This window comes from Flavobacterium psychrotrophum, assembly GCF_003403075.1.
Classification (GTDB): Bacteria; Bacteroidota; Bacteroidia; order Flavobacteriales; family Flavobacteriaceae; genus Flavobacterium; species Flavobacterium psychrotrophum.
Map to the genome: position 1 here is coordinate 806,663 of NZ_CP031557.1, position 230,686 is coordinate 1,037,348.

Genomic DNA, 230,686 nt, shown 5'->3' on the forward strand with positions numbered 1-230,686 from the left:
TCCCTTCGGGCTGATTTTGTCTTCAGGAAAGGTATATGGATTGTCGTTAAATAAATTTGCTCCGGCATATACCGCAATAGATGGTATTACAGAGTGCCATTTAAATTTGTGGTTAGCCTTCCAGCTTTTTACATTTACCTCGGGCGTGTAATATTTGTTAGGGTCGTAAATAAGATATTTTGCACCAAACGTAAAACGGCTAAAATCGTTTCGGTTATAGGTGTAAATGGCATCTTTATACTGGTCAAAGCGATACTGCATATCGGCAATAAACTCAAGCTCTTCAACAAAAGCACCATACCTTATAGCCAGGTCTAATCCTACGCCTGTAGACTTTGTACGCAGCAGGTCGTGTTCCTGTCTTATGCCGTTAATGCCGGTTTCTATTTGTGCTATGGTTTTACCCACTGCAAAGGCGCCCATGCTTTGTCCGGGGCGGTTAGTATTTATCTCTTCGGTATATTGTGCGGCAGCGCCCAGTGAAAATGCCAAAAAGGCAGTTATATAAAAATTGGTTTTAAACCTCATGTTTGGCGTATTTATTGATTGAAGATAATTACGTTTTTCAAAAGTAGTACTTTTATTATTATTTTATGATGGGCGTTTTAATTTTAAACACAGCATTGCGTACTTTTACAAAAATTTTATGATAATGGATACAGCATCACTTACAGGTTTGATCAAGGCAATAGTAACGATTGTATTGATATATTATATCGTTAAGTTTTTAATGAAAATGCTTGCGCCGGTACTGGTGCAGCAAATGGTTAAAAAAGCAGGACAGACCATGCACGAACGCCAACAGGAATTTTATAATGCCCAAAACAATCAGCGCCAGCAACAGCAACAAGAGCCAGCCAAGCGCCCAGAGCAAAAACCTAAAGTGGGTGAATATATAGATTTTGAAGAAATAGACTAAACATACCATACCCTGCCAGTGCAGGGTTTATTTTTGCCCAAAGGCTAAAAACTAGAGGATTTTCCGTAATTTTATATCAAATTTTAAGCATGAAAAATATAGTAATAATGGCGTGCGGTCTACTGATGCTTTTTAGCATGGAAGGGCAGGCGCAAGCTAAAAATAAGGCTAAGGCCGATAAGACAAAACCTATGGCTACAGAAACAATTTACCAGTTTAAAGTAACAGACCTTTATGGAAAGCCTTTTGACTTTGCAGACCTTAAAGGTAAAAAGGTTATTGTGGTTAATACGGCATCTAAATGCGGACTTACACCGCAGTATAAAGACCTGGAGGCTATTTATGAAAAATATAAAGATAAAGGCCTTGTAATTGTAGGCTTTCCTGCTAATAATTTTGCCAGCCAGGAGCCGGGAACAAGCCAGGAAATAGCTTCTTTTTGTCAGCAAAACTATGGTGTTACTTTCCCTATGATGGATAAGATATCGGTTAAAGGAGAGGATATGGCGCCAATCTATAAATTTCTTACCCAAAAAAGTAAGAACGGACTTGAAGACAGTGAGGTACAATGGAACTTCCAGAAATACCTTATCAACGAAAAAGGACAACTGGTTAAAGTAGTTAGCCCTAAAACACTGCCTACCGACCCTGAAATTACAGACTGGTTAAAGTCTTAAATTGTTTATAGTTTGGGGTTTGTAGTTTATAGTTTTGGTAACTGTAGAAACTACAAACCCCGAACAACAAACCCTGAACATTCAAAATGATTTACCCAAAAATACCTTTGGCACAAAGCATTATACAAATATGCCTTGCCAAGGGAGTTACTGATATTGTTATATCGCCGGGATCGCGCAATGCGCCCCTTACCATTGGCTTTGCCAATAATCCTGAATTTACGTGCTACAGTATAGCCGATGAACGCAGCGCAGCGTTCTTTGGTATGGGGCTTGCTCAGCAGCTTAAAAAGCCTGTGGCCGTGGTGTGTACATCAGGTTCGGCATTGCTTAACTATTACCCTGCGGTGGCTGAAGCTTTTTACAGCCAGATTCCGCTTATTGTTATATCTGCCGACAGGCCGCACGACAAGATAGACATTGGCGATGGGCAAACCATCCGTCAGGAAAATGTATATGCAAACCATATACTTTACAGTGCAAATTTAACAGGGGAGGCATCTCCTGAAAATGACCTGTTGATTAATAAGGCCATTGCCGAAGCCAAGATAGGGCTGGGGCCGGTGCATATAAACGCGCCTTTTGAAGAGCCGCTGTATGAAACGATTGATGCGCCTACCGTGCAGATAGATGTACAGTATGCCTCTATAATGCCTAAAGTAATTAATGAAGATTTACAGCATTATGCCAATATATGGAATAATGCTAAAAAGAAACTGGTGCTCGTTGGCGTAAACTATCCAAACAGTATTGATGCCGAGATCATCAACTACCTGGCAGCAGATCCGTCTGTGGTGGTGATGACCGAGACGACCAGCAACCTGCACCATCCTACATTTCTTAACAGTATAGATACTATAATCACGCCCTTTACGGCAGATGATTTTGAAGCCTGGAAGCCCGATGTGCTCCTTACCTTTGGTGGTATGGTGGTGAGCAAAAGGGTAAAGGCATGGCTGCGAAAGTATAAGCCTGCTAACCACTGGCATATTGATTGCCACAGGGCTTATGATACCTATAGTGCGCTTACAAGACATTTTGAGGCCACGCCAAATGAGTTCTTCCAGCACTTTTTACCATTGGTAAGCGAGGTAGAAAGTAGCTATAAGGCTACTGCAACAGCTTTAAAAGCATTTCGTAAAATAAAGCACGATATTTACCAGGATGCAATACCATTTAGCGACCATAAGGCTTTTGGCATCTTGTTGCCTGAATTGCCACAAAATGTACAATTACAGATAAGCAACAGTTCTGCCATACGCTATGCGCAACTGTTTGATATAGATTCGTCTATAGAGGTGTTTTGCAATCGTGGCACGAGTGGTATTGACGGTAGCATAAGCACAGCGGTAGGTGCTGCCGTTGCAAGCGGCAAACCAACAATAGCCCTTACGGGAGATATTAGCTTTTTGTATGATAGCAACGCTTTGTGGAACAATTATATTCCCGCTGATTTTAAAATTATACTCATAAACAATGCAGGCGGCGGTATCTTCAGGATATTGCCCGGGCATAAGGAAACGCCGGTTTTTAATACCTATTTTGAAACGACCCACAACCTTACCGCAGAGCATCTGGCTAAAATGTATGGGTTTGATTACCTTACAGCGAATGATGAAGTGTCGTTAAAAGAGCAGCTTACTACTTTTTTCAGCGAAAGCGGAAAACCTAAGATATTGGAGGTATTTACCCCAATGTATGAAAATGATAAAATACTACTTAACTACTTTAAAGAGTTAGTGTAGTAGTGCCATTATAATTATAAAGCCGTATAAAGTGATTTATACGGCTTTTACCTTTATATAACGTGTTGTTATGGGCACAAGCAAGATGCTTGCGCCAGCAGGGGCTATATTAGTCAATTTTCAATATAGTATGTTTTTGTGTTTTGAGAACAACATTCAAAGCAACTAAATTTTCGTTTTAATCGTTGTTTTTTGTTCAGCTTAAAATAGTCATATAAGCGATCAATATTAATCTCTGCAATTTCATCACGATTGACCCAGTCTATAGTATTTGTTCCCTCTTGCAATTCTAAATCATTAATGAAGTCATCTATATCCAGATTATCAAAACCTCCCAATTTATAAAATCTTTTTTTTATTATATTAAATGCCAAATAATATGAACAAGATCTGTTTAAGGTCAAACTTGAAATATCTGATGTTCTATAAGGTTGAGAAAATTCAATTTTCAAAAAAGAAAAGCTTTTATATTTTGTCTTTAAAAAAATAACTTTCTGACTTTCAATATCTTTTAAAATATTTTCTTTACTTGCTATCCCATATTCGCTGGTAGTAAAAAGATTTGCCTTGAATATAACTGAGGTTGAGTCTATAGTTTCCATTTTTTGACAAAATGATTGGCTACAGTATATTAACAGCCATAATAATGTACAAATTTTCATAATTAATTTATTTAGATTATTCAGTTTTCCACTTCTTATCCTCTTTGCTCGCTGACGCGAGTGTTTTGCTTGTGAATACATAACAGCTATTAATATAGAAGCGTGTTTTATAATTCTTAAAAGCTACAAGCAAGATGCTTGCGCCAGCGGGGGTAAAAGGGCTGTGTGAAAAGTGTTATTCTGAATGTAGCGCAGCGGAATGAAGAAATTTCAAGGCTCAACTGATTTAATATCAATTGTTTAACAGGAGGTTCTTCCTTCGTCAGGATGACAAAAATGCTTATATAAGAACTTTTGACACTGCTTCTTTTATTATTTTGAATTCGCGACAATCAGAAAGATGCTTTCCAGAAAGAAGGTTGTTATAGTGTTATTTTTGATAAGGGGCACAAGCAAGATGCTTGCGCTAGCAGGGTGATGTCATTTTAGAACTTCTAATTTTACTTTTTCATTACTTTCATCCCAATAAATTTTAGATTTATTTTTTTTATACCATTTCTTCCAACCCTTTATATTTTTTTCAGTAGGTATGTAAAACATATCTTTTTCTTCAGTATAATCACTTTTTATTTTAGTGAGCTCTTCTAAAAAGACAATTGAACAATATAAAGATGTAGCATCTTCAATGTAGCCTTTTTTTACAAAACTTTCAACAATATCAATATGATATAAAACAATCGAGCATGCTTTATCATTTTGCATTGGTAATGATTTACAGGATATTAAGGAAATTATGCCAATAATAATTAATAATTTTCTTTTCATACTTTTACTTCGTTACATATACCCATCCGGTAATAGGCTTAGGGAAATCAGGGTCGTTAAGCTCCAGCACAAAGTAGTAGGTGCTGTTAGGTACAGTAGTTCCTTCAGTGCCCACTTTTTCTTCGTTTGATATGGCATCCCAGTCGGCCTGGCTGTGGTTCCCCGTCCATACCAGGTTGCCCCAGCGGTTATAAATGCTCATTTTAAAGTTGAGGAAAATGTTGCGTAATCCTTCAACAAAAAAGGTATCGTTATACCCATCGCCATTTGGCGTAACATAGTTATAGGTAACGGGAGCACACTTTTTAGTACGCAGCAGGAACGATGCCGTGGTGTGGCAGGTGCCGTTATCAAGACGTACATAAATGCGCTGCGGGTTCTCTGTTGTTTTAAACAACGAGGTGTTATAAATACGGTCAATGTCCTGGTCAGCGGTTTGCTGTGTGGTGTAGAAGGCAACTGTTTCGGTAGAGTAGTTTTTAAGTGATTCTGCATATGCAGAAAAATCGAATGTAGCATTGCCAAACCCCTGGTCGCAAAGTACAATGTCATCAGGTTGTGTAATTACAGGCGATAGTACCAGGAATGTAGTCAGGGTATTACTATTATTAGTTTCGTCTATTTCGACTACTGTGCCTGTGCCGTCTCCGGTATCATCTACTACAAAAGTCAGGTTAAAATCTAGTGGCACACCCACCGGTATGGTAAGGGTAATAAAGTTGCTTTCGCTTCCGCCAATAGCAATATCTTCTATCGTTTCGGTATAGTCAAGAAACTCACCATTTACATAAATACTTATAGGTGTACCGGCAGGCAATAAATCTGTAGCGTTAAAGTTGTTCACGTCATAATGTACGTGTATAATGCGCGAGTTACACTGCTTATATACATCTTCAATCACAACTGTTCCGTCAGGAAAGTAGCAGTCAATAATATTTAGTGTAAACACTTTAGTGTCATAACAGCCGTGCTCATCCTGCAGGCGTACAAATACCTGTGTGCCCGGAGCCACTACATAAGCTGCCGGAGTATCAATAGCGGCAGTGCCATTATCAGCATCGGCTTGGGTACGGTGAAACGTAATGGTATCATTAGGATTGTTTTTTAACGATTGCAGGTAGGCCGAGAAGTTAAAACTACCCACGGCTGATCCGTTAAAGGTTTCACAGGCTTCTACATCGGCTGGCTGTCGCAATATGGGAGATACCCATAAATGCAGCAGGAAAATGTTACTGTTATTGTTTGTTTCTATAGTTTCCTGTACGCTGCCTACACCTGTGCCGTTATCATCTATAATAAATTCCAGCTGTACATCTAGGCCAAAGCTTAGTGGGATGCTAAGGCTAATGGTTTGCGTTACGCTTGCATTAATTGCGATATCTGCAGAAGTTTGTGTAGTGGTAAGTAATGTTGCATTTGCATAAATAGCTATAGAAGTACCTGCCGGAAGTATGTCAAAACTATTTGGGTTGCTTACAGTATACTGCACTACAATATCGCGCGAGTCACACGATTGTACCAGTCCGTTAATGGCTATAACCCCATCCGGGAAAAGGCAGTCAATGGCTATTAGCGAGAACGTACCAATGGTGTAACAACCATTTACATCTGTTAGGCGTACATATATTAGCTGAGGGTTAGTACCGTTTGACGTATAAGCTGCCGGGTCTTGTATATTATTAGTACCCCCGGTTTCGGCATCTTGTTGTGTGGTGTAGAATCTTACGGTATCTGTGGGTTCATCTTTTAGAGAGGTTTCGTATTGCGAGAAGTCAAAAATACCAATGTTAGTCCCATTACCTGTTTCGCATTCGGTAAGGTTTGGTATCACAGTAGGCAGGGCAGGGGCAACCCACAGGCTTACCGGTAGTGTAAAGCTGTTGTTTGTTTCTATAATTTCCTGTACTGTATTTCCATTGTCTACACGCAAGATCAACGTAAAATCTAACGGAACGCCTACAGGGATGTTCAAAGTAATGGTTGCAGTAGTACTTCCGTCTATGGGTAACTCTACGCCGGTTACCGCAGATCCAACCAGTACATTGTTAGCATAAAACCCTATGGGCGTACCTGCGGGCAGTACATCGCGCCCATCCGGATTGCTAACGGTATAGGTAAGGGTTATGCTGCGGCCGCCACATGTTTGTGCTAAATTATCTGCCCTTATAACAGCATCTGGATAAAGGCAGTCATCTACAATTAATTGAAACGAACCATAACCTATACAGCCATTTGAATCTTCTACACGTACATATATGGTGCTTACGGCAGGACCGGACGGATAAGCTGTAATATTACCAATGGCATTTTGAGGAACCTGTGCATCGGCCATTGAAGCGTAAAACGTAACCACATCTGTAGGGTCGTCTTTAAGCGATTCGGCATAAGCCGAAAAATCAAAAAGCCCTTGTTGCGATCCCGGCGCTGTTTCGCATGCGCTGATATTGCCCGGAGTTACATTAGCCTGAAACCAAAGTGTTTCGTTAAGGTTATAGCTGTTGTTTGTTTCATCGGTTTCATTCTGGGCAAAGTTATAGTCTACCACAAACAAGAGTTCAAATTCCTCTCCATAAGCGGCAGGAATGTTAAGCGTTATTATGCCACTGGTGCTGCCACCTATAGGAAGTGCAACAGTAGTAGAAAATGTGGTAAACAGGCGTCCGTTTATGTAAACACCTACCTGTACCCCGGCAGGCAATACATCGGTACTGTTAGTGTTGTGTACGGTATAATGTACAGCCATGCTGCGCGAGTTACACTGCTTGTCTATGTTGTCTACTGTAATGGTAGCATCTGGCAACTGGCTGTTCAGTTTGGTCATTATTGCATTAACCATTACAAAGTCCTGCCCCGATGTTAATGATATATCTGCACTGTCATCGCCAATATCTATATAATTCTGAATATCGTAAATATCGAGATCCATGTTGTACAGCGTGTTGGACCTTGTTACACTATTAGTACCGTTAAAAGCATTGTTACTTGGGTTTAGCGGAGGGTTAGATAATGTGTTGTTGTTTATCTTAAGCGTCTCTTCAACCCAAATTCCCGCATCTCCCTCCCAGGCCAGGAAACCTATTTTAGCACCTTCATTATCAATAACATTAAGGCTGGGTAGTTCTATGTTTATTGAGCTGGGTACATATTGTAAACCGTCGTACAGGTTAAGCTGGTTAAGTGGCAGGTTCTCATTTTGAACTACTACTACGATAGCCCAGCCCCCAAAGTTTAACCCACGCCTGCAGTAATAATTTATTCCGGTACCGTTAGTATTAATTACATTGGTCAGGTCAAGGTCAGATATGGTATATGTACCTCTGCCCCGTGCCTGTACAAGGCTCGTGATATCAGCATAGGCACTAAAAAAGTCATAATCGTGTGTGTATATAGGACAGCCTACACAGTCTTGCTCATTAGATGTATAAATTGCCGCAAAATTGCGTCCGGCTGTTACATCGGTGCCGTTTACTTTTATATTTAGATCTCCGGTACCAGATCCGGCCCAGTATAAATAGGCTTTTAAAACGGTGTCACCTTCATTAAGACTAAGGTTTGCAGATGATTGTGTAAGTATAGTGCACGGGCCGGTAACTCCGTTTTCTTCAGTATTTAATGTGTTTCCTACAAAAGTAAAATCATAGCGGCCATTAAACTGCTCATATAAGTTGATGTTTACCTGTGCTTTACCTGCAAAGGAAAAACCCAGTAAAAATAAAACCAGGAGTAATGTTTTTTTCACGGCAAAATAATTTTTCTAAAATTATAAAAAATATGTTAATGCCAAAGTATGATTATACAATCAATTGCTAAAAGGTTGCGTTATATTAAATACCATGATTGTTTATAATTTGCTATTTTAGCGGATATTTTAAAAATAAGATGAAGTTACCCTTTTTATATTTTGACCCAGGAACGGGAGCGCTTGTTGTACAGGCTATTGTGGCAGTAGGAGCATCTGTGGCTCTTTTTTATAAAAGAGTTGCTATAGGCATAAAATCTGTTTTTGGAAAAAAGCAGCAGGATGATGACCTAATGGGCAATATAGATGATACGGATGACAGCAACAAATAGGCATAGTTCTTCGTTTAGGGATCCTTCCGGTTATGTTGAGGTTTCGGGAGGTAAGGTGTACAGGCATATTAACCCTGTGTATTTTGACCAGTACCAGGCGATTAAAAAAGCAGGCTTTTTTGAAAAGCTTTTTGAAAAAAAGCTACTCATACCGCATAAAGAAATTAGTGCAAATGCAAATGCTATTGTGCTGGAAGCAGAGCAGGTGCCTTTTGTAACATATCCTTATGAATGGAGTTTTGCGCAATATAAGCACGCTGCGCTGCATACCCTAAAGCTACAAAAGTACTGCCTGCAAAATGGTTTCTCGCTTAAAGATGCTACAGCGTTTAATATAACGTTTCATAACGGTGCACCTGTATTTATAGATACACTCTCTATAGAAAATTACACCGATGGTGAGCCGTGGCGAGCGTATAAGCAATTTTTAATGCACTTTTTAGGTCCGCTTGTCCTGGCAAAATATTTTGGTAACGATATGCTAAAATTATTGCACCAGTATATTGATGGCTTATCGCTGCAAAAAGTGGTTGAGCTATTGCCGTTTAAAGCGCGTTTTAGTACAATTTTATATACCAGCCTATACCTTACGGCTAAATATGAAGGTAAGTACAGTGCCGATAAAAATAAGGCAAAGGGTGGAGGTAAGGCTGCAATTTCTAAAAATGCACAGCTTAAAATTATTGATGCCTTATATGATTATATTAAAGGGCTCAACATAAATGAAAAGACCGAATGGAACAATTACTATGCGGTTACAAATTATGACAAAGCGGCCTTTGACCATAAAAAAGAACTGGTAAAAAGCTGGGTTGATAAAATTAAGGCAGATAAAATAATAGACCATGGTGGTAATGACGGTACATTTTCGCGTGTACTGACAGCAAAAGCAAGCCTTATCTTAACAACAGATATTGATGCTAATGCGATAAACCAAAACTATACTCAGGTACTTAAAAATAAAGAACAAAACATTATTCCGGTAGTGTGCGATCTTATGAACCCGCCGGCTGGCATAGGGTTTAATAATAAAGAAAGGCAGTCGTTAAAGGATCGTCTTATTAGCTCGCAGTTTGATGTGTCGCTTGCGCTTGCACTAATCCATCACATATCGCTTACCGGTAATGTGCCGTTTTTAATGTCGGCCGAATATTTTGCACAGCTTTCTAAGTACCTTATCATCGAATTTCCGGATAGGGATGACTCATGGGTAAGTTTTTTGCTGGATAGTAAGCGTGAGTTTAGGGGGCATTTTGATTATTATAACCTCGAAAACTTTGAGAAAGATTATAAAGAATATTTTAGTATAGTAGAAAAAACGGTAATTCAAGGTACAAGCCGTACTCTTTATTTATTTGAAAGAAACCAATGATAGAAAAACTAAGGTTAAAAATAGTAAACTTTATTACAAGCCCTAAAGATGTGCCATTGCTTGCAGGCATTGCAATAGGTTTGTACATGATAATTTATTATTATTCAAAAAACCTGGCTCTGGCTGCCTCCTGGAGCCAGTTTCTTTTTTTTGTAGGCTATTATTTGGCGCTACCTGTAGTAGTTTTATTTACAGGCTACAAAATTGCTAAGCTTACAAAATACAAAAAGCATTTTTTGTTTATTGTAATAGCTATGTTTATAGCTTATTACTTATTAGAGCTGAGTTTTCTAGGAGATCTAAAGCGCTATATTTTCGGGGGGGTAATTTTACTATCAATTGTATTATCATTGCGTTTTTCGGGGTACTATAAGCTGTTTGTCGTGCTGCTTTTATTCCTTTCGTTATTTAACCTTGCTCCTCTGGTAACAGATGCCTATGCTTATGCTACATCATCAGATGCCTGGACAGTCCAGCCCGACGGTATACTAACAGCTGACTTTAAGCAAAAGCCTAATATTTATTACATACAGCCAGATGGCTATGCAAGTAAAGAGAATCTTGATGGGGTCATATATCATTTTGATAATGCTGAATTTGAGACATATTTAAAGCAAACAGGCTTTACAACTTATACTAATTACAGGTCTAATTATTATTCTACATTACTGTCTAATTCATCAATGTTTAGTATGAAGCACCATTACTTACAAGGGGATGTAGAAAAATACAATGCACGTAACATTATTATGGGCAATAATGCCGTACTGCAAACCCTAAAACATAACGGTTACAAGACACACTTCATAACAGAAAGGCCTTACTTATTAATGAGTCGCCCGGATTTAGGCTATGACACTGCTAACTTTAGCTATACTGATTTGCCTTATTTAAAAGATGCCTGGGATCTTACCCGAGATGTTGTTGAAGATTTTAAAAATATGAAGCCGGCACCCGGATCCCATTTCTACTTCTTTGAGCGCATGGTACCCGGCCATATTTCTGTTTTTAACTCTAAAGGAAAAGAAGAAGAGCGCAGGTTGTATCTTGAGGGCGTTAAGCAGGCAAACATTTGGTTAAAGCAACTTATATCTGAAATTGAAAAGAAAGATCCTGATGGGATTATTGTGATAGCTGCAGACCATGGCGGGTTTGTAGGGTTCGAGACGAGCCTGCAAAGCCAAACGAAAACTGATAACCCATTATTAGTTAAAAGTATGTATGGCGCATTGTGTACTATAAAATGGGGAGATAAAAATCATACTGATTATGATGCAAACCTTAAAACATCGGTAAACTTATTCAGGGTAGTATTTGCAAACCTTTCAGAAGATAAAGCCCTGCTTAAAAATCTTCAGGAGGATGACAGTTATATAGATGCTGAAAAGCCCAAAGGTATTTACCGCTACATTGATGCTGGCGGAAATGTAGTATTTCAAAAGAAGGAATAGATGTATAGCATAGAACGTTATAACAAAAGCCATGAGGCGAAATGGAATAGCTTTGTAAAAGCTTCTAAAAACGGTACATTTTTGTTTGACCGGAGCTTTATGGATTACCATGCTGACCGGTTTGAAGATTACTCGCTTCTTGTTTTTGAAGACAATAAACTTAAGGCGCTTTTGCCGGCACATATAACGGATGGTAATATATACTCACATTGGGGACTTACTTATGGAGGGCTTGTGCTTGGTTTTAAGATCCACCTTTCTGAGGTTATATTGATTATTAAAAGCATTCTGGAGTATCTCAATGTACAAGGCCTACAGAAACTTTTTATAAAAAGCATACCTGCTATATACCATAAAATACCCTCACAGGAGCTGGAGTACACAATGTTTCTGGCTAATGCAAAACTTATAAGAAGGGACAGTCTCTCTGTAATAGAAAATTCTTCTGCCCCTGGTTTTTCTAAAACCAGAAAGGAAGCTATAAGACGTGGTTATGGCAATGGCCTGGAAATTATAGAGGATAATAATTTAGAGCTGTTCTGGGATAAAATATTAATTCCAAACCTTTATAGAAAGCACAAAGCAGCACCGGTACATACCCTTAAAGAAATGCAGTTGCTTAAGCAACACTTTCCTGAATATATAAGGCACTTTAACGTATACCATAACGGTAAAATAGTGGCGGGTACTACGATTTTTTTGACAGATACTGTAGCACATCCGCAATACATTAGCGGTACAGAAAATAATAATGCGCTTGGCAGCCTTGATTATCTTTATGCCTTTCTGATTGATCTTTTTAAAGATAAAAAATATTTTGATTTTGGTATATCTAATGAGGCTCAGGGAAGAAGGCTCAACGGAGGTCTGATTTTTTGGAAAGAGAGCTATGGTGCCAGTACCCTGATTCAGAATTTTTATGAGGTTGATACGGCTAATTTTTATTTTTTAGATAATATTACAATATGAAGCTACCTGGAAGATTGAATTACTTTTTATTTGTTACTTTGAGGATATGGAAATTTAAATCTCTGTCAACCTGCAAAAATGTAAAAGGATATCCAGATGTGTATCACCCTTTGCTTCTTAGTGGTAAAGGGAATATCTCTTTTGGGCAACGTGTTCAGGCAGGAGTAGTAACATCTTCCAATTTTTACTCTCATTATATATATTTGGAAGCCAGATTTAGTGATAGTTTTATAGTTATTGGTTCAGATACTTCCATAAACAATGGCTTTTCGGCTGTCGCCATGAAAAGTATAACAATAGGGAACCATGTACTTATAGGTATAAATTGTTCTATAATGGATTCTGATGGGCATGACACAAATCCTCAAAATAGGACTAATGACTCTACTGCAAATCCTGTAGAAATTGGCAATAATGTATTTATAGGCTCAAACGTGACTATTCTAAAGGGAGTGAAAATAGGATGCAACGCAGTTATTGGTAACGGTAGTGTAGTGACCAAAGATGTCTCTAAGAATACAATAGTAGCGGGTAATCCAGCTAAAATAATTAAAAATATCTAGGTGGGCTTTAATAAATTCAGATACTCAAGATTACTACACGTTTCCGGATTAAATTTAATTAATATTTCCGTAAGAGTAATAGGAGGGATTGTATCTTCTAAAATTGTTGCTACTTTTCTTGGTGCTCAGGGTATGGCAATAACAGGAAGCTTTAGAAATGTTCTAACCTCATTAGAAACTTTCTCAATGTTAGGGCTTCAAAATGGGATAATAAAAACTACTGCAGAGTTTCAAAACGACGAGATAAGGCTTAAGGAAGTAATTGTTACTTCGGCAGCATTAATTAGTATGGCTGTGTTAATTAGTATTGTTTTGCTTTTTTGTTTTTCGGGCGAAATAAGTTCTTTAGTATTTAATGGAAACGTAGAGTTTTATTTTATGTTTCGTATACTTGCAGTCTTTTTGCCCATTTATACGGCAAGTATTTTCTTTATATCATTGCTAAATGGTTTAGGCAAGTATAAAAATATTATACTCATAAATATATTTAGTAATATTTTTGGGGTTATCTTCTCAGCATTTTTAATTTGGCAAAAAGGAATAGATGGTGCCATATTAGGACTTATTTTGACTCCTGTACTGACATTTATTTTTTCAGTTGGTCCCATAATTAAATCATTTAAAGATAGTTATTCATTTAGTGTTACACAGTTTAATATAGGTTTATTAAAATATTTCTTTTCTTATAGTGCCATGATGTTTGTTACGGCATTCATTGCCCCAGTCCTTTTCATTTTTATCAGAGATTTTATAATGACTTATGCAGGTGAGGAACAGGCGGGTTATTGGGATGCCATTAATAGGTTTTCATCATTTTATATGATGTTTCCTCTTACTCTAATAAATTTTTACTTTTTACCAGAACTATCAAAAAAATCAGATAACAACTCAAAGGCTAAATTATTGTTGAGCTATTATAAATATATTATGCCTTTTTTTGCAACAGGCTTGATTTTAATTTTTTCCCTAAGGGTTGCTATTATCAAAATGTTATTAAGTGATGGCTTTATGGCTATGGACGGTTTATTCAAATGGCAACTGGCAGGAGACTTATTTAAAGCTTGCGGATTTATACTTGCTCAACAATTTTTTGTTAAAAGATTGACTAAAGATTATATAATAACCGAAATTATATCTTCGCTGATTCTTTTTGTATTGTCATTTATATTAATAAAACAATACGGAGCCGAAGGAGCCACGATTGCATATGCTTTTGAAAATCTCATATTAGCTATAGCATTATTTTTTTATTTTAGAAAGGATTTCTATTCCTCCCCACACCTCTAAATACCTCTAAATACCTCCCCGCTATCCTTTTATAATCATGCTCCTTTTCTATAAATGCACGTGCACGTTTACCCGTAGCAATAATTTCGTCAGGGTTTTCTATAAGGTAGCTTAACGAATCTGCTATAGCTTTAGCATCCGGTAGTGCATTATAATTTACAGGTTCGGTTAGGTTGTAGTGTGCCATAAATTCGCTTTCAGCACCTGTAAAAACTACTTTACCCTTAGCCATAGCCTCTAAGGCATTATACCCCTGATCGTAAGCATATACCTGGTCGAGCAGTATATGGGCACGGTCATAAATCTTAATATATTCGGCATACGGAATGTTCTCTGTAATGATGATCTCAGCCTTGTCAGTATATTTTTCGGCAATGATTTCCAGCGCTTTTTCAAAAAAAACAATACCTTTTTTAATGTAACTAAGCCGGTTAATTCCTAAAAAGATAACAACTTTATCTTTTACCTCCAGAGGCAAAAAGTGTATTTTATTAGTATTTATAGGGTTTGCAATAAAATGGGTTTTGTAACCCATTGCCTGCATAGGAATTTCGTAATCAAGGTCAGATGTAATGATGCTTTGTGCCTTTACCGCTAAGAAATTAAATACATTACGATAATTACTCTGGCCATATTTTAAAGTGTACTGATACATTTTTGCAAGCCCATTGTTATCTAAGTAAGGGGTAAGTATAGAATACCTTAGTTTTTCAGAAAGTGCATAATCAATCACCGGTGTTTCATCTCCGCATACTAACAGGGATATAGGTGCGTTTAGAGCTGCCAGTTTTTTATAAATAATTTTTGACAACCAGGGGTGTGTACCTATGGCATCGCTGTTGATAAGTTGTATATAGTTAAAATCCTTTAGCTGGGGCAGGAGCATTAAAAAGCGCAAGCCTCTCTCGGTCTTTTCAAAGTCGGTACCTGTAAGTTTGTAAATGCCTTTTCTTATCTTGTTTAAAAAAGGATGGACAAAATATCGTGAACGAACAGAATACTGCGAACCATAGTTTTTAAAGCTGTCGCCATCGCTTACAATTACTGCCTGATGGCCCAGGCTTTCCAGACCTTCTTTAAGAGAATTGTGCAGCCTGCTGTATTCGCCCACTAAAAGTATTTTCATGTACAGCCTTTAATTTTTATATTTGTTGTAAATATAAAACAATTGGCAGGAGCTTTAAAAAAATCAGATATCGAAATTTTGTTGTCGACCATGAACAGGACGAACCTTGATTTTTTAGTGCCAATGTTCCCCTTTGCGCATTTTTCAGATTTTAACATCCTGATCGTTAACCAAACTACCGAAGAGAATACACTTACATCGGCCTACCCAAGCGTACGTGTTATAAACTCGTTTGAACGCGGGCTTAGCCGTAGCCGTAACCTATTGGTTAAAAATGCATCAAAAAAGATAGGTTATATTACTGATGATGACCTTGTTTTTTTAGAAGGTTTTGACCAAAAAATAGTAAAAGGCTGTAACCATTACCCCAAAAGCGCTGCGGTAAAGTTTGTAACAGTTAACTTTGAGGGTATACCTTTCAGAAAATATCCCAATACACCTGTGCAGAATCTAAATGCTTTATGGCGCTTAAACAGTACATCGTGGGAAATAGCATTAAACATAGATATTGTAAGGCACTCTAACGTGCAATTTGACACGCGTTTTGGACTTGGCAGTACTTTTCCGTTAGGAGAGGAGCCTGTGCTTTTAAACAAACTGCATGATGCAGGCCATACTATAAGCCATTATCCTGAAACGATAGTTTCGCATAAAACCATTAAAGACAGCGATCTTATTACCCTTCAGGAAAACTATCGCATACGCGGGGCATACCTGGCACAGATATTTAAACACAAATTTCTCATTTGGCTTGGGGTACAGCTGGCATACGATTTAAAGTCGGGCAAGGTAAAACCATGGCGGGTATTTAGCTGCATACAATATGCCTTTAAAGGCAAAAATCAACTAAAAATAACACATGAAGACAACGCTTAGCGATATACAATACATAAACTTTCCGGTAGTTAAAGATTCAAGGGGTAATCTTTCTTTCATAGAGGAGGGTATAATACCTTACGCTTTTAAAAGGATTTATTATTTGTTTGACGTTCCCGGAGGTGCAGAAAGGGGAGGGCACTCTCATATTGCCCAACATGAAATACTTATAGCCCTAAGCGGTAGCTTTGATGTGATTCTTGATGATGGAACCAATAAAGAAGCATACACGCTTAATCATCCTGCAAAAGGGCTGCATATAGTAGACGGTATATGGCGCGAACTAAAAAACTTTTCATCGGGGGCTGTATGCCTGGTTATTGCACAGGATGTGTTTGATGAAGCAGATTACATACGCGAATATGATGAGTTTGTTGCGCTTAAAAAAGAAAACTAATTATATACAGAAAAAGCAATACCCTTGCGGTGTAGCCAGTGCTTTACAAATAACATACTGCGCAGTACAAATGGGGGAAGCATAAAAAGAAACTTTGTTTTATAATGTATGGCAGAAGCATCTGAGGCTCTATAGAGTTTGCCTGCATTTATAAGATCTCCCTCTATCCTGTATTTTAACGCATATTCTATACGGTAAATGTCAATAAAAGCCTTAAGGCTCTTGTTATTTTTTTCCTCTTCAGTAAATTGGGTAAAGTCCATTATTTTACGGTACTTCATTTTTTCTCTTGACAAGCTTTCGGGTATGTCAAAATTATAGACCATAGTATACTGGTTAGTAATTGCTACAGGATAGTTATTCGTTATTTTAATCCACAGTTCTGTGTCTTCAAAATGCGTCACATTTTCATTAAACATTCCTGTTTTAGAAAAAACGTGTTTTGGTACAGCCACATCCGAAGTTACCGCCACACGGTTGATGAGGCTGGAATAAAAGGCATCTTTTATTATGCCGGAATAGTTATCGTCAATTCCCTGAAAAAAAGGCTTTTTAAGCATGCCTTTTCCTATGCGTATCATGTATCTGGCAGTAAGCATACCCACGGCTGGGTTATCTATGTATAATTTATAGAGCGTTTCAAGGTGTTGAGGTTCCCAGTAGTCATCTGCGTCCAGAAACGCGATTATTTCGCCGCGGGCTATTTCAATACCGGTGTTGCGTGCAACAGAAACACCGCTGTTATTTATGCGCTTATAAACAATGCGGGGGTCAGTATGGCTTTTAACAATTGCCGGGCCGTTATCTGTAGATCCGTCATCTGTTACAATAATTTCAAAATCTGTAAATGTTTGAGATAGCGCACTGTTTAAGGTATCAGCAATAAACGCTTCCTTATTGTATAAAGGAATTATAATTGAAAATATAGGCATGCTATTGCTTGCTAAGTATCAATACGGTTTCATCTGCGCTTAGCCCAGCGTATAAATCTTCTTTAAACGTATTTACTGCTACCGTAAACCCCGCGTTCTCAAGCCTTTGTTTAAGTCCTTCAACAGAATATATCCTTACATGGTCATCCTGCCCAAAATGTATTTCACGTTCTGCAGGCTCAGTAATAGTAAAATCTTCATAAATGTCGCCTTTCTTGTAGGGCGTTTGTATGAGTGCTGTGCCACCCGGCTTTAAAACCCGGTATAGTTCTGCCATAGCTTTGCTATCTTGTTCTATATGTTCTAATATATGGTAACAGGTTATAAAGTCTACGCTACTGTCGGCAAGGTTTATATTAGTTATATCAAAACGATGCCTGGCAATAAAATTATCAGAAAGATCTGTACTCAGGTAGTTAATGTCATTTCTTTTCAGGAGCCTTCTTGCAAGGCAGCGCGAAGGAGAGAAATCAAGCATCGATATTCCTGGCTTCAGGTATTGCTGTTCCAGCTGCCACAGCCTCCTGTCTCGCGAAAGGCTGCCACAATTGGGACATAACAAATCATTGCCGGGTAATGATATAAAGGTGCTGAGCTTTTTATTGCAAACGGTACACTGATGCTTATTACCTTTATAAATAACAGAATAAATGCCCCTAAAGACTTCTTCATTTTTTATAAGCCAGTTACGGCTTACTATTTTAGATAATAACTTTTTACCAGTGCTGTACATTTATGTTATTTTAATGAACAAAGATATCCTAATCTGTATAAATCAAAAATAAAAAGAGACGGATTAGGTCTTAAAAAATAGTTACGCAGTGCTTTTGCCGTTACTTTATGCCAAACACGGGCTAACGGAAGCAATCCTGTTTTTTTGATGGTGTTATAATAACCTGAAATTTTTAAATACTCCGGGCTTATTAGATTATTGTTAATGAGGTATTGCAGGCCAATTACGGCTTCTTCAGATTTTTGAAGAAAAATCTCACTGCTTTCCAGCCCCAAATGATACACCGGATTACCTATATGTTCTATTGTAATATTATGTTGCTTGAGGTTATATGAAAATAAAGTGTCTTCATGCCTCAAGTTAGGTATGGTTTCATTAAACCGTACTGTTTCAAATATTTGTTTATGGATGCAGAAGTTAAGGGTAAGAAGGCTCAGGTAAGGATTTTCCTTTCGGCTGTCTACCTGTAAAGCTTCACGTGCATTACCATAATGCCACCTTAAAATCTGGCTTTGGGCAGGTTTTTCCGGCTGGTAGCGTATGCCGCCATAAACTACTTTAATGTTGTTGGTAAGAAATGGCAGATATTTTTGTATCAGCATACCGTCTACCGGCAGCACGTCGGCATCCAGAAAAAGCATCCAGTTGTATTGTGCTTTCTGCCCTAGTAAATTGCGTATGGCACTACGGCCAATGTTTGCCGGCAATACCTCATAGTGGCAATAATCAAGGTCGTTTATCGGGTCGTTTTGTGTTATAAATGCTGTGTTTTTTGACGCATCGTCTAAAACAATAATTTCATAAATAATGCCACAAGCATCGCATTGTGCCTTTACATTTTCTACTAATGGCAGTACATTGTAGTTATATACAGGTATTAGTACAGAGATCATGGCTGAGGTGTGTTTAGAAGGTTTTTTCCGGGAAAATATTTTCTCAGGTATTTATCTGCGGTAATAAGCACAGATATAACTATCGTTACCTCAAAAGGAAAAGAATAGCGTGCATTAGTACCAAACGCCACTAACGCCTGTGCTATTGATGCTGCCCATACAATGGCATAAATAACAACCTGAGCGCTAACAACTCGTGTTCTAAAAAACCGAAAAAGGTAAACGGGAGTAAAAAGAATGAATATTATTTTACTAAAAATAATAACGCCTCCCTTTGTAAGAAACCAGAGTGCAAGCAGTGGTTTCCTGGCTATGGGTATTGCAAAATCTTCGTAGTTCCAGTAAATGTCAGACCCCCAAAAGCTCAGCCAGGATATTGCAACTTGTTTTAAATAACCTGTAGTATTCTGGCTTATGGCTGCTTTACCATATTTTCCTAAAAGTGTATAGAGTTCAATATCGTTTAACCCTGTTGCTTTTTTTAAGTCGGCTTTAGCAAACCATATTGTCATGGCAACATCCTGGTTGTTTTTTATTGCCAGTTCTCTATGGTGGGCATAAATATTGCCTATAGTGCGGTACTCATCCGGAACGTTTTCTGCAAAACTTACGCATATCTGCGCTATGTTAAGGCCGTAATATGTGGTAGAGGTAAACTGCCCCGTATTAACGTTATTTACATAACACCAGCCAAAGAATGAGATACACGGAAGGATAAGTATAATTATTACAGGGCTGATAATACGTTTAAAAGATGCCGATTGTAGAAAGTAAAGCCCGTAAATTATAAAAGGGATATAAAAATAAAATGGCTTTATAAAAGTAAGGTAACCCAGCAGAAAGCTAATTAAAAATACCAGTCCAAAACCTTTATAACCATTTATAAAAAGGGCCAAAATTTTATATAGTGCCACGGTAATAAAAAACAGCGTAAGAGATTCTGTCAATATATTAATTTCATAGAAAATAATATTTAGCAGGTTACCTAAAGCTATGGAAATATAAACCGCAGTGTTTTTTCTAAAGCCGGTAATTAGCAGTGTTTTGTAAATGTAAATACACGTAATAAGCCCCAGTATAATTTGTAAAAATACAGCGATAGAAAGATTATTGTCGCAAAGGCTTAGTAACAAAGGATAGCCCGGAGTACGTTCGCCGGTATATCCGCTAATGTTACCGCCCGATATAAGTGTTGCAAGTTCTATGTATCCCCCGGAATCCGGGAATATTGTAACGTGTTGATATATAATAACTATCAAGAGCCTAAAGAACAACCCCGTAATAAGTAAAGCAGTAATGGGCTTAGATATAATTGCGTCGTGTAATTTTTTAAGCATTTAAGAGGAGGTTAGTAGTTGAGAAGTGTTACACCGTTTTTTGTACTACTTCAAACAGGGTACCTTCATCACACTTAAGTGTTTTTGCCGGGAATTTCATTATAAGGGCATAATCATGCGTAGCCATAATAATGGTCTTACCATTTTGGTTAATCTCCCTTAATAACTGCATAACCTCTACACTCGTCTGCGGATCAAGGTTACCTGTAGGCTCATCGGCAAGGATAACTTCCGGGTCGTTTAGCAAAGCACGGGCCACGGCTATACGCTGTTGCTCACCGCCTGATAACTGGTGAGGCATTTTTGTAAGCGCGCTTTTCATGCCTACTTTGTCCAGTACTTCGTTAATCTTAATGTTCATTTCTGTCTTTTCCTTCCAGCCTGTGGCTTTCAGTACAAACAACAGGTTTTCGTGCACATTACGATCGGGTAGCAGTTTAAAATCCTGAAAAACAATGCCTATTTTTCTCCTAAGGTAAGGGATGTCGCGGTCGCGAAGCCTTGCCAGGTCATAATCTACAAAAGTGCCTTCGCCCCTGCGTAGCTTAAGGTCGCCATAAAGGGTTTTCATCAGGCTGCTCTTACCAGATCCTGTTTTGCCAATAATGTAAATAAACTCTCCATGATTTACATCAAGGTCAATATCAGTAAGTACAGTATTGTTTTCCTGGTATACAGTTATGTTTTTAAGCGATAGTATGGGCTGCGACATAGTGTTAGCAAAGTTTTGATGTGTAAAAGTAATAATAAACCGTGGCAATCAAAATTTATTTGCCAAATCGGGTAGGGTGTATTGGTTAATTTTGGGTTAAAATTTGCTTTAAAAGCATAACGTAAAACCATTGTAATCTATTGCTATAGCTTGATTTTAGCATATTGCGGCAGGGTGTTGAATATAAAAAACCACTATACTAAAAAGTAATGCCCTTCCGTTAGTTTATGTAAGAATTGGTATATTTGGCTTACCTAAAACAAAAACACACATGCGCAGACTAAACAGGCTAATGCTGCTTTCCGTACCTTTTGCGGGATTAAGCCTTTCGGCACAGCAATCTACAATTTATACCCACCAGCTAAAAGATTATGATAAGGCCGTGACGCTTTATAACGATAAGCAATACCAGGCCGCACAAATTCTTTTTGAAAAGACCAAAACGGATAATACTGATATGGATGTGCAGGCAGACTGCGCTTTTTACATAGCTGAGTGCGCCGTAAAGCTTAACCAGAAGAATGCCGATGTGCTGATGGAAGACTTTGTAGCAGACTATCCGGTAAGTCCGCGCCAAAACCAGGCGTATGTAGATATGGCCGGGGTATATTTTGCACGTGGCAGCTACAAACAGGCGCTTGAATATTATGATAAGGTAGACGAAAGCAACCTGGGCGAGACCGACAGGGAGCGTTACAACTTTCAGAAAGGATACAGCTATTTTACAAACGGCGATAAAAAAGAAGCCGACAAGTACCTGCAAAAAGTAAAGGATTCTAAAAAATATGGCTCGCAGGCCAAATATTATCTTGGCTTTTTGGCTTATGAAGGTGATGACTATAAAAAAGCCAATGCTTATTTTGAACAGGTAGAAGACAAACAGAAGTACAGCGAAAAGATGTCGTACTTTCAGGCAGATATGGCTTTTAAAGAAGGCAACTTCCAGAAGGCAATAGACCTGGGTGTGCCGCAGCTGCCTAAAAGCGATGCTAACGAAAAAAGTGAACTTTCTAAGATAATAGGGGAGAGCTACTTTAACCTCAAGCAGTATGATAAGGCAATTCCGCATCTTAAAAACTATAGGGGCAATAAAGGCAAGTGGAACAATACCGACTTTTATCAGTTGGGCTATGCTTACTACAAGCAGGGTGATTATGCCAATGCCATTACCGAGTTTAACAAAATTGTAGGCGGTAACGATGCCATCGCGCAAAATGCTTATTACCATCTGGGCGAAAGCTACCTTAAAAGCGGGCAGAAGCAGCAGGCGCTTAATGCGTTTAAGAATGCCAGTGAAATGACGTTTGAGCCAAAAATACAAGAGGATGCCAGCCTTAACTATGCCAAGCTAAGCTATGAGATAGGCAACCCGTACCAGAGCGTACCTCAGGTACTGAGCGATTTTATTACAGAGTATCCTTCATCGCCATTTAAGGCTGAGATACAGGGGTTGTTGATCGACTCATACATTACATCTAAAAACTATACCGAAGCACTTACGCTTTTAGAAAAAAATAAAACGCCGGAGAACCGTGTGGCCTACCAAAAGGTAACTTTTTACCGTGGTATGGAACTTTATACCGATGGTAAATATCAGGAGGCACTTGCTTTGTTTAAAAAGTCGATAGCTGAGCAGCGCGACCCGCGCATTACGGCCCGTGCTACTTTTTGGCAGGGAGAAACCCAGTATGGCTTAGATTCGTTTAACGAGGCACTTATCAGCTTTAAGCAGTTCATTGGCTTTAGCCAGGCCAAGACCACACCGGAGTATAAGAACATCAATTATAATCTGGCGTATACATACTTCAAATTAAAGGAGTATGACCAGGCGGCTAAATACTTTGGCGATTTTGTAGCAGGTCCTAAAGATGATAAGGTGCGCATTAATGATGCTTACCTGCGCCTGGGCGACAGCCAGTTTGTATCGGGCAAGTACTGGCCTGCAATGGAAGCCTATAACAAGGCTATCGAAATGAACGGCATCGACGGCGATTATGCCTTATTCCAAAAAGCGCTGAGCTATGGTTTTGTAGCGCGTAACGAAAAAAAGATAGAAGACCTTACCAGCTTTGTGGCTAAATACCCTAAGTCGAAATATGCAGATGATGCTTTGTATGAACTGGGTAATACCTATGTTACAGAAAAGCAGACTGCAAATGCTATAAAAGCCTATGACAGGCTGATTGCTGAATATAAAACCAGCAGTTATGTAAGCAAAGCCCTGATGCGTGAAGCGCTGATTTATTACAACGCTGAGCAGGATGATAAAGCATTAGCTAAGTTTAAAGAGGTAGTTGCAAAATTCCCTAATACGCCCGAAAGTGTAGAGGCAGTGCAAACAGCGCGAAGTATTTATGTAGACAACGGCCGTACAGATGAGTATGCTGCATGGGTTAAAACACTCGACTTTGTAGATATTAGTGATGCCGACCTTGATAATACCGCTTTTGAGGCTGCCGAAAAGCAATACCTTCAGAATAATACCAAGCAGGCTATTACTGCGTTAAGTGGCTATGTGGCTAAATTCCCCAATGGTATTTCGGCACTAAAGGCTAACTTTTACCTGGCGCAATCCTATTATGCTGATGGGCTTGAGAGCAATGCCATACCACATTATGAATTTGTAATTGCCAAATCGCGCAGTGAGTTTACAGAGCAGGCGCTGGCAAGGCTTTCGCAGATACACTTAAAGGCAAACAATTGTGCCAAGGCCACACCGGTGCTTAAGAGACTGGAAGCAGAGGCAGATTTCCCTCAAAACGTAACCTTTGCGCAAAGCAACCTGATGAAGTGTTATTATGATACTGCAGATTATGCAAATGCAGTAGTATATGCCGATAAGGTACTGGCAAACACTAAGACAGAAGACCGTGTAAAAAGCGATGCACAGATAATCGTTGCCCGTTCTGCCATTAAGTCGAATGACGAGGCTAAAGCCCGTACGGCTTATGCAAAACTGCTTACCATAGCAAACGGCGAACTTGCAGCAGAAGCATTATACTATGATGCCTACTTTAAAAACAAAGACGGCAAGTTTGAAGACAGTAATAAGGTAGTCCAGAAACTTAGTAAGGATTACAGCGGCTATAAATATTTTGGGGCAAAAGGCCTTATTGTAATGGCTAAGAATTTTTATGGGCTAAAAGACAGCTTCCAGGCTACATACATACTGGAAAGCGTTATCAAGAATTTTACCGCCTATCCGGATGTGGTGCAGGAAGCACAAACCGAGCTTAACACGATCAAAGGGCAGGAAGCCCAGCGCAATTCATCCATCCAGAACTAATACAGCACGCCATGAAGACAACATATAAGATAGCCCTGTTAATAGCATTTGCCGGCATACAGCAGGCAGTTGCCCAAAAGAAAGACGAAAACATAGGTACTGAGGTGGTAAACGTGGTAAAACCATATACGCCAACGATATCTGATGCTTTTAAAGTAAAAGAAACCCCGGTAATAGAGGAGGAACAGGATACAAAAAAAGAAGAGATAAAATATAACATCTTTTCCTATCCGGTGGCTTCTACGTTTTCTCCCGCTAAGGGAAAAGCCGCCACGGTAGATAAAGAAGCCCGCGAAAAATATTTTGCCAACTATGCTACACTTGGCCTTGGCAACTATGGTACGGTTAATGCCGAGGTGTTTGTTACCCATAACCTTGATGATACACAGTATGTGGGTGCTTTGCTAAAACACCTTTCATCTCAGGGAGGAATTAAAGACGTAAAACTGGATGACTTTTACAGTACTACCGGCCTTGACCTTACTTATGGCAATCGCCAAAAGGAGTACACCTGGAGTACTGACCTGGGCTACCAGCGCCAGGCGTATAACTGGTATGGGATGGATTACCCATCGTTTGACGAAAGTGTACTTGCGGGTATTGATGAAAAGCAAACGTATAATACGCTTTATGTAGGTGGAAAGTTCTCTACAAGAGATAGTTTTTTTCATGAAGTAGAGGCGCAGTACAAGCGTTTTTGGGATGGATTTGATTCGGCTGAGAACCGCTTTTTCATAACACCATCTTTTGATGTGGATATTTCTGATACTAAAGTAAAAGTAGGTGTTGTGGCAGATTATGTAGGCGGAGATTTTAACCGTAACTATTTTACTACAGATGCCTTAAGCTATAGCAACTTTAACCTGGGTATACAGCCTAGTATTGTGTTTCAGGGAAAAGAAGCATCGGTGCAGTTTGGTGCAGGTTTGTTCTACAGTATGGGCAAACAGAATAACAACAGCGATAACAAGCTCTACATCTATCCACAAATAAAGGCATCTTACAAACTGGTAGCCGACCTTATGGTGGCTTATGCCGGTGCAGAAGGTACACTGAAGCAAAACTCGTATGCTGATTTTGTAAGCCAAAACCCATTTGTATCGCCTACGCTGGGTGTAACTCCTACCAGCCAGCAATATGATATTTATGTTGGTTTAAAGGGCAAACTGGCAAGCGCGGTAAGTTATAACCTGCGTGGCTCTTACATGGCAGAAGATGACAAAGCATTTTTTGCGGCAAATAATATGGAAGGTATTGCAACAGATGCTACAGAGAGACAGGGGTACCAATATGGTAACTCATTTGGTACTGTTTACGACAACCTGAAAACAATAAGCTTCTTTGGTGAATTAAAGGCCGATTTTTCTAACACCGTGCGTTTTGGTATCAACGGTACATACTTTAATTACAGTACAGACCAGTCTGAAGCATGGAACCTTCCGTCTATAAAAGTAGGTGCTAACCTTGATGTAGATATTACCGAGAAATGGTTTGCAGGAACAAACATCTTCTTTACCGGCGACAGGAAAGACAGGATATTTACAGTAAATCCTGTAGACCAGGCATTTTACGACCAGCAAATTGTTACGCTTAAAAGTTACTTTGACGTAAATGCAAATGTAGGCTACCACTATAACGAACGCCTTACAGCTTTTGCTAAGTTCAATAACATAACGGGGCAGAACTACCAGAAATGGCTGTATTACCCGGTACAGGGTTTCCAGTTTATGCTTGGAGCAACGTATAAGTTTAATTTTTAAAAGCTATACCACAAAGTTTCACAAAGGAGGCACAAAGATGCGCAAAGAGTAAAACCTTTGTGTAGCTTTGTGCCTCCTTCGCGTTTCTTTGCGAAATAAAACAATATGGATTTAAAACATAAAGTACTCAATTACTACAAACAGCAGGTAGACGATAAGCTTGATGCCTTTCGGGATATGGTTGCTGAACTAACAGATGGCGCAGCTAATGATGCCAAAGGGTCTGCCGGCGACAAGCACGAAACAGCGTTATCAATGATGCACCTTGAGCAGGAAAAACTAAACCATAAGATTGCCGAGTTTCTGGAGCAAAAAGGCATCCTCGATAAAATTAACCCTGATACCGGTACCGACAGGGTAGTGCTGGGCAGTCTCGTAAAGGCAAACGCCTTTCACTTGTTTGTAAGCGCTGCACTACCTAAAATAACGGTAGAGGGTATAAGTATCATTGCACTTTCGCCACAGTCGCCACTGGGGGGTATAATGCTGGGCAAAGCTGTAGGAGATACTTTCGAGGTGAATGGTACTACCTACACAATTTACGATATATCGTAAAAAGCTGTCAGGGTGCTTTTTGGCGTCAATAATTTTTTCAATTATACCATCCGCTTTTTCAGAGAAATGTATAAAAACTTTTTTATACCGCAGAGATTCCCAAAGATACCCTGAGTTTCCCAGAGAGAAAGAGCATCACCTTCGGTGTGAGAACACAAAGTTTTAGACGTACTGATTCCACATCACTCTGAGTACTCGCGTGCTGCAAGCGCAATCTCAATTAAGTTAAAATCTTTGGGCAACTCAGGGTATCTTTGGGGATCTCTGCGGTATGACTCAATGAAATTATATCTTTTTTACAATTATAACATAAACCTCTCACAAATCCACAGTTTACTTATAAATTTATATAATCCATCCTTTTTAAGTTTTAAATTGTAATCACAATAAACTTTTTTGTTTTATAATTTAAACTAAAAACACAACTTTGTCTTGTTGAAATAAACCAAATAACGGTTTTTAACATTGAACTTAAACAGACAAGACGTATGTGCGGAATATTAGCAATTATAGGAAAAGGAAAAGACGAAGCATTAGTAAAACAATTATCTAAAAGGATGTCGCACCGCGGGCCGGATGAAAGCGATTTGCATGTAACAGAAAAAGGCCACATCCTGAGCCATGAGCGTTTATCTATCATCGACCTTAATACCGGCAAGCAGCCTATTCAGGGTTCTGCGGCTGCGTGGATGGTGCACAATGGTGAGATATACAACCATAGGCAGCTTCGCGAAACCGTTCTTAAAAGCCACACGTTCCGCACTACGTCAGACTCTGAAGTTATTGTACACCTGTATGAAGAGTTTGGTTATGACTTTTGCCATATGCTCGATGGTATTTTTGGGTTTGTAGTAATTGATGGCGACGATTTTATTGCCGGCCGCGACCCGCTGGGCGTTAAGCCATTATATTATGGCATAGATGAAAGGGGCAGGATGTATTTTTCGAGCGAAATGAAGTCGATTACAGACCAGTGCCAGTCGTTCTCTACATTCCCTCCGGGGCACTACTACACGCCTAAAACTGGATTTGTAAAATACTACAAGCCGGAATGGGAAGATGCCGCTAAAGCAGTAGAAGCGGTAGACTACGCTGCCATTCGCGAAACGCTTACCCAGGCGGTAGAAAAAAGGCTGATGAGCGATGTGCCTATCGGGGTGCTGCTATCTGGCGGACTTGATTCTTCGCTTACATCATCTATCGCTGCAAGGCTTATGGCAGGTGGCAGCAAGAAACTGCACTCGTTCTCTATTGGTCTTGATGCTATGGCTCCTGATGCTGTTGCAGCACGCAAAGTAGCTGAATTTTTAGGAACAGAGCACCACGAAATACACTTTACCATAGAGCAGGGCATCGAGATACTGGATAAGCTTATCTGGCATTTAGAAACGTATGACGTTACATCTATCCGTGCCAGTACACCTATGTACTTTTTAAGCAACGCAATTACCGATATGGGCATTAAAGTTGTATTGAGTGGCGAAGGTGCCGATGAGATATTTGGTGGTTACCTGTATTTCCGCAACGCACCATCTGCAGAAGATTTCCAAAAGGAAACCATTGAGAGGGTTCAGAAACTTTTCACTGCAGATTTACTAAGGGCAGATAAAAGCACTATGGCACACGGCCTTGAGGCTCGCGTACCATTTCTTGATAAAAAGTTTCTGGAGCTGGCTATTAAAATCAAGCCGGAACAAAAGCAGCCTAAAACATATAACAATATAGAAAAATACATATTGCGCAAAGCCTTTGATACCCCGGAGCAACCGTATCTTCCGGATGAGGTGCTTTGGAGGCAAAAAGAACAGTTTAGCGACGGGGTGGGGTACAACTGGATAGATACCCTGATAGAGTACTGCTCATCTCAGGTTACAGATGAAGAACTGGAAAGTGCAGCGTCTCTTTTTCCTTACAACACTCCGGCTACTAAAGAAGCCTATTTTTACAGAAGGGCGTTCCATAAGCATTTTCCGCAGGTAAGCGCTGCGCAAACCGTAAGGAAATGGATACCAAAATGGCAGGCAAATACCGATCCGAGCGGGCGTGCCAATGCTGCCCACGTTAATGCCGACACGGCTATAGCCCAGGCAAAAGTATAAGGATTTAATAGTTTGTAATATTAGTTTAATTTCAGGTTTTTGGAATTTAGTTTGTTTGTTTGTGGAGACGCCCCCGTTGCATGCGGGGCGTTTTTTTGTTTAATTTCGGGCAGGATTTATTAGCTTATCTAAAATATTAGAAAATAATTAGTGTATTGAAAGTTTTAATAAATTGTTAATAACTAAGGTGCTAAAAGAAGCTTTAAATTAGCATTATCCCTTGCGTTTACTTATATTTGTTCGTTAAACTTAAAAAGTTCTTAAGGATATAAATTTATGAGCGAAGAAGCAAAGAAAAACAATTATTCGGCAGACAGTATCCAGGCATTAGAGGGTATGGAGCACGTAAGGATGCGTCCGTCCATGTACATAGGCGATGTGGGTACACGCGGTCTTCACCACCTTGTTTATGAAGTTGTAGATAACTCGATAGATGAGGCGCTTGCCGGGCATTGTGATACTATATCTGTTGCCATTAACGAAGATAATTCTGTTACCGTAGAAGATAACGGCCGTGGTATACCGGTCGACATGCATAAAAAAGAAGGTGTTAGTGCCCTTGAGGTGGTAATGACCAAAATTGGTGCCGGTGGTAAGTTCGATAAAGATTCTTACAAAGTTTCCGGTGGCCTTCATGGTGTTGGTGTTTCTGTTGTAAACGCGCTTTCTGATAACCTGCGTGCTACTGTTTTCCGTGAAGGAAAAGTTTATGAGCAGGAATATGAGAAGGGTAAAGCCATGTATCCTGTAAAACAAGTAGGCGAATCTGACAAAAGGGGTACTACGGTAACCTTTAAACCGGATGGCACTATTTTTACACAAACCCTGGAGTATTCTTATGATACGCTTGCTGCACGTATGAGGGAGCTTTCGTACCTAAACAAAGGTATTACCATAACGCTTACCGATAAAAGGGAACAGGACGATAAGGGTGAGTACCTGTCTGAAACTTTCCATTCTCAGGAAGGCCTTAAGGAGTTTGTTAAATTTCTTGATGGTAACCGCGAGCCTATTATTGCCCATGTTATAAGCATGGAGAGCGATAAAGGCGAAGTGCCGGTAGAGGTTGCGCTTATTTACAATACCAGCTACAGCGAGAACATCTTTTCGTATGTAAATAATATTAACACACACGAGGGCGGTACGCACCTTTCGGGTTTCCGCAGGGGGCTTACAAATACCCTAAAAAAATATGCCGATAACTCAGGCCTGCTTGAAAAGCTTAAGTTTGAAATTAGTGGCGATGACTTCCGTGAGGGGCTTACCGCTATTATATCGGTAAAAGTACAGGAGCCACAGTTTGAAGGCCAGACTAAAACCAAGCTGGGTAACCGCGAGGTTGTAGCACCGGTAAGCCAGGCAGTGAGCGAAATGCTTGAAAACTACCTTGAAGAAAACCCTAATGATGCCCGTACCATTGTACAAAAGGTTATACTTGCGGCACAGGCGCGCCATGCGGCTAAAAAAGCCCGCGAAATGGTGCAGCGCAAAACCGTAATGGGTGGCGGCGGACTTCCGGGTAAGCTTTCTGACTGTTCTGAGCAGGATCCTGCAAAATGCGAAGTATTTCTTGTAGAGGGCGACTCGGCAGGTGGTACTGCAAAACAGGGCCGCGACAGGGCATTTCAGGCGATACTTCCGCTGAGGGGTAAAATCCTTAACGTAGAAAAAGCCATGCACCACAAGGTTTTTGAGAACGAAGAGATTCGTAATATATTTACAGCACTGGGTGTAACCATAGGTACCGCAGAAGACAGTAAGGCACTGAACCTTGAAAAACTACGCTACCATAAAGTTGTTATTATGTGTGATGCCGACGTAGACGGTAGCCACATCTCAACGCTTATATTAACGTTCTTCTTCCGCTTTATGAAAGAGCTGATAGAAAACGGACACGTATATATTGCTACTCCGCCACTTTACCTTGTTAAGAAAGGTAATAAAAAGGAGTATGCCTGGACAGAAAACCAGCGCGACCTGATTACAGAAAGGCTTGGCGGTGGTACTGCTATACAGCGTTATAAAGGTCTTGGAGAGATGAACGCCGAGCAACTTTGGGAAACCACTCTTAACCCGGAATACCGCACACTGCGCCAGGTTAATATAGATAGCCTTGCTGAGGCCGACAGGATATTCTCAATGCTTATGGGTGATGAGGTTCCGCCAAGGAGAGAATTTATAGAGAAAAATGCCGTATACGCAAAAATTGATGCGTAAGGCAGTTTTAAAAATAACGGGTGTCACGAGCCTGCTGCTATGTACGGGCAGGCTTAGTGCACAAACGGATGTTGCCCAGGTGGCACAACAAATAGGGTATCTCATTGACGATGCTCTATTTTTTTCTGACCAATATGTAACGCCTGCTACAGATGCGGCTATTTACCAGTCAGCTTCCGGGTGGATTACTTCGCCTAAAAAAACAGAGCTTTGGGATGTGTCTTTCGGGTTGCATACCAATGTTTTTTTTACGCCGTACCGCGACCGTAATTTTGTTATCAAAAATACCGATTTTAGTTTTTTTCAGCTTGAGCAGGGTACATCTGCCTCAGTGCCTACTGCTCTTGGCGATGACAGCCGTGTTTATCTTAGCGGTACTCTTGGAGGCAGTCCTTTAAGGTTGAGGAGCCCTGAGGGGATGAATATGAATACTGTTGCCTATCCTTATCTTCAGGCTTCGGTGGGCTTGCCCTTCGGTACAGAGCTGGTGCTTAAGTATTCTACTAAAGTAAAACTTAAAAAAAGCGATTACCAGGTGTATGGTATTGGCCTTAAATATAACTTTAGCCAGTATATTAAAAGCCTTGAAGCCCAAAAAATACACCTTGCGGTACTTGCCGGTTATGGTAAAGAAGATGTTTCATTCAACTTTCTTAATGTAAAGACAGATTATGGTACGCTGGGCATAAATACCATAAATGGTACGGTAGATACCTGGCAGTTTCAGTTAAGCGCCTCACAGGAATTTGGTGATCTTGAATTTATGGGTAGTTTTATTGCCAGTGTAAGCGATGTAAAATATAAAGTTAAGGGCGAAACGGGTACCATAGAGCAGATAATCCCGCTACAAAAAATACTCAACAAAAGACTTGAGGAAATATATAAAACACGTACCAATTATATAGGAGAAATGTCCTGTAAGTATAATATTGATAATTTTGACGTACAAACTATCGTTGCTTTTGGGAAATTTGTAAATACTAATGTATCTTTAACGTATTCATTTAAGTAAAAACTAATAACCGTTAACCATTATGAAAGTAACAATTGTTGGTGCAGGCAATGTAGGAGCTACCTGTGCAGATGTAATTTCTTATAGGGGAATTGCAAGTGAAGTAGTGCTTCTTGATATAAAAGAAGGTTTTGCAGAAGGCAAAGCCATGGATATTATGCAATGTGCCCCTAATACGGGTTTTAATACAAAAGTGGTAGGTGTTACCGGCGACTATAGCCGTACTGCAAACAGTAATGTGGTGGTTATAACCAGCGGTGTGCCGCGTAAGCCGGGCATGACACGCGAAGAGCTTATAGGGATAAATGCAGGTATTGTAAAAGGTGTTGCAGAGAATGTGCTTAAATACTCTCCTGATGCTATAATTGTGGTAGTGTCTAACCCTATGGATACCATGACATACCTTACTCTTAAGGCTACCGGGCTGCCAAAGAACCGAATTATAGGTATGGGCGGCGCGCTTGATAGTTCTCGTTTTAAATATTACCTTTCTAAAGCGCTTGATAAGCCTATTAATGACATACAGGGTATGGTAATAGGCGGGCATGGTGATACTACTATGATACCGCTCACACGCCTTGCTTCTTATAACGGTGGGCCGGTGTCAAACTTTTTAAGTGCAGATGTGCTTGATAAAGTTGCCGCAGATACTATGGTGGGCGGTGCTACGCTTACCGGTTTGTTAGGAACATCGGCATGGTATGCCCCTGGAGCTTCTGTAGCATATCTTGTAGATAGTATTGTAAATGATCAAAAGAAAATAATAGCCTGCTCTGTTTACCTTGAAGGGGAGTATGGGCAAAATGATATATGTATAGGTGTGCCGTGCATTATAGGTGCTAATGGATGGGAAGAAATTATAGACATACAACTTAACGATGAAGAAAAGGCAAAATTTGCCAAAAGTGCCGATGCGGTGCGTAATATGAACGCCGACCTGCAGCAGGTACTCTAACGGTTTAGTAAATAAATACAGGAGACTGCCTATGGCAGTCTTTTTTTTATGATATAATTTAGAAATAAATTGGTTAGTCTGAGTCTAAATTATATATTTGCTCGTTTTTAAAAAAATGGAATAATTAATTTTTAGTAATAATGCAGAATAAGGGACTCGTAAAATTTTTCGCAATCCTATTTGGGTTGGTATGTATCTACCAGCTTTCCTTCACATTTGTGTCCGGAAGAATAGAGGATGATGCCAAGGTTATTGCCAAAGGCGATTCAGATAAGGAGATTACTTATCTTAACTCTCTTAAGGATTCAGTTGTGTATCTTGGATATACATATGATGAAGTAAGAAACAAACAAATCAATAAGGGGCTTGACCTTGAAGGCGGTATCAACGTAATGCTTGAGATCTCTGTAAAGGACATCCTTAAAAGCCTTGCTAACAATAGCCAGAACATTGTTTTTAACAAAGCATTAGACAGGGCTACTAAAGAGAGGCAGGGTAACCAGAGTTACCTTGATGCGTTTTTTGTTGCTTTTAAAGAAGAGTCTAACGGCACCCTTAAGCTTGCTTCGCCTGAAGTGTTTACCAATAAGATAAATGGTAACGACATCAACACTACAATGACTGATGACCAGGTACAAAAAGTTATTACAGGTAAAGTTAGTAAATCTATTGATAGTGCATTTGGCGTACTTGCTGAGCGTATCGATAAATTTGGTGTAGTACAGCCAAACATTCAGAGACTGGGTGAGTCTGGCCGTATCATGGTAGAATTACCGGGCGCTAAAGATATCGACCGTGTAAAAAAACTACTTCAGAGTACTGCACAGCTTGAGTTCTGGGAAGCTTTTAAAGCTACAGACCTTCAAAACTTCCTGATGGCTGCTAACGAAACCATCAAGAAAACAGATAAGCCTGTTGCAGAAACTGCTGTTGCAAGCAAAGACTCTATTGATAATCTTCTTGGAGGCAAAGATTCTGCTTCTCCGGTAAAAGGTAATAACCCGCTACTTGATAAAATCCAGATCAGCCAGGGTGGTCCAATCATCGGTGTGGTGTCTACAAAAGATACTGCTGCTGTAAGAGGATACCTTAACAGGCCGGACGTTCGCAGCCTGCTACCTGCAGAAGCGCGTTTTGCAAACTTTGTATTTGGTAAAGAAGATACTAAAAAAGCTAAAGGCCAGTTAGACCTTTATGCCCTTAAAGGAAATAAAGAAAACGTAGCACGCCTTAGCGGTAACGTTATTACAGGTGCCAGCGATACATTTGACCAGTTTGGTAAGCCAGCTGTTTCTATGACCATGAACACATCTGGTGCTCAGAAATGGGAAGAGATTACAGGTAAGGCATACCGCGAGCAGGGCTTTATTGCCATTGTTCTTGATGATGTTGTATACTCTGCACCGGGTGTTACTACAGGGGCTATCTCTGGTGGTAACTCTCAGATATCAGGTACTTTTGATGTAACTGAAACAAAAGATTTAGCTAACATTCTTAGGGCGGGTCAGCTTCCTGCTGCTGCCGAGATTGTTCAGTCAGAAATTGTAGGTCCGTCACTGGGTCAGGAGGCTATCGATAACGGTATTAACTCATCTATTGCAGGTCTATTACTTGTATCACTTTGGATGGTTGTATACTACGGCCGTGCAGGTTGGTTTGCTAACGCAGCACTTCTTGTAAACATTCTATTCTTGTTTGGTTTCCTTGCAAGCCTTGGTGCTGTACTTACACTTCCTGGTATTGCAGGTATTGTACTTACAATAGGTACTGCGGTAGATAGTAACATTATCATTTATGAGCGTGCTAAAGAAGAACTTCGCCACGGCAGGTCGCTTGATGAGGCCGTAAGGATATCATACAGCTGGAGAGGTGCAATGTCATCTATTACAGATGCTAACGTTACACACGTACTTACAGGTCTAGTACTGCTTATCTTTGGTACAGGTCCAGTAAAAGGATTTGCAACTACACTACTAATAGGTATATTTACATCACTGTTTACATCTATCTTCATAACAAGGATGTTCCTTGACCATTATGTAAAGAAAGGTAAAGAGCTTTCGTTTGTAACACCACTTTCTAAAAACTGGTTTACTAACTTCCATTTCAATTTCCTTGGTGCTAAGAAATTTACATATATCTTCTCATCTGCAGTAGTTGTTATCAGCTGTGTGTCTTTCTATGTTAATGGCCTTGATGAAGGTATTGACTTTGCAGGTGGACGTACGTTCCAGGTGAAGTTTGAAAAAGCGGTTCCTACAGAGGAAATTAAAAATACACTTAGCGCGGAGTCAGTATTTAACGACAACGTAGACGTTAAGGTGTTTGGTAATGAAAGCCAGCTTCGTATAACTACTAAATATAAAGTAGACGAAAATACAGAAGCAGCAGATAGGGACGTAAACGAAAAACTTTATAACAGCCTTAAAAAATACTACAGTAAAGATCCTGGTTATGATGCGTTTGTAAACACAGCCGAAGGTAAGACTGTAGGTGTGCTTCAGGCTTCTAAAGTAGGTGCTACTGTAGCAGACGATATTAAGACTAACTCTTACTGGGCGGTATTAGGTTCTATGGCTATCGTGTTTATTTACCTTATGGTAAGTTTCCGCAAGTGGCAGTATAGCCTTGGTGCTATCGCCGCTGTAGCGCATGACGTTATATTTGTACTGGGTCTTTACTCGCTACTTTACAAGTATATGCCATTCCATATGGAAATGGACCAGCACTTTATCGCTGCGATCCTTACCGTAATTGGTTACTCAATGAACGATACCGTAATTGTATTTGACAGGGTAAGGGAATACCTTGCCGGCGAAACTAAAGGTAGCTTTAAAGATATCGTTAACACGTCTATCAATACAACAATGTCGCGTACTATCAACACATCATTAACAATGGTATTGGTATTAGGCCTTATGTTTATCTTTGGTGGCGACTCTATCCGCGGATTTATTTTCGCAATGCTTGTGGGTATTGTAGTGGGTACATATTCTTCACTATTTATTGCTACACCGGTACTGGTAGATACTGTATCTAAGGAAGATAAAGAAGCTATTGTAAAAAGACACAACGAAACTGTTGAAGTTGCTGTAAAGGAATAGTACTTTATTTGTTAAAAATATTTAAACCTGCTTATTAACTTAAGCAGGTTTTTTATTTATTTGCATACGCAAAGATGCATATATTCGTTATTAATTATAAAAAAGGCATAGTTTTAGAGGAGACTCACACAAAAACGCACAAGTAACATGATGAACCTAATTTTTTTATTTCAGGATACAATTCCTGCCGCTGTTGTTGATAGTACAGCTGCTGCACCGGCAGCCGCAGTAGAATCTGTAAATTACTTTTCGCTGCTTTTAAAAGGCGGTGTAATGGTTGTACCCATCCTGTTGCTTTTGTTTTTTACGCTATATGTAATTATAGAAAGGGCGCTTTATTATGGTAAGGTTACAAAGCAAAATGATGCACTGATAAATGAAGTGCGTTACCAGCTTACTTCCGGTAAAATTGAAGCAGCACAGATATCAGCCAGTAAAGATGGCACCGCTACGGGTAACATCCTTGAGAGTGGTATATCGCTTATAGGCCGTCCGCTTAGCGAAATAGAAGGGATGATGGAAAAGCAAACCAACGTAGAGATAGGCATGATGGAAAAAAAACTGGGATGGCTGGGTCTTGTGGCCGGTATAGCACCTATCCTTGGGTTCATTGGTACCATCTCGGGGGTTATCAAGATATTTTATACCATTTCGGTTACAGAGAACATCAGTATCGGTAGTATCTCGGGTGGTCTTTACGAAAAAATGATCAGTTCGGGATTAGGGCTTATCGTGGGTGTTGTGGCCTATTCAGGCTACCACTATTTTAACATGGTTATCGACGGCTTTTCCCTTAGGATACAGCGTGTGATAATACAATTTGTAAACATAATAACCGTAGGGAAATAATGAGGGTAAGAAGAAATAAACGCTTTCATGCAGAGATCGCCGCCAGTGCGCTGAGCGATATCATGTTCTTTTTGCTGTTGTTCTTCCTTATCATATCTACGCTGGCTAATCCTAACGTTATCGACCTGAACCTGCCTAAGGCAGATTCTACTAAAACTACAGATAAAGCGCACATAACGGTATCTGTAACGGCCGATAAAAAGTATTTTATAGACAAGCAGCAGGTAGCGCTGGAAGAACTCGAAGGGCAACTGATGGCTAAACTGGGTACCACTAAAGATAATGTGGTAATCGTGAGGCTGCCAAAAGAACTACAGGTACAGGACATGGTAGATATATTACAGATAGGGCAAAGGAACAAGCTTAAGTTCTCTATTGCCACAACAAAATAAGTATATGGCGCCATTAACGGAAGAAGAAAAAAAGTCAATGATCAGTACCCTAACCGCATTTATTTTGCTGTTAGGCGTATTGTTCTTTGCTAAATATACCTCAAAAAATGAGCTTGTTGACCTTGAAGGCGGCGGCGGGGGTGGCGGTGTAACCGTTAACTTTGGCGACAGTGATGTAGGCTCAGGGTCCGACTTTACAAGCCAGGTACTTAACGTGCAGGAACAAAAAGCTGTAAGGAAGCCTGCGGCGGCAGCACAGGAAGACGAGATAGTGTCCAGCGACCTTGATGATGCACCTGCTGTTGTAAATACCAAGCCTGTGGTAAAAAAAGAACCTAAAAAGGAAGATGTTAAGCCAAAGCCGGAACCTGTAAAAACACCTAGACCATCTAAATCTACTGATGATGCACTTGCTAACATGATAAACGGCAACAGCAAAGGTGGCGATGGCGATGATGGCGTGGCAGGAAACAAAGGTAAAAGCAACGGAAGCATAAGTTCAGGCAGCTATAATGGCGACGGAGGTAGCGGCGGTGGTACCGGTGGCGGAAACGGCAGTGGTAATGGTACCGGTACAGGCCCGGGCAGCGGTAGCGGATCTGGAGGCGGAAGCGGCTCAGGTAATGGTACGGGTGTAGGTAATTATAAACTTGCCGGCCGTAAGGTAGTTACAAAGCCTGCCCCGAAATATACGTGTAATGAAGAGGGCATAGTCGTAGTTGCAATATCGGTAGATCAGTCCGGTAAAGTTATATCAGCAGCAGCAGGTGCCCGTGGTACTACAAACCCGGCGCGATGCCTGGCAGACCAGGCTGAAGCAGCAGCACGAAATACTAAGTTTGACAGTAACCCCAGTGCTGCAGAAAAGCAGTCCGGTACTATTGTATATAACTTTAAGTTGACGGATTAGTGTTGTTGCCCATCAACATATCAATATAAAAACAGTCGCCCTGAATTTGTCTCAGGGCGACTGTTTTTGTTTTTATCGTTTCTTTCTTCACATTTTGTCAGTGGGTGAGGAACGACCGCGGCAATCTAATTTATACTGAAAGATAGCTTCATTCCCTGAAATAAGGATGTCGCTTGAGACGCTTTTACCACGTGCTGTCATCGCGAGGAACGAAGCGATCTATCCTTAATGATTCAGGTACTATGTTATTAAAATGATTTCTTCATGCATTGTCATTGCGAACGCAGCGCAGCGGAGTGTAGCAATCTATTAACCCCAACATAATTGTTTAGATCGCTTCGTACCTCGCGATGACGATGCGTGAAGAGAGTCATCTGCCAAATCCGTGTTACCAGCATTTCATATTACATCACCCCCCTCAAAAACTCCTTTTCTCCACCAACCTTTACAGCCTTTAAATAAGCTGTGCCTACAATAACACCATCTACACTCTCAAAAGCAGTTTCCTTTTTGGCTTTACTGTCAATGCCAAAGCCGATAAATAATGGTGTATCTCCGCAAAGCTGCTTTAGTTCGGCGTAACGGGTACTCAGAGCGCCGCTAATGGCATATCCCTGCCCGGTAATGCTGTTTTGCCCTACCAGGTACACAAAGCTGTTAGCGCACGCCTTTGCGGTTTGCTCTACGCAGGCATCAGTAGTGAGGGGTGTAATAAGGAACGTAACCGGAACACTATACTTTTCAAATGCTGCCTTATACTTAGTTTGGTATAGCTCCAGCGAAAGGTCAGGAAGTATCAGCGAGGCAATACCCAGATTTTGGCAACGGCTTAAAAAGGCATCAAGGCCAAATTGCAATACAGGGTTAAGGTAACCCATTAATACTAACGGAATGTGTATTTCATCTTTTGCGGCTTCAAGCTGTTGCAGCAGAAGTTCTAATTTCATGCCGTTTTGCAGGGCAATGGTACTGGTTTCCTGTATCACAGGGCCATCTGCCATTGGGTCACTAAAGGGGATGCCTACCTCGGCAAAGTCTACGCCCAGTTCCTGTAGTTGCAGCAATTGTGGTACAAGGCTGTCAATTTCCGGGTAACCGGCAGTTACAAAAATACTGACCTGCTTTTTATCTTTTTTAAACGGATTGTTCATAGGTTGGGGAATTTTTCCATGTAGGTGTTCATGTCTTTATCGCCGCGTCCACTAAGGTTTACCACGATTACATCATTTTTTTTAAGTTCAATTTTAGCCAGAGCCGAAAGCGCGTGCGCACTTTCTAAAGCCGGTATTATGCCTTCAAGCTGCGAAAGTTCGAGCGCACTTTGTAGGGCTTCGTCATCGGTAATAGGTATGGCTTTTGCCCGCCCGGTTGCAATGGTATGCGCGTGTAACGGCCCAATGCCCGGATAATCAAGCCCCGCCGAAATAGAGTGCGGCTCGGTTACCTGCCCGTCGGCATCCTGCATTAACAATGTTAGGCTGCCGTGCAAAACGCCCGGCGTACCCAATACACTCGTTGCCGCCGACTTGCCTGAATCTATACCGTGACCGGCGGCCTCTACAGCGATAAGTTCAACATCGGGATTATCGTAAAACTGGTAAAAAGCCCCGGCGGCATTGCTGCCCCCGCCCACACAGGCCACTACCTTATCTGGTGCAGACTTGCCTGTTTTCTCAAACAGTTGTTTCTCAATTTCCTTAGAAATAACCGACTGGAAATAGGCCACGATCTTAGGGTAAGGAGCAGGCCCCACCACGCTGCCTATCAGGTAGTACGAATCGGGGTGGTTTATCCAGTGCCGAATGGCCTCGTTAGTAGCATCCTTAAGTGTCTTGCTACCCGATGTTGCAGGGCGCACTTCTGCGCCAAGCATCTTCATGCGCTGTACGTTAGGTGCTTGGCGTTCAATGTCTTTTTCGCCCATGTACACTATGCAGTTCAGCCCCATGAGGGCGCAAACGGTAGCTGTTGCTACGCCATGCTGCCCTGCACCGGTTTCGGCAATAATATCGGTTTTACCCATGTGCTTGGCAAGCAGTATCTGGCCTACAGTATTATTCACTTTATGCGCGCCGGTATGGCACAGGTCTTCGCGTTTCAGGTAAATGTGGGCAGCATATTTATCAGATAATCTACCTGCATAATACAGCGGAGTAGGTCGCCCTACAAAGTCGCGCAGCAGGTTGGCATATTCGGTTTCAAAGGCTTCGGTAAAGCAGTAGCTGTTAAAGGCAGCGTCGAGTTCCTCAACATTTGGGCGCAACAATTCCGGTACATACGCACCACCAAATTCACCGTAAAAGCCCAAGCTATCTGTATCTAAATAAGATGTGTTCATAATTCAATATTTTTTAAGAAGTTGGCAAGTTTTGCCACATCTTTTATTTTGGGTTCAATTTCAAAACGGCTGTTAAGGTCATAACCCGCTAATTTTGGATGCGGAAAATTTTTCAATGCTTCAGCGGAATCAGGCCCTATGCCGCCACTCAAAATAAACGGAGTATCTCCATTATAATCTTGCAAAACCTGCCAGTTAAAAGCCGTGCCTGTGCCGCCGTGCTGCTCGCTTTTGGTATCGAATAAAAAGTAATCGGCCAGGGTTTCATAGGTTTCGGTTGCTTCTAAATCTTTTGCATCGGCTATCCCAAAAACCTTAATAATTTCGATCCCTTTCGGCAATTGCCTTATATATTCAGGCGATTCACTGCCGTGAAGTTGTACCGTATCAAGGCTATGTTTTTCAATCTGCTCATTCACATAATCCAGCGGTGCATTTACAAAAACACCTACCTTTTTTTTGGATGTAAGAAAAGTAGTATCGGTAAACCGTTTAGAGCCTTGGAAAAAGATAAAACCTACATGGCTTACCTCTGGCAATGCCGCTACAAGTTGGCTGCTTTCGTTTGCTGTCAAACCGCAGACCTTAATTATCATGATTTTGTGCTTTTAACCAATGCGGCCAGATGCCCCTCGCGTAAAATGCTTTCGCCAATGAGTGTTCCGCCATAACCTGCTGCCATAACCGCTGCAATATCTTCTGGCGTTTTAATTCCCGATGCCGAAATAAGCGGTACGTTTTTCGGTAAAATTTTCACTAAGTCAAACGAATGCTGCAAACTGGTTTGTTGTGCCTTTAAGTCGCGGTTGTTTACGGCGATCAGGTCTACCTCGGCAGGAATAAAGCCGACTTCCTCAGCCGTGTGAACTTCATACAAAACCTCTAAGCCTAAGTTACGGGCAACATTGGTAAGATAGGTCGCTTCCTCAGGCTGAAGAACCGCACCAATAAGCAGTACAGCATCGGCACCTATAGCTCTGGCTTCATACAATTGTATTTCGTTAATAATAAATTCCTTGCGAAGGAGTGGTAACGTAACGGCTTTTCGGGCTTCGATAATATCGTCAATGCTTCCTCCAAAATAGTCTTTATCTGTAAGAATAGAAATACCTGAAGCGCCGTTTTGTTCGTAGAATGTAGCCTGTTCCACTATATTCACATCGGTTTTAATTTTCCCCCCACTTGGCGATTTACGCTTTATTTCGGCTATGATACCAAAGCCCGCATCAAGAATATGCTGCTTTAGCGAAATGGTTTCACGACTAAAATTTTCGCTTTCGCGGAAGCTGCCAATACTGTGAGATTGCTGTAACAGTGCTACTTCCTTGCGCTTGTTTGCTATGATTTCGTCTAATACATTCATACGGTTATCTTTTTAAGATGAGAGATTGCCTTGCCTGAAAGTACTGCTTCGTAGCCTTCGGCGAATGCCTGCTCAAAAGTTTTTTCGGGGCTGAAAGTCTGCAATGCCAATGCTACGTTGCCCGCCAATACAATATTCTGTTGTTGTGTGCCTTTTCCTGAAAGTAGGTCAGTCAATATTTTAGCCGAAGCCTCCACGGTATCGCCACCTGATATTTCGCTTAGCGTGATGCTTTGCTGTAACGGGTTACCGCCCAAAAGTTCGTCACGTTGCTGGCCTAAAATGCGGGTTACCCCAATAAAGGTCAGTTCGTCAAAGCCATCCATGCCGTGAAGTATCGTGAATTCTTTTCGCTCGTCTTTCAGAGCGTGCTGGTATTGCTTGGCAAGTTCGAGGGAGTACGTTCCCGTCAACTGATGCGTGGGGTGGGCAGGGTTAACCAGTGGCCCCATGCTATTAAAAAATGTGGCGATGCCCAAAGCCTTGCGCAATGGTGCCACAGCCTTAAGCGCAGGGTGAAAGAGTGGCGCGTGCATAAAGCAGATGTTGGCATCGTCAAGCTGTTGTTTCAGGCTGTCGCGGTTGTTTGTAAAGGTATAGCCAAGCGATTCCAACACGTTGCTTGACCCGCACAGCGAACTCACGCCATAATTACCGTGTTTCACCACCTTGTAACCCAAGCTCGCCAGTACAAAAGCGGTACAGGTAGAAATGTTAAACGTGTTCTTGCCATCGCCACCGGTACCACATACATCAATGCTGTTGCCCACATCAAACTTCATGGGCAGGGCAAGCTCCAGTAATGCTTCCCGAAAGCCCATAAGCTCGTCGAGTTGCAGTCCGCGCATTTGTATGGCAGTCATAATCGCAACGGTTTGCGAATCATTGCTCTCGCCATTGCCTATGCTTAGCATGCACTGGCGCGCCTCGGCTTTACTAAGGGGTGCACGGGATATTATTTTTTCGAGTATTTGTTTCATTTTTGTGTATCGCAAAGTTTCAGAAAGTAGGCACTAAGTTTCACAAAGCTTTTATTTCTTATTTATCTTAATCAGCAAAGTTTCACAAAGGGAAATTCTTAGCGTTTCTTAGTGCGCTCTTAGTGGTCCTTTGCGAAATAGCCTAATTTAAAATGTGTCGTTTAAAACGACAAAAGGCTCTCGTATCCAGTTCTCTATCATCGTCCTTCCCTGTGGTGTCAATACCGATTCGGGGTGAAATTGCACGCCGCTTGTAGGATGACTCGTGTGGCGCAATGCCATTACGATACCGTCTTCGGTTTGGGCGGTTATTTTCAGAAACGGACTGCCGTTTGGCGTAATCTTCCAGCTGTGGTAGCGGCCTACGGGCAATGTTTGGGGCAGGCCTTCAAATAAAGGGTCATCGGTTAATATGATCATATCGGTAGCTTTACCATGTACGGGGGCAGGGCACTGCTCCAGGGTTCCGCCAAAAACCTCGGCTATGGCCTGGTGCCCAAGGCATACGCCCAGCATCTTTTTTTGTCCGGAATAGCGGCGTATTACTTCCAGCAGTTCGCCTGCCTCACTGGGTATACCCGGGCCGGGAGAGAGCAGTATGGCATCGCAGGTGTCAAGCTCATCATAATCTATTTCATTATTGCGTTGCACTATTACCTCTACATTATCTGTTTCTCGCACATAGCGCACCAGGTTGTATACAAAGGAGTCGAAATTATCTATTATACCTATTTTCATTTTAGTTGTAAAGTCTTAAAGTTGTAATGTTATAAAGTTTGGGCAGCAGCGGCAGATACAGCACGGCGCACGGCTCCGAGTTTGTTATTTACTTCCTGCAATTCATTTTCGGGTACAGAATCCAGTACTATACCGGCGCCGGCACGGTAATGCAACTCGTTATTTTTACTGAAAATACTGCGGATAACGATGGCAAGGTTCATGTTTCCATCTGTACTTAGAAAGCCTATGGCACCGCCGTAATATCCGCGCGGTGTGCTTTCATACCTGCTTATCAGTTCCAGCGCATTGGGCTTGGGAGTACCTGAAAGCGTTCCTGCCGGGAAGGTTCCTGAGAACAATGGCAGCGCGTTATTATCTTTCTGTACCTGACCGATTACCTTACTTACTAAGTGAATGACATGCGAAAAATGCTGCACTTCTTTGTAACTGGCTATCTGTACATCAGTACAAAAACGGCTCAGGTCGTTACGGGCAAGGTCAACCAGCATGGTATGTTCGGCATTCTCTTTTTCGTCGTTTATCAGGGCTTCGGTATTGCGCATGTCTTGCGCGGCATTACCGGTTTTACGTACGGTTCCTGCAATGGGGTGTATACTGGCCGTGCCATTACTAAGGCTTATCTGGGTTTCGGGGCTGCTGCCCATAATGCGGTAACTTTCCATATCGGCATAAAACAGGTAAGGGGAGGGGTTTAGCCTTCGCAGTTGTCTGTACACCTGAAAGTCATCGCCAAAAAATGGCTGCATAAATGGCCGTGATACCACAAGCTGAAATACATCGCCCCTGTAAATATGTTTTTTCGCATTACCTACTAAATCAAGAAAATCATCATTGGTTAGGGGAGAGGTTTCTGCACCTTTTACCTCAAAAGGCAACAAGGTAAAAGTCTGCCTGCGTAGTAGTGCTTCAAAGTCGGTATCGGGCAGCGTTTCTTCAGTTAAAGAATTGCGTAAAATCAGTCCGGTATCATGAAAATGATCGAGTACTATGAGGTATTCAAACAGTATGAACTGTGCCAACGGGAGTCCGGTCAAGTCTTCTTTAGCAGCCGTTACCGGTTCTTCAAAATGAGCATATTCAAAACTAAAATAGCTTAAAAAAGCATTATGGTTTTGCGGGTTTTCAAAGTTGTATTCCGCAATAATTTGCTGTATCTGGTTGGTAACTTTCTTGCGGTTTATTACAGGCCGAGTGCTGCGTGTACCTGCAACTTCAATGACAATATTATCTGCATATACGCTAATCTCTATCAATGGATTAAGACCAATGTATGAGGTGCTGTCAGCACGGGAGTGGTAGTCATTACCCTCTAGCAGGCAGGGCTTTCGGTAGTGGTGACGCAGGCCAAGATACAGTCCAACAGGAGTGTAAAGGTCGGCGTTAAAATTATATGTTTGGGTGTATATTTTCATTTCAAATTTGGGTATAAAAAAACGGCTTGCCAAATGTGACAAGCCGTGTATACGTTATATAGAGTATATGCGTGTTTAGGCAACCGTCACTGAAGTGTGAAAGTGCCACCACCAAAATTTGTTTGCTGTAGTTGAAGTAATCATAACTCAAATGTATGAAAGTGTTTTTTAATGGGCAAACTTTTTTGCATTTGTTTATTTGGAGAGAATGGAACGCGGATAACGCGGATGCTACGCAATCGCGGATGACGGCAGATTTGTTACCGCCGGAAAATTCATTGGGCGATGCGCAATGTTCAAAATATAACCGACTACTAAATCCTATAATTCCATTTTATATTTGATTTTGAGTCGTTGAGTCCTTGATCCAAGAGTGGAATAGTATACCCTGAAAAAATCCGCGGTCATCCGCTCAATCCGTGTCATCCGTGTTCCATTAAAATTATAGAAAACCTTATCTTTGGTTTTTATTTTTACCCTATGAAAAAAGTAACCGAAGCCATTGTACGCAAAGATGCTGCTGTACATAAAATGCAGTTTGATAAAGAATGGTTTTATAATGTAGAAGACCTGGAAGATTACCTTAACGAAGACCTTACCGGGATAGAGTCGGTTAACCTGCCTATGGAAATATTTGGGGAAGTTATGACTGTAAAGGCTGCCACGTGGGAAGACGTTGAACGTTTTTTACAAAAGGAGCCACTGGAAAATTTTAGGGGAAGCGTATTTAAGAACAAGCCTGCAGAAATAAAAAAGCCTATCCCAAAGAGCAGAAAAAAATAAGCATAGCTGTTATTAGCCATAAAAATATGTTTGAAGGCCGCGACATTTTTTGTTACGGCTTTTTTTATTAGATATTTACTACAACGTATTAGTGTTTTTGAAAACAATAATTACTTTCGCTGTGGCACATCTGTTATTTTTACGCTACTAAAAATCTGTTATGAAGAATGTCCTTACGTTTGGCGAGTTATTAATAAGGCTGCATGCGGCTTCAGGCAATTTTATTGCTGAAGAAGAAAACCCCGTGGTAAATGTTTTCCCGGGAGGGTCTGAGGCTAATGTAGCTGTGGCACTTTCGCAATTGCAGATTCCGGTATCTTACTACACCGCGATTCCAGATAACGCCATTACGCAAAGCATTGTAGCGGTATTAGAACGAAACAACATTGATACCTCAAAGATATTATTTAAAGATGGCCGCCTTGGTGCTTACTACCTGCTCTCTGCAAACGGGCTTACCAGTGGCGATGTTATTTATGACCGTGCTTATTCTTCGTTTAGTAGTGTAACTGTTGCAGATATCGACTGGGATACTCTTTTTACAGGTTGTTCCTGGTTTCACTGGACGGCACTTACCCCAGCCTTGTCTGAACCTATGGCACAATTGATGAAAGAAGCACTATTGCAGGCTGAAAAACGAGACCTGGTTATTTCGGTCGACCTTAATTACCGCAGCCGCCTATGGCAATATGGCAAAGCGCCCCTTGAGGTAATGCCGGAGCTGATAAAATGCTGCGATGTAATAATGGGTAACATATGGGCAGCAAACAAAATGCTGGGCACATCAATAGATGAAAGCCTGAACAGGCAAACATCTAAAGAAGATTATGTAGCATTTGCTAACAATGTTGCCAAAGAAATTTTCTCGTTATTCCCTAAATGCAGGCATATAGCCAATACCTTTAGGTTTATGGATAGCCCGCAGCATAATTTGCTGTATGGTACGTATCACACTCCCTACGGTAACCACGTTTCTGAAACGCTGGAAACAGATATACTTATTGACAGGATAGGCAGCGGCGATGCTTTTATGGCAGGCCTGATATCGGGAATTTATAAGGGCGATGAGCCACAGAAAATAATTGATACCGCAACCGCAACCGGATTTAAAAAACTTTTTATTAAAGGCGACTTTTTAAACATAAAACAATAACCATGAACCCACTTTTTGATACCATTGCAGCTTACCCTTTAGTACCTATATATTATAATGACAATATTGCTGACTGTATTGATAAAATAGACAGCTGCTATAAAGGCGGGGTACGGGTATTTGAATTTGTAAATCGTGGCCCTTTGGCTTTAGCCAATTTTGAGGCATTACAGGTTTACAGGGATGCAAACTGGCCTGAACTAAAATTTGGGATTGGTACAATTAAGACTAAAGAGCATGCACAGGATTTTGCAGCACTAAAGCCGGATTTTATGGTGAGCCCTGTTGTAGATAAAAAAGTTGCTAAAGTTGCCCGAAAAAATAATATACCCTGGATACCCGGTGCCATGACACCTACCGAAGTAGCATGGGCATCATCATTAGGTGCTGAACTTGTTAAATTATTTCCAGGCGATACATTAAGCCCTGACTTTGTAAAAGCTATAAAACCGGTATTTCCTGAAGTCAGGTTTATGGTAACGGGTGGCGTAATACCAGAGGAGAAAAATATTAAAACATGGTTTGCTGCGGGAGTAACTGCTGTAGGTTTGGGCTCTAAACTATTTCAGGATGCTGATGCTGACGAAATACAGACCCGTATTTGTAACACCTTTAAATGGTTAAGCCTATAGATTGCTTCTTAAAAAAGCACCTTATAGTTAATAAGACTATAACGAATATTGATTTTACCTGCTAAATAAATACGTATTTCTTTTATTAATACGTATTATTTGCGAAATATTAAATTTTATTCAATTCACTACAACGTATTCGTAACTTTTAAAAGGATTGTTGCGTAGTATTTTAACTTAAATTTTACTTTTGGTCTACTGCACTATAAGGTGTGGTTGCTTGAAAATCGAAATCGTTATAGTTTATATTGGCCAGATTAAATAATAACTAACACCAAACTTAATACCATGCTTACAACCAAACTTAGAACAACACAATTATCAGTAATCAATAATTAACAAACTAATTTATGGAGAACCTCTACCGTGTATCAGCAATATTAAAGCGTTTGATACCATTATTTACGTTTTTTATTGCCACAAATCTTATCTCTGCACAAGAGAATATAAATGTATCGGGTACCGTAACTTCATCAGAAGATAATTTAGGTATACCGGGAGTTAATGTAGTTATTAAAGGAACCGCAAATGCAGCCGTTACCGATATTAATGGTGCTTACACTATATCAGCACCTAAAAATGCGGTATTAATATTTACCTCAGTAGGGTTTAAAGCCCAAGAAGCAACAGTAACAGGCAATGCACTTAGCATTGTACTTCAGGGGGCTACAAAAGAGCTTGAAGAAGTAGTAGTAATAGGGTACGGTAACCAGCGCAAAGAAGCAGTAACAGGATCTGTAGCTTCTATAAAGGGCGACCAGTTGCGCGAAATGCCGGTGCCTAACATCAGCCAGGCATTACAGGGCCGGGTAGCGGGTGTAGAAATTTCGCAAACATCATCACAACCGGGTGCAGCCATGCAAATACGCATTAGGGGTACACGCTCGCTTACAGGCCTTAATGACCCGCTTGTTGTATTAGATGGTATTCCATTTTCAGGATCAATATCAGATCTTAGTACAGATGATATTAAGAGTATCGATATTCTTAAAGATGCTTCTGCTACTGCAATTTATGGCTCCAGGGGTGCTAACGGTGTGGTACTTGTTACCACTAAAAAGGGCACAAAAGGGCAGGCTGCAAAATTTAGCTACGACTCTTATTATGGCGTTAGAAACGCTATAGAATATCCTATGATGAACGGTGCTAAATATGTTGCACTTCGCAAAGCGGCTAATCTTTATACAAATGGTCTTGATGAAGCGGATGATGTAAATACCGACTGGCAGGATTTATTCTACAGGACAGGAACCGTACAAAACCACCACTTAGGTTTATCTGGTGGTACAGAAAAAGGAAATTATGCTTTTAGTGCTACTTATTTTAAAGATGAAGCAGTAATACCATCGCAAAATTTTGAGCGTATTTCACTTTTTTCTTCTTTAGACCAGGAGATAGGCAGTTATGTTAAGGTTGGTTTTAGCTCTACAAGTAATTACTCTGTTACAAACGGAAGTAACTTAAATATGTATGGTGTGTTATCTCAATCTCCCATTGCAGACCCGTATAACGAAGATGGTACATTTAAAAGAACAGTAAGAATGCCTGCCGATGAGCAATGGGTATATACCAGAAGTACACTTGAAGGGCTGGGTGATAAATATATAAACCAGACCAGGGCATTTTCTTCTTACAACAGCGTTTATGGCGAGGTAAAAGTACCTGGTGTAGAAGGATTGAAATTCAGGTTAAACCTGGGCGGAAACATCCGTATGGCTTTTGGTGGTAGTTATACCGGCGAAGGTGTGTTTGCAACCACAGCAGATACTCCGTCTACCGCTAACGTAAGTAACTCTATCAATACAAACTGGACGGCAGAGAACATCCTTTCTTACGACCGTACCTTTGGCGGCAAGCACAATATAAGTGCGCTTGCTTTGTACTCTGCGCAGGATAATAAATATAACAGCTCTTCTGTTTCAGCAAGAGATATCCCGTCAGATGCTTTTCAGTTTTATAACCTTGGCCGCGCCGATGGAGAAATTACAATTAACCCGGCTAATCAGGCATATGAAAAAACAGGCTTAATGTCGTATATGGGGCGTGTTATGTATGCTTATGATAACCGTTACATGTTTAGTGCTACTTACCGTTCTGACGGATCTTCAAGGCTTGCACCGGGAAACAAGTGGCATTCTTATCCTGCTGTATCTGCAGGATGGAACATTACTAACGAAGCATTTATGAAAGAGGTAAAAACCATAAGTCAGTTAAAACTAAGAGCAGGTTATGGCGAAACATCTAATCAGGCTGTAAATCCATATAAAACACTTGGTGTTTTAGCCTCAAGGCCATACAACTTTGGCGATCAGTATGCAACAGGGTTTTATGTGTCAGAACTTCCAAGCCCTTCATTAGGGTGGGAGTACACAAAATCAACAAACTATGGTTTAGATTTTGGCTTATTCAATGGCCGCTTAAACGGTACTTTAGAATACTATGTACAAAAAACAAGCGATGTATTGATGCAGGTAGGGCTTCCGGCTACATCTGGCGCAAATGCTTATACTGATAACGTTGCAAACACACAAAACAAGGGTCTTGAGTTTTCACTTAATGGTATTATTATAGACAATCCTGATGGTTTTAGCCTTGATGCAGGATTTAACATCTATGGTAACCGTAATAAAATTACCTCACTTTCCAGCGGACAACAAGAAGATAGAAATAACTGGTGGTTTGTAGGCAAGCCCATAAACGTTATTTATGATTATAAAAACCAGGGGCTTTGGCAGGAAGGCGATTTATACCAGGGCATTTTAGAGCCGGGTGGTGGCCCGGGCATGATAAAGGTACAGTACACAGGCGATTATAATGCAGATGGTACACCTGTAAGAGCAGTAGGCCAGGATGACCGCCAGGTTATAGATGTTAATCCTGATTTTCAGGGAGGTTTTAATACACACATGAGTTATAAAAACTTTGACCTGGGTATTGTAGGTGGTTTCCAGAGTGGTGGTGTACTAATCAGTACATTATATGGCTCATCTGGTTACCTGAATATGCTTAACGGACGCCGTGGACAGGTAGATGTAGACTACTGGACACCTCAAAATACGGATGCAAGATATCCTAATCCGGCTGGCTTAAGAAGCGGGGATAATCCTAAATATGCTAGTACATTGGGCTATTTTGACGGATCATATGTTAAAATACGCACCATTACTGTAGGTTATAACTTTACACAGGATTTTCTTAAAAATGCAGGTATAGATAAGCTAAGGTTATATGCTACACTACAAAATCCGTTTATTATTTATTCTCCGTACCACAAAAAGACGGGATTGGATCCTGAACCAAACTCTTACGCTAATCAAAACGCAGCTGTAACAGATACGTATCAACCCAGACTTTTAACTGTAGGAACAAATACGCCTGCAACACGCAGTTTTATGTTTGGTTTAAATGTGTCATTCTAAAAAAAGAAACGTAATGAAAAGAATAAATTTTAAAACATTAATGCTGGCATCTGTAACAACCTTATTGCTTACAGGGTGTAATGATGAGATTTTAGATGAAACGCCTCGCGCTACATATACGCCAGAATATTTTAAAACAGAAGCCGGTATATATGGCGGTTTAACAGGTATGTATGCCCATCTTCGCTATATTTATGGGCAGGGCTATTATTATAACTCTTGCCTTACAGGTACAGATGAGGTAACCTATGCACAAAGTGCCGATGGTAACTTTAAAGACATGGATATGTCTGGCGTGGGGCAAATTACCGGTACAACAAGCCGTACAGATGTACTTTGGGGTGCTGCATGGACTAATATAAATAGTGCCAGTGGTATTATACAATACGGCTCTGAGGCAGGAATATCTGAGGCATTATTATCTGAAGCCCGTTTTTTCCGTGCATTTGATTACTTCCTGCTTGTACAAACATTTGGTGGTGTGCCGCTGGATATGGGGTCTGGGGAGCTTAAATTTAATATAACCCCTACCAGGACTTCTGTAAGAAATACGGTTCCTGAAGTGTATACAAAAGCCGTTTTCCCTGATCTTTTAACAGCCATAGAAAACTTGCCCGATGCAGCCCGTGTAAAGGGAGGTGTTACTAAAACGGTAGCCCGCCTTTATCTTGCTAAAGCATACTTAACATTTGCCTGGTGGCTGGATAACCCTAACGGAATAGCTACCTATCCTGATGCGCCAAGAACAGACCCTGACGGGCATAATTCGCAATGGTACTATCAGCAGGCTTATGATGTAGCTGTTGCAGGTATTAATAACCCTGGCGCATATGCATTACAACCTACATACTACGATGTTAACGTAGCAAGTAATGATCGTAACAGCGAAATTTTATTATATGCAGACCATACACAAGGCAGTGAGTTTTATAACGGCGGAAGCCTTACTTATGGTAATGGTGGCGCGCCGGATAACTTTGCAAGCTGGTTAATGACCTGGAACTATACAGAAATGCGTAGCGCATCTAACACGTCACAATCTACTCTTATAAGTTCTGTACAGCGTGAAGCCTCACAACCGTTAGGACGCCCGTGGACACGTATGTGCCCTACTATTAATGTTGTAACAGGTACGTTTGCAGATAAAACAAACGACTCACGCTATGATGGTACTTTTACAACGGTATACCGTGGTAACTGGAACAAGGCCGGAGTAGCTAACGCCACGCTTTACAATGCAAATAATCTTACGGTAGCTCCCGGAGATGCGATATTAACCTTCCTTGACGAAGAACCATCGCAATCAATTGATTATTCTAATGGTACTTACAAAAGCAATATTGGAGCCGGTGTGCTGCCGGGCAGAGCAGATTATGTAGTTTCGCCACAGGGAATAAGCCGCAGGGTATATCCTGGATTATGGAAAATAGGACCGTACCGTACCGATAGTGGTACAGGCCTTGGCCAGCCAAATGCTGCAAGTACACGACCGTTTAATATTGCAAAATTCTCAGAACTTTATTTTGTAGCTGCAGAGGCTGCTGTAAAAGGAGCCGTAACTCAAGGTGGCAGGAGTGCAAGAGATCTTGTAAATGTTATACGTGCACGTGCAGGTAAATGGCGTTGGGATAATGGTGCTAATGCTGCCAGGGTAGAAGATAACAGTGCAGCAATTACTGCAGCTACTCCGGCTACTATAGATGTTAATTATATACTTGCTGAGCGATCTCGCGAATACTATGGTGAAGGCTACCGTTGGTTTGACCTTGTAAGGACACAAAAATGGAACGAATTAGCTTCAAGCTATAGCATTTGTGGCCCTAATGTTGGCGACCATACGCCACAAACCTTTACCCGTACTATAGAACCACATATGTACCTTAGGCCTATACCGCAGGGACAGTTAGATGCTATGACAGGAGATGTTTTAAGCTATCAAAATCCGGGATACAATTAATTTTGGGTTAGTTAATTGAATTTATTTTTAAAAAGTGTGTAACGGGTGGTCATTCACCCGTTATGCTGTTTATAGAGGTGCCAATTTTTATATATTTAAACTATGATGAAAAGCAATTTCATAAAACACATTTTACTTTTTACAGTTTTACTGTTTCAGTTTACTGTCTTAGCTCAAATAAGGTTGCCAAAGCTTATTAGCAATGGCATGGTGCTGCAACATTCAGAAAAATTAAAAATATGGGGCTGGGCAGCACCGGGCGAAACCGTAATGCTGGCCTTTGAAGCTAAAACCTATAAGGCAACGGCTAATGCTACAGGAGAGTGGGTAATAGCCTTGCCACCTCATAAACCCGGAGGCCCATACAGTATGGTGTTTAGGGCGAGTAATGCCGTAACGGTAACTAACATCCTTTTTGGCGATGTATGGTTGTGCAGTGGGCAGTCGAATATGGAACTGGGTATGAACCGCCTTATGGATACCTATCCGGAAGAAGCTACTGCGGCTAACGATAACATAAGACAGTTTTTAGTACCCGATGTACCGGTGTTTAAGGGCAGGCAGGCAGACCTTGAAGCTGGTAAGTGGGATGCCGTGAGCAGCGCTACAATAGCTGATTTTTCGGGTGTAGCTTACTTTTTTGCGAAAGCGCTTTATAAAAAATATCATATTCCAGTGGGTATAATCAATTCTGCACTGGGTGGGTCTCCTGCACAGGCCTGGATAAGTGAAGACGGATTAAAAAAATTTCCTGGCTATTACAGCGAACTCCAGGAGTTTAAAGGCGATAACCTTATTGCTAAGATTAAAGAAGAAGATAAAAACAACTCTGCCTCATGGCATAAGGAACTTAATGCAAAAGATATCGGCCTAAAAAATGACTGGAAGAAAGCAGATTTTGATGATAGCAAGTGGGATGATTTTACACTTCCCGGTTACTGGGCAGATGGCGCAGCGGGTAATGTAAACGGTGCTTTTTGGTTCAGAAAAACGATAGATGTTCCGCCCGGTATGGCAGGCAAAGCAGCCAGGCTGGAACTGGGCAGGATTGTAGATGCCGATTCAGTTTTTGTTAACAATGTGTTTGTAGGCAATACCACCTACCAGTATCCGCCAAGAAAGTATAAAATAGATGCCGGCATTTTAAAGCCTGGTAAAAATACCATTGTGGTGCGGGTAATAAATAGTGGCGGTAAAGGAGGCTTTGTGTTAGACAAGCCTTACAAACTTTATGCAGGTAGTGATACCATAAACCTTGCAGGTGCCTGGAAGTACAAACAGGGGTGTACTATGCAGCCTGCTAAATCGCAGACATTTTTTACAACTAAAGCGGGCGGATTGTACAATGCCATGATTGCACCATTACAAAATTACACCATAAAAGGAGCACTGTGGTACCAGGGTGAATCGAACACCGCTAAACCGGACGAGTACTTCGAGCTGATGAAGACCCTTATTGCCGACTGGCGTTCAGGTTGGGGTAAAGAATTTCCGTTCTTGTATGTACAGTTACCTGGATTTATGGATGAGAAGAAGGAACCGGGCAATAGCAACTGGGCTACGCTGCGCGACGGGCAGGCAAAATTACTTTCAGTTAAGAATACTGCGATGGCAGTAACCCTGGATCTTGGAGAATGGAATGACATTCATCCGCTTAACAAGAAAGACGTAGGCGAAAGGCTGGCACTTAATGCAGAAAAACTGCTATATGGAGATAAGAGTATTGTGGCAAGCGGCCCTACTTTAAAAACCATAAAACGGGAAGGCAGTAAGCTCATACTTACTTATGAAAATGTAGGTACAGGGCTTACCATTAAAAATGGTGGTGCACTTAAATACTTTGCCATAGCCGGTAAAGATGGAAAATATGTTTGGGCAAAAGCTGAAATTAAAGGCGAAAATCAGGTAGTGGTATGGAGCGATGCAGTTATAGATCCTGTGTCTGTTTCGTATGCGTGGGCAGATAATCCTGCTACAGCAAATTTGTACAATAAGGAGGGTTTGCCTGCTGCGCCGTTCAGGAAAAGTGCTAAACAATAAACGAATAATTTTGGATGGTTTTGAAATGAAGAAAACCTAAAATTTGGCGAATATAATTTCTGATAAAATAAAAAAAATTGTAACATTGTTGTAAGTTGCTAAACATTGTTATGTTTTGCATAAAATCATGAGATGATTTTATTTTTTCAGGAAAACGTTATAACCAAATCAGGTTTTTTAAACGAAACCACAAGTATTTATGAGTAGCATTACGATAAAGGATATTGCAAAGGCTTTAAATTTTTCTGTTTCTACAATTTCCAAAGCGTTAAACAACAGCTACGAAATAAGTCCGGAAACCAAGAAGATAATAAATGATTATGCCAAAGCCAATAATTACAGAATTAACAGGCTGGCAAAAAGCTTAAAAGTAGGGCACACAAATTCCATTGGGGTTATTGTGTGCTCTTATTTTAGCAGTACTTTCCTTGCGCAGATACTCGATGGCATACAAAAAGCATCTCAGGAATCTGGCCATGATATCATTATAATGCAAAGCTTTGAGAATGTAGATACCGAGAAAGCCTGCCTTGAGTCACTTATTTCTAAAGGTGTAGACGGCATACTTATGGCTCCTGTAAGCGAAACCTCAAACTCTGATTTACTTAAAGATATCAATCAAAATCATTGCCCTATTGTATTATTCGACAGGATTAACTCGGGCATCCAGACAACAAAAATAGGCGTTAACGAATATGAAGGTTCGCTAAAAGCCACACAGCACCTTATAAACATCAACAGAAAGAGGATCGTGTTTATAACGGGCGATAAGTTTGGCGAAAATAACCCAAGGATACTGGGGTATAAAAAGGCGCTGAAAAATCTTGATATCCCGTTCAACCAGCGGTATATGATACACTGCAATCTTGAAAATACCGAAGAGATGGATGCCAGGATAAGTAGCTCTATTAAGGAACTTATGGAGCTAAGCATCCGCCCGAATGCGATATTTGGCGCTACCGATGTTATTACAACACGCACACTGGGCATCTTAGCCGGCCTCAACATCAAAGTGCCGGAAGAACTGGCCGTTATTGGCTTTGCCAATACAGATATTGCTTTTTCACTAAATCCATCTTTATCTACCATCAGGCAGCCCGCCCGGGAAATGGGTTATCTGGCTCTTACAAAGCTTGTAGAGATTATAGATGCGCCTAATAAAAGACAGCACAAGTTTGAAACGGTACTATTAGAAACCTCGATCCAGTTAAGAAAATCGACCGGAATGTAGTTACAGGCGTACAATCTTCATCTTAGGTACAAGTAGTTTCATTACCATCCAGGCAAAAAGATAAGAAAAGGCACATATTGTAAATACAATGGTGTAACCGGTGCTTATGCTTCCAACAGATTTATAGTAGTCAAAAATTCGTCCCACAAAAAAGGACATCAGGGCACCGCTAAGGCCGCCCGCCATGCCACCAATACCCGTAACACTTGCCACAGCCGCCTTAGGAAACATATCTGATACCGTGCTGTATACATTTGCAGACCATGCCTGGTGTGCCGATGCACCCACACCTATAAGTAGTGCAGGAACCCAGTATGACAAATGACCAAAAGGCTGTATGAGCAAAATCAACAATGGGAAAAAAGCGATGATCAGCATAGCTTTCATGCGTCCGTCATAAGATGCATAGCCTTTATTTATAAAATACATAGGGAACCATCCGCCACTTATGCTGCCCACCATAGTTAATGTATAAAGCACAGCAAGAGGCAGGGTTATCTCGGTAGGGGTTAGGTTAAACTGCGTGGTAAGGTAAGAGGGCAGCCAAAACAGAAAAAACCACCACACACCGTCGGTAAGGAATTTACCTGCTGTATAGGCCCACGTTTGCCTGTAGGTAAGCAGTTTTAGCCAGTTTACTTTTATTTCGGGTTCAGGTTCAGATATTTTATCAAAAACAGTATCGCTGGCTATGTATTCGAGTTCTTCTTTAGAGAGCCTTTTTTGTTTTAACGGGGTATCATAATAGTACAGCCAGAAAATAAGCCATACAAAGCCCAGTGCCCCAATAATAATAAACGAGCTTTGCCACCCAAACGTATAGGCCAGCCAGGGCACGGTAAGCGGTGCAAGGATGGCACCAATGTTAGAGCCCGAATTAAAGATGCCTGTGGCAAGGGCACGTTCCTTTTTAGGAAAGTATTCTGCGGTGGCCTTGATGGCTGCCGGAAAATTAGCCGATTCTCCCATTCCCAGCACCAGGCGCGACACGATAAAGCCCAGTACCGAAACAGATATTGCTGAAATACCAATGAGTCCTAAAACGTTTGCGGAAAAAGATCCGATTTCTAAAGCAAAAGCGTGCATCATAGCGCCCAAAGACCATACTATTAGTGCAATAGTATAGCCTTTTTTAACGCCCAGTTTATCTACAAAACGACCTGCCAGCAGCATAAAAAATGCGTATGCCAACTGAAATACCGCTGTTATGGTTCCGTAATCAGAGTTAGACCAGCCAAATTCTTTTTCCAGTACAGGATGCAGCAGGCTTAGTACCTGCCTGTCTAGATAGTTAATGGTAGTGCCAAAAAACAGCAGTGCGCAAATGGTCCACCTGTATTTTCCTGTAGTATTTTTCATTGGTTGTCTGGTTCCGTTTCCGGATTATAAATTAAAGTAATTTTTGGCATTATTGTAGCATATATCTGATATAATGCTGCCTATCCAGTTAATGTCATTTGGCAGGTAACCCTTACGGATGTCTTCTGCAAAAAGGTTGCACAGCAGCCTCCTGAAATACTCGTGACGTGAGTACGACAGGAACGAGCGCGAATCTGTAAGCATACCAATAAATGTGCTTATCAATCCCTGGTTAGAGAGCGCATTTAGCTGTTTTGTCATGCCGTCCAGCTGGTCTAAAAACCACCACCCAGACCCAAACTGAATTTTGCCACGTATTCCTTCACCCTGAAAGTTGCCTGTCATGGTTGCAAAAAGCGTGTTATCTGCGGGGTTGAGGTTGTAAAGTACAGTCTTCGCCAGTTTTCCTTCCTGTTCTAAATGGTTAAGAAAGGCAGCCAGCGTCTCGCCCTGTTTGTAGTCGCCTACGGTATCATATCCGGTATCGGCACCCAGTACCAAAACCTTGTGTGCATTAGCATTGCGCAACGCCCCTAAATGGAATTGCTGTACCCAGCCTTTGTAAAAATATAATTTAGACAATTCAGACATTACATAAAAAGTAAAAGCATCTTTAATATCAATGTTTTTTATGCTATCTCCTTGTAAAACAGATTTTAATATGCTGTTTAAGTCACTTACAGAATAGCTGCCTTTTGGTGGAATACGGACAAGCCCGTGATCTGACGTTACACAACCTGCCGCATCAAAATAATCTATACGGATGCGGTAGGCTTCCATTAGAGATCCGAGGTCGTTAATTATAATACCCGAAACTTCACTAAGCTTTTGAACATACGTTCTGAACTCTTCTGCCTGGTGGATGTTAAATATCTTATCAGGACGAAAAGAGGGTAGCACCTTAGTTTTTAACGAGCTTTCTTTCAATGCAAGATGATGTTCTAAAGTATCTGTAGGATCATCTGTGGTACCTACCATTGCTACATTAAAATGTTGCAGCAGTCCCTGTGTAGAAAAACCGTCAGATTGTAACAGCTCTCCTGTAATATCATAAATGCGGTCTGCGCTATTACCATTTAAAAGCTCCTGGATACCAAATGGGTTTTTAAGCTCCATGTGCGTCCAGTGAAACAGCGGGTTGCGCAATGTATGCGGTACAGTCTCAGCCCATTTCCGGAACTTTTCCCTGTCCATAGCATCTCCAGTTATATAGCGTTCTTCAATACCAAGCGCACGCATGGCACGCCATTTATAATGGTCGCCCTTAAGCCAGATATCAGTTATATTCTCAAACTTTTTATCGGCGCTAATTGCGTCCGGTGGAAGGTGTGAGTGGTAGTCTACTATTGGCTGGTTTTTGGCAAAGCCGTGGTATAACCGCTCTGCGATATCAGACTGAAGGATAAAATTCTCAGTTAAAAAATATGACATATCCATTAGAGTATTATTGGCCCATAATGCCAAGTTCAAGCCCCCTTAATTCGGCAAGCCCCCGCAATCTACCAATAGCAGAATAGCCCGGATGTGTAACCTTGTTAAGGTCGTCCAGCATTTGGTGGCCATGATCTGGCCTGAAAGGGATAGGGGTGCTTCGTTTACTGTTTTCGGCTACTATAGCTTTCATTACAGCATACATATTTACATCACCGTCAAGGTGGTCTGCTTCATAAAAATTGCCCTGTGCATCCCTCTTTACGTTACGCAGGTGTATAAAATGTACACGGTGTTTTACGGCATCAAATAGGGCAGGGATATCATTATGTGCACCTGCACCTAACGAACCCGTGCAGAAACAGATACCATTATACTGTTCGTTAACACCATTGATGATAAATTCAAGATCTTCTTTATTGCTGGCTATCCTGGGCAGCCCTAAAATAGGGTAAGGCGGGTCGTCAGGGTGGATGGTCATTATAATACCTTCTTCTCTACAAACATTACCTATAGCATTAAGGAAAAACAGCAAATTTTGGCGCAGGCCGTCAAACCCTATTTTTTGGTAGGTATCAATACTTTCTTGCAAGCTGGCTAAGGTTATGCTGTCTTCGCCTGGAACACCCATTAGTATCACTTCGGTAAGCGTTGCTTTTTCTTCAGCAGAAATTGTTGCATTGCGCTCTGCGGCTAATTCTAAAATAGCCTCAGGATATTCTGTAGCGGCATTTTCCCTTTTAAGGATATAAATATCAAAATAAGCCAGGTCTGACCAGTTAAAGTACAATGCCTTAGAGCCGTCTGCCATTTCAAGGTCAAGCTTGGTACGGGTCCAGTCCAGCACCGGCATAAAGTTGTAGCATACGGTCTTTAGGCCGCAGGTACTCAGGTTTTTTAGCGACTGCCTGTAGTTGTCCAGGTATTTTTCGGCATCCTGTGTTCGGGTTTTTATTGCCTCGTGCACAGGTACACTCTCTACTACAGACCATACAAGGCCGGCATCTTCTATTTGTTTTTTTCTTTTTAAAATTTCTTCCACAGTCCATACAGCGCCGTGGGCTACATGGTGCAGTGCAGATACTATGCCGGTGGCTCCTGCCTGTTTTACATCTTGCAGGCTCACAGTATCATCCGGGCCATACCATCTCCATGTTTGTTCTAATTTATTTGCTCCCATAATTAAAATTATACGCCGCTCCAGGCATTAAAACCACCATCTACAAAAATTCTTTCGCCGTTAACAAAACCAGATGCATCGCTCAGCAGATATACTAACGTACCTGCTAATTCCTGCGGGTCACCCAGGCGTGAAAACGGTGTACCGCTTACAAACTTCTGTGCTCTTTCGGTAAAGCTGCCATCAGGGTTGGTAAGCAGGGTACGGTTTTGCTCAGTAAGGAATACCCCCGGGGCAATACAGTTAACACGCACCTTATCGCCATAACGAAGCGACATTTCAGAAGCCATCCATTTTGTGTAGCCGTCTACGCCGTGTTTGGCAACATTATAGCCCAGTCCGCGTGTAATGGCCTGGCTCGCGGCAAGCGATGATATGTTTACGATAGATCCTTTACCTTTTTCGGCAATTACACGGCCAAAAATATGGGTAGGGATAATGGTACCGTACAGGTTAAGCTCTATGGCTTTTATGGTATCTGTTATATCCGAATCAAACAGGTTCTGGTCCGGGCCAATGGTTGCACCGGGAATATTGCCCCCTGCTGCATTTACAAGGCCATCAATCGTACCAAAACGTGCAAGTATCTCTTCCCGTGCACGGATAACCTCATTTTCATCCAGTACATTAGCTGTTACAGCAATGGCTTCGGCGCCCAGTGCCTCTGCCTGTGCCACACGCTCTTTTGCCCTTTCTTCATTTCGGCCTAAAATGGCTATTTTTCCTCCGGCTTCTGCAATGGCTTTTATGAACGATTCGCCCAAAACGCCCGTGCCGCCCGTTACCACAATCACTTTTCCGCGAAGGGAAAATGTATCTATAACACTCATTAAAAAGGTTGTATTTCTAGTTATTTGATGGTTCAATATTACTCTGATATTTTTGTAAACATCAGGTTTTTCAGGATTATCCGCGATAACGTATTCGTAATTTTGCTATGCTCTTAATATCCGGATGCTATCGCGTTTTTCAGTCTTTAAATCGCATAGGCCTGGTTATTTTATTGCAATGGTTTTAGAAACAATATTGCTTTGCGATTTGTTTGGCTCATCAGGCTGGTGACCGCCTACAGCAATTTCAATATTGCCTTTAAATTGGGCTGCTGTGCCGTTTTCTTTAATATATGAGAGGTCATCCGGAGTAAGGATAAACTGCACAGTTTTGCTTTCGCCGGGTTTCAGGTTCAGCCTTTCAAAACCTTTCAGTGCTTTAAGTGCCGTTTTTATACCGTTGTCTTTATTGATTAGGTATAATTGAGCCACCTCGTCGCCGGCACGTTTTCCTGTATTGGTAACCTTTACAGATACGGTAGCGTCTTTACCCTTTTGAGCCTTTGATATCTTAAGGTCATCATACTTAAAAGTGGTGTAGCTAAGGCCAAAGCCAAAGCCGTAAAGCGGTGTGCCTTTAAAGTAACGGTAAGTGCGGTTTTCCATGCTGTAATCAGTAAACGAAGCTAAGTCGGCATCGCCTTTATAAAATGTAACCGGCAAACGCCCTGACGGATTATAATCGCCAAACAGGATATCTGCTACAGCAGTGCCCGCAGCCTGTCCGCCATACCATGCATTTAAAATAGCAGGTATATGCTCTGACTCCCATGGTGTGGCAATGGCACTTCCTGTCATCATTACAAAAACTACGGGTTTTCCGGTGGCATTGCAGGCTTTCATTAATTCGGTTTGTATTGCGGGCAGGAGTATAGAGGTACGGTCGCCCCCCTCAAAACCGGGGTCATCTACCTTCATTTCCTCACCTTCAAGCTGTGGAGAAATACCTCCTATAACAATAAAAGTATCGGCATCTTTGTGTTTATTGACTAATGCAGTAAGATCATTTTTAAAGTAGTTACCTGCCCCCAGTTTTACATTGGCCTTGCCATCGCCCTGCCAGTATTCTACCACAATGCGGTAGGTTGTGGTTTTCTCAGCCTTTAGTTCATAGGTTTGTGCACCCCAGCGGTTACGCGCCCAGGCATCTATTACTGTTTTTCCGTTAATAATAAGGCGATACCCATCGTCTGCATCCATCTCAAAAGTAATGGCGCCATTGGCAGCAGGCTTAAAATCGGTACTATAACGTGCAGAAAAATCACGCGCCTTAATGTTACCGGCCACCACTTGGCCTTCCTGCCAAAAGTGGTCTATGTTACTTTCCTGCCTTGTGGTTTCGGGTGTGCCGCTAAGTTTAGTGTTGTTAAAATACTCTGCCTTAAAGCCCTGCTTGCCATCATGCGAATATTGGTTGGATAAATCGGTATATTTTAGCAGGTTGCTATTCGTAAAGTTTACAGCCTTTTCATATACCACTTCGGTACCGCTGCCCACTTTGTCTTTTATACCCTGTAGCACTGTGGTAAGTTTAGACGGGATGCCATTGTAATTGCCCAGTATGGCTATTGGGTTATCGGCATTTGGCCCAAGCACTACAATCTTTTTAAGCTTTTTGCTTAATGGTAGTGTGTTGTTCTTATTCTTTAGCAATACCATAGACTGATGTGCCATACTAAGCGCGTGTGCTTTATGCGGTTCACTTTCTAATACAGAATCCGGTGTTTGCGCATATTTAACCATAGATGCGGGGTCGAACATTCCCAGCTGAAAACGCACCATAAACAGGCGTTTTACCGAAATGTCGATTTGGGCTTCGCTGATCTTTTTGTCTTTTACTGCCTGTACCAGTGCTTTATAAGCATCGGTGCCGCAATCAATGTCTGTACCGTGAAATACCGCATCGGCAGCAGCAGATTCTGCATCGGGGTGTGTTTTGTGATTTTTAAAAAAATCGTCTATAGCCCAGCAGTCAGAGGTTACATAGCCGTCAAACTTCCATTGGTTGCGTAAAATATCAGTCATTAATATGTCGCTTGCACAACAGGGCTGCGTCCTGAAGGCATTGTAAGCGCACATAACGCCAATAACCTTCGATTGTGTTACCAGCTTTTTAAATGCCGGTAGGTAGGTGTCCCAAAGATCGTAAGCACTGGCATCGGCATTATACACGTGCCTTAAGGCTTCTGGCCCGCTGTGCACCGCATAGTGCTTGGCACAGGCTGCCGCCTTAAGGTATTTTGGGTCGTCACCCTGAAGCCCGCGCACAAAGGCGTCGCCCAGTGCAGCAGTAAGATAGGGGTCTTCTCCATAGGTTTCCTGTCCGCGGCCCCAGCGTGGGTCACGAAAAATATTAATATTAGGTGTCCAGTAGGTAAGGCCAAGATAACGCTCGTTAGTACGGCCTGTTGCTACGGCTTTATTGTATATGGCCCTGCCTTCCAGGGCACTGTAATCGGCCATGGTAAACAAGGCATCTTTATTAAAAGTAGCTGCCATGGCAATAGCCTGCGGGTAAACGGTTACCTTAAATGGGGTACGTGCTACACCGTGCAGGGTTTCGTTCCACCAGTCATAGGCAGGTATGCCCAGGCGGGGTATGGCAGGCGACGCATTTAGCATTTGTGATACTTTTTCCTCTAATGTCAGGCGGCTTACAAGGTCGGTTACACGCTGCTCAAAGGTTAGGCCGTAATCCTGATAAGGATATTTTGTGTCCTGAGCATTAGCGTTACTAAGCGTAAATAATGCTGAAAGTAAAAAGAGGTATTGTCGTAATTTTAGTGTCATAAATATTGGTTTGTACTTTCAGGATGTGTATCATGCCATATCCTGAAAATTGGAGTAATTCAAAAGTAGGGCAATGCTTTACTTGGCATAGGGTATTTGAAGTAAAAGTTACGAATACGTTTTAGCTGATATTTTAAAAAGTTAATATGATTAAAAAAAAATCAGGGTAATATTGAAACATCAAATACTTTGTTTAACCAGCCTGTAATGAATAAAACACTTTTACTTTTTCTGATTTCATTTTGTTTTACTGTATCTGCACAGCATACTGTTGCATTTTCAAAAAGTGGTACGGGTTTCCCAGTGGTATCTGCTACAGGGGCTACAGCGGTGCTTTTTGATACGAAAGACGACTCGCTGGTGCACATTGCAGCAAAGCTTTTTGCTGAAGATATAAACAGGGCAACGGGCAAGCAGCCAATACTTGTAAACAAACCGGGCAAGGCAGAAAACATTATTATAATAGGAAGCCTTGAAAAATCTAGTTTTATAAAAGAGCTGGTTAAAAAGAAAAGGCTAAATGTAAAAACACTGAAAGGCCAGTGGGATGGCTACCAGATACAGGTTATAAAAAATCCGTTTAAAGGAGTAAAACAGGCTCTGGTAATTGCGGGTAGCAACAAGCGTGGTGCTGCTTATGGAGCTTTGGAACTTACCAAACAATTTGGGGTTTCTCCGTGGTACTGGTGGGCAGATGTGCCTGCTAAAAAACGTGAAACCATATACCTGGATGCAACTACACACTTGGCAGATGCACCAAAGGTAAAGTACAGGGGCATCTTTATTAATGATGAAGCCCCGGCATTTACCGGATGGGCTAAGGAACAATTTGGCGGGCTGAACAGCAAAACCTATGAAAAGGTATTTGAACTCCTCATACGACTAAAGGGTAACTATATGTGGCCGGCAATGTGGGGCAGTGCTTTTAATTATGATGACCCGCGCAACCCGGCACTGGCAGGTAAATGGGGTGTGGTAATGGGCACATCACATCATGAGCCAATGCTGCGTGCGCAGCAGGAGTGGAAACTCTTTGGTAAAGGGGCATGGGATTATACGAAGAATGATAAGGTATTGCGTGATTTCTGGGAAAAGGGCATACAAAATATGGGCACTCACGAGAGCATTGTTACCATAGGGATGCGTGGCGACGGCGACGAACCCATGACCGAAGGTACGGCCACCACGCTACTTGAAAATATAGTAGCCGACCAGCGTAAGATAATTGAGGCTGTTACAAAAAAGCCTGCTACAGAAACGCCGCAACTGTGGGCGCTTTATAAAGAAGTGCAGGACTATTATGATAAAGGTATGCGTGTGCCGGATGATGTTACACTATTATTGTGCGATGACAACTGGGGAAACATACGCAAGCTGCCACGCCTAGATGAAAAACCGCGAAAGGGTGGGTACGGCATTTACTATCATTTTGATTATGTGGGTGACCCGCGTAACTATAAGTGGATCAATACCAATAATATTGCCCGTGTGTACGAACAAATGCACCTGGCGTGGGAATATAATGCCCGCCAGATATGGATTGTGAATGTGGGCGATATAAAACCAATGGAGTTTCCCATATCGTTCTTTTTAGATTATGCCTGGGATCCTGAACGCTATACGCCCGAAAATTTAAGGGCTTATTATACAGACTGGGCGGCAGGGCAATTTGGTAAGGCTAATGCTGCTGAAGTAGGTACGATATTGCAAAACTACAGCCAGCTTGCCGCCAGGAGAAAACCAGAGCTTACCGATACTAAAACGTATAGCATTGTGAATTACAATGAGAGCGAAGCGGTAGTAAATGAGTACAAAGCACTTTTGCAGAAGGCGGAGCAAATAAACAAGAACCTGTCTCAAAATTATAAGGATGCTTATTACCAACTGGTTTTGCACCCTATACAGGCTAATGCTAACCTGCACGAAATGTATCGCGCGGTGGCTTTAAACCAACAGTATGCTACTGCTAAAGATAAAAAGGCAAATGAGTATGCTGATGCCGTAAAAGCACTGTTTAAAAAAGATTCACTGATAAGCGTGCAGTACAATAAAAACACGGCTAATGGCAAATGGAACCATTTTATGGATCAGGTGCATATAGGCTATACATCGTGGAATGACCCTAAGGTAAACATTATACCTGCGGTAACATATGTTCCTGATAACGCTATCGGAAGATATACACCGCTGGCATCTGTTGCAGATAAATCGGCTTTAGGCCAAATTACTGATACAGCAGCTCCTGTGTTTTATGAGAAGAATGGTTATGTATCTATAGCAGCTGAACATTATAGCAGGGCAACAACAGGCAACGGCATTGAATGGAAAGTAATTCCGGATATTGGCAGGACGGGTTCAGGGTTAACACTTTATCCGGTAACGGCAGCCGAACAACACCCTGAAAATAACGGACCTCATGCGGAATACGATTTTTATGTGTATGAAGATGGTACGCCATCAGTGCAGGCTTATTTTTCACCCACGCTTAACTTTCATAATACGTCAGGCGGCTTGCGCTATGCCATATCAATTGATGACGAACAGCCACAGATTTTGGGCAGTAATGATTATAAAGACCTTAGCGAATGGCGCACTTGGGTTGCCAATAACGTTATAAAAATTACCACAGCGCACAAAGCGTTGAAAACGGGTAAGCATACACTAAAATTCTGGATGGTAGATGCCGGGCTGGTACTTCAAAAACTGGTTATAGATTTTGGCGGCGTAAAAGAAAGCTACCTTGGCCCGCCGGAAACCAAAGCCGGTAACTAATCCTCAATACAATTAAAAGCAATTACAATGCAATACAAAATACTGGTTTCTTATATCGTACTCTTCTGTATGCTGCCCTTTGGCGTTAAAGCCGATGATGGGTACCGCCTGTGGCTGAAGTACGAAAAAGTAAACAACACAGCACTTTTAAACACCTACAGGCAAACTTTTCAGTCATACAAAGTGGGTACTAAATCTCCTATTATTAATGCTGCTACATCAGAACTTACCCGTGGACTTAAAGGCCTGTTGGGTAGTGATATTAAAGAAACATCAGCTGGTACAGAAGGTACGCTTCTTATTGGTACTCCGCAAAATGCGCCGTTTATCAAAAGCCTTAAATTAGATAAGCAGTTAAAAACACTTGGTAACGAGGGTTTCCTGATACAAACAGTAACCGTTAAGGGTAAAAAATGTACCGTAATTGCTGCCAATAAAGATGCCGGATTACTGTATGGTGTATTCCATCTATTAAAACTGGTGCAAACACATCAAAGTGTTGCAAACCTTTCGGTAGTAAGCGCGCCAAAACTAGATGTAAGGCTGCTTAACCATTGGGATAACCTGGATGGTACGATTGAACGTGGATACGCCGGTAAATCAATATGGAAGTGGGATGAGTTGCCGCAAACGGTAGACAGCCGTTATACTGATTATGCACGTGCTAATGCCTCGATAGGTATTAACGGTACAGTACTGAACAACGTAAATTCAAATCCAAAAATCCTTACCGAAGAATACCTGTCTAAAGTAAAAGCGCTTGCAGATGTTTTCAGGCCCTACGGGCTTAAGGTATACCTGTCGGTTTCGTTTAGCGCGCCCATAACCATAGGCGGCTTGAAGACTGCTGACCCGCTGGATGCCGGCGTAAAAGACTGGTGGAAGAAAAAGGCAGATGAGATTTATAAGCAAATACCTGATTTTGGTGGATTTTTGGTTAAAGCAAACTCAGAGGGGCAGCCGGGCCCGCAGGACTACAAGCGTACACACGCCGATGGTGCTAATATGTTGGCAGAAGCTGTAAAGCCACACAACGGTATTATAATGTGGAGGGCTTTTGTATACAACAGCAACCCCACGGTAGACAGAACGCTACAGGCATACGACAGCTTTAAGCCTTTTGATGGCAAGTTTAACGATAATGTAATTGTACAAATTAAGAACGGCCCGATAGATTTTCAGCCGCGCGAGCCGTTTTCTCCGCTGTTTGGCGCAATGCCCAATACATCGCTGATGATGGAGTTTCAGGTAACGCAGGAGTACCTTGGCTTTTCAAAGCACCTGGTGTTTCTATCTACCCTGTTTGAAGAGGTACTACAGTCAGATACTTACGCAAAAGGCAAGGGCAGCACGGTTTCTAACGTGTTGCAGGGTAATTACACTACCGGCAGGCTAACCGGTATGGCGGGGGTATCTAACATTGGTAACAGCCGCAACTGGTGTGGCTACACCTTTGGTCAGGCCAACTGGTATGCGCTGGGCAGGATGGCATGGAATCCTGACCAATCATCTGAAGCAATAGCGGGCGACTGGCTAAAAATGACTTTTAGCAACGAAAAAGAGTTTGTAGACCCCGTAAAAAAGATGCTTATGGAATCGCGTGAAAACACGGTAGATTATATGACCCCATTGGGACTAAACCATATCATGGCTTATAATACCCATAACGGCCCGGGCCCGTGGGTAGATACTGCTGCACAGCCCAACTGGAAGTCTACTTATTATCATAACGCAAGTGCTGAGGGCATTGGCTTTGACCGTAGTAGTACCGGTTCTAATGCCGTAGCGCAATATTTTCCGCCTGTGCGCGATACATATAACAATATCGAAGCCTGTCCTGAAAACCTCTTGCTATGGTTCCATAACGTTAAGTGGACCTACAAGACCAAATCAGGCCGTAGCCTTTGGGACGAACTTTGCCAGCATTACTATGCAGGTGTAGAAGGCGTGCGTGCTATGCAAAAAACCTGGGAAGGTGCAAAAAGCCATGTTGACGCAGAAACGTATGCTGATGTAATGGAGATGCTTAAACTCCATGAGGAAGAGGCAGTGATATGGAGAAATTCGTGCGTGCTGTATTTCCAGACGTTTTCTAAGATGCCCATTCCGGCAGGGCTTGAAGCGCCGGATAAGCCACTAAGTTATTATAAAACACTAGAGCTTAAGTACCCATAATATAAGTTATAGACCGGTAATGACTGCTGCGAAAAAATATTTTGCAGAAATTACCATTTAAATTCAAGTTATGGTCTTTTTGACTATATTTGTAAAAAAATCAACCAGTAGAACAAACTAAATTTTTCTGAATATGCTTTTTTTAGGAATAGATCTTGGCAGTTCATCCATCAAGCTTAGCGTTTTTGATGCTGATAAAGGGCACACTATTGCGGCTGTTGGGGTGCCTGAGCAGGAAATGGGCTTTTATGCCGAACGCCTTGGCTGGGCAGAGCAGGATCCGCTGCAATGGTGGGGGTATGTAAAGGCCGGCCTGCAAACGCTGAGCCGCAGCCATAACATTAACCTTAAGCAAATTTCGGGTATTGGCATTGCTTACCAAATGCACGGGCTTGTACTTACCGATGGCGATTTAAACCCTGTAAGGCCGGCCATTATATGGTGCGACAGCAGGGCTGCCGAAATTGGCGAGCGCATTTACCAGCAGGTAGGAGAGCAGGCATGCCAGGCGCAGATACTGGGAAGCCCGGGTAACTTTACCGCTTCTAAATTAAAGTGGGTACAGGAAAATGAGCCTGAGATATTTTATAGTGCGGTACACATGATGCTGCCGGGCGATTTTATTGCGGCAAAGCTTTCGGGTGTGGCGCAAACCACATCGTCAGGACTATCTGAAGCTGCTTTATGGAACTTTAAAGAAGGCCGTCTTGCCGTAGAAATACTGGAAGCTTTTGACCTGCCAATAGCAATGATACCGGAAGTGGTACCCACCTTTGGCCATCAGGCAAACATCAATGCAGCAGTAGCGGCAGAACTCGGCTTAAGCCCCGATGTAAAAATAACCTACAGGGCGGGCGACCAGCCTAACAATGCCTTATCATTAAACGTACTAAAGCCGGGAGAAATAGCTACTACAGCGGGTACATCGGCGGTAATATATTCGGTTACAGATAAAGATGCTTATGATATTAACAGCCGTGTAAACACATTTCTTCATGTTAATAATGAAGCCGAAGCCAAACGAAATGGCGTACTGCTTTGCATTAACGGGTCGGGCATATTGTACAGCTGGCTGCGCAGGGTAATGTCTTTAGGCAGTAACGAGCCGGTATCGTATAACCTTTTAAATGCCGAAGCTGCAAAGGCAGAGCCGGGCAGCAAAGGCCTGCGCTTTTATCCTTTTGGCAATGGCGTAGAGCGTATCTTCAATAACAAGCTGGTATTCTCAGGAATCCAGAATCTAAACTTTACGTTACATCAATCTCCTGAACTGGTGCGTGCAGCCTGCGAAAGCATTGTGTTTGCCATGAACTATGGTTTTGATGTAATGAAAGAACTTGGGGCGGGGGGTACCGTAGTGCGTGCCGGTATGGCTAACTTATTCCTGAGCCCGGTGTTCAGGGAAATTTTTGCCAATGTAACGCAAACTACCGTAGAGCTTTACAATACTGCGGGTGCCGATGGTGCAGCACGTGGTGCGGCTTGTGGCTATGGGTTTTATAAAAACCTTGATGAGGCCTTTAGCAGCCTGCAATGCCTGGAACGCATAGAACCACAGGCCGGCCTGAGCAACCTTTACGGAGACATATACAAAGAGTGGAAACAAAATATTAATATTGAAAATAATAAAAATGAGTACAACAAAACAAGCTTACTTTAAGGGAGTAGATAAGATAAAATTTGAAGGCAGGGAAAGTAATAATCCGTTTGCTTTTAAATGGTATGATGAAAACCGTGTTGTAGCGGGCAAACCGCTTAAAGACCATTTTAAATTTGCCATGGCTTACTGGCATACACTGTGTAATACAGGTGGCGACCCTTTTGGCCCGGGTACAGAAACCCATTCATGGAACAAAAGCGAAGATGCGGTAGCACGTGCTAAAGATAAAATGGATGCAGGTTTTGAATTTATGGAAAAAGTAGGCATTCCATATTACTGTTTCCATGACGTGGATTTAGTAGATGAAGCGCCGACATTGGCTGAGTTCGAAAAGCGCATCCACGCTGTGGTAGAATATGCTAAAGAAAAACAAAAAGAGACCGGTATAAAACTGCTTTGGGGTACAAGTAACCTGTTCAGTAACCCAAGGTACATGAACGGTGCATCTACAAATCCTAATTTTGATGTGGTGGCTTATGCAGGTGCACAGGCTAAAATTGCTATTGATGCTACTATTGCATTAGGTGGCGAGAACTACGTTTTTTGGGGTGGTCGCGAAGGTTATATGAGCCTTTTAAATACAGATATAAAACGTGAGCAGGACCACCTTGCCATGTTCCTGGCTACTTGCCGTGATTATGCACGCGGAGAGGGCTTTAAAGGTAGTTTCCTTATTGAGCCTAAGCCTATGGAGCCTATGAAGCACCAGTATGATTTTGATGCGGCTACCTGTATTGGCTTTATCAACAAATATGGCCTTAAAGACGACTTTAAGCTAAATCTTGAGGTAAACCATGCTACACTTGCAGGCCATACCTTTGAGCACGAAATGCAGATAGCAGCTAACGAAGGCCTTTTAGGAAGCCTTGACGCTAACCGTGGCGATTACCAAAACGGTTGGGATACAGACCAGTTCCCTATAGATATTTATGAAATTACACAGGCTATGCTTGTGTTCCTTCAGGCAGGTGGCCTGCAGGGCGGTGGTATTAACTTTGATGCTAAAGTGCGCCGTAACTCTACAGACCCTGAAGATAAATTTATTGCGCATATTAGCGGTATGGACATCTTTGCACGCGGACTTATTAGTGCAGACCATATCCTTAGAAATACTGACTACGCAAAACTGCGTACAGACCGTTACGCATCTTTTGATGCCGGTAAGGGTAATGAGTTTGAAAAAGGCCGTCTTAAACTGACAGACCTTGATGCGTATGCACGTGCCAATGGTGAGCCAAAAGCCATCAGTGGTAAGCAGGAGTTGTTTGAGCAAATCATTGCTAACGCGTATTAGTAAAGCATAAGGGGCTGTCTCAAGAGTGTTATTCTGAACGAAGCGATAGTGAAGCATCTCAAACAATTTAGTTTGTTGAGATTCCTCCTGTCGTCGGAATGACAAAAATGCTGAAATCAGCACTTTTGAGATTGCCCTTTTTTATTACTTGCAAACTATAACGTTTTCATTAAATTCACAGTCCATTAAAAATAAGACCATGATACAACCAAACGCTAAATTTCATTCGGCTACAGTTAAAACAATAGGGCTTTGTGCCGTTTTGAGCCTGGCTGCCTGTGGCGAAAAAAAGCAGGAAAAGGCTGAAGAAGCTGAAACCACTACAACTAAAGAAACCAAAACTTACCTGTCTGAACCACTGGTAAGTGACCTTTATACGGCAGACCCTTCTGCACACGTTTTTGAAGGGAAGATATACATTTACCCGTCTCACGATATTGATGCGGGAGTTAAAGAAAATGATAATGGCGACCACTTTGCCATGAAAGATTACCACATTTTTTCTATGGATAGCATAGGAGGTAAGGTAACAGACCACGGCGTGGCACTGGATGTTAAAGATATTCCGTGGGCAGGCAGGCAGCTGTGGGCACCGGATGTGGCTTTTAAAAACGGTACCTACTACCTGTATTTTCCGCTGAAGGATAAAAATGATGTGTTCAGGATGGGGGTGGCTACAAGCAAATCTCCGGCTGGTCCTTTTAAGGCAGAAAAAGAACCGATAGCAGGTAGCTACAGTATAGATCCTGCGGTGTTTACTGATGATAATGGCGAATCGTACATGTACTTTGGGGGTATATGGGGCGGGCAGCTGCAACGCTGGGCTACTGGTAAATATGATGCTAACGGTTCTAAGACAGATGGACAGGACGATACTAAACCGGCACTAAGCTGTAAAGTAGCTAAAATGAGCAAAGATATGCTGCATTTTGACGGTGCTGTTAAAGATGTAGTAATCGTAGATAAAGAAGGTAACCAACTACTTACCGGCGACCACGACAGGCGCTTTTTTGAAGGCTCGTGGGTGCATAAATTTAATGGCAAATACTATTTCAGTTATTCTACCGGAGATACGCATTACCTGGCGTATGCCACCGGAGATAATCCTTATGGACCGTTTACATACCAGGGTACGTTTATGGATCCTGTTCAAGGCTGGACAACACACCACTCTATTGTAGAGATAAAAGGTAAATGGTACATTTTTTACCATGATACGCAGCTGTCAGGTAAAACACACCTGCGTAATATTAAGGTTACCGAACTTAAGCACAGTGCAGATGGTTCTATAGAACTTATAAAACCATAATTTACGATATATCGTAATAAACTTAGTAGAAAGGGTAGGATAGATATCCTGAAATTGCAGTAATACTGAGAAGTGAAAAATGGTTAATAGATTGGGTTATTAGTTTAAGTTCCTGGCACACTACGCAAAATAGAATTGGGTGTATTTTGCGTAGTCCCTGCAGGGTTATTATTTTGTTAATTGTAATAGTAAAGCTTTCATTCTGTCAGAAATGGTGTAATATTTGATGTGCTTTACAAGGCTATAAGTAGCCACTATTAAATTCGGCATCTATCTGATAATTCCTACATAATAAAATTTAGATGTATTTTTTACACAAAGTTATGGCCTGCCGGTTGGTTCCCGGTAGGCCTGTTTTGTTATATGCCGAGTATATTTATTATAACACCATTTATGAATATATCTTAGCCTGATTTTTTCTACTATTTTATGTTTCCTCGACTTTGCGTGACAAATTATTTAGGCTGAGTTATATTAATAATTGATATAACTAAGCCATAAGATCATCCAGGCTCAGTATATCTTTACGAAGAGAGTATAATACCAGGCCGGCCATATTTTTAGACTGTGTTTTTAGCAGCAGGTTATTGCGGTGCCCTTCTACCGTGCGGTAATTTATAAACAGCATATCGGCAATTTCTTTAGTAGAATATTGCAGGCATATAAGGCGTATTATTTCACGTTCGCGGTTGGTAAGCGGCTCACTGTCGAAGCTGAATTTAGATTCTTTAAGTACGCTCAGGTTATCTTTTATTATACCCAGTACCTCATCATTATAATAATACCCTTTAATAGCCACTTCACGAATGGTAAACAGCAATACATCGGGCGATGTGTTTTTTACCAGATAGGCTGCCGCGCCCACATTTATCATATTGGCAACAAACAATTTGCTGTCATAGCTGGTAAGGGCAATAATCTTAATATCGGCAAACTCATCGTTTATAATTTTGCTGGCTTCTACTCCGTTGAGTTCCGGCATTTTTAAGTCCATCATAATAATATCCGGCAGGTCTTCCGAGGCTCTTAAATACTCTAACAGTTCGTTACCATTACCTGCTTCAAATATGACTTTTATATCCGGTTCGCGCTTCAATATGAAAGATATACCACTCCTGAATAGCAGTTCGTCATCGACTATGGCTATATTGATGGTTTTCATTTATTAGAATGTAAATGTTATTGTAGTACCCTGGTTAATAACAGACTGTATATCGAATGAGCCTTTAAGGTAATTAATGCGGCTTTCGATGTTTTTCATACCCAGTCCTTTTTTATTATCAGAGCTTTCAGTATCAAATCCCAGTCCGTTATCTTTATAATGGCAGGTAGTTAATGCGGCATCACCGTCAAAGCGGATGCTTATATTTGTGGCCTTACCATGGCGTATAGAGTTATTGAGCAGTTCCTGCAATATCCTGAAAACGTGCATGTGCTTTTCGCTTTCGGCAGGGTCAAACTCAATAGTATTTTCATAAGTAATATTTACATTTTCGAGTGTATTAAACTCCTTACACAATTCGAGTATGGCAGCATGTATGCCAAATTTATCAAACACCGGAGGAAATAGGTTGTGCGCAATGCGTCTTGAATTTTCGAGTACTTTAGAGGATAGCCCTATTATGATACCGGTTACCTCATCCTGTTTTTCTTTAGTAAGCCCGCCAATGCTCAGCAGGTGCGAGTTGATAGAAATGATATTTAGCTTAGAGCTAATGTCATCGTGCAGGTCCTGGGCAATACGTTTACGTTCTTTTTCCTGAACCTCAAGGGTGGCATTTAAAAGTAGCTTGTTGTGTTGCAGTTCAAGATCTTTTTTTTCAAGTTCCTGTTGTATGAATTTTTTTTGAGAGAAATGAAAAAATAATAACAGTATTGTACCCGCAGCAAACATAAAAATAATACCACTGAGCATCAGTAGGCCTATTTTATTGTTTTGTAAAAAAAGTGCTGTTTCCATTCCCATAAAATAAGTAGTTGGTATATGTTAAAAAGTATGATGTTTATAATCCAGAGCACGTAAAACATATCATCGCTAAGCGTTGCTGTAAGTGCTGATGCTGTTGAAAAAAAAACCAGTGTACTGCTTATCAGGTAAATAAATATACCTATGGTGATATAGTTGAAAACTGATTTTTTAGATAGAAGTTCAAACAAATAGAGTAAGCAATAGCCAATAAGTAAAATAGATGTAATTAAAAATCCTGTGGTATTAACGGTGTAGTACACCGCCGGATCAAGTACATAGTGTAAAATGAGGCCCGCAAGGGTAATGCCTGAAGCATACTTTACCATATCAGCTTTTTTTCTGTCTGAAGGTAAAAGCAGCCGGTAAAAAAAAAGACTTAGCAATATAAATTGGTAAAAAAGATAATAACCTGACAAAAAAAGGTTGTTCAGTCCATTCAATGCCATACCCACAGTGGCGGTCTGGATAATAAATATACCCACCAGGTATACTGTAAAACACTTGTAGGCACTGTTGTTATTCTTAAAACGCAAAAAGTAGGCAACACTGTTTATAAGTAATAATATGATCCCTATATATGACAGGATTGCTAGCATATAATTTTATGTACAAATTTATTAGTATTAAATAATAAACAGGACGGAACCTCCGCCCTGTTTAGCTAAACCTGTTTTATTTAATGTCGTTAAAAGGACTTACAGAACTACACTCTCTTGGGCACGGCATACTAAAGTCGTAAACTTTGCCTGTGTGTTTCATTCCTGGTAACATATCGTCATAAGTAACGCTACCATCTTCGTGCTGGGTAGAAATGGTACCTACCAGTACAAGTTTTGCATTATTGTTCTCATCAATGCCAAGGTAAGCCCTTGCTCCACTTGCACCTGACTCTGCTAAACCTGTTAAAGCTGCTAAATCCAGGTGAGGTATGTAAAACCCATGAAGTTTGTTGTAAGCAAACTTTGTTTCAGGATCCCTCCATCGTTTTGCATTAGCAAGAGCTTTGTCAAGGGGAAATATAAGTCCCTCTGGGTAATCTTCTGGTTCTAAATCTTTCATAATTTGTTTGTATTGATTAATGTTAATATTAGTTCTAAAGGTAGCAAAATTGCAAAATGATTGTTAAAAAAAAACACGTGTTTCTACCTGTATTTAAAAAATGACTGAGGTATAGCTTTGTCCTATAACCACATAAACAATTATATCATGGAAGAGTACATCGGAATTATCAAACTTTTTGCAGGCAGTTTTGTACCAAACGGATGGGCAGAATGCAATGGTCAGCTCGTGCCAATTCACCAGGCGTCAACCCTGTATTCAATTTTAGAAAATACTTATGGCGGTGATGGTATAAACACATTTGCCTTACCAGATCTTAGGGGCAGGATACCGGTAGGCCTTGGTGCCCAGCCGGGTGGTGCTTCATACAAACAGGGTGTAACGGGAGGTACAGAAGGTATTGTGCTTACTGATAAGCACTTGCCAGAGCACAGCCACACTGCAAAATTTAACCTTAGTAACGCCGCGGGCGATGCCGCTGCGCCAGAGGCTGACTCTGTTATTGGAACACCTAACTACCCCGATGGGCGTGGCCAGGCAAATTCAAACTTATACAACAAGACCGCTGCTAATGTTGCAAATACTAAAATGATATCTGTAGACAATGCAGGACAAACCAAACCCAATGGTATTGATTTAAGACAACCTTACATGGGTATGCGTTATATTATTTGTGTAAGTGGTTTGTACCCACCTCGTGCTTAACTAATCTTTAAAGTATGCCGGGTTTATATCCAAGTTACATTTAAGCCTAAAATATTTACTACCTAAACTTAAAAGCGTCACGCTTTTTTTAGGATAGTTAAATAGCGATTATAAATGTATGTTATTTAGGCTGCAGGCGCGGCAATTTTAAAAGAAAGTAAACTTACGCATCCCGGTAAACTGCTTAAACCATTAAATAAATCAACAAGATGAAAAAATATTACCTCTTAGCACTATTGCTCATGCTATTTGGCAATCATTATCTATCGGCTCAGATAATAACCGAGACTTTTGATAATGAGCCCAATAATGCAACTTCCTTTTCTGAAGGGGGCATAACATTTAACATAACTTCTCAGCAAAGTTATTTCTACGTGCAGGGTGCCTTTCCTAATACCGGATGGAATGGTAATGCAAAAGACAATAAATACCTGGATAACAGCTATTATACTTCTTCCAGTCGTGGTGTAGAGTTTACCATGAGTACCGCAAATGGTGCAGCCATCAATTTAAAAAGCTTGTGGATATATGTATCTACTACCAGCCTTAACCTTTCGCCCGTTGGCACATTAACCATTACAGGCAAACGGGGTGGGTCAGTAGTATATAGCGCCAGCAGGAGTAACCCGTTTAACCCATCTGCAAGTACTAACAACGGTTTTACCCTGTTTGACATGGCAACCCTTGGCAATCAGGATAACAGTAATACAGTAATAGACCAAATTGTTATAACTACAGATATAGGTATTGGTTACCTGTCTGTAGATGCCATGAAATTTGAGTGCGCGCCGGTAACTCTTACAGCATCATCTCAAACAAATGTATCGTGTTATGGTGGCAATAACGGAAAGGCTACAGCATCGTTTGCCCCAAGTGGCACTTTAACTTATAACTGGTTGCCGGGCAATCCGGCGGGCGATGGTACAGCGAGTGTAACAGGCCTTACTGCGGGTACCTGGACGTGTACTGCAACTAATGCTTGTGGCAAAAATTTTACTCAGGTCTTTCATATAACTGAGCCCGCAGCCTTAAGTGCAACATCTCAAATTACAGATATAAATTGTTATGGCAATGCCACAGGCAGCATAACGGTAGCCGCTGCAGGCGGAGCAACTCCTTATACCTATTTATGGACAACAGGCGAAACAACGGCATCTTTATATGATAAACCTGCCGGAAATTACAGCCTTACCATTACCGATGCTAATGGGTGTACACTTAGTCAAAACTACACAATTTCTCAGCCAGCTGCACCGCTAAGTGGTATAGCAGCGCAAAGCAATGTATTGTGTTATAATGCTGCAACGGGGCAAGCTTCTCTTGCAGTATCCGGTGGAACACCGCCCTATAGCTATGCCTGGAGTAACGGGCATACAGGAGAAGCTCTTACTAATGTTGGCGCAGGAGATTATAGTTTAACAGTAACCGATGCTAAAGGCTGTACCCTAACTCATCCTTTTAACATTTCACAACCTTTGTCAGCACTGGCAGCCACTACTAATAAAACAGATATTTTGTGTTATGGTAGCAGCACAGGAAATGCGGGAGTAACGGTATCCGGAGGTACCACTCCTTACACGTACCTTTGGTCTAATGGTGCTACAACAGCAACAATTTCTAACATAATAGCCGGAAATTATAGTGTAACTATAACCGACGGAAACGGTTGCACACTTGTAGAAGATTTTACAATAGTACAACCGGCTATTGCTTTGAGTGCTACAATTAGTGCAACAGATATTTTATGTTTCGGCACGAACACCGGAGCTGCCGGGACCTCGGTTTCCGGTGGGACTGCCCCATATACATATGTATGGTCATCTGGAGAAGTTACAGCTTCACTAAGCAACAAGGCTGCCGGAAATTATTCGGTTACCGTTACAGATGCAAATGGCTGTACACTTGTAAAAGATATAACCCTGGCGCAACCAGCAGCATCTTTGTCTGCCATTATGTCTAAAACCGATGTGCTTTGCACCGGTGCGGCAACAGGTACGGCAAATGTATTGGTATTGGGTGGCGTATCTCCTTACACCTATCAGTGGTCGTCTGGACAAAGCACAGCATCGGTAACGGGGCTACAGGGCGGAGCTTATTCGGTTACCGTTACAGATGCTAATGGGTGTACCATTGAAAAAGATATAACCATAAACGAGCCAACTGCACTTGATGTAATTATGGATTACGCCTGGCCTTTATGCTATGGCGAGGCTAACGGTACAGCTTCAGTAAATGTTAGTGGTGGTATAGCACCTTACACTTATCTGTGGTCTACAGGGGCAACAACTGCAGGTGTTGAAAACCTTCCGGCAGGAAATTACAGCATAACGGTGACTGATGGTAATGGCTGCTCAGATACCAAAATTTTTGAACTATTAAATCCATATATACTAAGTATAGATGAGATTATTACAAATAATGCTGTGTGCCATGGCTCAGACTCCGGCAGTATTACTATAAACAGCATGAGAGGAGGCACGGCGCCATATAGTTACCTGTGGTCTAATGGGGCTACTACAAATTATATCAATAACCTGGCAGCGGGTACTTATAGTGTAATGGTTACTGATGCTAACGGATGTTCTGTTAGCGAAACGAGAACAATAAACCAGCCGGCAGCACCAATGTCTGCCACGGCTATAAAAACAGATGTTAGCTGCTATGGCGCTGCAAATGGCTATGTAATTATAGATGCGCAGGGCGGCACAGCTCCCTATACCTTTCAGGTATTTCCTTCGGGCAACTACAACTGGAATTCAACTATTACAGGGCTTGCACCCGGCGATTACAGTGTACTTGTAAAAGATGCCTTTAACTGTAGCGCTACTGTGGCATTTACCATTTCACAGCCCGAACCTTTAAGTGCAACGGTTGCCACTACAGATTATGCCTGCGGATTATCTTCACAAGGATCTGCCAGCGCAACTGTTAGTGGTGGTGTGGCTCCATATACCTATTCATGGTATCCGTACGAACGCGACGGCTCCATGGCAGATAACCTTCCGGGCAGGGATGATTACAGGGTAACTATTACAGATGCTAACCAATGTAGTGTTACAAAGTATTTTGTAATAAACAACGCATCTGAGTGCGGGGTTACAACAACCTGGAATGGTAGTTCGTGGAGTAATGGTGTACCGGTTTGCGAGGCATATGCAGTAGTTATAGAAGGCGATTATAATTCTGCTACAAATGGCGAAATATATGCCTGTAGCCTTACGGTTAACAGTGGTGATGTAGTTGTAAACACAGGTGATACCTTTACTATAAGAAGTGGTGTTTCTGTACTGGGCGGATCGCTTACTTTTGAATCTGATGCTAGCCTGTTACAGTTCAATAATGTTACTAACGTGGGAGAAATAACCTATAAAAGAAACAGTTCTGAACTCTATAACCTTGATTATACGCTATGGTCATCTCCGGTAAGCGGATCACAAACCTTAAAGCAGTTTTCTCCACAAACGCTGGATGCGCGCTTTTATGTGTATAACACAGCCCTGAATGCCTACAGTAACTACACGAGTGCATCGGGCATACTGGGCGGGATGCCTAATGTGGTACAGTTTACAAAAGCAAAAGGCTACCTTATACGTATGCCCGATGGCTGGTCAGAAACTGTTCCGTCTTCACACAACGGCATTTTTCATGGAGTACCAAACAATGGTGACATTAGCATTCCGTTAAACGTAGGAGGCAACAGGTATAACGCAGTGGGTAATCCATATCCTTCACCATTGCGTCTGTATAATTTTCTTATGGATAACCAGAGTAACCTGGAAAATGGAACGGCATATTTCTGGAGAAAACGCAATGGCTCATCAGATACAACTTACACCACAGTATCCCTTGCAGGTTCTGTTGAAGGGTGTAGCGATTGCGAACCATCAGAAGGTGGGGGAGAAGGAGAAAATTCGGCTTATTTGTTTACAATAAAACCGGGACAGGGCTTTTTTGTAAAAGCGGCGGCTACGGCAACCAGTCTTTCGTTCAACAATTTTATGAGATGGGACAGAGATAATGGGCGTTTTTACAGAACTGCAAATGAAACCCCTGCTGTCGCCGATTCTAAATACTGGCTTAATATAACGAATGATACCCACGATTTTGGCCAGACAGCTGTAGCATATATGGAAGATACAACCCTGGATCTTGATTATGCTTATGATGGCAGGCTATTAAATGATGGTACGGTAGCACTGTACACTATTGCCCAGGATACTAAACTATCTATACAGGCACGCGACCTGTTTAATATTAACGATGAGGTAGCACTAGGGTACAAAGCTAATACGGGCGGAAGTTTTACCATAAGCCTGCACCGCTATACAGGAGTATTTAAACAAGAGCAGGATATTTATTTGGTAGACATTCAGGAGGGTATAGTACGTGAGCTAAAAACAGAAGACAGCTATACCTTTATTACCGCTGCCGGAACTTTTAACGACCGCTTTAAAATAGTTTATAGATCACCATCTCTTAGTGTGGGTGGAGGTTTAGATATTTCAAAAAGCATTATGGCATATAAAAATGACAATACAATTGTACTTAATAGTGGCACTGCAATTATGAAAAGCATTGCGGTATATGATATTCACGGCAGGCTGTTGCATAGCAATAATGACGTAAACGCATCAGACGCAAAAGTGACTGGCCTTGCCATACAGGAGCAAATGCTGATTGTAGAAGTAACAACCATTGATGGCTATAAAGTAAGTAAAAAAATAATCTACTAAACCACATAATTATGATACATAAATTTTTAAAAATGCTTGTGTGCACCATACTGCTTTTTAGCTGTACCATGCTGCACGCAGAGGACGAAGGTCCCGGGACAGGTTTTGAAGATGAAAATGGAGATGTGGGCGATGAGACTGTAGAATCTCCCCCTACACCCATAGACTCGCAAATTGTATTTCTCGCGGCAGCGGGTACTGCTTTGGCTTTTTTTAGGTACAGGCTTATAAGGACTGATAAGTAATATAAAAATCAGGGCTCAATTATTTACCAGCCCCGTCTATATCAGGCGGGGCTTTTTTATGAGATTATCTCCCGTAAATCAGGTATGTTAATTGCATGTTATACGGCGTTTTTGTCATGTCAAAAAGTGCTAAATTTGTTGAAATTACTAATACTTTTTAGCTATGTCATACTATACTGTAAATTGCATTTTTGGCACAGTTTTTATAAGTATATAAGTACTTCACAATAATTAAAGAAAGGAAATTTATCATGCTAAAATGGATTGATGTTATAAGGTTTGCAACTAACGGAAACCCCACACCAGATACCCGGGTAGTAAAAACTGATGAAGAGTGGCATGCCCTGTTAAGCCCCGAAGAATTTAGGGTGGCACGCCTTAAGGGTACAGAACGTGCACATAGCTCAGAAATGTGTTCGTTATTTGAACCCGGTAAATATGGTTGTGTGTGCTGCGGCACATTACTGTTTGACGGTGATGAGAAGTTTGAAAGCGGTACAGGATGGCCATCGTTTACACAACCGGTTAAAGATAATGTTGTTGCCTATCATAAAGATGAAAGTTATGGTATGGTGCGCATAGAAGCACTGTGTAGTACGTGCGATGCGCATTTGGGTCACGTTTTCCCCGATGGGCCTAAGCCAAGCGGGCTGCGTTATTGTATGAACGCTGTTGCGCTTAAAAAAGTAGAAAGCAACGAAAAGAAGCTTACCATAGGCGGTGGCTGTTTTTGGTGTACCGAGGCTGTGTTTACATTGCTAAAAGGCGTTACCAAAGTAGAGAGTGGCTATAGCGGTGGCAAGATTGATAACCCTACCTACCGCGAGGTGTGCAGCGGAATGACCGGCCATGCAGAGGTAATTGAGGTAACCTATAACCCTGATGAAATATCATTTGAAGATTTGCTGCGTATACATCTTAGTACTCACAACCCTACCACGCTAAACCGTCAGGGTGCAGACATGGGTACCCAGTACCGTAGTGTTATTTATTATCGTAATGATGCCGAAAAAGCAGCTGCCCAAAATGTTATTGACGAATTGCAGCAGGCATACAATGACCCCATTGTTACAGAGCTTACAGCGGCAGAACATTTTTACAAAGCAGAGGCATACCATCAGGATTATTATGCTAACAACGCCCAGGAAGGCTATTGCCAGGCGGTAATAGACCCTAAGCTTAAAAAGTTTAAACAGCTTTTTAAAGACAAGCTTAAAGATACTACCCAGGTAGCGGGCTAAAATAATGCTGTTGCCATTTATATAATTGATCCTGTTGCTTTAATTGGCAGCAGGATTTTTTACTTTTACACAAAATTTTACAGTTATGAATACACGCCAACAGCAACTTGATGCTTTTAACCGCCTTTTAGATATAATGGACGACCTTAGGGAGAAATGCCCTTGGGATAAAAAGCAAACCCTGCAAACCCTGCGCCACCTTACCATAGAGGAAACATATGAGCTGGGCGATGCTATTCTTGATAACGATTTACAGGAGGTAAAAAAAGAGTTGGGTGATGTGTTGCTGCACATAGTATTTTATGCCAAAATAGGCAGCGAAACCGGCGACTTTGATATTGCCGATGTGGCAAACAGTATTTGTGATAAGCTTATACACCGCCACCCGCACATTTATGGCGATGTGGTAGTGGAAGATGAAGAACAGGTAAAGCAAAACTGGGAAAAACTAAAGCTTAAAGAAGGTAAAAAATCGGTACTGGAAGGAGTGCCAAAAAGCCTGCCGGCACTGGTTAAAGCCAGCCGCATTCAGGAGAAGGCACGTGGTGTGGGCTTTGACTGGGAAGAACCGGGACAGGTTTGGGAAAAGGTGCAGGAAGAAATTGCTGAGTTTCATGATGAGGTGCAGAGCGGCGACCAGGAAAAGATGGAAGGCGAATTTGGCGATGTACTGTTCTCGCTTATCAATTACGCACGTTTCCTGAAGATCAATCCTGAAGATGCTTTGGAACGTACCAACAAAAAATTTATAAAGCGCTTTACCTATCTGGAAAGCAAGGCTGGCGAAATGGGAAAATCTCTTGCAGATATGACACTTGCCGAAATGGATGTATTCTGGAATGAGGCTAAAAAGCTGTAAGCAATGAAAAAACTGATGATGATATGCCTGCTTGTAAGCGGGCTTTGTTTTGGGCAAAAAATAGATGTTGCCAGCCTGCACCTAAAGCTTGAAGGTAATAAAACCGAAGAGCTGATGTATGGCTTTGCTGCGGGCGATCGTATTATACTTACCATAACTGCCGAAGGTGCGACATTGCCCGAAGCGGCTGTACTTCAATACCCTGACGTGCTAAAATACCGTGGGCAAAATATTAAGGAGGAAAAGCAGGAACTTACGGTTACTAACAAATCGGTTTATGTATTCAGGTTTGTAAATAATACAAAGGGTAAGCGCAACTGCCAGGTAACCATACAGCGCATACCGAAAAGCATCGCTACACGCAATTTTAATACGGCGGTAAAATGGGCTATGGTGCCTGATACGGTTTGGGTTTCAGGTACTAAAGATGTTGTTGTTGGGTATGATACATTACGTATTCAAAAAGTGCATAGGGTAGTAGCGAGTGAAAAAAAATATGAAGAAATTGTACTGGATAAAAGCCAGCGTGTGGGCGCTAAATCCGGGTTAGGCGAAACGCGAAGTTCGGTTGCTTTTACCTTACCTGTAAATGTTATAGGTAAAGATGAAACTAAAAAAGTAGTGGCCTGGGCATACTGGGTAGGCGTAGGGGAGGAGAGTAACGATTTTTGGAAGCAAAACCGTAAACTTATTGTAACAACTGCAAAAGGTGTGGCAACCTACTTTACTACGCCTTTAGGAGGGCTGGCGGCAGGTGCTGTTACCGGATTGTTGTTACCCGCAAACGGCGAAGATGTAGAATATGCATTGACCGATGAGGTGAATAAAAATCTTTTTGTTGCAGGCAAGCCTAATAAGCCTTTTGACGGCGGAAAAGGCACTGCAGGCTACAAACGCTTTATTGATGGTAAATTGTTGCAGGGCAGCTTTTATATGGCTTTAGCCAATGACAATTATGTGCAGCCTATAGATGTTAATGTAAAAGTTTCGGCTATTATAGAGCATATAAAGTATAAAGACGAAAAGTATATAGATACAACCATTACACCACGATACGAAAAAAAGATAGTGCGCGAACCACAGGTTACCACTGTAAAAATGCCGGTGACGTATGATTATAAGTAGTGAGATGTATTTTGAGCACCACTAACATTATGACTTACCGATGAAATAAACCTGTATGATGTACTGCCAACTTCAGGCTTTACAATAATATAAGGTATTGATATTATTGATGTTATAAAGAAATCAGAGGCCGCATTAATGGAACTAGTGGTATATATTGGAGGCCAAAGAAAGCAATAACAGTATAACGATTATAAAGTTGTTGCTTTCACTCCTGAGCATATAACGGCATTAAAGGCAATGATAGGAAGATAGGGCTAACAACAATCTCCCCGTTTCGGGAAGATTTGTGTTTATTTAACGCTACATCTAATCCGCTACATTAATTTCTTGAATATTCGATTTCCTGTGTAACTAACAAATAATAATTTACATCACTTTTACTTATCTTTAAAGTATCATTATTTGCCTTTTTCGATATTACAAAAGGAGGATTAATATCTTGCAATTCTATTAAACCATTTTTGAAATGAACTCTTGAATAGCTACTTATTCCATCCGAATTATATAATACTTTATTTAAATATAAATCATTTCTTTCAAAAGATATACTTGTGACATGTAAATCATTGAGCTTTGTTTCAAATCTTATTTTTGGAGCAATTTCACGTTTATTCAAATCTCTTTCATTCATTATATAGAGGTATAGTATTCCAAGTAAAAAAGAGGAATGTAAAATGATAAAATTAATTTCTTGTTTTTCATTATTTCATAATTATTGTATTCCCATAATTTAAGTTAAATTAGCCTATCGACATTGAAGCACCAATACTTGCAGAAATGCCTTGCAATTTAACCACAAGGGGCTTAAGTAGTTAGTCGTCTGTTTATTGCTACTTTTTTGCCGTCCCTTTATACTCAAGTGCAGGGCTTGTTGTTTTAATTAAATTTTTGAATGCTTTGAAATAATGGCTTTATAAAATATACATGTAAGAACTAACACGCTAATAATTAAAAGGTATACACCATTTAAATAATCTAATTGTGATGCCAAATATGTATACACTAAACATTCTATAGCTAATAATATGAAAATTAAACCAGAAAATATATGTAAGTTATTTAATTTGAATGTATAATAAATTGGGACGGTCAAAACAACTGTAAACAATGTTGGTAAAGCTAAAAATATAAAACAATAATAAACTATGTCTTGAAATGTTTTCAGATTTTCTACTGAGATTAATGCGTAATTATCATTTTTGAACATCATCAATATATAAAATAAAAAATATTTTAAATACATATATAATGCAATGTTTATAAGTTTAGGTTTAAGCATAATTTTGTCTTCAGGAAACTATAAATTAAAGGTAAAAATCTTTCATAAATAAATCTTTCCACTATTAGTTGTTTCGGTTGAGCTCGCATTATTTTACCATCTAATTTACTTATCATAATTTAGTATCCAGTCTTCTATACATCCCATTGTAGTCTGTAAACCTCATTGGATTGTTGACACAATGTAGTTGTTACGCACGAGCAAGATCCTCGCGCCAGCAGGGGAATAAAAAAGCTACATTACAAAAACTGATATTATCTATGTAATTGGAAGCCCTCATTTAATATTACCAATTTTTTTTCTTATAAATGACTCCTTCAATTATTGAATTAACTACCAAATCAAACTTATTTTGGGCATTGATGCCAGGATACATCAAGAGAAATCTATTAAGAATGTTATTAGTAGTCATCATATAAATTACGCAATCAATTGTATTGTTGTTTTTATATTTAAAATATACTTTTATGAAACTCTTGTAGTTTTCCACTTTATTAACATCAATATCTCCAATATCAAATAAAAAGTCTTTGACGTTTTCTATTTTGACAGGTGTTGGTATTTGTAATTCATTTGACATCATATATAGTATATAACTAGGCTTTGTATTAATAGTGACTTGATAACTATCAATATTAGCTTGCTTTTCATTAGTGCTTTGATATAGTTTTGCACAAATTCCAGTTGGTAAGGGTAAAAGGTAAAAGTTATTTTCGATATTACTCTGTGCTTTCATACACGTTGCAAAAAACAATAAAAAAATAATCGATTTCATAAAAACATTTTTTTTAATAAACGCAAAAATAAGTTTCCTATCATAAAATATATCCATATTATGCTGGTTAATAATAAAACTATAAAAGGGATAAAAATAATTATTACTACCGTACCCAATAAGCCATAAACATCTTTGTTGTTAAAATTTACTGGAATAATACCTGAAATGTTAAATATAATATGAATTAAAGCAAAGGGAAGATAACCAAATAAAAATGTAATAAACAATGTCTCAAAAAGCTCCACTGGTTTTGTAGAGTATTTCTCTATAATTTTTTTCATCTTGTAAAATTGCTAGGTTTTGAGTCTAATTTATTGCAAATATATTCACTACTAATTTCCACTCCAAATATTGTTTAAGTAATCCGAAACATAACTTGCACCGCCTTGGATTAGTTTAGTAACTCCTACTGCTGCATTATATAAGTTTACGCTTCCACTAACTTTCCCACTTACTCCTGCAGGTGTCGGAACTTTTAAAGCTAGGCCTATAGTTGAAGAATTTGAGAAGCTCACTTCTGCATTTTTTCCTGCTTTAACTCCCCCGTTCTTTCCACTCCCGACGTTTTCACATCGACTTTACCGCTTTTACTTAGTGTAGTTTTAGCAGAATCAAGAGTAAATCCTATATCTGCGTTTGCACCACCCCATCCTGCTCCGACACTAGCACCTGGACCTTTAACTTCAACTTCTAGAGCATTCTCCTTGGTTGTTTGGCCCGTTACTTCGAATAAAGTGACCTCAGCATTGCCCTTAAGCGGACCAATTTGTACATCAACCCCACCAGTTTCACCCACTGAGAGACCAGCGTCATAATCAAAAACATCAACTAACAAACTTTTCGCCTCATTAAATAAGTTCTCTGTTTTCGCTGATGGGGTGAAATTTTGCATTGTTTCTCCTAAACGTCTTGCTTCTTTTGGTGGTCTAGTACCTCCAAAAGGATTTCTTGGGCAAGTTAGACAGTCTCCATTAGAATCCTCCGCCTGCATTCCATCAGGGTCAATGAAATACACAGGATTATTAAGAGCATAAGTATACGGGCTAAATCTCCTTGATGTCTCCGCCAGTGGGTCAATGTTCATCCACCTACCTACAGCAGGGTCATAATTCCTTGCCCCATAGTCGTACATGTTAAGTCCCAACTCGTCTTGCAGCTCTTTTCTGTTGTACTTATAGTTATTATAAATAAGCTATAAAAAAACCGGCAGCTAAGCTACCGGTTTTCTATATCAATTATTCTGCTGTTCCTTCTTCCTCCTGCGGTTTAGGCTTTTGGTTTAGGGTACGTATTTGTTTCAGTTTATCTTTCCAGGTTTTAAGCTCCTCTTTGTGGCGGTCAATGCTTTTATACACTTCCTTAACAAAAGGGTTATCGGCCTTAGCGTTGCTTATAAACTGTATGTTATTTTCAAGCTGGAATATCTCTGCCTGTACCTCGTCTATCTTGCGCATAATAAATACCTGCTCATTTTCGAGCTTACGGGTATCATCACTGCCAGAAAGCTGCTCCAGCCTGTTACTGAATTTAACCATTTCGGTTTCTTTCTTACTAAGGCTTAGCTTATCAAAAAGGGCATCCAGTATTTTGTTGAACTTGCCTTCTATATGCCTACGTGCCTGCGGTACACGGCCAAAGGTTTTCCAGTTCTCAATGTGCTTTTTAATGGCATCAAGATCTTCTTTGTGGTTACCGGTAAGTTCAAAATCCTTTAGGCTTTCAAGGTAGTCTTTTTTCTTTTCAAAAGCTTCCAGTTCTTCGCCGTTAGCTTCGTTACGGTGGGCGTGCAGCCTGTCAAAATAATGGTTGCAAGCCGCCTTAAAGTCTTTCCACACTACATCACTGTATTTGCGGGGTACATGGCCTATGGTTTTCCACTCGTCCTGTATCTGTTTCATTACAGCTGTAGTGCCTGCAAAATCGTCGCTCTCTTTAAGGGTATTGGCTTTTTCTACCAGTGCAAGTTTGCGGTTAAGGTTTGTTTGCTGGTCTTTTTTAATGTCTTTATAGAATGAATTCTTAACAGCATTAAAGTTTCTTACAGCATCTTTAAACGCCGCCCATGTAGACTCATTAACCTCCTGTGGTACTTTACCAGTTTTAAAAAATTCATCCCTAAGAGCCTCAATACGGTCTATCTGTCCCTGCCACGCACTATGTACAGCAATTTTTTCGCTGGCAATGGCGTTAATTCGGGCTATGATATCTTGTTTGGCCTCAAGGTTTTCTACCTCACCTTCACGCAGTCTTGCATAAAGAGCCTCACGCTTATCGTGCAGTTGACGTGTAAGTTCGCTAAAGCGATTCCATATTTCTTCACGGTAATCACGGCTTACAGGGCCTATTTCTTCTTTCCAAATTTTGTGCAGCGCCTGCAATTCGCGGAATGCTTTGTTTACATCTGTATCTTCAGCCAGTTCTTCAACGCGTGCTATTATTTTAAGCTTCTGCTCCAGGTTGTGTTTAAAGTCCAGGTCGCGTGCCTCACGGTCAAGGTGCAAGTGGTCATAAAAACGCTCTATATGAAAGTGGAAGTTGTTAAATACGTGGTTGTACTTATCTCTTGGTATAGGGCCGGCATTCTTCCAGCGTTCGCGCAATTCATTAACCTGCTTGATAGAGTCTTTAACGGTACTACCTGCATCGGCCAGCGCCTTAAGCTCTTCTATAATGGCAAGCCTTTTATCAAGGTTGCCTTTCTGGTCGTTTTGTTGTTTTTTAAAATGGCTGTTCTTTTTATCCCTGTACTGGTAGTAAAGGCCATCAAACGTACCCTTAAGCGGAAGGTTATATTCAAAATCTGTAGTATCGCCATTGTTATCGTTGGCATACTCATCTTTTTTATCCTCTATAAAATGATTGTACTTAGAATAAAATTCCCTGCGAACCTCTTCTACACGGTTTTTAACCGACATTACCTTTTCGGCATCAGCCAATTTGCCAAGTTCCTCAGTTAGCTGCTCCATAGATAGTGCGCTGTAATCAGGCACTTCTTCGGCATGGTCTTCGTCGTGGTGCTCTTCATCATGGCTTTCTGTAGCAGCATCCTCGGTTGCAGTAGTTTCTTCAGTCTGAGCTGCATCTTCGGGAGTTACCTCGCTGGCAGTTTCAGCAGCAATAACTTCCGGTTCAGCCTCAGCAACTTCTTCTTCTACTCGTCCGGTAAGTGCTTCCGGAGCAAAAGGTAACTGGCCTTCTGTTTCATGAAGGACTTTAAGATCTTCGCTGTCTTCAGGTAAATCGCTGTTATCGGTTACTTTATCACCTGGCAAATAGCCGTTTTCAAAAGTATCTCCTGCGCCTGTAATTTCATTTCCGTCTGCGTTATGCAGGTTATCATTCTTTTCGTCTAACATTTTATAATGCTTATGGGGTTAACTGCTTTATTGCCGAAAGATAATAAAGACTGTTTAATATTCAAAGAAAAACATCAGATTATGATATTTTTCTTAAAAAAATGTATTCGTTACTATTATATCTATTAAATAGCTAAATTATTTGTTCCAAATTTTCCATGCGCGCTCTGCCTGGTATACCAGCATCTTATAACCGTTAATAGTTTTAGCACCGTTTTCTTTGGCTTCGCGCAAAAAACGGGTTTCTTCAGGATTATAAACCAGGTCGTAAGCAATATGTTTTTTAGTAAAAAGCTTATAGTTTAATGGTGGGCATTCGTCTACTTTAGGGAAAGTACCTACCGGGCTGGTGTTGATAATGATATGGTACTCTTTAAAGATATCTTTATCAAGATCTGCATAGCCATAAATTTCGTCATTACCGTTACGCGATACAAAATCATACTCAATTTTCATTTTGCGTAAAGCAAAGGCTACGGCTTTAGCTGCACCACCCGTACCCAGTATAAGAGCCTTTTTATGATGCTCTTTTATGAGTGGCTTAAGTGATTTTTTAAACCCAAAATAATCGGTATTATACCCCTTAAGTTTGCCATTTTTAGAAACCTTAACGGTATTAACGGCACCTATTGTTTTTGCATTTTTAGACAGTTTATCTAATAGGGGCAGTACTTCCTCCTTATACGGAATGGTAACGTTAAGGCCTTTAAGGTGCTTGGTGTTTTTAATGATATACGGCAATTCATCAATTTCGTCGATGTCAAAATTGCGGTAGGTATACTCTTTTAATCCTGCCTTTTCAAACTTCTTTTTAAAATAACCTGCCGAAAAGGAGTAGCTTATATTGCGGCCCACAAGGCCAAATGTTTTGGGTTTCAAAATAGTATGTTTACTTGTGTGTTGCTAATTTTTAAACGTGTAGGGTAAGGCATACCGCATTCGTACCTTAGCGCCTTCGCTATTTGTAGCCACTATCCATTTTGGAGACTTAGAAATAGCATTGATTACTGCGGCACTTAATCCCTTATATGGCTCAGGTGCCACAATTATATCACTCAGGTTTCCGTCTTTTTCTATGATGAAAGAAACATACACCCTGGTTTTTTTGTCTTTAGGAAGTTGAAGTTTACGGGTGTCAATGTTTTTTGAAAGGAAGTCCATAAAAGCTTTGATACCGTCGGCATATTCTGCAGGAGTTTTTGTTTCCTGAGGATTGTAAACGGCATTAGGATCACTAAGGTCACGCTTAGGAGGTTCAGGAAAAATAGGTAATACACATCCAATTGAGTCTTTTTGCCCAAAACATGATATACTGATAAAGAATATGACTAATAGGTATTTCATAATTAAACCTTGCCTTTTGTAGGTACGGTAAATATAAAAATTATTTGTAAAGTTAATGTTTCCTGTATTTTGATTTTATGGATATTCAAAATATTTAAGTAATTGCATTGAGATATAAGCATCCAAATCTTTGAATTTGGGTTTTTGGGATAGGGTTACTGTAACACGTCAAATTCGCCAAATCTGCCTGATGGGTTTGGGAATTTATCTGTAAAACCGTAGTAAACAAATAACGCCATTGAGATTCAATGGCGTTATTCAAATGTTTTGCATATTATACAGTCAGGAGGTTATCAGGTATAATTTATTGTTTTATAAACCTTCCTGTTTGTTCCCCAATTTTTAAAATATAGATTCCGGCGGGTAAACCACTAACGTTAATTGTGTTATTGTTTAGGGCAGGCGTTGCTATTTGCCTTCCTGTTACATCATATATTTCAGATGCTTTAGTATCTGTAAGCGTAGTAAAATTTATATTTAATATGTCTTTTACAGGATTTGGATACATTACCAGGTTTGCTATATGGTTCTCAGGTATGTTGAGAGCTGAAAACTGAAATGTAGCACTTACAGGTAAGTGGTTAGAAGTAGTAGTATAATAGCGGCTAATGGTGCGTGATACTATAACTTCCTGTGCAGCGCTATTGCTTACATAATTATCGGTTAATTCGTTAGAAATAATTATGTTTTCTATGATAGGATGCGTTCCAAATCTTGTATCTACATCTGTTATGTTTTTGGTAATGCCGTTGTAATTAGTTACATCATCTACAAAGTTTTTATAAGGAGAATCGGTACATTGGCATGCGGCACTTGTAGTTCCTGTCAGGTAATCGTTAAAATCGCCAATAACAATTACATTCTTTGCATTATAATTTGTGCCGTCTAATATTATTTTAAGTGCTTCAGAGGCACCCTGTCTGCGAGTATAGCTCGATGCGTTATCATCTTCTGCTTTTGCATGAATATTTACTATAGATACCGGAACCGGAGTACCGTTTGCTGTAATAAGATTTAGATTATACAAAGCAGGAAAACGCCCGCCAGACCAATTGTAATTGTACGAACCGCTGCCACTGCTAAGTTGAGAAGAACTAACCAGTTGTACTTTATCTTTTTTGTAAATAATACCCTGTCTCTGGGTACATTCTCCGGTGTTAGTGGGTACTATGCTTCCTGCCCACACGTCGCTGCCTAATTGAGAAACAAGTGTTGCTATGGTTGGGTTAGTTGTTGTATTTGTTACTTCCTGAATGCAATACAAGTCAGAGTTCATAGAGCGCATGGCAGCCACTACATTACTTATTTGAAGCGCTTCGTCATCAGGGCCATATTGTGTACAGCCCAGCCATTCGGTATTCCAGTTTGTAATTTTAAAAGTACTCGTAGGCCCGGGATTGTTGCTTTGTTCTCCTGTAACCTGTACATTTTTAATCTCCCAGGTGGCACTTTGGGTTGCACTGCTCTTGTAGCGGAAAGCGATACGCGAAGAGGCTGATTTAGCTGCATCAGGTATTGTAAGTGATCCCGAAGAAACATATTGCCAGGCAGTACTAATGTTTTGGTTTAATCCGCTAAGTGCTATCCACGTAGTTGTTGCCGGATTACCGGTATAATTTGCAGTAGCAAAAACACTGTACCAGCCCTCTGCAACACCGGCATTCATAACCGCTGCACTGCCGCGTGTATGGCTAAAGGTAAGTTGCGGATTGTTAGTTTGAGATAGGTTTAAAACAGGGCTGATAAACCAGTCTTCGTTTTCGTAGCTCTGGCCAGCCGTATAGCCACTGCATACAGCTCCATAAATTGCGCTGAAATTCCAGCCCTGATCGCCGGTAACGCTAACAGGGGTAAAGGTATTAAAGCTGTCCTGTGTAAGTAGTGTCTCGTTTAGTATTGTGGTTTGAGCACTTGTAGTAAAGCTAAAACCTATATAGACAAGAAATATAATAAGCTGATTTAGTTTTTGCATTGTTTTGTTAAATAACAGATGAATTATATAATTTGTAGCAGATAAATAAAACGTTGGTATGCTAATTTGCAAATAAAAGAAGTTTTTGTTAAAAAATGTAACGCCGTTTGTTATGTTTTTTTTAAGACTTTGAATAATCTAAAATGTTGCAGTTATTTCAGTAAAAGGCATTGCTATTTTTTTGTTTTTTTATTCAGCAATCCCCACTATATTTGGATTATGAAATGTCGTTGCATTAATTTTTTATATTTAACATTTTTAATATTTTTTGTTTTGTTTTTTGTTTCCTGTAGTAAGGATAATAAAAAACGGATGACAGATGACGGTAGAGATTCTATAGACTTTGATTCAGTAATTACAATAGATGTAAATGAGGCAAAGAGAATTACCGATGCCGTTCTAAACGATGCGGAACGAACCAATAATGATTCTGTTTTTCTTAAAGGATATTATTACAGAACACTTCTTGATGTTAATTCGGGCCTGACCGACAGAGTAATAATAGATAGCAAGCGTGCTCTGGATTACTCTGCCCTGCTACATGAAAATTATTATAAGCATAAGCTATATACCGTTTTAGGTAAATTTTATGTACAACAAAACGATTTTACAAAAGCATTAAATTACTACCTGAAAGCAAAAGACTATTTTGAAGCTGAAGCAGATTTAAAAAATCTTGCGGTTTGCTACAATGGCCTGGGGATACTTTACTTCGAAATGGGCGATTTTCAAAACTGTATTGCAAACTTTAATAAAACGTTTGACATTTATAATAAGACAGGAAACACAAGGGGTAAGGGAATATTTTATGCCAATATGGGTAATGTTTATAATATTCAAAACGACTATAGTAAAGCTAAAACATATCAGTATAAAGCACTTTCTACTTTCAGCAGCCTTAAAGATACTGTAAGTACAGTTAGCTGTATGATAAACATAAGTAATATAGACTCTAATCTTAAAAACTTTGATTCGTCTTTTCAAATGCTAAACAATGCCCTTAAGCTGGCAGAGCAGATAAACAATGAAAGGCTAAAAGAACGTATCCTGTTTAATATTGCGCTTATTTATGATGGGAAAAAGGATTTTGTAAATGCCCGAAAATATCTTGAACAGGATCTTGAACTTTCAAGAAGTATAAATTATGCCAGCGGCGAACTGGATGTAACACAAAAATTGTCTGAAATTGCCAAGAAAGAAGGCAATTTAAAAGAATATGCAGAGCTTACACAAAGTTTTTATAAACTTAAAGACAGTATTTACGGGTCTGAAGTAAAACAAAAAATAGAAGAGCTTAAATGGGCAAATGAATTTGAAAAATCCGAACTAGAGAAAAATTTACTGAGGAGTAAATATGAAGTAGAAAAGGAGCGGGGCAATTACCTAACGGTTTCAATAGTACTTACTGCCATCGCATCAATACTTGGCCTGGGCTTTATATGGTTACTGTATCGTAATAATAAAAAGAATTTACAGATAAGCAATTTTGAAAACGATAAGTTGCATCAAAAGGTAGTGCGCGAGCATATCAACCTGGAGCGTGAGCAGGCAGAAAACGAGATTCTAAAACTTAAGTCGTCTAAACAAGAGGTAGAGCTCGAATCAAAAAACAGGGAGATAACCTCAATGAGCATTCAGCTTATAGCTAAGAATAAACTGATGTCTGAAATTTCAGATGCTCTTGACAACAGTAAAAAATCAAAATCTAATATTGAGGCCGATTTAAAATCTATACTTTTTCAAAACCAGAACCAGGAAAAAGACTGGGAACAATTTAAAGAAATTTTTGTAAAAATACATCCGCGTTTTTTTGATAAAATAGCTTTAAACTACCCGCAGCTTTCTGCTACCGATATAAGGATATGTGCTTATATAAGAATAAGAATGTCGCCTAATGCAGTAGCCGGTTTATTGAATATTTCGCTACAAAGCCTGCATACTTCAAGATATAGAATAAGAAAAAAGTTAAATTTAGAAGCCGATCAAAATCTTGATGATTTTATCATAAGTATCGATGATATTTAGCATTGTTCATTAGCTTTAAAATTTATTGTTTTTTAAATAATTGATTATTAGTATTTTGTGAATATTTTTTTTTATTCTGTACAGTATTTGTCTATGAGTAGAAAAGTGTTGTAATTCATATTAAGTTTATTTTTGGGTTCTATGAACTCTCGAAAATTAACATAAACTTAAACTATGAGAAAAACTACCTACTTACTACTGGTACTGTTTATCTTTTCTGCCTGGTCATCTTACGGGCAGTGGTCAGAAGATTTTGAGTCGGGCATCCCGGCCAGCTGGCAAAGATTTACATTACTAAACGGAACACCCGGTACAGTTCCTTCCTGGGAAAATGCTACAGGAACCACTTGTCAGGGTACAGGTGCGGCATTTGTATCAAACGCATTAATTGGTGCCGGCAATACATCTCAGACATGGCTGGTAACCCCGCAGCTTGCAATTCCTGCAAATGCACAACTTTCTTTTAAGGGTGTTCAAACATATCCTGCGCAAAATGGTAGTATTTATCAGCTTTGGGTTTCACAAACATCTGCAACAGATGTAAGCACGTTTACAATGGTAAGGGCATGGACAGAGAATGAAATGAACCCCGGCAACCAGCTGGCGTGTGCTTCTCAAACGGTTAGTCTTGCTGCTTACGCTAATCAAAACCTTTATATTGCTTTTGTAAAACGCGATACCCAGTATGCAAACGTACTGCAGGGAGACCGGTTTACGCTGGATGATATAAGACTTACAGGGTTGTGTTTACCGCCAACATCATCTTCGGCAACGGCACCGGGATCAGATTTTGCCGATATTAATATCGTTGGTACAACAGGTGGCAGCTGGGATATTAACCTTATACCGGGCACCGGACAGGCAAATACAAATGTTGTAACACATAATGGCGCAGCATCTCCTGTGCGTGTTTCCGGCCTTACACCATCTACACCATATACATATTATGTAAGAGCAAACTGTGGTACTAACCAAAGTACCTGGATAGGCCCCTATAACTTTACCACATTACAAAGCAGCACAACAATGCCGTTTTCTGATAATTTTGAATCGAATACGGTAGGGTGGACGCTTACTAACGGCACACAGATAAACAAATGGGCCGTAGGCAATGCTACAAACAATGGTGGCCAGCGCTCATTATATGTTACAGATGATAATGGTGTTACTAATAACTATACCGCTACACAAACGGCAATAGTACACGCGTATCGCGATATCCAGATTCCGGCAACGGCTACTAATGTAGGTATCTCTTTCGACTGGAAAGGTTTAGGAGAGCTTAACGACTATTTTTATGTTTGGGCAGTGCCCACAAGCTTTACCCCGGTAGCCGGTACAGGTATTAACCCGCTGGTAAGCGGTGCAAACAGCAGGATAAGAATAGGCGATAGTTTTTTTAATTCTGCCAATTACCAGAATTATAGCTATATGCTTGATGCCACAGTTTTCAGGGGCCAGACAATGCGACTGGTTTTTGAGTGGAGAAACAACTCAATTACAGGCACGCAGCCACCTGCATCTATAGACAATGTATTAGTTAATGAAGTTACCTGCCCGGTACCTTCGGCTATTACCTATGCAGGTGTTGGCACAACAACGGCTACAATCAACTGGACAGAAACCGGCACGGCAGCGGCGTGGGAAGTACTTGTAGTACCTATGGGTTCTGCGTTTCCGGCAAACAATACAACGGGTGCGCAGGTAACTCAGCCTACTTATACAGCTACAGATCTTGCCCCTACATCTGGATATGATGTGTATGTAAGGTCGGTATGTTCTCCTTCAAATAAAAGTTTCTGGGCAAGGGCTACAACAAGGCTTATTACGGCCTGTGGTGTTATTATACCGCCATTTACAGAAACGTTCAACTCTAACTCGCCAAGCGAAGCTTGTTGGACCGTTGTTGATGCAAATGCAGATAACCTTACCTGGAATCTTAACACTACATACTTTATGTATGAAGGCGACCAGGCAGCATCTATTACCAAATACTGGAACTCTACCAGTAATAACGACTGGCTTATAAGCCCGGCAATACAGCTAAACGGAAACCAAAGGGTAAAATTCCGCTACAGGGTAGTATCGGCATCATATCCTACAGATATGGAGGTGCTGTTGTCTACTTCAGGAGCTGCACCGGCAAACTTTACTAATGTATTAATGCCGCAGCAATCCATTACAAATACAGAGTATCAGCAAAAGATATTATATCTTAACAACTATAATGGTGTAGTAAACATTGCACTGCATGTGCCAAATGTAACTACAAACTCATGGACACTATTTGTAGACGAGTTTGTTATAGAGGATATTCCGCAGTGTGCGGCACCTACTGCACTTACGGCATCTAACTACGATAATACAACTGCAAACCTTTCATGGACTGCCGGCTTTAACGAAACGCAGTGGCAGGTAGCTGTACAGCCGCAAAACTCAGGCATACCTACGGGTAACGGGGTATTGGTTAACACACCTTCATATGCTCCTACCGGCCTTAACCCGGCTTCATTGTATGAGTATTATGTAAGGGCTTACTGTTCTGCTACAAACCAGAGCGAGTGGGTAGGGCCGTTTGTATTTAATACCCTGGTTTGCCCTGAGGCTAACAGGTGTAATTATAAAGTAACGGTTACCGCTACAACAGGTAACGGTACTTTTGGCCGTCTTAACTTTTACCAGAACGGTATTCTTGTAGGTACGGTTAGTGCCCTTAGCGGCCTTGTTAACACAGGTACTGTTGCCATGTGTCCGGGTGTGCCATTTACCGTAAACTGGGATTATACAAACTGGGGCACCTATACTGCCGAAGTACTTGTACAGGATTCTTATGATGAAACCGTTTACAGGTATGTAAAAGGGGTAGACCCAATAATTTTGCCTATTACGGTACCGGTTTATTCTGGTACTGCAACCTGTACACCTGTAGCGTGTTCTAAACCGCTAAGTGTGGTTATGACCGCTAATACACCTAACAGCATTACGATTGACTGGACAGAATCTGGCAGTGCTACCTCATGGGAAGTATTTGCCGTACCAACCGGAGGGGCTGCACCAGATGCTAATACAGCAGGTACTGTAGTTACAGCTCATCCTTACACGCTGGCAGATCTTATACCGGGAACAAGATATTCATTTTATGTAAGGGCAGTTTGTAGCGATACAAGCAAAAGTACCTGGACACTTGAAAAAATATTCAGTACCCGCATTACAAATGATGAGTGTAGTACAGCATATGTGCTGCCTGTAAGTCCTACAGGTTACTGCGATACACCTTATCATGCTACACTAAACGGTGCTACGGCTTCGCCGCAGGCAAATACCTGTGGTATTGCTGCCTACGCTAATGATGATGTTTGGTTTGAGTTTACAGCTACAGCTACATCACACATTTTATACATAAATAACAGGGCAGGTTCTTCTACAAACCTTAACCTTAGTAAAGCGCTTTATGCTGGTGGTTGCGATGCACTGCAACAACTACTGTGTGTACAGGGTAATACTGTAGCCTATAACACTACCTATTTTATTACAGGTACAGGAGCAAACAATAATGACGTATTATTAAATAGCCTTACAGTAGGTACAACCTATAAATTAAGGATATTCTCTAACTACGCTACAGCAAACGATACCCGTTTTGATATTTGTATCGCTACACCGTCTGCGGCTATTGCCATTGATGAAACTACTTATACACCAGAACAGTTGATTACCAATGTACTTATAGATGAGAATTGTGCAGAAGCATCAAACATCAACTATTTTACAGGTACAAACTATGGTGCGCCGCATAATGGTATTGCTTACTTTAATAAAAACGGTGCAGATTTCCCTTTTGAAAGAGGTATTATCCTTTCAACAGGTAAGGCAACAAATGCAACAGGGCCAAAAACTACCATACAGTCGGCTACCTATATGCAAACCACGTCGCCTTATGGCACATTGTGGCTGGGCGACCAGGACTTGTTTAATTACATTACGGCAACAGGCACTTCGCAAGGACTTACAAACTTCTACAATGCCACATCAATAGAGTTTGATTTTATGGCTTATGGAACAGAAATGTCTTTCGATTTCCTTTTCGCGTCAGAAGACTACGGGCTGTTTCAGTGTAACTGGGGCGATGCTTTTGCCTTCTTCCTTACCGATGAGGCAGGTGCTACCCGAAACCTTGCTGTGATACCAGGGACTGATACTCCGGTTTCTGTAACAACAATAAGAGATTCTAAATATAATTACCCTGATGCAACCTGTGCCTCAGATAATGAAGAATCGTTTGATAAACTGTATGATGGTTACAAAGGTGTTTCAAGGTATGCAGCTTCTGCAAACTTTATGGGTAATACTAAGCCGCTTACAGTACGTTCGGCAGTAAACCCTGGCGAGCACTACCACATTAAAATGGTAATTGCAGAAAAGAATGACGGTAACTACGATTCGGCTATCTTCCTTGACGGAGACAGTTTTAATGTAGGCCGCATCAATCTTGGTGCAGACCTGCTTGTAAGTGCTAACAGCGCGGTGTGTTTTGGTGCTGAAAAAGTACTGAATACAGGCCTTAGCGCTTCATATTTTACATTTGTATGGACTAAAAATGGTGATGTAATTACGGGTGCAACGGCTCCATCATATACCGTTACAGAAGCCGGCACTTATGCGGTAACTGCTACGGTTATTACTTCGGGCTGTACTACATCAGATGAAGTTGAAGTAGAATTCTTTAATAACATCAAAACGATAGTACATGCTCCTGCAGATCTTACTTTATGTTCATCAACGGTAAATGCTTCATTTAACCTTGGCCTAAACACAACGGCTGTTCTTGCAGATGTGGCTACGGCTGCTGATTATGCTGTTAGCTATTATGAAACACAGCTACTTGCCGATGCAGGTAATGATGCCGATGCCATAGCAGATACAGCAAACTACAATGCTATTAATGACCATACTGTTTATGTAAGGGTAGAGAATACTGTAACAGGATGTTATACTACTTATACGTTTAAAACACTTGTAACTCCTAACAGTGTTGCGGTGCTTGAATTCTCATATCCTGCAACGTGTACTATAGCTACACAAAACCCTGCACCGGTAAAACTTGCCGGCTTTGCAGAAGGAGGTACCTACAGTGCTACAGATGCTAACATTACTGTTGATGCTACTACGGGTATAATAGACCTGACTGCTACACAACCGGGAACGTATCAGGTTACTTATACTTTAGCTACTGCAAACTGTGTAACTGGCGGTACTTACAATGCTACAATAGTAATTAATGCCACTACAGCACCAGCCATAACATTTAGCTATACCGATGTTTGCGAACTCGCTACTAATGCGCTTCCGGTATTGCCTGCGGGCTTTGTAACGGGCGGTACTTATACTTCGGCAACACTTACAGTTGATGCCCAGACAGGAGAAATTGACCTTAGCAGTGCTACTACTGGTACGCACCAGGTAGTATATGCAGTGGTTGCAAATGCTGCTAACTGTACGGCTGCTGATACCTTTACGGCAAGTATTGTAGTTACAGGCACTACTGCCCCTGCTATAACATTCAGCTATGTTGATGTTTGTGCCCTGGCTGCCAATGCGCTTCCTGTATTACCAACGGGCTTTGTAACAGGTGGTACGTATACCTCGGCAACACTAACAGTTGATGCCCAAACAGGAGAAGTTGATCTTACCGGTGCTACTACAGGTACACACCAGGTAGTATATACAGTAGCTGCCGATGCTACTAACTGCACGGCTGCTGAAAGTTTTACTGCAAATATTGAGGTAACAGCTACTATAGCTCCTGCTATAACATTCAGCTATGCTGATGTTTGCGAACTGGCTGCTAATGCGCTTCCGCAAGTACCAGTAGGCTTTACAACAGGAGGTACTTATGCTTCTGCAACGCTAACGGTAAATGCACAAACCGGAGCGATAGACCTTAGCAATGCTACGGCGGGTACTCACCAGGTAACGTATGCTGTTACTGCAGATGCTGCCACATGTACTGCTGCTGCTAGTTATACGGCTAATATCGTAATTACTGCTGCAACGGTTCCTGCAATTACATTTACATATACCGATGTTTGTGTACAGGCATCTAATGCGCTTCCGGTACTTTCGACAGGTTTTGCTACCGGCGGAACTTATGCGTCAGCAACCGTAACTGTAAATGCTCAGACGGGTGAGATAGACCTTAGTACTGCTACGGCAGGTACACACCAGATTACTTATACCACAACTGCTGATGTTGCAAATTGTATTGCAGGTAACAGCTACACAGCAAATATTGTTATCAATAACCGTATTGTTCCTGTAACAGGCTTTACCTACCAGGCAGATTACTGTAATGATACTGCTACGGTAACTCCGGATGTTGCAACCGGCTTTACTACAGGTGGTACATTTACGGTAAACAGTACAGCATTGACTATTAATCCTGCAACAGGTGTTATCAACCTTGATAATACAGAAGCGGGTACTTATGTAATTACCTACACCTATACATCTCAAAATGATTGTGAGCAGAGTGGCAACAGTTCATTTACACTTACATTAAGCAGCAGCCTTGCAGTAAACATTGCAGACAGTTGTGTAAACAATGTAAAATGGCTTGAAGCTGTTCCTGCAAACAATTCATTCGATGCAGCACAGGTAAGCTACCTGTGGGAAGATGCTAATGGTAACGAAATAGGTATCGACAGTGCTACATTTAATGCAACAGAATATTACAATGACAATCCAAACCTTACATTCCCGGCCACAATTACAGTAACAGTAATTTCAGGCAGGTGTAGTGTAACACAGGATTTTGTGATAGACAATGTATTGTGTGAAGTGCAAAAGGGTATTTCTCCTAATGGCGATGGTAAAAATGATTACCTGGATTTAAGGGGAATGAATGTAGGTAAGATAACCATCTTTAACCGATACGGTACTAAAGTGTATGAGAAACGCAATTATACCAACGAATGGACGGGTAACACCGATTCAGGCGAGGAACTTCCAACCGGAACATATTTCTATGCTATAGAGTTTACAGGCAAAGAAAGCAAGACGGGCTGGATATATATAAACAGGAATTAGAAGATTAAGTTTAATTGATTTTAGGTTGCAAGGAATTAAGGCGGCGGACATTTTCCGCTGCCTTTCCCCTTGCTTTATTTAAGTGTAAGGAGCATACAGCTCCATTTTGGTTTTATTGAATTTACAAGAAACCTGTTGTATCAGGTACCTAACACAGGCCGTATAAAGTGTAAATAACAGTTTGGCACAACTCTGTTTTTTATCGGAAATAACAACCGGAAAAAAACAAAATTGGCTAAATAGAGATTATTCGCACCTTTGTGCCCGTTTTAATAAATAAAGATTGATGTTGAAAAATTTGCTGATGAAAAAGAAGTTTTTATTGTTTTTAATGTTGATGCTATGCCTGCCATTTTTGGCAAAGGCGCAAGATCCGTGTACCCAGATTACCCCCGGTTTAACCCAGTTTACACCGTCTGTTTTAGAGAACGGGGTTTACACTGTAGACCTTGGATTAGGCCTTTCACTTTCGGCAGATGCTACTACGGGTACTTCGGGCATCGATCCGGCTTTGGTATCATTCCGTTGGACTTTTAGTAACGGGGCTATCTTAAATGGGCGCAGTATAAATTATACCTTTTTGCAGGAGGGTACTACTACTTTTACACTATCTGCCATATACCAGGCCTGTACAGTTTCGGTTACTTATACTGTAAATGTGCAGGATGGCGTTCCGTTCAGGCTTTACAGCCAGTTTAATGGCCGTTATGATTATATGGCTATTGGTAATACCATGAACCTTCAGGAAAATGCAGGCATACTGGTAAGTGATGAATGCGGTGTTTTAACCGAATCATCTGCTACACTGGCATTGGCGCCAACACAACATATTGCCGCTGCATACTTGTACTGGGCAGGTTCTGGCCTGGGCGATTTTAATGTAAACCTTAACAGCACACCCGTTACCGCACAGCGCACATTTTATTCAAACATAACACCCGCTGTAAATAACCCGAAGATGAACTTTGGCGCCTTTGCAGATGTTACCAGCCTTGTAACCGGTAGCGGTACATATACTCTTTCTGGGCTTAACATTATGGCTACCCTGGCTAACGACCGTGATTATTGCTATCAGGGCATCAACTTTGCCGGATGGTCAATCATAATTGTTTACGCTAACGACAGCCTGCCATATAATCAGGTAAGTGTTTATGATGGTTTTAAAACGGTAGACCGCCAAAATGGTACGCTGCAAATCTACCTTGATAACCTTAATGTGATTAGCAATGTTGGTGCAAAAATTGGATTTTTGGCATGGGAGGGCGATGCAACAGGATCTGTAGATGAATCATTAAAAATTAATGGTGTTGCAATTGGCAATCCACCTTTAAATCCGCTCAATAATCCGTTTAACGGAACCAATAGCTTCACAGGGGCAAGCAACCTGTGGAACATGGACATTGATTATTACGATATCCAGAACAGGATAAGCGTAGGCGATACCGATCTTGATGTTACCCTTACTACAGGGCAGGATGCGGTAATAGTAAATAACATTGTTACCGTGGTAAACAGCGAATTACCGGACGGAAGTATAGAGATGTTTTTTTACACCGGTAATGAAACCTGTGGAAGCCGCGATATGCAACTGGTGTATATGGCTAAAAACTATAATAGTACAGCCCCGCTTCCGGCAAATACGCCCATTTCGGTTTATGCCGATAATATATTGCTGAGTACGATTTACACTCATGCCGATATTCCCATCGGAAGTTCAGAGGTTAATAGTGTAATGGTAACATTGCCTCCGCAGGTTCCTGCAAATTTCGATCTGACATTTGCAATTGACGATGACGGTACCCATACCGGTACGGTTCGTGAAATTAATGAAGATAACAATACCTACACAGAGGCTATTGCTTTAACTACCCAAATTGAACCGCAAACCATAACGCCATTATCTCTTTGTTCGCCAAATAACAATAGCGAAGCGGTGTTCGATCTTACAGATGCTACTACAGCTGTGGTTAATTATGAAATTGATTATTACAGGACGCAGGCAGAAGCAGATATCGAGGATAATGCCATAACCGCACCCGAAACATTTACATCTGTAAGTACAACAGTGTTTGCCAGGATTTACAGTGCTACAGCTCCTTCTTGTTTTGCTATAGAACCTATAGTACTTACTGTAAACAATGGCCCTGAGCTTAATACCGCGGGCAACCCTTTTGTATATGTTTTATGCCCCGATGCAGGTAGTAATGATACAGCAACGGTTGCGTTGTTAAGTAATATTGCGGCTAACCTTAAAGATAATACTTTTCAAAACATAACGCTTTTAGCAAATACGGGGCAGGATACTAATTTAGCTAATTATGTCATTACCTATCACGCTTCCGCAGATGATGCACGAGATGGAATTAGTCCGCTGGCAGATGGTTACCGTGCCATAAACGGGACTACGGTATATCTTCGAATACAGTCTAATACAACAGGCAGTTGCGCCACTGTGGGCAACGTGCAGTTTTTTATAGAACGTCCTGTTGCCATTGTGCCATCTGCGCTTCAGGTATGTGGCAACACTACAGGAATATTTAATTTATCAGATAAAGATGCAGAAATAACCAACGGTACGGGTTCTTATACGGTAAAGTATTATCTTAATTCTGGCGATGCTACTATAGGAGGGAACAATAATCTTCTTGCTACAGCATATACAGGCACAGACCTTCAGGTAGTATATGCCCGTGTTGAAGATATACGTACAGCATGTGCTACAGTAGTGCAGTTAGAGCTAAGGGTAAATCCTGCTCCCGTGGTACGACTACCTAATGCTTTAGGTATATGCGATGACGATTATGATGGCTTTACTGTTTTTAATCTACATAGTATTGAGCCGGGTTTAAACCTGGATGTACCTGCAAATTATACAATAACCTATCATTTAGATATAGCGGCTGGTGTTACTATTGCAAGCCCTGGTTCATTTGTAAATACTACTATAGATACACAAACTATTTATGTAAAGGTAGCCAGGAATGGTGCGGCTGGTTGTGTTACTATATTCCCGCTTGATCTTGTGGTTTATCCTAAGCCGGCAATTCCTTTAATTACAGATTACATACTTTGCGATGATCCTTCAACTACCGGAAATGTAACTACATTTAATCTTACATCAAAAGATAATGAAGTTACAGGAGGTGTTGCATCGCTTAATGTTTCATATTTTACAAGTCAGGCTGCCGCCGAAACAGGTATAGGCAGTATCATTGCGCCGCTAACCTATCAAAATACGGCTTCACCACAAACCATCTGGGCAAGGGTTGAGAGTACTTTAGGTTGTTATAGTATAGGTTCATTCAACCTGATCGTTAACCCGCTACCATTAGCGGATTTAAGCAGCCCAATTTTCTACGCGTGTGAAGAAACCCCGGGTGAAGGCTTGTTCTATTTTGACAGGTTAGACCCGGTAATGATGGGCGGCCAGGCCGGTTATACGGCACTGTACTATGAAAACCAGGCCGATGCGGTACCTGGCAATGCGAACTTCATTACGGTCAACCCGTACCTTTCGGTAAACAAAACGATCTATGCCTTGGTAACCAATACGGCTACGGGCTGTAGCGTTGTTGCACCGGCCCAACTGGAAGTACAACCGGCGCCTATCGCACCAAACCCAACCGACCTTGAAGAATGTGACTTCAACAACGATAATGTAACTACGTTCAACCTTCAGGATGCACTGGATGAGATCCAGGCGGCAATGGGAGGTACGGTAACCCTTACGATCCATGAGACGTCAGCGGATGCAAACTACCAGAACGGGACCAACCCGATCACCACGCACCTGAATGACTATACAAACATCGAGGCACAGACCACGGGAGGCATCCAGACGCTTTACATCCGTGTAAACTCAGCCACTACCTCATGTTTTGACGTAGTACCGCTACGCCTTGTGGTGCACCCCGTACCGGAAGCGACAGACCCACTTGAGGACTATGCGCTTTGCGACAACGGCGCCAGTGATACCGACGGGCAGGCGATCTTTGACCTTACCAGCTACCAGGCTATCGTGCTGAACACGATGAACCCTGCCCAGTTTACAGTAACGTACCATACCGGCCTTAGCAGCGCACAGCTTGGCACCCCGGCTATCGCTACCCCGGGTACACATACGTCAGCCACAGCTACAGTATACATCCGTGTAACGAACAACGCTACGGGCTGTTACGACATTGTACCGCTAAACCTGGTGGTGAACCCGCTACCTGTAGTAACAAACCCAACGCCGCTGGTACTTTGTGATGAGCATAACTCCGGCGATGAGGTCGAGGAATTTGACCTTACCGCTAAGACAGACGAGATCACAGGAGGCGTAAACGGTTTAACCACCACGTTCCACACGAACCTTGCGGATGCAGAAGCAGGTACAGGAGCAATCCCTAACCCTGAGACGTATGAAAATAGAAGCTCCCCTGCGGTGCAGCCAATTTTTGTAAGGGTAACCGATAATGTAACGGGCTGCTACCGTATCGTACTACTGGACATCCGTGTAGAGCCACTTCCGGTACTGGTAAGCCCAACGCTGGATGAACTGACCATATGCGATACCAACGGCTCAGGCTATGGTAATATTGACCTGGACGCGCTTGTAGCGAACATGGTCAACAATGGTGTAGGCTTAACAGTAGCCTTCTACCGCACACAGGATGATGCAGAAAGGGGCAACAACCCTATACTGAACACGTCCGACTATGAGAACGTAACACCGGGCAGCCAGGTACTTTATGTAGTTGCTACCAATACGGTAACAGGATGCCGTTCTATAGTGTACCCGATCACGATCATCATTACCCGTGCACCGATAGCAGTAACGCTAACCGACCTGACGGACTGTGATGATGAAGACAGCGACAATACCGACCACAGGAGGGTATTTGACCTGACCCAGAAAGATGCTGAGGTATACACCCAGACCGGAGTTGCCCCGGGCAGCTACACGATCGAGTATTTTACCAGTGAGGTGAATGCACAGGCCGGAGCACCACGCATCACCACACCACAGAGCTACCGCGGCACCGACGGCGAGCAGGTATGGGTAAGGGTAAGTGTACCGGGTACGGACTGCTACCAGGTAAGCAGCTTTGAGCTGCATGTCAATGCGCCACAAGAGCTTGCCACCCCAACCGTACTGATGCTTTGTGATGAGGCCCTTCCAAACGACGGCAGGACCGCCTTTGACCTTACGGCAATGAACGACTATATCCTGACGCCAACCGGCATCGGGGAAAGTAACATCGTAGAATACTTTGAAGACAGCGCCTACACCAGCCTGATCAGCCCTGCAAGCGCCTATACCAATGCCACCAACCCGCAAACGGTGTTTGTACGTGTTACCACGCCACAGGGTTGTGAGAGCTACAGCAGCTTAACGCTAAGGGTAGTGCCAAGGCCAACGCCAAACATAGCGCCAACACCACTGGAGCTTTGTGATACGAACGATGCCAACCTTGGCGACGGTATCGAGGTGTTTAACCTTGACCTGGCCAGGCGCAACATACTGGGCGGGGATACCCAGAGCCAGGTGGCCTACTATACCACAGAAGCGGCGGCCGAAGCAGGCGACATTACCGCTGCAGAATACATCGTTACCCCAACAGCGTATACGAGCGTAACCCCATGGAACGATACGGTATATGTACGTGTAACGCGTACCGATACCCAGCCGGGCGCACCGGGCTGTGCAGAAGTTGTAGCCTTACCGCTTATCGTAAACCCACTGCCACCGGTATACGACAGCACAGGAGTAGTACCATTGTATGCGATCTGTAACGACCCGACGACCGGCTTTGAGACATTCAACCTAATCGGTCATATAACCGACCTGCTAACCACTGCAGGTGTAAACCCTACCGATTATGCAATCAGGTTCTATAAAGACATGGCTGCCTATACGGCAGGTACAGCACTGCCACATAACTATACCAACGTAACGGCAGGGCACCAGCAGATCCTGGTACATGTAACAGACAACACGACCCGTTGTGAGATACTGACAACCTTAGATCTTTACGCGGAGCAGGCGGCAGTAGCCAACCCGGTAACCTCACCGGCCAACAGCCCAATGGTGGAATGTGACTATGACGGTACAAACGACGGCTTTACGGAATTTGACCTTACCCCTGCGGGTGCAGAAGTACTGGGCAGCCAGAACCCTGCACAGTACACACTTGGCTACTACACCAGCCAGGCCGCCGCTGAGGCAGGCGACATCACGGCAGCGGAGTATATAGCAACGCCTGCAGCGTTTACCAATACGGTATACCTTGGGCAGACGATCTGGGTAAGGGTAACCAACACCAGCACGTTCTCACCATGCTATGCAGTAACAAGCTTTAACATCAGGGTAAGCTTGCTGCCAACACCAAGCATTACCAGTGAAGACAACGATGATACATTGTGTGTGGAATACAGCAGTGGCAACGTAAACAAACCGGTGTACCTGCATGCAGGCGACACCACGGCAGGCAACACCTACCAGTGGTACCTTAACGGCACGGCAGTAGCCACGAACGGCACCTCAGAAAGGTACACAGCAACCCAGGAAGGCCTTTACACGGTAGAAGTATGGAATGCAGACAGCTGCATCTCAGATGCAGTGGCACCGTTTGAAGTATTCCTTTCAGGGCCGGCGGAAATCATTAATACAGGTTATGTGGTAAGCAATGCCTTTGGGGACAACCAGACGGTAACGGTGCTTGTACAGGGCTATGGCGACTACCAGTACAGCCTTGCCCCTGAAGATGCAGACGGCAATGCCACACCACTGGGCCCATGGCAGAACTCCAATGTATTTACTAATGTACCACTGGGCTTCTTTACGGTATATGTTCGCGATGCGAACACCCTTGAGATCAATCCATGTGATATGCTGAGGATACCGGGTGTAAGCGTAGTAGACTACCCTAAATACTTCACGCCAAACGGCGATGGCATCAACGACTACTGGAACATCATCGGGCTTCAGGGCACGGGTGCAAGGATCTTTATCTTTGACCGCTACGGCAAGCTGATCAAACAGCTAAGCCCTGACAGCAGGACCGACAAAGGCCAGGGGTGGGACGGTACCTACAACGGCAACCCGTTACCGTCAGACGACTACTGGTTTACGGTTGAGTTCAACGAGAATGGCCATGCAAGGACCTTTAAGGCACACTTTGCGATGAAGCGATAATGTAATGATTGGTTTGCAGTGTTAAGAAAATATAAGATCACAGTAATAAGAAAACTAAAACAGGAATTATATATGAGAAAAATTTATCTTGGAGTTTTACTGGCCTTTGTAGGGTTTACGGATGCTGTAGCACAGCAGGACCCACACTACACACAGTACATGTACAACATGAACGTAATCAACCCTGCATACGCTGGCAGCAAGGAGAATTTAGCCTTTGGGCTTTTATACCGCAAGCAATGGGTAGATGTAGACGGAGCCCCGAGTACGGGCACGTTTTCAGGCCACAGCCCGGTGGGCAAGAATGTAGGATTGGGCTTATCGGCGATTACCGACAAGATCGGCCCTGTGAATGAAACCAATGTATATGCCGATTTCAGCTACACCCTTAAACTTGGCGGCGCGCACAGGCTTGCCCTGGGCTTAAAGGCCGGCGCTACCTTCCATAAAGTAGGATTGTTCAGCGATATTGGCAACGGCTTTGTACCGGACCCTAATGACCCTGCATTCGCAGAAAACGTAAACAATACCTACTTTAACATAGGAACCGGAGTGTTCTACTACACCGATAACTACTACTTAGCGTTTTCGGTACCCAACATGCTAAAGAGCAAACACCTTGACCTTACGCAGAACGCGCAGGACTACCGTTTTGGTTCAGAAGTATCGCACTACTTTTTAACGGGAGGTTACGTATTCCAGGTAACCGACAACTTCAAGCTGAAGCCTTCGTTCATGGTAAAATCGGCCTTTGGTGTAGACCCGTCTATCGACGGCTCACTAAACGCGTTGTTCTTTGAGAAATTCGAGATCGGGGCCACTTACAGGTTAGACGATTCATGGGGCGGTATGGTAAACTATGCCATCACACCGAACCTGAGGATCGGCTATGCATACGACCACATCGTGAGTGACCTTAAGGTAACCACACCTGCCTCACACGAGATCATGCTGCTCTTTGATGTCAACTTCCCGAAAAAAGTATCACGTTCACCACGTTATTTCTAACCAAAAGCAAAAGACAGGACCATGAAAAATTTATATCTTACCCTTGGCTTTCTGCTTATAGCCGGTTCGGCGATGGCGCAGAGCGAAGAAACGAAGGCTGCCGACAAACTATTTGCGAGGCTTGAGTATGTAGATGCGGCGCAAGCCTACCTAAAAGTAAAAAAGAAAGACAACTACGTAGCAAAGCAACTTGCCGAGAGCTACTACAATATGTTCAACAGCAAGGAAGCGGTAAAATGGTTTGCAGAAGCCACTAAAACGCCCCAGGATGCCGAGACGTACTACAAATATGCACAGATGCTTAAAGCAGAAGGCAAGTATGAGGAGAGCAACGTGCAGATGCAAAAGTTTGCACAACTGGCACCCAACGACCAAAGGGCGGTAACCTTTAAACAAGACCCGAACTACCTGCCTAAGCTCCGCAACCAGGCCAAACTCTTTGATGAAAAAGTACTGGACATCAACGACAAGAAATACGGCAGCTTTGGCGCGGTACTGACCAATGACAACACCTTGTACTTTACCAGCGCAAGGAACACGGCAAGGAAAACCTATGGAGCCAACGATGAGCCGTTCCTTGATTTGTACCAGGCCACCTATAATGCCAACGGTACGATCAGCGAACCCACCCCGGTAAGCGATGTGAACAGTAAATGGCATGACGGCCCTGCTTCGGTAAGCCCTGACGGCAATACCCTGTACTTTTCAAGCGAGAGCTTTAAAGAAAAGAAACAATATGTAAAAGACAAGGAAAGCAACAGCAAGCAAGGACAGGTATACCTGTACAAAGCCACAAAAGTCAACGGCAAGTGGGGCAACATCGAGGAACTGCCATTTAACGGCAAGACCTGGAGTACGGGCAATCCATCAGTAAGCAAAGACGGTAAATGGCTGTACTTCGCATCGGACCGTGAAGGCTCGATGGGTGGCAGCAACGACATCTGGAAAGTAGAGATCAAGGGCAACAACAGCTATGGCGAGCCACAGAACCTTGGGCCAAAGGTAAACACCGAAGGCAGGGAAAGCTTCCCTTACATCACCGATAGTGACAAGCTATACTTCTCAACCGATGGCAGGAAAGGCTTTGGCGCATTAGACGTTTATGTGATTGACCTTAAAAAAGGCACCGAGGCACAAAACGTAGGCCAGCCAATCAACACCGGAAAGGACGACTTCGCCTTTACGTTTAACGATACCAAAAAGATCGGTTTCTTCTCAAGTAACCGTGACGGCTTTGACAAGATCTACCTTGCTACCCCGGTATGTGGTGTAGAAGCCATTGTAATGGTCAGGGACTCAAAAACAGGCAAAGCCATTGCAGCAGCCAAAGTGGCTATAGTAGATGAAAAAGGCAATGTTATCGAAACCCGCACGGCAGACAATAAAGGGCAGGTAAACTACAACATCGACTGTGACAGGCCATATACCGTACAGGCCAGTGCAGAAGGTTATGTAAACAACACCTTCCCGGTAGCCAAGACCGCAGGCGGAGAGGTAACGGTAAATGCTAACCTTGACCCGATCGAAACGATCGTAAAACCAACAGAGATCGTGCTTAATGAAATATTCTTTGAATACGACAAGAGTAACATCACCAAAGAAGCAGCCTTTGAGCTTGACAAGGCGGTAGCCGCGATGAAAAACAACCCGGCCCTTGTGGTATTGGTTAAGTCTCATACCGACAGCCGCGGCAGTGACCAGTACAACATGAGCCTGTCGAACAGAAGGGCAAAGAGTACGGTACAATACATCATCTCAAAAGGCATTGCTAAAGAGCGTATCTCAGGCAAAGGCTATGGTGAGAGCGAACTGAAAGTGAAATGCACCACGTGCACTCAGGAAGAACACGCACAAAACAGAAGGAGTGAATTCCTTATCGTGAAGCAATAAGCCAAACGTATAAGCACAAATAGATTTAGGGTAATTTTTTCTCAGGCCTGCCGGTTGTGTACAGCACTCCGGCAGGCCACTTTTTTTTAATTAAAAATGTAATTCCATTTGAGGGAGGTATCGTTCTTTAATAGAACTTTCTCTTTGGCCTGTTTTTATGAATCCAAAATGTTTATAAAAATCTACAGTATTTGGCTCTGATTCAAGTACTACTTTTTGGATGCCAACAGCTTTTATACGGGCTAAAAATCTTTTAGGAGATAGCTGCCATAACCTTTACGCATATAATCGGGTAACACAAATAAATTATCAAGCGTTACTGTAGTATCACTTTCCATGCAATAAGAATAGTAGGCAATGGTTTTCTCTTGAATTAAGAGCTTAAAAACATGATTTGTTTCGATATACGTTTTAGAAATCGTAAGTTCCTCTATCCAACTTTCAATTTGCTCGTCAGAATAGCCCCAATGAGCTTTAGATTTCAGGGTAATATGGGTTAAGGTTTCGGCATCTGCTAAAATGGCTTGCTTTATAATCATAACATGAGGCAACTGGTTTGATAAAAGTACAATTTAAACACATTAAAAAAGGGGCAAAAAGCCCCTTTAAAATCATTTAGCTACTGCCAAATATTATTTTATTATTGTTTGTTTCCTGTCCGGGCCTACAGATACTACTTTGATAGGCACTTCAAGTTCAGCTTCAATAAATTCTATGTATTCTTTTAATTCTGCCGGAAGCTCATCGTAAGATGTCATTCCCGTTAGGTCAGCAGCCCATCCTTTTTTCTCAACATATACAGGCTCTACGTTTTCAGGCTCTATATTGTATGGGAAATGCGAAATTACTTCACCTTTATATTTGTAGGCAGTACATACCTTAAGGGTTTCAAAACCACTAAGTACATCGCCTTTCATCATATAAAGCTGTGTAACACCATTTACCTGAACTGCATATTTAAGCGCAACAAGATCTAACCAGCCACAACGCCTTGCACGGCCTGTTACCGATCCAAACTCATTACCTACACGTGCCATGGTAGCACCATCTTCGTCAAACAATTCAGTAGGGAAGGGGCCGCTACCCACGCGGGTAGTATATGCCTTAAATATACCAAACACATCTTTAACCCTGTTAGGGGCTATACCAAGGCCGGTACAGGCACCGGCAGCGGTGGTGTTAGATGATGTTACAAACGGATATGTACCAAAGTCAATGTCAAGCAATGAACCCTGTGCACCCTCCGCAAGGATAGATTTTCCTGATTTCATAGCCTGGTTAAGGTACTCTTCGCTATCAATAAAAGTTAGCGTTTTAAGTACTTCAACAGCGGCGAAGAATTCAGCTTCAAGCTCTTCAAGGTCATATTGCAGGTCTACATTATAGAAGTCGATCATTGCCTGGTGCTTATCAGCAAGGGCACGGTAATGCTCTTTAAAGTCAGCCAGTTCAATATCGCCTACTCGAAGGCCGTTACGCCCTGTTTTATCCATATAGGTAGGACCTATACCTTTAAGGGTAGAACCTATTTTAGCCTTACCTTTACTTGCTTCGCTTGCTGCATCCAGCAGGCGGTGTGTAGGCAGGATAAGGTGTGCTTTGCGCGAAATAAGCAGGCGTGATTTAATGTCGATATTAAATTTTTCAAGGCCTTCAAGTTCTTTCTGGAAAACTACGGGATCCATAACCACACCGTTACCAATAATGTTAACTGAATTGGTATGGAAGATACCACTTGGGATGGTTCTTAATACATGTTTGATGCCATCAAACTCCAGCGTGTGGCCGGCGTTTGGCCCGCCCTGAAAGCGTGCAATAATATCATACCCCGAGGTTAGTACGTCAACAATTTTTCCTTTGCCTTCGTCTCCCCATTGTAATCCGAGCAGTAAATCTACGGTCATTCGTGTTCTGTTTGTTGTTGTTTATTTAGTAATCGTCTGATTTTGTATTAAAAACAAAAACCAATCCTTATTCAGGGTTGGTTTGCCGATGCTGTTTTTTGCAGCAAATATTAACTTTCTGCCGCCGGCTGTTTTTTACTGCCGTAAAGGTATAAAGAATGGTTATGAATATCAATACCAAAAATTTCCTCTATGGTTTTTTTGATGCTTTGTATCCTTGGGTCGCAAAACTCAATTACCTCGCCGGTGTCGGTCATTATAATGTGGTCGTGCTGCTTATCAAAGTACGACTTTTCGTAATGACTCTGGTTTTGGCCAAACTGGTGGCGTCTTACCAGGCCGCATTCTAAAAGTAGTTCGATGGTGTTGTAAAGCGTGGCACGGCTTACACGGTAGTTTTTATTTTTCATTTTGATGTAGAGCGATTCTATATCAAAATGTTCCTGACTGTTGTATATTTCCTGGAGTATGGCGTAGCGCTCAGGAGTTTTCCTGTGGCCCTTGTCTTCAAGGAATTTGGTGAAGACATTTTTTACAATATCCTGGTTTTTATTATTTTCCATAGTGTTATGCAAATACGCGCAAAGATACGCTAATTTTTTTGAACTGAAAGTATTTTAAGCTTTTGCCACGAATTACACAAATTGCCCCGAACCATCGGGATAAATTATAGGTGAAACTCATTTAATTCATGTTTTACCCTAATTATTATAAATCCTGGTTACCTTATCTATACCATCAATTTTTTTAATGGCTTCAATAAGCTTTTTAAGCAGGCTGTTGTTTTTTACCACAACGGTTACCTGTCCGTTAAAGATACCGGCATTACCGCTAAGCGATATGCTTTGTATGTTAACGTGCATATTGTTAGATATAACCTTGGTAAGCTCGTTAGTAAGGCCAAGGCTGTCCATACCCGTAATTTTAAGGGTAGCCTTAAATTCTTCCTGGCTGGAGTCTATCCATTTGGCAGGCATAATACGGTAGGCATAATTGCTCTGCAGCCTTATGGCGTTAGGGCAATCACGTTTGTGTACTTTAATACCCTCGTTTATGGTTACAAAACCAAACACGTCATCTCCGGGAATAGGGTTGCAGCAGTTGGCAAGCTTGTAATCGAGCTTATCTTCATTTTTACCAAAAACAAGTAAATCATAATTCTTGCTGATCTCTTCTTTTTGTATCTGTTCCTGCGGCAGTGATGGCGACTTTTTGATCTTCGCTTTAAAGAAGTTCATAAAAGTATTGCTCTTTAATGCTGCATAATCTTTTAACTGCTGGTTATCAATAGTGCCTATACCAATGCGATAAAACAAATCGAGGCTGGTTTTTAGCTTAAAGTAGCTTACAAGCTCGTTTACCGTAGGTTCATTGAGCGTAATCTTAAGGTGGCGCAGCTTACGTGTAAGCAGCTCTTTACCATCTTCGGCTATCTTCTTGGTGTTCTCGTTAAGTACATTTTTTATCTTGTTCTTAGCGCGGGCGGTGGTAACATAATCCAGCCAGTGCGAATTTGGCTTTTGGTTTTGCGATGTAATAACCTCTACCTGGTCGCCACTATTAAGCACGTGGTTTAGCGGAACAAGCTTACCGTTAACCCTTGTGCCGCGTGTACGGATGCCTATCTCTGAGTGAATGCTAAATGCAAAATCAAGCGAGGTAGCACCTTTTGGCAATGATTTAATTTCCCCTTTTGGAGTAAACACATAAATCTCTTTAGAATAGAGGTTCAGTTTAAAGTCTTCCACAAAATCTACCGCATCGCCAGAACTGTTTTCCAGAGCTTCCTTAAGCAAGTTGAGCCAGGTTTCAAGTCCATGCTCTTCGTTATTGCTGCCCTGTTTGTATTTATAGTGGGCGGCGTATCCTTTCTCTGCCACTTCATCCATACGTTCACTACGCACCTGTATTTCTACCCAGCGGCCTTTAGGTCCCATAACGGTAATGTGCAGTGCCTCATATCCGGTAGATTTAGGCGACGATATCCAGTCACGCAGCCTGCTTGGGCTTGGACGGTAATGGTCTGTTACTATCGAATAGATCTTCCATGCCAGAAACTTCTCGTCGTGCGTGTTTGACTTGTAGATGATGCGCAGGGCAAACTTGTCATACACTTCATCAAAGGTTACACCCTGAGCCATCATTTTACGGCGAATGGAATAAACTGATTTTGGCCTGCCCTTAATGGTATATTCTATACCCTCGCTATCCATAGAAGATTTAAGTACGTCTGATATCGATTTGATATAGGCATCCTGCTCTTCCTTGGTTTCCTTCATCTTGCCTACAATGTCGTTGTATACTGATGGCTCGGTATATTTAAGGCCAAGGTCTTCAAGCTGGTTTTTTATGTTATAAAGCCCCAGGCGGTGTGCCAATGGTGCATATATATATAATGTTTCAGATGCTATTTTGGCCTGTTTGTACTCGGCCATGCTGTCCATCGTCTGCATATTGTGCAGGCGATCAGCTAGTTTTATCAGGATAACGCGTACATCATCATTCAGGGTAAGGAGCATCTTGCGGAAGTTCTCTGCCTGCATTGATATTTCCTGGTCGGTTTTTACCTGTGCTATCTTTGTAAGCCCCTCTACGATCTGCGCTATTTTTGGGTTAAACATCCTTTTGATGTCTTCCACAGTAATATCAGTATCCTCTACAACATCGTGCAACAGGGCAGAAGCAATTGAGGTGGCACCCAGGCCAATTTCTGACGCAACAATTTTAGCCACCGCAATAGGGTGGAAGATGTAAGCCTCGCCACTTTTGCGGCGCTGGTCTTTGTGGGCATCAACAGCTACATCAAAAGCCTTACGTATGAGCTTCTTATCATCTTCGCTAAGGGTTTGGTAGCTTATGCGCAGCAACTCCTTGTATTCTTTGGCAATTGCCTTATTTTCCAGTTCTATATCTATCTCAGTCATACGTTATCTCGTCTGCTTTAAAAGTACAGAAAATATTTATGATTAACAAGAGAACCGGACAGTTGGATTGTTAGATTTTTGGATAATTATAACAATTGAAGGTTGTCGTTGATGTCGCAGCTAAATAAAATTATTTACCCGGCTTTCCGATAGGGCTGAGGGCAAGGATAATTAGTGTAGCAAAAGCAAGAAACCCCGCAAAATTGCGGGGCTCCTCAGCAGACACTGAAAAAACTAAAAAACAAGAATTTATAATAACCCCCCGGATACGTTTATTACTTCTCCGGTAATCCATGCAGATGCATCGCTTGCCAGGAATGTAACTGCACGTGCAATGTCATCTGGCTGGCCTACGCGACCCAGTGGCGTATTTGATACAAGATGGGTTTCAAAATCGCTGCCTGCAATACCCGCTGTATGTGTGCCCTCTGTAACGGTAAAGCCCGGGGCTATTACATTTACACGAATGTTTTTAGGGCCAAGCTCTTTTGCGAGAGATTTTGTAATACCATCCAGCGCACTCTTGGTAGCTGAGTAGACCGCAGCACCGGCAAGCGGATTCTGGCCTACTACAGAGCTGATGTTTATAATGCTGCCGCCCGTTTTAGGGAAATGTTTTAATGCGTATTGAGATGCGAGTATGGGACCATAAACATTGGTGGTAAACTGGCGGTCGTATTCCTCTTTTGTAATGTCTTCCAGATTATCAAATTTGTAAACACCGGCATTGTTAACCAGTATGTCTACACGGCCATATGTTTTAACGGTTTCTTCAAACAGGCGTTGTATGTCGTCTGTGTTTGTTACGCTGCCCTGCACGGCAACGGCTCTGCCGCCATCTGATGTTATTTGGCTCACGGCCTTATCTGCACCTGCTTTATCTGATGCGTAATTTACGGCTACTGCCGCACCTGCTGCTGCAAGGCTTTTAGCTATTCCGGCTCCTATGCCTTTGCTGGCTCCTGTTACTATGGCTACTTTTCCTTCTAACTGTAAACTCATTGTGTTTTAAAAAATAAATTAATTTATATATTTATATTTATCTATGTATTTTGATTAAAAAAAGGGCAGAAGAAGCCTGCCGGTTTGTTATCTAATTACACTGCAATATTACGTAATAAATTAATATATTTAAATTTTTCTATGTATTATTTTCAACCAGCGAGTTTAAGAAATTTATATACTGGCCAAACACCTCTTTATCAATGGTGTATTTAATGTTACGGCCTTCTTTTTCAGGTATGAGCAATCCGGCATCTACAAGCTGTTTGATGTGATGTGAAACAGATGGCTGTGCCAGTTCTATCATTTCGCAAATTTGCGCACACGGCATCCATTCCAGTTTTTTTACTTCCTGCATAATGCGTAGCCTGTGCGGGTCACCCAGCGCTTTAGAGATGCGTTCTATTTCTTTTGGCTTCATATTCAATTGAAAAATGCAAATTTATCAATTTAAATCGTGATTACCTAACGGCAATATTTTTCGAGTAATTGCTGCTCTATGCCCTTTGCTACCGCTTTTTTATAAAACAGTCCAAAAATGGGGGCAATAACTTTAGCCAGCGGGTTAGAGAAATGGGTATCGCCCCATTTGTACATTATGGCCGTATGGTAAATACTTTTGGGTATTTGGTTTTTGGTTACCGTAAGTCCGTCATTAACCAACCCGAACATTGCCTTTAAAAAATTTTCAAAATGAGGCTGGGCGGGGGTAAGTTTTACACGAAATACAATGGTTTGGGTAGTGTCATTATAAAAACGGTGGTGGCTGTTTGGCTCTACGACATGGTGTTGCCCTGGTAAGAGATGTAGCTTTTTTTGGCCTTGTTGTAAACCAAGTTTACCCGTAACAGCAAAAAACTCCTCGGTAAAGCCGGTATGATAATGTAACGGATTGCCCCCTCCGGGTGTAAGGCTTACCTCAAAAAAGGTATGTTTACCATTAGTATCGGCGGCGCTTTCAAGTATCGTAGTGTACTCACCGTTTATAGGGTTGTGGTATGTTTTAGGTTCAGGCATTAATTACAGCTGAATTCGCATTCAATTTTTTTGAGCTTGCCACCCCTAAAGTAAAATTTCCACTCGCAGTCGGCATCAGCTTCTGCGGGCATCAGCGATATTATATTTGTAGGCTCATCATTTTCATCATAGTCAGTAATCATGATCAATGCTGCATCCGGATAGGTTTTACTAAAGCTTTTAAGCGTGGTAGTATGGTCAAACCAATCGTCTTTTTGCTGCATGTACATATTTTTTCTTGGCGAAAAATCCAGTTCCCTAAAGTTCATTATACCATTGTCAAGCTCATAACGTGCCCCTTTGTAGTACACCATTTTTACATTGGCTTCATCTTCGCTACCGCAGGTTTGGCCGGCTTTTGGTGCTGTAATGCTGTCTGCTCTTTTATAGGCTTTCTGAAAATCGGACAACGATATGGTAAGGGGTATTTTATTGCTTACTAATGCCGTATCCCAACTAAAAAGTTCTTTGTCCTGGGCAAAGCTGAGTAAGGGCAGCAGTAAAAAAAGTAATCGTATTTTCATGCGTATTATAGTTCAAAATTGCGTTGGCGTTTTGCCTCAAATATCAGTATAGCTGCTGCTACAGATACGTTCATAGAGTCAATTTCACCCTGCATGGGTATAATAATATTTCTTGTAGCAGCATCGCGCCAGGCCTGGGTAAGCCCCGTAGCCTCAGTACCTACTACAAGCGCACTGCCTGTAGTATAATCCTGCTCATGGTATAACGCCGAATCTTGTAATGTAGCGCAGTAAATATTTATATTTTTTGATCTCAGGTAGGCAATAACCTCCTCTGTAGTGCCGCTGGCTATCTGGTTTGTAAAGAGGCAGCCTACGCTGCTGCGCACTATATTGGGGTTGTATAAGTCTGTTTTAGGGTTTGCAATAATAACGGCATCCAGCTTTGCGGCATCGGCGGTACGCAGCATTGCCCCCAGGTTGCCGGGTTTTTCCGGGGCTTCCATTACTAAAATAAGCGGATTTTCCTTAAGCTGAAGATCTTTGAGGTTAAGGTCTTTTGTCCTTGCGATACCTATAACACCTTCGGTACTATCGCGATAGGCAAGTTTTTGGTATACCTCACGGTTAATTTCAATAAGACCCGCACCAGATCCTGATAATTGCGCTACCTGCGATTCGTTTATCATATCAGATACAAACAATACCGTTTCTATTTCATAACCACCTTTACGGGCAAGTTCCAGTTCACGCTGGCCCTCGATTAAAAAAGTGCCGGTTTGTTTTCGGGCTTTGGCTTTATCCTGTAATTGTACAAGTTGTTTTATGAATGGGTTTTGGGCACTGGTAATTTGTTTCATGCAGAGAATTGATTGTTGCAAATTTACCTTAAATTTTCAAATGCATTGCTGTTTCTTAGGCGCAGGTTTTAAATTACGCTCCGTTTAAAGTGCAGTTCAGTATTAATTGCATCAAGATTATTACGGCCTTCAAGCAATTGCTTTATATATGGAGTAGTAGGGCTTAATGGGTAACTCGTAATGAATTCTTCAAATGCTTCCTTAATTTCAGGATACAATTTATCAGAGTCATGCTCACTGGTAGGGGTGTTATCGTAGCCATTTAAATAAGCGTCTTGATATAGCTTATACCATCCGGTACCTTTTTCTATCAGGTTACTTTCAGGATAATTCAACGTAAAGTTTTCCCAGTTTATCAACCTTTTCCCCAAGTCCTGCCAGGAGATATTAATGGCTGCATCAGCCTGATAAAGAGTTTTGTCGTCTTCGGCAAGAATATCAATGTAAGCCTTATAATCTTTAGTTACTTTATCCGAAAAGATGTTTTTGTAATAATCAGGTACTGTACGCACTTCTGCCACACCCTCACCAATCTCCCAAATTTCAAGCCCGGTTTTTTCCAGTATACTGCTCTTGATTTTTACTTCTTGATCTGGCTTGTCGTTATTAGTGCCCGAAAAATGCGTGTAGTATTCATCAAGCAGGTTTGCTTCCTTTTCGCTGATTTTACCTATAAGCTCATTGTTCTCAATGATAAGCTTGTCATACAGGGTGTTAGCTTGCTGAGGCGTTGCTGTATTTACCTGAATTTTAATTTTATCATTTGCTTCTTTAAATTGTGCAACTGATTTTTCAAGCCATTCAATATCAAAATCCTGTCTTTTTATAGACGTTGTGTCCTGTGTAGTTTGTTCTTCTACAACAGATATAGTAGTATTATCGGTATCTTTTTTACACGAAAGAAAGCATAATGCAATTATAAAATAAAAATAACGCATGGGCTAAAGTATTTAAATTAGATGTTATAAAATGCCCCTGGCCTTTATTTCCAAGTATTTGTTTATACTATCTATGGTAAGATTTTCGGGCTTTGTAAGCAAAGAGTATATACCGTATTTTTTAAGTTCGTTTACAATAAGGCGCTTTTCAAAAACAAACTTTTCTGCAATAACCTGGTCATAAATTTCCTGTACTTTACCTGCCTTTTTGTTTATCAGTGCGTCAAGTTCTACATTCTCAAAAAACACGACAACCAACAGATGGTTTTTAGCAAGCCCTTTTAAATAGGGAAGCTGTCTTTTGAGTCCGTCCAGCGTTTCAAAATTGGTATACAATATCATAAGGCTACGCTGCGTAATGCTTCGTTTAACTTCGCCATACAACCTGCCAAAATCGCTCTCAAAAAAATTGGTGTTTACATTATACAGGTTTTCCTGTATTTTTTGCATCTGTCCCTGGCGCCTGTCTGCGGGGGCAAAATTTTCTACCTGCCTGCTAAAGGTAAGCATGCCTGCCTTATCCTGTTTTTTAATGATAACGCTGCTAAGTACCAGTGCTGAGTTTATGGCATAATCTAAAAGGCTAAGGCCGTTAAAAGGCATTTTCATTACCCGGCCGGTGTCTATGGCAACATAAACGCTTTGCGAACGCTCATCCTGAAACTGGTTTACCATTAGTTGGTTCTTCTTGGCCGTGGCCTTCCAGTTTATGGTGCGTATGTCGTCTCCGGAAACATATTCTTTTATCTGCTCAAACTCCATGGTATGCCCCAGGCGGCGTATTTTTTTAATGCCGTATTCAAACAACTGGTTACTAAAAGCCATAAGGCTGTATTTATTAAGCTGCTGGTACGATGGGTAGGTAGGCACCATTTGGCCTTGGCCAAAAGTAAAACGCCTTGCTACGAGCCTTAGCGGGCTGGATACATATACATTTAGCTTGCCAAAATGATATTCGCCGCGCTGCGTAGGGCGCAGAAAGAACCCAAAGGCAATTGTTTCGCCCGATGGCACATTTCTGAACACCTTAAAGTCGCGCACCTGAAACTGAAAAGGCAGTTCGTCTATAACCTTAACCCTTGCCGGAAAGTTGTAGCCATTTTCAAGATTTACGGTTACCTGGTTCTCATCGCCGTTACTAAACTTTTCGGGCGTGGTACGCCAGGCTGTAAAGCGGTGGTTGCTTACAAATACCAAAATAAAATCGATAAACAGTAACCCAAAGAAAAGGTAGGTAAGTATCCAGGTGGCATTGTATAACAACGGGAAAAGATAGGCCAATAAAAACAGTGCCAGTATACCCATAAAAAGGTAAAAGGCAAAATTGTTTATATAGATGCTTTTAAGCCACTTCATTAACGCGGAATTTCTACGGTATCAATAATCTGTTTGATGATCTGGTCGCCGGTAAGGCCCTCCATTTCGCGCTCCGGGGCTACAACCACGCGGTGGCGCAGTACCGGTATGGCGGCATCTTTAATATCATCAGGTGTTACAAAATCGCGCGCCCTTAAGGCAGCAAAGCCTTTGGCAGCATTAAGGATGGCTATAGAGGCACGCGGCGATGCCCCAAGATACAAAAATGCATTCTCGCGGGTATTGCTTACTATCTTGGCAATATATTCTATAAGTTGTGGTTCTATGATAACCTGCTTAACAATGGATTGGAATTTTAAAATGTCCTGCTGAGAAATTACAGTTTTAATATCACCAAGCTTGTCATTACCCTTAAGGGCATTTTCGCGTTGTAGAATTGCTATCTCCTCGTTAAGATCAGGATAACTGATGGTAATTTTAAACAGGAACCTGTCTAATTGCGCTTCAGGCAGGCGGTATGTACCTTCCTGCTCTATGGGGTTTTGTGTGGCAATAACCAAAAATGGCGCCTCCATTGTATAGGTGTGGCCTTCAACAGTTATCTGGCGTTCTTCCATAACTTCAAAAAGTGCAGCCTGTGTTTTTGCCGGGGCACGGTTAATCTCGTCGATCAAAACGAAGTTAGAAAATACAGGGCCTTTCTTAAAGCTGAATTCTGATTTAGAAAGGTCGAATACCGATGTGCCCAGTATATCACTCGGCATCAGGTCTGGCGTAAATTGTATGCGGCTAAAGTCAAGCGATAGTGCTTTGCTCAGCAATTTGGCAGTAATGGTTTTAGCTACTCCGGGTACACCTTCTATAAGTACATGGCCGTTGCTTAGTATAGCAACGAGCAACTGGTCTATCATTTTATGCTGGCCTACAATCACCTTGCCCAGTTCCTGCTTTATAGCATCTATTCCTGCCCTTAGTGCGTTAAGGTCAAGACGGTTGGTAAAGTTTAGCGTATCGCTTTCCGGCTGTGTTGGTGTTGTGTTTTCAGGTTGGTTAAAACCTTCCGGCTGTTCGTTATCGTGTTTTTCAATATCTATCATAACCTTAGTTTTTCGATGGCGTTGTTTATTGCTATTACATCAGCTTCTGAACTGAGTATTTGTTGGCGGTGTTTTTTTATAAGGCTTACTGCCTGTTGTATGTCCTGTATGCTTTTACCGGTTTTTTGATGCAGCCTTTCTACAAAGGCATCATCAAGGCTATAGGTGTCAATAAGGTAATCTGTGCGCACCTTTTCTAAAAAGTAAATTATCTTTTTATCAATGATTGTGTGGTGGTTACCTTCCTGAAAATAAAGGTTACCTATGGTTTTTGTAAAATCTATGGTAGTATTAGTTACCGGGTGTATAACCGGCACTACACGCTGCCTGCGCCTGGCATTAAAAAAGATAAAGACAATGAGCGCCAACAAACCCAGATACCAAAAAGAGCTAAAGGCTGGCTGCTCCAGGAAATTGGTCAGCGTAGTATCACGGTTTTGTGCCGTAGCGTTACCTACCTGCCACAGTAGCCTGCCTGTGGGTATTTTTGCAGCAATAGCCTCTGCATATTGCCAGGTGTTTTTAGTAAGCAGATAATAGTTTGTAAATACCTGTGGTTGTGTGTGCAGTAGTATGCGGCCATAGCCAAATTTTGCCTGAACATAGTTAGGTACCACAGTATCTTTTGTATGCTGGTAGCCCAGTATGGCTATGCTGTCGTTACCCGTTGCAAGGCTGTCAAAATAGTTATGTCCGTGCCCTTCTTTATACCAATATTTGTTTTTACTGTTTTTATCGAAGGTAAGTGCGATAGAGTCAACAGGATTCAGGTCTCTAATGCTAAGCCCAAGGGTATCCAGTATAACCTCAGGAAAATTGTTCATGCTAAGCAATACCGTGTTACCGTGTGCTGCATAGTTAAGGAGCTCTTTAGCTGATGCGCGATCTATATCGTTAGATTCATAAATATTAAGATAAGTGCCCTGACTATAGTAGGTATTAGTCTCATAATCATAATCTTCCTCAAGATATTCATAAGGGCTTATAGATATCTTCTCAATAGTATCTCCCTTAAAAAGATCAGGGGCCTCTTCATTAAGTACATAAAGCCCAAGCGGTATTTTATTATTTATAGAATAAGACGGCCTCCAGTTAAGCTGTTTAGGCTCATAGGCATCTGCAATGATTGCTATTACAACAAACACAGCAATAATAGAGAATATGGTAATAAGCGCCTTTTTCATGTTATAATGTATTTAGCGTTTTTTTAAAGGCTTTTTCTGCTTTTGCAAAAGCCTTCTCATCAATATCAAAATCGCCATACCAGCTGTGGTCATATACATAAGACAAGTAACGGAAATCGTCACGCAGGCCATTGTTTTTTATTTCGTAGTAATAATCAGTGTTGGTCTTATCCCAGTTCCAGGTTATTATTTCGCGTGCCGATAACTTTTTAAGCAGCCACAGGTAGTAATAACGCAATGCCAGCCTATAATTATCTTCTTTTTTAGTTTTTTCTATCAGCGATGCAAAATCCATTTCGTGAATGTTTCCGGCTTCTACATCGGTAACAGTAATTTTTTTATCTGCACGGCCAAATATCCACAGCCCGTTTTTTTGCAAAACAGCCCGTGCAATAAAATATACCACAACCAGTATTACGAGTATCCATAATGATTTTATGAGCCAGTCTGCAATAGCAGAACTTTTTCCTGCGTGTTGGGTATTGCCCGGGCCAAACAGCATTTTAAGTATTTTTCTTATCCATGCAAAAAAACGTGTTGCCCAGTTCTCAGTTTCGGGTTTTTGCTCGTAATCAAAATCGTTTCCGGTATATTTTTTCTTAAATCCGGGGCTAAATTTCCTGTTAGTATAGGTGGCGGGCAGGGGTGGGGCAACAGTTTGTTTTTGATAAACCGTGTCATCTGTATAGCTATAATCGGTTTGTTCGCTATATTGTATGCTGTCTGTTACAATTTCAGAAATTGTATCTGCTTCCTCCTGCGCTATAAGGGCAGTGGACGAAAATAACAGATAAATACAGAGTAATATTATTCGGGTCACGATGGTTATGCTGGTTTGTTGGCGTGTAATGCTTTTTGCAGCCTGCGGTTTACCCTGAATGGATAAATAAGGTAATACCACGATATGAGGCTAAGCGTAGACAAAATTATAAAAATATTTAGCGACATGGGCATTACAGGAGAATATCGGGTAACAAAACCTTCTATCATTCCGGCGGCAAATATAAACGGCAGTGTACTTGCCCATACTTTAAGGCCGTCTTTAAAACCGCGCTTAAGCGATTCGCCCCTCGAATAGGTTTTTGGGAACAAAATTCCCGCACCAAAAATAATGCCTGCAACAGCGCATATTACAATAGAAAAAATTTCCATGGCACCGTGCAGCCAAATGCCGCGAACACTTTCCCAAAATACTTTTTTCTCGTAAAAAAAGTATTGAAAAGCACCCAGCATAATGCAGTTTTTAAAGAGGAGGTATACTGTGCCAAAGCCACCCAGTATGCCCAGTACAAACTCTGAAGCGCAAACACGCAGGTTATTAAGGGTAATGCCTATAGCACTGCCCCAGTTACTGCCCGATTTGTAAACGGCTACAGGGTTGCCATTCTCTATATTTTCAAGGGTCATGTTTACATAGTCATCGCCCATAATAAGGCGTACAAACCCGGCATCGTGCGCAGCAGAGAAAACGCCTATTAATGTAAACAGGAAAAAGAATAAAAAGGCATACAGCACATAGCGCCTGTTGTTATATACCACAAGTGGTACTTCGGTTTTAAAAAAACGTATAATGCGGTAGCCCTCTTCCCGGCGTGTTTTATAGATCTTTTGGTAGGTAAGAGCGGCAAGGTTATTAAGGTAGGTTACCGTCTTGCTGCGGGGGTAATAGGTTTGCGCATAGGCAAGGTCATTTACCAGATGTATGTAAAGGCTGGCAAGGTCGTCAGGATTTTTTTTTGCATTACCAAAAATAGCCTGCTCAAATTCGAGCCATTTTTCTTTATTTTGTTTTATAAACGCAACTTCTCTCATAAGTAGGGCTAAAAATATAAAATATGTCACAACTATCCATAACCACTACTCAAAATGTTAATATAAATTTTAATACCGCTAATCCCGGAGAGCGTGCGCTGGCTTATATAATCGATGCCGTTATTATATACGCTTATTATCTTGTAGTGTTTGAAGTGATTTTTCCGTTAACAGGGATTCAGGATTTTGTTGCAACGCTCGATCCCTGGAGCGAAATGGCGGTGTATGGCCTTGGTGGTTTGCCTGTGCTGTTTTATGCCTTGTTGTGTGAAACATTTCTTGACGGGCAAACGGTGGGCAAGATGCTCATGAAAATAAAAGTTATAAAAATTGATGGCTACCAGGCTGCCTTTGGCGACTACCTTGTGCGCTGGCTTTTCAGGATAGGTGAAGTTACCCCGCCAATGAGCATCATCGGACTTATAGCAATGATAATAAATAAAGATGACCGCCGCCTGGGCGATATTGCAGCGGGTACGGCCGTGATATCTTTAAAAAGCGATGTTACCATTAACCATACCATACTAAGGGAAATAGATAGTAATTACATACCTGTGTATCCGATGGTGATAAAACTTACAGATAATGATATGCGCATTATTAAGGAAACCTATGACTCCAGCTATCGCCAGGCCGACTTTGAGATGATGGAAAAGCTTAAAAATAAAATAGAGACAGTTACAGGTATAAAATCGGTTAGCCAGAGTGCTACTACATTTGTAGATACAGTGCTTAAAGACTACAATTACTACACCCAAAATATGTAGGTAAAAACTTTAAAAGTATGGTTTGTTGGCAATAGGCTGTTGTTGTGTATGCATATACTTTTAATGCAGATTAAGCAGGGGCTTTTAACTTAAAATTAGAAATAAAATTCGCAGATTAGCCGTTACAAAATGTACCTTTGTAGCGGTTAATTAATTTATAAAATACATTTACAGGCATGAAATATATACTGGTTATCGCGTTTTGGCTTACGCTGTCTTTACCTGCTTTTGCGCAGGACTATAAAAAGCACACGGTAGAAAAAGGCGAAACGGTTTTGAGCATCAGCAAAAAATATAAGATAACACCTTATGATATTTACCGCCTTAACCCCGATGCTAAAAACGGGCTTAAAACAGATACTGTTTTATTGATACCTAATAATCCGGTTAAGCCCTTACCTGCAGGAGCCGAGGTAAAAGCAAAGCCCACTAAAGTTACAAATACCGTGCATACCGTAGTGGCGGGCGAAACCCTTTTTAGCGTTGCTAAAAAATATGGCGTTAGCGTTGCCGATCTTGAAAAAGCCAATGCTGGGCAAACAGCCGGAGGCTTAAAAACAGGGCAGGAGCTTATTATACCTGTTAAGGGCAGCGGTGTAGCCGCACAAGCAAAAGTGGCGGAGAAGCAAATTGCCAAAAAGCAGGAAACTGCTTATATGTACCATACGGTAGAAGCAGGGGAAACAAAATTTGGGATTGCCAAAAAATTTGGCATGACGGTGCAGCTTATTGAGGAACTAAACCCAGAGGTAAAAGATACGTTGCCATTAGGCTTTAGGCTTAAGCTTGCAAAAAATGAGGTAATAGCCGAGTCTAAAGTAGCCGAGCCGGCAGAAGTAGCAAAACCGGTAGCTGCAAGTACAGGTTATAAAACATATACCGTGCAGCCAAAAGAAACACTTTACAGCCTTACAAAAAGTACCGGCCTTACCGAAGATGAGCTAACAGCCCTTAATCCTGAACTTAAAGGCGGACTTAAGGAGGGTATGGAAATTAAACTTCCTGCTGGGCTAAACATAGCGGTGGCTGTGCCCGGTAAAATAAATAATCTAAACGCAACGCTAAATAAAGATACTCCTAAAAAACTGGCACTTTTACTGCCATTTAATATGAGCAGTATTGAGAAAGACACGGTGCGCAGTAAAAAACTCCGTACAGATAAGTTGCTTAACCTTACCCTCGATTTTTATGCCGGTGCCCTCGTGGCTATCGACTCTGCAAGGGCTATGGGTTTGCCTGTTAATGTAAGTATACTTGATGCTAAAGAGACTACAAAAACATCTGATGTTGCCGGTCTTAAAAGCAGCCTTACCGGTACTGATGCCATTATAGGGCCATTCTTTCAAAATAATGCAGAGAGTGCTGCGGCACTTTTTCCTAATGCAGTAGTAATATCGCCGCTGGCTAAAGAGGCCGGGCATACATATCCTAACCTATATTACTCTATTCCGTCTGACGAGGCCATGCGTACCGCGCTTTTTGATTATGTAAAAGGCAAAAATGGCAATGTGGTAGTAATTACCGACAGTAAAAAAGCAAGTGCACGTAGCTTTATAAAAACAAACTACCCTGAGTTCAGGATGCTGGAGGGTGCTATAACCGGCGACGGTATACGTGCCCTGCTTGTAAAAGGAAAAACAAATTATGTTGTTTTAGATACCGAAACACTTAGCAACATTACCGGTACGCTTAAGCTGCTGGATGAAGCTACGGTCGAGTACAACATACAGATGGCTATACCGGATAAGACCGATAAATATGACCATGATGAGGTATCATTGCCACGCCTTATGAAACTGAAATTACTGTATCCGTCTATAACCCGCGATGATCAAAGTGCACAAACCGCTTTGTTTGCCAAGGTGTTCCGCGAAAAGAATGGTTACAATCCTACGCCTTATGCTACCCGAGGTTTTGATATTACCTTTGATACGTTGTTGCGTTTGTTTCAGCCTGAAGGCTTAAAGGATGCCATGGCAACAAAAACATCTGTACAGGTAGAAAATAAGTTTATATACCTGCCGCAAAATGGTGGTAACTTTAATAACGGCGTTTTTATAATGCAGTATAATGATGGATTAACCGTAACCGAAGCACAATAAATCATGACATCTAAAGTAACATACCTGGGCGATCTTCGCACATCTTCAATACACATACAATCGGGCAACGAGATAATATCTGACGCGCCGGTAGACAACAACGGCAAAGGCGAAGCTTTTTCTCCTACCGATACCGTAGCAAGTGCACTGGCCAGCTGTATGCTTACCATAATGGGCATCAAAGCCCGCGATATGGGTGTGGCTATAGAAGGTACAACTGCTGAGGTTACCAAGCTAATGCAGGCCGCTCCCCGAAAAATATCGGGCATTAAAATTATCTTCAATATGCAAAGCGATGCAGATGAAAAGTCGCGTACCATTTTAGAACGCGCTGCGGTTACCTGTCCGGTTTACCTGAGCTTAAATACTGATATTGAAAAGGATATTGTTTTTAACTGGGGAGATAATATTTGATTCTAAGTTTAAGGTGTAATGATTACATTTGCGCCTCAAATCACTAATCAAATTATTATGCGTTCATTATCTCCTTTATTACTCTTTATTTATCTGTTTTTTTTTAACAGTGTTTTTGCACAAGAACCACCTGTGTTTTCTTGGGCATATACTGCAGAAATACCTATGCATGTCTTTAAAGATGTGAAAACAGATAGCCAGGGTAATGTTTATGCAATAGGTTCTTTTTTACGAAATTTTACTTTAGGCGGAGTTACGTTTAACACAGTCGGCTATGCTCATGTTGTTGTAACAAAATTTAACCGTGATGGTAATTTAGTTTGGGTAAAACAATTATTTGATCCTGAGTCGTCAGTAAGCGATATGGACTATGGATATGCTATAACTATTGATGCATCAGATAATATTTATGTTGCCGGGTCTTATACAGGTACAGTAAGCTTAGCTGGTGTAGAATATACCTCTGCAGGTGTTACCCCTTTACGAAACCTTTATGTTGCAAAACTAAATCAAGCAGGTGAAGTTATATGGTCTTCTAATGCTATTGCTACAGGTGCAAGTGGATTAGGATTTGTATCTTGTACAGGATTAAATGTAGATTCGTCAGGTAATTTATATATTACAGGAGATTATACCACTAACCTTAGTTTTGGTAGTACAGTTTTAACTACTTCAAGTTCCTACACTACTTCATCAATGTTTTTAGCAAAATATGATGCATCCGGTAATTTTGCCTGGGCTAAAAGTGGTCCAGGGGTTAGTGGCGGCGTAGTAACAGATGTAGCTGGAAACGTTTATGTAGGAGGAGGTAACATTGCAGGCCGTTCTTTCGGACCATTTGCACTTCCAGATGCAGGCTGTGGATTTTTAGCCAAATTTAGTGGTGATGGGGAAGGTATATGGATCAATAAAAATTTTTCATGGGGACCTGAATTTAAAGATATTGATATAGACCGCGATGGTAATGTAATTGCAATAGGCACTTTTACAGATTATCTTACTGTGGACGGTCAAACTTATGATGTTCCGAATACATCTTTTAATTATAATTTTGTTATAAAGTACAATACAGAAGGTGTATCTGATTGGGTAAAGACTTTTGGAGGAGCAACTTCAGATAAGGCAAGTTTAGTAATAGATAGTCATAATAATATTTACATTTCCGGTTTTTATTCTGGTTTACCTTTAAGGATAGATGGGTTTGAACTGCCGCGTTCCGAAACAGGTTTCAAACAATCATTTTTTACAAAATTAACTTCTGATGGCGGTGTGAGTTGGCTCAGGGGACTAAATACTATGGATTCAGGATATGAGTTAAGTGCTGGTATAGATTTAGATTCGGCAGGAAATATATTCGTAGTCGGCAATGCTTATGCTGAAACAAATTTTGATAGTTTGGGGACCACAGCAGGAGGAGCATTTGTTGGTAAGTTGGGTGATTATCAACTTGGTCTGGATGACATCCGGAAAAATCATATTAATTTATATCCTATTCCTGTAAAAGATTATTTGAGCATCGAAAGTGGTGCTGAAATAAAACAAATAAATATTTATAGTACTTTAGGCAAATTGATATATAGTAATGTTATAAATACAGGCAGTTCGGCTAAATTGAATATTGCTGAATTACCGGCTGGATATTATATCTTACAAATAATCGGCGATAATACAAGCTATTGTAAAAAAATACTTAAAAATTAAGCACTTTTAAAAAAGCGCCTTTTTTGAACTGCCCCCAAAAAGTTAGACACTATTTGGGGGTATTTTTATGCCTAAAAATACCTAAAAGTGGGTATTTTTTTGTTTTTGGCAGATGCATAACTTTATTCAAATTATAAATCTACCTACATGAAAAAAATTACGATGCTATTAATGCTGTTGTTTACTACTATGCTACGTGCTCAGGTTCCTGTATATGTGCAGTCTGTTTCTGATGTGTTTTATTTTACAGAGTTGGCAGGCAAAAGCTATTTTATAGCCAGGGGTAATGAGCTTTGGTCTACAGATGGTAGTACGGCAAATACACAATCTGTAATCGCTATGGGTACAAGTTCTGCAAATATTTTTTGTGTAAATGGAAGTAAGATGTATATAAGGGCATCAAAAACTCCGGCTCCAGATGGTACAGATGAGGCCTTATGGGTATCTGACGGTACAGCTAATGGTACTGTACTGATAAGTGCGGGATTTAAAGCAATATCGCAATATTTTTTACCTGTAGGAAATCAGGTTTTTTTTCTAGCCGAAGATGCTACCCACGGATATGAATGGTGGGTTACTGATGGCACTGCGGCCGGCACGCATTTGACAAAAGATATTAATCCCGGTATGCCGGGGCAGGATATTGGGATTCGTCATATTGCTTACCACAATAAAATGTATTTTATAGGCTACACGCAAACTGGCGAGATGGACTTTTGGGTTAGCGATGGTACAGAGGCTGGTACTTATATGCTGACGGAGTCTGATTATCCCGGAGCCGTGCCCCTGGACTATGACATGATCATATACCACGATAAGATATATTTTACATTTCATGACAGAACAAACGGGATAGAGCTTTGGGTGTCAGACGGCACTGCTTCTGGTACACATATACTAAAAAACTGCAACACAGGCAGCAGTGGGACTTATCCAACGTGTTTTAATCTGTTTAATGATCGTTTACTGTTTATAGCATATAACGGTAATGACCTGGGAAGCCAAAATCTGTGGTCTACTGACGGTACGGAAGAAAATACCCTGCCCATAAAAAGGATGAATGTATCTGGTTTAAGCACTACTGAGTGGGTGCTGTATAACGGTGCGTATTATTTTGATGCAAATATGGATGGCCTGGGCTTAGAACTTTGTGTAACCGATGGTACTACTGCCGGTACACACCCTGTAAAAGATATAAGAACGGGAACTGTAGGTTCTTTTCCTGACAGGCTTACGGTTGCTAATAACAAGTTATTCTTTTTTGCATCAGATGGTTCTACAGGTACAGAGCCTTGGGTAACCGATGGTACAGCAGCAGGAACAATGCAGCTAAAAGATATTTTTCCGGGCACATCCGGCAGTATGGTGGGTAATTATGGAGCGAGTTATGCAATAGGTAATAAGGTCTATTTTGTAGCGAGAATAGCCGCAAATAATTTACACCTTTACGCCAGCGATGGCACCGCAGCAGGTACTGTGGCTGTTGCACCGGCAAATGCTACGGTAACATTTTCGCCATTAAACAGTGGTTTCGGTACATTATATAAATCGTATGGAGCGTTATATTTTGAGGCAAAATATACAGGTAATCAAGATAACTTATACAGGATCGGGACTCCGTCTTTAGGTGTTGAGAGTATAAACTCAACCACAGATGTTAAACTGTACCCGAACCCTGCTAAAGATTTTATAACTATTGAATACGCTACAGGTTTAGTAAATACTGTAACTATTTATAACACGCTTGGGCAGCAGGTGCATTCAGAAAATCTTCAAAATGCCCATGGCAGTGCTACGGTAAATGTTTCAAAACTGCAACCGGGATATTATTTTGTTGAGGTTGGTTCAGGCTCAGGAAAGTCGGTTTTTAAAATTTTAAAAAATTAATTTTACAAATATTACCTATACATTTGCCCCTTAACCAAGGGGCATTTTTATTTTGGACGAACAACAACAATTTCTTATAAAGCTGGCACATGCCAAAATGCCCTTTGGCAAATACGAGGGGCGTTATCTTATAGACCTGCCTGAGTATTATGTAGTGTGGTACAGCAATAAAGGCTTTCCTGCCGGACTATTGGGTAAGCAGCTGCAACAGGTATACGAACTAAAGCTTAACGGCCTTGAAGACCTGATAAGGAATATAAAGAAACAATATCCTAAGCCGTGATACTGATTTGAAAATTTGATGATTTGAAAATTATAATTAAGCAGGTTTTCAGGTGGCTGAGGTTAAATTTTCAAATTGCCTCATTTTCAAATTTTCAAATTATAATATCGATAAATTTCCGTACTTTTGCGACGTTTTTTACAACAACAACACAACAACACAGGAGGAATTTATAATGAATCAGACAAAGTATATTTTTGTTACCGGAGGTGTTACGTCTTCCCTTGGTAAGGGAATCATAGCGGCTTCGCTGGCAAAACTATTGCAGGCAAGGGGTTACAGAACCACCATACAAAAATTTGACCCCTACATTAACGTAGACCCGGGAACACTTAATCCTTACGAGCACGGCGAGTGTTATGTAACAGACGACGGTGCCGAAACGGATCTTGACCTTGGCCATTACGAACGTTTTTTAAATGTGCCTACATCTCAGGCTAATAACGTTACTACGGGTAGGGTATATCTTTCTGTTATAGAAAAAGAACGCCGTGGCGAATTTTTAGGTAAAACGGTTCAGGTAGTTCCTCATATCACTAACGAGATCAAGGAGCGTATGCAGCTGCTTGGTAACACGGGTGAGTATGATATTGTTATTACCGAAATAGGTGGTACGGTAGGTGATATTGAGTCGTTGCCATACATCGAGTCGGTACGCCAGCTTGTTTGGGATCTTGGCGAAAGCAACAGCCTGGTTATACACCTTACACTGGTACCTTACCTTGCTGCTGCCGGAGAACTTAAGACCAAGCCTACACAGCACTCCGTTAAAACGTTGATGGAGAGTGGTATTAAGGCAGATATCCTTGTTTGCCGCACAGAGCACGAACTATCGTCTGACCTTAGGCATAAATTGGCCTTGTTTTGTAACGTAAGTAAAGATTCTGTTATACAATCTATCGATGCTTCTACTATATATGATGTGCCAAACCTTATGTTAGAGGAAGGCCTTGATAAGGTAGCGCTTAAAAAACTTGCACTTCCTGAAAAGAATACACCGGACCTTAAACACTGGAACGAGTTTTTGTTCAGGCTTAAAAATCCTAAGCATACGGTAAACATTGGCCTTGTAGGTAAATATGTAGAGCTTCAGGACTCTTATAAATCTATACTGGAGGCCTTTATACATGCAGGTTCTGCAAACGAAACTAAGGTGAACGTTATAAGCGTACACTCTGAATATATTGATAAAGAAAACGCTGCAGATAAGCTGGGTAATCTTGACGGTATACTTGTGGCTCCTGGTTTTGGCGGACGCGGTATAGAAGGGAAGATAGAAACAGTGCGTTTTGCACGCGAAAATAACATACCGTTCTTTGGTATCTGCCTTGGCATGCAAATGGCGGTTATAGAATATGCCCGTAACGTAGTAGGCTGGAAAGATGCTAACTCTACCGAAATGAACGAGCACACTGCTTATCCGGTGATAAACATCATGGAAGAGCAAAAAACCATAACTGATAAGGGTGGTACTATGCGTCTTGGTGCATGGAGCTGTACGCTGGAGCCTAATACCCTTGCAAGTGCCATATATAATGGTAAGGCAGAAATTAAGGAGCGTCACCGTCACCGTTATGAGTTTAACGGAGCTTATTTTAATGAGCTTACAACTGCCGGTCTTAAACCATCGGGCGTTAACCCGGATACCGGGCTTGTAGAAATTATAGAGCTTGAAAACCACCCGTTCTTTATAGGGGTACAATACCACCCGGAGTATAAGAGTACGGTAGCTAATCCGCACCCGCTTTTTGTAAGTTTTGTAAAAGCAGCGGTTAAGAAAAAAAGTGAATAGCCTGTAGTTGCAGTTTTATTTCGGCAATTTTTAGCAGGTAATTATAAATAGATAATGGAAGAAAAAAAGTTAGACATTAAAACAATTATCGGTTTCGGACTGATAATGGTGCTGCTGTTATGGATGATTTACGGCCAGACAGACAAACGCGAAAAAGAGGCTCGCGAAAAAGCTAAGCAGGAACAGCTTGACAAGGCTAAGAAAACCCAGATACCTGAAGGTACAACGGCATCGGTTATAACCGATTCTACCGCTACAGATTCTGTAAAGCTGGCTAAACTGCGCGGTTCGCTGGGTGCGTTTGCTTATAGCGCTACACTTCCGTCTGCTAAAAACAACCTTACCGAAATTAAAAACCCACTGCTTACCATTAAGGTAGCTAACAAAGGTGGCTATATTGATGAGTGTACACTTAATAACTTTGAGCAAATTACAAAAGGCTCTGGTAAAAGGGTAGAGCTTATTAAAGGTAACAATGCAAGCTTTAACCTTCAGTTTAAAACGTCAGACAACCGTATCCTTAATACACAGGATATGTATTTTGAGCCGGTAAAAACTATGGAAGGCGAAAACCAGGTACTTACCATGAGGCTAAAAGCAGGTGAAAACCAGTTTCTGGAATACCGCTATGTGCTAAAGCCGAATGATTTTATGCTTGATTTTTCTATCCGTTCTCAGGGGCTTGCCCAGGTAGTAGATACTTCTAAGCCTATCGACCTTGAGTGGGGTATGAAAACCTACAGGAACGAAAAAAGCGTTGCTTTTGAAAACCGTTACACTAACTTAGGGTATGAGTATGAAGAGGGCAAGTTTGATAAACTGGGCCTTGGTAAAAGCGATACAGAGAAAGTGGATGACGTAAGTTATATTGCATTTAAACAGCATTTGTTTACATCAGTACTACTTACAGATACGCACTTTAAAAGTGCTGAGCTTACTTCAGAAAACCTTGTTGTTGACGAAAAAAAGGATACCATTTTTACAAGGAAGTTTATGGCTAAAATGCCACTTGCATATAAAGGTGGAGAGCTTAATTATAATATGAACTGGTATTATGGCCCGGCAGATTATAAAATTCTTAACGAATACAACAAAAACCTTGATGAGATCATTCCACTGGGCTGGGGTATCTTTGGTTGGATAAACCGCTGGATATTTATTCCGGTATTTAGTTTGCTAAGTGGTTTCCTTCCTTACGGTATTGGTATTATCGTATTTACAATACTTATCAGGCTGGCAATGTCTCCGGTAACGTATAAATCATACCTGTCTCAGGCAAAGATGAAAGTACTGCGTCCTGAAATTACAGAGCTAAACGAGAAGTACAAGAAAGACCCGATGAAAAAGCAGCAGGAAACCATGAAACTGTATTCTGCGGCAGGGGTAAACCCTATGGCAGGCTGTCTTCCGGCAGTTATGCAGATACCGGTTTTCTACGCGTTATTCCAGTTCTTCCCTTCGTATTTTGACCTTAGGCAGAAAAGTTTCCTTTGGGCGGATGACCTTTCATCGTATGATTCAGTGCTAAAACTGCCGTTTGATATTCCATTCTATGGTAATCACGTAAGTTTGTTCCCTATACTTGCATCGCTTGCTATATTTTTCTATATGAAGATGACAACGGGCGACCAAACCATGTCTGCACCACAGCAAGAGGGTATGCCGGATATGAGCAAGATCATGAAGGTAATGATTTATATCTCGCCAATAATGATGCTTATATTCTTTAACAGCAACCCATCTGGACTGAGTTTGTATTACTTTATCTCTAACCTTATTACAATAGGTATTATGTATGTTATTAAAAACCATATTGTAAAAGAAGACAAGATACACGCGCTGATACAAAATAATAAGAGCAAGCCGAAGCAGCAAGGCCGTTTCCAAAAGAAAATGCAGGAAATGATGGAGCAGGCGCAAGAGCAGCAAAAATCAAAACAGATTAAAAAATAATACGGCAAAGCACTCTTCGGGGTGCTTTGTTGCTTAAGCCGGGTTGGCATACATTTTGGATAGCCACAAAACAATATTTAAAGTATATTCGGGTTTTATTTATAAACAACCACATTTGTAATGAAAAGAGTAGCAGTATTAAGCCTTATATTTTTAATTGCCACAGGGGCAATGGCGCAGGATATCAATAAAAAAGACGCCCAGGGCAACCGCGACGGCCTTTGGAAAGGTACTTATGAAGCCAGTAAAAGGCCACGTTATGAAGGTACTTTTAACCATGGTAAAGAAACAGGAACCTTTAAGTTTTTTGATGATACGCAGGCATCAACCCTTATGGCTACACGTGTATTTGCTAAAGATGGTTCCTGCTATACTACCTTTTTTGAACCTACCGGTACTAAAGTAAGCGAGGGTAAAGAGGTAAACCACCTGCAGGAAGGCGAGTGGAAGTACTACCATTATAAGAACAAAGCTGTTATGGCACAGGAGTTTTATAAAGCCGGTAAGCTAAACGGAGCCCGTAAGGTGTTTTTTGAAAACGGGACACTTGCCGAAGAAACTAATTATGTAAATGGCGTAAAAGAAGGTGCCTATAAAAAATATACCGAAAAAGGCCTGGTGCTTGAAGAAGCTACATATAAAAATGATGAGTTTAACGGCCCCGCTGCTTATCGTGATGCCGATGGGAACGTTGCATCTCAGGGGCTATATAAAAATGGCTTAAAGCATGGCGTGTGGAAGTTTTATGACAAGGGCAAACTGGTTAAAGAAACCGATATGAGTGTGAGTGCCCGCAAAGCCGCAGGGAAAGCAAAAACAGAAGCAAAGAAAAGCAATTGATTTTTATTGTACCTTTGTATCGAAATTTTTGAATGTATTTAAGATGAAACGTGTAGTAGTAGGCCTTTCGGGTGGAGTAGACAGTAGTGTGGCAGCATATCTTTTGCAACAGCAGGGGTATGAGGTAATAGGCTTGTTTATGAAGAACTGGCACGATGATACGGTAACTATATCTAACGAATGTCCGTGGCTGGAAGACAGCAACGATGCACTTTTAGTTGCCGAAAAACTGGGCATACCGTTCCAGACGGTAGATCTTAGCGAAGAATATAAAGAGCGTATTGTAGACTATATGTTTAACGAATACGAAAAAGGACGCACGCCAAACCCGGATGTACTTTGCAACCGCGAGATAAAGTTTGATGTGTTTATGAAGATTGCCCTGAGCCTGGGGGCCGACTATGTAGCTACCGGACACTATTGCCGCAAAGATACTATTGAGGTTGATGGTAAAGAAGTGCACCGCCTGCTTGCGGGTGTAGATGGTAATAAAGACCAGTCGTACTTTTTATGCCAGTTATCTCAGGAGCAGTTGTCAAAAGCATTGTTCCCTATTGGGGAGCTTACCAAGCCTGAGGTGCGCAAAATAGCTGCCGAAATGGAACTGGTTACCGCTGAGAAAAAAGATTCACAAGGGCTTTGTTTTATTGGCAAGGTACGCCTGCCTGAATTTTTACAGCAGCAGCTTCAGCCTAAAGAAGGTGTTATTTATGAGGTAAATGCCGACCTGCCTTTATATGCTGAAGAACAAACAGAATTTAACGATATTAAAGAGCGCCTGGCATACCAAGCCAAAAACATTACCTATAAGCCCGAGATGGCTAAGGTAGTGGGCAAGCACCAGGGCGCGCATTACTATACTATAGGGCAACGTAAAGGACTAAATGTTGGCGGTACTAAAGAAGCTTTATTTATCATCGCTACCGATGTTGAAACAAACGCTATTTATACCGGACAGGGTCAGGCTCACCCGGGATTGTTCCGTAAGGCGTTGTACATACAGGAAAACGAAATACACTGGGTACGCGAGGACCTTACTTTAAAAGATGGCGAAACCATGGATGTTATGGTACGTATACGCTACCGCCAGCCGCTTCAAAAAGCTACACTGCATAAGTTTGATAGTGGTATGTACATTTCTTTTGAAGAACCGCAAAGCGCCATTACCGAAGGGCAGTTTGCTGCCTGGCACATAGGCGATGAGCTTGTGGGTAGTGGAGTGATATCGTAAATAAATAAACATTATATTTAATGCCTGATACAGAAATGCGTTGGGCATTTTATTTTTGGACATTAAATTCAACCATACCTTATTTATGATAGATAGCGAAATAAAGAATGCATTTAAAATTGCCTTGGGCACTGATGAAACTATTTTATGGACTGGTCGTCCGCCGGGAGGTGTTATTTTCAGGGCTTCTGATATTTTTTTAATACCTTTTAGTATCTTATGGTTTGGTTTTGCTGTTTTTTGGGAAGTATCGGTTGTCGAAAGTGATGCTCCCCTGCTTTTCAGACTATGGGGAATTCCTTTTCTTTGTGTAGGCCTTTACATCAGCATAGGTCGTTTTTTTATTGATTCGCATAAAAGAAAAAATACCGTCTATGCAATAACACACGAGAGGATACTGATTAAGTCAGGTATATTTTCAAGCGAAATTAATTCTGTAAGTATCCGTACACTTTCTGGTGTCACTTTTACAACCAAAGCCGATGGTTCAGGCACCATTATACTCGGGCCTGAAAATGATCGATATGGAAGAATGCAAGGTCTAGATTGGCCAGGAGTTAAACAAACGCCCAGGCTTGAGTCTATACCTAATGTTAAAGGTGTATATGACATTATAATGGACAATCAACGCAAGCCTTAATATCTGTCATATTGCATATAGGCGATGAGCTTGTGGCAAGTGGAGTAATATCGTAAATAAACATTATATTTAATGCCTGATATAGAAATGTATTGGGCATTTTTTATATTCATCATAAACTAAGAACGTATGAACCGTTATATATTACTTGTTTCGGTTTCAATTATTGGGGCAATATTTAGACATTTTGTGAAAAAACAAAGTCAGAATAAAACTGCTGATTATGATCAGGCACCAGACTCTTTTAAAAATATAATAGACACAATTGCTCCTGATGATCTTATAAAAAGCAGGGTGAAAATTATCGAAAATGAAATCTATATTACAAATAGCCCTGATATTCGAGGTGCTGATGTCGAGGTGTTTACTGTGTTCGATCTAAATGATCCTATTCTCAATATTTATGAAAACGAAAATTTAATACATAGATTTACAATCGAATCAAGGGACGGATATCCTGATGTATCAGGTAGATATTTACACTCTTCAATTCGTGTGAATTCAGATTCCAGCGTTCAGATGGATGGCATTATTTCAGACGATCGGGATATTTATGATAAAGATGGTGAGGGCATAAGATTTCAGCCATTCTTTCTTTCAAATAAAGAAAGTAGTAATACAAGCCTCAAAGGACAGGGGCTTTTCCAGAGAGGACTTCATTTTAGTGGATTTATAACATCACGGAATATTAGATTTATATGTATTTGTGATGAATGTCGTATGAGTTTTTCTTTAGAATGCTATCATGCAGGATTTTCTGAATTGCAATATTTTTACTCAACAAATAGTAAGGAAATACTTTTTGTGCGTTATGGTGAAATTGAAAATCTTCCCGTGCAGTTACAAAAAGATATCAATGCTGATATAATTACCAAAGTTGAAAATCAATTACCTCAAACAAAAGATGGAAATTTTAGATTTTATAATGGCTTAAAGTGCCCACATTGTTCTGCGGATTATATTGACTTTGAAAATCATAAAGAAAGAAGAACAAATGAATATTACGCAAATTTTTATCTTAATCAAAAGCCTTTATATTTTAATTGATTTCTAAAATTAGTAACAAGCTAATGCTCCACAACCTACATACTCACAACTACACAGATAACTCTGATGTACTCGAAGTCGTAAACCGCTATCCTTATGAAGCTGTTGATGTACCGTATTTCTCAACAGGCATACACCCGTGGTATATTGATACTGATAACGTTGAGGAGCATTTAAACATTGTAGAGCATTGCCTGCAACAGCCTAATTGCCTTGCTCTTGGCGAATGCGGACTTGATAAGCGTATTGAAATTCCGCTGGATGTGCAGGTTGCTATTTTTGAAAAGCAATTATTATTAGCGAAAAAATACCAAAAACCTGTAATTTTGCACCTCGTTGCCGCATTTCAGGAGCTTATAGAAATTAAAAAGCGCCTTAATGTAGATATGCCGATGATTGTGCACGGCTTCAGTAAAAATGCACAGGTAGCAAAGCAGCTGCTGGATAATGGCTTTTACCTTTCGTTTGGGAAGTATTTATTACGTAATCCTGAACTTAGCGAGGTTTTTGCAGGAGTACCGGATGACCGTTTCTTTCTTGAAACTGATACGATAGAAGAGGGTATTACTGAAGTATATGCCAAAGCTTCTGCGGCAAAGAATATAGATATTGAATTGCTTAAAGATATTGTAAGCACTAATTTTAAAACTGTTTTTAAAAATGGCTGAATGGACCGAGAGGGCTGAACTATTGTTTAAAAAGGAAGGCCTTGACAAATTAACAAATGCACATGTAATGGTAGTGGGCCTTGGGGGCGTAGGCTCTTTTGCAGCAGAATTTCTTGCCAGGGCAGGAGTGGGTACCATGACCATTGTAGATGGCGACGTGGTAGACATTACCAACATTAACCGCCAGCTGCCGGCACTGCACAGTACTGTAGGGCAACCTAAGGTAAAGATTGTAGGCGACAGGCTTATGGATATTAACCCTGAGCTGAACCTTATTCGTGTGGAAGAGTTTCTTTCGCCGGAGCGTGCCTATGAACTGGTTACCGAGGAGTATGATTATGTTTTAGATTGCATTGACAGCATTACACCAAAGCTTAACCTTATTCTATCGGCAAAGCGCAAGAAGGTTAAGATCATTAGTAATATGGGTGCAGGTGGTAAGTATGAGGCTTCTAAGGTGCGTGTAGGCGATATTAGTAAGACAGATGTTTGCCCGCTTGCTAAAACGGTGCGTAAGCGCCTCCGTAAAGAGGGTGTTACAAAAGGTGTAAAAGCGGTATATTCTATAGAAACTCCGGATCAGTCGAGCCTTAAAATGACTAACGGACTTAACTATAAAAAATCATTTTTTGGTACCAACAGCTGGATGCCGGCCTTGTTTGGCCTTCATGCTGCCGAAGCGGTAGTAAAACACCTGATAAAGAAATAAAAAAATATAAAATATTTTTTTAGAGTGCCTTTGCAAACTGCTCATCCAGCAGGTCTGTAAAGGCATTTTTAATAGTACCATCAGGATTTAGTACTATAGTGCGGTTTATCTTGGTAAATGCCCATTTTTCTCGTAGGGTGTCAAAATTAACAGCTCTAAGCTGATGTGCATCTGCATTAGCATAGGGCAGGTTTTTTTTCCATTCCTTTTCGTTATCTACATTTACAGCAATAAATGCCACATTAGGGTATTGTTTTTTAAGCTCGGCTATTTTTTTGTAAGTACGCTGCAGGTTTACCCTTGCACAGCTTGTCCAGAAAAACAGTACAGTCTCCTCATCAATGTCGTTATGAATATCAAACGGTTTATCGTCTGTGTTTACCAAGCCTAATGCAGGCAGCTTTTTTCCGGGGCTTAGTTGTTTTATTGCATTGCTTATCTTGCTTATTTCATTGTCCCGGTCGTTATCGGTAGAAAGAGTCTCATAACGTTCTAGGAATTTCTTATTATTTACAATATTCTGGTCTTCCAGTAAATACACAAAAGCTACATTGTTTAAAACCTGATTTTTTATATCCTGGTCTTTAAAAACAGAATCTGCAATGTTTAGCTTGTTGATATTATAATCAACAGCATTTTCTTTAACAGTACCCTGTTTTACGGTTTTACCTACAGCCATGTTATTTATCATGGCCATGCTGTATTTTACAAAGGGAGAAAAGTTAATAAGCCGCTTATCATTAAAGTCTATGTCGTTTCTAAAGTCATAAAAACCTTTAGGTATATATGGCCTTGCATCCTCTCCGGTGCGGCGTGTATGTACATATAGGTAATATTCCTTTTTAGCGTAGTAATTAAGTTTTACGCGGTAGTTGGCATAAAAATCAAAAGCATCACTCCATTCTATTTCTTTCTTTCTTTTCTCGTAGAAATCTTTCCTAGCCGCATAACTGTGGTCAATGTATTTCTTGAATTTGTCAAAGCCTTCACTATAAACGTCATAAGAGTTTCTGCGTTCTTCGTCGCTCATGGCAAACAATTCAATCATAAAATTGTTTTTTCGGTCACCACGGCCACTAAAAATTATCGACTTGTCAAAATCCTGCGCGTCTATCGAAACCGTTAAACTGTCGTTTTTTTCGAAATATATGTATTGATAATCAGGCTCGTGCTTAAAGCTGTACATGCCCGGGGTAAGGGAGTCAAACTTTATAAAGAAATGATTGTTCTTGTCTAATGGCAGGGTATCAATTACCTTATTGTCTTTAGCAAACAGTAAGTAGGGCATTCTGGGGTTTTTTACCTGTCCCCTAAAGTAAGCAGTATAATTATCACCTTCTCCGCTGCAAGAGGCGAGAATGGTAAGCAATAATAATGAAGACCAGTTTTTGAGTAATGTTGCCATGTAAGGTAATCAAGTGAGCAAAGGCAAAAATATTTTTATTCTTTTGTTAATCTTGTTAAAGTACAGTTAAATTACGCATAAAGCCTCTTATAACGGCGCAATGCAAATTAATGCCCTTTTTTTCGTACTTTTGCAAAAAATTTTACAATGCTATCAGTTTCAAATCTATCGGTACAGTTTGGTAAGAGGATTTTATTTGACGAAGTTAATACAACCTTTACACAGGGCAACTGCTACGGTATAATAGGTGCTAACGGTGCCGGAAAATCTACATTTCTTAAAATACTTGCAGGAGATATAGACCCTACATCGGGTCATGTGCATCTTGAGCCGGGTAAGCGTATGAGCGTACTTAGCCAAAACCACAATATGTTTGACGAATTTACGGTGCTTGAAACCGTAATGATGGGGAACAAAACCCTGTATGCCGTTAAAAAAGAGATGGACGAAATTTACCTTAAAGCTGATTTTAGCGATAAAGATGGCGAAAGGGTAGGAGAATTGCAGGTAATTTTTGAAGAAATGAACGGCTGGAATGCCGATAGCGATGCTGCTGCAATGCTTAGTAACCTGGGTATAGGTGAGGAGCACCATTACACACTTATGGGCGACCTTGATGGTAAACTTAAAGTACGTGTGCTATTGGCACAGGCGCTTTTTGGCAACCCTGATGTGCTGATAATGGATGAGCCTACCAACGACCTTGACTTTGAAACCATATCATGGCTGGAAAATTTCCTTGCTAATTATGACAATACAGTAATTGTAGTATCTCATGACAGGCACTTTCTTGATGCCGTGTGTACACACATATCAGATATCGACTTTGGTAAGATAAACCAGTATTCAGGTACTTATACCTTCTGGTACGAATCAAGCCAGCTTGCTGCACGCCAGCGTGCCCAGCAAAACAAAAAGGCTGAGGAGAAGAAGAAAGAGCTTCAGGAATTTATCATGCGCTTTAGTGCAAACGTGGCTAAATCGAAGCAGGCTACCAGCCGTAAAAAAATGCTTGATAAGCTAAAAGTTGACGATATTAAGCCGTCTAGCCGTCGTTATCCTGCCATTATTTTTGACCAGGATCGTGAAGCCGGCGACCAGATATTAAACGTAAAAGACCTTTCTGCCTCTATCGATGGCGAAGTGTTGTTTAAAAACGTAGACCTTAACATGGCTAAAGGCGACAAGATAGCGGTATTCTCTAAAGACAGCCGTGCTACATCTGCCTTCTACGAAATAATAAACGGTAACCAGACTGCTGATACCGGAACTTTTGAATGGGGTATTACTACCATACAAAGTTACCTGCCCGGCGATAACCACTCATTCTTTGAAAACGACCTTACGCTGGTTGACTGGCTGCGCCAGTGGGCTAAGACAGAAGAGGAGCGCGACGAGGTTTATGTACGTGGTTTCCTTGGTAAGATGATTTTTAGTGGAGAAGAAGCGCTTAAAACAGGCCGTGTACTATCGGGTGGAGAAAAAGTGCGTTGTATGCTTAGCCGCATGATGATGCTTCGCGCTAACGTGCTGATGCTTGATGAGCCTACAAACCACCTTGACCTTGAAAGTATTACTGCGTTTAACAACTCGCTTAAAAACTTTAAAGGATCTGTGTTGTTTACAACGCATGACCACGAGTTTGCGCAAACTGTTGCAAACCGCGTGCTTGAAATTACTCCTAAAGGTGTTATTGACCGTTATATGACGTTTGATGATTATCTTGATGATGAGAAAGTTCAGGAGCTTAGAAAGAAAATGTATAGCTAAGATTCTTAGTTTTAAAATATCCGCACCCGGCAGCCTTTGGTTTGTCGGGTGTTTTTTTTTATGAAGGGATAGTGCAATTTTAACGTTTGCTTATCCTTGTTTGTGATACTGCGTTTCCGCTTCCCGAAAAAATCGTTATCTTAGCACTACAATACAAAACCAATGATTTCTGAACAACAATTCCAGGCTGAACTTGATATTATAATTTCTAACGCCATTCGCGAAGATGTGGGCCCCGGCGATTATTCGTCGCTTGCCTGTATACCTGCCAGCGCTACCGGTCGTGCCAAGCTTTTAGTAAAAGATAACGGACTGCTTGCCGGTGTGGCTTTTGCACAGCAGGTGTTTGCCTATGTAGACCCTGAGCTTAAAATAGAAGTTTTTATACAAGATGGTACACCTGTAAAATATGGCGATGTGGCTTTTCATGTTAGCGGCGCGTCTCAAAGTATACTAAAGGCTGAGAGACTGGTGTTAAACGCCATGCAGCGCATGAGTGCCATTGCTACAAAGACCAAAAAATATGTAGATATTTTAGAGGGCACCGGTACCGGTGTGCTTGATACCCGTAAAACTACGCCCGGCATACGTGCGCTCGAAAAATGGGCGGTAAAAATAGGTGGCGGCGAAAACCACCGTTTTGCCCTGTATGATATGGTAATGCTTAAAGATAACCATATTGACTTTGCAGGAGGTATTACACAAGCCATTACAAAAACGCAGCACTACCTTAAAGAAAATAACCTTGACCTTAAAATAATTGTTGAAGCACGCGACCTTGATGAAGTGCGCGAAATTATAGCCAATCCCGGTGTGCACCGCATACTGCTTGATAATTTTGATTACGATACTACCCGTGAGGCCGTAGCACTTATAGGTAATTATTGCCAGACAGAATCGAGCGGAGGTATTAATGAGGATACCATGCGCCACTATGCAGAATGCGGCGTTAATTATATTTCGAGCGGGGCGCTTACCCATTCGGTTTATAATATGGACCTGAGCCTGAAAGCATTTTAATACATGTCTGTAGAGCTGGAACATAAGCTGGAGCGCGTACCTGTACTAAAATACATGGTGCGGTTTGGTAAAACAATTAAGCTGCCCTATTCTGAGGGGCTTACATTGTATCATCTGCTTGAACTTTATATTACCGGCATCGTAAAAGGCGATATATCATATAGGGCAGGGGCTATTGCATTCAGTTTTTTTATGTCGCTGTTTCCGTTTGCGCTTTTTATCCTGAACCTCATACCATACATTCCGCTGGAAAATTTTCAGGAAGATTTTATGCAGTTTGTGGCCGATAACGTTCCGCCAAATACGTATGATGCCATTGCAAATATACTTACAGATATCTTGCTAAACAGCCATAAAAGCCTGCTTAGTACGGGTATATTGCTGGCTATATTACTTATGAGCAATGGTATGAATGCCATACTTAGCGGTTTTCAGAGTAGTATGCACATAACTATTAAACGAACGTATTTCAGGCAATATGCGCTTGCTATAGGGTTGTCGTTGCTGCTGTCGATATTGTTGATCATTACTGTTTCGGCTATTATTGTTTTTGAAGTAATAATAAGAAAACTTAGTAGCCACTACTACATTCCTGCAGAAGTTTATTTACTGCAATGGGGGCGCTACCTGTTTCTTATATTAATGATATTAATTACCACCAGTGTGCTCTTTAAATTTGCGGCTAAAGAAACCCGTCAGGCTGCTTTTTTTAGCTATGGGTCGGTTTTTAGCACACTGCTTTTTGGCCTTACATCTTATGGTTTTGGTATTTATGTAGTGCGTTTTAGTAAATATAATGAGTTGTACGGGTCTATTGGCACGCTGCTTGTATTAATGCTGTATATATGGATTAACTGTTTTATTCTGCTCTTAGGGTTCGAACTAAATGCGCTTATCCATAAATTAAAAAGAAAAAATTTGTATATTTAGCATTAATTAACAACAACAATTATGAAAAGAATAATTTTTACATTTTTAATGACGGCCTTTGTGGGCATGCTTTCAATGTCGGCACAGGTAACAGGCAAGTGGAAAACCTTTGACGATGAAACCGGCGAAGCAAAATCTATCGTACATGTTTATGAAGAAGGCGGAAAGGTTTATGGTAAAGTAGTTGAAATACTTAACCCTGCAAAAAAAGACAAAAAATGCCAGGACTGTAAAGGGGCAGATAAAGATAAACCCATTCTTGGCCTTATAATTATTAAAGGACTTAGCAAAGATGGCGATTCATATTCTGATGGCGACATCCTTGACCCAAATAAAGGTAAACTGTACAGCTGCACGATAAAACTTGATGGTAAAGATAAACTGAAAGTACGTGGTTATATGGGGGTATCTCTTTTAGGCCGTACCCAATACTGGACAAGGGTGAAATAATTCTCTATCGATATATTTCTATCTTAAACAATAAACGCGGCTTTTGGGCCGCGTTTATTGTTTTGTAGTAGTGGCCTTACATTATAAGTGATTCTAAATAAAATATAATATAGTTTAGATATTTTTTCTCGCAAAGGAGCAGAGCTATATTCTCATCAAGTTCCGATACAGCCGACTATAAGTCGCAAAGCTTTGATAATTAGTGCCTTTGAGTGACCTTTAAATCATTGCACTATGATAAATATGCAAATGATATAAGACAGTTAAAGCATCTCCTTATTATGATACTTGTTAAATGAAAAACTACCTCGCAGGAGATAAATCCCATATTTCGGTACCCGAATATGTTACGTCGAGATGTGGTTTTGCGGGGCTGTCAGCGTTTATTGTTTTTATAATACCGCTTAGCCTAAAGTTACGGTTATCATACTTGTCTGTGTCTTGTAGCATTTCAGGATAGGCAATTTCAAAAAGTTCTGTCATTTGTATAACATCAGCATCTTTGTTAGTGGTGCATTTTACCCAGCTTTTGCCATCGGCAGAAAGTAATAGCAGGTTAAGTATACCTTTGCTCTTAAAAGTAATTGTAGGGCTAATAAAGCGCTTACCTTCAAGCGGCTTTAGCTTTTTAACCGCTGTAGCGTTATCAATCTTGCCATTTGCCAGTTCTGCAGCTGTTACATTAAGAATCATGTAGCGCAATATGGCAGCATCATCTTTCCTGAATTCATCGTTCTTTACGCGGTTGTAATAACTAGAAGTAAGCTTATCTGCATCCTCCCATTTTTCGGCTTTTATAAGTCCGGTTAAAGTAGCCCATTCGCTTTTATAAATTTGTGGCATAAAATCGGGCAGGGAAGGTTTATTGTCCTGTGCATTGGCAACAGTAATTGATAACAGCAGGGCGGCGGCAAGGGTAAGCTTTTTCATATTTATAATTGTATTGGTTTAGTTTACAATTATACAAAATTTTTGAATTGCTTCTTTACATAAAATTGCTGCGAATGATTTGTGTCAATCAGCTATAAAAATAAGCCCCGAATTTCACTAATTTGTGGAATTAGTAAAATTCGGGGCAAAAAAAATATGTTTCAATACCTTACGGCTATACGGTAATGGTTTTTCCGGAAGCTAACTTTTTGCCTTTACTAAAGCTAAAGTCAAGACGGCCTACGTTTATGCCATAACACCCAACCTGGTTAACAAGTACTTCCTGCCCGTCAAGGTTTTTTTCTACATACGGTTTGGTAAGAAAGGTATGTGTGTGCCCGCCAATAATGGCATCGATATTTTTTGTTCTGCGCGCTAAAACAAGGTCGCTTATTTTTTGAGGTTCATTGGCATAAATAAACCCAAGGTGCGAAAGGCAGATTACAAGGTCGCACTGCTCATTTACCTTAAGTATACGGCTCATGTCCTGTGCTGTTTCCAGCGGGTTGTTATATACCGTTTCTTTATAAAGTTTTTTATCAACAAGTCCCTGAAGCTCTATCCCAAGTCCAAAGATGCCTATTTTAATGCCGTCTTTTACAAATATCTTATATGGCTTTACAATACCGTCCAGTATGGTATTCTTAAAATCGTAGTTGGCCGATACAAAGTCAAACTTGGCATGTGGCAGTTGCTTGTAAAATCCGTCAATGCCGTTATCAAAATCATGGTTACCCAGTGTGCCAAGGTCATACTTAAGCATGCTCATTAACTTCATTTCCAGTTCGCCACCATAATAGTTAAAGTAAGGTGTACCCTGAAAAATATCTCCGGCATCCAGTAGCAGTACATTAGGCTCTTCGCGGCGCACCTGCTCTATAAGCGTGGCCCTGCGTGCTACGCCACCTTTATCGCCATATTTAGGGTCGTCTACCGGAAACGGGTCTATGTGGCTGTGTACATCGTTAGTATGTAGTATGGTAAGTTTTTTAACGTCTGGTTCTGCAAAGCTGCTTAAAGATAATCCTCCCATTATCAGGGCACTTCCGGCAGCGGTTTTTTGTATAAAATCCCTTCTTTTCATTACTTTTCCTGTATTATGCGTTCAGTCCTTATTATAGGCAGGGTGTCTACTTCTTTAAAATAATCAATAAACAGGTTGCGCAGTTTATACTCAAGGTCATATGTTGCTACACCCTTACTAAAAAACGTCATGCTGTCGCCACCGTTAGAAAGGTAATCGCTGGTGGCTACATTGTAAACCTTTCCGTTTTCGAGGGGTTTGCCCTGAACGGTAACGCTTTTTAACGATCCGTCTTTATTGATGATAATTTCCATACCCGATAGCGGATGCGGTTTTTTCTCCTTAATAATGTATTGTGCCATTTCTGTAAGCTGTTCTGCTTTTAGGGCAACTACTACGGCGGCATTTTCAAAAGGCATGATCTCAAAAGCGGTTCGTGCAGTAATATTGCCTTTTGCAATTATAGACCGGATACCACCATGATTAAGCAAACATACATTAACATGTTTGTTTTCGCGAGCCATCAGGGCTTTATCGGCTTTCATAAAGGTAATATCTGCCTCAAAGTTACCTATCGTGGTTTGCCAGCCGTTAATGCTTTTAGATTTATCCATAGTTTCCGGGCAGTAAGCCAGTACACTATCCAGGTCATGGTCTATATGCTCTCTAAAGGGTTTTACAAAGCTTTCAATTTCGGGTACTGTAGCATACTGCGACGTTACCGGCAACTGTTTTCCCTGTATCGAAGTGTTTGTAAGATGGCGTGGGCCGCAACCCGTTAAAACCGAAAATGTTAAAAATAACACAAACACAGGCCACGCTGTGTTATACTTTTTATACTTTACCATTGTAACTTGGCGTTAATTTTGATAAGTTTGCAATTAGGCAATAAAAGTACTATGTTTTTGAAGTTTATTAAAGATTTCAGGCTAAAAAAGATCATTAAAAAATTATTACCAAACTATAAAGCCACAGCGTCAGGTGCTAAGGTTGTTACAGTGGGTATACTTTTAGATGAAACTTATTTTGCAGGCCGTGAAGAGCTTATACAGGAAATTGCCGCTCAGGGCATAGCTCCAGGTAATATAAAAACGCTCAGTTTTTTTGAGCGTATAAAAAAAGGACAGGCACCGGAGTGTTGCCATTTTACGTATAAAGAGGTGGGTTTTGACGGAACTTTTGCAAAAACAGACGTTTCAGATTTTATAAATACACCCTTTGACCTGCTCATCAGTTTTTATGATGTGCAAAAGCCGCCACTGGCGCTCATTACCTTACAGAGCAAAGCCGGTTTTAAGGCAGGCTTTAGTACGGTAGATAACAGGCTGAATACATTTATGATTGCCAGCCAGGCAGAAAAGTATAAAGAATTTACTGCCGAACTTTTTAGATATTTAAAGATACTTAATAAATTATAACCATGCAGTCGTTAACAGGCACAGGGGTGGCGCTGATTACCCCTTTCAGGAAAGATTTTTCGGTAGATACCGAAGCGCTTGAAAATATTGTGAATTTTCAGGTAGAGAACGGGATTGACTATCTTGTGGTGCTGGGCACTACAGCAGAAGCTGCTACGCTTGATAAACAGGAAAAACAGCTGGTTATAGATACTATAATAAAGGCTAACGCAGGCCGTCTTCCGCTTGTAATAGGTATAGGTGGTAATAATACTGCTGAAGTGGTTGAAGAACTTAAAACAGCTAATTTATCAGATTTTACGGCAGTACTTTCTGTATCGCCTTACTATAATAAACCTACGCAGGAAGGTATTTACCAGCACTTTAAAGCGGTTGCCCAGGCTTCTCCGCTGCCGGTTATACTGTATAATGTACCGGGCCGTACTGCAAGCAATATGCTGCCGGATACGGTAATACGCCTGGCGAAAGATTTTGAAAATATTGTAGCCATTAAAGAAGCTGCCGGAGATATTGTACAGGCCATGCGCCTTATACAGCACGCTCCTGAAGGTTTTCTTGTAATATCCGGCGATGATATGATAACATTGCCAATGGTACTTGCCGGTGGGGCAGGGGTAATATCTGTTATTGGCGAAGGTTTTCCTAAAGAGTTTAGTAATATTGTGCGTCTCGGCCTCGAAAAGAAAGCTGATGAAGCTTATGAGTTGCACTATAAAATTGCCGATAGTATTGATATGATATTTGAGCAGGGTAACCCTGCGGGCATAAAATACATCTTTAAAGAGCTAGGTCTTTGCGAAGATGTGGTGCGCCTGCCGCTTGTAAACATAGATGCAAACCTTGCCGCAAGGCTTAAGGCATTTATAAAAAACTTTAAGGCTACGCCAGAATTACTTAGTGTTTAAAGGTATTTACACAATAAAATAAATAAAATTCAGTTTAAGGAAAGGTGCCTTTTAAAGGCATCTTTTTTTGTGGGCAAAAGCCTGTAAAAAATAATTTTGTATTCTCTAATTATTAACTAAATTTGCAGTTGCTTTTAAAACTCTCCTGCAGGGCTTATATTATATTATGATAAGATTTTTTTATACACTTATACTGGCATTAACGCTTGCTTCTTGCAGCCAGTTTCAAAAAGCTTTGAAATCAGAAGATACCAAGGTTAAATATGAAACTGCAGAGCATTTGTATGAAAAAGAGAAGTATGCTAAGGCAATACGCCTTTTTGAGCAGATAGCACCATCTTACCGTGGTAAACCACAGGCAGAGAAAATGTTCTATATGTATGCCATGTCGCTTTACAAAACTAAAAGCTACTACACAGCGGGCTACCAGTTTGAAAGTTTTACATCAAGTTACCCGCGTAGTACTAAGGTAGAAGAGTCGGCATTTTTAGGTGCTAAGAGTTACTATTTTTTGTCGCCACGCTATAGCCTGGATCAGGTAGATACCTATAAGGCGCTAGAAAAACTTCAGGCTTTTATAGACCGATACCCTAACAGCCAGTATATGCCGGAGGCTAACCAACTGGTTAAAGAACTAAGTAATAAGCTTGAGAAAAAAGCTTTTGAGATAGCAAAACAGTATTTTGAAACTGCCGATTATTTTGGCGATTACACCGCAGCCCAAAAAACGCTTGAAAACTTTATGCTCGATTTTCCGGGTACAGAGCTTAGGGAAGATGCAATGTTCTTAAAATTTGATGCTTCTTATCGCTATGCCATGAATAGTGTAGAGAATAAAATGCAGGAGCGCTTGCTTACCGCTAAAAAAGATTATTATGACCTGATGAAATACAGGGCTGATACACGATACAAAGAACAGGCAGACAAAATGTTTGCGACTATAAACACGGAATTACAAAAATTTTCTAAATAAATAGCGACAATGGATTTAAAGAAAACAACCGCTCCCGTTAATACAATTACCTACAACAAGAGCAAGATTGAAGAAACGACAGGTAATGTTTACGAGGCTATTACCATTATAGCAAAAAGAGCCAACCAGATTAATGGTGAAATCAAGAAAGAGCTGATTGAAAAGCTTGAAGAGTTTGCTACTTATAACGATAGCCTGGAGGAAATTTTTGAGAACAAAGAGCAAATTGAGGTTTCTAAATTCTACGAAAAACTTCCTAAGCCACATGCACTTGCCGTGCAGGAATGGTTAGAAGGTAAAGTTTACTACAAAGAAAACAAGTAATATAATTGCCCATGTCTGTTTTAAGCGGAAAGAAGATCTTACTCGGTATATCCGGAGGTATAGCCGCATATAAAACAGCCACATTGGTAAGGCTATTTATAAAGGCGGGTGCTCATGTCAAAGTTGTCATGACGCCCGCCTCTAAAGATTTTATTACACCTCTTACACTTTCTACGCTTTCTAAAAACCCGGTATCTTCTTCTTTTTATCATGAAGAAGATGAGAACGCGGTTTGGAACAACCATGTAGAACTTGGCCTTTGGGCCGATCTTTTTGTTATTGCTCCCGCTACTGCTAATACTATGGCAAAAATGGTTTCGGGCAATAGTGATAACATTCTTATAGCAACTTATTTATCGGCAAAATGTCCTGTTTATGTAGCTCCGGCTATGGACCTGGATATGTACCGCCATCCTTCTACAAAAGACAGCTTTGAAAAACTGGCTGCTTATGGCAATACGGTAATTCCGGCTGAGAGTGGTGAGCTTGCCAGTGGGCTGCATGGCGAAGGCCGCATGGCAGAGCCTGAAAACATTTTAGCCTTTCTTGAAAAAGATATTGAGGGTAAACTTCCGCTACGCGGAAAAAAAATACTGGTTACTGCCGGCCCCACATACGAACCAATAGACCCTGTGCGTTTTATAGGTAACCACTCGTCCGGTAAAATGGGATATGACATTGCCCTGGCTGCCGCTAACGAAGGTGCCGAGGTAGTACTGGTAAGCGGGCCTACGCATTTAAGCATAAACCATAGCAATGTAAAGCTGGTTAAGGTTACATCAAGCGCAGATATGTATGCCGCCTGCCATGAACATTTTTACAATGCAGATGCTGCCATTGCCGCAGCTGCCGTAGCAGATTACAGGCCTAAAGTGGTAGCTGAACAAAAAATAAAGAAGAACGAGAGCAGCCTTATGCTGGAACTCGAAAAAACAAAAGACATACTCGCATCGCTGGGCGAAATAAAACAGGAGCAGTTTCTAATAGGCTTTGCCCTGGAAACTGAAAATGAAATAGAGAACGCTAAAGCCAAGATTAAAAAAAAGAACCTTGACCTGATTGTACTTAATTCGCTTAATGATGAAGGTGCAGGTTTTGGAAAATCAACAAATAAGGTTACCTTTATAAACAGCCACTTTGAAGAAGAACCGATGGAACTGAAAACAAAAGAGGAAGTGGCGCAGGATATTATAAACAAGATTAAAAAGTATTATAATGTATAAGTGGATAACAGCCGTGGCATTGCTTTTATGCCTTAGTACTAACGCACAGGAACTAAATTGTACTGTAACGGTAAGTTTTGACCGTATTACTGATGCGAATCCGCAAATTTTTCGTTCGCTTGAAAAAGCTGTGCAGGATTTTATGAACAATACCCGCTTTACTACCCGTAATTTTGACAGGAGCGAGCGTATACAGTGTGCCCTTTTTATAAACCTGTCTGCATACTCAAACAATAGTTTTTCGGCTGTGATGCAGGTTAATGCCTTAAGGCCGGTTTATAATTCTACTTATACAAGCCCGTTGCTTAACTATAGCGATAAAGATATTAGCTTTAGTTACAACGAAGGAGAGAACCTTATTTATAACCCTACTACTTATGACTCTAACCTGGTATCGTTGCTGGCGTTTTATGCAAACATGATTATAGGGCTGGATGCTGATAGTTTTTCAGAAAAAGGAGGTACGCCTTATTTTGAGGCTGCACAAGGTATAGCCGTTACCGCACAGAGTGGTGGTTATAAAGGCTGGGGACAGCAGGATGGTAACCAGACACGTTACTTTTTTGTAAATGATATTATGAGTAATACATTCGAACCTTTCAGGGAGGCAATGTACAGCTACCACCGCAAAGCACTTGATATAATGAGTGATGATACAAAAAAAGGCAAAGAGAATGTTATAGCGGCTATAAAAACATTGGGAGCGCTATATAAAGTGCGTCCTAATGCGTTTCTTACCCGTATATTTTTTGACTCTAAAGCAGATGAAATTGTTTCAGTTTTTAGTGGCGGACCAAATGTGCCTATTACAGAACTTAGCGAAACCCTTAACCGTATTTCTCCTATGAATGCTGCTAAATGGGGCAAAATAAAGTAAATTTAGAATTTAGATTTAATGATAATGGGATTAAGAAAGCTTATAATTTCTTAATCCCATTATTGTATATGTTCTTTACTACTTATTGCAAATGATTGTAATTAATTCTTAATCAAAATAGGTAACAGAATCTTTTTCGATAACTTTTTTATATACCAATTCAATCTGCGATTTTAATATACGGTCTTCTGACAGTTCTGGCAAATTGCTTATGTCAAAGTACTGAACATCCAGTACATCAAATCCCTTTTTTAATTCCCCCGAAATGGTTTCGCATAAAAACACCATTTTATACACATAAAATGGTTGTGGTGGGTGTGGGTGTAATCGCTTGTCAAACACGGCTAACAATGACGTAGTTTCTACTGTAAGCCCTGTTTCTTCCCAAGCTTCCTTAATAGCCGTTTCTTTTGGCGATGAGCCTATATCTGCCCAGCCGCCCGGAAGGCTCCATTTACCATCGGCGCTTTCCTGTGTTAACAATATCTTAGTCTTGTCTTCAGATAATATTAGTGCACGAACATCGGTCTTTACGGTAGGATAATCTGTAACCGGCGCAAACATTGCCTTAAGCGCTGTTGTGTTATTGCCGCTTGCCTCAGCCATCAGTTCCAGGGCTATTTCAAGAAGTTCATTATAGCGCTCACGATCATAGTCGTTTTGGCTATACAAAAGACCGGTGTCAGCAAGGGTTTTTATTTTTTTAAGTTGTGTAAGGTAGTCGGCCATTGTTTGTGTTTTTGTAAAGATATAAAATTGTTATCTTAGCTTAAAACTGAACTGATATGAAAAAATTGTGCCTGCTGGCAATGAGTGCCCTCCTTTTATTTTCCTGTAAAAAAGAAGAAAAAAAAGACTTTAAACCCTCTTTTACCAAAGTCGAAACGGATACACTGTTGACTGATTCGGTTATCAGCATCCGCGGACTGGTTATTGATGGCGATAAAGCCTGGTATTCTGCCAATAAGGGTAAATACGGCTGGGTATCGCTTAGTGGTGGTGGTAATTTTAGTGGCATAGCGACACACGACACTATTTTTCCGGAGTTCAGGGCCATTGCACAAACTAAAGAAAGTATATTTATACTGAGTGTAGCTACGCCAGCCCTATTGTATAAAATATCTAAAGACGGCAAGCAGGTAAAGCAGGTATATACCGAAACTGGTGAAAAGGTGTTTTATGACTGCATGAAATTTTATAATGATAAAGAAGGTATAGCTATGGGCGATCCTCAAAATGGCTGCCTGAGTATTATTACCACAAAAGATGGCGGCAATACCTGGCAAAAACGGGATTGTGCCGGTTTGCCTGACGTAGCAGAAGGGGAGGCTGCCTTTGCTGCGAGCAATACCAATATTATTATTAAGGGCGATAAAACCTGGATAGTTTCCGGTGGAAAGAAATCAAGAGTGTTTTTCTCGGCTGATAAAGGTGGGGTATGGCAGGTTTTTGATACCCCAATTTTACAGGGAGGTGAGATGACCGGGATATTTTCGGCAGATTTTTATGATGAAGAAGTTGGTTTTGCCGGGGGAGGAAACTATGAGCAGCGCGATCTTAATAAAGGAAACAAGATATTAACCATAGATGGTGGTAAAACATGGACGCTGGCAGGCGAGGGTACAGGCCCCGGATATATATCGTGTGTACAATTTGTACCCGGCAGCAATGGTAATGAGTTAGTGACAGTAGGGCTTAACGGTGTTTTTTATACCTACAACCGAGGTTCATCCTGGAAAAAAATAGCAGACGCCACTAACCTTAATACCCTTCAGTTTGCAGATGCCCATACCATTATTGCCGCCGGGCAAAAAAATATTGTAAGGTTTAAGTTAAGTAACTAATACACCAGCGGCGCATAAACAGGGTAGGGAGTAAGCTTTTCACGTCCGTTAAGGAAAGAAAGTTCCATTAAAAAATTGCATTGCACAATAACACCCCCCAGTTGTTCTACAAGTTGGCATAGTGCTTTTGCAGTTCCGCCAGTGGCAAGCACGTCATCATGAATAACGACGCGTTCTCCGGGCTTTATAGCATCTGTGTGCACTTCCATAGTGTCTGTGCCATATTCAAGCTCATATGAGGCAGAAAAGGTGCTGTAAGGCAGTTTTCCTGGTTTGCGTACCGGTACAAAGCCAGCGCCAAGTTCATATGCGAGTAAGGTAGCAAAAAAGAACCCGCGGCTTTCGGCTCCTATAACCTTGTCAATTTTCTGATCGCGCAGGTTGTTTAGCAGTAAAGCCATACATTCTTTCACTGCGGCGGGGTTTCCAAGCAGCGGAGTGATGTCTTTAAATAAAATTCCTGGTTTCGGAAAATCCTGAATGTCACGTATATACTGGTTGAGTGTCATTTTTTTTAATTTTTATTGTGTTTTAGGCTTGCAATTTAAGGATTAATATCTATATTTGCACCCGAAATGAGGATGATAAACGTCGCGAATGTTTAAAGACTTAAAGCAAAATGGCCTCGTGGCGCAACTGAATAGCGCATCTGATTACGGCTCAGAAGGTTACTGGTTTGAATCCAGTCGAGGTCACAAGGTAATAACTACCAATAACTGAAAAACCCACTAATAACTGGAAACACCAGTGTTTAGTGGGTTTTTATTTATTTCATTTTTTTAAATAAAACCAGTTATGAGGCTATTATTCCAGGAAATTGACACGCAGTTTGTCCCGCAAAAAATTCACGTGCCAATGAAGATCAAATTCAACATCAGAAAAGACATGAAGCGCAAGGATAATCTTTCGCCAGTCTACCTACACATTACAGCTAACGGCAAGCGCGAGCGCCTGAACATGCAGCTACACGTAGATTCAAAATTATGGGACACAAAAACCGAAAACGTCAAGCCGGTAGATAAAAGCTACGATCAGATTAATCTGCTCATTCAGCACACAAAAAACAAGATTGCAGACATACAGGTAAACTTCAGGATAAACAATCGCTATCTGAGCCCTGAGCTTCTTATAAAAGAACTTACTGAAGAATCATCACGAACAAATTTTGTAGCGTACTTTAAGAGTAAGCTGAAGGAAGACAAATCTCTTAAGAAAGGAACGAAAAGGCGATATGAAAGCGTTGTGGCCAAGCTTGAAAAATTTTCAGATTTCATTCCGTTTAGTGAGATCACAGAGCAGTATATGGAAAAGTTCCGCAACCATTTATACAGCATAGGCAACAAATCGACGACAGTAAACTCTAACATGATGGCGCTCAAAAAATACCTGAAGCGCGCAAAAAAAGAAGGCGTCAAATTTCCCTTACTGCTAGAAGATGTAAAAATAGGGAGCACCACAGGCAATCGAACAGCGCTCACTCCTATAGAAGTAAAAGCTATGGCAGATTATTATTTTGATGAATCTAATGACGGCGGCGCCAGGCTAATTGCAGGTTACTTTTTATTTGCTTGTATGACAGGCCTTAGAATTTCTGATGTGCAGAACCTGCGCAGGGTAGATTTTAAATCCGATGATTTTTCATTCTCTCAAGTCAAGACAGGAAAAGATCAGATTATAGTATTGAACAAGGCAGCAGTAAAAATTGTTATGGCCAATCCGCTACTATTCGAAAAATTTCTCGTGCCTGAACACATTAATAGAATGCTTAAAGTAATTGCGCTAAAAACTGATATCAGGAAAAAGCTAACCTTTCACGTAGCCAGGCACACATTCGCAACAAATTTCTTAAGGGCAGGAGGCAATCCTGTGCACCTCCAGCAACTCATGGCGCACGCTAAAATTGCAACCACAATGATTTATGTGCACATACTTGCAGATGAAGCTAACAAAGAGATATACAAGCTCGACGATCTATTTAAAGACTTCGGTCTGTAATTCTATTTCAAAAAGGTCAGGCTTCACCTCTGTTTTCTGTAGCGATTTAACCAGGTGAATGTTCCTGTAGGCATGTACGCGGCTTTTTGCCTCCAGCTCCGCAATCTGCTCAATGTAGGCCTGGAATGTCCACAGATATGATGACGCATTTATGCGACTGGCAAGCCACGAATTATGATACTGTAGGTGCAGCGCCGGCACTTGCAGCGCTGCCGGGTCCTGACTCAAATTCAAGTCCCCCACAAGGCCGTTGTAGATTACCCACAACGGCTTTGTTTTTTCATCAAGAAAGCCATGCGCTGTTTGTACATTGTTCCGCCTGAGCAATGGCAAAGGCAGCGCCTTAAACGGCACCTCAGTAGTTTTATCGTCGATCTTATAGCCCGATGTGCTGTAGCCTTCTATGTTTTGGAAGACCGGCAACCAGGAATAATCGCTACTGGTAACATCTTCATACTTAAGCAGGAAAGAATTCCCTTTGCTAAACGTGCGCTTAGGGAATTTTACATCATACATTGATAGGTCTATAACTTCACGACTTTGCATTTCACCGGCAATATAATTCATAAATATATCTGTGCCGGCAGTGGTCAAATCCATCCTAAACTCAGCAAGAACTTCCTTGACCAAATCGCCAAAGGTCATGTCCGGAACTGCGCGCTTTAAATCTACCTGATTCAAGTTTATGATCGATGCTACAGCATTTCCTCCCTCATCGTGCAGACGGACAGGATTGATCTCAAGATTAAACAGCATGTCATCGGCAACAAACCCACCGTCGTAGTAAAACGTAAGGAAATCAGGCTGCAGATCGCTTAATGTTTCAAAGGTAACATCAATATTAAAGTCGTAATAATTATTGAGCATTGCGCCGCTATGGCTAAACAGCGTAACATTTCTGTAGCGGATGCCCAGCGAAACTGTTATGGCATTCGTAGGCCTGTCTCCAAATCGCTTCCGGAGGCGCATCGTGCCTGTAATTCTGTATTTACCAGGCTGCGCAATTTCCTGTGTGCGCTGTAGCGTTATGTGCGGATTTGCTCCGTTCTGTGCTTCATAAGTATCATGATCTTCGGCCATGGCCAGCAGCGTCATGCTTTCCTGCGCTATGGTTGTATAATATTCTGTATCGGTATACACGAGCATTTTTTTTATGGTCGCATTCTCCAGTACATCTCCCCTCAGGGTAAAACCTGCATCTGCAAAGCCGGCCTGCAGCAGGTAAAGCAGATAGGGCAGGGGCTGAATAATATTCCTGTTGTAGGTAATATCTTCAGACAAATCTACATTGTTTTCCAGAAAAGCACCCGCCCTGTAGTTATTGATTATTTTTTCAAAGGCAAACCACACATCATCACTCTCCGGGTCAATTTTATCGGTATGGATTTGCGGAAAATTATAATTTACATCTGGCCACACCTGGCTAATTATTGTTTTCGCGTGCTGATATATGTCTGCTACCTGTAGCTGAAGCAGGGGCAGCTCTGCCAGTTTCTTTGTGAAATTAGGGAAATCATCGAGGCCGTAGCGTACCGTTACCGATAGTTCCTGCTCGCACTCTTCTACCTCCAGCACTGCCTTTTCCATAGCATCGCCATGAACATAAATGCCTTCAAACAAAGTTTCTGCATCAGTCGAATTGTAGTGGCTCAAAAAGCCCATGGCCATGTCGATATCTTTAGTCAGCGCAATGTTAAACGGATAGCTGTACTTTGTAAAATAAGTACCCGTAAACCACGGATTTTCGGCAGTATCGGTAATTTTAAAAGCCGATAGGTCGAGCTCAAAATTAGAATGAATAAATTTCCTCATTGAAATTTCTGTTAATCTGAAACTCCAGGTCAAACGACACCAGGGCACGCTCAGAATCTACGTTAGTAATTTTTTCAGATGTAGGCACAAGACTTATGGCGCGCCCATCAATAACTATCACGGCGCGCGGCGCACGCATGAGGCTCTCAACACTGGCCATATCGCTCCGAAGTAGCCATCCTGTATTTATAGTAAGCTTAGCTGTCTTGGTACTCTCAATTTTATCGAGCACAGAACGCAGGCCAAGCTCAAGTTCCTGTGTGCGATTTTTAAGTTCAGAGATTATTTGATATGTTCCCATACACTCAAGTACGCTCTGTAGCTTATACTCGTTTTCCCAGGTAATGTAGTTTGAGTAGTAGCTTTCAGGAAAAACTTTAAACAGCTTAGAAACCGATTCGCCATCTTTAATTTGCAGTTCAAAAACATCGCCTTGAATCGCTTCTAACTCGGCAAAATTAAGCCGAATAACCTGAATGCCGGCTGTAAAGCTAAACGACTTTACAACCTGCCCGTTTTTAAATAGTTTTACTTCGGGCAGGCCATTTATTAGCACATTTACGATTTGGAAAGATGCCGCTGTTACACGGCGTGCCGCAGGATTGATATCTAAAAATCCGCTGCTGCCAGCCAATTTAGGGCGAAGCCCTGCAATAAAATTTATAGGTCCAATATTATATATGCGCTGCTCTGTACCTCTATGCTCTGTAACCACAATGTTTACCTCTGCAGCCTTGTAACCGGCAGTAATGTTAGCAGCAAGATCTGATAGCTCTGCCATCAATCGATCTATAGGCTGGCCAATGTTTAATTTTTGTTTACCCCTGAACAGCGGAATTTTAAAATATAGCGTTTTGTCCTGGTACGTTTCGTCAAAATTATAGACACGTGCAGAAAGCGCTAACGCAAAATAAGTATCCGGAAAGGCAGAAACAAAGTTAATGTACACAGGATCGAGCGAAAAGGCCGTTTGTCCCTGCGGATATGGACTAATTACCGATTGTATTACAGAATATGTAACGGCAATTTCGGCAAGGATATCCTGATTATCATCTCGCTTAATCAGCACAGCGCCTGTATAATTACCAAGGCTCATATTGTTTGCCGATATTGGGGTAAAAGTAACATTAAGGCTACCGTTTCCTGATGTTTCAGAGGCTTGCAACCACACAGGTAATGTTAAACTATAAGCCGTATCCATATGCATGGCCACAGTAGCCGGCGCAGTTTCAGAAATGCCTTTTTGCGCTTCGAAAAACAACGCTTCTTTCTCAAGGAAAAAGCCATTTTGCTGAGTAACGCTAATTGTTACCGGCACGCGAATTTGACCACCATTTATATCGAGGTAAATGGTAAACGGATTTTGGATAAGCGGCGATGGCACCGCTGCCGGAAACAAGACAAGGCCGATTGTTGCTGGCCCGCTGCCGCTTATTTGCCTGCCCGATATTACAGTAACGCCGGGCGTAGTGCTGCTCACCTGAAAATTTTCAGGGCAAATTATTGACCACGACGCGCCTGCAATGTTAAACGTTCCTGCGAGTACCGGCATGCTTGTCCCTTCAGTCCAGGCGTAGGTAAGGCTATCAGGATTGATGGCCGGCGCTGTGGCAGAAAACACTCTTATCGTTACCGGAATATGAAAATAGGAGAGTATTTTATTGTAAAAGAACTGATCTCTTCCCTGAATAAAATGAAACACTTTAAAAGTGTATGAGCCCGGAGACAGCAGTTCTAAATTTTGAAATGTATATAGCATGTCTGCACTTAAGCCATTAGAGTAAGACGCGCTATCGTTTTGCCCCGTAAATAAAGGCCCTGTAACATTTAGCAATTGCAGGCCAGACGCCGAGTCGGCATAAAGAGAATAGGTGAAATTAGTATGCCCGGCAGCAATGTCTGTACCTAATATGTCTTTAAAAGCAGTAGCTACAGCTATAGCAGCAGGCAGCGCGCTGCCCTGGTAATAATTGATGTTTATCGCCGATGGGCTAAAACTCCAGTCCTGGAGTGCGGGGGCGCTGGCTGTAGCCACCGGCGCCTGATTATTGCTTAATATTATTGCCATTATAGTAGTATCGGATTAATCTCTGTTTTTTCCTGCATGTAAACGCCATTAAAAAGAACAATGCCTATAGCCTCTGCCTGGTACCACACTTCAAGCACCAGCTGCTCGAAGTATATAACAGTTCGTTTTTTAAAATTCATAACACCATTATTTGCCATGGCATGGCCTATTTTATCCTGCACGAAGGTAAAAATGTCGCTGTTGCTTGTAAGCATTACAATGTTGTTGCAGGCCTTTGCAGCTTCTCCCTGAAGCTGTGCAGCAGCGCTACCCGTAAGGCACAATACCGTATTTACAGACACTGCCGGCAGCGCCGTTTCTATTTCGAAATAGAACCTATCCAGCAGCGCATTTGCATTACTGTCGCTAAATATTTGTTTTATCGAAAAGTTGCTCATTATGATTGTGCTTTTAGTTTAGACTGTGTTATTCTATCCATCTCTTCGCGGAGTTTTTTGAGTTCGCGGCCATCGCGAGACATGTATGCGGTAACGCCATCGTTGTGCAGTTTTTCGAGGATATCGCTGTTGCGATTGATTATGGCCAGTGCCTGGTCTAACGTTAACGATGATGCACCAGGCGCAGAACTCGCGGCGGGAACCTCATACCTGCCACCGGTAACATCTTTATTATACATGCCTTTTTCAAAACCTTTAATGCCGCGCAGCTCACGGATTAGCATCGCCTTGGTATCAGGCGACATTTGTCTATATGCTGCAGCATCAATAACCATCTCCGGGCCATTCTCTCCAGCCAAAAAGTAAGTAGGCTTGCTCACCATGCCGCTACGCGTTTTGCCGCCATAGCCGGCACGAAATGTTTTGCCATCCTGCTCACGCTTTACATACTCAGGGTAAAGGCCTTTTTCATACCCTTTTGCCGGCAGGGGAGTCTTCATGATCGTAGCAAGCTGCAGCGCACCCAGAGCGCCTACCACACCCGACATTACAGCAGCTGTAGCGCCAAAGTCGAACTTCGGGAATTGTGCCCATATACCCATAATTGCCTGAGAGGTATTCATGATAACGTTAGCGGCATTCATTAGCTTTTGGCGCTTTGCCTGCTTGTACGCTACTTCAGCTTGCTTTTTCTCGAGATCTGCATCAAGAGTTTCAATACCGCGCTTGTATTGCATTTGATTAATGTAACCGTTGTCGAGCTGCGACTTCAGGCGGCGCTTTTTGTTGTCGCTATTTTTTTGAAAGTTGGCCACCGAAGCATTCTCTGAAGCTGTTTGGTAATCGGCGTACGCAGACCAGGCGCTTTGCAGCGCACCGATAACCATTTTAACCGCCGCCATCTTTTGCTCCAGCGTTTCGATATTGGTAAATGTTTTACCCCACTGATCAGCTGTGAACCCTAATACGTCTGCATCGCCGAATACATTTTTTGCAGCTGTCTGAAAATCATTACTTCCATTTCTGTTTTGCAAATCGCCTTTGGCTTTCATCAGTTCAGAAAGCTTAAGTTTTAAATTCGCAACGTCGTCTTCAATCTGTTGCTTTTGCTCAGGAGTAAGAAGATCAAGATCTATCTGATTATTTTTATCAGCGAGGATGTCTTCTTTAAACTTTAGTAGTTTCTCAAGATGCGCCGTTTGGCGTTCTAGTTCAGCCTTATCAAATGCATCCTGAAGCTTTTGTTTGGCAATCTCATTTGTACCCAGCGCCGCCAGTTCTTCATTGTGTTTAGCCTGGCGCAGGGTAGATTCCCTGTCAAATTTTTGCTGTAGGTCAGCAATGCTTTTTGTCTCGGCCTTAAGATCTATGGTTTCCATAGCAAAGCGGTGCCTGCCATGCTCTATCTCTATTAGCTCATTTAAGTGCTTATTGCGCTCCAGCCATATACGTTTAGTTTCAGATGCCACACCTCGCTCCAGTGGCGTAGCCTTAGTATTGTTTATCTTTTCATCCAGTAAAGCAATCTGGGCTTCATCTACCAGTTGCTTTTTAAGGTCTTCAAGCTTACGCTTATGGTTTTCGGCCTCGATGGCTTCTTCTTTTTCAAAACCATCCTGCAAAAGCGCCAGGCGGTCATCTATAGCACGGCGCTGTAAGTCGAGCACTTCCTGCTGGTACTTTTTATTTTCTTCCCGGTCTTTATCTAACTGCTTAAGACGTTCAGCACGGAGTTTAGAACTTATATCCTTACCATCACCAGGTACAAAAGCTTTCGTGGTATTATCATCGGGATTTATTTGCCCGTTAGTTTCTATGTAAAGTTGCTTTCTCCTCTCATATAATTTTTTTTGCAAATCAGTTTCAGATTTTATTGCATCCAGTCTTCTACCTGCGGCTTTTTTATTTTGGGCTAACTCTGCATCGGGGTCAAACATACCATCATACCAACGTTTGTACTCCTGAACTTCTTTCTTCTCAATTTCCCTAATACGTGACTTTGATGCCGAGATTTCATTTTCTATTTCTTCAGCCTCCAGCTTACGGTCAAGCGCACTTATGTAGGCATCAATAGCTTTAGTAGTAGCTTCTGTATTAATTGTTTCAAGTGAAAGCCCATTCAGGTATTCAGGAGAAATTGCAATCAAATCCTTAATAGCTTTTAGACGTGTCTCCTTTGCTACTTTTTCATCTTTTGCTACAGAAAGTAAATCACTAATTTTCTGTTTCTCATCTTTAAGACCGTGGAGTACATTAACATGAATTGAATTAAAGGCTTTCTGTTCTTCTGTAAGCTTTTGTACACGTTCAGCGTATGCAACATAGGCGGCGGCTGCCGCTGCAACTAAACTAAGTACTAAACCCCAAGGAGTAGTTTTCATGGCAGCTGTTAACGCTTTGTATGCTTGTACAGTTCCTTTAATGTTTAAGGTTAAAAGATTTTGAACCAGTACCATTGCACGGGTTCCAATTACAGTAGCAGCTTCAATAATAGCCCTTGTCTTTAAAGCGATATTGTATAAAAGAGTAGCTTCTGTATTTCTATTTGCCCAGACTGCTGAAAGTTTTATCCATCCGAGGTTTGTTGCAATAGCAGCTGTAAAAATTGCGAGTATTTTAGCCGTTAAGACAATAACATTTTTAAATACAGCCATTGTGCCGGTATCATCTTCGACAGCGCCTATAAATCTTGCAAGCCAATTAACAGCTGATTCAAGGAAAGCCACAAAACTATCTGCTGTAAACCACCCCATTACTCGTTTCTTGATTCGGTCAAGCGTAGCAGCTAAGTTTTCATTTTTTAGATTATACTCTTCAGTTAAGGAAGTAGCATCGCTCATGCTCTCATTTGCGAGCTTAATCTTATCTCTAAACATCTGCACATTTTGAGATGCCGCACCCAGTACCATCTTTACCTCATTATCATTTAGCTTCAGGTAATCTAGCACTTTTGCCAATTCAGTAGCATCAAGACCTTTAAGTGACTGCGAAAATTGCAGGAAAAATTCGTTAGGATTTGTATTGATCAGGTTTTTAACCTCATTAGCCGATCGGCGCATTACCTTGGCAAAGGCAGGATAATCACGCGCCGCAATTGAAATTACTTTACCGTAATTGTTACCGGCCAATTCTGCCTTAAGGCCACTTTCTTCAAAAGCCGCACCCATACCCAGTACCGTTTGGATGGAAGGCCGCAGCACCTCAGGCAATGTACCCACACGCTGGGCAAACTCTGCAAGGTTTTGCTCACTGGCCGTACCATCGGCACCCAAGTCATTAAGCGCAGAACCTACCGACTCAAAGGCTGTCTCTACACGTTCATCTTTTAATTCTTTATACAATCCCTTAATGCGGCCCAGCTTTTCTGCCACTACATCAGCACCGCCCTCAAAGCTATCACCCAGTGCAACGGCACTTTTATCCATAACGCGGACAAAATCGGCTATTTCACTTTTAGCGATACCCAGGCGACCACCTATCTCTGCAATGCCCAGCAAATCTATCCTACCGGTTCGTGTTTTAAGCATTCCGAATGATTTTGCAAGTTCCTCAACTTCCGTTTTAGTCATTCCAGTAGTCTTTTGCACATTTGTAATGCTATCAGCCAGCTCTTTATTTGCAGAAAGAACCTTTTGAATTGAAACCACTACGCCTGCAACGGCAGCAACAAAGGATGCTATAATACCACCATATCTGTTAAACCTATCTGCCATGCTGCCCAGGCTCCAACTGGCTTGCTGACCATTGCCGCGAAGCTCACCCATGCGCTCATTCACCGCAGTTAATTCTGCATTGTATTTTTCAAAATCTTCTGTTCCGGGAACTAAATGACGTAACGTAGCCTGCAATAAAGTTGCTTTGGAACGCAACTGTGCCATTGTGAGTTCTGACAATTTTAAATCGCTTGTCAGTTCTCGTATCTTTTCATTATTAGCCGCTATTGCATTTTTATTTTCATTTATAGCAGCCGTTAATGATCTGTATTCTTCAGTGTTTGTTTTACGCTGACGCTTAAGTTCCTTTTGTTGCGCTAACTGATCTTTAATTGTGTCCTTAAGCCTAATGTTAGATTTGTCCAGATCGAGAATTTCTTTCTGCGCCTGGTTACCGTTAATGATAATATTTAACCGGATGGTATCGTCTGAAAGTTGCCGCCCCATGAGATGTGAGATTTTCCCGTAAAAGAAGCGCAGCGGCTACAAAAACCGTGTAACATGGAAAAAGCCCTGAATTAGGGGCTTTTAGTTAAATTTGGCTTTTGCCGAAGGTAAGCTTTGTAAAGTAATTAGGGTAAGCGGCAATGTCACACACGGCAAAAACATCATCATCTACCAGTACGAGCTCGTCGCCAAGGAGTCGCCAGAGGGAGTAAGCCTCTACCTGAATGGCACCTTTAAAGTGCAGCAACTTAGTGTTGCGATACAGGCCATCGCATTTTAGTGCGCCAATAACCTCGTCATACGATAGCTCTCCGGCAGTGTAGGCAAAAAGCTTTTGCCGGCTAAAGAGAAGTAGCTGACCATCAAAAATAATTATGGTATTTTCTACTGGGTTATTGCCGGCCAAATATTCCACAACCATTTCCTGTAACGTATAGTTACAGAAGGCTACAGGGGTGCCCGACCACGGGATAACCCTGAAATTAGTTTTACTATCCATAGCACTAACACGGTAATAGCGGTAATGTAGATAGGGTAGTGGCATGGCGCTGGAGCGTGCGCAGCAGGTCGCGGAAAATACCGTACTCTACCTGCGCGTTGCGGCGCTCTGCGGGGTCGTTAGCCCAATCGCTGGCGATGTAGGCCTCATAAATAATTTCCAAGATTTCTAAATGCTTGGCGGGTTCGCCAAACTGCAGCAGGTTCTCTACCTGGTTGCGCAAGTCCAGCCATAGATCGACTGAAGCTTGTTTTTGTTCACTGTTGTTCTGCATGATAAAAGTGATAAAAAAGACCCGGCCGCATGAACTGCAGAACAACAGAATTTATCACGAAGTTGGAGGACCACTCCTTTCATGTGCCGGGATATTGTTAAAGATAGATGTAAAGTTGTCATGTAATAAATTCAAAATGTTCTGCATGACAAATATATAAAAGATATTTTTTAAAACAATTGTTTTCAAGATCGAATTCTTTCAATTTCATTCACAACTAAATTTAAATTTTCCTGATATAGTTTCAATTGCTCACCTTGTTGAAGTTTAAAAATTAATTCATCAATTAAAATTTGTCCCTTATATTCTGAAAATTCATTTAACTCTTTTAAATCATTTTCATTTTTTAAAGTTGTTAACCCTTGATTTAAAAGTTCTAGTCTAGGCTGTTGAATATTTTTAAGTGAATCAACCTGATGCTGTAACTGATCTATGCGCAATAGCGCTTGATGTAGGGAGTCTTTTACCATTTGATAATTTAATTTATTTCCAGTACTTCTCCAGTCTCCAAATCACATTTTGCCTTAGCTTGTTCTGTGACAATTCCTCCGTAAGAATTTGTACCGCGATAAGTTAAAATAACTTCTAGATAATCAGGATGTATTTTATACTCAGAAGTTACATGCTCATAGCTATCTGGATTTTTCATGTGCGCCTTTACATATTCCTCAGTCTTTATATGCGAGCCATCCCATTTGCTAAATTGCTTATCAATATCTGCTTCTGACGCATAAGTCCTACGTTTTGGGGCCTTCTCTGAGGCAGGAATCAATTCAATAACGTGCCTTAAGCTATCACGAGTCATAACTATTTTCTTGGATAAGATAGGGTCTTTTTTAGTTCTTAAAAGTATAGAGTCTAACTCATCTGCAATATCTACAAACCATTCATAATTTTGCTGCTTACGATTTCGGTAAGCGTTTAAAACTGATAGTTGAGATTCATATTTAGCTTTTGGATTTTTATAAAATTCATCAAAGTCAGATCTTGTTACTTTCTCTTCGCCTTTCGTATCACTAAGGTCAACTACGTTTATTAAAATAACACCGCCAATAAGCAGTACTAAAGTGTAACTGGCAAAATCACTTAATTTTTTCTCAATAGCATTTTTATCTAATGCCTTGTCTCTAATGATAGAACTTATAATCATAGAAGCCCCTATGATTACAATTATATAAATTGTAGTCCACATAATATTTATTTTATGAATTGATAATTAACCCAGCCTGTATTGCCGCTAGCATCTACACGGACAAATACCCATTCGCCCTCATAGCGCACAAAGGTAACCATGTCGCCATAGGCAAGTTCTTCTATAATATGGTACTGGCCACCAGGGCCATCGCGCAGGTTTAGGGTTTGGCTTTTTACCTCTAGCATTTGGTTAGCGAGGTAGGCAGTAGGGCTTTTTGCACCTTTGCCTGCCTGGCGTGTGGCTGCAGCTTTTTTTGCAGGCGTAGGGGCAGGGGCGCAAACGCCGCAGCTGCCGCCTTCTTTACTGCAGTGTTTGCAGTACCGGCAGTTAGAGCAGGCTGTGCAGCTGGCATCGCCGGAGCAGCGCCCAAAAGTTTTTGCTGGCGTAACGTCGCAGCAGCTTGCTAATAGTTTGTTGTCCTGGGCATGCAGCCCTGTGCAGCACAGGAGGAATAGGAGGAGGGTTTTCATGGTGTTTGGTTTATTTTTGTTATATTTGCCCCACAGTGCCTTATTATTCAGCAATGCTATAATAGTGCACTTTAAAACAAATTAAGCCTGGCTAACGCCGGGCTTTTTTTTATGGGGTAAATGCGGGTAGGTTATTCATTGTGTTTTTGTTGGTTGCGGTAAATGTAAAAAGATTTTAACAAATAGGTATAATTGGGTACAAAAAAAAGCCCTGAAGTTACTCAGGGCTTTTGCGTTCTTAAATCGGCTATGTAATTTTTTACTTTTTCTTTTTCATCGTCATTCAACCTGAATGAGACTATCTTTCTGCCTTGCGGTTCTCGTCCGGAACCAGGCCTGCTGCCACCTCTGTTTTCTTTTTTCTCTTCCATTTTATTATTCTGTATATTTGCAATGAAATTTGATGGTTATCAGGTTTCAATTCTACAACCTTAAAGCCCTCAATAGAGGGCTTTTTTTTAGCTCAGCTTAAAAAATATACTATATTTGCAGCACAAGATGGTACATATACTATGGCTTGATTTTTTATCTTTCCATAATAAGGCTTTAAGCCGTAGAAAAAATCTTTAGCCCTGCATACTCTGTGGGGCTTATTTTTTACCCTGGTACCAGTCCATGACTTTTATAGCTTCACTCTGTGTTTCATCTTCAGTAAGATCTGTACACAAACGATTTGCCACTATAAGATGTTTTCCATCTTTAGAAACCGCCCCATAAATATTGCCAAATTTATCCGATAGCTTCATGAACATTTTTTCAGCCTCTTCAATATCTTTAGTATGGAATAAGCTATACTTAACATTATCTTTTCGGCTATAAATAAAATCATCTTTGATTTCATATTCTGTTTTTCCTGAAAACCTAATGTATTCAGGTACGATGTAAGAAACATCGTTAGCAGTGTCATATTCGCGAATTGCCCATCCTATCTGTGCCTCTGGAAATTTTTGACCTCCGGAGCCTGCCAATATCAGGCCTAATACTTTTTTTTTCATATATTTGAACTGATTAAAGATTTTCTTAAGCTTAAATCGCTTTCAATTTAGAAGGGGCTGCGTGAATTCAGACCCTTTTTTTATTTATTTTGTCTCGTTATAAAATTCATCCGAGCATTCAAAATAATCTTCATCCATTTCTCCATCAACATATTTTAAAACTTGCACTTCAAAAGAGTCTGATTGTGGTATTTTGTAATCTTCAAGCCATTTTTCGCGTGATGCTACATCAGAAACATATTCATACGTTTTTTCGTTTTCAGCGATGCGCTCAGTGTAAAACACTTTTGCATCAGCTTCGTTGACAAATTCTTTTTCGAAACTTCTACCGTTAACACCGTCAGTCTCTACTACTTTGTAAGTTACATTTTCCATGATTTAAAAAATTTAAAGGTTATTGTTATTTCAATTCTACCATACAAAGATACACTTCTTTTTGAAAACGTAATACGTTTTCAAAAAATAAATTAAATAATTTTGTTAGGAATATAACAACCTGTATAAATAGAAAATGCCTCTCCAGAACGAAGAAGCATTTTCAAACCAACCAATCCATAATTTTCAAATGAAAATTATTTTATGTGCGGCAAATATATATTATTCCTCCAGCTTGCGCAAATCTTCTTTTACCGCATCTACAAAACCATACTTCAGCTCACGGATTAGATTGTTATAATGGCCGTAAATAATTTTGTTGTACACCGGATGCACTTTCTTTTTATGCTTTTCCATGCCGGCACTGATAAATTTCATGTCCACAAACCTGTGCTTCAGCATTTGTGAGTACAGTAAATTATTGTCGTTTACCTCAAACTTACGGCCCGACCTCCAGCCATCGTTACTGAAATGGTGCGCATCCATATACTTCACCTGGGCGGCATTTACATCCTTAGCGTATTCCTGAAGGGAGCGCTGTATAAAACGCCCCTCCAGTATCTCATCAAGTGTTTTTGCCTCTGCCATAGTTATGCGCGGGTTTTCAGGGTAAACTCTACATAATGCCCGTTGCAGCCATTCAGCGCCTTAACTGGATCCACACTTATTGAGTTTTCATCCAAAAACGATAGGGCATTGCAAAATATACTGGCGTTGTCAGCTTTGTCGCTTAGCAGCTTTTCTACAAAGCGCTTCGCGGTCAGTTCTGTACTGTCAAATATCTGCAGCAGGCCCTCACGGTCAAATTCGGAGTAGTCAGTCTTGGTTAAAAAGAAAAAGCCCATGGTATTACTCCACATAGCTCTGTCTTCAGCGCCGGTCATTTTTTTATATGGCCACAGGCATAGCATTAAAATGTTTTGCTCTTCGCTATGATCGTTAAGCAGCTTTGCCAGTTCCTCGGCCGTCACCACCGTTTCCACGCGCTTAATTTCGGGTATGGCCTGCTGCGCATCTTCAGCCAGCTGGATAAGTTGTTGCCTTGAGATCATTAGTAATCATTGTTAGATGAATCATAACTCGAACTGCTGCTGTCATCTCCCCAACTGCCACCGGCACCACCGCCGCTATAATCGCCGCCGCCAAATCCACTGTCAAAACCCGAACTGCTATCATTGTAGCTGTCATGTCTGGAGTGATGCCCTGAGCTGTAATCGTTACTGCTATCGGCTGAGCTGTCAAACATTGAACCTAGCCCAAATGAAACGGCATCTGCACTATGATTTTCTGTCTCCGAACGTGTCCTCGCGCCATTTACCATACTATCAAGATACTCATTTGAAGGCCTTGGCAGTCGTGTCCTGCCGAAATGTAACCTTAAATCATGAGGATATTCTACATTGCGCTTAGCACGTAGTTCTTCCCTCTCTATTTGTTCCTGGCTTTTTCTTAAGCCAAAGAATATCAGCAGGCGATTCCACAGTTTTTTCATTTCGATTTATCGTTTAGTTTAGTATCAAGGTCATTTTTCTTAAGATTGTAAAGTTGCAGCAGCACCTCCCACAGGTTGGTTGCGCGTACTGCCTTAAAGTCTCCAAACACATTACTTTCTGCGAGGGCAAATGCCAGGCCATCCATACCCAGTCCCGGAACTGCTTCCATACGATCACTGTCGCCGGCATCAAACAGTATCGACAGTTCCAGTTCTTTTCCAGCCCATGGAATAACCGCTGTAGCAAGATATTTCTGAAATGCTGCGAACAGTAAAAATACACCATAAATAAAACCGTCAGGGCAATATTTAAACGTTGTGGCGCGCGCTTCTACAGTCTCAGAATCATACGCTCGGCGTTTGCCTAATGGACGTTTTTTAGAGCGATAAAGTATAGCGGCAAGATCGTAAAGCAGAGCACCGTTACCGGTAGCGGAGAAGTCAAGAAACAGGCGTTGCGCGTCCAGGTACTCGCCAAAGGTTACATTGGCAAAGCCATCGGCTGGGCCGTAATAATTTCGCCACAGCGGCTTTTGCTTTGGTACCGGATTATGAATAAAATCCAAATTGATGACCTTTTGCCCATCTCTATTATCAAAGAACGATTCTACGAGTTGCGAAATGCTATAGACATTGCACCACTTATCTTGCTCATCATTAACAAACAGCGTTTTTTTCGACTGCTTGAGGTCGAGCAACTTGTACACCGCCTGTACTTTTAAGTCATAATAACTCAGCTGATGGGTGTGGTACCGGTACAGCAGCCCGCACATTTCAATGTACTGTGCAGCATCGCACTGGGCGAGGTTCTGCGGTAAATACAGCATAAGCTTAAGTTCCGGAATTTCTATGGTATGTTGCATAACATAAGGTTTGGTTTTAAGATGATGCCCAGCTCTGCCATTCGTTTGCCAAATTTTCCCTCTACCTGATGGCGGCAGCGCTCGCGGCTTTTGCCCTTTACCGGTATAAAATCGCTATCGGCTTTTACGCCCAGGTATTTTTCCATATGCTGCCTGATGCGGTATTTTAGAATGATACGCTCAACTTCGCGATCCATATCTTTCTTGGCCACCGCACCCATCAGTTTGTTCTCCATCTTTTTTGCCGTCCTGATAGACCTGAAGTAACGCAGGCGGTAATATAGCTTAAATAGTCTCTCTTTCATAGTTTTATGTCGATATATAATTTGTTCCTGTAATGAATTCGGGGAAAATGCTGCTGTCTGATTGCGCAGCAGCTGGAGGCGGAGGAACTGCCACCAGCTGCTCTATGCGCTCCAGGGCATCGGCGGCATCTTTAAGGAATGCCTGGCGCGCTGCCGGCACTTCAAGATTTGCTGCAGGCCTGCGTATTTGTGTTGAGTCACGATCTGAAGTATATGCCTGCAGCACACCTTCAGGGAAGATGGTTACAGACAGTCTGAGCATTCCCCACGCCAGGCTATGGTACACACATGCCTCCTGAATAGCTTCAAGCAAGTCAAAATTTTCACCTTCTATTTCACCGCCCGATTGCACAAGCGTTTTAAGCCCTTCATAGCGTTCTTTACCTATACGTGGCAGTATTTGTTTGCGTTCGCATTGTAAAAGCCCTGGCGCGAGCTGTAGCAGTATCAGGCGCGATTGTATTGTAAAGTGATCGTCGAATATTGCAGTGGTGTTTACAAACAGCTTTTTTACCTTTTTGTAAGCTTCAGAACCTTTCCAGCCTTCAACATCTTCCAGATATTCCAGCAGGTCGTCCATCGCGCGGTAGTAGCGCTTTACCAGGGCCTCATTGTCCCGGTCAAGCATCCATTCAAACGCCTGCTTCTCATTTTCATCCTGACGCATCTTACGCCCATTTGTTGTATGGGCTACATCATTACTGTTGGCAAGCAATGCGTAAGCTTCTACAGCAATAGGATAACGGGCATGGTAGACAAGCATTTCAAGGTCCTCAGCGCCATCTGTGTAAGCATCGGTTATCTTATCGTACATATCTTGGCCGATAAGCCTCACAAGGCTTTTTGTAGCCGTAATAATATCGGGCTGAATTTTAGAAAATTTAATGTCAGCATCGATAAAACCGAGCAGCTCCTTAAGTTCGGGGCTGCTGCCGTTGTTCGCAGGTTTTGCAAAGAGTAATTTCATTATACGATGTTTTTAAGGCGTTTATCGGGGTTTACGTCCTGCTCTTTCTCTGGCTGAATGTGGTAAAAGCCCATTTTAAGATTCAGTTCCGGGAAGTTTGCCCTGAGGGCGTAGTTCATAGCTTTCATAATGATCATCTGAGGAATGTCTATTCCAGTGGCCATATAGTTCTTAAGCGCGTAAATCTGCTCTGAACCACTGTCTGATTTGCCATTTTCAGAAACGTTGCCTAAGGCGCCATGTAATCCTATGCCGGCAGATACCGCGCGGTCGGCACGATCGCTAATACTGATGTACGCATCGATGAAGTCTTTTACCTTTTGGTCAATAACATGTATTTCCCACCCGTGCTCAAGAATATTATGGGCATCTACCTCAAGTATTTTCTTAGTATGCCAATACTTACCACTGTTTTCCTCTCCGGAAAGTACATCGGATATCTTTTTAAGAAGTTCTTGCTCATACGCGTAAAGCAATTTCTTTTCGTATGTAACTCCAGCCAGCTTGCAGCGATTTTGTATTTCTTCTTCCTTTTCATCCCAATAAGCTTTTGGAGATACAATATGATACTTAAGATTAATACTGTTCTTAGCATATGCCTTTAAGATCAATGGCGTGGCAGTGGAACGCCTAAGCCATTCCAGCGAGCCATAGAGGTCTGGTATGGTATAGAAGTCCGTACAGAAACTATAGAGGTTGCTGTACAGTATGCTATTTTTAAGAGCGAATGGCTTTGTAAAATCGAATTTGCCATATACTTTGCAGTCAAGGGAAAGCGGAGTGGCAAAGCTCCAGTCGTTAGTGATAACATGGGTAGGCTTAGGCGATGTAGCAGTACGGATCCTGCCCAGACGTGCCTTGCTAGGCTCTATACTCTCCAAGCTATGGATAAAGTTTTTCCCTATACGGCTACCCTTAGTAAGCTCAAACTTACTATACACACCTTGCATGTACTGATAGTCGATATCAAGCTTGAGCAGATAATCTTCGTAGTCCCAGCTATCGAGCCATGCACGTACTGTTGCATTGTCCTGCCAGTCTTTGATTAGTACACCTTTTTCAAAGCGCTCTTGATACAATTGTGGCCCTGAACCCCAAAGCAATTGAGACTTCTTAGTCAATATACCAGGAGCAAGGCTGTTGTTCTGTACCACATCCTTAATGAGGTCGGGTAAGTCATTGCTAGCACCGTAAGGATAAACTACATAGTCGCCTATGTAACTCTGCTTACCATTAAAGTCAAGGTCGTTCACCCTGCCGCCATCCTCCAGTACACGCGGTATGTTTGCTACCTGATAGGTAAAGGCCATGTTCTCTGCCTGTATAATAGCATCCCTGCCTACAAATTCTATGTTCATGGCTTTACAGTATAGTCGTTAAACGTTAGGAGTAGGGCAAGGTGGAAGAATCTGGGCTTCTCACTCCATGAGTGATCGGTGTAGGCAATGAGTGTATCTGCTTTCTTGCTCTGGTCATTGCGCAGACCCTTGCGCAGTATAGCCTTATGCACCACCTTGACACCGTCGCTTTCGTGCTTAGAGCCATTGTATGACATATAGGTAAATGAGAAGGGTACATTAGCCTCGGCAAGCTTACGCATCTGCCCTATGGCTTCGAGTGGTGTTATATCCATGCAACTACATTTTATTGCAATGTTACACCCATGTAGTTGCATGATGTGTAACATGGACAACACCAGTAAACACAGGGCTTACAGCCCTAACAGGTGGTTGCCGCCCTGCCCACCGGCGGGTGGCGTGCCCTCATATTTCCCTCGCGCGCAGGCATATGCAACAACATTCCTTCTTCTTAGCGGGACGGTATACATCTACAGAGAGTATCAACGAAGCAAAACCCGTTTAGGGTTTTTTCGCTGATTATGAGGTGTTTGCGAAAATCAGTTGATTTTTAAGGGGCTTTTTTCGACCTTAAAAAATGTGGTTTTGCCCTATTTATAAGCATTATTGATATGAGAAAATATGACATTTTTGTCATATTTTACGCTTTCAAATTTGGGTATAACTGGGTATTTTTGTATCTTTACGTAGTTAATAATCAATAACATATAAGCACATGAGCACAAAAAACACAGCCACGCAACTACAAAATTCTGAAAAAAATCAACCTGCTGCAACCGCCACGGAGCAAGCCAAAAACGACCACAAAGCGCAGGAAAACGTACTTAAGGCTATTTTAATGCCTGTTAACGCTTCTCAAAGGCTGAAAAGTCTTGAAAATATGCAATTATTAGGGAAACGTTACGCGTTTTTACAAGCGAAGCAAGATGAACTGAACACCTTTTTAATCAGTAATGACGATACAAAGGAAAAATTAACCCTGAAAAATGCAAGTGGCTTTGAATTTACCATCAGTAACACGAATGTTATTGCGGAGGTAGTAGAGCGAATAGCAGCACACTTAGAGCAGAAGAGACAAAGTACAGAGCAGGAAATTTTAAACTTTGTAATCTAAATTAAAAAAATGACCCCCCGAAAGGTGGAAGTTTCGAGGGGTCTAACAATTAAATTAATATACACGACAATGTACAGATTAATTCAGGGCAAAGCTACGGCTTTCAAGCCCAGCGAGCAAGTATTTGCTATACTTCACGAAAGAGGACTTTCTAAAATTTTCAATTATTCAGATTACGAGCATTTTAAAAAACAATGCAAAGGAGCGTTTAACCGCGCCCAGGCTATTGCTGAAATGTTTATCGAATATCACGAAGATACCCACAGCGATTATGAAGAATATGTTTACTAAGCCCGTGCGCTGCCTCACTATTTCTTCTAAACTTGTAAGGGCGCAATTCAAACGAAGCATTAAGCCACAATTAACGCTTTCGGGCGACTGGATGGCGAAAGCCGGCTTTAGCATAGGGGAAAAAGTTTCTATTGAAATTGAAGCCGACAGGCTTGTAATTAAACGGCTTGCCGATGTTATGGAGGGTTAGCACTTTTGACCCATTAAGGCACGAACACAAAGAAAATATATTTTACATTCAATCGAAAGGGGAGAACGCAGGGCGACCGCTGCGGGAACCGAAGCGTAATTGCTTTATTATTGAAACTGATTATGAGCATGCCTTTGAAATTTGTACTGTTTTATGGATTTCTAAAAAATATGAACCGCTGATTTGTGGTAGTGTAATTCCGTTTTTGCGGATTAGGGATTTTGAAAGTATGGCATTACCGTACATCAAAAATCTTTCTTTTAGTCTAACACAAGATATGAAAGCACTTGCATCAATAGACGAATTACTATCTCATACACAAAAGAAGCTGCAACTCGTCAGGGAGTTAAAAATTAGCACCGCCCTGCACGTTTTAAACAAGTTTGACCGCATTATATATTAAAGCGACAAAAACGCCTGAGAGGGGCGTTTTTGAAATTTTCTCGCGCTGTCGCGCTCGGCTGTATGGAATGTTCCGGCATTTTAACCCACGGTAGGGTCGGAATTAGCAAAGCTAACTTTCCTGTTTACGTGTTTTAAAAACTCTTTACGGCACAACCAGTATTTAACGGCATCAGAAAAATTGGTAGAAAACAATGGCCTTGAAGCCAACGGCAATTTTTCGGTAGACTTATCTTTAAATATCTGCTTAACGCCTTTATTATTAGTCTTCACTAATATTTTAGTTAGTTCTAAACTGGCTTTAGCATGTCGGCAACCAAATAAATCCATACGCAGCTTTGGCAATTTCGGATTTGTCTCAGCCAACAACTCTTTCATAAATCTGTATTCTTCTTCCTGCTCAATATTTCCCTGGCCAACGCTCATAAGTCTAACTGTCCACCGGCTGTCATATTTCTCGATCTCCGTTTTTATTGATGATGCCCAGTCGCGCTTTAGTTTCGCGTACTGATTTCCTGAACGGTCATAGTACAGATCGAGCGATTTATATTTATGCCCGGAATAGAAATCGCAAAACTTTTTTGCCAGTTCGGCAGTACTTTCCGGAGCCAGCGTGTGAAAGTCTTTAAGGCCATAGGCGTATTTATTGGAAGTTTGCCCCGTAATCAAACTACACATATCACCAAAGTCGATACCGCCCTCCAACGGCGCATTGTGATTGATGTAGCGGAGTGCCTGGCTGCTTTCCTGGATTTCGTCCGTCAGCTTGAACCTGTCGTAATAGCTGCTATTGATGCCATCATCAAAAAAGTGATGATCGCCCAGATTACCATAGAACTTTTCGCCTTTCTTCAGGTCGATTTTAAAGGAAAGGATAGCGCTCTTAAATTCCTCCAGTCCCAGGGCCGCGAGATTATTTGTAAAGAAACCTTCCGTCAGGATATCTGCATTTATAAACGACGATACCACGTAAAAAAAAGTCAGTCCCATTCGTGCACGAATCCAGCGTTCCTTCCACTGCAGCACTTGTTTTTTGAGCGCTGCTATTTTTTTAACATCGCCGGCTTTGCTGTAGTTGTAGAGCTCGCACTTTACCTCATTTAATACCAGGCCTATCTGCAGTGCCAGTTCTACGCGCTGCACGTCCATTTCTTTTTGCATTTCCCATATCCAGTCGTGATCCCCGGAAAGGATATTGGGCATATCTGTAGTAAATGTTCTGCCGGTATAGTAAGGCGAATGGCCAAAGCGCGCAAATTCCCCGCGCAGGGCGGGGGTAAGGCGCTTAAGCTTATCGAATTTTAGCAGCCTGGCTTCGTCGCCCGTGATGTGCTGATAAGAGTTACCGGCTAGGCCACTGGGCTGATCGAGGCTACCCATATAGAAAAAGCAGCCGTTAAAAATGGAAATAGAATGCTTAAAGGTAAGTGGCGGCTTGTAAGGAAGCGCAAAATGGGAGGGAGGGCGGGTATCTGTAACATAATGAATCCCTTCTTTCCATCCGAGCTTATTCCACCCATCTATAAGCGTGGGCAGGACGTTTTTTATAGCATTTACATAGGTATCGGCTACAAATGCCTGATAACAGCCCGGCATATCATAGCACACATCCTGCAAGCGTTCAGCCACAAACGATGTTGTTTTACCACCACCACGTCCGGCGATAAGCGCAAAGTTTTGCGGCGCTATAAGGTCTGAAGCTATTTTTACCTTATTTGCAAGCCTGCCCTCTATGAGTTCATCATTAAGACTTACGTGGATCCTCCTGCTCATTAGGTAGTATTTTAAACGGCATGATATCGGCTTCCTGATACAAGCGATGCCTTTGCTTTTCCGTCAGTTCCGGCACGCCGTCAATAAGTTTTTTAAGTTCGTTCCTGTTTGCAGCCGGCAGACCGAGCATTTCGGCAGAAGTAAGGTAAAGTTTCACAGGCTCTTTAAACCACTCTTCAGGAAGATCTTCCTTGTCCGGAAGGTCGAGCTGGCGCATTTTGTAGTTGTCAAAAACCATCTTCATGGCTTTGGCCAGATCGGACACATCTTTTACCATCAGGAATGCCATGTTGATAAGCTTATCACCTTTATCAGCATAAATGTTTCGCCAGGCATTTTTAGAAACATGGCTGTCACAGAAGAAATATTCAAGCGTTTCTTCGTAGACTTTTTTGGCTTTGTACTGGCTGAAGCCATCGACGATCATTAAATGTTTGATGATTGCTTCTGGGCTTCCGTAGATGTCGATTCTTTGGTACATGCCCCGAACGCGCTCAAGCAAATTGAGGTATTGTACAATCTCTGCAGGCGCATTGTTAGGATTGCCGTTTTCCATAAAGGCATAGATAACCTCAAGATCAATCTCATCTATATCGTGGGCGTTTTTAATGCGTTTTTTGCTCATTCTCCAAATAGTATTCGGTTGCGTATTTCTTCGACGCGCAGCCTTTCAGCCTCTTTAAAGTAGACTTGTGCCGCGGTAATGTTGCCAGACTTTGCCAGTTCCAGCTGTTTTTGATTAATGCTAAATTCTGCTACGAGCCTGCCGCGGTCGTATGCCTGGCGAACGTCAGAACCCAGCTGGTACCACTCCTTTAAAAATGCTGTTTTTTCTACCTGCAGGTAGAGCGCAATTTTTTCTGGTGAGTAATTTGCACCGGCAAGATCTTCTACCATTTTAAGTTCGTCGTCAGAAAGTATCATCAGTATTTTTTTAAGTTCGTTTCGGTAAACAGTTTCATCCGGAAATCGTACAGCTGCTTATCGTTTACAAATGTGTATTGCTCGTATTGAGCGTTGTCGCTCCAGTTGCCGGAACCTTCGACTACAAAGTGCGCATGATGCGTCTTGAGCAGTGCAACTTTTGCGTGTATCCAGGCATATTGCACTTTAATGTTTGCCCTGGATGCAGCCATGCCCAGCAGGTAATCCATTGTAGCGGGATTTCGCGATAGTATTCCGTCGTTGATCAATAGTGTAATTTGCTCGACCATTCCTTTGTCATGCATCTCGATCAGGGCATCGACGACTTTTCGACTGATACTATAGGTACAGGCGTGAAGCTCTTTTATAGGGAAAACCTTTGTAATAAGCGCGATGAACGTAAATGCATTAAAGGCGCTGTCTGACTGCAGGTACATTGCTTCGCCCTCAGATGGTAGCCTGGTCAGGTCCTGCTCTAGGGCAGCGACCTTGCGGAATTGCGATACCAGGTATTTTGCAGTATAACTGCCGTGGCTACTTTCATCTTCCTGTGGGGCAGACAGCGCTTTATAATCAAATAGTTTATTCACTCAGGCCAAGCTTTTTCTTAACCAGGGCAAGTTTTTGCAGGCGCAGGTCGAGTTTAGCCTGAAGGCCTGCTTTTACATCTTCAGACACTGCTGCTGCCATATCTGATTTATTGCGGGAGATAAAGGGCTTAGTGCTGTTGATGAACTTATGGCATTTATCTGCATCCATTTCTTCTACTTCGCGCTCGATGGCCAGTTTGATGAAAACCGGATGTGTGCCCAAAATTTCTTTGTGCTCAAGGTAATGGTCAAGCTCTTTTTTTATGGCAGCGCTGGCTTCAAAGTTTGCTGTAGCTGTTTCAGCAAGTTCCAGCTGCTCTGTTTCGGTAAGTTGTAGTGTACCGGCGGCGAATGCAGCAAGTTTAGCGTGCGCTTCCTGATAGGCGTTGTATGTAGTAATTTTATCTGTGGCTAGAATCTTTAATTCGCTTGGACACTCAGGGTCTTTTAGAAAAGGATATTCGTCTCGGAATTTTGGAGTTTCTTCTGTAACGGCTGGAGTATTTTCAAATGTTTCTTTTAAGGCTTTTAGTTCTTCGTCAGTAACCTGAACAGTACCTTCACCTACAAATTTAAAACCCTCAACATGCTCGTCATGGACTTTAATATTTTCAGGCTTTGCAGATTTTAAACCTTCTGCCTCTGCAATCACTTCTTCCGGAAGCAAAATATCTGTAAGTTGATCGGCTGCCGTTTCCAGAAGCTCTTCGATCAAGTCTGACTCAAATTTTAACCCTGTGATATCGCGAAATTCATCAATACTATCATAGAAAGAAACATGAGTTTTGATTAAAAATAAATCAATGAAACCTAATGTTTTTACTTCAGCTGAATCAAATTTAGGGTAGAGCGTACCAAATTTTAAAAACAATAGGGAATTCGTTTTATTTTGATCTCTCAAATAATTTATAAACTGTTGAACTGGTCTCAGCTCAATTTTTTCCACCACCGGCGGTATCTTTTCAAGATCGGTAATCTCGTACACTTTTTGTACTTCGTAAAGCACAATGGCGAGAGAGTCGGGCGTATAGCCCATGTTCAAACGCCTTTCGGTACCTGTGTTTTTCACAGGCGACTGCCTGTAGAGTTCGAAGGCTTTGTTAAATACCTCTGACGGATCTTCCGGCAGATTATGGAATAACTCCAGTGTTTTTTGCTTACTCATAATTATGAATTTTTGTATTAAGATTAATCAGGTACAAAAATGCAGTTGCAAAAAACAAAAGCGTGTAACATGGAAAAAGCCCGTGATATCACGGGCTTTACTCAAATTAACAAACACAAACCAAACTATGAACGAGACACTTCGATCAAATATTTTTTTGCACCGGCGTTAAATACACGCAGGCTTATGGACGCACCCTGAAGGGCGGTCCAGGTAGACCCGGCCACAAGCAGGATATCTGCCGCACCGGCTGTGCCCTGGGCAAGCGTGGCTGGAGCAGCGCCACCGCCGCCTATTAAAGTAACGATCTGGCCAACCGGAAGATCAAGCGCAGAAGGCTCGATATCATCAGTCACTGCCATGCTTGGCAACTGGTAATGATTACCGTTAGTTTCGTTGATTGCGAACACTGCTGATGTTGCCGGGAATGGCTCAGCATAGATCAGGGCGCCAGTGTAATGGCCCGGCAAGAATCGTGACTTAGCGTATTGCTCAAACGTAAGCGTTTTTGCGCGGCCTTCGTTATCGTCTTTACCTGTAGCTTTTAGTTGCACCGGAGCGCATTTTGTACCCACTACTTTCCTGAAACTATCTGCGCAGCTGCCATAGATAATTATAGCGTTAACGCCGGTCCAGTTTGCAATAAACTCGTTTACCGGAAGGTCATCGCCCGGATATTCGCCTACAAAACTTTGCTTGTAGGTAATGTTATCTTCTTCACCTTCGGCCTCAAACGGCGCGCTTGTTTTTGACTTGGTAGAGTAAAATGTATACATCCTGGCGTTGGGCTTCATCACGAAGCTGCCCAGCATATTTACACTGCCGTCATCGCGCAGTGGCCATACGGCTACATCATCGGCAGCAAATATGGTAACGTTTGGCTCTTTGGGAGCCGCAGCCCCGGGAGAACCTCCCGGAGATTTAGCTAAACTTGTTCTTAAATACATATCTTGAGATTATTCGATTACACGTTTTGTTTCTGTCCATACTCCGGCTATTTTGGTCAGCTGGATGTAGTCTGTCTCGGCATCAAGCGTGGCGTTAGCCGTAAGCTTGACGTTGCCGGTAGTAGTAAGTGTTAGCGCCGCGTTGGCAGCCTTACCATAGATCCTGATGCTTTTCCTTTCTACACCATTCACAATCCCAGTGAATGCCGTTGTAGAAGCAGTACCGGTATATCGGAAGATTGTTCCTGAATCGGCATCCAGCGTTGCTGTAGCAAAGTCCACATCTGTAGATGCTGCCGTAGGCGCTGAAGTTGTTCTGGAAAGTTCTGTAAAGGTCTTATCGTCGTTAACGTAAAGTGTTAGTGTGCCTCCTGTATTCAGTGCATAATCGCCCTGAATGTTGAACGTTGCATTATCTTTTACATATTTAACACCAGCCATTGACGGGTTACCTGTAATGGTAATTACCTGCCCTGCAGCAAACTCTCCTTTTGCAACTGCGATGTCCGTTACCCATTTCTCATCTACCACCATGGCGTTGTAGTTGATTTTTAGCACTCCAGACCTGTCATCGTAAATTGGCACTCTAACATTATCAGCAAACACCGGACAGTCGTTTGACCAAAGTTTTTGCTTGATAAATGCTGCTGTGTCGCCTTCTTCAACTTCAGTACCTACAAAAATGAAACGGATACCCAGCCTATAGTCGGCGAAAATCAGTGTATTACGTTTTTCATGCGTAATAGTGAATTTTCCTTTTTCTGAAGCATCGTAGTCCATGATCTGAATGTTCTTAGAGGACGTAATACCCATGAAGTCTGTATCAGTGTTATCTTTCAGCACTTGGAACTTGATCCATGGCCTGTCGATAGGGCTTTCAAGGCCGTAGTCTTGTTTACCCTGATCTGTAGAATACTGCAGTGTGTAGATTTCGCCGGCACGTTTATTATAGGCTTTTCTCCAGCGGTCAGTCAGCTGTAATTCCAGGCCTCCGTTTTTACGTTCGTCTTCCGGAACCATATCTACAAGCTTGTGTACATAGTCTACAATCCCTGCATCTGTAGGAGTACCGATGCTGAACTTGCGGTATTTTTTAGTAACGTCACCGTGGTAATACCACAGATATCTTAGACCGTTCTGGCTGTTTACTGCAGCACCGGCTGTGTCATCGTCTTCGCTTATAGAATAAATACCGTTGATCTGTGCCTTACGGTCATCAACTTTTTGCTGTTTAACCAATTCTGAAAGCAGAAATCCGATGAACGACATTTTCCAAGGATGCGATCCATCCATATTTTTGATGGATGCCAACCAGGTAGTTTCCAATTTCTGAAGTTGTTGGCCATTAAATTCAATATCAATTTTCTTAGCGAAAACTTTACCTACTTCGGCACCGATCTTGAATTTGTTTTTAGGATTCCAGCCAGCTTTACGGCCCTGAACAATCTCCTCCGGAATAATATAAGCATCTGCCACCTGGTCGAGTACGCCTGAACGCCTGTCCCATTCTGCAGGAAGATCTTCATAGTCGTTAAACCACGAATTGATTACCGTAGGATTTTCGCGCACGAAGTGCTCTAAATCTCCCTGAAGTGTAGGGATTGCACTATCATTACGAAAATCTGTAGCTTTCACACTACCATCTCTTAAGCGGGCATTCCACGGACGGCCTTCAAACGCGTCATAGGTCGCACCAGAGCCAAATAAGTGTGTAACAGAGTGTTTTAGCATGTTGTGTTGTCCTTTAATAATTTCAAGAGGAGAGTCGCCTTCAGGCGCGCCCATTAGCACATTAAGCTGGCCTTTAACTGTCTCCAGTTCTTTAGACAGCGCTTTAATTTTGGTAAGCGACGCGTTGCCATTATCATTACCATCGTTCGCTAATGTGGCAAGTTCCTCTGCACTTAAATTCGTTTCCAGTACCAGAGCATCGAGCTCGTCCTGGATAGCTTTTAGTTCCAGATTTTCTGAAGCCTCTGCCACACCTTTGTCAAGCCCTTTAATGAACTTGTCTGTGTAGTTTGCCCCCAAAGCATCTTCCAGCTTTTTTCTTTGTTCAGCGGTAAAGTCAGTTGCAGAACTGTCGGCATTAAGCGGTACCGAAGCGATACCAAGCAATGCCATAGCCCATTTTACTGCCTTACCCATCATTTTAAATTCCATAGATTTTAAAAGGGATTTAGTTAATAATTATTTGAATTGTTTAATCTCACTCAGGATTTCACCCATCTCCAGCGCTTTGCCCATGCCGCCAATGCCGTCAATCATGCCATACTCCAGTGCCAGGTCGGCGCCAAACGTTTTACCCGTAAGTACGCCCACAACATTTTGCTTAAGTTTCGGGCAACCGGCAACCACGGCGCCCTGAAACTTTCTAGCCAGGGGAGAAAGATGCTCCTCTTTAATCATGTCGTAATTACCCTCAAGCGCCAGGCGAAAGGCTTCGTTTTTGTGCTTGCTTTCTTCCGGATAGATCTCGTGGAACTTGTAGCCAAGGCTCTCAAGAAATTCGCGATTATCCATAAAATTGCACACCACGCCCACAGAGCCAAACAGTGCCGACACATCATTATCGGCAAGTTTGTGATCGCAGACTGCCACCAGTGCCCAGAAGTGCAGGGAACAACACTGATCTGCCAGGCCGATAACCGGCTTTTTCTTAGACTTTTTGAATTCCAAGAGTGGACCAATGGCCGACACCGCGCCCCCGGGACCGTCGATAACAAAAATTGTAAATCGAATGTTGGGATTATCGTCAGCAGCTCGCAGCGCGCCCGCAATTTCTTCTGACCCATAAGTGCACCAGTCGCCGTACTTTACAGCAGCGCCTACCATGTTTACCACAGCAACCGAGCCTTTAGGCACTTTTTCATACTGGCCATCCTCATTAGTAGGCAGGGCGCTCCCGGTCTTATCCAGTACGGTAAGCAGCCTGCCATTTATCTCTAAGGCTGTACCCGGAGAGATGGATTCTTTAAAGAATTTTTGTACAATGTTTTGCTTATCGACGGCAACAGTCTGCCCCATCATGATCTGATGTGCAATAGGCGCGTAAACTTTGAGGCCTTCAAAGCTCATGAGCCATTCGCCGCGGGCAATGTCCATCAAAAGGTGATTGAGTTTCATATTGCGAAATTGCTTTAGTTAGGAAAATAAGTTTGTAACATGGTTTTTGAAGCGTTTTGCCCAGCTGTACCTTTTATTGAGATACCAGAGTGCCACCACCGGCAGGAGCAGCAGCCACCACCAAAAACTGAACAGGGGAGTAGCTACCACCTTTTTGTTCAGGTCTTCGGTCTTGCCCTCAGCATTTATCTTTTTGTTGCCCGATGCCTGGCCGCTTTTGTTTTCAGTTCCGGAGACGCTAAGGTCTTCGCGCTTTGTTTCCTGCTTGTTGCCACTGTGCAGATTGCCTTTGCCTTTACCTTTAAAAACTGTTTTGTTTAGCAGCTTGCCGTCGGGCCCGTATTGCTCTACGCTCAGGGAGTCACCCGCAGCACCATCATAACTAATGCTGAGTTCCTGCTGCTGCAGTTGATACGTTGAGTTTTGTTTTACCCGGGATGTAATTGCGCTCTGGAAGGAAAAGGAAGTGTCGAGCTCTGCCAGGTACTTAAACTTAGTTTCGGTACTGTGCACTTCTTTTCGCCTGGAGGCGCAGCCGTAGATCGTAGCGACGGCAATGATTATGAGTAGCTGTTTCATAATTATGTCCTGTAGTTCCAGCGTGCCTGAGTTCCACGGATATCGTAATGCGTGAAGTTGTTGTACCTGCCCACGCCACCTTTTTTCATCTCACCGGCTGCAATAAGCTTTTCTATGGTAACAGCTACTTCTTCCGGAGTCATGCCTGGAATAACAATATCAGCAGCTTTACCATAAAGATGCTGACTTACTTTGCTGTGCCCTTTCTGTTTTTCGTTGTACGCTATAGTGCGGTACCCAGAGTTAATAATTATCGCCTTCCCTGTATGCTCTCGCAGCACTTCAAGATTTTTCGCTAATTCCTTAACGTTTTCCAGAGCAGAGCCTGCAGGCTCCGTGCGGTTAGCGTCGTGGCAGGCAAATTCCTGCAGTGTAAAATGTTTTGTGATTTTCATTGATTATTAGTATTAAAATTATCTGCGTCTTTAGTGCCGTCAAATTCAAACCACTTGTTGAATTTGCGTAGGATAACCCCTTTAATGCCGGCGGCTTCGGAATAGCCTAGGATGGAAAGATTCTCGAAATAGCTAATCAGCATTTGGCAGACTATCCAGGCTAAAACTACATAGTACAGCCAGCCAAACGGATTGATTTCGAAGCCCGCAATTTCTCCTTTAACTGAGGATGCAAAGGAGTTGAGGATAAAAAGGATTTGAATGTAAACTCCTAGTTTTAATATCATTCGCCCGATCTTGCGGCTCTTGATGCGTTCGCCTTTAACAACGATCGCAGCGCGCAGGCCCGTCTGGAACTCCGCAATGCACAGCATAACCAGAGCGACGACACAAACAGTATTAAGGCCGACGTATTGCTGTAGTAGATCTGAAACTGTGCCGGCCGTAATAATTATAGGAATTGTAAACTTGAGCTTATTTAGGTAAAATAGCTTGAAAACCGTAGTGCTGAAATCGCGAAGGCTGTAGTAGCCAAAGGCATTCAGGAGGTAATTGATAATTTTCATCAGGATGCACGTTTTGAATTGCCAAACTTATGCACTCGAGAAAATTATCTGTGTATCATGGTTTTTTGTAGTTAGTAACGCGATTTGCCGACTGTTCCTTCAGGCGATCAAGCTTTGTGCCTTTTTCGCGATAGTACAGCTGCCTCATGCTCTCGTTGCTGAAGCCAAACTCCAACAAATCGTACTTATCAATAAAATAGTCGATCGCGCTCTTTACCGAGGCGTCAGGATGTTTTGTGTAGCCATCTACGAAGTAAACAAAGGAGATACGGAAAATGTCTTCTAACAGATTATTGATTTCTGTAGTAGCTTCAGGCGTGAACTGCAGGAATGACTTTTTGCCCGATTCCATCCGGAAATAATTACCCTCATACTTTTTTTTACCGTCAGGCAGTTCCTCCAGCGTGAGGTAAATGTTATAGTATTCGCTACGCTTAGGAAAATCTGCCTTAACAGTATATAGGCGCATCGATCTGCCCAGAGAGGAGTCAGCGCCTATTTTTATACTACTTACTTTTTTTCCCAGATACACAGCCTCGCGCCCTTCAAATTCCTGGTAGAGGAAGGGCACAAGATGCGGGCGAATATTTATAGGAATGTAACTCAAGGAAAAAATAAAAAGAGAATGATTAAACAATAATACTCGTTACAAGTGCATTCAGCGATCGTTCTAAAAGCAGCGCCTCTGCTTTTGTAAGGCCCTCCGCTATGCCGTGCACATAAAGGCCGTTTAGTCGTTCAGCACCACCTGTAGCCGTCAGCGTTTTACCTATGCTACCAATTTGCGTAACCTGTGTAAGGCTGAAATCTGCCCGCACTGCCTGCAAACCCTCTACATTGTTTAAGTATAACGCATTCTGAGTGGCTGTAGCTGTACCTTCGATACCTGAAGCTGCAAACGATCTTATTGTAGCACTGTTGTTAATCGCAACATTTTGATTTTGCCCACCGTATGCCTTCTGTATCAGAACATTTGTCGCGGTAAACACAATGTTACCCTCTGCAATGTTGCTAACGTAGTTGTTTGTTACCGCTGGAGTAACGGCAGCGCCCACGACTCCGAAAGGCGATATCTTGTAAGCATTAGTAGTTGCTGCAAGCACTAAGGATGCAGGCGATACAGCATCATTTTGGTAAAGCTTTCTGCTGTTTAGCGCATAAACGGTCGGCACCTGAGCATCTGTAAGACTCAGAAATGCTCGCAGACCTGTCTTAAAATTGGTAACACCTTCAAGTGCTGAAGCTGCGAAAATAGGCAACATAAGCGTTTTTAGCTTTCCATAGATAGCGCCGTTTAGCCCACCAATAGCATCAACAAACACCTGTACTTTATACTTATCGCTTGCGGCAATTGTGCTGTAAGCAGCAAGCAGCGCATTTACTTCTGCGGAGACATAAGGCAATTTACCTAAGCCCGTGCCACTGTAATTTGAATTTTTGTTTACGATTATCATTTTTATAGTTTTTTAGATTATTGTAAAGTCCACGTTAGCCAGGCATAAAGCTGATAGCCGATGCTGCGCAGCTGATAGCCGCTAAGATGTACATTGTCTGTTCCCGTGATCGCTTTTGCTTTTCCGTTTAAAACCGTGTCGTCAAGGTCGTACACTTTCATGTCGCTGTAACCGCTTGACAGGGGCGACTGGGTAAAGAACGCAGGGATAAAATTGATACGATTAGCATTGCTTAATGTGCCGATGCTTGACATTATTTGCGCGATGTAGTCAGCGTTGACACCACCATTATACTGAAGCATAACGCCGTAATCATTCCATTTTTGCGGGTAGAATACACCAGGTCTGCGAGGGAGATAGTACCCAACCTTTGCCGTAGGCAGTTGCGCCGCTACTGTGTTTAATAATTGCATCGTAAGCGTTACCATGTTAGCAGTTCCTACAGGGCTATCGTTCGTCCCCAGTCCCTGTGTAAAGTGGCTTGGTGTGCAAACGTCGTGAGCGTTTGTATTTGTAATGTGTGTGCCGATGGTGTAGCTAACACCGTCAGAACCTGTCACCGTTGCACCGGCAGCGCCTGTCAGGCGTACGCCCAAATCATCCATCGTGCGATAGCGTAGCAGGTATTTCTGTATCGAAAAAGCATTGGCATTCGTCCACACATAACTGCCTGTGTATGCCTGCCCCCTTGCTATATCATAAAAATAGTTATCAGGATTAAAACACACCCCGCCATTGCAAGCTGCAATACCACCGCTGCCGAATAGAAATGTATTCATCTCAGCCTGGCACGCAGCTTCATTACCAGTATAGGCAGAAAACGCAGATGTGTAGCCCCACTTAAACTTTAGTTGCTCCCATAGCAGCGTGTTATAGTCAGGCTTGAAACGGCCAACAGGCGTTGTACAGATCGTAAAGTTTGCACTTGCAGCGTAATTAGTCCATGCCTGCCCTGGTGTCGTACTGTCAAACGGTGTTTTAGTGGCAAGGCCTGCCAATAGATACATAGCCTCAGCACCAAGGAAAAGATTACTGTCTTCAAAAGCGGTGCCGTCTAGTCGTACCCACTTCGGGTAATTTAGATAACCATAAGTCGCCCACCCTGCACGACCTTCAGAAAAGCTTTTAACAGCCAATGAGCCATTATACGGCAATGTAGTTGTTTGTGCGTTTTGCGTTCCTACAACAACACGATTGATGTTATTTATATCAGCGTTATCCATTGCAAGGAACTGCGCCACAAAGTTGGCTATATTTCCACCTGTGCCCTCTACAAATGCACCGCCTTGCGCCACTATGCTATCGCCAAGCAGCATGAAGCGTATGTTTTTGTTTTGCAGATTTGCCCTGTTCGACTTAACATAACTAACGCTAATATTTTTTGAAGCGTAGCCCGTCGCGCCTAATGACACTGCAACATCTGTAGCTACTACAGCCGCTGTTTGCGTGCCCGGCGTTTGGAACACTCGTTTTTTATCGCCATCAAGTAGCACAGGTATGCGAGTTTTTAAAAGTGCTTCCGGATATAAAGCCGTCATGTATTGACGGGTATTGCCATAAACTCCAAAGATGTGACCAGGAGAAACGACATCATAATCTACATCTGCACCAAGCGACAAACTGCCGCGCACACGATTAAAGGCATTGATAAAGCTTTGTTCTTCATAGTATGCAAGCAGCTTACCATCTGCCGTGATCTGAAAAGCTATATTTTTAGCCTCATCGACCATATAATAACTGCCGTCTACTGAATAGCACTTCATGCCAAATGTGTGCAGACCTTCCTGAACATCTACACGAAAAAGCATGTTTTGTGCCTCATCCATTACGGTAAAGCCGCTATCATCGGTAACAATGCGTGTTGTTACCGGCGCAACAAAGTCGCTAACTGCCTTAGCGCTTACAGCATCGGTAGTGTTTGCAGCATCAAAGGCAGGCGACATTACAGGCACATTTAGCGATTGCCTATTGTTTGTAAAAGCCTTTATAAAAGTATTCGCTTCCAGATCAGCCATTAGCTTGCCGTCCTGCCTTATGGCAAAGGCGATGTTATTGTTTTCGTCAGCAATGTAGTAAGTGCCGTCCACGCTGTAGCACTTCATCCCAAATACGTGCAGCCCGTCCTTTGTATCTACATTAAATAATATGTTTTGTTGTTCATCTACAACGGCAAAGCCATTATCTGTAGCAACGATACGTGCGGTAATAGGCTCAATAAATTCACTAATTGCCGCAGCGCTTACCGCTTTTGTTGTATCCTGAGCATCAAAGTCAGATGCTACCGTTACATATGGCCTCTCAAATTTTACCCCGTTTGGCTGTGCGCTCTGAAACGAATAATAGCCGGCATTCGCCGCATCTGTTGCCGACACCTGAAAACTCACTCCATTTGCCGGTTTCGGATTTAGCGCTACTGCCTCTGCCAATGTAGCGTACACCTTACCAGCCTCGCCTGTGGCTAAGCCAGCGATAGATTCGTTAGCTAAATTGATACTTTCTACAATCTCATTCGTTTTGCCTACAACATCGTTAAACTCACCAGACGTAATTTTATACTGTGAAGGAATGGTATTTGCGGCCGGAACCATCGAAGCGTAGTCTTCTTTGGTTTCAATTTGTAAAGGAACTATCTCACTCATTTTCTTCTGTGTTATTAATGATTATTGGAAATATGTTAGGATATATTAAGGGCTGCTCAAACACTGCAAAGCCAGACGGCGCTATTGATACTGTTGTAAATTGTACTTCGGCCAAATGCTCTGTGGATTTACTTTGTATCTGTGGCCTGGCATTCTGCTCAAAATCATTTCTTCCCATAATAAGATCTTTATCGTCTGACAATTTAATTTTTATGAAACGCACTTTGTGCAGGCGGGCTAGCCGGTAGGCCCGCATATCATCTGTAGCAGGAAAACGAATGGATAAAGTTTGTTTAAATGAGGTACCTGCTGCACTTTCTTCGCTTTCTTCCGAAAAAGATACTGAAGCTTTTCCGTAGTACATGGTTTCATATTTTACGGCGTGGGCGCGGGAATTGTAAAATTCATGATAGCCTTTCATGGCTACAGGATCAAAGCTGCCGCGCAACGACACTTCGATGCCGCAAATAGATGCAAAGGAATTAACACGTTCAAAGAGAGACATTAAGTAGTGGTGATTTGATGTAAAACTATGACAATTTTGTCATGTTAACAAAATTTTAGCCCGATTTATTGTACTATAAATTAGTTAAAATACACCTTGTAAAAAAAATACTGTTATTTAAAAATAGTGCCATCATCAACGCATTTTGCGTCAACAGCATCAACATAAATATAAAGCATTGATAATTAATCAGTTGATGTGTTGAAGTAGTGCAAAAAGTATGTTGAACCACTGTTGAAATGTTGATGCAAAATTTTGCCATCAATTTCATCAACAAAAAAAACACTAAAAAACATTAAACAAAAACTTTAGTTCAACATATATATAGTATTAATATAAAGTACAATAGTACTAATATTTATTGTTTTTGTTGATATGTTGATGCTGTTTTATTGTTTTCGCCAGTTTCTTTATAATTCAAAGTCTTTAGGGGGTGCGGGGGAAAAGGAAAAAACTGCCGGGGCAGCAACATAGAAAAGAGAAAGGTGTGGCGCTACCGCGCCACGGTTTTAGTGATCCCGCTGTCGCGTGATCAGGCCACTCAGCCCGCTTACTCTTACGGCTCAGTAATAATGGAAAGGGGGTGCGGGGGAAAACCAGGGAAATAAACCTGCTGTAGAATCGCGTATATAAAATTATCCCGGAGCTGTGGCCATGTATCGCAAGGAAACCGTAGGATAAATCTGTGTTGATAAATTTTAAACGTTATTTAAGACGTGAATAAAATCTAACCGCGTAGCTTTGTGAGATTATTTTCTTATATATGAAACTGGCAAATATAGAACGAATAGGCAAAAGTACCGCAATGGAGCTGGCCTACATTACCGGAGGCGTAAAGGCGGGATTTCCCAGTCCGGCACAAGATTTTATGGGCGAAAAAATCGACCTGAACCGTGAGCTCGTACGCCATCCCTTTGAAACATTTGTGGTAAAGGTAGACGGCGACAGCATGAAAGATGCAGGCATTGCCGATGGCGATCGCTTGATAGTAGATCGCTCACTGGCTCCGGAACACGACCGCATTTATGTGTGCTGCCTGAACAATGAGTTTACTGTTAAGCGCATCCGGATTGATAAAGATACCAGGACCGTGTGGCTCATTCCTGAAAATGAAAACTACACGCCCATCCGTGTACCGCAGGAAGAGGAGAACTTTACTATCTGGGGGCGCGTGGTCTTTGCCATAAAATCTTTTTAGTATGTACTGCCTAGTAGATTGCAACAACTTTTACGCGAGCTGCGAGCGCGCTTTTAACCCGGCGCTGCGCGGCGTGCCGATTGTTGTGCTCAGCAATAACGATGGCTGCGTAATAGCGCGTAGTTACGAAGCTAAAGACCTGGGCGTGCCCATGGGCGCACCCGCGTTCCAGTACCAGCAAATGTTTTCCCAAAACAACATTAAAGTGTTCTCAAGCAACTACGCGCTGTATGGCGACATGAGCAGCCGCGTAATGAGTATTTTGGGGGAGTACACTCCGGATATTGAAGTGTACAGTATAGACGAGGCTTTTTTAAAATTTGATGGCTTCGAAACCTATTACAATTATCGCGACTACGGGCAGGTAATGCACGGCAGACTCTTACGCGGTACCGGCATACCGGTAGGGCTTGGCTTTGCGCCAACAAAAGCCCTGGCTAAACTTGCCAACCGCATTGCAAAAAAGTTTCCGGAACTGAAGAGCGTGCACGTTATAGATACTGAAGAGAAACGCATAAAGGCATTGAAGTGGCTTTCAATTGAGGATGTCTGGGGTATTGGCCGCCAACATGCAGCCAGGCTGCTTGCGCTAAAAATACGCACAGCGTGGGATTTTACGCAACTGCCGGAGGAATGGGTAAGAAAGCACATGAGCGTTGTTGGCCTGCGCCTGCAGCGCGATCTAAAGGGATTGCCCACGATAGGCAAAGAAGAAGTAAAGGATAAGAAAAACATTGCCTGTACACGCTCTTTTGAAGCCATGACCACAGATTTTAATTACCTAAAAGAGCGTGTGGCCACGTATGCAGCAACTGTGGCAGAAAAGCTGCGGCGCGATAAGCTCCATGCGGGTATGGTAACGGTATTCCTGCAGACGAATCGATTTAGGCTCGATCAGCCAATGTATAACCCGGTCGTGAATTTTCCGATCGAGTTCCCTACCAACAGCAGCATCGAAATTATACGAATTGCCCAGCTGGGGCTTGATCGTATTTTTCGCACCGGTTACCATTACAAAAAGGCCGGCGTTATCGTTACCAAGATCACTCCGGCAACGCCGCACCAGGTAAATTTATTCCTAAACGAAGACCCGCGCCACCAGAACCTGATGCAGGCCATAGATACTTTTAACAGAAATAATGGCAAAGAAATGATTAAATTTGGAGGAATGGCGCTCGACCGCAAGTGGAAAATGAAGCAGGAAAGCTTATCACCCATGTACACGACGCGCTATAGCGAAGTAGTAACCGTAAAATGTAAATGATATATGTGCAGCAGATTCGTGGGTGTAGATTGGGAGGCAGTAGTAGGATTTTACCGCGCGTCAGCGCCGGGCGATTTAGCATTGCTTTCAGAGTACGACGGGCAGGAACTTTTTGGCTACGATCATCCGGATAGCTTTATTATCACGCAGCTTAATCCGGCAGTGGTCATGGTAGCGCAATGGGGGCTTTTGCCCAGCTGGGCAAAAGACAACAAGCTCCAAAATAAAAGCCTTAATGCCCGCGTAGAAACGCTGCATGAAAAGGTGATGTTTAAGCAGAGCATGAACAATCGCTGCCTGGTACCGGCAACGGCTTTTTTTGAGCATCAGTGGACTAATCTGGAGAAAAAGAACTGTGCAAAGATCAAACACATTATTAAAGTAAAAGATCGTGAAATGTTTTGCTTTGCCGGGCTTTACAGCATTTGGCAAGGAAAGGCAACCTTTACCATTGTTACTACCGATGCTAACGAGCTTATGGCCGAAGTGCACAACACAAAACTGCGAATGCCGATAATTTTAAAACCTGAAGATGAAGCTGCCTGGCTTTCCGGCACACCGGTAGAAAATTTTGCGCTACCGTACCAGGTTGAACTCGTAGCAGAACCTATACTGCCAGAACCGGAACCGGGATTGCTATTTTAATAAAAAAGCCTCTCCCGGAGGAAAGGCTAAATATTAAAATCAATTTCCCAACCAAAGGAAGTGACTGCTAATATATAAATTATTCTTCAGCTTCTGCCAAAACTAATTTTACAGATATAAATCGACGTTTTGTGCCATTATCTGTATCGTCTTTCTCATCGTGTACCAGATCTACGTCTTTTGCGTGATCTCGCAAGAGTTCGACCAGCCAAATTGTGCTTTCCGGATACGGCTTACCTAAAAAATATTTAGGGTCTTTATGTTGAATATCAATCCACAGTACTGTATCATCTTGCTTTTCATCAAACTCATGGTCTTTCTGCATCGAATAGTCGATGTCGAGATGTGTTATCTCACCGGCATTAAGCAATGCCAGGGCAGCGCTAAAAAACTCTTGCTTTTTTGGCGTACTGGTACCAAATGCCGGCAGCGCCTTTGTTCCGGAAAAACGTAGCAGCGTATTCATTATTCAATTGTTATTTCGATTACGGATTTTGTAAAAGGGTCTCCGCCATATTCGTGGAGATTTGAAATGTAGGCGTTGTTGTTTTCCAAAGCTTTTTGTACTTGTGGCAGCACAGTCAAAGGCTCGGCAAATTCTAAATCAAACTCACCGCGCACTTCAAAAAAGGTTTCATCTTCGATAATGGCAGTACCATCATCAATGCCATTATCGATATCGCCGCCGCGATCGTAATGCCAGCCCTGGTACTCGATTCGATCTTCAGCAATATATTTTTGCAGCGTGCCCACAACTTGTGCATCCCGATCGTTGCCCTCTTCCGGAACTGCTATTTTTTCTGTTGTTCTTAGTAATATGATAAATCTGCCCATCGTAATTGTTTTGTACTAAATTAATAAATTGAATGTTAACAGCATCTCAATGTTATACAACTGTATATGTAATTTTAATTAAAGTAGACTACATTGCGAAAAAATATAAAATATGGATACGGAAATCTTTTTAGCTGAATTTTTACCCAAGTCTGCAGAGATTTCGCAATTACAATCAAGTGAATTGAAAAAAGTTATTTCAATTATGAGTCGATGTCTTTACCTGAGTGAAACGGATGCCGCCGAGGAACTTTTAAGATTTGGCTATGAAATTAAAGATATAGCGGGTAAAGCATTTATAAATATTGATAGGGAAGATGCACGGCAGGCTTATTATTTACGTAGAGCAATCCCTGCGAGATTATGTGATACACAAATTAGAAAAAAGCAAATACGGTATTTTGAGTTAAGAAAATGCAGCAGTAAATAGAAAGCCCCGCACTGCAGGGCTTTGTTATTTTAATAAGGATCTTCATAATCAGGGCTGTGATATTCATCAAAGTAGCGCTTAAAGTCTTCCCTGACGTAATCATACTCTTCGCCTTCGTCTTCGGCAGGAGCGTTAATGTCAAAAACAATTGCACAGCCACGCGCTGTAAATTTTATTACATCGCCAGGATCTGCGCTCTCAACTGCATCACCAAGATCATTTTCATTGAATATGCCTTTAGTTAGATTATGGTAATAGATTTTTCCCATTAGAAATAACCTAAGATTACACAAACTTTTTCACCTATAGCGCCTAAGTCTCCATTTAGTTCAGCCTCGTCATTATCTCCTACAGGATAATATTTCGCGACCGCCGCATCTATTTTATCATATAGCGCAGCTTTGCGCTTAAGTTCTGTCATCTCTGGAGAGAGCATGAGTTCGTTTACCTGGTCGTCGGCGTACAAATCCATAACCTGGTCGATGACCTCGCCAATAGTATGCGGATTGTATTTATCTATAAGCGCATGCCAGCGGGTCCAACCGCCCGAGTTTTGTATGATATCATAGCCATGCTGTTTGGCCACAATGTCTTTTGCTTGGTCTTTTGTCATTTTATGTTGCTTTAAATTTCAAATAAATCCCAGTGGCCAGTGTGTTTTAAAATGTTGTAAGGCCTTCGGTTCTCGTCTTCGTCCCGATCATCAGGATCGGGGGATATCCAAATATCGTCGTTCACACTTGTTTGATTCCAGGCTATGGCGATAATGTCTTTTTCTGTCTCAATAAGCTTCATAATGGCATCGGCCTGATCTTTCAATGATGTTTCACCATCAAAGGCTTTAAATGCCGATATCAGGCGCGTAAAATCGTGGGAATACACCACAACGTTATCAAACGTGCTGCCTAATACAATACGGTCTACTTCTGATACATTTGGATCACGAAACAAATCCCATATTTCCTGATGGCTGTTTTTGTTTAAGAAGTCGGCCATGCGGTACAATCGACCGCCAAAAGGCAACCACCCTGGCTGAGGCAATGGCGGCAGGTATTTTACATCCATCCTGTTCCATATGGCCATTGCACCTCTGTGCGAGTTTTTAATTTCGGCGAAGCATTCCGCTTCGCCGTCTTTATTGAATTTGAAAATTTCTGTATATGACATTACCCACGTCTAAATTGATTAATACGTCTCTGCCTTTCTTCGCGTGTTTCTGCTTTACCCACGTAGCCGCGGTAAAGACTGCACGCTTTGTCAAAATCTGTTTTTGCAGCCTCTTTGTTTTGCTCAAAGTAGGTATCAGCTTGCTCGTTTGCCGTCATATATTTTATTTTAAAAAATCCATTCCTTACCATTGTTCTTAAAATGCTCCAGACCTTTCAGGTAATCTTCGTCAGTGAGCTTTCCTTTATCTCGGATGTAAAAGAATGCATCCACATCTTTCTGAGAATGCAAATGCCAGGCTTTTCGATGGCCATCGATAGATCGTAGTGGCTCGTCATTATGCAGGCATACGCTGTCACCGTTGTTTTGCACGCCTACAGTAAAAAACTGATTAGGGAAAACAGGGATAAAGATGTCAACTTTTGTACCTGTCGGGAGTGTTATTAATTTTTCAAAATCCATAATATTTAATTTAATTGTTATAAAAGTTTAGTATCTATCACTTCCATCTGCAGCTTTTCGATTTCTAAAAGTTTTTCTGCTGCTCCCCTGGAAAAAAGTAAACCATCAATCATAAAGTCGTATTTTATACGGTTATCCCGGAAAACACAAAGCTGTTGACGTTCTTTTGTACTGTCAATAGCTTTATCTATTTCCGTAATAAGTTGCTGTAATACTGTTTGTTCCATTAGCCTATCGTATTTAAATGATTTTTATACGCGTCCTCAAAGCGCTCTACAGGCGTACCTTTAAGATCTGTATCAAAATATTCCAGGGAAAATGTTGAGTCACCAAAAAAGTAATACCCCTCTACATCGTACAGCGCTATCGTAAGCATATCGCACACCCAGAACGTAAAGCTATTGCCATGGTCGGCAGATGTTGGCCGTGCAGCTGTGCATTTACCTTGGTAAGCAGCCACGACTTCATCAAACAGCTGAAATACAATAAATTTTGCGTGATCGCGGTCTGCCCATAGTGTTTGGTCCAGTTGAAGTAGCGCTTGTGAGATCGACTCCTCCAGTTTGTTTTTGGACTTAGTGCGTCCTACTATTTTTATGAATGTTTTTGACATGATTGGCTTCATTAATTGATTCGTGTTACTGTGTACATTTTATAATTGAAATCGCCGTTAGCTTTCATTTTCCAAACCTCCAGGCTAGTGAGGTTTCGTTGAGTGGCTTTGTATCCATTCTCTGCAGAGAAAGAGTTAGTTTTGGGAATTTTTTTTAAATGTGATTTAAAAAGACTTATCCACTCCTCAGAAGTGCTGCCGGTAGTTTCTACTAAATCCTTTACAAGAATTCTAACGTTCAGCTCCTGCTGACCGCTACATACTTTATGTTGTTCAATTTTCCAGTTATACATAATTAAAACCATCCAATTATAAACAAATCGCTTCTCTCATCAGACAGTGTACTAAAAAGGCGTGAGTTACCTATCCTGTACTCTTGGGCCAGCTCTTCAAAGCGTTCCTTTAAACCTTCCGGAACGTCCCTTGACTTAATAACAAAAAAGATATTCTCCCAGCCGTCATCAGATTTTTTGTCCCAGCCTATAAGTTCCAGTAGCGGCGGGTCTTTTTTCTTTTTTTCACTCCACTCGTAGCCGTCTTCCGGCCAGCTTTTGATATTGAGTTTAGGAAAAAACTCTTCTTTAAGAATATTGAAAACTTTGTATGTGTCTTGTACTGTTGAATATGATAGTCCCATTGTTTAATTTTTAATGTTTTTAAATGCGATATCTGTCTAAAATATCGCTCAATTCTCTTTTAAAATCTTCAAGTTCGCTCCGTGAAACCCAAATCAAATTTTGTCCATTCACGTTAATTTTACTTTCATAAGGATCCTGGGCTTCAGCCGTGATACTGACATCGTTGTTAGTGTATATCCGCATTGTTTAGTGTTTTAGCGGCAAATTTGCCAGTTTGTGAATTGAATTTGAAATGATTGTCTTTACACCAAAGTGTTTGATGATAATGGCGTAATCTTTATCCGGAAGCCGCCCGAAGTAGAAGTAATAATCTACCAGGTCGGCAACCGGTATGCCATAGTGCTCGGCAAGCTTATGAATGCTTTTATAGCTAAGCCTTGAATGCCTGGCCATACTTTTTAAGCGACCGGCTTTGCGGGCACGCTGCATTTTTTTAATCTGCGGACTTATGGCGATCATTCTATCAGCTATTTGCCGCGTAGCTAGAGATACTTTGTCTGTAACGGCTATAAAATTCCTGATGCTTACATCTAATTCGCGAATGCTTACATCAATTTTCCTTTCCTTCTTAGGAAAGAACCAGCAGAGGAGTTTTTTAAGGAATTTCATCTGCAGATATTTCTATATAACCAGTTTCATCCGGAGGATACATTTTATCGAGGTAACGGCTACTGTTTAACAGCAGCTGTACTTCGTGTAGTTCTGAAGCTGAGCAGGCATCTAAGAACTGCTCAGGCCTTATGCTTAATGTATATTGCTTAGTTATCTGTGGCATCCGGCTCTATCTTTTCAAGTTTATAATTCATTTCAAAATCGTCATCTGAGTTTACAAAAGCATCAAACTTCTGGTGCAGTTCTTCATAGGCTTTTGCCGGATGTACATAGCCAGCCTCATCTGGCATACTTTCCCTCAGCTTCTCTGCGTAGAGCGATGTGGCCATCCATAGAAGATTTACCTCTTCGCGTGTTAGATTTAGCATCGCTATTCGTTTAAAGTTAAAGGCTCGGCCACATATTCTTCGCGCGATATGCTGTAGCTGCATTGCACAATGCGGAACCTTATGCGGTCAAAGCATGAGCAGTCTGCCTGTGTTGTAAATATTATCAGCGTATCGGAGTGAATTTTTTTAGCCCAGTCCCATAGCAGTTCGGAAGACGAAGCTATTAGTTTAGCGTTGCGGCATTCGTCGAGTATCAGCACGTCGGAAAAAGACAATGTTCGATACACTTCATCCCATGGCGTTGTGGCCAGGCTAAGTTTTGTTACTTCACTCTCCGGAGCCATTATTGCCGCGAGTTTATTCGCTTGTACTGTTTTGCCGCTTCCGGCAGGTCCCTGAAAAATTATATGTCTCATAGTTCTAGCTTTTTTTGTCGGGCAGTAATTTGCTTTTCGGCCTTTGCCCATTTAAATTTTGGTAAATAAATTCTAGTGTAACTAAACCGGCCAGATGGCGTATAAATGTCGCGCTGCAGGTCGTGCCGCCCTTTCAACGTGTAGAGCAAATAGTGGGGGATTTCGCTTTCAGGCACTGCCCCCACAGGCAAAAGCACAGCATAGTATTTTTTACCTTCAAGCATAATGCTGCCGACATACCTGCCGGGCTTGCTGAACTTATCTACATTGTTGCCACCGGTATTTTTGCCCTGGCCAATGCGCAGCAGCTCGGTGCCTACAGGCAATCCAAACAGGCGCTCTTTTTTAAAAGCCAGGCTTTCGCCTTTAATACCCACGCTGCAACCTATCATTACTTTTTGGTAGGGCGGCACTTCAAACACCACCGTCTGAATTATGTAATTGTACTCCTGCTGCAGCGCTTCCACACGTTTCTGGTCGGTCGGGTCGAGAGCCAAGCCTTCCGGCAGATAAATTGTGCGTTTGTGGCTATCAATGCGCAGCACATGCTTAAGTTCTTTCTGAAGATGGTACCGCCTGTTGTAGGCCGTACCGGTAGGATTATCGTTTTTCATAAATTATCCTGCATTTAGAAGTTTAAATTGCTGAAGGCTTTTTTCGCAGATCACATACAGCGTTTCCGCTTTAAGCCAACCGGCAATGTCTTTAGTGTTTGAGAGCGCCGTTAAAAGATAAGGGCCTGTAATTTTGCCATCTACCAGTAAAAAGTAAGAGTAACCCGTCCTGAGCGCTCCCTGCTCTTTAAGATCTTCCGGGAGCGCAAGCCTAAAGTTCAGTTCCATTTCTACCGTCTCCGGAGTTTCGCGGTACCAGGGCACGTAAATCATTTCGAGCATCACCTGCATTTCAATCTGATGTGTGTCCGGGTCGCGCCAAAAAAATGTGTAAGGGCCCTCAAACTTTTCCGTCTGTACAGAGCGATAAAAATGCACCCTGTTTTCTATCAGTTTCCCATTCTCCACCAAATCGGAAACCGATGCCAGTTTTAGATACATCTGCGCCTGCATGGTCAGGTAACTTCGCGGAAGCGCATTATTAATACCTGTGACAGAAAAGGGGAGGGGGGCTGAAGGCCAGTGGCGATCAGTAGACGGAAGAACCAGCCCGCAGCCATTACTTCTTCTACCGTATGGCAGTCCCTGGCAACTTCAATAATTTGAGAATCGTTGTACATATGTAAAAATTTAATTGTTTAAAAAGGTAAATCTTCGGTGCCGGTAATGCCGGAACCAGGAATCTGCGCAGCGCTAGGCGTTGCAGCTTCTTTTTTGAACTCGCGCACTAAGTTCAGTACGCCGCTGTTTTCCATCTGGCTATAATTAAAGGCGTAGCAGGAGCCGGCACCGGTCTCAAAATGCATGCTTTGTATTGCACCTATGTAATAGTTTTTACTCTTGAAATATTCGCGAAGCGTAGCCTCGCCAATGGGGTCTTCGTTTTTCCTCCGCGAAACTTCTACCTGATAGTCCTGATGCACTTTACCAAGGCGCAGGAAAAGTATCTTATCGCCGGAAGGATTGATGTATTCCTGCTGTTCGCCTTTTCCATTTTTGTATTTAAATGTGGGCTTCGGATCGATGATAAACTCCACACCATCGTGAATGCGCTTTTGGTCAAGCAGATATTCCAGCGTACGCCAAAACGTGGCCGTACCTTCCGTTTCATGTATCATGCTGCTGGCCTGAACAATCATGTCGATACACGTCTTTTCAAATTCAGACCACGTAAAAGGGAACACGAATTTTGTAAACAAGATCTTTACCGGCGCCATGATGGCCACAAAGTTGTCGAGCATCCTTTCCATCACATCGCCTTTCATTTTTTTGCTTATATCCCTGTTCAGCTCTTCGATCACGGTCGATAAAGATTTCTCAATAATCGGCCTGTATTTAAGCAGTTCTACCAGCATACTCGTCATGCCCTGGCGTTCGAGCGATTTTAGCTTTGAGAACTGAGCCTTTTGGTCAGGCGTATAATTCCTTTCAATGAACGACAGCGGAATAGAACGGGAGGGAAGCGAGTTATCATCGCGCGTGCTTAAGTACTGACTCAGGATGATACAGCCACTCTGAACCTTCGTCAGATTAGTGCCTTTATCGCCACCGGAAATCGCACCTGTTTCACGTCCCCTGTTATCGTATGCTGCTTTTAGCGTTTGGAACTTTACTTCGTGGATCAAGTCTGTAAACTCCTCCAGGCCCACGACAATGTTTTTAATTTTAGATATCCTCCGGAAAAACCCTACCATGGTACCGGTATTTAAGTCGAAAGATTTTTGTCCCGGCGTAAAAACATAAGTAAGCGATTCGCTAAACTTTGTCTTACCACTTTGCCTTTGCCCGGTAAGGAACAGATGTGGAAAGCTTGAGAACTGCGCCACAATGATATCGCGAAACAGGCACGCGATTAAAAACGCGATGCCTACCATTGCTTTTTCAGGCTCATAAACCTTATAAAAAATGTGCATCCACTGATTAAAGGTCACTTCGCTTTCTTTGTAGGAAAATTCGCGAACGCCCTCAAATGCATCATCTTCATCGCCACGGCCGGCAATGTTTATTTTACTGAAGGCAGGGCTGTAAAACGTTTCCTGTATGGCTTTTTTATTATTTTCGGGGTCGGCTTCAACATTAACTTCAACAATGCCATAGTCATCTACCGCATAAAAATCGCCCTCTACCACCACACCATTTGCAAAAGCGTAAAACCCCTCCGGCTGTTGGCCAAGCGTGTACAGCTCATAAGCGCTACGGAAATTATACAGCAGCTTATTTCGGAACTGTTTAAAGTGGAAGGCCGTAACACTGGGCTCAAAAGTGAAGTTATACCCGTCAACTATCTTCTCCTGGAACTGACTAAAGTTTGTAACCTCTTTATTATTGAATGCGAAAACTGTCTGCTCAAACTGGCTCGTAAACTCTACCAGGCGCTTACCTTCATTTTTTGCAGAACGAATAACAAACAGCGGATTTACTATGAAATTTGTACCCTTAGAGAAAGACTCTTTAGCATTTTCAAAATAGATGCACATGTTCTTTTCGCTAATGGCGTAACCGTCGCGCTTGTATTGTGCCACATCGCCATCTTCAGGAAAGCCAAAAGCCATGAGCTCATGTTTTTCGTCTTCATACACCTTTGCGCGGTCGTGCTTGCGCTTAGTTTCAGACACAGCCACTAAGCCGTCAATCTTGCTTTGCAGGTCTTTATTCCCAACCTTCAAGTTTTTGGCGCAGTCCTTAACATACTCCTTACGTTTTATGGGATCGCCGATTTTCACCAGCGATTCGCATATAAGTTCTACCGCTTCGGCTATCTGATCGGCATTGCTGCTCTCGCTGCGCAGCTTGGCCGCTTTCCATAGCAGCGCATTAAACATATGCTCCTGCAGCCACTGCTCTAAGTTATCACCCTGGGCTTTTGCAATAGAGTCAGGGTCTTCGCCCGGCGGCATCTCTACCACCGATACCTTAATATTTGCCTCAAGGCAAAGATCTATATCGCGATACGTGGCTTTAAGGCCTGCAGCATCGCCATCGCGCACGAGGATAATATGTTTGCAGAGCTTTTTAAGCTTTGCAATGTGCGCTTTAGTAAGCGCTGTGCCACACGTGGCCACAATGTTGTCTACCTTTTTATCGAAGAAGCCCATCACATCAGTATAGCCCTCGCCCAGATAGGCATAAGCACGCTTTATAATCGATGCGCGTGCCTGGAATAAACCAAACAGCACCTCTTCTTTCTTGTAAAATTCAGTATCCGGACTGTTAAGATATTTCGGCGTTTTCTTCTGTGCTATCGCTTCATTTGAAGCGCGGCCACCAAAGCCGATTGTGCGCCCCCTTTCGTCCAGGATAGGGAATATAACCCGGTCATTGAAGAAATCGAAAGTGCGGCCTTCCTTGTCTTTTACCACACCGGCTTTGATTCCATCATCAAGCCTACCTTTTTCTTTTAAAGGGGATGTAATCTCATTGCTGTTTGGCGTGGCATAGCCTATTTCAAATTGCTCAAGCGTCAGGACATCATAACCACGATCTGAAAGATTGAGTCGCGCCCAGTGCTTTTCGTCTAAGGCAATAAAATTCTTTTTAAAGAGCAGTTTAGAAGCCAGCAGCACTTTGCGACGCTGTTCCTGCAAATCCTGACGTTCTATTTCTTCCGGAGTCTGATCTGCACGCTCAAGGATAATGTTCTGCAGCTGGGCCACTTTTTCAATGGCATCGATCCAACTGAGCTTATCCTTTGCCATGATAAACGAGACAGCGCCAACGCCACCGTTTCCGCTTGAGAAACATTTCCAGACCTGCTTTGTTTTGCTGGCCATGAACGACGGCGTTTTTTCGTTTACAAATGGCGACCGCGCCCGGTAGTTTGCGCCGGCTTTTTTAAAGTCCTGCAGATTGCATTTCTCCAGTATCTCGATCAGATCGGCATCGTTTACACGCTCTATGCTTTCCTTTGTAATCATAGAGTGCCTCCATTAGCAATTTTTAATTGTTGTTCGAGCGCATCAAGCTCTGCCTGCATCGACGGGCGTGCTCTGTCTGCTTGAGTAGTAGTGAAATAGTTAGTATCATTTAGTTGAGTCATTCTGGATTTTACCAGATTAATTCGCGATTGGATTTCTTTTATGGTCATGGTCGTTCTAGTGTTTTAAAATAAAGCTGCCTCAGCTGTAGCTTTGGCAGCTGTACCAATAACTGTAATTAAAAAAATGGGTAAGAACGTATCTTATATAATGTTTAGCCTCAGGGCTATTATGGTAATTTCCTGTTTTGTAGTTACCTCAAGTTTTCTGTAAAGGGCAGTGCGCATTACTTCCCAAGTGCCTTTGGGGAGTTTCATTTCTTCAGCAATAACATCGTTGGTCTTGTCGGTCGTAAGCAGTTTCATCATTACTACTTCAGTGCCTAAGAGGCTTTGTCCCTGATAGGAGAGGGGCTTACAAACTATGCCCTCTGCAGGGCAAACTCCCCGTTTGGGGCAGTTCCAGTATTCGCCTTCCTGCATCTGGCCATTTTGGATATCAGGGGTAAAATCGAGCCCGGAGAAGTTGCAGATGGCAAATTGTTCTATCCGCTTCATTTCGCTCTCCGGATGCATGAGTTTTAAGTGCCGGTCTATGTCAGGATTCTTTGCTACAGCTTCGCGGATCAGCTGGATGTAAGCGAATGGGAGATCGTTGAATGATGTGCGCCTTCCACCGCGCAGCACCTGTAACTTTTTCCCGTCATTAAACATTTCTACATTGTCGCAAAGTATGCCTGCATATACCTTGTTTTCATGGTTATGCATATACATATATTTATTTAAATGTCTTATTAAGAAGATCGTACGCTTCTTTTTCTTCAGTCGCCATTTCGGCAAGAACTGTAAGCACAGTTGCTTTATTTGCGCAACTTCGACCCTTTTTAGCGTTACGCACCTGGTCTTTTGTCATCTTAAAGCCTTTAAGCTGCAATCTGCGAACGGCTTCGGGAGCGTAATGAGAAGGAAGATAGCCATCAAGCAATTCCTGAAACGTATCCATATTTGTTTCCATAATCTTAAATGCTATTAATTAGTATATCTTTGTATAGATTAGTATAACTGGGTACAAATATATATACTTTAAAGTATATGTCAATCGACAACATATACTTTAAAGTATAATTTAGAATGATTCTAAATGGATATTAAGCAAAAAGTAAACATGTTCTTAAAGCAAAATGGCTCTTCACAGCCTGATTTTGCTGAGCGTATCGGCGTTAACTATGTTGCTATGAACAGGAATATTAACGCGGGAAAATTAACTACAGAAATTGTATATGGCCTCCTGAAGGAATTTCCGCACGTAGACTTGAACTGGCTTTTTAAAGATGAAAACCAACTTCTTTTAGTGAAAGAAGAAGAGGAAGAGTATGGAGCAACTCCCCAGGCATTATTAAATAAGCTTAGGAAGACGCTTGACGAACTTGAAAACAAGATTTCTGAATGACACCTTCAGAGAAGTTAAAACAGGAACTGGACAGGCGCGAAATGAAGTATTCTCATTTCGCCGCTGAGATTGGTATTACCTATAGGCAACTGGCCAGATGCTTTGCTGATAATAAAATTAATACCGAAATGATACTGGGCGCAGCGCGGCTGTTCCCGGACATGGATATGAACTGGCTTTTAAAATAATGACACGTGGCTGACACGTGAAACTTGTAAATAACTGTAAATTAATATATTGAAAATTAGCGGATAATCCAGTCGAGGTCACGAAATAGAAATCCCTAAATCAATACGATTTAGGGATTTTTTGCTTTGATAATCTTACAAAATAAGAAACGAGCAATTCTCAAATTATTAATCAGGCACATCGTTCAAATCAGAACTTACAGGTTGTTTCAGAATCAGGTTGCGCAAACGGTATTCATGTTCATCGCCCCACTGGCCTAATGCAGCAATTACAGGTACTAAGGTTTTACCAAATTCAGTAAGGCTGTATTCTACTTTTGGCGGAACAACCGGATAAATAATCTTTGAGACAAGTTCATGTTCCTCCAGTTCTTTCAGTTGTATATTGAGGACCCTGCGCGAGGCATCCGGTATTTTACGCTGCAATTCACTTGGTCGTTTATGTCCCTGATTAATGAACCATAGCAAACGTATTTTCCACTTGCCGTAAAGTACTTCGCCTATCAGGTCTAGCCCACAATTGAGGTTTAAAGGTATTTTTCTCTCATACATATAGCAAAGTTAGCGCAATGTTCCAAATTGCACAATAGGGGAAAAATTTGTCCCTATGCAATTCGATATTCCCTTATTGCCAGAAAGTTATATACTTCCCAACTTTGTACAAAATAATAAACAATGGAAAATACATTTAATTTCAACAATGAGTTATCTGGCAAAATTGCCCTGGTAACAGGAGGCACAAAAGGAGCCGGAAGAGCAATTGCAGAAAGACTTTTACAAGCGGGTGCAACGGTTATTATTACTGCAAGAAACGCACCGGAAAAAGAGGACAGCAAGTTGCATTTCATCCCTTCCGATTTAAGCACCGCCGAAGGCACGCAAAAAGTGGTTAGCGAAGTGCTATCGACTTATGGAAGGCTTGACATTCTTGTGAACAACCTTGGTTCTTCAGCAACACCTGCCGGTGGTTTTGCCGTGCTGACTGATGAAGACTGGGCATCTACGCTACAGGCTAATTTGCTTGCCCCTGTTCGTCTGGACAGAGGTTTTTTGCCGCAAATGATAGCGCAAAAAAGCGGTGTTATTATCCACATCGCTTCTATTCAGGGCACACTACCCCTATATGATTCTACTTTGCCATATGCAGCTGCAAAAGCAGCATTGATAAATTATAGTAAAAGCCTGTCAAATGAAGTTACGCCAAAAGGTGTCCGCGTGCTCACTGTTTCTCCGGGGTGGATTAGGACGGAAAGCGTTAAAGGGTTCCTGGAAGGGATAGCAAAGAATTCGAACAGTTCTGTAGAAGAGGCGCAGCAAAGTGTTATGGATGCCTTAGGCGGAATACCCTTTGGAAGACCGGCAGAGCCCGAAGAAGTTGCAGAATTGGTAGGTTTTTTAGTTTCGCCAAGGGCAAGCTATCTTACAGGAACAGAATTTGTAATTGATGGTGGTACTGTACCTACTATTTAATAACCTTAAAACTAACATAAAAATGAACCTACCTAAAACAGTAACAAATTTAGTAACAACACAAAACAGCTTTGACAGTACTGCCTATGCAAATTGTTTTTCAGAAACAGCCGTAGTTTTTGATGAGGGCAAAACGCACAATGGAAGAAAAGAAATAGAACACTGGATTGCGGAGGCTAACGAGCGGTATAAGGCTACTATGAAGCCCATCAGTTTTGAAGAAAAAGAAACGGAGAGTATTTTAAAAGCTGAGGTTTCAGGAAATTTTGACGGAAGCCCTATCGTATTGAGTTATCATTTAGAAATAGCTGATGAATTGATACAGTCTTTGAAAATTACAGGATAGAATAAGCCAATTTCTTTAAATCCTGCACAAAATGGTTTGAAATTTTTCTGGTCTGGGGCGCAAAGCAAAATTCCTAAATCAATACGGTTTAGGAATTTTTTGTTTTACAAATCCTCAATAGACCCAAAAGAGGAATGGGAATTTTATTAAAAAAAATACAATTTATTGTTGTATTTATATTTTTTTGCAATTTAGGTAGGGATATTAAGAGTTAAGCTGTTAACTAAAAAACTAACCTTATGAAGAAAACATTACTTTTTGTAGCCCTTTTTGCTGCTTTGTCATTATGTGCTCAGGATTATCAATGGCAGTGGGCCAAACGCGGTGGCGGTGTAAGACTTTCGCCAAACGAAACAGGTACAGCCTACAATTTTGATAGCGAACAAATACTGGACATCGCAGTAGACAGCCAAAACAATTATTACTACCTGGCATTTATCACCGAGCGAAGTACAGAGTTTGAAAATATACCTGTAACGGTGTATAACTCCATACCACAAGTTAGCGGATCTACAGATATTTTGCTGATTTCTACCGATTGTGAAGGGACTTTCCGATGGGTACAAACTATAGGTGGCGGCAGTACTGATTATGCTTATAACATACAATTAGACAATAATGGAGGTTTATACATAGGCGCAAATATTATTAACCTGTCTAATTTCGGCCCGGAATACCTGCCTCCACATTTTAGTCCTGATGATGCACAACCACTTTTAGGAGATGATACAGGGCTGCCACAGGAGGGCTACAAGACAACAGCATTGCTTAAATATAACACAAATGATGGTTCGCTTGCGTGGCGTGTAATGCCCCAGGGAGATGTAACCCCGCTATTTAGGTACGCAAGTATTAACCAGGTTGTGGTAGACTCAGATGGTACTTTACATACGCTTATGGGCTTTGCCGGAGGTACGCATCTTAACGGTGCGATTACAGTACCGTCAAACTTTACCAATATTTTAAAATATTATATAGTTACCTACAATGCTAATGGGGAGTACCTTGGTAATACGCCTTTAGACCTGGAAGGGTATTTGTTGCTAAACAATACTGAGTTTAGGTATGATGAAAGCCTGGACAGGTATTACATTGCCGGCTATAGGACAAACGGAGATATTTTTATGCTTTCTCCGCTTACCCTAAACGGAACAGAACTTGCAGACCAGGCTTATATAATGGCTTTTAACAGTTCAGGTGCTAATATCTGGGTAAAAGAAATAACTTCGCCTGTCCAGTTTAAGGATAGTCGTATTTACGATTTAAAAGTAGACAGCGATTCATCGTTATATCTTTCAGGCAAGTACTATATTAACAGTACTTTGGGCGGGGTATCATTTGGTGATTATGCTTTTCCTACAACGGTAGAGGGCAATGTGCCTTATGTATTAAAACTAAATCCGCAAGGAGCAGTACAGTGGATGACAACGCCATCGGGCTACACAACCGAGATTTATACCGGGTCGCACCACAATCATGCCTTGGTAATAAATGGTGATGAAGTAGGTGTGGCAACCCAGGCAACTAACGAAATTTGGGGCAATGTTTCTGTAAACCTTCCTGCCAACCACATGTCAGACCCGGGGTTACTCAGGCTTAATAAAACTACAGGTACAGCTATAGGTTTTCATCTTATTAACGGAGCTTTTGGGTATAACGATGCCCTTACTGCTGTTACTACAGACAATGACGGGAATTACGTAGCCGGAGGTTACTTTTATTATCAACTTTTTACCAACGGAGATGATAATATACCAACACTTAATAAAGTTCTTGGAGATGTATCCGGAACCGATTTTTTTATCACAAAGTTGGCAGCAGGGCCCTGCGGCATACCCGCAGCAATTGAACATGTAGCTTATAATGAGGCAAGAGTATATCCAAATCCAACATCTGGTGTTATAAATGTACAGTCAGAAACAGCATTACACAGCTATCAGGTTTTAAATATGCTAGGTCAGGTACTTTTACAAGGCAATTTGTATGGCACGCAAAATGCAATTTCTGTAGAAAATTTTAGTGCAGGAACTTACATTATTAATATAAAAACAAATGACAAGGTGGTTATAACCCGAAAAATAATTAAAGAATAATTTGTTATAGATTATCTATAGCAGCCTGCTATAAACTAAATGCTTGAGTATAATTTATGATAAGGCTTTGGAGTCTATATGATATAATTGATATTAATTTACACAAAATAAAATCCCTAAAGTCAGCACGATTTAGGGATTTTTTGGTTATCGGTACTACAAAAAAAATATTGGTAAGAAAAAAAATGTACTTTTACACCAATGCAGCATTTAAGGCAAATATCAACCATATTTCTATCAGTATATTTATTGATACTTATGGTATTGCCTTGTAGTGATGCACATAACACAAACAACAGTAAGCAAACGGCAGATGTTGCAGCTAACACAGCAGAACAGCACAAAGATATAGAAGTATGTACTCCTTTTTGTGTATGCGGCAGTTGTGTAAGTGCTGTAGTACTTCAGCCTTTGGCAGAATATGACTTTCATGTTCCAGAATATTTCCACTTAGAAATTTCGAATTTTTACAGGTCGCTAAAAAGTGATTTTAGCCATTCTATCTGGCAGCCACCCCAGTTACTATAATGTTTTGAGCCGGTTTGTAGCCGGCAGTATTTGCATGGATTTACTATATCTGTGCTTTTAATCAACGCGTTATATTAATTGATAATCAATGTTAGACAAAATAATTCATTTCAGTATCAATAATAAATTTATTATTGGGCTGTTTACTTTGGCATTAATACTCACGGGATCATACTCTTTATCTAACCTCCCTATTGATGCCCTGCCTGATATTACTAATAACCAGGTACAAATTATAACAACCTCGCCCACACTTGCCACCCAGGATGTAGAGCAGTTTATTACCTATCCAATTGAATTAGCGGTTAAGCCCATACCACAGGTTGTAGAGTTAAGATCTGTAAGTCGTTTTGGGCTTAGCGTGGTAACAGTAGTATTTGAGGAAGATACAGATATTTACTGGGCAAGGGCACAAATATCTGAACGCCTTAAAGAAGCCGAAAACACGATTCCTAAAAATTTGGGCACACCACAAATGGCTCCAATAAGTACCGGGCTGGGCGAAATATACCAGTATGTGGTATATCCTAAGAAAGGCTACGAAAAAAAGTACGATGCTACACAACTGCGCACCATACAGGACTGGATCATCAGGCCGCAACTGGTGGGTACTGCCGGCGTAGCCGAGGTTAATACTCTTGGCGGTGCCCTTAAGCAATATGAAATAGCGATAGACCCGGACAGGCTTAAAAGCATGAATACTACTACTGCCGAGATATTTGCCGCGCTCGAGTCTAATAACGAAAATACAGGGGGAGCCTATATCGATAAAAAACCCTACGCTTATTTTATAAGGGGTATTGGTATGATTAGCAGTATTGACGATATTAATAAGATAGTCGTTAAAAACCAAAATGGCATTCCTATTTTAATACGCGATGTGGCTAAGGTGCAAATAGGCAGTAGCATTCGCTATGGCGCAACTACTAAAGATGGTAAGGGCGAAGAAGTTACCGGTATGGTAATGATGCTTAAAGGCGCAAATAGCGGGCAGGTTGTAGGCCGCGTTAAAGAAAAAATAGAACAAATTAAAAAATCGTTGCCAGACGGAGTATCTATAGAACCCTTTCTGGATCGTACTAAGCTGGTAGACCACGCCATAGGCACAGTACAAAAAAACCTTATTGAAGGTGCGCTTATCGTCATCTTCATACTCGTGTTGCTTTTAGGTAACTGGAGGGCCGGGCTTGTAGTGGCATCGGTTATACCCTTAGCACTATTGTTTGCCATTTGCATGATGTATTTTTTTAATGTGAGTGGCAATCTTATGAGCCTTGGGGCGATTGATTTTGGTATCATAGTAGATGGCGCAGTAATTATTGTTGAAGCAATTATCCACAGGCTCGAAACGATGAAAAAAGGCCGGATTACCCAGGAGAATATGAATGCCGAGGTTTATGGTGCAGCCTCAAAAATAAGAAGCAGTGCAGCCTTTGGCGAAATCATTATTCTTATCGTGTACCTGCCCATACTTGCGCTTACGGGTACAGAAGGCAAGATGTTTGGCCCTATGGCGCAAACGGTATCCTTTGCCATATTAGGAGCATTTATACTGTCTCTTACTTATGTGCCCATGATGAGTTCATTGGTACTAAGTAAGTATACAGGGCATACGCCTAACTTTAGCGACAAGATTATTGCGGCGGTATACAATGTATACAGACCACTTTTAGATGGGGCTTTAAAAATTAAAGGTATTGTTATAAGTGCTGCGTTAGGGCTTTTTGTTATTGCGCTCATCATTTTTAACTCGCTTGGAGGGGAGTTTATCCCAACGCTGGATGAAGGCGATATCGCCACACACCTTATAATTTCATCAGGCAGCTCATTGTCCCAGGAAATTGAAGCTACAACCAAGGCAGAGCAAATACTGCGCAAAAGGTTCCCGGAAATTAAAATGATAGTAACTAAAATAGGCAGTGCTGAAATCCCTACCGACCCTATGCCTATGGAGGCAGGTGATATGATTATCATCATGAAGAACAAAGATGAATGGACTTCGGCTAAGACCAAGGAAGAACTCATGGAAAAAATGGAAGAAGCCCTGGAAGAGATTCCGGGTGCTACAACCGAATTTTCGCAACCGGTACAAATGCGGATGAACGAACTAATGACCGGGGTGCGCAGTGATGTGGCTATCAAGATTTTTGGAGAGGATATAGACAGGCTTGTAAGTGCCGGAGATGAGGTAATGGAGCAAATACAGGGTATTAGCGGTATTACCGATGCCCGGCCTGAACGTGTGGCAGGGCTACCGCAGATTACCGTAAAATATGATAAAGACAAGCTGGCATTATATGGCATAAACGTTAGCGACCTTAACCGTGTAGTACGCATGGGGTTTGCGGGTGAGGCAGCCGGTACTGTATACGAAGGCGAAAAACGTTTTGACCTTGTGGTACGGCTTGCCGAAGACAAAAGACAGGATATAAACAACCTGAAATCGCTTTTTATAACACTGCCATCCGGTAACCAGATACCGCTGGACCAGGTAGCAGAGGTAAAACTTGAAGACGGCCCCATGCAAATAAGCCGCGAAGATGGCCGCCGCCGCATTGTGGTAGGCTTTAACGTGCGTGGCCGCGATGTGCAAAGTGTTGTAAAACAAATACAGGCAAAACTCGATAAAAACCTAAAACTGCCGGCAGGTTATTACATTACTTACGGTGGGCAGTTCGAGAATTTGCAACAGGCTAACAAGCGCCTTATGGTGGCAGTACCGGTAGCACTGGGGCTTATTTTTATATTGCTGTATTTTACCTTTAAATCTATTAAGCAGTCAGTACTAATATTTACGGCAATACCGCTTTCTGCCATTGGTGGTGTGTTTGCCTTATGGCTGCGCGGTATGCCCTTCAGTATATCGGCGGGTGTAGGGTTTATAGCTCTCTTTGGTGTGGCAGTGCTTAATGGTATTGTGCTTATTGCTTATTTCAATGAATTAAAAAAAGAAGGTATGGCTAATATATATGACCGAATTAAAGAAGGGACAAAAGTAAGGCTAAGGCCGGTACTGCTTACTGCCGCAGTAGCGTCATTAGGCTTCCTGCCTATGGCACTAAGCAGTGGTGCCGGTGCCGAAGTTCAAAAACCATTGGCAACTGTAGTTATTGGTGGGCTAATAACAGCTACATTATTAACCCTGATTGTGTTACCTATACTATATTTCTACTTCGAAAAAGGATTTAAAAACAGCAATGGTAATGCAGCCTCTAAACTTGCTATTGCATTATTACTGTTAATGCCATTTGCCGGATTTTCTCAACAACCCCTTACGTTAGAGCAAGCCATTTTAACGGGGCTGCAAAATAACGGTGCGGTTAAGGCTGCTGCTTTAGATGTTACCCGACAGCAACAATTGCGCGGCACTGCTATAGACCTGCCTAAAACAGAAATTACAGGAAGCTTTGGGCAGTTAAATACAAAGGCACAGGATAAAAACATTAGCGTTTCGCAAACCTTTAGTCCATTTCAGTTTGGTGCCCGCAGAAAGCTGCTTAATGAAAATGTAAAGGCAGGCGAACTGCGCCTTGGGCAAACCAGGCAGGATATTACCTTCGAGATAAGGCAAAGCTGGAATACCATGTTGCATTATATGCAGCTTAATAAAATTTTTGCAGAACAAAATATCCTGATGCAGCAGTTTGTACGTGCAGCCGAACTAAAGTTTAAAACCGGCGAAACCGGATCTTTAGAAAGCACGACTGCCAGGGTTAAACAGCAGGAGCTCCTGCAGCAGATAAAACAAAATGAAACGCTGATTGCTGTTGAAAAAACAAAGCTAAAAGCGTTATTGAAACTCGATGAAGATTTTATAATTGCAGCATCAGAATTTAAGCCTAATATTTTTGCGGTGGCCAAAGACAGTACTATGGTATCTCAAAATACTACTTTGCAACTGGCACAGCAACAGGTTAATGTAGCTACAGCCGAAAAGAAAGCAGAACGTTCGCTTTTGCTTCCGGATATTTCGGCAGGATACTTTATTCAGTCGTTTACCGGTAATCAGGAGTGGAATGGCGTAACTACATATTATAACAATGCGTTGCGCTTTCAGGGATTTTCTGTAGGTATTAACATCCCGGTTTTCTGGAATGCGTCTTCGGCACGCATCAGGGCGGCAAATACAAATGTTAAAGTGCAGCAGGCTAATGCTGATTATCTTAAAGCACAGCTGACCGGTAGTTTTGAACAGCAGGCAAAACAGCTTGAAACCTATGCGTCTATGCTGCAATATTATACAGATACTGCACTGCCAAATGCTACTGCCATTTCAGGAAATGCTACCAAAGCTTACCAAAACGGTGATATCAGTTATGTAGAGTATGTGCAGGGGCTTGAAACCGCCCTTACCATCCGTATCAATTATATCGATGCCATAAATAACTATAACCAGGCTGCTATTAACTTGCAATACCTGCTTAACCAATAATATACAGAAATGAAAAATATAAATTTTAAGCCCCTGCTTTATATCGTGCTTGGCGTAGTTGTTGTCTTGTTAATAGACTACTACCTGATTCGTAATCCTAAACAGGAGGAGGTAACAACAGTTGCAACAACAGCAAAAAATGAAGAGGGTACTGCTTCGAAGGAAGTTGAGCTGAATGAAGCACAGTTTAAAGCATCGTCTATAGAACTGGGTACATTTGCTTCAAAAAACCTGAGCGAAGTAGTTAATGCTAATGGCTATACCGAACTGCCGCCACAAAACCAGGCCGATGTTTCTGTACACTTAACCGGTGTAGTGTCTAAGATAAATATTATTGAAGGGCAGCATGTAAACAAAGGGCAGGTACTTGCCATTGTAGAAAGCCCTGAGTTTGCAAAACTACAGGAAGCTTATGCTACTTCAAAAAGCAATCTGGAATTTCTGAGGCTCGAATTTGAAAGACAAAAAACGCTGAGCGATGAAAATGTAAATTCTAAAAAGGTTTTTCAGCGTACAAAAGCTGATTATGAAACCGAGAAAGCGCGTTTTGCTTCGCTGGGCAAACAGCTGTCATTACTTAATATCAACAGTACTTCTGCAACGGCCAGTATGCCTGTTATTGCACCAATATCGGGTTATGTGACTAATGTAAATATAAAAATTGGCAGCAATGCCGAGGTGGGTAAACCGTTGTTAAGCATTGTAGATAACTCTAAGCTACACGTAGACTTACTGGTTTATGAAAAAGACTTAGGTAAGGTAAAACCGGGACAAACCATACGTTTTGTGCTAACTAACCAGGGTAATAAAGAGGTTATGGGTAAGGTGTTTAACATTAGCCAGGCTTTCGAAAATGAAACCAAATCGGTTGCGGTACATGCTGATATTCAAAATCCGGGGCCGGGGCTCATACCGGGTATGTATGTAAACGCGCTGATAGATGTGGGTGCTAATGCAGTACAGGCGTTGCCGAATGAAGCCATTGTAAAGGCAGACGGCAGGGAATACATTTTTGTACTGGAAGCAGGGCATAAAGAACAAGCCCACGATGATAAAGAAACTCATGAACATAATGATGGCCACGCACACGAAGATAAAGGGGTAATGTACCACTTTAGGCGTGTTGAGGTTAAAACCGGCACAGCACAATTGGGTTATGTGCAGGTTACTGTACTGGAGGCGTTGCCTAAAAACGCCCAATTGGTATTAAAGGGTGCATATTATATACAAAGCCACCTGATTAAAAGTGCCGGTGGCGGAGGGCATGAGCATTAGTAAGATTAAGAGCCTGTTTAAAATTTATTTGATAATTTATCTATGCTTCTTTTTTGGCTGCAACTGCGTTAAATTTTATCATGATAGCGCGCTATCCCTCTAAAATTTGGCTTGTTTCGCTCAAAAATAACCAATAGACATTCTTAAAAAGAAAATTCAAACAGGCTCTAAGCTATAATTAATGTATTGAGTGCTATGTGGCATTGCGGCTAATATGCCTTGGTTTTATTTGTCCTTATCTTCCTTTTTAGAAAGTACGGCACTGTCTGCAAACTTTTTAAGAGTGATGGTCAGCTTGTCAGGATTGCCAAAAACTTCGGTCACTGTTTTGCCGCTGGCGCTCATAATAAGTGTTTCTGCTGCGCTTATACTGCTTTTTGCATAACTCTCTGTAGTAAGTTCAAGGTTTTTAACGGTAAAGCGTTTTCCTGTAAATTCTACCATATTATCTACCCTTACGGTGGCCTTATCGGCATCGCCCTCTATGGCGGCAACTGTTTTTTGGTACATATCCAGCTTTATGTCTTTGCAGGATATTAAAGCTTTTATTTTGGCATTTTTGCTAAGTGCTACAATTGCATTATCCGTTTTTAGGTTAAGTTCTGCCGTAGCCTTGTCATTCATATTCAGCGAAAAACTTTTTGCTTTTACGTTTAAAAATAACTTAGAAAAGTCAATGCTTTTAATGGCTATGCTGTCTGTTACCAGGTCTGTGGCGGCATAAAGCATAGATTCGTGTTTTGTGGTAATGCTTTTAAGGGTAGGGGTATAGCCTATGCGCACCACTATTTTTTTTGCACCACTTATCTCTTTACTGGTATAAAGGCGCAGGGTGGTGCCTTTTACTTCGGCCATAATAACTTCCTGCAAGTTGTCATCTGTTTCTACTTCCAGTGGTTTTGCTGCACCACTTACCAGGTAAGCCTCAATATTATCTTCTAATTCTATAGTGTCAAAAGCATCAAGCTCTTTTTGTACGGTAGTTACGTTTTTAGAGCCTTTAATTTTATCGCGCTTCTGGGCAAAGGTAACAGTGCTAATAGTGAGTAATGCAAGCAGGATAAGTCTTTTCATAAAATGTATCTGAATATATTGGTGGAAACAAATATAGCGAACCCTTAAAACAAAAACTACTTAAAATTATTTTGTAGCATATAAGTTTTAACGTTTTGTATTACAGATGCTGTAGGCATATAAAAAATAACCCCACCGGTATGGCAGGGTTGTATATGGTATTATTTTTTTATCGCTGTTCTACAGAACCGCCGGAAGAAGCGTCTTTTTGAAGCGACTCAGGTGTTTTTACATAATTTATGCTACTACCGCCGGAGGCATCTGCGGTAAGTTTTTTTACAGCATTTACCGTTACAGATGCCCCACCTGAGGCATCGGCATCTACCGTACTAGCTACAAGGCTGCCGGCATCTACTGAGCTGCCACCACTGGCATCAACATTAAATGTAGTTGTGGTACCTTTTATTGTTGAGTTACTTCCGCCGCTGGCATCAAGGGTAATTTTTTGAGCATCAGCACTAATTTCTATATGGCTACCGCCACCTGCATCCAGCACTAGGTTATTGGTTTTAAATACCGTATTGCCTTTTACAGATGTACCTCCGGATGATTCAATACCTTCCAGTGTGGGCAGGGTAATACTTACTATTGTTGCTGAAGACGAGTGCATGTTTTTATCGGTATAAACTTTAAGTATACCACCACTTACTTCCGTTTTTATGTGGCGTTGCAGGTTATCATCAGCTTCTACGCTAATGGTTACCGCATTGCCCTGGCTTATATAAACCTCAAGCCCGTCTTTAGCCGAAATTTTTGTGAAGGCACCATTAACCGTGCGCTTTTCGGTAACAATGTTTCCGCTGCCGTTAATTCCCATGCACGAGGTAAAAAGTAGTGCTGCAATAATAGCAACAGCTGCTTTGGCAATGTGTACAAAAACTTTTATCATGGTTGTAAAATTTAGTTGCTCTTGTTTAGCTGCCTTTCACGTTCTTTGATCGCTATTTCCCTTTCTTTAAGTTCAATTTCTCTTTCGCGCTCGTTAATGCTCTTTTGTGCATTGTTTATTGAACGTTGCGCATCGCCCGGCTCTGTTACAGGTGCTACTGGCTCTGGCGGGGCAGGTAACATCTCAACTTGTTCAATGCTTATTACAGGGTTTCCATTTTCGTCGGTAACGCAGTCAAAACATTCTACTTTCTCAGATCCCATATGGTACAGGTGCTCATCGTTATCAAACCAAAGGTCAAAGAAATCATTATCACTGTCGTCAAAATGTTTTACGCTGCCGTCTGGCTGAAAACTATAACCTTCAGGCAGGTACAGGTACACTTCTACATTTTGCTGGTGCCATTTAGACTCAGCGGGTGTAAGCAAATAATTGTTTAAAATTAAGTTATTTCCTTCAACTTTAAAACCATAATCTATTGTTTTTGCAATATCGCGGGCTTCGTTCATAGATAAGCCCCTTGCTTTGCGCTCTACCTGTATATATGGTTTGTTGCCTTCCGCCTTCATTATGTATAGCCTAACCTCGTTACTAAATATAAGATCATGGCCTACAGAGTCCTGCACGGGCTCGAAAGTACGGGTATCGTTTACAGATTTTGCGTAGTAATTATCGTAAGTGAATTTTATGTTCAGTGGTTCCTGGTCGCTAATGTTAAGGTCGCTTTTTACAACTACTTTTCCTTCGCTACTAAACTGTGCCGATTGTTGCAAACCAAAATAAGCGCAACCGCAAATACTGGCTATCCATATTACAAGCAGTGAAAAGAAAGCAGCAGTACCTATAGATTTCATGTTTGTAATAAGTATTCTTAACCCAAGTAAAAATATCCCCAGGAAAGGTATACCTATAGCAAAGAACATACAAACGGCAGTAAGCCAGATTGGGGCAGTGCCAGAGTTAACAAGCTCAACATAAGGGTACCAGCCCGGTGCTGTAGCAGATGTAGCAAACAGCACTATGATAAAGAATACTAACATTGTGCCCAGTACAAGCCCGGCCCATATAGTTAGCAGTGCTCCAAGAATTTTGCCTATAACCTTAAAGATGCTTTTAAACATACTCCCTACGCCATGGCCGGCACGCTCAAAACCTGTTTTTACATTACCACCTATCTTGTCGTAGTCTACGTTTTTTAGCCTGTCGCTTACCTGGGCAAACTCTTCACGTACTTTTTTTTCGATGTTAGATATGTTAATGGGCTCACCGCGCATCTCCAGCTTTTCTGTAGTGGTTATTGCCGGTGGTATTAATACCCATAGCAGCAGGTACACTATAGATGCTGTACCAAAAGATGCTATTAGCAGCAGTATAAATATTATACGTATCCAAAGTGGTTCCAGCCTTGTGTAATGCCCCAGGCCGGCGCATACGCCAGATACCATTGCATTATCTGTATCACGATAAAACTTTTTGGTACGGTAGTATTCAAAGCCAGCACTACCGGGTTCGCCCGCATTACCGGATGTATAATCAGCATTGCCGGATGCGCTTCCGGCGCCGTTAGCACCTTCTTCGTCTATCCTGTAATCTTCAGGCTTACCCATTATAGAGATAACCTCGTCTATTTCGCGCTGTCCTACTACCTGCTTGTCGGTCTTTATTTTTTCTGAAAGCAGCTCAGCAATACGCGCCTCAATATCACTCATGATCTCGTCTTTGCCATCGGGCGAAAGCGAACGCTTAATCGCGTCAAAGTAGCGGTTCAGCTTTTGGTAGGCATCTTCATCAATATGGAAGAATATGCCTCCTAAATTAATACTTACTGTTTTATTCATGGCTCTTTGATTTTATGGTGGTAATTGTTGTAACTGCGTCGCTCAGTTCTGTCCAGGTATTATTTAACTCTTTTAAAAAAACTTTTCCATTCTCGGTAAGGCCATAGTATTTTCGTGGCGGCCCCGATGTAGATTCTTCCCAACGGTAACTTAGTAAACCGTCATTTTTTAGTCTTGTAAGCAGTGGGTAAACAGTACCCTCTACCACAAGCAACTTTGCGTTTTTAAGGGTGTCGAGTATCTCGCTGGTATATGCTTCCTTTTCTCTTAATACAGATAGGATGCAAAATTCCAGTACCCCTTTGCGCATCTGGGCTTTGGTATTTTCAACATTCATAGGTTCTTCTCATTTATATTTTTAATTAAGGGTAAGCTTTTGCGTAGCCCTTTGTATACTGTAAGCATTGTCGCCAAGGTTTATCTGGGCGGGTTCTCCATAGTAGGTAATACTGCTGGAGGCATCGGTACTTATTTTTATGGCAGTATCTGTATATATGGCTACAGCCGAAGCATTTTTAGCCATTACATCGGCAGATTTACAAATAAACTGCCCCGCCTGTATAGATGCGCTGCTGCAAAAAAACTGTGCATCTGCCGCAGATCCTGATATTTTAATATACCCTCCGGCAGTAACATCGCCTTTAAATTTACCGGCATTTACCGTGCCCCTAAAGCCTGAACCGTTTTTAGATACAATGCGGCAGGTTCCGGTAGCCTTAATATTTCCTACAAAGGTAGCACCGGTTTCCAGTTTTATGTCGGCATCAGCAACTTCTAATATGCCTGTTGCTTTTACCACAGCGCCGTTTGTTACTTTAAAGCCGGTTACCTGTGGTTGTGTAACAAATACCCTTACTGTACTTACCTGTGGTTTTGACTCGGCCTGGTTTTTAATATATACTTTTAATGTGTTCCCTTTAAACTCTGTAGCCACATTATCAAGTGCCTCCCTGTTGTTTGCTTCTACTTTTACGCTGGTTGCATTACCCTGGGTGTAGATTACCTCAATGCCGTTTTTTACCTCAAGCGTTGTTGCAGGTTTTGCTGTTCTTGTTTCTGTTACCTGTGCCTGTGCCATCATTCCTGTTAGGGCTGTTATGGCGATGATGATTAATTGTTTCATTACTGTTCGTTTTTTGATGATGATTGAAATCCTGTGATTGATGATGATGATTTTCTGACTGCTGCCGGCCGCAGGCAGATGATGATTTGATTGATGACTAACTCCTAACACGGCGCCGGCTTCCGTTAACTTATAATAGCTGTATTTGCATAGTATGTTCTTATAACCATTAATTTCTTATGCAAATATATATCTTTAATCAGGTAGTTTGTATCGCATAGTACTTATATTTAACAAAATATTAACATTTGTTAATTCCGTAATAAATTGTAAATTAGCTGTAAACCTTATAGATAATGGAATTTACTCCTTCTAAGCTTAATACCTTCCTGTTATTCAAGTTGCCTTCGGCATACTTTTGCGGCGTAAGAACAAAGCAAATAAATAAAGAACAATGCACGGTTTCTGTAAAACACCGCTGGATAAACCAAAACCCGTTTAACAGTATGTATTTTGCCGTACAGGCCATGGCTGCCGAACTTAGTACAGGTGCACTCGTAATGTATCATATAAAAGAAAGTGGTAAAAAGATATCAATGCTGGTGGCTAATAATAAAAGTACCTTTACTAAAAAGGCGCGGGGGCGTATAACCTTTATATGTACAGACGGGCACCTTATAAAAGATGCCATAACTCAAACTATAGCTACGGGCGAGGGGCAAACCTTCTGGATGAAATCTGTAGGTACAGATGAAGCCGGAGATGTGGTTAGCGAGCTGCAGTTTGAATGGAGTGTGCGTGTAAAACCGTGAAAGAAATCACAAAGATTAGTTAAACCCGTGTATAATTGCCCTCTCCGTTGCCACGGTAGGGTATTTTTGTATGTAGAAAATAGATAGGTATGAAAGTTTTAATTACCGGTGCCACGGGGCTGGTGGGTACAGAGCTGGTGTCTATGCTCCTTAAGGGTGGCTACCATGTTAACTACCTTACCACGTCTAAAAATAAGGTGCAGCACGATGAAAAATACAACGGGTATTTATGGAACCCCGATAAGGGAGAAATAGATCCGCATTGTATAGACGGCGTGGGTACTATAATTCACCTTGCGGGTGCTTCTATAGGCAAACGATGGACGTCAAAATATAAGCAGGAAATACTGCAAAGCCGTATACTTACTACAAATGTTTTGCACAGTCTTTTAAAGAACACACAAAACAGCGTGCACGAATTTGTGTCGGCAAGTGCCATAGGTATCTATCCGTCAAGTACAGATACCGTATATACCGAAGATAGTACAGAGCGCGACAGTTCTTTCCTGGGCACCGTTGTGCAAAAGTGGGAAGCCGCTGCCGATGAGATAGCTAAACTGGGCATTCGTGTAGCTAAAATTCGCACGGGGCTGGTGCTTAGTGGCAAAAGCGGTGTGCTTAAAGAAATGGCTGCACCGGCAAGGTTTGGCCTTGGGGCGGCTTTTGGCAGTGGGACACAAATGCAATCGTGGATTCACCTTACAGATCTTGCAGGTATTTATTATTATGCCCTTAAAAACGAACTAGAAGGGGTTTATAATGCCGCTGCACCGCATCCGGTAACCCAAAATGAGCTGGTTAAAACCCTGGCCCGTGTACTTGGCAAGCCTTATTTTATGCCAAACATTCCTAAGTTTGTAATGGAAGCCGTTTTGGGCGAAATGAGCACCTTGCTTTTTGACAGCCAGAATGTAAGTGCCCGTAAAATAATAAATGAGGGCTACCAGTTTAAATTCTTGTCGCTTGAAAAAGCGATTGAAGATGCGCTTAAGTAAAGAGCTAATTACCCGTTTGTTTTAATTTATCAATCATTTTATAAACTTCATCGGGGCCATACTCACCAATGTAGGTCATAAAAGTACCGTCTGTCTTATTACTGCTGCATTGCCATAGTTGGCCTCAGCCGGGAAAAGAAGTTTGAGAACATAATTGTCTTTATCCGAAAACCATTTAATATGTTTCCTTTTATAACTATAGATAGCATTGGGTTGTTGTTGATTATAGATATAAAACATTTTTCCGGGTGCAAGTTTTTGTGCTTTGTTGTAAAAGCTTTTATTTAAAATGCTCCAGGAAGACAAAGTCTCTTGGGGTTCAATGACAGGATAAGACGTAATGTAATTAATAATTATAAATTCATCATCCTTAATTTTTTCATTATTGGCTTGATTTAAATATTGGCGTAGCCCTGCTAACTCTACTGTTGTAAGTTTACCTTCGCGCTGGCGCACATACAACACGGCAATCTTTTTTTATCATTTTCAAGATATACATCAACATTTATATGATGATCAATGCTCTTTTCAAAATTGTCATTTGTTGTGAGAGTAAGTTTTTTGTCAATTTCTATATAATAGCTAAAGTCCTGCGCGCTGCATATGGTACAAAACATAAGCATGGCCATTAGTGCAGCATTTTTAAGTAATGAGTTCATGGTAGGTGTAGTATTTTGTGATTTTGAATATCCTAACCTTTTAATTTATTTATCATTTCTAAAACGGTATCTCCATCATATTCACCCAAATGTGATATAAAGGAGCCATCGGGGCTTATAACAGCTACGTTGCCATAGTCGCCCTCTGCTGTAAAAAGTAACTTAAGAATGTAGTTTTCCTTATCTGCAAATGCTCTTGTATGATGCACTGCATATTGTTCATTCCGGGGGTGGTCGTTATAAATAGCAAAATGCTGTTGGGGTACAGTATTGTTTAATTTTTTGAGGTATGCCTTTTTAGTTGCATAGTGTATGGGCAATGGATAATCATCGTCAAAAGGTACTGACGTTACATAGTCAATAATAATGTATTTTGATGCAGTTACGCGAATGTTTCCCTGTTCTTTCAAAAATTTTCGCAACTCATCTATTTCATCTTTTGTTAGCTTGCCATATCTTTTTCTTTCGAACAAAACAGCGATTTTACTGTCATTGCTTTCTAAGTAAACATCAATATTCTTTTTATAGTCAATGCTTTTTTCAAAGTCAGTTTTGGTTGTTAGGGTAAGTTTTTTGTCAATCTCAATATAGTATTTAAGATTTTGTGCATTGCTGATAAAAGAAAAAGCAAACAATAATAAAAGCATTGCTTTTTTAAGAAGTGTGCTCATAAATTACATGATAAGGTTGGTTAGGGTAAATATACCAAATTATTTTAGATGTGTTTAGTTTAATGACAAATTGGCATTTTACAAAATTTGGCAATACTTTTGCAACTCGCTAAAGCGATCATTTGACACATAATGTTTAAGAAAATATTCAAAAATATGAGCCGAGAGCAATCTGAAAACGCCGAGAAAGAGCTAAAACAGGACGAATTAGTAAATGAAACTGAGCAAACTGCTGACCAAACGGCAGAGGAGGGGCTACCTTCTGCAGAAAACCTATCGGAAGAAGAACAGTTAAGGGAAGACCTTGCTGCCGAAAAAGACAAATTCCTGCGCCTTTTTGCAGAGTTTGAAAACTATAAAAAACGTACCTCTAAAGAGCGTATCGACCTGTTTAAAACAGCAAACCAGGAAGTGCTGCAAGCCATGCTGCCTGTACTTGACGATTTTGACCGTGCCCTTGTGCAAATAAGCAAGAGCGAAGATGAGGTATTGCTTAAAGGTGTAGAACTGATACACAATAAACTTAAAGATACCCTTACATCTAAGGGGCTGGAGCAGGTAGAACTTAAAGCCGGAGATGCTTTTGATGCCGATTTTGCCGAAGCAATTACACAAATACCTGCACCTACACCTAAGCTTAAAGGTAAAATTGTAGATGTGGTGGAGAAAGGATATAAGCTGGGAGACAAAATTATCCGTTTCCCTAAGGTAGTACTGGGTAATTAATTTTAAAGAGTAACGGGCATAATGGCAAAGAGAGATTATTATGAAGTACTGGGCATTGACAGAGGTGCATCAGCAGATCAGATAAAAAAAGCATACCGTAAAAAAGCAATAGAACACCACCCTGACAAAAATCCGGGCGATAAATCTGCCGAAGAAAAATTTAAAGAAGCAGCCGAAGCATACGAAATACTTAGCGATGCTAGTAAAAAAGCACGTTATGACCAGTACGGCCACGGCGCCTTTGAAGGCGGTGGTGGCGGTGGAGGTTTCCATGGCGGTGGCATGAACATGGATGATATTTTCAGCCAGTTTGGCGATATCTTTGGCGGTGCTTTTGGCGGCGGCGGAGGTTTTGGTGGTTTTGGCGGTGGCGGTGGCCAGCGTCGTGTAAAAGGCAGCAACCTGCGTATAAAAGTTAAACTTACCCTTGAGGAAGTTGCTAACGGCGTAGAAAAGAAAGTTAAGGTAAAACGCAAAGTTCAGGCTAAAGGCGTACAGTACAGAACGTGTCCTACCTGTAATGGTGCAGGACAGGTAATGAAAATTACCAATACAATCCTGGGTCGTATGCAAACGGCATCTACCTGCCATAGCTGTGGCGGTTCTGGCCAGATCATAGAAAGCAAGCCGGCTAATGCCGATGCTCAGGGTATGGTGATGGAAGACGAAACTGTAAGCATAAAAATACCTGCCGGCGTAGCCGATGGCATGCAGCTAAAAGTAAGCGGTAAGGGTAATGATGCACCGGGTGGCAACAGCATACCGGGCGACCTTATTGTGGCAATAGAAGAGGTAGAGCATGATACACTTAAGCGTGAAGGCGAAAACCTGCACCTGGATTTGTATATAAGCTTTGCTGAAGCTGCACTGGGTACCTCTCAGGATATTGAAACGGTAACCGGAAAGGTGCGCATTAAACTTGAAGAAGGCATACAAAGCGGTAAGATACTAAGGCTTAAAGGTAAAGGATTACCAAGCCTTAACAGCTATGGTAACGGCGATTTGCTTATTCATGTAAATGTATGGACGCCAAAAACGCTTAACAAAGAGCAACGTCAGTTTTTTGAGAAAGCTCTTACAGACGACAATTTCAGGCCAAATCCTGAAAAGAGCGACAAATCTTTTTTTGAAAAAGTTAAAGATATGTTTTCGTAATTTAAGAAAAATTTATACATTTGAAATTCACTATTCAATTAGTGAATTTTTCTTTTTCATAGCAATTTTTCCCATCCTTGTACGCTTACGCATTATAAGGGTGGGTTTTTTTTTATTATTGGTATTTTAACTTCTGTTAATTATTAATGTAACATTTTGGGTAGCATTGCGCCTTATTGTTGTAATTTTACAATTCGCAATAAAACACAATGAATTCTATACTCGAAGTTAAAAATGTTGTAAAGCAATATGGCGATTACACAGCACTAAACAGTGTATCGTTAAGCGTTCCTAAAGGCAGCATTTATGGACTGCTTGGCCCCAACGGTGCCGGCAAAACATCATTAATCCGCATCATTAATCAAATAACCATGCCCGATGGGGGAGAGGTATTGCTGGACGGCGAACCGCTTAATCCCAGCCATGTGTCTCACATTGGCTATATGCCGGAGGAGCGTGGCCTTTACAAGACCATGAAAGTGGGCGAGCAGGCACTATACCTGGCGCAGCTAAAAGGGCTTAGTAAAAAAGAAGCTAAGGAGCAGCTGGACTATTGGTTTGAAAAACTGGAGATAAAAGGCTGGTGGAATAAAAAGATACAGGAGCTGAGCAAGGGTATGGCCCAAAAAATACAGTTTGTGGTTACGGTATTGCACCGCCCTAAACTGCTTATTCTTGATGAGCCGTTTAGTGGTTTTGACCCGGTTAATGCTAACCTGATAAAAGACGAAATTATGGAGCTGCGCGATAAGGGCACTACCGTAATTTTTTCTACCCACCGCATGGAGAGTGTAGAAGATATGTGCGACCACATTGCCCTTATCCATAAATCGAACAAGCTTATAGAAGGCCCTTTGCAGGAGGTTAAAAAACAGTACCGCACCAATACGTTTGAGGTAGGTATTGTTCCGAAAAATTTTCAGGGCTTACTGGCAGATGTCAGTACAAAATATGCTACAAAAC

212 protein-coding genes and 1 tRNA gene (2 of these 213 cut by a window edge) are annotated in these 230,686 nt (G+C 41.5%); 93 read left to right on the top strand and 120 right to left on the bottom strand.

Features of this window, described 5'->3' with window-relative positions; translation table 11 throughout:
- Positions 1–528: the 5' portion of a transporter gene (locus DYH63_RS03485; protein ID WP_116787482.1), read on the bottom strand. The gene continues 471 nt to the left of window position 1, outside the view; only the first 528 of its 999 coding nucleotides appear in the window; its start codon is at positions 526–528; the stop codon falls past the left edge of the window.
- Positions 529–652: 124 nt separating this feature from the next.
- Between DYH63_RS03485 and DYH63_RS03490 the strand changes: the two genes are divergently transcribed.
- The 3 genes from DYH63_RS03490 to menD all read left to right on the top strand — a co-directional run bounded on the left by DYH63_RS03490 (position 653) and on the right by menD (position 3,341).
- Positions 653–919 (top strand): DUF4834 domain-containing protein, encoded by a 267-nt coding sequence (locus tag DYH63_RS03490; protein ID WP_116787483.1) that lies wholly within the window; start codon positions 653–655, stop codon positions 917–919.
- Between the two features lie 89 nt (positions 920–1,008).
- On the top strand, positions 1,009–1,596 hold the full coding sequence (locus DYH63_RS03495) for a glutathione peroxidase (RefSeq protein WP_116787484.1): 588 nt from the start codon (positions 1,009–1,011) through the stop codon (positions 1,594–1,596).
- An 86-nt stretch (positions 1,597–1,682) separates the two neighbouring features.
- On the top strand, positions 1,683–3,341 hold the full coding sequence (gene menD, locus DYH63_RS03500) for a 2-succinyl-5-enolpyruvyl-6-hydroxy-3-cyclohexene-1-carboxylic-acid synthase (protein WP_116787485.1): 1,659 nt from the start codon (positions 1,683–1,685) through the stop codon (positions 3,339–3,341).
- Positions 3,342–3,454: 113 nt separating this feature from the next.
- On the opposite strand, the gene DYH63_RS03505 is transcribed toward menD, so the two are convergent.
- The 3 genes from DYH63_RS03505 to DYH63_RS03515 all read right to left on the bottom strand — a co-directional run bounded on the left by DYH63_RS03505 (position 3,455) and on the right by DYH63_RS03515 (position 8,507).
- Positions 3,455–3,943 (bottom strand): hypothetical protein, encoded by a 489-nt coding sequence (locus DYH63_RS03505; RefSeq protein ID WP_116787486.1) that lies wholly within the window; start codon positions 3,941–3,943, stop codon positions 3,455–3,457.
- A 480-nt stretch (positions 3,944–4,423) separates the two neighbouring features.
- Positions 4,424–4,768 (bottom strand): hypothetical protein, encoded by a 345-nt coding sequence (locus DYH63_RS03510; RefSeq protein ID WP_162926909.1) that lies wholly within the window; start codon positions 4,766–4,768, stop codon positions 4,424–4,426.
- A 4-nt stretch (positions 4,769–4,772) separates the two neighbouring features.
- On the bottom strand, positions 4,773–8,507 hold the full coding sequence (locus DYH63_RS03515; protein WP_116787488.1) for an FIDD domain-containing protein: 3,735 nt from the start codon (positions 8,505–8,507) through the stop codon (positions 4,773–4,775).
- A 140-nt stretch (positions 8,508–8,647) separates the two neighbouring features.
- On the opposite strand from DYH63_RS03515, the gene DYH63_RS03520 reads away from it, so the two are divergent.
- From DYH63_RS03520 to DYH63_RS03545, 6 genes are read left to right on the top strand one after another with little or no spacing between them, the layout of a single operon-like run.
- On the top strand, positions 8,648–8,839 hold the full coding sequence (locus DYH63_RS03520; protein ID WP_116787489.1) for a hypothetical protein: 192 nt from the start codon (positions 8,648–8,650) through the stop codon (positions 8,837–8,839).
- Positions 8,823–10,211, top strand: a complete 1,389-nt coding sequence (locus DYH63_RS03525; RefSeq protein WP_116787490.1) for a class I SAM-dependent methyltransferase — start codon at positions 8,823–8,825, stop codon at positions 10,209–10,211. Before DYH63_RS03520 ends, DYH63_RS03525 begins: the two co-directional genes overlap by 17 nt.
- Positions 10,208–11,662, top strand: a complete 1,455-nt coding sequence (locus DYH63_RS03530) for a sulfatase-like hydrolase/transferase (RefSeq protein WP_116787491.1) — start codon at positions 10,208–10,210, stop codon at positions 11,660–11,662. The genes DYH63_RS03525 and DYH63_RS03530 overlap by 4 nt, the downstream gene beginning before the upstream one ends.
- On the top strand, positions 11,663–12,631 hold the full coding sequence (locus DYH63_RS03535) for a GNAT family N-acetyltransferase (protein ID WP_116787492.1): 969 nt from the start codon (positions 11,663–11,665) through the stop codon (positions 12,629–12,631).
- Positions 12,628–13,194 carry an acyltransferase gene (locus DYH63_RS21725; RefSeq protein ID WP_116787493.1) on the top strand — a complete coding sequence of 189 codons (567 nt, stop codon included), beginning with the start codon at positions 12,628–12,630 and terminating at the stop codon, positions 13,192–13,194. Before DYH63_RS03535 ends, DYH63_RS21725 begins: the two co-directional genes overlap by 4 nt.
- On the top strand, positions 13,195–14,481 hold the full coding sequence (locus tag DYH63_RS03545) for an O-antigen translocase (protein WP_116787494.1): 1,287 nt from the start codon (positions 13,195–13,197) through the stop codon (positions 14,479–14,481).
- Here the strand turns inward: DYH63_RS03545 and DYH63_RS03550 are convergent.
- Positions 14,447–15,607 carry a glycosyltransferase family protein gene (locus tag DYH63_RS03550; RefSeq protein WP_116787495.1) on the bottom strand — a complete coding sequence of 387 codons (1,161 nt, stop codon included), beginning with the start codon at positions 15,605–15,607 and terminating at the stop codon, positions 14,447–14,449. The genes DYH63_RS03545 and DYH63_RS03550 overlap by 35 nt on opposite strands.
- A 42-nt stretch (positions 15,608–15,649) precedes the next feature.
- On the opposite strand from DYH63_RS03550, the gene DYH63_RS03555 reads away from it, so the two are divergent.
- Both DYH63_RS03555 and DYH63_RS03560 read left to right on the top strand, forming a co-directional pair.
- Complete coding sequence (locus DYH63_RS03555) at positions 15,650–16,483, top strand: glycosyltransferase (RefSeq protein ID WP_162926910.1); 834 nt, start codon at positions 15,650–15,652, stop codon at positions 16,481–16,483.
- Positions 16,467–16,880, top strand: coding sequence for a sugar 3,4-ketoisomerase (locus DYH63_RS03560; RefSeq protein ID WP_116787497.1), 414 nt, complete (start codon positions 16,467–16,469; stop codon positions 16,878–16,880). The genes DYH63_RS03555 and DYH63_RS03560 overlap by 17 nt, the downstream gene beginning before the upstream one ends.
- On the opposite strand, the gene DYH63_RS03565 is transcribed toward DYH63_RS03560, so the two are convergent.
- The 5 genes from DYH63_RS03565 to DYH63_RS03585 are packed head-to-tail and all read right to left on the bottom strand — an operon-like array spanning position 16,877 to position 21,487.
- On the bottom strand, positions 16,877–17,812 hold the full coding sequence (locus DYH63_RS03565) for a glycosyltransferase family 2 protein (protein ID WP_205528276.1): 936 nt from the start codon (positions 17,810–17,812) through the stop codon (positions 16,877–16,879). The two genes, DYH63_RS03560 and DYH63_RS03565, sit on opposite strands and share 4 nt — an antisense overlap.
- A 1-nt stretch (position 17,813) precedes the next feature.
- Positions 17,814–18,545, bottom strand: a complete 732-nt coding sequence (locus DYH63_RS03570; RefSeq protein WP_116787498.1) for a class I SAM-dependent methyltransferase — start codon at positions 18,543–18,545, stop codon at positions 17,814–17,816.
- A gap of 5 nt (positions 18,546–18,550) precedes the next feature.
- Positions 18,551–19,438, bottom strand: coding sequence for a glycosyltransferase family 2 protein (locus tag DYH63_RS03575; RefSeq protein ID WP_116787499.1), 888 nt, complete (start codon positions 19,436–19,438; stop codon positions 18,551–18,553).
- Positions 19,435–20,775 (bottom strand): hypothetical protein, encoded by a 1,341-nt coding sequence (locus DYH63_RS03580; RefSeq protein ID WP_162926911.1) that lies wholly within the window; start codon positions 20,773–20,775, stop codon positions 19,435–19,437. Before DYH63_RS03580 ends, DYH63_RS03575 begins: the two co-directional genes overlap by 4 nt.
- A 28-nt stretch (positions 20,776–20,803) precedes the next feature.
- Positions 20,804–21,487, bottom strand: a complete 684-nt coding sequence (locus DYH63_RS03585; RefSeq protein ID WP_116787501.1) for a cell division ATP-binding protein FtsE — start codon at positions 21,485–21,487, stop codon at positions 20,804–20,806.
- Between the two features lie 271 nt (positions 21,488–21,758).
- On the opposite strand from DYH63_RS03585, the gene DYH63_RS03590 reads away from it, so the two are divergent.
- From DYH63_RS03590 to DYH63_RS03640, 11 genes are all read left to right on the top strand, one after another.
- A complete protein-coding gene (locus DYH63_RS03590; RefSeq protein WP_116787502.1) occupies positions 21,759–24,773 on the top strand; it encodes a tetratricopeptide repeat protein in 3,015 nt (1,004 codons plus the stop codon).
- 11 nt (positions 24,774–24,784) lie between these two features.
- The gene (locus DYH63_RS03595; protein ID WP_116787503.1) at positions 24,785–26,533 is read left to right on the top strand and encodes a TonB-dependent receptor; all 1,749 of its coding nucleotides are present in this window, start codon (positions 24,785–24,787) and stop codon (positions 26,531–26,533) included.
- A 105-nt stretch (positions 26,534–26,638) separates the two neighbouring features.
- On the top strand, positions 26,639–27,088 hold the full coding sequence (locus DYH63_RS03600) for a GreA/GreB family elongation factor (RefSeq protein ID WP_116787504.1): 450 nt from the start codon (positions 26,639–26,641) through the stop codon (positions 27,086–27,088).
- A 488-nt stretch (positions 27,089–27,576) separates the two neighbouring features.
- Complete coding sequence (gene asnB / locus DYH63_RS03605) at positions 27,577–29,187, top strand: asparagine synthase B (protein WP_116787505.1); 1,611 nt, start codon at positions 27,577–27,579, stop codon at positions 29,185–29,187.
- Positions 29,188–29,463: 276 nt separating this feature from the next.
- Entirely contained in the window at positions 29,464–31,404 is a 1,941-nt protein-coding gene (gene gyrB / locus DYH63_RS03610; protein WP_116787506.1) for a DNA topoisomerase (ATP-hydrolyzing) subunit B, read from the top strand.
- A complete protein-coding gene (locus tag DYH63_RS03615; RefSeq protein ID WP_116787507.1) occupies positions 31,397–32,416 on the top strand; it encodes a DUF6588 family protein in 1,020 nt (339 codons plus the stop codon). The genes gyrB and DYH63_RS03615 overlap by 8 nt, the downstream gene beginning before the upstream one ends.
- A gap of 22 nt (positions 32,417–32,438) precedes the next feature.
- Positions 32,439–33,371: a malate dehydrogenase gene (locus DYH63_RS03620; RefSeq protein ID WP_116787508.1), complete on the top strand. Its 933-nt coding sequence runs from the start codon at positions 32,439–32,441 to the stop codon at positions 33,369–33,371.
- A gap of 140 nt (positions 33,372–33,511) precedes the next feature.
- Positions 33,512–36,475 (top strand): protein translocase subunit SecDF, encoded by a 2,964-nt coding sequence (gene secDF, locus DYH63_RS03625; RefSeq protein ID WP_116787509.1) that lies wholly within the window; start codon positions 33,512–33,514, stop codon positions 36,473–36,475.
- Between the two features lie 147 nt (positions 36,476–36,622).
- On the top strand, positions 36,623–37,324 hold the full coding sequence (locus DYH63_RS03630; RefSeq protein ID WP_116787510.1) for a MotA/TolQ/ExbB proton channel family protein: 702 nt from the start codon (positions 36,623–36,625) through the stop codon (positions 37,322–37,324).
- Positions 37,324–37,716 (top strand): ExbD/TolR family protein, encoded by a 393-nt coding sequence (locus DYH63_RS03635; RefSeq protein ID WP_116787511.1) that lies wholly within the window; start codon positions 37,324–37,326, stop codon positions 37,714–37,716. Before DYH63_RS03630 ends, DYH63_RS03635 begins: the two co-directional genes overlap by 1 nt.
- Before the next feature lie 4 nt (positions 37,717–37,720).
- Positions 37,721–38,626, top strand: coding sequence for an energy transducer TonB family protein (locus DYH63_RS03640; protein ID WP_116787512.1), 906 nt, complete (start codon positions 37,721–37,723; stop codon positions 38,624–38,626).
- 404 nt (positions 38,627–39,030) lie between these two features.
- Here DYH63_RS03640 and trpA read toward each other — a convergent pair whose 3' ends face one another.
- From trpA to DYH63_RS03675, 7 genes are all read right to left on the bottom strand, one after another.
- Positions 39,031–39,777, bottom strand: coding sequence for a tryptophan synthase subunit alpha (gene trpA / locus DYH63_RS03645; protein ID WP_116787513.1), 747 nt, complete (start codon positions 39,775–39,777; stop codon positions 39,031–39,033).
- Positions 39,774–40,964: a tryptophan synthase subunit beta gene (trpB, locus tag DYH63_RS03650; RefSeq protein ID WP_116787514.1), complete on the bottom strand. Its 1,191-nt coding sequence runs from the start codon at positions 40,962–40,964 to the stop codon at positions 39,774–39,776. The genes trpA and trpB overlap by 4 nt, the downstream gene beginning before the upstream one ends.
- Positions 40,961–41,539 (bottom strand): phosphoribosylanthranilate isomerase, encoded by a 579-nt coding sequence (locus DYH63_RS03655; RefSeq protein ID WP_205528277.1) that lies wholly within the window; start codon positions 41,537–41,539, stop codon positions 40,961–40,963. The genes trpB and DYH63_RS03655 overlap by 4 nt, the downstream gene beginning before the upstream one ends.
- A gap of 17 nt (positions 41,540–41,556) precedes the next feature.
- Positions 41,557–42,327, bottom strand: a complete 771-nt coding sequence (locus tag DYH63_RS03660) for an indole-3-glycerol phosphate synthase TrpC (RefSeq protein ID WP_116787516.1) — start codon at positions 42,325–42,327, stop codon at positions 41,557–41,559.
- Positions 42,324–43,307, bottom strand: a complete 984-nt coding sequence (gene trpD / locus DYH63_RS03665) for an anthranilate phosphoribosyltransferase (protein WP_116787517.1) — start codon at positions 43,305–43,307, stop codon at positions 42,324–42,326. The genes DYH63_RS03660 and trpD overlap by 4 nt, the downstream gene beginning before the upstream one ends.
- A 147-nt stretch (positions 43,308–43,454) precedes the next feature.
- Positions 43,455–44,045: an anthranilate synthase component II gene (locus DYH63_RS03670; RefSeq protein ID WP_116787518.1), complete on the bottom strand. Its 591-nt coding sequence runs from the start codon at positions 44,043–44,045 to the stop codon at positions 43,455–43,457.
- Between the two features lie 29 nt (positions 44,046–44,074).
- Positions 44,075–45,460, bottom strand: a complete 1,386-nt coding sequence (locus DYH63_RS03675) for an anthranilate synthase component I family protein (protein ID WP_116787519.1) — start codon at positions 45,458–45,460, stop codon at positions 44,075–44,077.
- A gap of 480 nt (positions 45,461–45,940) precedes the next feature.
- Between DYH63_RS03675 and DYH63_RS03685 the strand changes: the two genes are divergently transcribed.
- From DYH63_RS03685 to DYH63_RS03715, 7 genes are all read left to right on the top strand, one after another.
- Positions 45,941–46,243: a hypothetical protein gene (locus tag DYH63_RS03685; protein ID WP_116787521.1), complete on the top strand. Its 303-nt coding sequence runs from the start codon at positions 45,941–45,943 to the stop codon at positions 46,241–46,243.
- A 160-nt stretch (positions 46,244–46,403) separates the two neighbouring features.
- Positions 46,404–47,396: a sugar kinase gene (locus DYH63_RS03690; RefSeq protein ID WP_116787522.1), complete on the top strand. Its 993-nt coding sequence runs from the start codon at positions 46,404–46,406 to the stop codon at positions 47,394–47,396.
- 2 nt (positions 47,397–47,398) lie between these two features.
- Positions 47,399–48,028, top strand: a complete 630-nt coding sequence (locus DYH63_RS03695; protein WP_116787523.1) for a bifunctional 4-hydroxy-2-oxoglutarate aldolase/2-dehydro-3-deoxy-phosphogluconate aldolase — start codon at positions 47,399–47,401, stop codon at positions 48,026–48,028.
- Between the two features lie 350 nt (positions 48,029–48,378).
- The gene (locus DYH63_RS03700; protein ID WP_116787524.1) at positions 48,379–51,447 is read left to right on the top strand and encodes a SusC/RagA family TonB-linked outer membrane protein; all 3,069 of its coding nucleotides are present in this window, start codon (positions 48,379–48,381) and stop codon (positions 51,445–51,447) included.
- Between the two features lie 13 nt (positions 51,448–51,460).
- Positions 51,461–53,404, top strand: coding sequence for a RagB/SusD family nutrient uptake outer membrane protein (locus DYH63_RS03705; protein ID WP_116787525.1), 1,944 nt, complete (start codon positions 51,461–51,463; stop codon positions 53,402–53,404).
- A gap of 183 nt (positions 53,405–53,587) precedes the next feature.
- Positions 53,588–55,444, top strand: a complete 1,857-nt coding sequence (locus DYH63_RS03710; RefSeq protein WP_240409057.1) for a sialate O-acetylesterase — start codon at positions 53,588–53,590, stop codon at positions 55,442–55,444.
- Between the two features lie 199 nt (positions 55,445–55,643).
- Entirely contained in the window at positions 55,644–56,675 is a 1,032-nt protein-coding gene (locus tag DYH63_RS03715; RefSeq protein ID WP_116787527.1) for a LacI family DNA-binding transcriptional regulator, read from the top strand.
- Here DYH63_RS03715 and DYH63_RS03720 read toward each other — a convergent pair whose 3' ends face one another.
- From DYH63_RS03720 to DYH63_RS03740, 5 genes are all read right to left on the bottom strand, one after another.
- A complete protein-coding gene (locus tag DYH63_RS03720; RefSeq protein ID WP_116787528.1) occupies positions 56,676–58,034 on the bottom strand; it encodes an MFS transporter in 1,359 nt (452 codons plus the stop codon).
- Positions 58,035–58,058: 24 nt separating this feature from the next.
- Positions 58,059–59,465 carry a glucuronate isomerase gene (gene uxaC / locus DYH63_RS03725; RefSeq protein WP_116790732.1) on the bottom strand — a complete coding sequence of 469 codons (1,407 nt, stop codon included), beginning with the start codon at positions 59,463–59,465 and terminating at the stop codon, positions 58,059–58,061.
- A gap of 13 nt (positions 59,466–59,478) precedes the next feature.
- Entirely contained in the window at positions 59,479–60,645 is a 1,167-nt protein-coding gene (gene uxuA, locus DYH63_RS03730) for a mannonate dehydratase (RefSeq protein WP_116787529.1), read from the bottom strand.
- Between the two features lie 8 nt (positions 60,646–60,653).
- Positions 60,654–61,475, bottom strand: a complete 822-nt coding sequence (locus DYH63_RS03735) for an SDR family oxidoreductase (RefSeq protein ID WP_116787530.1) — start codon at positions 61,473–61,475, stop codon at positions 60,654–60,656.
- Between the two features lie 165 nt (positions 61,476–61,640).
- Positions 61,641–64,265 (bottom strand): glycoside hydrolase family 3 C-terminal domain-containing protein, encoded by a 2,625-nt coding sequence (locus tag DYH63_RS03740; protein ID WP_116787531.1) that lies wholly within the window; start codon positions 64,263–64,265, stop codon positions 61,641–61,643.
- A 207-nt stretch (positions 64,266–64,472) separates the two neighbouring features.
- Between DYH63_RS03740 and DYH63_RS03745 the strand changes: the two genes are divergently transcribed.
- From DYH63_RS03745 to DYH63_RS03765, 5 genes are all read left to right on the top strand, one after another.
- Entirely contained in the window at positions 64,473–67,037 is a 2,565-nt protein-coding gene (locus DYH63_RS03745) for a glycosyl hydrolase 115 family protein (RefSeq protein ID WP_116787532.1), read from the top strand.
- A 27-nt stretch (positions 67,038–67,064) separates the two neighbouring features.
- Positions 67,065–69,212: an alpha-glucuronidase family glycosyl hydrolase gene (locus tag DYH63_RS03750; RefSeq protein ID WP_116787533.1), complete on the top strand. Its 2,148-nt coding sequence runs from the start codon at positions 67,065–67,067 to the stop codon at positions 69,210–69,212.
- A gap of 133 nt (positions 69,213–69,345) precedes the next feature.
- Complete coding sequence (locus tag DYH63_RS03755) at positions 69,346–70,872, top strand: xylulokinase (protein WP_116787534.1); 1,527 nt, start codon at positions 69,346–69,348, stop codon at positions 70,870–70,872.
- On the top strand, positions 70,844–72,166 hold the full coding sequence (xylA, locus tag DYH63_RS03760; RefSeq protein WP_116787535.1) for a xylose isomerase: 1,323 nt from the start codon (positions 70,844–70,846) through the stop codon (positions 72,164–72,166). Before DYH63_RS03755 ends, xylA begins: the two co-directional genes overlap by 29 nt.
- Positions 72,167–72,365: 199 nt before the next feature.
- Positions 72,366–73,475 (top strand): glycoside hydrolase family 43 protein, encoded by a 1,110-nt coding sequence (locus DYH63_RS03765; RefSeq protein ID WP_116787536.1) that lies wholly within the window; start codon positions 72,366–72,368, stop codon positions 73,473–73,475.
- A 490-nt stretch (positions 73,476–73,965) separates the two neighbouring features.
- Here DYH63_RS03765 and DYH63_RS03770 read toward each other — a convergent pair whose 3' ends face one another.
- The 4 genes from DYH63_RS03770 to DYH63_RS03785 form a co-directional block, all read right to left on the bottom strand.
- Entirely contained in the window at positions 73,966–74,637 is a 672-nt protein-coding gene (locus DYH63_RS03770) for a response regulator transcription factor (RefSeq protein ID WP_116787537.1), read from the bottom strand.
- Between the two features lie 3 nt (positions 74,638–74,640).
- Entirely contained in the window at positions 74,641–75,435 is a 795-nt protein-coding gene (locus DYH63_RS03775; protein WP_240409058.1) for a sensor histidine kinase, read from the bottom strand.
- Entirely contained in the window at positions 75,399–76,040 is a 642-nt protein-coding gene (locus DYH63_RS03780) for a hypothetical protein (RefSeq protein ID WP_116787538.1), read from the bottom strand. Before DYH63_RS03780 ends, DYH63_RS03775 begins: the two co-directional genes overlap by 37 nt.
- 76 nt (positions 76,041–76,116) lie before the next feature.
- Entirely contained in the window at positions 76,117–76,503 is a 387-nt protein-coding gene (locus DYH63_RS03785; protein ID WP_116787539.1) for a hypothetical protein, read from the bottom strand.
- 147 nt (positions 76,504–76,650) lie between these two features.
- Here DYH63_RS03785 and DYH63_RS03790 point away from each other — a divergent pair, with 147 nt between their 5' ends.
- The 6 genes from DYH63_RS03790 to DYH63_RS03815 all read left to right on the top strand — a co-directional run bounded on the left by DYH63_RS03790 (position 76,651) and on the right by DYH63_RS03815 (position 85,411).
- Entirely contained in the window at positions 76,651–77,208 is a 558-nt protein-coding gene (locus DYH63_RS03790) for a phage tail protein (protein WP_116787540.1), read from the top strand.
- Between the two features lie 209 nt (positions 77,209–77,417).
- Positions 77,418–81,941 (top strand): RemA C-terminal-like gliding motility protein, encoded by a 4,524-nt coding sequence (locus DYH63_RS03795; RefSeq protein ID WP_116787541.1) that lies wholly within the window; start codon positions 77,418–77,420, stop codon positions 81,939–81,941.
- 11 nt (positions 81,942–81,952) lie between these two features.
- Positions 81,953–82,186, top strand: a complete 234-nt coding sequence (locus DYH63_RS03800) for a hypothetical protein (protein ID WP_162926912.1) — start codon at positions 81,953–81,955, stop codon at positions 82,184–82,186.
- Between the two features lie 251 nt (positions 82,187–82,437).
- Complete coding sequence (locus DYH63_RS03805; RefSeq protein WP_116787543.1) at positions 82,438–83,427, top strand: bifunctional methionine sulfoxide reductase B/A protein; 990 nt, start codon at positions 82,438–82,440, stop codon at positions 83,425–83,427.
- A gap of 85 nt (positions 83,428–83,512) precedes the next feature.
- The gene (gene mazG, locus DYH63_RS03810; RefSeq protein WP_116790734.1) at positions 83,513–84,286 is read left to right on the top strand and encodes a nucleoside triphosphate pyrophosphohydrolase; all 774 of its coding nucleotides are present in this window, start codon (positions 83,513–83,515) and stop codon (positions 84,284–84,286) included.
- Positions 84,287–84,289: 3 nt separating this feature from the next.
- A complete protein-coding gene (locus tag DYH63_RS03815; RefSeq protein WP_116787544.1) occupies positions 84,290–85,411 on the top strand; it encodes a hypothetical protein in 1,122 nt (373 codons plus the stop codon).
- A gap of 322 nt (positions 85,412–85,733) precedes the next feature.
- Here DYH63_RS03815 and DYH63_RS03820 read toward each other — a convergent pair whose 3' ends face one another.
- From DYH63_RS03820 to DYH63_RS03860, 8 genes are all read right to left on the bottom strand, one after another.
- Positions 85,734–86,045 carry a hypothetical protein gene (locus DYH63_RS03820; protein WP_116787545.1) on the bottom strand — a complete coding sequence of 104 codons (312 nt, stop codon included), beginning with the start codon at positions 86,043–86,045 and terminating at the stop codon, positions 85,734–85,736.
- 934 nt (positions 86,046–86,979) lie between these two features.
- Entirely contained in the window at positions 86,980–87,468 is a 489-nt protein-coding gene (locus tag DYH63_RS03830) for a hypothetical protein (protein ID WP_116787547.1), read from the bottom strand.
- The gene (locus DYH63_RS03835; RefSeq protein ID WP_116787548.1) at positions 87,465–87,752 is read right to left on the bottom strand and encodes a hypothetical protein; all 288 of its coding nucleotides are present in this window, start codon (positions 87,750–87,752) and stop codon (positions 87,465–87,467) included. The genes DYH63_RS03830 and DYH63_RS03835 overlap by 4 nt, the downstream gene beginning before the upstream one ends.
- 230 nt (positions 87,753–87,982) lie before the next feature.
- The gene (locus tag DYH63_RS21810; RefSeq protein ID WP_439952030.1) at positions 87,983–88,603 is read right to left on the bottom strand and encodes an RHS repeat-associated core domain-containing protein; all 621 of its coding nucleotides are present in this window, start codon (positions 88,601–88,603) and stop codon (positions 87,983–87,985) included.
- Positions 88,604–88,706: 103 nt separating this feature from the next.
- Positions 88,707–90,827, bottom strand: coding sequence for a DUF349 domain-containing protein (locus DYH63_RS03845; protein WP_116787549.1), 2,121 nt, complete (start codon positions 90,825–90,827; stop codon positions 88,707–88,709).
- Positions 90,828–90,965: 138 nt separating this feature from the next.
- The gene (locus tag DYH63_RS03850) at positions 90,966–91,706 is read right to left on the bottom strand and encodes a shikimate dehydrogenase family protein (RefSeq protein ID WP_116787550.1); all 741 of its coding nucleotides are present in this window, start codon (positions 91,704–91,706) and stop codon (positions 90,966–90,968) included.
- Between the two features lie 24 nt (positions 91,707–91,730).
- A complete protein-coding gene (locus tag DYH63_RS03855) occupies positions 91,731–92,171 on the bottom strand; it encodes an energy transducer TonB (RefSeq protein WP_116787551.1) in 441 nt (146 codons plus the stop codon).
- 304 nt (positions 92,172–92,475) lie between these two features.
- Positions 92,476–94,143: a T9SS-dependent choice-of-anchor J family protein gene (locus tag DYH63_RS03860; protein ID WP_116787552.1), complete on the bottom strand. Its 1,668-nt coding sequence runs from the start codon at positions 94,141–94,143 to the stop codon at positions 92,476–92,478.
- 312 nt (positions 94,144–94,455) lie between these two features.
- Here DYH63_RS03860 and DYH63_RS03865 point away from each other — a divergent pair, with 312 nt between their 5' ends.
- From DYH63_RS03865 to DYH63_RS03885, 5 genes are all read left to right on the top strand, one after another.
- Entirely contained in the window at positions 94,456–96,168 is a 1,713-nt protein-coding gene (locus DYH63_RS03865) for a tetratricopeptide repeat protein (RefSeq protein ID WP_162926913.1), read from the top strand.
- A gap of 174 nt (positions 96,169–96,342) precedes the next feature.
- The gene (locus tag DYH63_RS03870) at positions 96,343–103,254 is read left to right on the top strand and encodes a choice-of-anchor J domain-containing protein (protein ID WP_116787554.1); all 6,912 of its coding nucleotides are present in this window, start codon (positions 96,343–96,345) and stop codon (positions 103,252–103,254) included.
- Positions 103,255–103,558: 304 nt separating this feature from the next.
- Entirely contained in the window at positions 103,559–110,434 is a 6,876-nt protein-coding gene (locus DYH63_RS03875; RefSeq protein WP_162926914.1) for an FIDD domain-containing protein, read from the top strand.
- A 72-nt stretch (positions 110,435–110,506) separates the two neighbouring features.
- The gene (locus DYH63_RS03880) at positions 110,507–111,442 is read left to right on the top strand and encodes a PorP/SprF family type IX secretion system membrane protein (protein ID WP_116787556.1); all 936 of its coding nucleotides are present in this window, start codon (positions 110,507–110,509) and stop codon (positions 111,440–111,442) included.
- Between the two features lie 21 nt (positions 111,443–111,463).
- Complete coding sequence (locus tag DYH63_RS03885) at positions 111,464–113,332, top strand: OmpA family protein (protein ID WP_116787557.1); 1,869 nt, start codon at positions 111,464–111,466, stop codon at positions 113,330–113,332.
- 242 nt (positions 113,333–113,574) lie between these two features.
- Here DYH63_RS03885 and DYH63_RS03890 read toward each other — a convergent pair whose 3' ends face one another.
- From DYH63_RS03890 to DYH63_RS03960, 15 genes are all read right to left on the bottom strand, one after another.
- On the bottom strand, positions 113,575–113,871 hold the full coding sequence (locus DYH63_RS03890; protein WP_116787558.1) for a GNAT family N-acetyltransferase: 297 nt from the start codon (positions 113,869–113,871) through the stop codon (positions 113,575–113,577).
- 93 nt (positions 113,872–113,964) lie between these two features.
- On the bottom strand, positions 113,965–115,236 hold the full coding sequence (locus tag DYH63_RS03895; RefSeq protein ID WP_116787559.1) for an adenylosuccinate synthase: 1,272 nt from the start codon (positions 115,234–115,236) through the stop codon (positions 113,965–113,967).
- 110 nt (positions 115,237–115,346) lie between these two features.
- Entirely contained in the window at positions 115,347–115,799 is a 453-nt protein-coding gene (locus DYH63_RS03900) for a Fur family transcriptional regulator (RefSeq protein WP_116787560.1), read from the bottom strand.
- 138 nt (positions 115,800–115,937) lie between these two features.
- Positions 115,938–118,160, bottom strand: coding sequence for a RelA/SpoT family protein (locus tag DYH63_RS03905; protein WP_116787561.1), 2,223 nt, complete (start codon positions 118,158–118,160; stop codon positions 115,938–115,940).
- 249 nt (positions 118,161–118,409) lie between these two features.
- Positions 118,410–119,162 carry an SDR family NAD(P)-dependent oxidoreductase gene (locus DYH63_RS03910; RefSeq protein ID WP_116787562.1) on the bottom strand — a complete coding sequence of 251 codons (753 nt, stop codon included), beginning with the start codon at positions 119,160–119,162 and terminating at the stop codon, positions 118,410–118,412.
- Between the two features lie 139 nt (positions 119,163–119,301).
- A complete protein-coding gene (locus DYH63_RS03915) occupies positions 119,302–119,583 on the bottom strand; it encodes an ArsR/SmtB family transcription factor (RefSeq protein WP_116787563.1) in 282 nt (93 codons plus the stop codon).
- 44 nt (positions 119,584–119,627) lie between these two features.
- Entirely contained in the window at positions 119,628–120,179 is a 552-nt protein-coding gene (locus DYH63_RS03920; protein WP_116787564.1) for a cupin domain-containing protein, read from the bottom strand.
- Positions 120,179–120,703: a hypothetical protein gene (locus DYH63_RS03925; RefSeq protein WP_116787565.1), complete on the bottom strand. Its 525-nt coding sequence runs from the start codon at positions 120,701–120,703 to the stop codon at positions 120,179–120,181. Before DYH63_RS03925 ends, DYH63_RS03920 begins: the two co-directional genes overlap by 1 nt.
- A 5-nt stretch (positions 120,704–120,708) precedes the next feature.
- Positions 120,709–121,503, bottom strand: coding sequence for a TrmH family RNA methyltransferase (locus DYH63_RS03930; RefSeq protein ID WP_116787566.1), 795 nt, complete (start codon positions 121,501–121,503; stop codon positions 120,709–120,711).
- A gap of 68 nt (positions 121,504–121,571) precedes the next feature.
- Positions 121,572–122,441: a hypothetical protein gene (locus DYH63_RS03935; RefSeq protein WP_116787567.1), complete on the bottom strand. Its 870-nt coding sequence runs from the start codon at positions 122,439–122,441 to the stop codon at positions 121,572–121,574.
- A 24-nt stretch (positions 122,442–122,465) separates the two neighbouring features.
- The gene (locus DYH63_RS03940) at positions 122,466–123,797 is read right to left on the bottom strand and encodes a DUF58 domain-containing protein (RefSeq protein ID WP_116787568.1); all 1,332 of its coding nucleotides are present in this window, start codon (positions 123,795–123,797) and stop codon (positions 122,466–122,468) included.
- The gene (locus tag DYH63_RS03945; RefSeq protein ID WP_116787569.1) at positions 123,797–124,855 is read right to left on the bottom strand and encodes an AAA family ATPase; all 1,059 of its coding nucleotides are present in this window, start codon (positions 124,853–124,855) and stop codon (positions 123,797–123,799) included. Before DYH63_RS03945 ends, DYH63_RS03940 begins: the two co-directional genes overlap by 1 nt.
- Complete coding sequence (locus tag DYH63_RS03950; protein WP_116787570.1) at positions 124,852–126,039, bottom strand: DUF4350 domain-containing protein; 1,188 nt, start codon at positions 126,037–126,039, stop codon at positions 124,852–124,854. Before DYH63_RS03950 ends, DYH63_RS03945 begins: the two co-directional genes overlap by 4 nt.
- Before the next feature lies 1 nt (position 126,040).
- Complete coding sequence (locus DYH63_RS03955) at positions 126,041–126,859, bottom strand: DUF4129 domain-containing protein (protein ID WP_116787571.1); 819 nt, start codon at positions 126,857–126,859, stop codon at positions 126,041–126,043.
- Between the two features lie 5 nt (positions 126,860–126,864).
- The gene (locus DYH63_RS03960; protein WP_116787572.1) at positions 126,865–127,851 is read right to left on the bottom strand and encodes a stage II sporulation protein M; all 987 of its coding nucleotides are present in this window, start codon (positions 127,849–127,851) and stop codon (positions 126,865–126,867) included.
- Positions 127,852–127,874: 23 nt separating this feature from the next.
- Here DYH63_RS03960 and DYH63_RS03965 point away from each other — a divergent pair, with 23 nt between their 5' ends.
- From DYH63_RS03965 to DYH63_RS04030, 14 genes are all read left to right on the top strand, one after another.
- Positions 127,875–128,618, top strand: coding sequence for an RDD family protein (locus tag DYH63_RS03965; RefSeq protein ID WP_116787573.1), 744 nt, complete (start codon positions 127,875–127,877; stop codon positions 128,616–128,618).
- Positions 128,619–128,794: 176 nt separating this feature from the next.
- Positions 128,795–130,720 carry a LysM peptidoglycan-binding domain-containing protein gene (locus DYH63_RS03970; protein ID WP_116787574.1) on the top strand — a complete coding sequence of 642 codons (1,926 nt, stop codon included), beginning with the start codon at positions 128,795–128,797 and terminating at the stop codon, positions 130,718–130,720.
- A 3-nt stretch (positions 130,721–130,723) separates the two neighbouring features.
- Complete coding sequence (locus tag DYH63_RS03975) at positions 130,724–131,134, top strand: OsmC family protein (protein ID WP_116787575.1); 411 nt, start codon at positions 130,724–130,726, stop codon at positions 131,132–131,134.
- Positions 131,135–131,152: 18 nt separating this feature from the next.
- A complete protein-coding gene (locus DYH63_RS03980; RefSeq protein ID WP_116787576.1) occupies positions 131,153–132,835 on the top strand; it encodes a T9SS type A sorting domain-containing protein in 1,683 nt (560 codons plus the stop codon).
- A gap of 147 nt (positions 132,836–132,982) precedes the next feature.
- Positions 132,983–134,722 (top strand): T9SS type A sorting domain-containing protein, encoded by a 1,740-nt coding sequence (locus tag DYH63_RS03985; RefSeq protein ID WP_116787577.1) that lies wholly within the window; start codon positions 132,983–132,985, stop codon positions 134,720–134,722.
- A gap of 97 nt (positions 134,723–134,819) precedes the next feature.
- Positions 134,820–135,005 carry a DUF3820 family protein gene (locus tag DYH63_RS03990; protein WP_439952038.1) on the top strand — a complete coding sequence of 62 codons (186 nt, stop codon included), beginning with the start codon at positions 134,820–134,822 and terminating at the stop codon, positions 135,003–135,005.
- 175 nt (positions 135,006–135,180) lie between these two features.
- Positions 135,181–136,797: a CTP synthase gene (pyrG, locus tag DYH63_RS03995; RefSeq protein WP_116787579.1), complete on the top strand. Its 1,617-nt coding sequence runs from the start codon at positions 135,181–135,183 to the stop codon at positions 136,795–136,797.
- Between the two features lie 54 nt (positions 136,798–136,851).
- Complete coding sequence (gene yidC / locus DYH63_RS04000; protein ID WP_116787580.1) at positions 136,852–138,750, top strand: membrane protein insertase YidC; 1,899 nt, start codon at positions 136,852–136,854, stop codon at positions 138,748–138,750.
- Positions 138,751–138,870: 120 nt separating this feature from the next.
- Positions 138,871–139,590, top strand: a complete 720-nt coding sequence (locus DYH63_RS04005; RefSeq protein WP_116787581.1) for a toxin-antitoxin system YwqK family antitoxin — start codon at positions 138,871–138,873, stop codon at positions 139,588–139,590.
- A gap of 43 nt (positions 139,591–139,633) precedes the next feature.
- Positions 139,634–140,821, top strand: coding sequence for a tRNA 2-thiouridine(34) synthase MnmA (gene mnmA, locus DYH63_RS04010; protein WP_116787582.1), 1,188 nt, complete (start codon positions 139,634–139,636; stop codon positions 140,819–140,821).
- An 85-nt stretch (positions 140,822–140,906) separates the two neighbouring features.
- Complete coding sequence (locus tag DYH63_RS04015; protein WP_116787583.1) at positions 140,907–141,461, top strand: PH domain-containing protein; 555 nt, start codon at positions 140,907–140,909, stop codon at positions 141,459–141,461.
- 129 nt (positions 141,462–141,590) lie between these two features.
- Positions 141,591–142,508 (top strand): hypothetical protein, encoded by a 918-nt coding sequence (locus DYH63_RS04020; protein WP_116787584.1) that lies wholly within the window; start codon positions 141,591–141,593, stop codon positions 142,506–142,508.
- 23 nt (positions 142,509–142,531) lie between these two features.
- Positions 142,532–143,176, top strand: a complete 645-nt coding sequence (locus DYH63_RS04025; RefSeq protein WP_116787585.1) for a TatD family hydrolase — start codon at positions 142,532–142,534, stop codon at positions 143,174–143,176.
- The gene (locus DYH63_RS04030; RefSeq protein WP_116787586.1) at positions 143,169–143,885 is read left to right on the top strand and encodes a tRNA threonylcarbamoyladenosine dehydratase; all 717 of its coding nucleotides are present in this window, start codon (positions 143,169–143,171) and stop codon (positions 143,883–143,885) included. Before DYH63_RS04025 ends, DYH63_RS04030 begins: the two co-directional genes overlap by 8 nt.
- 19 nt (positions 143,886–143,904) lie before the next feature.
- On the opposite strand, the gene DYH63_RS04035 is transcribed toward DYH63_RS04030, so the two are convergent.
- The gene (locus DYH63_RS04035) at positions 143,905–145,290 is read right to left on the bottom strand and encodes a TlpA family protein disulfide reductase (RefSeq protein WP_116787587.1); all 1,386 of its coding nucleotides are present in this window, start codon (positions 145,288–145,290) and stop codon (positions 143,905–143,907) included.
- Positions 145,291–145,437: 147 nt separating this feature from the next.
- Between DYH63_RS04035 and DYH63_RS04040 the strand changes: the two genes are divergently transcribed.
- The 4 genes from DYH63_RS04040 to DYH63_RS04055 all read left to right on the top strand — a co-directional run bounded on the left by DYH63_RS04040 (position 145,438) and on the right by DYH63_RS04055 (position 149,460).
- Positions 145,438–147,060, top strand: a complete 1,623-nt coding sequence (locus DYH63_RS04040) for an ABC-F family ATP-binding cassette domain-containing protein (RefSeq protein WP_116787588.1) — start codon at positions 145,438–145,440, stop codon at positions 147,058–147,060.
- A gap of 162 nt (positions 147,061–147,222) precedes the next feature.
- Positions 147,223–148,080, top strand: a complete 858-nt coding sequence (nadC, locus tag DYH63_RS04045; protein ID WP_116787589.1) for a carboxylating nicotinate-nucleotide diphosphorylase — start codon at positions 147,223–147,225, stop codon at positions 148,078–148,080.
- A gap of 3 nt (positions 148,081–148,083) precedes the next feature.
- Positions 148,084–149,010, top strand: coding sequence for a YihY/virulence factor BrkB family protein (locus tag DYH63_RS04050; RefSeq protein ID WP_116787590.1), 927 nt, complete (start codon positions 148,084–148,086; stop codon positions 149,008–149,010).
- A gap of 21 nt (positions 149,011–149,031) precedes the next feature.
- Positions 149,032–149,460, top strand: a complete 429-nt coding sequence (locus DYH63_RS04055) for a DUF2147 domain-containing protein (RefSeq protein ID WP_116787591.1) — start codon at positions 149,032–149,034, stop codon at positions 149,458–149,460.
- Between the two features lie 303 nt (positions 149,461–149,763).
- Here the strand turns inward: DYH63_RS04055 and DYH63_RS04060 are convergent, their stop codons facing one another.
- The 3 genes from DYH63_RS04060 to DYH63_RS04070 form a co-directional block, all read right to left on the bottom strand.
- A complete protein-coding gene (locus DYH63_RS04060) occupies positions 149,764–150,390 on the bottom strand; it encodes a hypothetical protein (protein ID WP_116787592.1) in 627 nt (208 codons plus the stop codon).
- Positions 150,391–150,565: 175 nt separating this feature from the next.
- Positions 150,566–151,474: a bifunctional metallophosphatase/5'-nucleotidase gene (locus tag DYH63_RS04065; protein ID WP_116787593.1), complete on the bottom strand. Its 909-nt coding sequence runs from the start codon at positions 151,472–151,474 to the stop codon at positions 150,566–150,568.
- Positions 151,474–152,262 carry a 5'-nucleotidase C-terminal domain-containing protein gene (locus DYH63_RS04070; RefSeq protein ID WP_116787594.1) on the bottom strand — a complete coding sequence of 263 codons (789 nt, stop codon included), beginning with the start codon at positions 152,260–152,262 and terminating at the stop codon, positions 151,474–151,476. The genes DYH63_RS04065 and DYH63_RS04070 overlap by 1 nt, the downstream gene beginning before the upstream one ends.
- A gap of 57 nt (positions 152,263–152,319) precedes the next feature.
- Between DYH63_RS04070 and DYH63_RS04075 the strand changes: the two genes are divergently transcribed.
- From DYH63_RS04075 to porD, 6 genes are all read left to right on the top strand, one after another.
- The gene (locus DYH63_RS04075) at positions 152,320–152,832 is read left to right on the top strand and encodes a DUF6913 domain-containing protein (RefSeq protein ID WP_162926915.1); all 513 of its coding nucleotides are present in this window, start codon (positions 152,320–152,322) and stop codon (positions 152,830–152,832) included.
- Between the two features lie 2 nt (positions 152,833–152,834).
- The gene (gene dapA / locus DYH63_RS04080) at positions 152,835–153,737 is read left to right on the top strand and encodes a 4-hydroxy-tetrahydrodipicolinate synthase (RefSeq protein ID WP_116787596.1); all 903 of its coding nucleotides are present in this window, start codon (positions 152,835–152,837) and stop codon (positions 153,735–153,737) included.
- A 166-nt stretch (positions 153,738–153,903) separates the two neighbouring features.
- A complete protein-coding gene (locus tag DYH63_RS04085; protein WP_116787597.1) occupies positions 153,904–154,710 on the top strand; it encodes an outer membrane protein assembly factor BamD in 807 nt (268 codons plus the stop codon).
- Between the two features lie 9 nt (positions 154,711–154,719).
- Positions 154,720–155,034: a DNA-directed RNA polymerase subunit omega gene (locus DYH63_RS04090; protein WP_116787598.1), complete on the top strand. Its 315-nt coding sequence runs from the start codon at positions 154,720–154,722 to the stop codon at positions 155,032–155,034.
- Positions 155,035–155,045: 11 nt separating this feature from the next.
- Positions 155,046–156,257: a bifunctional phosphopantothenoylcysteine decarboxylase/phosphopantothenate--cysteine ligase CoaBC gene (coaBC, locus tag DYH63_RS04095; RefSeq protein WP_116787599.1), complete on the top strand. Its 1,212-nt coding sequence runs from the start codon at positions 155,046–155,048 to the stop codon at positions 156,255–156,257.
- On the top strand, positions 156,250–157,134 hold the full coding sequence (gene porD / locus DYH63_RS04100) for a type IX secretion system protein PorD (RefSeq protein WP_116787600.1): 885 nt from the start codon (positions 156,250–156,252) through the stop codon (positions 157,132–157,134). The genes coaBC and porD overlap by 8 nt, the downstream gene beginning before the upstream one ends.
- Positions 157,135–157,242: 108 nt before the next feature.
- Here porD and DYH63_RS04105 read toward each other — a convergent pair whose 3' ends face one another.
- A complete protein-coding gene (locus tag DYH63_RS04105; protein WP_116787601.1) occupies positions 157,243–157,863 on the bottom strand; it encodes an NUDIX hydrolase in 621 nt (206 codons plus the stop codon).
- Between the two features lie 56 nt (positions 157,864–157,919).
- Between DYH63_RS04105 and DYH63_RS04110 the strand changes: the two genes are divergently transcribed.
- Positions 157,920–158,978, top strand: coding sequence for a WD40/YVTN/BNR-like repeat-containing protein (locus tag DYH63_RS04110; protein WP_116787602.1), 1,059 nt, complete (start codon positions 157,920–157,922; stop codon positions 158,976–158,978).
- On the opposite strand, the gene DYH63_RS04115 is transcribed toward DYH63_RS04110, so the two are convergent.
- A complete protein-coding gene (locus tag DYH63_RS04115; RefSeq protein WP_116787603.1) occupies positions 158,975–159,487 on the bottom strand; it encodes an adenine phosphoribosyltransferase in 513 nt (170 codons plus the stop codon). The genes DYH63_RS04110 and DYH63_RS04115 overlap by 4 nt on opposite strands.
- A 112-nt stretch (positions 159,488–159,599) precedes the next feature.
- Here DYH63_RS04115 and DYH63_RS04120 point away from each other — a divergent pair.
- A tRNA-Arg gene (locus tag DYH63_RS04120) sits at positions 159,600–159,673 on the top strand.
- Positions 159,674–159,773: 100 nt separating this feature from the next.
- Positions 159,774–160,973 (top strand): site-specific integrase, encoded by a 1,200-nt coding sequence (locus DYH63_RS04125; protein ID WP_116787604.1) that lies wholly within the window; start codon positions 159,774–159,776, stop codon positions 160,971–160,973.
- Here DYH63_RS04125 and DYH63_RS04130 read toward each other — a convergent pair.
- From DYH63_RS04130 to DYH63_RS04220, 20 genes are all read right to left on the bottom strand, one after another.
- Positions 160,950–162,785: a hypothetical protein gene (locus tag DYH63_RS04130; protein WP_116787605.1), complete on the bottom strand. Its 1,836-nt coding sequence runs from the start codon at positions 162,783–162,785 to the stop codon at positions 160,950–160,952. The two genes, DYH63_RS04125 and DYH63_RS04130, sit on opposite strands and share 24 nt — an antisense overlap.
- A complete protein-coding gene (locus DYH63_RS04135) occupies positions 162,763–164,853 on the bottom strand; it encodes a hypothetical protein (RefSeq protein WP_116787606.1) in 2,091 nt (696 codons plus the stop codon). The genes DYH63_RS04130 and DYH63_RS04135 overlap by 23 nt, the downstream gene beginning before the upstream one ends.
- Entirely contained in the window at positions 164,853–165,251 is a 399-nt protein-coding gene (locus tag DYH63_RS04140) for a hypothetical protein (RefSeq protein WP_116787607.1), read from the bottom strand. The genes DYH63_RS04135 and DYH63_RS04140 overlap by 1 nt, the downstream gene beginning before the upstream one ends.
- Positions 165,251–169,411 (bottom strand): phage tail tape measure protein, encoded by a 4,161-nt coding sequence (locus tag DYH63_RS04145; RefSeq protein ID WP_116787608.1) that lies wholly within the window; start codon positions 169,409–169,411, stop codon positions 165,251–165,253. The genes DYH63_RS04140 and DYH63_RS04145 overlap by 1 nt, the downstream gene beginning before the upstream one ends.
- 85 nt (positions 169,412–169,496) lie before the next feature.
- A complete protein-coding gene (locus tag DYH63_RS04150; RefSeq protein WP_116787609.1) occupies positions 169,497–169,910 on the bottom strand; it encodes a hypothetical protein in 414 nt (137 codons plus the stop codon).
- A gap of 4 nt (positions 169,911–169,914) precedes the next feature.
- A complete protein-coding gene (locus DYH63_RS04155) occupies positions 169,915–170,133 on the bottom strand; it encodes a hypothetical protein (RefSeq protein ID WP_162926916.1) in 219 nt (72 codons plus the stop codon).
- Positions 170,134–170,369: 236 nt separating this feature from the next.
- The gene (locus DYH63_RS04160) at positions 170,370–170,654 is read right to left on the bottom strand and encodes a hypothetical protein (RefSeq protein WP_116787611.1); all 285 of its coding nucleotides are present in this window, start codon (positions 170,652–170,654) and stop codon (positions 170,370–170,372) included.
- Positions 170,655–170,662: 8 nt separating this feature from the next.
- A complete protein-coding gene (locus DYH63_RS04165; protein WP_162926917.1) occupies positions 170,663–171,376 on the bottom strand; it encodes a hypothetical protein in 714 nt (237 codons plus the stop codon).
- A 5-nt stretch (positions 171,377–171,381) separates the two neighbouring features.
- Positions 171,382–171,849 (bottom strand): SH3 domain-containing protein, encoded by a 468-nt coding sequence (locus tag DYH63_RS04170; protein WP_162926918.1) that lies wholly within the window; start codon positions 171,847–171,849, stop codon positions 171,382–171,384.
- 221 nt (positions 171,850–172,070) lie between these two features.
- Positions 172,071–172,220 (bottom strand): hypothetical protein, encoded by a 150-nt coding sequence (locus DYH63_RS21220; RefSeq protein WP_162926919.1) that lies wholly within the window; start codon positions 172,218–172,220, stop codon positions 172,071–172,073.
- 219 nt (positions 172,221–172,439) lie between these two features.
- Complete coding sequence (locus DYH63_RS04175; RefSeq protein ID WP_116787614.1) at positions 172,440–172,844, bottom strand: hypothetical protein; 405 nt, start codon at positions 172,842–172,844, stop codon at positions 172,440–172,442.
- Positions 172,845–172,928: 84 nt separating this feature from the next.
- The gene (locus tag DYH63_RS04180) at positions 172,929–173,219 is read right to left on the bottom strand and encodes a hypothetical protein (RefSeq protein WP_116787615.1); all 291 of its coding nucleotides are present in this window, start codon (positions 173,217–173,219) and stop codon (positions 172,929–172,931) included.
- A 222-nt stretch (positions 173,220–173,441) separates the two neighbouring features.
- A complete protein-coding gene (locus DYH63_RS04185; RefSeq protein ID WP_116787616.1) occupies positions 173,442–173,807 on the bottom strand; it encodes a hypothetical protein in 366 nt (121 codons plus the stop codon).
- A gap of 2 nt (positions 173,808–173,809) precedes the next feature.
- Positions 173,810–174,271 (bottom strand): hypothetical protein, encoded by a 462-nt coding sequence (locus DYH63_RS04190; protein ID WP_116787617.1) that lies wholly within the window; start codon positions 174,269–174,271, stop codon positions 173,810–173,812.
- Positions 174,271–174,711 (bottom strand): hypothetical protein, encoded by a 441-nt coding sequence (locus tag DYH63_RS04195; RefSeq protein WP_116787618.1) that lies wholly within the window; start codon positions 174,709–174,711, stop codon positions 174,271–174,273. The genes DYH63_RS04190 and DYH63_RS04195 overlap by 1 nt, the downstream gene beginning before the upstream one ends.
- Entirely contained in the window at positions 174,708–175,574 is an 867-nt protein-coding gene (locus tag DYH63_RS04200; RefSeq protein WP_116787619.1) for a hypothetical protein, read from the bottom strand. The genes DYH63_RS04195 and DYH63_RS04200 overlap by 4 nt, the downstream gene beginning before the upstream one ends.
- Positions 175,559–175,879: a hypothetical protein gene (locus DYH63_RS04205; protein ID WP_116787620.1), complete on the bottom strand. Its 321-nt coding sequence runs from the start codon at positions 175,877–175,879 to the stop codon at positions 175,559–175,561. Before DYH63_RS04205 ends, DYH63_RS04200 begins: the two co-directional genes overlap by 16 nt.
- A gap of 4 nt (positions 175,880–175,883) precedes the next feature.
- A complete protein-coding gene (locus DYH63_RS04210; RefSeq protein WP_116787621.1) occupies positions 175,884–176,846 on the bottom strand; it encodes a DUF6712 family protein in 963 nt (320 codons plus the stop codon).
- Positions 176,846–178,204 carry a hypothetical protein gene (locus DYH63_RS04215; protein WP_116787622.1) on the bottom strand — a complete coding sequence of 453 codons (1,359 nt, stop codon included), beginning with the start codon at positions 178,202–178,204 and terminating at the stop codon, positions 176,846–176,848. Before DYH63_RS04215 ends, DYH63_RS04210 begins: the two co-directional genes overlap by 1 nt.
- Entirely contained in the window at positions 178,201–178,479 is a 279-nt protein-coding gene (locus DYH63_RS04220; protein WP_116787623.1) for a hypothetical protein, read from the bottom strand. The genes DYH63_RS04215 and DYH63_RS04220 overlap by 4 nt, the downstream gene beginning before the upstream one ends.
- Before the next feature lie 440 nt (positions 178,480–178,919).
- Here DYH63_RS04220 and DYH63_RS04225 point away from each other — a divergent pair, with 440 nt between their 5' ends.
- The 4 genes from DYH63_RS04225 (at position 178,920) to DYH63_RS21815 (ending at position 180,202) form a co-directional block, all read left to right on the top strand.
- Entirely contained in the window at positions 178,920–179,318 is a 399-nt protein-coding gene (locus DYH63_RS04225) for a hypothetical protein (protein WP_116787624.1), read from the top strand.
- A gap of 69 nt (positions 179,319–179,387) precedes the next feature.
- Complete coding sequence (locus DYH63_RS04230; RefSeq protein WP_116787625.1) at positions 179,388–179,609, top strand: hypothetical protein; 222 nt, start codon at positions 179,388–179,390, stop codon at positions 179,607–179,609.
- Complete coding sequence (locus DYH63_RS04235) at positions 179,590–179,799, top strand: SymE family type I addiction module toxin (RefSeq protein ID WP_116787626.1); 210 nt, start codon at positions 179,590–179,592, stop codon at positions 179,797–179,799. The genes DYH63_RS04230 and DYH63_RS04235 overlap by 20 nt, the downstream gene beginning before the upstream one ends.
- Positions 179,783–180,202, top strand: a complete 420-nt coding sequence (locus DYH63_RS21815; RefSeq protein ID WP_116787627.1) for a DUF6943 family protein — start codon at positions 179,783–179,785, stop codon at positions 180,200–180,202. The genes DYH63_RS04235 and DYH63_RS21815 overlap by 17 nt, the downstream gene beginning before the upstream one ends.
- A gap of 80 nt (positions 180,203–180,282) precedes the next feature.
- Here the strand turns inward: DYH63_RS21815 and DYH63_RS04245 are convergent, their stop codons facing one another.
- The 15 genes from DYH63_RS04245 to DYH63_RS04315 all read right to left on the bottom strand — a co-directional run bounded on the left by DYH63_RS04245 (position 180,283) and on the right by DYH63_RS04315 (position 194,864).
- Positions 180,283–181,974 (bottom strand): hypothetical protein, encoded by a 1,692-nt coding sequence (locus tag DYH63_RS04245; RefSeq protein ID WP_116787628.1) that lies wholly within the window; start codon positions 181,972–181,974, stop codon positions 180,283–180,285.
- The gene (locus DYH63_RS04250; protein WP_116787629.1) at positions 181,946–182,599 is read right to left on the bottom strand and encodes a hypothetical protein; all 654 of its coding nucleotides are present in this window, start codon (positions 182,597–182,599) and stop codon (positions 181,946–181,948) included. Before DYH63_RS04250 ends, DYH63_RS04245 begins: the two co-directional genes overlap by 29 nt.
- The gene (locus DYH63_RS04255) at positions 182,596–182,898 is read right to left on the bottom strand and encodes a hypothetical protein (protein ID WP_116787630.1); all 303 of its coding nucleotides are present in this window, start codon (positions 182,896–182,898) and stop codon (positions 182,596–182,598) included. The genes DYH63_RS04250 and DYH63_RS04255 overlap by 4 nt, the downstream gene beginning before the upstream one ends.
- Positions 182,898–183,488: a phospholipase D-like domain-containing protein gene (locus DYH63_RS04260; RefSeq protein WP_116787631.1), complete on the bottom strand. Its 591-nt coding sequence runs from the start codon at positions 183,486–183,488 to the stop codon at positions 182,898–182,900. The genes DYH63_RS04255 and DYH63_RS04260 overlap by 1 nt, the downstream gene beginning before the upstream one ends.
- Positions 183,481–184,653: a hypothetical protein gene (locus DYH63_RS04265; RefSeq protein ID WP_116787632.1), complete on the bottom strand. Its 1,173-nt coding sequence runs from the start codon at positions 184,651–184,653 to the stop codon at positions 183,481–183,483. Before DYH63_RS04265 ends, DYH63_RS04260 begins: the two co-directional genes overlap by 8 nt.
- A 125-nt stretch (positions 184,654–184,778) precedes the next feature.
- Positions 184,779–185,600 (bottom strand): hypothetical protein, encoded by an 822-nt coding sequence (locus tag DYH63_RS04270; protein WP_116787633.1) that lies wholly within the window; start codon positions 185,598–185,600, stop codon positions 184,779–184,781.
- A gap of 9 nt (positions 185,601–185,609) precedes the next feature.
- Positions 185,610–187,763 (bottom strand): hypothetical protein, encoded by a 2,154-nt coding sequence (locus tag DYH63_RS04275; RefSeq protein WP_116787634.1) that lies wholly within the window; start codon positions 187,761–187,763, stop codon positions 185,610–185,612.
- 27 nt (positions 187,764–187,790) lie between these two features.
- Positions 187,791–188,726 (bottom strand): Clp protease/crotonase-like domain-containing protein, encoded by a 936-nt coding sequence (locus tag DYH63_RS04280; protein ID WP_116787635.1) that lies wholly within the window; start codon positions 188,724–188,726, stop codon positions 187,791–187,793.
- 18 nt (positions 188,727–188,744) lie between these two features.
- On the bottom strand, positions 188,745–189,305 hold the full coding sequence (locus DYH63_RS04285; protein ID WP_116787636.1) for a hypothetical protein: 561 nt from the start codon (positions 189,303–189,305) through the stop codon (positions 188,745–188,747).
- 2 nt (positions 189,306–189,307) lie between these two features.
- Positions 189,308–189,700, bottom strand: a complete 393-nt coding sequence (locus DYH63_RS04290) for a YcbK family protein (RefSeq protein WP_116787637.1) — start codon at positions 189,698–189,700, stop codon at positions 189,308–189,310.
- Positions 189,697–190,266 carry a phage holin family protein gene (locus tag DYH63_RS04295; RefSeq protein ID WP_116787638.1) on the bottom strand — a complete coding sequence of 190 codons (570 nt, stop codon included), beginning with the start codon at positions 190,264–190,266 and terminating at the stop codon, positions 189,697–189,699. The genes DYH63_RS04290 and DYH63_RS04295 overlap by 4 nt, the downstream gene beginning before the upstream one ends.
- Positions 190,267–190,321: 55 nt before the next feature.
- Positions 190,322–190,873, bottom strand: a complete 552-nt coding sequence (locus DYH63_RS04300) for a hypothetical protein (RefSeq protein ID WP_116787639.1) — start codon at positions 190,871–190,873, stop codon at positions 190,322–190,324.
- 22 nt (positions 190,874–190,895) lie between these two features.
- Positions 190,896–191,720, bottom strand: coding sequence for a hypothetical protein (locus DYH63_RS04305; protein ID WP_116787640.1), 825 nt, complete (start codon positions 191,718–191,720; stop codon positions 190,896–190,898).
- Positions 191,721–191,737: 17 nt separating this feature from the next.
- Positions 191,738–194,359 (bottom strand): hypothetical protein, encoded by a 2,622-nt coding sequence (locus DYH63_RS04310; protein ID WP_162926920.1) that lies wholly within the window; start codon positions 194,357–194,359, stop codon positions 191,738–191,740.
- Complete coding sequence (locus DYH63_RS04315; protein WP_116787642.1) at positions 194,352–194,864, bottom strand: hypothetical protein; 513 nt, start codon at positions 194,862–194,864, stop codon at positions 194,352–194,354. The genes DYH63_RS04310 and DYH63_RS04315 overlap by 8 nt, the downstream gene beginning before the upstream one ends.
- Before the next feature lie 763 nt (positions 194,865–195,627).
- On the opposite strand from DYH63_RS04315, the gene DYH63_RS04320 reads away from it, so the two are divergent.
- From DYH63_RS04320 to DYH63_RS04330, 3 genes are read left to right on the top strand one after another with little or no spacing between them, the layout of a single operon-like run.
- Positions 195,628–196,062, top strand: coding sequence for a LexA family protein (locus tag DYH63_RS04320; protein ID WP_116787643.1), 435 nt, complete (start codon positions 195,628–195,630; stop codon positions 196,060–196,062).
- A 1-nt stretch (position 196,063) separates the two neighbouring features.
- Positions 196,064–197,326 carry a Y-family DNA polymerase gene (locus DYH63_RS04325; protein ID WP_116787644.1) on the top strand — a complete coding sequence of 421 codons (1,263 nt, stop codon included), beginning with the start codon at positions 196,064–196,066 and terminating at the stop codon, positions 197,324–197,326.
- 3 nt (positions 197,327–197,329) lie between these two features.
- On the top strand, positions 197,330–197,971 hold the full coding sequence (locus DYH63_RS04330; protein ID WP_116787645.1) for an SOS response-associated peptidase: 642 nt from the start codon (positions 197,330–197,332) through the stop codon (positions 197,969–197,971).
- A 79-nt stretch (positions 197,972–198,050) separates the two neighbouring features.
- Here the strand turns inward: DYH63_RS04330 and DYH63_RS04335 are convergent, their stop codons facing one another.
- Positions 198,051–198,437 (bottom strand): hypothetical protein, encoded by a 387-nt coding sequence (locus DYH63_RS04335; RefSeq protein ID WP_116787646.1) that lies wholly within the window; start codon positions 198,435–198,437, stop codon positions 198,051–198,053.
- Complete coding sequence (locus DYH63_RS04340) at positions 198,437–198,805, bottom strand: hypothetical protein (protein ID WP_116787647.1); 369 nt, start codon at positions 198,803–198,805, stop codon at positions 198,437–198,439. Before DYH63_RS04340 ends, DYH63_RS04335 begins: the two co-directional genes overlap by 1 nt.
- 112 nt (positions 198,806–198,917) lie before the next feature.
- On the opposite strand from DYH63_RS04340, the gene DYH63_RS04345 reads away from it, so the two are divergent.
- Positions 198,918–199,235 carry a hypothetical protein gene (locus tag DYH63_RS04345; RefSeq protein ID WP_116787648.1) on the top strand — a complete coding sequence of 106 codons (318 nt, stop codon included), beginning with the start codon at positions 198,918–198,920 and terminating at the stop codon, positions 199,233–199,235.
- 29 nt (positions 199,236–199,264) lie between these two features.
- On the opposite strand, the gene DYH63_RS04350 is transcribed toward DYH63_RS04345, so the two are convergent.
- The 19 genes from DYH63_RS04350 to DYH63_RS04435 form a co-directional block, all read right to left on the bottom strand.
- Positions 199,265–199,504: a hypothetical protein gene (locus tag DYH63_RS04350; RefSeq protein ID WP_116787649.1), complete on the bottom strand. Its 240-nt coding sequence runs from the start codon at positions 199,502–199,504 to the stop codon at positions 199,265–199,267.
- Entirely contained in the window at positions 199,504–199,848 is a 345-nt protein-coding gene (locus tag DYH63_RS04355; RefSeq protein ID WP_116787650.1) for a hypothetical protein, read from the bottom strand. Before DYH63_RS04355 ends, DYH63_RS04350 begins: the two co-directional genes overlap by 1 nt.
- An 11-nt stretch (positions 199,849–199,859) precedes the next feature.
- Positions 199,860–200,402, bottom strand: coding sequence for a hypothetical protein (locus DYH63_RS04360; protein ID WP_116787651.1), 543 nt, complete (start codon positions 200,400–200,402; stop codon positions 199,860–199,862).
- Positions 200,402–200,560, bottom strand: coding sequence for a hypothetical protein (locus DYH63_RS04365; protein WP_162926921.1), 159 nt, complete (start codon positions 200,558–200,560; stop codon positions 200,402–200,404). Before DYH63_RS04365 ends, DYH63_RS04360 begins: the two co-directional genes overlap by 1 nt.
- 10 nt (positions 200,561–200,570) lie before the next feature.
- Positions 200,571–200,864: a hypothetical protein gene (locus tag DYH63_RS04370; protein WP_116787653.1), complete on the bottom strand. Its 294-nt coding sequence runs from the start codon at positions 200,862–200,864 to the stop codon at positions 200,571–200,573.
- A gap of 17 nt (positions 200,865–200,881) precedes the next feature.
- Positions 200,882–201,091, bottom strand: a complete 210-nt coding sequence (locus DYH63_RS04375; RefSeq protein ID WP_116787654.1) for a hypothetical protein — start codon at positions 201,089–201,091, stop codon at positions 200,882–200,884.
- Positions 201,091–201,477 carry a hypothetical protein gene (locus DYH63_RS04380; protein WP_162926922.1) on the bottom strand — a complete coding sequence of 129 codons (387 nt, stop codon included), beginning with the start codon at positions 201,475–201,477 and terminating at the stop codon, positions 201,091–201,093. Before DYH63_RS04380 ends, DYH63_RS04375 begins: the two co-directional genes overlap by 1 nt.
- Positions 201,478–201,488: 11 nt before the next feature.
- A complete protein-coding gene (locus tag DYH63_RS04385; protein WP_116787656.1) occupies positions 201,489–201,770 on the bottom strand; it encodes a hypothetical protein in 282 nt (93 codons plus the stop codon).
- Between the two features lie 2 nt (positions 201,771–201,772).
- A complete protein-coding gene (locus DYH63_RS04390) occupies positions 201,773–202,114 on the bottom strand; it encodes a hypothetical protein (RefSeq protein ID WP_116787657.1) in 342 nt (113 codons plus the stop codon).
- Positions 202,115–202,301: 187 nt separating this feature from the next.
- Entirely contained in the window at positions 202,302–202,724 is a 423-nt protein-coding gene (locus DYH63_RS04395; protein WP_116787658.1) for a hypothetical protein, read from the bottom strand.
- Positions 202,711–202,890: a hypothetical protein gene (locus DYH63_RS04400; RefSeq protein WP_116787659.1), complete on the bottom strand. Its 180-nt coding sequence runs from the start codon at positions 202,888–202,890 to the stop codon at positions 202,711–202,713. Before DYH63_RS04400 ends, DYH63_RS04395 begins: the two co-directional genes overlap by 14 nt.
- Positions 202,874–203,095, bottom strand: a complete 222-nt coding sequence (locus tag DYH63_RS04405; protein ID WP_116787660.1) for a hypothetical protein — start codon at positions 203,093–203,095, stop codon at positions 202,874–202,876. The genes DYH63_RS04400 and DYH63_RS04405 overlap by 17 nt, the downstream gene beginning before the upstream one ends.
- A gap of 2 nt (positions 203,096–203,097) precedes the next feature.
- A complete protein-coding gene (locus tag DYH63_RS04410; protein ID WP_162926923.1) occupies positions 203,098–203,472 on the bottom strand; it encodes an ATP-binding protein in 375 nt (124 codons plus the stop codon).
- Positions 203,469–204,086 carry a hypothetical protein gene (locus DYH63_RS04415; protein ID WP_116787662.1) on the bottom strand — a complete coding sequence of 206 codons (618 nt, stop codon included), beginning with the start codon at positions 204,084–204,086 and terminating at the stop codon, positions 203,469–203,471. The genes DYH63_RS04410 and DYH63_RS04415 overlap by 4 nt, the downstream gene beginning before the upstream one ends.
- Before the next feature lie 3 nt (positions 204,087–204,089).
- Positions 204,090–204,539 carry a hypothetical protein gene (locus DYH63_RS04420; RefSeq protein WP_116787663.1) on the bottom strand — a complete coding sequence of 150 codons (450 nt, stop codon included), beginning with the start codon at positions 204,537–204,539 and terminating at the stop codon, positions 204,090–204,092.
- 185 nt (positions 204,540–204,724) lie between these two features.
- Positions 204,725–208,000 carry a DNA primase gene (dnaG, locus tag DYH63_RS04425; RefSeq protein WP_116787664.1) on the bottom strand — a complete coding sequence of 1,092 codons (3,276 nt, stop codon included), beginning with the start codon at positions 207,998–208,000 and terminating at the stop codon, positions 204,725–204,727.
- On the bottom strand, positions 207,997–208,122 hold the full coding sequence (locus DYH63_RS21685) for a hypothetical protein (protein ID WP_256386730.1): 126 nt from the start codon (positions 208,120–208,122) through the stop codon (positions 207,997–207,999). Before DYH63_RS21685 ends, dnaG begins: the two co-directional genes overlap by 4 nt.
- Positions 208,123–208,263: 141 nt before the next feature.
- Positions 208,264–208,827 carry a LuxR C-terminal-related transcriptional regulator gene (locus DYH63_RS04430; protein ID WP_162926924.1) on the bottom strand — a complete coding sequence of 188 codons (564 nt, stop codon included), beginning with the start codon at positions 208,825–208,827 and terminating at the stop codon, positions 208,264–208,266.
- Positions 208,828–208,837: 10 nt separating this feature from the next.
- A complete protein-coding gene (locus tag DYH63_RS04435; protein ID WP_116787666.1) occupies positions 208,838–209,074 on the bottom strand; it encodes a hypothetical protein in 237 nt (78 codons plus the stop codon).
- 126 nt (positions 209,075–209,200) lie between these two features.
- Between DYH63_RS04435 and DYH63_RS04440 the strand changes: the two genes are divergently transcribed.
- Positions 209,201–209,509, top strand: coding sequence for a hypothetical protein (locus DYH63_RS04440; RefSeq protein ID WP_116787667.1), 309 nt, complete (start codon positions 209,201–209,203; stop codon positions 209,507–209,509).
- Positions 209,506–209,697: a hypothetical protein gene (locus tag DYH63_RS04445; RefSeq protein WP_116787668.1), complete on the top strand. Its 192-nt coding sequence runs from the start codon at positions 209,506–209,508 to the stop codon at positions 209,695–209,697. Before DYH63_RS04440 ends, DYH63_RS04445 begins: the two co-directional genes overlap by 4 nt.
- Before the next feature lie 168 nt (positions 209,698–209,865).
- Here the strand turns inward: DYH63_RS04445 and DYH63_RS04450 are convergent, their stop codons facing one another.
- Positions 209,866–210,249: a winged helix-turn-helix transcriptional regulator gene (locus DYH63_RS04450; RefSeq protein WP_116787669.1), complete on the bottom strand. Its 384-nt coding sequence runs from the start codon at positions 210,247–210,249 to the stop codon at positions 209,866–209,868.
- A 123-nt stretch (positions 210,250–210,372) separates the two neighbouring features.
- Here DYH63_RS04450 and DYH63_RS04455 point away from each other — a divergent pair, with 123 nt between their 5' ends.
- The 6 genes from DYH63_RS04455 (at position 210,373) to DYH63_RS04480 (ending at position 219,841) form a co-directional block, all read left to right on the top strand.
- Positions 210,373–211,167 (top strand): SDR family oxidoreductase, encoded by a 795-nt coding sequence (locus DYH63_RS04455; RefSeq protein ID WP_116787670.1) that lies wholly within the window; start codon positions 210,373–210,375, stop codon positions 211,165–211,167.
- A gap of 22 nt (positions 211,168–211,189) precedes the next feature.
- Positions 211,190–211,513 carry a nuclear transport factor 2 family protein gene (locus DYH63_RS04460; RefSeq protein WP_116790735.1) on the top strand — a complete coding sequence of 108 codons (324 nt, stop codon included), beginning with the start codon at positions 211,190–211,192 and terminating at the stop codon, positions 211,511–211,513.
- 239 nt (positions 211,514–211,752) lie between these two features.
- Positions 211,753–213,606 carry a T9SS type A sorting domain-containing protein gene (locus DYH63_RS04465; protein ID WP_116787671.1) on the top strand — a complete coding sequence of 618 codons (1,854 nt, stop codon included), beginning with the start codon at positions 211,753–211,755 and terminating at the stop codon, positions 213,604–213,606.
- Positions 213,607–213,807: 201 nt separating this feature from the next.
- Positions 213,808–214,134: a DUF6660 family protein gene (locus DYH63_RS04470; RefSeq protein ID WP_162926925.1), complete on the top strand. Its 327-nt coding sequence runs from the start codon at positions 213,808–213,810 to the stop codon at positions 214,132–214,134.
- Between the two features lie 88 nt (positions 214,135–214,222).
- Positions 214,223–218,566 carry a CusA/CzcA family heavy metal efflux RND transporter gene (locus tag DYH63_RS04475; RefSeq protein WP_116787673.1) on the top strand — a complete coding sequence of 1,448 codons (4,344 nt, stop codon included), beginning with the start codon at positions 214,223–214,225 and terminating at the stop codon, positions 218,564–218,566.
- A gap of 9 nt (positions 218,567–218,575) precedes the next feature.
- Complete coding sequence (locus DYH63_RS04480; RefSeq protein ID WP_116787674.1) at positions 218,576–219,841, top strand: efflux RND transporter periplasmic adaptor subunit; 1,266 nt, start codon at positions 218,576–218,578, stop codon at positions 219,839–219,841.
- A gap of 225 nt (positions 219,842–220,066) precedes the next feature.
- Here DYH63_RS04480 and DYH63_RS04485 read toward each other — a convergent pair whose 3' ends face one another.
- The 5 genes from DYH63_RS04485 to DYH63_RS04505 all read right to left on the bottom strand — a co-directional run bounded on the left by DYH63_RS04485 (position 220,067) and on the right by DYH63_RS04505 (position 224,765).
- Positions 220,067–220,915, bottom strand: coding sequence for a GIN domain-containing protein (locus DYH63_RS04485; protein WP_116787675.1), 849 nt, complete (start codon positions 220,913–220,915; stop codon positions 220,067–220,069).
- A 169-nt stretch (positions 220,916–221,084) separates the two neighbouring features.
- Positions 221,085–221,804 carry a head GIN domain-containing protein gene (locus DYH63_RS04490; protein WP_116787676.1) on the bottom strand — a complete coding sequence of 240 codons (720 nt, stop codon included), beginning with the start codon at positions 221,802–221,804 and terminating at the stop codon, positions 221,085–221,087.
- Between the two features lie 11 nt (positions 221,805–221,815).
- Positions 221,816–223,642: a PspC domain-containing protein gene (locus tag DYH63_RS04495; protein WP_116787677.1), complete on the bottom strand. Its 1,827-nt coding sequence runs from the start codon at positions 223,640–223,642 to the stop codon at positions 221,816–221,818.
- Entirely contained in the window at positions 223,635–223,979 is a 345-nt protein-coding gene (locus tag DYH63_RS04500; RefSeq protein ID WP_116787678.1) for a PadR family transcriptional regulator, read from the bottom strand. The genes DYH63_RS04495 and DYH63_RS04500 overlap by 8 nt, the downstream gene beginning before the upstream one ends.
- A 21-nt stretch (positions 223,980–224,000) precedes the next feature.
- Positions 224,001–224,765, bottom strand: a complete 765-nt coding sequence (locus DYH63_RS04505) for a GIN domain-containing protein (RefSeq protein WP_116787679.1) — start codon at positions 224,763–224,765, stop codon at positions 224,001–224,003.
- Between the two features lie 296 nt (positions 224,766–225,061).
- Between DYH63_RS04505 and DYH63_RS04510 the strand changes: the two genes are divergently transcribed.
- On the top strand, positions 225,062–225,517 hold the full coding sequence (locus DYH63_RS04510) for a DUF4442 domain-containing protein (RefSeq protein ID WP_116787680.1): 456 nt from the start codon (positions 225,062–225,064) through the stop codon (positions 225,515–225,517).
- Between the two features lie 89 nt (positions 225,518–225,606).
- Positions 225,607–226,512: a TIGR01777 family oxidoreductase gene (locus tag DYH63_RS04515; protein ID WP_116787681.1), complete on the top strand. Its 906-nt coding sequence runs from the start codon at positions 225,607–225,609 to the stop codon at positions 226,510–226,512.
- A 75-nt stretch (positions 226,513–226,587) separates the two neighbouring features.
- On the opposite strand, the gene DYH63_RS04520 is transcribed toward DYH63_RS04515, so the two are convergent.
- The 3 genes from DYH63_RS04520 to DYH63_RS04525 are packed head-to-tail and all read right to left on the bottom strand — an operon-like array spanning position 226,588 to position 227,842.
- Positions 226,588–226,968 (bottom strand): hypothetical protein, encoded by a 381-nt coding sequence (locus DYH63_RS04520; protein WP_162926926.1) that lies wholly within the window; start codon positions 226,966–226,968, stop codon positions 226,588–226,590.
- Complete coding sequence (locus tag DYH63_RS21225; RefSeq protein ID WP_162926927.1) at positions 226,935–227,171, bottom strand: hypothetical protein; 237 nt, start codon at positions 227,169–227,171, stop codon at positions 226,935–226,937. Before DYH63_RS21225 ends, DYH63_RS04520 begins: the two co-directional genes overlap by 34 nt.
- Positions 227,172–227,203: 32 nt before the next feature.
- Complete coding sequence (locus DYH63_RS04525) at positions 227,204–227,842, bottom strand: hypothetical protein (RefSeq protein ID WP_116787683.1); 639 nt, start codon at positions 227,840–227,842, stop codon at positions 227,204–227,206.
- Positions 227,843–227,998: 156 nt separating this feature from the next.
- Between DYH63_RS04525 and DYH63_RS04530 the strand changes: the two genes are divergently transcribed.
- From DYH63_RS04530 to DYH63_RS04540, 3 genes are all read left to right on the top strand, one after another.
- On the top strand, positions 227,999–228,568 hold the full coding sequence (locus DYH63_RS04530; protein ID WP_439952031.1) for a nucleotide exchange factor GrpE: 570 nt from the start codon (positions 227,999–228,001) through the stop codon (positions 228,566–228,568).
- A gap of 21 nt (positions 228,569–228,589) precedes the next feature.
- Positions 228,590–229,723: a molecular chaperone DnaJ gene (gene dnaJ / locus DYH63_RS04535; RefSeq protein WP_116787685.1), complete on the top strand. Its 1,134-nt coding sequence runs from the start codon at positions 228,590–228,592 to the stop codon at positions 229,721–229,723.
- A 209-nt stretch (positions 229,724–229,932) separates the two neighbouring features.
- On the top strand, positions 229,933–230,686 hold the 5' portion of the coding sequence (locus tag DYH63_RS04540; protein WP_116787686.1) for an ABC transporter ATP-binding protein. It continues 176 nt past the right edge of the window; the window shows 754 of its 930 coding nt (coding positions 1–754); the start codon lies at positions 229,933–229,935; its stop codon lies off the right edge, out of view.

Bases quoted from the DNA above. Each gene is read 5' to 3' on its own strand.
- DYH63_RS03530 (WP_116787491.1), top strand. From the start codon at position 10,208: ATGATAGAAAAACTAAGGTTAAAAATAGTAAACTTTATTACAAGCCCT.
- DYH63_RS04265 (WP_116787632.1), bottom strand. From the start codon at position 184,653: ATGAGTAAGCAAAAAACACTGGAGTTATTCCATAATCTGCCGGAAGAT.
- DYH63_RS04065 (WP_116787593.1), bottom strand. From the start codon at position 151,474: ATGAAAAGAAGGGATTTTATACAAAAAACCGCTGCCGGAAGTGCCCTG.
- DYH63_RS04170 (WP_162926918.1), bottom strand. From the start codon at position 171,849: ATGAAAACCCTCCTCCTATTCCTCCTGTGCTGCACAGGGCTGCATGCC.
- dnaJ (WP_116787685.1), top strand. From the start codon at position 228,590: ATGGCAAAGAGAGATTATTATGAAGTACTGGGCATTGACAGAGGTGCA.
- DYH63_RS04430 (WP_162926924.1), bottom strand. From the start codon at position 208,827: ATGCATAACCATGAAAACAAGGTATATGCAGGCATACTTTGCGACAAT.
- DYH63_RS04350 (WP_116787649.1), bottom strand. From the start codon at position 199,504: ATGGGAAAAATCTATTACCATAATCTAACTAAAGGCATATTCAATGAA.
- DYH63_RS04330 (WP_116787645.1), top strand. From the start codon at position 197,330: ATGTGCAGCAGATTCGTGGGTGTAGATTGGGAGGCAGTAGTAGGATTT.
- DYH63_RS04435 (WP_116787666.1), bottom strand. From the start codon at position 209,074: ATGGAAACAAATATGGATACGTTTCAGGAATTGCTTGATGGCTATCTT.
- DYH63_RS04165 (WP_162926917.1), bottom strand. From the start codon at position 171,376: ATGTGGACTACAATTTATATAATTGTAATCATAGGGGCTTCTATGATT.
- DYH63_RS03895 (WP_116787559.1), bottom strand. From the start codon at position 115,236: ATGACCGTAGATTTACTGCTCGGATTACAATGGGGAGACGAAGGCAAA.
- DYH63_RS04225 (WP_116787624.1), top strand. From the start codon at position 178,920: ATGAGCACAAAAAACACAGCCACGCAACTACAAAATTCTGAAAAAAAT.
- DYH63_RS04040 (WP_116787588.1), top strand. From the start codon at position 145,438: ATGCTATCAGTTTCAAATCTATCGGTACAGTTTGGTAAGAGGATTTTA.
- DYH63_RS04480 (WP_116787674.1), top strand. From the start codon at position 218,576: ATGAAAAATATAAATTTTAAGCCCCTGCTTTATATCGTGCTTGGCGTA.
- DYH63_RS03830 (WP_116787547.1), bottom strand. From the start codon at position 87,468: ATGAAATCGATTATTTTTTTATTGTTTTTTGCAACGTGTATGAAAGCA.
- DYH63_RS04020 (WP_116787584.1), top strand. From the start codon at position 141,591: ATGAACCGTTATATATTACTTGTTTCGGTTTCAATTATTGGGGCAATA.
- DYH63_RS03900 (WP_116787560.1), bottom strand. From the start codon at position 115,799: ATGGAAAATAATAAAAACCAGGATATTGTAAAAAATGTCTTCACCAAA.
- DYH63_RS03700 (WP_116787524.1), top strand. From the start codon at position 48,379: ATGGAGAACCTCTACCGTGTATCAGCAATATTAAAGCGTTTGATACCA.
- DYH63_RS03765 (WP_116787536.1), top strand. From the start codon at position 72,366: ATGATACAACCAAACGCTAAATTTCATTCGGCTACAGTTAAAACAATA.
- DYH63_RS21685 (WP_256386730.1), bottom strand. From the start codon at position 208,122: ATGACTCAACTAAATGATACTAACTATTTCACTACTACTCAAGCAGAC.
- DYH63_RS04405 (WP_116787660.1), bottom strand. From the start codon at position 203,095: ATGCTAAATCTAACACGCGAAGAGGTAAATCTTCTATGGATGGCCACA.
- DYH63_RS04450 (WP_116787669.1), bottom strand. From the start codon at position 210,249: ATGTATGAGAGAAAAATACCTTTAAACCTCAATTGTGGGCTAGACCTG.
- DYH63_RS03910 (WP_116787562.1), bottom strand. From the start codon at position 119,162: ATGAGTTTACAGTTAGAAGGAAAAGTAGCCATAGTAACAGGAGCCAGC.
- DYH63_RS04175 (WP_116787614.1), bottom strand. From the start codon at position 172,844: ATGAAAAAAAAAGTATTAGGCCTGATATTGGCAGGCTCCGGAGGTCAA.
- DYH63_RS04315 (WP_116787642.1), bottom strand. From the start codon at position 194,864: ATGTCTCTCTTTGAACGTGTTAATTCCTTTGCATCTATTTGCGGCATC.
- DYH63_RS04030 (WP_116787586.1), top strand. From the start codon at position 143,169: ATGGCTGAATGGACCGAGAGGGCTGAACTATTGTTTAAAAAGGAAGGC.
- DYH63_RS21225 (WP_162926927.1), bottom strand. From the start codon at position 227,171: ATGAACTCATTACTTAAAAATGCTGCACTAATGGCCATGCTTATGTTT.
- DYH63_RS03585 (WP_116787501.1), bottom strand. From the start codon at position 21,487: ATGTCGCAGCCCATACTATCGCTTAAAAACATAACTGTATACCAGGAA.
- DYH63_RS03865 (WP_162926913.1), top strand. From the start codon at position 94,456: ATGACAGATGACGGTAGAGATTCTATAGACTTTGATTCAGTAATTACA.
- DYH63_RS03925 (WP_116787565.1), bottom strand. From the start codon at position 120,703: ATGAAAATACGATTACTTTTTTTACTGCTGCCCTTACTCAGCTTTGCC.
- DYH63_RS03565 (WP_205528276.1), bottom strand. From the start codon at position 17,812: ATGCCTATATTTTCAATTATAATTCCTTTATACAATAAGGAAGCGTTT.
- DYH63_RS04340 (WP_116787647.1), bottom strand. From the start codon at position 198,805: ATGGGCAGATTTATCATATTACTAAGAACAACAGAAAAAATAGCAGTT.
- DYH63_RS04205 (WP_116787620.1), bottom strand. From the start codon at position 175,879: ATGAAAGAGAGACTATTTAAGCTATATTACCGCCTGCGTTACTTCAGG.
- DYH63_RS04335 (WP_116787646.1), bottom strand. From the start codon at position 198,437: ATGAATACGCTGCTACGTTTTTCCGGAACAAAGGCGCTGCCGGCATTT.
- DYH63_RS04215 (WP_116787622.1), bottom strand. From the start codon at position 178,204: ATGAACATAGAATTTGTAGGCAGGGATGCTATTATACAGGCAGAGAAC.
- DYH63_RS03490 (WP_116787483.1), top strand. From the start codon at position 653: ATGGATACAGCATCACTTACAGGTTTGATCAAGGCAATAGTAACGATT.
- DYH63_RS03890 (WP_116787558.1), bottom strand. From the start codon at position 113,871: ATGATTATAAAGCAAGCCATTTTAGCAGATGCCGAAACCTTAACCCAT.
- DYH63_RS03835 (WP_116787548.1), bottom strand. From the start codon at position 87,752: ATGAAAAAAATTATAGAGAAATACTCTACAAAACCAGTGGAGCTTTTT.
- DYH63_RS03930 (WP_116787566.1), bottom strand. From the start codon at position 121,503: ATGAAACAAATTACCAGTGCCCAAAACCCATTCATAAAACAACTTGTA.
- DYH63_RS03675 (WP_116787519.1), bottom strand. From the start codon at position 45,460: ATGAAAATATACACCCAAACATATAATTTTAACGCCGACCTTTACACT.
- DYH63_RS03550 (WP_116787495.1), bottom strand. From the start codon at position 15,607: ATGAAAATACTTTTAGTGGGCGAATACAGCAGGCTGCACAATTCTCTT.
- DYH63_RS04445 (WP_116787668.1), top strand. From the start codon at position 209,506: ATGACACCTTCAGAGAAGTTAAAACAGGAACTGGACAGGCGCGAAATG.
- DYH63_RS03670 (WP_116787518.1), bottom strand. From the start codon at position 44,045: ATGAAAATAGGTATAATAGATAATTTCGACTCCTTTGTATACAACCTG.
- DYH63_RS04395 (WP_116787658.1), bottom strand. From the start codon at position 202,724: ATGAAATTCCTTAAAAAACTCCTCTGCTGGTTCTTTCCTAAGAAGGAA.
- DYH63_RS04055 (WP_116787591.1), top strand. From the start codon at position 149,032: ATGAAAAGAATAATTTTTACATTTTTAATGACGGCCTTTGTGGGCATG.
- DYH63_RS04200 (WP_116787619.1), bottom strand. From the start codon at position 175,574: ATGCAACATACCATAGAAATTCCGGAACTTAAGCTTATGCTGTATTTA.
- DYH63_RS03770 (WP_116787537.1), bottom strand. From the start codon at position 74,637: ATGAAAACCATCAATATAGCCATAGTCGATGACGAACTGCTATTCAGG.
- DYH63_RS04190 (WP_116787617.1), bottom strand. From the start codon at position 174,271: ATGATCTCAAGGCAACAACTTATCCAGCTGGCTGAAGATGCGCAGCAG.
- DYH63_RS03510 (WP_162926909.1), bottom strand. From the start codon at position 4,768: ATGAAAAGAAAATTATTAATTATTATTGGCATAATTTCCTTAATATCC.
- DYH63_RS04365 (WP_162926921.1), bottom strand. From the start codon at position 200,560: ATGACGGCAAACGAGCAAGCTGATACCTACTTTGAGCAAAACAAAGAG.
- DYH63_RS04375 (WP_116787654.1), bottom strand. From the start codon at position 201,091: ATGGAACAAACAGTATTACAGCAACTTATTACGGAAATAGATAAAGCT.
- DYH63_RS04085 (WP_116787597.1), top strand. From the start codon at position 153,904: ATGATAAGATTTTTTTATACACTTATACTGGCATTAACGCTTGCTTCT.
- mazG (WP_116790734.1), top strand. From the start codon at position 83,513: ATGAATACACGCCAACAGCAACTTGATGCTTTTAACCGCCTTTTAGAT.
- DYH63_RS03860 (WP_116787552.1), bottom strand. From the start codon at position 94,143: ATGCAAAAACTAAATCAGCTTATTATATTTCTTGTCTATATAGGTTTT.
- DYH63_RS04005 (WP_116787581.1), top strand. From the start codon at position 138,871: ATGAAAAGAGTAGCAGTATTAAGCCTTATATTTTTAATTGCCACAGGG.
- DYH63_RS04525 (WP_116787683.1), bottom strand. From the start codon at position 227,842: ATGAGCACACTTCTTAAAAAAGCAATGCTTTTATTATTGTTTGCTTTT.
- DYH63_RS04050 (WP_116787590.1), top strand. From the start codon at position 148,084: ATGTCTGTAGAGCTGGAACATAAGCTGGAGCGCGTACCTGTACTAAAA.
- DYH63_RS04035 (WP_116787587.1), bottom strand. From the start codon at position 145,290: ATGGCAACATTACTCAAAAACTGGTCTTCATTATTATTGCTTACCATT.
- DYH63_RS04105 (WP_116787601.1), bottom strand. From the start codon at position 157,863: ATGGCCGACTACCTTACACAACTTAAAAAAATAAAAACCCTTGCTGAC.
- DYH63_RS04465 (WP_116787671.1), top strand. From the start codon at position 211,753: ATGAAGAAAACATTACTTTTTGTAGCCCTTTTTGCTGCTTTGTCATTA.
- DYH63_RS04230 (WP_116787625.1), top strand. From the start codon at position 179,388: ATGTACAGATTAATTCAGGGCAAAGCTACGGCTTTCAAGCCCAGCGAG.
- DYH63_RS04530 (WP_439952031.1), top strand. From the start codon at position 227,999: ATGAGCCGAGAGCAATCTGAAAACGCCGAGAAAGAGCTAAAACAGGAC.
- trpB (WP_116787514.1), bottom strand. From the start codon at position 40,964: ATGAACACATCTTATTTAGATACAGATAGCTTGGGCTTTTACGGTGAA.
- DYH63_RS03975 (WP_116787575.1), top strand. From the start codon at position 130,724: ATGACATCTAAAGTAACATACCTGGGCGATCTTCGCACATCTTCAATA.
- DYH63_RS03790 (WP_116787540.1), top strand. From the start codon at position 76,651: ATGGAAGAGTACATCGGAATTATCAAACTTTTTGCAGGCAGTTTTGTA.
- pyrG (WP_116787579.1), top strand. From the start codon at position 135,181: ATGAATCAGACAAAGTATATTTTTGTTACCGGAGGTGTTACGTCTTCC.
- DYH63_RS04380 (WP_162926922.1), bottom strand. From the start codon at position 201,477: ATGTCAAAAACATTCATAAAAATAGTAGGACGCACTAAGTCCAAAAAC.
- trpA (WP_116787513.1), bottom strand. From the start codon at position 39,777: ATGAACAATCCGTTTAAAAAAGATAAAAAGCAGGTCAGTATTTTTGTA.
- DYH63_RS03940 (WP_116787568.1), bottom strand. From the start codon at position 123,797: ATGAAGTGGCTTAAAAGCATCTATATAAACAATTTTGCCTTTTACCTT.
- DYH63_RS04500 (WP_116787678.1), bottom strand. From the start codon at position 223,979: ATGAATGTTGAAAATACCAAAGCCCAGATGCGCAAAGGGGTACTGGAA.
- DYH63_RS03640 (WP_116787512.1), top strand. From the start codon at position 37,721: ATGGCGCCATTAACGGAAGAAGAAAAAAAGTCAATGATCAGTACCCTA.
- DYH63_RS03885 (WP_116787557.1), top strand. From the start codon at position 111,464: ATGAAAAATTTATATCTTACCCTTGGCTTTCTGCTTATAGCCGGTTCG.
- DYH63_RS04345 (WP_116787648.1), top strand. From the start codon at position 198,918: ATGGATACGGAAATCTTTTTAGCTGAATTTTTACCCAAGTCTGCAGAG.
- DYH63_RS21220 (WP_162926919.1), bottom strand. From the start codon at position 172,220: ATGGAAGAGAAAAAAGAAAACAGAGGTGGCAGCAGGCCTGGTTCCGGA.
- DYH63_RS04025 (WP_116787585.1), top strand. From the start codon at position 142,532: ATGCTCCACAACCTACATACTCACAACTACACAGATAACTCTGATGTA.
- DYH63_RS03660 (WP_116787516.1), bottom strand. From the start codon at position 42,327: ATGAATGTATTAGACGAAATCATAGCAAACAAGCGCAAGGAAGTAGCA.
- DYH63_RS04115 (WP_116787603.1), bottom strand. From the start codon at position 159,487: ATGACACTCAACCAGTATATACGTGACATTCAGGATTTTCCGAAACCA.
- DYH63_RS04185 (WP_116787616.1), bottom strand. From the start codon at position 173,807: ATGGCAGAGGCAAAAACACTTGATGAGATACTGGAGGGGCGTTTTATA.
- DYH63_RS03945 (WP_116787569.1), bottom strand. From the start codon at position 124,855: ATGATAGATATTGAAAAACACGATAACGAACAGCCGGAAGGTTTTAAC.
- DYH63_RS03845 (WP_116787549.1), bottom strand. From the start codon at position 90,827: ATGTTAGACGAAAAGAATGATAACCTGCATAACGCAGACGGAAATGAA.
- DYH63_RS03580 (WP_162926911.1), bottom strand. From the start codon at position 20,775: ATGCTTAAAAAATTACACGACGCAATTATATCTAAGCCCATTACTGCT.
- DYH63_RS04280 (WP_116787635.1), bottom strand. From the start codon at position 188,726: ATGAAACTCAATCACCTTTTGATGGACATTGCCCGCGGCGAATGGCTC.
- DYH63_RS04110 (WP_116787602.1), top strand. From the start codon at position 157,920: ATGAAAAAATTGTGCCTGCTGGCAATGAGTGCCCTCCTTTTATTTTCC.
- DYH63_RS03985 (WP_116787577.1), top strand. From the start codon at position 132,983: ATGAAAAAAATTACGATGCTATTAATGCTGTTGTTTACTACTATGCTA.
- DYH63_RS04145 (WP_116787608.1), bottom strand. From the start codon at position 169,411: ATGGGGCGGCAACTTTCAGACGATACCATCCGGTTAAATATTATCATT.
- DYH63_RS03560 (WP_116787497.1), top strand. From the start codon at position 16,467: ATGAAGACAACGCTTAGCGATATACAATACATAAACTTTCCGGTAGTT.
- DYH63_RS04270 (WP_116787633.1), bottom strand. From the start codon at position 185,600: ATGTATTTAAGAACAAGTTTAGCTAAATCTCCGGGAGGTTCTCCCGGG.
- DYH63_RS04245 (WP_116787628.1), bottom strand. From the start codon at position 181,974: ATGAGCAGGAGGATCCACGTAAGTCTTAATGATGAACTCATAGAGGGC.
- DYH63_RS04125 (WP_116787604.1), top strand. From the start codon at position 159,774: ATGAGGCTATTATTCCAGGAAATTGACACGCAGTTTGTCCCGCAAAAA.
- DYH63_RS04455 (WP_116787670.1), top strand. From the start codon at position 210,373: ATGGAAAATACATTTAATTTCAACAATGAGTTATCTGGCAAAATTGCC.
- DYH63_RS04070 (WP_116787594.1), bottom strand. From the start codon at position 152,262: ATGGTAAAGTATAAAAAGTATAACACAGCGTGGCCTGTGTTTGTGTTA.
- DYH63_RS04015 (WP_116787583.1), top strand. From the start codon at position 140,907: ATGATAGATAGCGAAATAAAGAATGCATTTAAAATTGCCTTGGGCACT.
- DYH63_RS03970 (WP_116787574.1), top strand. From the start codon at position 128,795: ATGAAATATATACTGGTTATCGCGTTTTGGCTTACGCTGTCTTTACCT.
- DYH63_RS03965 (WP_116787573.1), top strand. From the start codon at position 127,875: ATGTCACAACTATCCATAACCACTACTCAAAATGTTAATATAAATTTT.
- DYH63_RS04410 (WP_162926923.1), bottom strand. From the start codon at position 203,472: ATGAGACATATAATTTTTCAGGGACCTGCCGGAAGCGGCAAAACAGTA.
- DYH63_RS03695 (WP_116787523.1), top strand. From the start codon at position 47,399: ATGAACCCACTTTTTGATACCATTGCAGCTTACCCTTTAGTACCTATA.
- DYH63_RS21810 (WP_439952030.1), bottom strand. From the start codon at position 88,603: ATGTACGACTATGGGGCAAGGAATTATGACCCTGCTGTAGGTAGGTGG.
- DYH63_RS04440 (WP_116787667.1), top strand. From the start codon at position 209,201: ATGGATATTAAGCAAAAAGTAAACATGTTCTTAAAGCAAAATGGCTCT.
- DYH63_RS03880 (WP_116787556.1), top strand. From the start codon at position 110,507: ATGAGAAAAATTTATCTTGGAGTTTTACTGGCCTTTGTAGGGTTTACG.
- DYH63_RS04160 (WP_116787611.1), bottom strand. From the start codon at position 170,654: ATGGTAAAAGACTCCCTACATCAAGCGCTATTGCGCATAGATCAGTTA.
- DYH63_RS03535 (WP_116787492.1), top strand. From the start codon at position 11,663: ATGTATAGCATAGAACGTTATAACAAAAGCCATGAGGCGAAATGGAAT.
- dapA (WP_116787596.1), top strand. From the start codon at position 152,835: ATGCAGTCGTTAACAGGCACAGGGGTGGCGCTGATTACCCCTTTCAGG.
- yidC (WP_116787580.1), top strand. From the start codon at position 136,852: ATGGAAGAAAAAAAGTTAGACATTAAAACAATTATCGGTTTCGGACTG.
- DYH63_RS03780 (WP_116787538.1), bottom strand. From the start codon at position 76,040: ATGCTAGCAATCCTGTCATATATAGGGATCATATTATTACTTATAAAC.
- DYH63_RS04490 (WP_116787676.1), bottom strand. From the start codon at position 221,804: ATGATAAAAGTTTTTGTACACATTGCCAAAGCAGCTGTTGCTATTATT.
- DYH63_RS04495 (WP_116787677.1), bottom strand. From the start codon at position 223,642: ATGAATAAAACAGTAAGTATTAATTTAGGAGGCATATTCTTCCATATT.
- DYH63_RS03525 (WP_116787490.1), top strand. From the start codon at position 8,823: ATGACAGCAACAAATAGGCATAGTTCTTCGTTTAGGGATCCTTCCGGT.
- DYH63_RS03495 (WP_116787484.1), top strand. From the start codon at position 1,009: ATGAAAAATATAGTAATAATGGCGTGCGGTCTACTGATGCTTTTTAGC.
- DYH63_RS03805 (WP_116787543.1), top strand. From the start codon at position 82,438: ATGCTAAAATGGATTGATGTTATAAGGTTTGCAACTAACGGAAACCCC.
- DYH63_RS03990 (WP_439952038.1), top strand. From the start codon at position 134,820: ATGCCCTTTGGCAAATACGAGGGGCGTTATCTTATAGACCTGCCTGAG.
- uxuA (WP_116787529.1), bottom strand. From the start codon at position 60,645: ATGGGAGCAAATAAATTAGAACAAACATGGAGATGGTATGGCCCGGAT.
- DYH63_RS04470 (WP_162926925.1), top strand. From the start codon at position 213,808: ATGCAGCATTTAAGGCAAATATCAACCATATTTCTATCAGTATATTTA.
- DYH63_RS21815 (WP_116787627.1), top strand. From the start codon at position 179,783: ATGTTATGGAGGGTTAGCACTTTTGACCCATTAAGGCACGAACACAAA.
- DYH63_RS04390 (WP_116787657.1), bottom strand. From the start codon at position 202,114: ATGGGACTATCATATTCAACAGTACAAGACACATACAAAGTTTTCAAT.
- dnaG (WP_116787664.1), bottom strand. From the start codon at position 208,000: ATGATTACAAAGGAAAGCATAGAGCGTGTAAACGATGCCGATCTGATC.
- DYH63_RS03855 (WP_116787551.1), bottom strand. From the start codon at position 92,171: ATGAAATACCTATTAGTCATATTCTTTATCAGTATATCATGTTTTGGG.
- DYH63_RS03935 (WP_116787567.1), bottom strand. From the start codon at position 122,441: ATGCGTTATTTTTATTTTATAATTGCATTATGCTTTCTTTCGTGTAAA.
- DYH63_RS04325 (WP_116787644.1), top strand. From the start codon at position 196,064: ATGTACTGCCTAGTAGATTGCAACAACTTTTACGCGAGCTGCGAGCGC.
- DYH63_RS04420 (WP_116787663.1), bottom strand. From the start codon at position 204,539: ATGCAGGCGCAGATGTATCTAAAACTGGCATCGGTTTCCGATTTGGTG.
- DYH63_RS03915 (WP_116787563.1), bottom strand. From the start codon at position 119,583: ATGAAGCCAAAAGAAATAGAACGCATCTCTAAAGCGCTGGGTGACCCG.
- DYH63_RS04400 (WP_116787659.1), bottom strand. From the start codon at position 202,890: ATGCCACAGATAACTAAGCAATATACATTAAGCATAAGGCCTGAGCAG.
- DYH63_RS04135 (WP_116787606.1), bottom strand. From the start codon at position 164,853: ATGGCAATAATATTAAGCAATAATCAGGCGCCGGTGGCTACAGCCAGC.
- menD (WP_116787485.1), top strand. From the start codon at position 1,683: ATGATTTACCCAAAAATACCTTTGGCACAAAGCATTATACAAATATGC.
- DYH63_RS04180 (WP_116787615.1), bottom strand. From the start codon at position 173,219: ATGGAAAATGTAACTTACAAAGTAGTAGAGACTGACGGTGTTAACGGT.
- DYH63_RS04360 (WP_116787651.1), bottom strand. From the start codon at position 200,402: ATGTCATATACAGAAATTTTCAAATTCAATAAAGACGGCGAAGCGGAA.
- DYH63_RS03755 (WP_116787534.1), top strand. From the start codon at position 69,346: ATGCTTTTTTTAGGAATAGATCTTGGCAGTTCATCCATCAAGCTTAGC.
- asnB (WP_116787505.1), top strand. From the start codon at position 27,577: ATGTGCGGAATATTAGCAATTATAGGAAAAGGAAAAGACGAAGCATTA.
- DYH63_RS03750 (WP_116787533.1), top strand. From the start codon at position 67,065: ATGCAATACAAAATACTGGTTTCTTATATCGTACTCTTCTGTATGCTG.
- DYH63_RS03815 (WP_116787544.1), top strand. From the start codon at position 84,290: ATGAAAAAACTGATGATGATATGCCTGCTTGTAAGCGGGCTTTGTTTT.
- mnmA (WP_116787582.1), top strand. From the start codon at position 139,634: ATGAAACGTGTAGTAGTAGGCCTTTCGGGTGGAGTAGACAGTAGTGTG.
- DYH63_RS03595 (WP_116787503.1), top strand. From the start codon at position 24,785: ATGAAGACAACATATAAGATAGCCCTGTTAATAGCATTTGCCGGCATA.
- DYH63_RS03785 (WP_116787539.1), bottom strand. From the start codon at position 76,503: ATGAAAGATTTAGAACCAGAAGATTACCCAGAGGGACTTATATTTCCC.
- DYH63_RS03720 (WP_116787528.1), bottom strand. From the start codon at position 58,034: ATGAAAAATACTACAGGAAAATACAGGTGGACCATTTGCGCACTGCTG.
- gyrB (WP_116787506.1), top strand. From the start codon at position 29,464: ATGAGCGAAGAAGCAAAGAAAAACAATTATTCGGCAGACAGTATCCAG.
- DYH63_RS04255 (WP_116787630.1), bottom strand. From the start codon at position 182,898: ATGATACTTTCTGACGACGAACTTAAAATGGTAGAAGATCTTGCCGGT.
- DYH63_RS03690 (WP_116787522.1), top strand. From the start codon at position 46,404: ATGAAGAATGTCCTTACGTTTGGCGAGTTATTAATAAGGCTGCATGCG.
- DYH63_RS21725 (WP_116787493.1), top strand. From the start codon at position 12,628: ATGAAGCTACCTGGAAGATTGAATTACTTTTTATTTGTTACTTTGAGG.
- coaBC (WP_116787599.1), top strand. From the start codon at position 155,046: ATGTCTGTTTTAAGCGGAAAGAAGATCTTACTCGGTATATCCGGAGGT.
- DYH63_RS03800 (WP_162926912.1), top strand. From the start codon at position 81,953: ATGATACATAAATTTTTAAAAATGCTTGTGTGCACCATACTGCTTTTT.
- DYH63_RS03575 (WP_116787499.1), bottom strand. From the start codon at position 19,438: ATGATCTCTGTACTAATACCTGTATATAACTACAATGTACTGCCATTA.
- DYH63_RS03740 (WP_116787531.1), bottom strand. From the start codon at position 64,265: ATGACACTAAAATTACGACAATACCTCTTTTTACTTTCAGCATTATTT.
- DYH63_RS03520 (WP_116787489.1), top strand. From the start codon at position 8,648: ATGAAGTTACCCTTTTTATATTTTGACCCAGGAACGGGAGCGCTTGTT.
- trpD (WP_116787517.1), bottom strand. From the start codon at position 43,307: ATGAAACAAATACTCGAAAAAATAATATCCCGTGCACCCCTTAGTAAA.
- DYH63_RS04195 (WP_116787618.1), bottom strand. From the start codon at position 174,711: ATGAAAAAACTGTGGAATCGCCTGCTGATATTCTTTGGCTTAAGAAAA.
- DYH63_RS03920 (WP_116787564.1), bottom strand. From the start codon at position 120,179: ATGCCTGAACCTAAAACATACCACAACCCTATAAACGGTGAGTACACT.
- xylA (WP_116787535.1), top strand. From the start codon at position 70,844: ATGAGTACAACAAAACAAGCTTACTTTAAGGGAGTAGATAAGATAAAA.
- DYH63_RS03960 (WP_116787572.1), bottom strand. From the start codon at position 127,851: ATGAGAGAAGTTGCGTTTATAAAACAAAATAAAGAAAAATGGCTCGAA.
- DYH63_RS04305 (WP_116787640.1), bottom strand. From the start codon at position 191,720: ATGATAATCGTAAACAAAAATTCAAATTACAGTGGCACGGGCTTAGGT.
- DYH63_RS04250 (WP_116787629.1), bottom strand. From the start codon at position 182,599: ATGAGCAAAAAACGCATTAAAAACGCCCACGATATAGATGAGATTGAT.
- uxaC (WP_116790732.1), bottom strand. From the start codon at position 59,465: ATGTCATATTTTTTAACTGAGAATTTTATCCTTCAGTCTGATATCGCA.
- DYH63_RS04235 (WP_116787626.1), top strand. From the start codon at position 179,590: ATGAAGAATATGTTTACTAAGCCCGTGCGCTGCCTCACTATTTCTTCT.
- DYH63_RS03600 (WP_116787504.1), top strand. From the start codon at position 26,639: ATGGATTTAAAACATAAAGTACTCAATTACTACAAACAGCAGGTAGAC.
- DYH63_RS04370 (WP_116787653.1), bottom strand. From the start codon at position 200,864: ATGGATTTTGAAAAATTAATAACACTCCCGACAGGTACAAAAGTTGAC.
- DYH63_RS03905 (WP_116787561.1), bottom strand. From the start codon at position 118,160: ATGACTGAGATAGATATAGAACTGGAAAATAAGGCAATTGCCAAAGAA.
- DYH63_RS03620 (WP_116787508.1), top strand. From the start codon at position 32,439: ATGAAAGTAACAATTGTTGGTGCAGGCAATGTAGGAGCTACCTGTGCA.
- DYH63_RS04475 (WP_116787673.1), top strand. From the start codon at position 214,223: ATGTTAGACAAAATAATTCATTTCAGTATCAATAATAAATTTATTATT.
- DYH63_RS03735 (WP_116787530.1), bottom strand. From the start codon at position 61,475: ATGAGTGTTATAGATACATTTTCCCTTCGCGGAAAAGTGATTGTGGTA.
- DYH63_RS03685 (WP_116787521.1), top strand. From the start codon at position 45,941: ATGAAAAAAGTAACCGAAGCCATTGTACGCAAAGATGCTGCTGTACAT.
- DYH63_RS03630 (WP_116787510.1), top strand. From the start codon at position 36,623: ATGATGAACCTAATTTTTTTATTTCAGGATACAATTCCTGCCGCTGTT.
- DYH63_RS03870 (WP_116787554.1), top strand. From the start codon at position 96,343: ATGAGAAAAACTACCTACTTACTACTGGTACTGTTTATCTTTTCTGCC.
- DYH63_RS03775 (WP_240409058.1), bottom strand. From the start codon at position 75,435: ATGGAAACAGCACTTTTTTTACAAAACAATAAAATAGGCCTACTGATG.
- DYH63_RS04290 (WP_116787637.1), bottom strand. From the start codon at position 189,700: ATGAAAATCACAAAACATTTTACACTGCAGGAATTTGCCTGCCACGAC.
- DYH63_RS04460 (WP_116790735.1), top strand. From the start codon at position 211,190: ATGAACCTACCTAAAACAGTAACAAATTTAGTAACAACACAAAACAGC.
- DYH63_RS04385 (WP_116787656.1), bottom strand. From the start codon at position 201,770: ATGTATAACTGGAAAATTGAACAACATAAAGTATGTAGCGGTCAGCAG.
- DYH63_RS03635 (WP_116787511.1), top strand. From the start codon at position 37,324: ATGAGGGTAAGAAGAAATAAACGCTTTCATGCAGAGATCGCCGCCAGT.
- DYH63_RS03705 (WP_116787525.1), top strand. From the start codon at position 51,461: ATGAAAAGAATAAATTTTAAAACATTAATGCTGGCATCTGTAACAACC.
- DYH63_RS03795 (WP_116787541.1), top strand. From the start codon at position 77,418: ATGAAAAAATATTACCTCTTAGCACTATTGCTCATGCTATTTGGCAAT.
- DYH63_RS04140 (WP_116787607.1), bottom strand. From the start codon at position 165,251: ATGAGCAACTTTTCGATAAAACAAATATTTAGCGACAGTAATGCAAAT.
- DYH63_RS04285 (WP_116787636.1), bottom strand. From the start codon at position 189,305: ATGAAACAGCTACTCATAATCATTGCCGTCGCTACGATCTACGGCTGC.
- DYH63_RS04485 (WP_116787675.1), bottom strand. From the start codon at position 220,915: ATGAAAAGACTTATCCTGCTTGCATTACTCACTATTAGCACTGTTACC.
- DYH63_RS03980 (WP_116787576.1), top strand. From the start codon at position 131,153: ATGATTACATTTGCGCCTCAAATCACTAATCAAATTATTATGCGTTCA.
- DYH63_RS04130 (WP_116787605.1), bottom strand. From the start codon at position 162,785: ATGAGGAAATTTATTCATTCTAATTTTGAGCTCGACCTATCGGCTTTT.
- DYH63_RS03745 (WP_116787532.1), top strand. From the start codon at position 64,473: ATGAATAAAACACTTTTACTTTTTCTGATTTCATTTTGTTTTACTGTA.
- DYH63_RS03505 (WP_116787486.1), bottom strand. From the start codon at position 3,943: ATGGAAACTATAGACTCAACCTCAGTTATATTCAAGGCAAATCTTTTT.
- DYH63_RS03570 (WP_116787498.1), bottom strand. From the start codon at position 18,545: ATGTACAGCACTGGTAAAAAGTTATTATCTAAAATAGTAAGCCGTAAC.
- DYH63_RS03590 (WP_116787502.1), top strand. From the start codon at position 21,759: ATGCGCAGACTAAACAGGCTAATGCTGCTTTCCGTACCTTTTGCGGGA.
- DYH63_RS04090 (WP_116787598.1), top strand. From the start codon at position 154,720: ATGGATTTAAAGAAAACAACCGCTCCCGTTAATACAATTACCTACAAC.
- DYH63_RS04320 (WP_116787643.1), top strand. From the start codon at position 195,628: ATGAAACTGGCAAATATAGAACGAATAGGCAAAAGTACCGCAATGGAG.
- DYH63_RS04060 (WP_116787592.1), bottom strand. From the start codon at position 150,390: ATGAAAAAGCTTACCCTTGCCGCCGCCCTGCTGTTATCAATTACTGTT.
- DYH63_RS03875 (WP_162926914.1), top strand. From the start codon at position 103,559: ATGAAAAAGAAGTTTTTATTGTTTTTAATGTTGATGCTATGCCTGCCA.
- nadC (WP_116787589.1), top strand. From the start codon at position 147,223: ATGATTTCTGAACAACAATTCCAGGCTGAACTTGATATTATAATTTCT.
- secDF (WP_116787509.1), top strand. From the start codon at position 33,512: ATGCAGAATAAGGGACTCGTAAAATTTTTCGCAATCCTATTTGGGTTG.
- DYH63_RS04150 (WP_116787609.1), bottom strand. From the start codon at position 169,910: ATGGATAGTAAAACTAATTTCAGGGTTATCCCGTGGTCGGGCACCCCT.
- DYH63_RS04310 (WP_162926920.1), bottom strand. From the start codon at position 194,359: ATGAGTGAGATAGTTCCTTTACAAATTGAAACCAAAGAAGACTACGCT.
- DYH63_RS03820 (WP_116787545.1), bottom strand. From the start codon at position 86,045: ATGAATGAAAGAGATTTGAATAAACGTGAAATTGCTCCAAAAATAAGA.
- DYH63_RS04415 (WP_116787662.1), bottom strand. From the start codon at position 204,086: ATGAAAAACGATAATCCTACCGGTACGGCCTACAACAGGCGGTACCAT.
- DYH63_RS04275 (WP_116787634.1), bottom strand. From the start codon at position 187,763: ATGGAATTTAAAATGATGGGTAAGGCAGTAAAATGGGCTATGGCATTG.
- DYH63_RS04515 (WP_116787681.1), top strand. From the start codon at position 225,607: ATGAAAGTTTTAATTACCGGTGCCACGGGGCTGGTGGGTACAGAGCTG.
- DYH63_RS04510 (WP_116787680.1), top strand. From the start codon at position 225,062: ATGGAATTTACTCCTTCTAAGCTTAATACCTTCCTGTTATTCAAGTTG.
- DYH63_RS03950 (WP_116787570.1), bottom strand. From the start codon at position 126,039: ATGAAAAAGGCGCTTATTACCATATTCTCTATTATTGCTGTGTTTGTT.
- DYH63_RS04505 (WP_116787679.1), bottom strand. From the start codon at position 224,765: ATGAAACAATTAATCATCATCGCCATAACAGCCCTAACAGGAATGATG.
- DYH63_RS04220 (WP_116787623.1), bottom strand. From the start codon at position 178,479: ATGGATATAACACCACTCGAAGCCATAGGGCAGATGCGTAAGCTTGCC.
- DYH63_RS03615 (WP_116787507.1), top strand. From the start codon at position 31,397: ATGCGTAAGGCAGTTTTAAAAATAACGGGTGTCACGAGCCTGCTGCTA.
- DYH63_RS04210 (WP_116787621.1), bottom strand. From the start codon at position 176,846: ATGAAATTACTCTTTGCAAAACCTGCGAACAACGGCAGCAGCCCCGAA.
- porD (WP_116787600.1), top strand. From the start codon at position 156,250: ATGTATAAGTGGATAACAGCCGTGGCATTGCTTTTATGCCTTAGTACT.
- DYH63_RS04355 (WP_116787650.1), bottom strand. From the start codon at position 199,848: ATGACAAAAGACCAAGCAAAAGACATTGTGGCCAAACAGCATGGCTAT.
- DYH63_RS04295 (WP_116787638.1), bottom strand. From the start codon at position 190,266: ATGAAAATTATCAATTACCTCCTGAATGCCTTTGGCTACTACAGCCTT.
- DYH63_RS03715 (WP_116787527.1), top strand. From the start codon at position 55,644: ATGAGTAGCATTACGATAAAGGATATTGCAAAGGCTTTAAATTTTTCT.